This is a genomic window from Halobacillus salinarum (assembly GCF_022919095.1).
Taxonomy (GTDB): domain Bacteria; phylum Bacillota; class Bacilli; order Bacillales; family Halobacillaceae; genus Halobacillus_B; species Halobacillus_B salinarum.
In genome coordinates this window covers 2,187,794-2,418,479 of record NZ_CP095073.1, presented here as the reverse complement: position 1 = coordinate 2,418,479, position 230,686 = coordinate 2,187,794, and the positions used below count along the sequence as shown (strand labels likewise).

Below are 230,686 nucleotides of genomic sequence, written 5' to 3'. Positions count from 1 at the left end.
TCACATCTTTTATTTTCGATGCGAGTAGTTTATCGCCTTCAGCCTGTATCATGTAAAGTTCTGCCCGGGCCGGTTCTTCTTTATAGCCATCGCCGCGTTCTTTTGGCTTCAGCTGCTTTGGCATCCGGACAACTTTATAATCCTTCCCTCTTAACTGGAAGCAGAATTCTACAGCAGTTACATCAGCGGCATCAGCGAAATGGCTTCTCAAAGAATCCTGATCGCGATCGCTGCCGCTTGCTTTGCCATAAAGAGCAAAACTCATCGCATCAAAAATCGTAGTCTTTCCAGCTCCTGTAGGACCAGTGATCAAGAAGATAGGTTCGTCACCCAAGTATGAAAAGTCGATCTTCTGTTTTGATTTGTAGGGGCCGAAAGCATTCATTTCAAGTGTATGGGCTTTCATTCTATCTACCCCTTTCCGTTTCTTTAAGGGCTGCTATTGCCTGCTGTACTAAATGTTTTCGTTCTTCCGGCATCGAAGTCCCCTTCAGTTCTTCATAAAAGGAAGCGATCAAATCCAAATGGGACATTTGCTGCCGTTCTTTCATTTTATTTAATTCACTAAGCTGCTGGTCTCTCGCAACGTTTTTGCGTTCTAAATATAAAATATTCGGATAAATTTTCCGGAGCTTCCCCATCGGATCAATTAACTGGCCGTCGTCTAAAAGCCTAATATGAAGGTAATTTTCCATCGAGGAAGCTGCCTCTCCTTTCATGAGCTCTTCAAAATATCCTTCTACAATTTCAAAGTCTCTCATAGGAACAAGAGGGATTTTATCAATAATTGGACGTCCTTCAGGTGGAAGCTCGACTAACGTAACTGATTTATGATGACGGGCTTCCGAAAAAGAATACTTCAATATGGACCCACTGTAGCGAATAGAAGGGCTGGTTACTTGCTGGGGCTGATGCAAATGGCCGAGGGCGGTATAGGTAAATGATTGAAACAAGCCTGCCTCAACATAAGGGCTGCCTCCAATCATGGAAAGTCTTTCTTCCGAGTCGGTTTCCATCCCTCCTGCCAAGAATGCATGACCGACCCATATATGCCGTTCAGCCATATTAAACCTGTCGTGGATATCCTTAATTAATTGTTCCGCTGCCTGGTGGTGCGTCTTAATACGGTCATCTTCAAAGACGTATGCGACTTCCGCCGGCTCCAGGTACGGAATCAAATGGAAGTGTACGGGGCCGTCATCATCATAAAGAGTTATAGGTTCGCGGTTCTTTTTTAACTTTGTTTCAAGATAAAGACCTTGCTTACGGAATAATTCAGCCCCAAATTCCAAACGATCGGGGCTGTCATGATTTCCGGAAATCGCAAGTACAGGAACTGCAAGCTCATTTGTAAGTCTCGTTAAGACTTGATTTAATAATTCCACTGCTTCCTTTGGAGGAATGGATCTGTCATATAAATCCCCCGCAATGATGACAGCATCAGGCTTTACACGTTTCACAATGGAAAGAAACTCATTCAATATAAATCTTTGATCTTCTGTCATATGAAGATAATGCACAATTTTTCCTAAGTGCCAGTCGGCAGTATGTAAAATCTTCACGTCGATCCTCCCTTAGTCGATACTTATTCAGTCAGGACTCTTCAGTTAGATAAGCTTCATATAATTTGTCAAAAACGGATAAAGCATTCGTGAACGGAATATTCCATTCTAAATAACTGCTTATTTCATCATAGGTTTTCGCCTGTTTCGGAAAACTATGATCTTCAAACATCCAGTCAGCCAATTTTTTGTCGTCATTGTTTTCCTTGTTTCCGCGATAACGCATCATATAGTGGTAAAAAGATCTCACTCTAAGTCCCCTCCGGTCTTTTATACTGTTTTCTTTTTATCATGGAAGTTATTATTTAGCAAAGCTTTTACATCTCCATAAAAAAGAATCCTCTCATGAGGATTCAATCTGAACTCTCCATAAACTCCTGGTGGTTTTTAATTTTCTTCCGATAAACAATCCTTGATAGCATAATACTGATTTCATATAAAAGAATGAGAGGTACAGCGACGACCAATTGCAGAATAAAGTCAGGTGGAGAGATAATTGTTCCAATAATTACAAGAACGAAATAAGCGTACTTTCTAACTTTAACGAGAAAGTGGGGATTGACTACTCCCAGACTTGTTAAAAACATCGTAAGAATCGGAATCTCAAACAAAACAGCAAAGGGAATCGTTACCCGGAACAAAAACTTAAAATAACGGTCTACCGTAAAAATTTCCGTGAACATTCCTTGATTTAATGAAAGAAGAAAAGGCAGAATCAGTTTGATAAACACGACGTAACCAAAGCATAAACCTGCAAGAAAAAGCAAAAAGATGGCCGGCACATACGCAAGCGATACTTTTTGTTCCTTCGGCGTGAGCGCCGGTTTTACGAACAGCCAGATCTGCAAACACAAAAAAGGGAGAGTCCCTACGAGCGCTACAATCGTCGCCATTGTAAAATAAATCCAAATTATTTCACCCGGACTTGTCACGTGGAGATTAAACGGAAGGCCATCTACAAAGAAAGCATAAATCCTCCGGTAATAAACAAACCCGATAATGAAAAAAACGACAAACGCAGCGAGGGTCCAAATGATTCTTTTCCGTAACTCGCTGAGATGGTCCGTGACATTCATTTCCAGATCAACTGTATCATTGTGTTCAGACATTACTCGCACACCTCCAGGCTGAGAAGGCGGTCTCAGCCTTAACCTCGATCAATTACATACAGAAAAGCAGATAAAAGGAAAATTCCCATAAAGAAAATGTAAGGGAAACCCTTACACTTTCGAGTTAAATTTTTATACCTGCTTGTCTTTTTTATTTTTGTTATCTTCATCATCGCCATCAGACATCATGTCACCCGTCGCTTTTTTAAATTCCTTTAACGAACTGCCGAAAGCTTTTCCGATCTCAGGCAGTTTTGATGGTCCAAAAATGACGAGAGCAATAATTAAAATTAAAATCAGGCCTGGTACCCCGATATTAGACAACATCTTTCATCACTCCATAATGTATCGTTTATTTTTGCTGGTCCTTAGTCACGTCCAATGATTTCTTCGCACTGGAAATTTCGTTATTTACATCTCCAGTTAAATCACGAGCTGATTTCTTAAACTCTTTCAGCGTTTGACCGGCTGCCTTTCCAATTTCAGGAAGTTTTTTCGGGCCGAAAATAACAAGGGCAATCACTGTAATTAAAATCAATCCCGGGATTCCTATACTAGATAGCATGGAACTCACCGCCTTTTTAAGAATGCTGATGTTGTAAACTTAAGTTACTTCTATCATATCATTTATTCTAAAGCTTGTCTTTGTTTACCGCTAATTTTCCACGATCCTTAAAGCTTCTTCATAGTCAGCTTTTGTATTCATATTAAAAAAATGCGAAGCGAGCTGGCTTTCCTCTATTGTCGGGAAGCTTTTAACAAACACAGCAGGGACGGCCTCAAGGAAGCCGCTTATCTTTCTGCCTCCCTTACGAAGATAATCATCGAGTACAGTGGATAAGCTTCGATGGTAGACACCGGATAAAGGATGCATCCTGCCTTTATAAATCGGTATTACTGCACTCACACCTGCATGACACTGTTTAAGCAGATACTGATATAATGCAGGGCTCACAAATGGCGTGTCGCAGGCGGAAAGCACAAACCATTCTTCCTCCCGTTCATGAATGACTGCATGCAGCCCGCCAAGCGGTCCGACGTCGTGCAGGCGGTCTTTGATGACTGGTATAGAGATCTCCCCTTTTGTTAGAGGCCGATTGCGATTGAGCACTACAGTCGAGCTGATGGACTGAAGAGTATTCATAATCCTTGCCACCACAGGCTCTCCATCTAAAATAAGCTCCGCTTTATCCTCCCCATCCGTCTCGAACCGCCACCAGCCAGGATCGCACAGCACACATCTCTTCTCATTCTGTTTCTACCCGCTGGTAAATCCGGAAATAGTAATCATAAGGGTTGCGCTCATCCTTTTTACCTTTGGTTTCGTGTGAGAGCCTCCACTTTGTATAGTCAATTGAGGGAAAATACGTATCTCCATCGAATTCTTCATCAATGAAGGTCATATACATTTTATCCGCATAGGGCATCATTTCTTTAAACAGGACGCTTCCCCCAATGACAAACCACTCTTTTTCCGGGTTTTCTTTTTCCATGGTAAGAATTTCATTAATGGAACGCACAACTTTGCACTCTTGATCATGAAAATTCCCGCTTCTTGTCAATATCACGTGTTCTCTGTTTGGCAGGGGTTTGCCAAACGATTCAAAAGTTTTTCTTCCCATAATAATCGTCTGCCCCCATGTCGTTTCCTTGAAAAACTTAAAATCATTAGGAAGATACCAGGGAAGGTCATTATTTTTACCGATCAATTGATTTCGATCCATGGCAAATACGAATGAAATCATTACTTATCACCTCGTTCCTAGTCGTTACACAGCCACTGGTGCTTTAATGCTTGGATGAGGGTCATAACCATCAATGGATAGATCCTCCATAGTGATATCAAAAATGGATTTATCTTTAGAGCGAATGGAGAGAGACGGTAAAGGTCCTGGCTTTCTTGTCAATTGCTCTTTGACTTGTGCTGTATGGTTTGAATAAATATGAGCGTCACCTAAAGTATGAACAAACTCACCAGCTTCCAAAGAACATTCATTAGCAATGAGATGTGTCAGCAAAGCATAGCTTGCGATATTAAAAGGGACGCCTAAAAAGATGTCAGCGCTGCGCTGGTAGAGCTGGCAGGAAAGTTTTCCGTCAGCCACGTAAAACTGGAACATCGTGTGGCATGGCGGCAAAGCCATGTTGCCAGGTACATCTTCAGGATTCCAAGCCGTTACAATATGTCTTCTGGAATCTGGATTGGACTTAATGCCAGCGATCACATCGTTCAGTTGATCGATCGTCTCTCCTCTTGTTGTTTCCCATGCACGCCATTGTTTTCCATAAACCGATCCGAGTCCGCCATATTTTCTGCTGAATTCATCTTCGGTGAGTATCCGTTCTTTAAATCGCTTCATTTCTTCTTGATAAAGTTGGTTAAATTCAGGATCCTTTAAGCTTTTTCTTCCAAAATCACTCATATCGGGACCTTCATATTCCCCACTTTCAATCCACGTTTGGAATGCCCACTCGTTCCAAATGTTATTGTTATGCTCTAAAAGGAAGCGAATATTCGTATCCCCTTTGATAAACCACAAAAGTTCACTTGCAATCAAACGAAAAGGGATTCTTTTGGTCGTTAAAAGAGGAAAGCCTTCTTTTAAATCAAACCGCATTTGGTGACCAAAGAGCGAAAGCGTTCCCGTTCCCGTCCGATCACTCTTCTTCGTGCCGCTTGAAAGTACTGTCCGGCATAAATCAAGATACGCTTCTTCATTCTTTTTCATAAAATAAAGCCTCCTTCAAAGGAATGGCAGAAATTAATCACTGAGGATGCTCCATTCTCTCTTAAACTCTTCTACATACTTTACCATGAATTGATGACGATGTTTAGCTTCCTTTCTTCCGCTTTCTGTATTCATTAAAGTGACAACCTTTAATAACTTTTCGTGAAAATGCGAAAGCGAGGTGTTCCCGTTTGAGTCATTATAGATGGGTTGCTGTCTGGCTCCTCCGTAGGCAAACGTCCGAGCAATTCCAATCGCCCCGATCGCATCAAGCCGGTCCGCATCTTGCACCACTTTTCCGAGCAAGCTTGAGGGGATCTCTCCTTTCGAATAAGAGACAGTAGCGATCGCTTCACTGACTTGGACGATTTCATCCTTGCTGAAGCCAACTTCAGCCAGCAAATGATCTCTTTCCAAAAAATCCTGTGTAGGATCTCCAGACAATTTATGATCTCCCAGATCGTGAAGAAGCCCTGCTGTCTCACTGAGCAAAGGATCTGCTCCTTCAGCATCAGCAAGCTTCTTGGACCATTCTGCCACTCGCAGCATATGAAAAAAATCGTGGCCGGTATAATCTTCCGAAAACCTTTGCTTTACGAACCCCCGCATTCGTTTCATCACAGCTTCTCTATTCATCGTCTCCTCCAAGCTGAAATAAATCCATTTGTCTTGGATTTAAATCTGTATATTCAATGTTCAGTATTTGCTGAAGCTGCTTTGCATTATCTGCTGCATCTCCACCGGAGTTATTGTTAAAAAGAATGGTTACTTCCGGCGTTTTTTCAGCTAGAGTCTTGATGCGGTTGGCCCATTCTTGTAATTCTTCTTCGTTATATCGATAAAGAAACCGGACTTTTCTCCAGTCTTTTCGTCCATTCTTATTCCAGCCATGGACGTTTCGACCGTGAAAACGAATGAGCGTCTTTTCGGGATGAGTCGGTTCCGGAACAATGGGAATTGAACTTTCTCCAGCCTGCGGTTCATCACAAATAGTATGAATCCATTGCTCTTCCTTCATAAATTGAAGTGTCTGCTCTTTATAGTGGCCGGTAAACCATGATCTATTTCTAAATTCAAGGGCTAACGGGTATTCCGAGAGCCATTCACGAATGAAACGGAGCTTTTGAATATGTTCTTTTCTCACATCAAACCAGGGCGGAAATTGAAACAACAGCGCTCTTAAATTTCCAGCTTCAACAACCGGCTGAATCGATTCTTCATAGCGCTTTAGTAAATCTTTTGCCTCCCTTACCGTTTTTGACTCCCGATCGTGACCTGTAATCTGTTGAAAGGCTTTGATAACAAAAGAAAAGGTTTCAGGAGTCTGCTGCAGCCACTTTTCATATCGGGAGACCGGCTGGATGGCATAAAAAGCTGTATCCACTTCCACAACAGGGAAATGGGAAGCATAGGCTGCTAATTTATCTTCAGGCCTAGTTTGTTCTGGATACAACAACGCATGATCCCCCCAGCCTGTAACTCCAATGTCTACCTTCATGATGGATCCCCCTTCTTCTGAATATGTACACATTGATTGTAGCAAAAACTCTCATCCGCCGCCTAGAATTTGACGGCGGATGAGAGTTAAAATAAGCCTTTTATCGTTCCGTTATCTAAGACATCCATATTGAGGGCAGCGGGTTTTTTCGGTAGGCCAGGCATCGTCATTACCTCTCCGGTTAAAACAACGATAAAGCCTGCTCCAATGCTTGGATGAAGTTCACGTACTTGGATCGTAAAGTTTTCCGGCCGGCCTAATAGTGTAGGGTCATCGGATAAAGAATACTGGGTTTTGGCCATACAAACTGGAAACCGGTCATAACCTAAAGCGGTCATCTCACTTAACTGCTTTCGTGCTTTATTCGAGTATTCTACCCCTTTGGCACCATAGATTTTCGTTGCGATTTTATTTATTTTTTCTTCTATCGTATCTGTAAGTTTATACGTATAGGACAAATCATTTTTTCTCACACTGCTCATAGCGGCCACTTTCTCCGCAAGATCGATTCCCCCATCTCCTCCTAGAGAGAAAACGTCCACTAGGGAAATTTCTGCTCCTTGGTCTGCACACCATCCAAGTAGAAAATCAATTTCTTTTTGAGTGTCTGCAGGAAATTTATTTAATGCAATGATAAATGGGAGGTTGAATTGTGAGATGGTCTCCATATGTTTCTTTAAATTGGCCACCCCTTTCTCCAAGGCCGAAAAATCTTCTTTTTGCAAATTCTGTTTGTCCAGTCCTCCATGCATTTTCAAGGCGCGAATCGTCGCAACGATGACCACTGCATCCGGCTCAAATCCACCGGCTCTCGTTTTGATATTTAAAAATTTTTCTGCTCCTAAATCCGCTCCAAATCCAGATTCAGTAACGACGAATTCTCCAAGCTTCGCTGCAATTTTTGTAGCCATTAATGAGTTGCAGCCATGGGCAATATTTGCAAATGGACCTCCATGGATGATAGCAGGAGTATTTTCAAGCGTTTGTACCAGATTCGGTTTGATCGCATCTTTTAGAAGTAATGTTAATGCACCTTCAAACCCTAATTGTTCCACAGTAACAGGTTCCTTACTATAAGTATAGCCAATAACGATTCTTGAAAGCCTTTTTTTCAAGTCGTTAAGATCATTAGCTAAGCAGAGGACAGCCATAATCTCTGAAGCAACTGTAATGTTAAATCCGTCTTCTCTAGGCACACCCTTTACAGGGCCGCCTAACCCAACAATAACTTCACGAAGGGCTCGGTCATTAATGTCCATCACACGTTTCCAAACAATTCTTCGAGGATCAATCTGCAGCTCATTTCCTTGATGAATATGGTTGTCAATGAAGGCAGACAGAGCATTATTAGCCGTAGTAATTGCATGGATATCCCCGGTAAAATGGAGGTTTATATCCTCCATCGGAACCACTTGAGAGTAACCTCCGCCAGCTGCTCCTCCTTTAATTCCCATCGTTGGACCGAGTGAAGGCTCTCGAAGTGCAATAACAGCTCGTTTTCCTATTTTATTTAAGGCCTGTCCCAAGCCAACAGTAACTGTTGATTTACCCTCACCAGCCGGAGTAGGATTAATGGATGTTGTCAGAATAATCTTTCCATCTGGTCTTTCTGATAGCTTTTCTAAAAGTCCGTCGGATAATTTTGCCTTGTAGTGGCCGTAAGGTTCCCAATCTTCATCTGTAAGCGCTAACATTTCTGTGATTTCGTTTATTGGTTTTAGTTCCGCCGCTGCCGCAATTTCAATGTCTGTCTTCATGTTGATGCCTCCCTGGATAATTTGATTTATCGCACACTGCTTATTCATAACTTATATGTAAACCATATTTATGATAAGGGATAAATGCACAATGTACAACCTTGTGCAACAGCTCTCATTCGTTGATTTTTTCTCCTAAGCTTCGTCCGTAAAAAAACAGCCGAGAACTTCTCGGCCGTTTGAGAAGAATGCTGCTTCCCATTCTTCTCCTCTGACGATTTACATATCATGTGAAGTACGCTGATTTTGTCTTGAATGATTAGCGTTTTTCACTTTATGAGAACCTTCCATCGGTTCTCCGTAAGGTTGTGATGGACTTTTTGGCAAGTGAGGGGCTTTTTGCTGTTTTGGTCCTTTAGGTCTTTTGCTCAAAGGCTTTAACCTCCTTAGGGAATCTTTTAATGCTGATTTCTTTTTCTTGCTGCTTCCGGCTCTTCAAGTTTAGTGGATCCCGGATAATGCAGGTTTTGATCACGATCCGATTCCACGCGCTTTGATTTTTTCAATTTCTTTATTTGTCTGTCTTTTCCCATGATTAAACCTCCCCTCCTTTTTAGTATGAAATGAAAAGGATACTCTCATTCCAAAAAATGAAGAGAATAATTTACCGTCCTACTCAAACAGAGAAAAGCTTGTTTGCATATGATCTTTTTGCTGTAAAGTGAATTTCAGCTTGCTGTTTTATAGTTTAGGGATTAAACTATTATTGTTTAGGGTATAAACTTTTTGATCCGAAAATGGGAGGTGGCGAAGATAGACAGTCAACTGAATCATGCCATTGAATTGTTTAAAGACATTATGATTTATGGGACGGAACGAGTCATTAAATCCATTGACCATGAAGTTTTTCAGACGTATTCATCTGAACAGCTCCATATGATGCAAATCATCTCAAAGACAGAGCAGGTTTCTCCAGGGAGACTCGCTTCCCTCCAAGGTGTGCATAAAAGTGCCGTTTCAAACCGTATTAAGAAGCTGAGCAGCCAGGGCCTCGTTAAAGTAACTGGTTCGAATCTTGATCAGCGTGGTAAGACCATTTCTTTAACAAGAGAAGGTCAGGAAATCGTGAACACTTCAAATGAAGCGATATCCACCCACATAGAGGGACTGCTTGCTCAAGAGCTCGAGAGCGAAGAAATCGAAGAGTTTATCCGTATTTTTGAAAAGCTGAAAACTATAATGAAAGTTGAGGAAGATAAAGCATGAAGCAAATTTTAAGATTTAAATGGTTCATTGCAACAACGCTCATTGCTGTTACCGTTCTCCTGTTATTCATAGCTCCTAATCTTACAGAACAGGCGGAAGACGCCGGTACTCTGCAATTACCAGAGGATGCTGATTCCCAACAAGCTCAAGAACTGCTTGACGATTCCGGAGCAAGTGACGAAACGATTTCTATTGTTTACGACTTGGATCAGCCTCTTGATAATAAAACGGAATCCAGCATTTCAGAGATGATTGAAGAACTGAAAAAAATGGATTCGCCCGTTTCCAGTGTTATTGATCCTTTTGAGAATGAGGAGAGTAAAGATCAGCTGGTATCTAAAGATCAAAAGACGGTTCTTGTACCGGTGACTGTTGAAGGTTCTGAAGAAGAAATCAACCAGCTTGCAGCTACGATCAAACAAGACGTATTGAAGAAAGAAATTCCTGCTTATATCACAGGTCAATCCATCATCAATCATGATGTAAATGAAAGCAGTCAAAAAGGCCTTGAACGGACAGAAATCATAACAGTAGTCCTTATCTTCGTTTTGCTGTTTGCTGTTTTCCGCTCGTTTGTCACTCCTTTCATTCCGCTTCTGGCTGTCGGTGTGACTTACTTGCTCAGTCAATCCATCGTCGCTTTCTTTATTAAATGGTTTGACTTTCCTGTCTCGAATTATACTCAAATCTTTTTAGTTGCTGTTTTGTTCGGGATCGGGACGGATTATTGCATTTTATTATTAAGTCGTTATAAGGAAGAACTTACAGCTGGACATTCTACTGTTGATGCGATAGCAAATACTTACAAGACAGCAGGAAAAACTTTAGTCATCAGCGGAATAGCTGTATTTATCGGTTTTCTATCCATTGGATTTGCCGAATTTACCATCTTTAAATCAGCCGTGGGAGTGGCCGTTGGAATCGCTGTCCTTCTGCTTGTACTCTTTACGCTCGTTCCTTTTTTCATGGCGATTTTGAAGAAAACGTTGTTCTGGCCTTCTAAGCGCTCTGCTTCACATAAAGACAGCAAACTTTGGAAAAGTCTTGGCCAATTCTCCATTTACCGTCCTTTATGGTCCATACTGGTGGTCGCTCTAATCACAGTTCCGTTTTTACTTCTCTACAACGGAAAATTATCCTACAATACTGTGAACGAAATTGGCAGTGGTTATGACTCGGTAAAAGGACTTCATGCAATTGAGGATGGATTTGGAAAAGGAGAGTCGCTTCCTTTAACTATCATCGTTAAAGATGACGAAGAAATCGTTACGAACGAGCTGCTTCCTTATGTGGAAGATTTGGCTGCTGCTATTAATAAGAACAATAACGTTGATAAAGTTCGAACAGTTACCCGTCCGACAGGAGAAGTGGTCAATGATTTTTATGCTGATAATCAGCTGGCCCAAGTGGCCGACGGACTGGAGAAGTCGACAGATGGCATTAAGGATACAAAGAACGGCTTGAAAGAAATTCAGAACCAGCTGTCAGGTATGTCAAGTCAGGTACCTGCTGGATCTAATACAGGCGGGCTCTCTCAAGCGGCGAGTGGGCTCGGACAAATCAACCAGCAGCTGGGAAAGATCAATCAAGGATTACAGCAGACCGGGAATGTTCAGCAGGCAGCAGCCCAACTGGCGCAGGTCCAACAGCAGCTCGGACAAATTCAACAGTCTATTTCCGGTGCTTCCACACAGCTTGAAAGCAAGTCAAGCCAAGCCGGCCAGCTTAAAAACGGACTGTCACAATTAGCAAACGGGGTCGGATCTGCCGTTGATGGATTAAATAAGATCCAAAACGGATTAACGGAAGCAACGGATATGGTATCTGCCATGGGAAAATCATCTGCTCTGCATGATACCGGAGTTTATATTCCTGAGGATACACTTACTAATAAGGATTTTCAGTCATCGATCAATCGCTATTCGTTTGCTGGCAAAAAGGGGATAAAACTTGAGGTCATATTGCAAAATGACCCTTATTCAAAAGAAGCCATCGATACAACAAAAGAAATCAAACAAACCGTCCAGCAGCAGATTAAAAATACACCATTAGAAAACAAAACAATTGCCTATAACGGTATTTCAAGTACAAATGAAGATTTGGCTGCGATTTCAAAGAGTGACTTTAACAGAACAGTAACCATTATGGTAGCAGGATTATTTATCGTATTAACATTGCTATTCCGCTCCCTTATTATGCCGGTTTATATGATCGGGTCATTATTATTAACGTACTATACGTCCTTGTCCATTGCCGAATTAGTCTTCGTCAATATTCTAGGTTATGACGGGATTACGTGGGCTGTTCCATTCTTCGGATTCGTGATGTTAATTGCCTTGGGGGTCGATTATTCGATCTTCCTTCTCGATCGATTTAATGAAGAAGCTACTATTGATATTCGAGAAGCCATGCATATTTCCATGGCTAAAATGGGCACAGTAGTAATCACAGCAGCCATCATTCTCGCTGGGACATTTGCAGCCATGATGCCTTCTGGAGTGCTGAGCTTAATCCAAATCGCAACCATCGTCATTACTGGATTGCTTTTTTATGGGTTGATCATTCTTCCGCTGCTCATTCCAGCTATTACCGTATCGTTCGGCCAAGGGGTATGGTGGCCATTTAAAAAGAAAGATTCAAAATAACAAGATCGCCAGGGTCAGCCAGCCCTGGCGATCTTGTTATTTCCACGTATTCCTAGTAATTCTCAGCCAATTTTCAGAGCTGAGCTTCTTTATGTCCGAGTCGGTAAACCCACTTTGATTCAGACGTTGTAAAATTTTTGGAACCCCCGTTACGTCTTTAAGTTCTTTAGAAATGACTGCTCCATCGAAATCAGAACCTAAAGCAACATGCTCAACGCCTACGCGGTTACTTATATAAGTAATGTGCTTTACGATATCTTCGATGGCTGTATCCTGTGAGAGGTCCCCGTCCATTCTGAGCATATTATTGCTGTAAGTAATCCCCACTACTCCGTTGGATTCAGCTATAGCATCCAGTTGTTTATCGGTCAAGTTCCGAGAAATTGGACATAAGGAATGAGCATTTGAATGAGTGGCAACTAAAGGGGAGTCAGACAATGCGGCAACATCCCAGAACCCTTTTTCATTGAGGTGGGAATTATCGATCATAATTCCTAACTCATTACACTTACGTACTAAGTGCTTACCTAGTTTTGTGAGCCCATTTCCTGTATCAGGCGAGGACGGAAACTGGTAAGGGACCCCTTCTGCAAAAATATTCGGCCTGCTCCACACTAAACCTAATGATCTCAAACCTGCTTCATAATAAACATGAAGAGCGTCTAAGTGAGCGTCGATAGCTTCAGCCCCTTCGATATGAAGGATAACGGCCATTACTTTCTTCGCCAAGGCTGCTTCCAAGTCCTTGTAGCTTCTTATTATTTGAAGGTGATTAGCACTGGCCGCTTCCAGACGATACAAATCAGCGATGACCGCGTTCGTCTTCCTGTGGCAGTATTCATAATCTAAAGCTTCAGGAAGAGGGATTCGGTATCCTTCTGCCGTAATGTAATGTTCTGGTCCTTTTAGTTCCTTCTGAGGAGCTGTAAAAGCAGCAAAGAACCCCCCTGCAAACCCACTTTCCTTTGCTCTCGGAAAATCAAGATGAGTCTGTGAATTGCCTTTTAAAAAAGCTTCCTCCACAGAAATGTCGTTATTCATTAACTTAGTGATCGTATCGTTATGTCCGTCTATAAACGATAATTCATGCATGACATCCGTCCTTTCTATCGTTGAATTTCGTTTTCGCTCCAGGAGTTACGGGTATTGAATGGTTGAATCTAAGAAAAAAGGAGCTGCTGAGCTCCTTTTCTTACGATTGATATGTAAGCGGCTTAACTCTTAAGCCATCCATTTAGGTGGTGTGTTTTTGTCCCAGTAGACATCCCCGAGCAAATGGTGCTGTTGAAAATGGTCCCGCTCGAGATGGTAGTGAAAGTTAAACCAATAACCTTCCTGAGGTTTTTTCTCTCTTCGAACATGAAACTTTGCTATATGCTGCTTAGAACGGGCATCATAAAGGTTGAAGATTTTTTCGCCATACCCTGCAGAGGGTTGTTCAGAGATTTCAAAATACGGCAGTTGCTCTTTCTCTGATTGATGGATGAGTGAAGTCATGACTTCTTCGATCTTAGGATAGATCTGATGAATTACATCACCTTCCACCTGTCCCATAATTCTCGGGCCTAACTTTGTTTCGGTTTGAATCTTTGCCTGGGCTGTCAAAGAACGGATTATATGTTCCGTATAAAATCTTTCATTTTCAGCGTTTAATTCCCCGGGCGGTTCTTCTCCCCTGTTCTCATCCGCAGTTGCTCTTTCTCTAATATCCTGGTCAGGAGTAACATTATCATTTTTTGCAAGCTGGGAAGTCGCTGCAGAAGGAGGGATGTACAAGCCTAAAGTGAATACAGCAATGAGTACTACAAATATTTTTCTAACCCATAACTTCATAGAGAAAGCTCCTTTTTCATTACTTACACTTAATTTTATCACGATTTTAAAAGTTGTCCATGTTAACGTTTCCATTTCTATAATGGTCTTATTTTCCCTACATGGCGATCAGTGGCAGAAATCCTCACAGCCATCTGAATCATTTGACTATAAAGATTATTCTGATAACATTATTAAAACATAGCGGCGGATTGCAGAAAGAAGCCGTCATAATTGAATTTATTGAGGAAGGTGAAAGTGTGTCCACACAAACAGAAAGAAAAGATCATACAACTCCTCTCAGACGGGATGTCAATGTACTTGGAAATATCCTTGGGGATATTCTCGTCCATCATGGAGGCGAAGAATTGTTAAACAAAGTAGAGAGTATCAGGCAGCTGACTAAGAACTTGAGAAATCACTACGATCCCTCTACTTACGAAAAACTTAAAGATGAAATTTACAACCTCGAACCACCTATGCGTTCCCAGGTCATCCGCGCATTTTCAATTTATTTCCACTTAGTAAATGTAGCTGAACAAAATCACCGAATAAGACGCCGCAGAGAATATCAGACAAGAGAAGACCACGGTGTCCAGCCTTTTTCCCTGGATAGTGCCGTATTATCTCTTAAGGAAAATGATTTTTCTAAAGAAGTTATTAAGAATGTTCTCGATCAACTATCCTTAGAACTGATTATTACAGCCCACCCTACCGAGGCGACTAAGCGGACCGTTCTGGAAATTCAAAAGCGAATTGCAACAATCCTCCAGCAATTGGATCAAAAGCCCCTGACAAAGAACGAACGTGAAAATCTTGAAGAAAGTTTGTTTAATGAAGTCACTGTTCTTTGGCAGACAGATGAACTAAGACATCGTAAACCAACCGTCATGGATGAAGTGCGAAATGGGCTTTATTATTTTGATGAAACGCTGTTTGATGTGCTTCCGGATATTCACCAGGAGCTTGAATCCCGGCTGGAAGAAGCTTATCCAGGTGAAGATTGGGATGTTCCGAACTTCTTAAAATTCGGTTCCTGGATCGGTGGTGACCGGGATGGAAATCCTAATGTCACACCTGAAATTACTTGGCAGACTTTAGAAAAGCAGCAGGAATTAATCTTGGACAAGTACGAAAATGTATTGATTGAACTTATGAAAAGGTTCAGTCATTCTACGAACCGGGTTGAAGTCAGTGATGAATTATTAGCCTCAGTAAGAAAAGAAGAAGAATGGCTGCCAAATGACAAAAAGTGGCGGATGGATGCAGAGATTTACCGCAGGAAGTTTGCTGTCATTCTAGAACGGCTCCGTAAAGTAAGTAAATCTGAACACGGCTATAAAGATGCAGAAGAGCTTCTTGAAGATCTTTACTTAATTAGAAACAGTGTAAAACTGCACCAGCCTAACAAGCATGAACTTAAGATGCTTCGTAAATTAATCAGACAAGTGGAATTATTTGGTTTCCACTTAGCCACCCTTGATATTAGAAACCACAGTGGAGAACACGAAGCAGCAATCGACGAGATTCTAAGCAAGGTGGATATCGTCCAAAATTATTCAGAGTTAGCAGAAGAAGAAAAGTTAACTATTCTTGAAACAGTATTGAAGGATCCTCGCCCCATTACACTATTGAATGAAGATTATTCAGAAGAAACCCAGGAAATGCTGAAAGTGTTTCAAATGATTAGAGAAGCACATCGCGAATTCGGAGAACGGTCGATTGAAGTGTACTTAATCAGTATGACAGAATCAGCAAGCGACTTATTGGAAGTGTTGGTGCTCGCTAAGGAAGCGGGAATTTACCGGCTTCACGCCGATGGGAAAGTCGAAAGCAGGCTGAATGTAGCTCCTCTCCTTGAGACTGTTGATGATCTAGTAGCCGGACCGAAAATCTTGCAGAAGTTGTTTGATATGGAAGTCTACAGCAAACACTTACAAGAGCGAAACAATCATCAGGAGATTATGTTAGGCTACTCTGATGGAAGTAAAGATGGCGGAACACTTACGGCGAACTGGCGTCTGTATAAAGCCCAACAGGAAATTCATGACATGGCTAAGTCCTATCAAATCGGATTAAAATTTTTCCATGGCCGGGGCGGCTCACTTGGCCGGGGCGGCGGTCCGTTAAATCGCAGCCTCTTATCCCAGCCTGCCGAAACGTTGGGCGAAGGAGTAAAAATTACAGAACAAGGAGAGGTGCTTTCCTCCCGTTACCTATTGAGGGACATCGCGTACCGCAGTTTAGAACAGGCAGCATCCACGTTAGTGGAAGGAGCTGCAAATGTATCTCAGGAATCTGAACAATCTCATCACCGTGAAGAAAAATGGGAGCAGGCAATGGAGGAAATTTCGGATACCGCTTTAAAGAAATACCATTCTCTTGTATTTGATGACAGTGATTTCTTGACTTACTTTAATGAAGCTACTCCACTGCAGGAGCTGGGTGAATTAAATATAGGTTCAAGACCTATGAAAAGAAAAGACAGTTCTAAGTTTGAAAATTTACGTGCCATTCCTTGGGTATTTGCCTGGACACAAAGCCGTCAGCTTCTGCCTGCCTGGTACGCTTCAGGCACTGGTCTTAAAAGCTATGCGGCTGAAAGTGAAGATCATTTAGCAACTCTGCAGCAAATGTATCAAAACTGGCCGTTTTTCAGGTCTACCATCGATAATCTTCAAATGGCACTAACAAAAGCAGATATACAAACAGCTAAGGAATACATTGCACTTGTGCAGGATCAGACGATGGGGAATAGGATTTTTGAGAACATTGTTCAGGAATACAATGAAACGAAGGATATCCTTCTACAAATCACTGGAGATGCTGAGCTGCTTGATCAGCAGGGTACAATTCAGGAGTCTGTCCGGTTAAGAAATCCTTATGTAGATCCTTTGAACTTCCTTCAGGTAGAATTGATTAAACAACTTCGTGAAAAATCCTATGAAGATGAAGAGCTTCAAACTGAGGTGCTGCTAACCATCAGCGGCATCGCTGCAGGTTTGAGAAATACCGGTTGATAAACAAAAGCAGCGGGATAATAACCTCCCCTGCTTTTTTTCTTTGTAAGCTTTTCCTTAATGTGGCAGTGATCAACCAAATTTGAGAATTGACAGGAGCTTGTTAAATGCTGACTACCTTCTGTCATCCTTACTTAAACGAATTTCCCTTGAAAATATTGTCTTTACTATCCGCTTTTTTACACCATTACCTTTGCTTCAAAGCACTTTCATTGTATTATCATGATGGATTCGTTATTCTTATCCTAATTAAATCTGTACATAAAGAGGTGTCTGCTTGGAACATCATTCTTTAACCTCACTAATGATCGTTGTCGGGATTGCCTTTTTCATACCTATCATTTTACAAAGACTACACCTGCGGTTCATTCCGGTTGTCATAGCAGAAATTATCGCTGGATTAATAATTGGGAAAAGCGGTTTTAATCTTATATCTGAAGATCCAACACTTGAGCTTTTATCATTGCTGGGTTTTATTTTTCTCATGTTTATCAGCGGACTTGAAATAGACTTCACCGTGTTTGAAAAGAAGCGGCGCAAGCAGGAGAATCATCCAAATCCGATTGCTGCTGCTCTGCTTATTTTCCTCTCCATCCTTGTGATTTCTTTTCTCTTATCGATGATTCTTGTAGGTCTTGATTTAATTAAAGACCCCTATTTAATGACGTTAATTATCTCTACAATTTCTCTTGGGATTGTTGTTCCTGTATTAAAAGAGAGAAAAATGACAGAAGGAATATTGGGCCAGATTATTCTTCTTGTTACTATGATTGCCGATTTTACAACGATGATCCTGTTAACTGTTTATGCCATGTTTCGTGATCAGGAAGGGCTCAGGGTGTTATGGCTGTTTGTCCTTTTTCTCGCTTTCTTTCTAGCCTATCGAATTATCAAGCGTTACTTTAATTTTGCTTGGTTTAAAAGCCTGCAGAAAGGGACAACTCAACTAGGTACGAGAGGCGTATTTGCCCTCATTCTCTTGTTCGTTGCCTTGTCCGAAGTGATCGGAGCAGAAAACATCCTCGGAGCTTTTTTAGCAGGAGTAATCATCTCATTACTTGGCCCTGATGAAGATTTTGTCCATCAGCTGGATTCCTTTGGGTTCGGATTTCTCATCCCTATCTTTTTTGTCACTATTGGAGTTGATCTGAATATTTGGGAACTGTTTGTCGACCGGCAAACGCTCCTGCTTATGCCGCTTCTTCTCATTTTTATGTATGTGGCAAAACTCGTCCCTTCACTCGTTCTTAAAAAGTGGTACCCTTGGAAAGAAGTATTCAGTATCGGCATTCTCACTACTTCCAAATTAAGCCTGGTAATTGCGGCTTCAGCTATCGCGCTTGACCTTGGAGTAATCTCTGAAACATTGAACGGGGCGGTGATCTTGGTATCCATTATTACTTGCTTAATTTCCCCGGTCGTATTCACAAAGCTCTTTCCGACTACGCCTGCAAAGAAAATTCAAATCTCTATTATTGGCGCGAATCCAACAACTTTCGCCGTTGCCAGAGATTTAATGGAGGACCAGGCAGTAGTTAGAGTGTACAGCGCTTCCCAGGAAGCCGAGCACAATTTTGTCCACCCCTACCCGCTGATCAATGTCGATGAACTTTCCGTTGGTCTGTTAGAAGAAAAAGGAGCTTTTGAAGCGGATAAGATCGTTTTTGCTACCAGGGATGACGAAATCAATATCCAACTAGGCAATTACGCTAAACGTCTAGGTTTGAAGACAATTGTTGTCCGAGTAGAAGACCAGTCACTTCAAAAGAACTTAACGGATGATGAGAATGTAACTGTGTATTCTACTCTGTCGTCTACCCGTACGTTGTTGAAAGCTTTAATAGAAAATCCAGGACTCGTTAAATTAATGACTCAGCACAACAAAACCATCAAAGAGATCGTTGTCAGTCATTCCAATTACGAACACATTCCGCTTACCGAACTGCCTTTTCTCGGTGAATCGTTGATCTTACACATTTACCGTCATGGAGAAGTCATTATCCCCCATGGACATACAACTCTTCAGCTGGGAGACAAGTTACTGGTAAGTGGAAAGAGCAAAGAGTTGAGGAAGATTCGAAGAGAAGTCTCGTATCCTATCTATGTAGATTAAAAAGCAGAGAGCAGCCTGCTCTCTGCTTTTTACTATTTATCTGCCTTCATTAAATAATCAGCAATTCCTAATGCGCAAACAGCAAGATCCAGTTTAAGTATTTCATAGACGTCGTGATCATTAGATACTCCTTTTAACGTAAGAGCAGAAGAGACTTCTGTGAGCAGACGTTTTTCAATGCCCTCCACCCCTTCTCCGTCTTTCACGGCCTTCCTACCCAGCTGGACAAATTTTGGAATCCAATACTCGACTTCATCCATAGCTGCCCCGGGCTGTTCAGTTACCCCGAAGTGACCAAAAAAGAGCCGGTCCACTTTCATTTCTTTAAAATGATCAATGGATGCAAGCATGGCTTCAGGGTCAAACTGGTTCGGGGACGTGGAAGGCAGATAAAAGGTACCTCCTTCTTCTTCCGTCTGATGATAACGGATTCCAGCCGTGTCCCCAGTAAATAACCCGTTGCTTAGTGAATCATAAATCGCAAAATGGTGCTTTGCATGTCCTGGTGTATCATAAAATGTCAACGTACGATCGCGGCCAAGTTGGAGCGTTTCCCCTTCCTCCTTCACGATCAATTTATCTTCAGGAATAGGTAGAATTGGATCAAATAACTCATTAAATTGACTCCCATACACTTGCTTTGCTCCTGCAATTAGCCTTTCTGGATTGGCCAGATGACGTTTCCCTTTCGGATGTACGATAACAGAAGCGTTGGGGCATTCTTTAAGCAGGAGTCCAGCACCGCCTGCATGATCCAAATGGATATGAGTCAGCACGATGTACTTCACGTCTTCCGATTTCTTATGTAATGCTTTTAATCCATCTATTACATGCTTCACCGAAGGGCTTGGACCTGTTTCAATTAGTGTAAGTTCTTCCTCTTCTAACAAATATGTGCCGGTCCTACCTTTCATTCCAAGGTCAAAACCGTCGATAAGCTTAATTCTGTCGTGTAAATCATAAATCGTATCTTTCATCTCTTCACCCCTTTATTCATTTAATACTTCCATCTTACTACGATCCTCCCTGTTTGCAATATGGAATAATTATGAAACCTTTGTTTTTTCAGAAAAGTGTGAATAGTGCACTTTATTGTTGACGCTCCTTTTGAGATACGATATATTGTAACTAAGCAAATAGGTCGTACGGAATCATAAATGACAGGTAGTTCCCATAGAAGTGCTTTGGAATTTATATTCCACGCTTTTATGGGATTTTCTATTTCCTGCGGTCAATTTGTAATTTCCACGTTTTACGTGCAAGTCTTAGGAGGATTTTATTATGCAAAACGGTACTGTTAAATGGTTCAACGCAGAAAAAGGTTATGGATTTATCCAAATCGAAGATGGAAACGATGTATTTGTCCACTTCTCTGCCATCCAAGAGGAAGGTTTTAAAACATTGGAAGAAGGACAAACCGTTGAATTTGAAATCGTAGAAGGCGACCGCGGTCCACAAGCTGCTAATGTAGTGAAAGAATAAATAAATAATTTTACGGCAATCCCTTAAGGATTGCCGTTTTTTTAAATAATTTCCTTCCTTGATGAACGGTGTGAGTCGAGATTTTCTTGAGCACCTATCTAATCAAATTTATCGCTGCAGCAATGGACAACCGTTTTTTATATGCAGCAAAACCGTTTCACAGATCAAATCACCTTGAAAGAGGAGGATTATATTGATAGAAGTTTATACAGATGGAGCAGCAATGGGGGATCCAGGTCCCAGTGCTTGTGGAGTGTACATGAAGCACGCAGATAAACATTGGGAGTATTCCTTCCAATTAGGTGAATTATCTAACCATGAAGCGGAATTTTGGGGAGTGATCAAAGCGTTGGAAATCTGCCAAAGCGAATTTCCCGGGGAGATCATTTCCCTTAGGTCTGACTCGAGGATTGTTGTAGATACATTAGAAAAGGAATTTTCCAAAAATGAAAAATTCATCCCTTTATTAGAACGTATTCAACATTTAAAAAACGCTTTTGCCTTCGTATTTATCAAGTGGATTCCGGAGAAGCAGAATAAGAATGCAGATCGAATAGCGAGATCAGCTTTACGAGCAGAACGATAGACTGACAATGGTTTTACGACTTCGATTTCTGGTAGTTTCGAGTGTGTTGTTTCTTGGATAAGCCGCGATATTCAAGAGCCTTAAACACATGTTTTTTTGTAGTTATATAAGGTTTGGCGATGTGTTCCAAAACGCTGATAAAAAAACTGGGATCAAACGTGTGCTGGTACTTTAAGGTGATTTTTATCGCAATAATCACCTTCCATTCAGCGGCATTTACGGAATACTTGCCAAAGTAAATAAACCTCACATCTTCATCGGAAAGCTTAAATCCCTTTGTCCATAAATCTTCTAAAAAATATGCAAGTGAGTTCTGAGTCATAATACGCTCCTTACTTCAACCACTGCTCCCAGAAGTTCAGTTCCTGAAAAAATTCGACAATATTCATCATCTGCCCTATATTATAACAAAAGAAAAAGCCAAGTGGAGTTACTTGGCTGAAAAGCTTTCTTCATATGTTTTCTGCCGCTTCAGCTGATTCTTTAGCGGAGATCTTTTTAAAAGGGAAAGTACGGAATGTGCCGGTTCAGAACCAAGCTTTGACAATACCCAAATCATTAAACTGCTGTAAACAAGTACGACCAGCATAATAAGAAGGACCATTTGGCAGCCTGCCTCCCTAGTTGATAATGATTTTCATTCTAACTTAAGTATAGCAAAGCTCTTCTCAAGGTGCAACAAGAATTAATGTCTTCTGTTAAGGGCTGTATCTTCCTGAGGGATTCGAATGTAAACGACAAGAAGCAAATGCAGCAAAGGAAAAATTACAGCTGTCACGTACGCTTGGAACATGACAGGAATGACGAGCAATTCTAAAAACACAATCACGTAATTAGGATGGTCCATATACTTGTAGATCCCTCGTGCCAAAGGGGCTTCTTCTGGTAAAACGATAATCCTTGTATTCCACCTTCTTCCTAAACTAGCCATACACCATACTCTTAGCACCTGCAGAATTAGAAACAGTAGGAAGGCCGGAAGGAAAAAGGACGAAATGCCAGGAGAGATAATTATAAACTCTGCTGCAATCGACAAAAAAAATAATACATGGAGAAGAATGAACAGAAGATAATGCTTATCTCCTGTTTCTACGGCCCCGCGATCCAGCATCCATTTGCGGTTTGACCTGGCAATATATAGTTCTCCTATCCTTTCTATAATAATGAACACGTACAGAAATATTAGTACTCTGTTCATTTAAAACCACTCCAGACAAGCCATTTCTGAACTAAACCCCGGCCCTAAAGATGTCATGAGAGATTTTGTTCCTTTTTTAGGCTGAGACTGCATAGCTTCATGCAACACAAAATGTACGGTAGGAGAAGACATATTACCGTGATGCTTTAATATTTTTTTCGTATTCTCTAACATCGTTGGAGACAAATCAAGACATTTTTCATAAGACTCAATCACTTTCCTGCCTCCGGGATGAGCAACCAGAAAAGACAATTCTTTCACTTTCCATCCTTGGTCAATCAGTACCTGTTCGGCATGCGGGTACCAAAACTCTTTTACCAGCCTTGGTATACTTTTGTTAAAAATCACTTCAAATCCTTTTTCCACAATACGCCACCCCATTACCGACTGCGAATCCTTCTTTATTTTGGAACTTGTGCTGATTACCTTAGGACATGGAGCTTGAGCTTTGTAACGAAGAGGAGACTGATTTCCTGCCATTAATACAGCTGACACTCCATCACCAAACAAGGCCGTACCGACAAAATTACTAACACTAAGGTCATCGAGTTGAAAGGTCAAACTGCATAATTCAATACAAATAATGAGTACATTGCTCTCAGGTTGACCATTCAGCCATTCAGCCGCTTTTGCGACCGCACTTGTTCCTCCTGCACAGCCAAGGCCGAATATCGGCGTACGCTTCACAGAATCTTGAAAATCCATATCATTGATAATTTGTGTATCAATCGTGGGGGTAGCAATCCCTGTGGAGGAAACAAGGATGATATGATCAATATCACGGGTGGAAACAGGCGAGGTAAGGAATTGTTCAGAGGTAAAACAGGAATTTATTGCTTGTTTGGCGTAGGCTACGGATTTTTCCTGGTACATTTTATTTCGTTCAGGAAAAGAATGCGGCTGTGAAAACCAATCCAAATCGATGCTCAACTGTCTTTCCTCGATCATCGTATTTTCAAATATTGGAAGAAGCCTTTTCTTTTCCTTTGACTCCATCGGAAAGATTTTATACACATACTTTTGGAGTGTATCCTGTGAGTAATGATGTTCTGCAGTCTGAACACCTGTTGATAGAATAAAAGCCATAAAGATCCTCCTTTTCGTTTATTATTTGCAGGATCCTTCAAAATATGACATTTCCTCTAGAGATTATGGTATGATATACCCATGATTAAAGTCGCCAGGGAGGGTAAGCAGATGTCAGTAAAAAATGCTGTTGCCGAAGTACTTAATGGGAGTCTGGAATCCGTATCTCAGATCTTTCCATTTGATTTAATTGTTGAGCGTCCAGAATCCAATCTTTCTTCTATACAAATAAAAGAATTAGGAGTAATGATTGGAATGAGTGGGGATCTCCATGCAAGCCTTATTATAGAAGGGAATGAATCAAGCTTTGGTTTGATCGGGGAGCGCATGTTCGGGATGCCTTTAGAAGGAGAAATGCTGAATTCATTTACAAAAGAACTGGCCAATATGGTCGCCGGTCATCTCTCTACCAGAGTTTCCAAAAGTGATCTTGCCCTGCAAATTACTACTCCGCAGGTAATGGATACATACAGTGTTAATAGCCGCCATCATTACTCTTTTAAAATCCCCGTCCAATTTCAGGATGACCATAAACTTACACTGTTTCTAATTGTTGACAAAGGCAGTTGAAGCCCCCATGTCGATATTCAAGCAGCATGGGAGGCTTGGATTAAAATCCATAAATGGTCATTCCTCCATCTACAAATAGAGTCTGCCCTGTCATATAGTCACCTGCCTCAGATGCTAAAAAGACGGCTGCTCCAGCCAGCTCTTGTAATCTGCCAATTCTTTTTAATGGTGTCCGTTCAATGATCTCATTGACATATTCTTCATCCTGCAGCAGTTTCTCTGTCAGAGCGGTAGGAAAATACCATGGCCCAATTGCATTCACATTAATTTGATGCTTGCCCCATTCTAACGCAAGGTTTTTAGTCATTTGGATCAGGGCGCTCTTCGTCATTGCATATACGACTCCTGTTCGAAGAGCTGTATGTCCGCCAACAGAGGAAATGTTAATAATTTTTCCACCTCCATTTTCCATCATCACCTTCCCTGCGTATTGAGAAAGAAAGAAGGCACTTTTCATATTCGTTGAAACAATCTGTTCCCATTCAGCTTCACTAACTTCTTGAGCTTCACTGCGAATATTCATCCCCGCATTATTCACCCAAATGTCGATTGGCCGTCCTTCCCTCCTCTTTTCCACTTGTTCGATGATCCACTCGTGCTTATTGATATCACCGCAGATACAATATGCCTGTTGGCCAAGCATCACAACTTCCTGCTGAACAGCATTCAAGTCATCTTCATTTCTTGCAATAATGAAGACATCTGCACCTGATTCAGCAAACGCCATCGTAATAGCCTTGCCAATCCCCTTCGTTCCTCCTGTAATGACGGCTAGTTTATTCTTAAGTGAAAAACTGGGCAGATACATCCCGGACCTCCTAAGTTCAATTAATAAATGAATTTTCAGTATATTATAACATTTTTGCTAATTCTTTACATTTTCTAATAATGCCTTTACACTATACATGATTAAAGAAAATGGGGGTTTTTACATATGAAAAAATGGCTAATTGCGTTAGGTCTGACCTCTGCACTTATTGCAGCTGGATGCAGCAGTTCTGATGAGGGAAATACAAACGGAGATTCCCAATCAGAAGAAACATCAGACAAAAGTAACGACGAGCAAGCTATGAAAAAAGAAGTTCTAAATGCACAAATGAACCTGAAGGATACTTTCCATCCTTATCAAAGTAAAATCTCGGCTTACCAAAGTGCAGTAGCTGCTGAAGAACCTGACGAGGAACAAATAAAATCCACTGGGGAAGAAGCAAAGAAAGCAGCCCAAGATGCAGCTAAGGAAGCCGAAAACTACGAAGTAAAAGCAGATCTTTCCGATGAAGCTATCTCTACTTATGAAGAAGCACTGCCTTCTTTACAAGCTTACTATGAAGGTGTTGCTGAAGCTCTTAACAACGGATTGAAAGATGCAGACCTTTCTAAAGCAGAAGAAAAATTTACTGAATTCAATGATACTTTAGGAAAAATCTATGAAGATGTCGGCCTTAACCCGCCTGATATGATGAAAGAATTCTCCTAATAAGTAAACAATGATTAGAATGTAATGGCTGCCGGGACTCTTTGTCCTGACAGCCATTAATCATTTCTCAATCAAATTTCCTTACTCAAAACTTATAAATATGCTGATATTTTTGAGAAAGGTAATCAACCAAATACTTAGGATTTAATCGTTCCTTTGTGACATCCTCAAGAATCTCTAGCGGCTTTTTCATTTTTCCATATCGATGGATGTTGGAAGCAAGCCACTGTTTAATACGGTTAAATTCCCCGGCCTGAATGATGCGGTCGACATCAAGTTCCTTCCGTATGGAAGCATTAAATTGAGCTGCATACATATATCCTAGCGCGTAGGAAGGAAAATAACCGAAATCCCCTCCTGCCCAGTGGATATCCTGTAGAACTCCCTCAGCATCGTTTCTAGGCGTGATGCCTAAGTAATCTCTCATTTTTTCATTCCATAATAAAGGAAGGTCTTTGACTTTTATTTCGCCACTAATCAATGCTTTTTCTAATTCATAGCGAATCATTATGTGGAGACAATAAGTCAGCTCGTCAGCTTCAATACGAATGTAAGAAGGTTTTACTTCATTGACCGCTTTAAAAAAATCAGTAAGAGGCACATCTTTAAAATGCGCAGGAGCGTATTTTTGGAATAAATGATAGTGGTTCTGCCAAAACGATTCACTTCTTGCAACAAAGTTTTCCCAAAACAACGACTGTGATTCATGGATCCCCATAGAAGTCCCGGTTGCTAACGGAGTAAAAGAAAGCTCTGGAGAAATATTCTGCTCATATAGAGCATGTCCTCCTTCGTGAATGGTGCCAAATACAGCCGTTCTAAAATCTTCTTCATCATATTTGGTCGTAACACGTACATCATTCACATTCAACCCGATAGCAAAGGGGTGGACCGTTTCATCAAGCCTGCCTGCTTCAAAGTCATACCCCATTCTTGCCAGAATTTCTTTACTGAATTTGGCTTGTTGTTCTTTCGGAAAATGACCTCTTAATATTGAAGGATCCGGCTGTTCATCTGCTTTCTTTATTTTATTTAATAGCTCAGTTAAAGCTGCTTTCAAATCCGGGAATACTTGATCTAATTTCTTCACAGTTATTCCAGGCTCATAATTGTGGAGAAGTGCATCATACGGGTGGTTTTTATAGCCCCAATATTCCGCAAACGTTTGATTATATTCCACTAGTTTTTCCAAATAAGGCTGAAAACTAGCAAAATCACTTTCATCTTTCGCTTTTCCCCATACTGCTTCAGCCTTTGACTGAAGTGTTACATAATCCCGGTATTCCTCTATAGGGATTTTTGACGTCCGTTCAAAATCTTCTTCTGATTCCAGAAGTGCTTTTTCAGTCACTGAATCAGGAAATCGTCCTTTTAATGACTCAATTAAATGCTTCATTTCTTCAGACGTTTGCAACTGGTGAACCTTTTGAGATAGTACTCCGATTACCTCAGCCCGGTTGTCCATACCCTTAATTGGAGCTTTCGTCCTCATATCCCAGGCCATTAACCCGATAGCTTCCTTGTAGGCCATCTGTTCTTTGAGTAAATCCATATAACGCTCTTGTTCCTTCATCTCATCATCCTAACTCCATTTTTTACTCGTGTCTGCCAAAATACTGATAATAGTCTGTTTTAATAAATCCATTAAACAGCTTGCGCTTTTTAGAAGCTTGGCTGCCATACAATTGCTCAAATTGCTCATGGGAAGTAAGGATGTAGACACTCCATGAAGGAAAGTCCCTCATCATTGCTCCTAAATCACGGTACATTTGCTCCACTTCTTTTCGTTCGCCCATTCTTTCTCCATATGGGGGGTTGGAAATTAAGTACCCATTTTTCCGCTTCGGTTTAAAATCGGTCATCCGCATCTGCTTCCACGTTATTAAATCACCGAGCCCCGCTTCTACAGCATTCTGCTTCGCGATATTAATTAATTCTGGATCAATATCAGATCCTGTGATATCAAGAGGCTGGTCGTATTTTGCGAAATCTTCTGCTTCTTCAAATGCCCGCTCCCAATCCGGCTGAGGAATAAACGACCAATTTTCTGAAGCAAACTCCCTGTTAAAGCCTGGAGCAATGTTCTGTCCAATTAGTGCAGCCTCAATCGCAATAGTCCCGGAACCGCAAAACACATCTATAAAGGGATGGTCAGGCTTCCAATTAGTAAATTGAACTAAAGCAGCAGCTAACGTTTCCTTTAATGGTGCCTCCCCCTGACCCACGCGATATCCTCTTTTATGTAGTCCGCTCCCTGATGTGTCGAGGGTCAGCAATACTTCATCTTTGTGCAGAGCTACTTCCACTCGATATAAAGCTCCTGTTTCTTTTAGCCAGGACGCAATTCCGTATTTCTTTTTGAGTCTTTCGACAATTGCTTTTTTTACAATCGCCTGACAGTCTGGCACACTGTAAAGCTTTGATTTGATGGATTTTCCGACTACAGGAAACTGCCCGTCTTCAGAAATAAAAAGCTCCCACGGCAGGGCTTTTGTTTTTTCAAACAGTTCATCAAACGTAAACGCTTTGAACCTTCCCACCTGGAGCTTTATCCTATCTGCGGTCCTCAGCCACAGATTGGCTCTAGGAATAGCTGAAGCATCTGCCGTAAACACTACTCTTCCATTTTCGACTTGCACATCCTGGTAACCCAATGCTTTGACTTCTCTTGCAACACTTGCTTCAATTCCCATAGCAGCTGTTGCGATCAATGTCACTTGCTGAGACATCCCACATAACCTCCCTATGTATCAAAAAACCCTTCTAAAAAGCTTATGGCTTTTCAGAAGGGTGTCTCTGTTTGCAATACGACCTTTGAATACTCTGTAAGCCATGTTCTGTTCCATCGTACTACAAGCGGCGGTCAACCTCGTACTCCGGTGGTAATCATCTATCTGCTGATGAATCAGCCTCTTTACTGGTTGAATTCCCGTCAAAGAGTGCCCCTACCTTAATTTGGGTTGCTCGCTCGAGGGGTTTACCTCGTTCCACCCAAAACATTTCTGTTTTGACTACGTCACTGTGGCACTTTCAAGGTATTTATACCTTATCCAATCAAGGACTTAGGTACTTTCCCTGCCGTTAGTCTATTGACTACCCTGACTTATGGTTTCGTCAGGCACGAACACTACAAACATCTCAGTTTGTGCGAGCATGGACTTTCCTCTGTACAGCTTTACACCATACAGCGATTACCCGAGTATTCAAATACTGGTATTAAATAATTTAGTGCATTACGCACAGAAGTAAATTATAACAGAACTAAAGTAATTTGTCAGCATGAAACATTTTACAATTGAATTATTCCACGTATTTCTTACCAAAAACGGCTTTTTCTAAATTGGATACCCTTTTCAAAATATCATAATTGACCTGTCCATTAGATGCTGCAGGCTGTTTAGTCCGAGAAGAAGTATCTCTCGCAGGCTGACGTTTTAATCGATCGTTTTCCTGCTGTAATCGTTCTATTTCATGAGTTAATTTTTCATAATCCTGAATAATCAAATCCAAATATTCATCGACTTCTTCCTGATTATACCCTCGCATAGATGTCTTAAAATCTTTTTCCAATATATCTTTACCATTTAAATTCGTATTTATTAAACTCAATTTCATCACCTCTGTTTCACACATTAGTTATATTTTTTCAAAACCTGGCTGAAATGTCAATTTTCAATCCACCTCAAGCAGTTGATTATTTTATTGATTAAAATAATCAGAATCGCTCATACGGATTTCTTCTACAGTTTCCTCAAGATCCAGCGGGGTTATGTAAAGAACAGGGTATTCCTTCGTTTGCCTTTGGTTTTCAGCTTCTTTAAGAAAGTATTCGGGGCTTCCTTTTGTTTCTTCATCAAAAAGGACCAGGCACCCTTGTGAATGTGCAACTAAAAATTTATCTTTAGCTTTAAACTGAAAGGGTCCTTCATAACCACTATTATAGATAGGCTGATAAAAATCTGCCACCATGGTTAATTCTTCATAAGCTTCTTTCCAAGCCTCCGGCCATCGTTCGTGCTGATTTTCAAAGGGTGGAAGGACTCCTAGATGCACATCATAGTCCTTCTGTAAATCCAATACGGCTTGTCCTGCCCAAATTTCAACACCCATCTGAGCAGAAATGAGTACCCATTCCAAACCCTCTTCCAATAAGGAAACTAGTTTTTTCATAATTGTTTTCTTAATAAAATCAATTTTAGGATCGTCATACTTAAATATTCCCATCTCCATTGGTTTATAACCTGTTATTACAATAGTTTTCACTTTATCACTCTCCAGCTTCCATTGTATATGATGAGAATAGGCAAAATCTAAAATTTTTCGATTATAAAAATAGCCACTTCCTATCCGGATAGAAGTGGCCGGTGGCATATTCGTTTACAGTTTCCTCATTAGCCTTCCTGTAACTACATTCCTTGTGGCATCTGCATTCCCTGCGGCATCTGCATTCCCTGCGGCATCTGCATTCCCTGTGGCATCTGCATTCCCTGTGGCATCTGCATTCCCTGTGGCATCTGCATTCCCTGTGGCATCTGCATTCCCTGTGGCATCTGCATTCCCTGTGGCATCTGCATGCCTTCTGGCATTTGCCCCATTGCTCCTTGTGGCATACTACCCATCCAATCAAATCCTTCAGGTAATTCTCCCTGAGGCATGTTATAAGATTGAACTTGGAAGTTATTTTCTTCTGAAGCTGTAACAGGAAAGTAATTAAAATTATTCAAAAGATGATGGTTTCTAATGGATACATGAGTAGGATGAATATAATCTTGGTTCTCAACAAAGTAATTATCCAATACACAATGCTGAACAGGGCAAACAATCGGTTCCCTGCGGCATCCGCATGGGTCACTCATATGATGGTACATGAGAAAAGTCCACTCCTTTTAATTTATTCCTTAACAGCCTATGTTGCAGCGGGAGAGGATGTACTAGGCGATATCATTATATCCAGCTATAAAAAGCTTCTACCCGTATAAAATTCAGGAAAAAAGAAAAGAAAGGATGGTTTCCAAAAAGCTAAATTACAGCTCCTGGAACTATTGAAGAACACCATTACACAAAAAACACCAATAAAAAACTTGTAGAAAACAACGATTTCCCTACAAGCAGTTGTATATATGTAGTTAAGAATCTTCTTTTAAATCGGACGCTGCAAAAGAAAACGGCAGCAGCTCTTGCATTGTCATCGTTTTGAGCTCTCCTTTAAGGTTGGAAGCGTGGATCTCAACATCCTGGTCAAAAAACTCGCTCATGACTTGACGGCATGAACCACATGGAGGTACAGGACGTTCCGTATCCGCTACCACAGCTATTTCCTTAAAATCATAACAACCGTCTGATATCGCTTTAAAGATTGCCACTCTCTCAGCACAGCAAGTAACAGGATAAGCTGCATTTTCTATATTACAGCCAGTAAACAGCTTCCCTTCTTTAGTAAGGAGAGCCGCCCCAACTTTGAATTTTGAATACGGAGTATATGCTTGTTTCCTTATTTTTTCTGCCTCTTTAACCAACTGTTCTTTTTTCATTTCGTTGACCTCCTTGTACTAGGGAAGACAATTATAAAAGAGTCCGCATTATTTGTAAAGCGATTTCAATAAAAGAGCCCCTCTTTTAAAAGAGAGGCGGCCATCCCATTAATCCGTCATCCGATTGAGATCAGCTAGGATCATGTCCAGCACATAGTGCGCGGATTGGAACAGCTCCTTATATCGTTTCCTTTGTACATCAAGATAATAGCTGTGTAAAATAAGCATTTCAATATTTTCATGAGTGGATTTTATCTGATTAGGATGAACGCGCACATCACGGGCCTTTACGAATTCCTCCGCCTGCTCTCTCCACGTTTGATTCCATTCAAAATAAGGCTTCGTTTCACTTTTTACCCGCTCAAAAAATTCATGGTCTTTTTTATCAATGGGGCCAGTTGTATTAATGAATTGCTCGTGAAGACGATCAATAAGTTGTTTAAGCTGCTGCGTATTTTCTTCTAACATCACAAGCCTCACACCTTTTTTCTTAACCCTACCACGGACAGCCAAACACAATCAATAATTAAACGACAGAACGATTTTTGGCAAGCTGGGACACTTTCTTAATATACGAAGATTTTTGGTCTTGTTTCACTTTTTTTAACTGCTCCTGCAAGTGAATCACTTCTTCTTTAAGCTGGTCAATTTCTTTCCTATGAGAAACGGCCATAGTAAACACAATCTCATCTGCCTTTAAGGAGAGACTCCGTTCCAATAATGAAAATTTTTCTCTCAGCCGTATCAGCTGTTCTTCAAACTCAGCAGAGTTTACAACAGGACTTTTAGCCATTAGACATCTCCTCCTAAAGCTTGTTATAGCCTATATTCTCCTTGGCATGCATAACTCCTTTATGCTTGACAAGACTAGAAGCAAAGCTACAAAACAAGTCAAAAAAAAGTTGTAGCTTCGACAAAGGAGAATTTAGATGCCTAAGAAAAAGAAACAGCCAAAAGCTAAAAAACCAGCTCCAGCTAAAACAGATAATCCTAAATTAGCCGGTGAAGACAGACCAGCAACTTAACCTCATTGCCCGCAGCATTTCTATTTGCTGCGGGCATTTAAATAACCCCTTAAAAAACGCTGCTTTTTCGAATACATAAATAGACATGACAATGGATATAAAGACAATGGATATAAATCTGTTTGTTTTTTGTTATTCTGGTCATCAAATGGGTATCGTACTATAATAAAATGAAACCTTTCCACCTTTTCTTTCGTTTTATTAGAGGATGATTTTATATTATCTTTAGCGCTAATTTTTTGGTATGATACTCTCATGGCAACAGGGAGGGATGATGAATGAACTATCCCAATGGAAGGAAAGAAGTGCAAAAGCACTTTCCCGCGAAAAACAAACCGACAAGTTCAGGATATGGTAACCGGGGAATGTCACTGGAAGATGATATTATGGCTACTAACGACTATTATTTACAAGCAAAAATGGCGGTCGTTCATAAAAAGCCGACACCCGTGCAAATCGTCAATGTGGATTACCCGAAAAGAAGTGCAGCTGTGATTAAGGAAGCCTATTTTAAGCAGGCTTCCACGACAGACTTTAATGGAGTTTACCGAGGGTTGTATGTGGATTTTGAGGCGAAGGAAACGAGAAATAAGAATTCTTTTCCTTTAAGCAATATTCATCAGCACCAGATTGACCACATGAAAGCCGTCCTTCAGCATGGAGGAGTATGCTTCTTGATTATTAAGTTTACTCCCCTGGAAGAAATATACTTTCTGGAAGGAACGAAACTTTTCACATTCTGGGACGACCAATTTCAAGGGGGACGTAAATCCATACCTTATTCATACATTTGTGAAGAAGGACACTTAATCCCCTTCCATTTCCAGGCGCGAGTCAATTATGCGTCTGTATTGGATAAGCTCTATTTCTGAATTGGAGGAAATGTAAATGGCAAACGACAGCCAGTCTCGTACAGCGAGAAGGAAACAAATGAATAGCTCTAAAAAAGGCAAAAGTGGATCTAAATTTAAAAAAATAATGATGATCTTGATAACTATAGGACTCGTCCTCTTTATAGGGGTAGGAAGTTTATTTGCTTATTATATTTCAACCGCCCCCGCTTTGGATGAATCGCAATTATCCGATCCGTTTTCATCAAAAGTATATGATATGAATGACAATCTCATCACTGACTTAGCAGGTGCCGAACGCAGAACAAAAGTCACTTATAATGATCTGCCGCCTGTTCTCGTTGATGCCGTTATTGCTACAGAGGATTCGCGGTTCTTTTCCCACATGGGGATTGATTTTAAAAGAATATTAGCAGCCGTTTGGGCAAACATCACAGGTGGATTCGGTGCAGAAGGAGCCAGTACGATTACCCAGCAGGTTGTAAAAAAATCCTTTCTCACTGATAAGAAAACTCTAGAAAGAAAAGTGCAGGAGCAGTACCTCGCCATTAAATTGGATCAGGATTATTCCAAAGAACGGATATTGGAAATGTACTTAAACAAGATTTATTATGGCTCAGGTGCTTACGGTGTTTCAGAGGCAGCCAAAACTTATTTTGGCGTTGATGAACTGAAAAAACTGACACTTCCACAAGCAGCTCTATTGGCCGGACTTCCTCAACGTCCATCCGGCTATGACCCAACGAAGCACCCGGACCTTGCAAAGAAACGGATGAACACCGTACTTAGTCTTATGGTTCAACATGGCAAGATCTCACAAAAAGAAGCGGATAAGGCAAAGAAAACGAAGATTGAAGATTTGCTAGTGAAGCAGAACAAGGAAAAAGATACGCCTTATAAAGCATTCATCGATCGAGTTGAAAAAGAAGTTAAACAAAAAATGGATGGCGCAGACATTTATAAAGATGGACTGAAAATCTATACGACGCTTGACCCTAAAGCTCAGCAAATTGTTCAGCAATCCTTGAGTAACGAAGGACCAATTTCATGGCCGGATGAAAATTTACAATCTGGAATCGCGGTAACTGACACTCAGACGGGGGCGATTCGAGCCATAGGAGGCGGCAGAAATTATAAAGAAGGAAACTATAATTTCGGAACAGATATAAAACGCCAGCCCGGTTCCACCTTTAAACCGATTACTGCTTACGGACCTGCTATTCAAAATGAAAAATGGTCCACTTATCACCAAATCAATGACGAAGAGATTGATATAAACGGCTATAAGCCTGAGAACTATAACGGCCAGCACTACGGATGGGTAAGCGCCCGCTATGCACTCAGCCGTTCTTTAAACGTACCTGCAGTCAAAACACTGAACGAGATTGGACTTGATCGTTCCAAAAAGTTTGCCGAAGGCTTAGGTATTAATTTTAAAGATGATACTATTCGTCTATCAGACGCTATTGGAGGTTCTGGAACAGGAGTGTCTCCCCTTCAAATGTCAGCTACCTATGCAGCCTTTGGGAATGAAGGAGTTTACAATGAACCTTATTCGGTTAGAAAGGTTGAAGTAAACGGCGAGAGTCACAGTTTAAAACCAGAACCCCATTCTGCTATGAATAGTTACACTGCCTACATGATTACTTCGATGTTAAAAACGGTCATGTCAGAAGGTACAGGGACGAGTGCAAATATCTCGGGTCTTCCTGTTGCAGGTAAAACCGGAACTACTAACAGAGACGCTTCCGGTGGCAGCACTGTTACTCCGGATTCATGGTTTGATGGTTATACGACGAATTATTCCGTTTCCATTTGGACAGGATACAGTGATCCAGACGAGAATTTAACATCAGGCATGCAGGGCATTCCGAAGCAGCTGTTTAAAAATGTGATGTCACAAATCTCTGAAGGCAAGGATACAAAAGACTTTACAAAGCCTGATACAGTCAAATGGGTAGGCGTTGAAAAAGGGTCAAACCCTGCTAAACTGCCAAGTGATTACACACCAGACAGCCAGATTGTAAAAGAATTGTTCCATGTAGATAATATGCCTTCTGAGGTTTCAAACCAATTCCAGAAACTGAATCCGGTCGAGTCTTTATCTGCTAAATACAATGAAGACTCTGGCTCTATTCAAGTGAAATGGGATTACCCTGATAAAGAAGGGGTGTCCTTCAGGGTTACCGTTTCTGTGGATGGAAGAGATCAACGGGAACTTACAACTACGAAAGATAAAAGCCTTGATGTATCTATGATCCAGCCAGGATCCACTTATGAGTTTACAGTGACGGCCGTAAGCGACGATGATTCGGCAGAAAGCAGTGATCCTGCCTCTGTATCGGTAGATCTTCCTGGAGAAGAAGAAAACCCTGATGAAGGACAGAACCCTGATGAAGGGCAGAACCCGGATGAAGGACAGAACCCTGATGAGGGGCAGAACCCGGATGAAGGACAGAACCCTGATGAAGGACAGAATCCTGATGAAGGGCAGAATCCTGATGAAGGGCAGAACCCTGACGAGGGGGATGGACAAGGAGGAGAAAATAACGAAAATGACTCCTCAAATAACTCAGACAACGGCAGTAACGATGGATCAAATCAGAATAATAGTAATTCCAACTCTACGGAGCAGAACTCTGATGAAGCTGCGTAATTAGATAAGTAAAACCCGCAATGAAGACATGAGCTTCGTTGCGGGTTTTTTTACTTCCCTTCTGCTGCTTTGTTCATTTTATTCATTCGTTTTTGTCCTTCGCGGCATAAAAATAACAACGGGCATTCCGGACATTCCGGACGTTTAGCCTTACAATGATAACGACCAAAGAAGATCATCCTGTGGTGCGAAACGCTCCATTCCTCTTTTGGGATTTTTCTCATTAATGTTCTCTCTACTTCAAGTACTGAATCCTTCCATCTACAAAAGCCGAGCCTTTTCGATACACGTTCAACATGAGTATCTACTGCTATTGCTGGAACATGAAATGCAACGGATGCCACTACATTTGCTGTTTTCCTTCCAACTCCAGCAAGACTCTCCAGCTCCTCTTTCGTTTCTGGAACGACTCCATTAAATTTCTCCACTAATGTTTTTGACAGCTTTTTAATATTTTTGGCTTTATTACGATATAAACCAATGGATTTGATATCATTTTGAAGTTCTTCGACTGTCACTTCCAAAATATCTTCCGGACCTTTATATTTTTGAAAGAGTCCAGGAGTGACTTTGTTCACAAGAGCATCTGTGGCTTGGGCAGATAATACAACCGCTACAAGTAATTCGAACGGATTATTATGAACAAGCTCACACTCTGCATCTGGAAACATTTCTTGAAACGTATCTAAACAATAGCGAATCTGCTTGCGATTTAGCATTTCAATCCCCCTTTACTCTTCCAGCCAATTATAGTACAAAGAAACATCTCTTTTTTGAGAAGGCTCTTCTTGAGCTGTCCGCTTCACTTGAGCTTGACGAAATTGTTTACCATGCTGTCTCGCTTGTTCAACCGTATGAATCCCTTTACGTTTCCATTCTCTCAAAATTCGATCAATGTATTTGAAGTTTAGTTTTCCCATTAATACAGCTTCTCTCAAGGCTGCTTTTATTAAGACTGGAGGCTGCTCCTCCTCATCAATCCATATATTGATGTTTTCAATCTCGAAAGGGGATAATGGCCTTCCGAATTCCTGCTCAAAAAGAGGAAAAATGTTTTCTTCAAATTCCTGGCTGCTTTGGCTTTTGACAGGAGCATAAGTAAAAAGCCGCTCCCACAGAGGCTCAAGGGAATAACACTCTTTCAAAACGTCCTCTTCCTTATGCTCTTCAATAGTTAACAACTGTTTCTGAATAAGACTCCTTAATAGCTTGGAGCATTCCTGACTAGAAAAAGATAAACATTCAGCCAGTTCCTCAGGTGTAGGAAAGGCATTGTCCTCCCATTGGTAACGGTAGATGTGGAGAATAACGGCCAGTTCTTTCTCATCCATTCCTAACTTTAAATAGCTGGTTAGTAATTGGGCAGGCAATGGAATTTGGTGGTTCATAATCGTTTGGAAGCTTTGGTATTTCGGCATACTCTCACCTCATTTCTAATATTCCTGTTGAATCTTTCTCGTTTTTTGAACCTAAAAACACCGATAACGTTCTTAAGGAACGATCGGTGTCTTTTAGACGGGCTTCTGAATTTATGGATATAGACGATTGAGAAGCCTCGGGAACGGTATGGTTTCACGAACGTGCTCCACTCCTGAAAGCCACGCTACTGTTCTTTCCAATCCCAAACCGAAACCGGAGTGCGGGACACTTCCGTATTCGCGAAGTTGTAAATACCATTGGTACGCATCACCAGAAAGGCCATGTTCTTCGTAACGCTGCTTCATAAGCTCTAGATCATCAATTCGCTGAGAGCCGCCAATGATTTCACCATATCCTTCTGGGGCTATCAGATCAGCACATAGGACCACTTCAGGGCGTGAAGGATCAGGTTTCATGTAAAAGGCTTTAATATCTGCCGGATAATTTGTGATAAAAACCGGCTTATCGAAGCTTTCTGCAATGGCTGTTTCGTGTGGAGCCCCGAAATCTTCTCCCCACTCGATATCTGTAAACCCTTTTTCTTTTAAAAGCTGAACAGCTTCGTCATACGTAATTCTAGGAAACGGTGCTTTAATCTTGGATAACTTAGACGTATCTCTTCCCAGTGTGTCAAGCTCAATCTTACAATGAGAAAGCACGGCTTGTACAACATGGCTGACGTATTGTTCCTGAACTTCCAGACTGTCATTATGATCCATAAAAGCCATTTCAGGTTCAATCATCCAAAACTCAATCAGGTGTCTTCTTGTTTTTGACTTTTCAGCACGAAATGTAGGTCCAAAACTAAAAACTTTCCCGAACGCCATCGCGGCCGCTTCCATGTACAGCTGGCCACTTTGAGATAAATAAGCGTCCTCTTCAAAGTATTTCGTACGGAACAGCTCCGTCGTTCCTTCCGCGCTTGAACCGGTAAGAATCGGAGGATCAATTTTTACATAACCTTGACTATTAAAGAACTCATAGGTGGCGCGGATGATTTCGTTTCTTATTTTCATAACCGAATGCTGACGGCTTGAGCGAAGCCATAAATGTCTATGGTCCATCAGGAACTCTGTTCCATGTTCCTTTGGAGTAATGGGATAATCAACAGCTTCATGGATCACCTCAAAATCATTGACTTGCATTTCAAAACCAAGCGGTGATCGTGTGTCTTCTACAATTTTTCCAGTTACATAGAGAGAAGATTCTTGCGTAAGGGCCTTTGCTTGTTGGAATTTATCGTCCCCAATTTCAGCTTTTACTACGATCCCCTGCATAAAACCGGTACCGTCTCTTAATTGAAGAAATGCTATTTTACCGCTGGACCGCTTGTTAGCGATCCAGGCTCCAATGGTTACTTCTTCTCCTACGTGCTTTGATACTTCCGAAATCGTTGTTTTCACAATCATACCTCCAGCTGTACGTTATAATTGATGCTCTTTGACAAATTTATGAATGCGAGATGCCGCTTCTTTCAGCTGTTCCAGAGAAGTAGCGTAAGATAAACGGACATTTTCCGGGGAGCCGAAACCAGATCCAGGAACTAGGGCAACCTTCTCTTTCTCTAAAAGCGTCTTCACCCAATCATCGACGTTATTAAACCCGCATATTTCAGCCGCTTCTTTCACATTAGGAAAAAGATAAAACGCTCCTGAAGGTTTTACGCATTCTACTCCTGGAATTTCCGTCATCCATCCATAAAGAGCTTCTAAACGCTCTTTAAACGCTTCTCTCATCTTGATCACTTCTTCTTCTGAAGAAGTATAAGCGGCCAGGGCCGCATACTGAGCTACAGAAGTCGGGTTCGAAGTTGAATGGGAAGCCATGTTCGTCATTGCTTTGATAACCTCTTTATTTCCTATTGCATACCCAATTCTCCAACCAGTCATGGAATGTGATTTGGATACACCATTAATAATAATGGTCTGGTCAAAAAGCTGCTCCGATAACTGCGCCATAGATATATGGGCTTCCTGTGAATAAATTAATTTCTCATAGATTTCGTCGGAAACGATGAGGAGGTCATTTTCGACACATACTTCACCAATAGCCTCCAGTTCTTCTCTGGAATACATCATTCCTGTAGGATTGCTGGGAGAGTTAATAATGACAGCTTTCGTTTTAGGTGTGATCGCTCGTTTTAATTGTTCAGGAGTGATCTTGAAACGATTTTCTTCCTGAGCCTGCACGAATACAGGTTTTCCTTCAGCGAGTTTAATTTGTTCCGGGTAACTGACCCAGTATGGCGCAGGGACAATCACCTCATCACCTTCGTCGAGAAGCACTTGGAATAAGGTAAACAAAGCATGTTTGGCACCTGTGGTAACAATGACTTGTTCATTTGTGTATTCCAAATCCAAGTCCCGCTTCATTTTTGCCACAATGGCATTTTTTAATTCAGGCACACCACCTGAAGGGGTGTATTTCGTCTTACCTTCGTCCATTGCTCTTTTGGCAGCTTCTAAAATATACTCGGGGGTATTAAAATCAGGTTCCCCTGCTCCGAGACCGATCACATCATGTCCTTCTGCTTTCAGTGCTTTGGCTTTTGCTGTAATTGCGAGCGTACTTGATGGAGTTAAAGACTGTACGCGCTGAGCTAATTTCATTATTTCCTTCACTCCTCTATTTCATTAATTTGTCCTCTTAAAAGCAAACCGCTGCTGAAACTTGTTTCCATCAGGAAGGTAATAATCCAGAACATATCTGTCCTTGTTATCAATATAAGTGATCTCATAAACAGGCTTGCTCTCTTCATATCCTAATTGAATATCTTTTAATTGACATGCATTGCAGGATGAAGCCCATTTTTGTTTCATTTGGCTTAAAGAAATGATTGAATCTTCGGGAAGTATCTTTACTATTTTTTTATCCTTCACATCGAGAAACACCGTCAACTTAGTAGAACTATTCGTTTGCCCGCGTACAATATGTACGGTTGATGCCCCATTATAACGACTGATTTCTTCTACTTTTGTTAAATCTGTTTTCTCAACAGCGATTTTTTTGGCCTGGTCAAATTGACTGGTTCGGTCCTGCTCAATTTGTACATACATCCAAATAAAGAAACATCCAAATAAAAGAATGAGTACAACGAGTGTACCTATGAACCATTTCAGCCAATTAGGTACGGTAAATCGTGAAGACTGCTGTATCATTGTCCTCTTCATCAAGCGCCAGTCCAAACATTAGATTTTCTTCTTTCAAAGTACGGTTCAACGTATCGACCACTTTATACAAATCATCAGAGTGCTGAATACGTATCGTTGATAAAGTCTCTATTTTATTCGCCATTCTCGATATCCTCCATTGTTAAGCTGCCATGATAGAAGGGGAGTTTTCCCTTCTCATTAGTTATTAATTATAACAGGTTCCTGAAAGTTTTTTGATAGTTGTGTTGAATTTCTTCTATTCTCCTACAGCCATTTTTCAATCCGTTTAATTAACCGTGAAGTAGACTGATAATGAACAGGTACCTGCGGAATGGAAGAAAGAAAATATTTTCCATATTTAGCTTCCATCAGCCGCTTATCACATACGAATACAATTCCACGGTCTTTCTTTGACCTTATTAAACGGCCAAACCCTTGTTTAAATCTGATAATCGCTTGAGGAAGAGAGCGTTCCATAAAGCCATTTCGTCCAGCTGATTTTAATTGTTGATCCCTTACTTTCTGAAGAGGCTGGTCGGGAGGTTGAAAAGGAAGCCTGGCGATGACGACACAAGCCAGATCATCCCCCGGGATATCAACTCCTTCCCAGAAAGAACTGGTACCTAGCAGGATCGACTGGTCGAAAGCCTGAAAATTCTTTTTCAAGCGTTCCCGGCTGCCACTGGAGACTCCTTGGGCAAATATCATAAATTCCTCCGGATCAATACATTCTTTTAATATCTGGTAAGTCTTTTTAAGCATGGTATAAGAAGTGAACAGCACGAGCATTCTGCCTTTGGTCACTTGGGCAAGCGAATAAACAGCTTCCCCTAGAGCAAGGATAAATTCTTCTTCATTCTGTTTAATATCTGGAAAATCATCAGGAACCATCAGCTGGACATGCTCATTAAACTGATAAGGAGAAGGAATGGAAAGCTCTAGAAGCTGCGCATTTTTGTTAAAACCCATACTTCCTTTCATGTAATTAAAGCTGTTGTGAGTAGTTAAAGTAGCACTCGTTAATACAATACTCTTCTTTTTCATGAATAACTGAGTTTGGAGATTTTCCGCTAAATCCATGGGTTCACTGAACAAGAAGATTACATTTGCAGCACCATCTCCATCAATTTCTATCCACTTCACTTGATTTTGATCATAGTTAAAATATTCCTTCAGCTTTTTACGCCAACTCTCCAAAGAATTCTTTTGACTGGAAAATCTGGAGCTGATAATTTGAGCTGCTTTCTCTCCCAATAGGATCCGTGGTTCCAATTGATTTATTATTTGTTCAATCCCTCTGTTTAAACGGTTAAGTTTAGCTGTAAAACGATCAAGCATTTCCGCAGCCACTTCTAAAAATGCGGGTGGTTCAGCTTGTGGAAGAAGGTATTGGATCCTGCCAATATCGCTCTTAGCTTTTCCTTGATTCTGCCGTTTCACCTGTTGAAACATGTAGCGCGAAAAAGCATTTAACTCTTCTTTTGCCCCTTCAATAGCCAGCCTGCACTCGTCTCCACTGAAAATCAGTTGGTTGGTTTCCCCTGTCAGTCCCCAGGATTGCACATGAAACAGCTCATTGAATTGACTTAACTGCCTTTGAAGCTCTGTATAACTGAATTGCAGCCCAAATTGACGACTGGCAATGGATTCAAAATGGTGAGCCTCGTCAATGACTGCTCTTGCATATTCAGGTAACCTCTCTTCCTCACTCATTAAATCCATACAAAAGAGAGAATGATTGGTAATAATGAGATCTGCTTGCTCTGCTTTCATTAAAGCGAGCCGGTAAAAAGAGTACTGCTCAGATGATACAGACGGTATTCTGGCTGCTTGTTCAGCAGAAACCTTATGCCAGAATTGCTGTCCGCTTGAAGGGAGTTGAATTTCGTCAGCATCACCAGTCACTGTTTCTGTCAGCCAGACTAGAAGGATGGCTTTCGTTAAGGCTTCGTCGTAATTATCCTGATGGGATCTCTCCAGTTCATAACTGAAGTGACTAAGACTAATGTAGTGGCTTTTCCCTTTAAAGACAGCGGCATTCACTTTTCGATTAAAAAGCTTCTCGACTTTTGGAATTTCTTCTTTTAACAATTGCTGCTGCAGGCTGGTAGTGTGCGTGCTTATGACAACCCGTTCCTTATGATTACACGCATAATACAAGGCACTTAACAAATAAGCAACGGATTTCCCTGCGCCTGCTCCTGCTTCAATAAACGCATGCTTATTTTGGGTGAAAGCCTCATATACAGCTTGGGACATTCTTTTTTGTCCTTCTCTTGGTTCATAATCATTCATCAAGCTGCTCAAGCCTTTTGGAGCCTCATATGCATGAGCGATCCACTCTTGAAATCCCGTCAGCTGAGATGCGTTTGAAAGGATGGAGGTGGGTACTTGACGGACGGGGATGCCTTGCCACAGCTCAAACTCTTTGAAATCAGAAGACTCGTAACGGTGAACGTCAATGGCATCCTTGAGTAATCCGTAAAGATTGCTTTTTAATTTACTTTCCACCTTAAGTAAGTGGATCAGCGTTCGTTCGGGGAGTTTTCTCATTTTCTCAAGCAGATACTGTAGTAATGAACTCGTCACTTGAGCGTCTGCCAGTGCCCTGTGAGGCGTGCCATGCAGGATGCCTAATTCCTGGGCGAGCTGTCCAAGTTTGAAACTTGATGCGGACGGCAGCATAATTCTCGCCAATTCAACCGTATCAACAACTGGATTATGTAATGGAGACAGCCCGCTCAGCTTGAATTCCTCATTGATAAAACTGAGATCAAATTCAATATTATGAGCAACAATGCACGCACCATTGAATAATTGGTGCACCTCTTCTGCGATTTCATTAAAGAGAGGGGCATCAAGTACATCTTCCTCTTTTATTCCTGTTAATGAGGTGATAAAAGGAGGGATTTCCCTTTCAGGATAGACAAGACTCGAAAACTCTTGAACCTTCTTCCCATCCTGAAGTATAACGATGCCTATCTCTATAATGCGGTCTCCTTTAGAAGCAGCATTTCCCGTGGTTTCTAAATCAAAAATGGCAAACTTAGTCATCAAATAACCCTCTCTCATTCGTTACCACTTCTTGCAAAAAGGAAGGACCTTGCCGTTATGGCTAAGATCCTTTCCCCATCAGATTTCATTCACCTCTACATTGGCAAAGCGGTTAACGGCGGCTCTTCTTCTACGATTTCCTGTACTTTGTTTCCTTCACCCATAATCGCAATTTTCGGCCTGAAATCTGCTAATTCTTCTTCACTAATCATGGCGTAGGAAACAATAATTACAATATCATCAGGCTGAACCAGTCTTGCCGCAGCTCCATTAAGACAAACGACTCCGCTGTCTCTTTCGCCAGGAATGACGTAGGTTTCCAGTCTTGCCCCATTATTATTATTAACAATCTGAACTTTCTCATGGGGTAATATTCCGACTTCATCCATTAAATTCTGATCTATAGTTATACTTCCTACATAGTTTAGATTCGCTTCCGTTACACGTGCACGGTGGATCTTTGCTTTCATCATGGTGCGAAACATGTGATTTCCTCCTTGAATTCTTATCCTTGTGAAATCGTTCCAGTCTCGTCAAAAATAACATTATCGATCAGTCGCGCTTGTTGATAATTCACCGCAGCCGCAAGGATTACCTGGCGATCAATCTCCTTTACTGGCTCGAGCTCTGGATAAGATAATAATTCAACATAATCTATTCTACCATGAGTTTGGCTTTCAAGAAACTTCTTCGTTTCCTTTACGATTTGTGCAGGATTTTTTGTGCCGTCCGCCACCATCCCGTTCCCTTTTTTAAGAGCTTTTTGAATAAAAGGGGCCTCCTTGCGCTCCTGCTGGGATAAACGAACGTTTCTGCTGCTTTTTGCAAGACCATCGTTTTCCCTGATCGTCGCAACACCGACTAATTCAATTGGAAAATTAAAATCTTGGATAAGCGCATCGACTACAGCCAATTGCTGAGCGTCCTTTAAGCCAAAATAAGCTTTTGTCGGCTGACAGATATTAAACAACTTCGTCAGAACGGTGACTACGCCTTCAAAATGTCCGGGACGGCTTCGTCCACACAGGACGTCTGCTCTCTTGTCAACTGAGATACTAAGCGATAAAGGTTGTGGATACATGGTATCTCTTGATGGTAAAAAGACGACATCTACTCCGTTTTCTTCCGCCAGCTGCATATCTCTCTCTTCATCCCTTGGATACGTATCCAAATCTTCACCGGCTCCAAACTGTAGAGGGTTTACAAATATACTGAGGATGACGATATCATTCTGCTTGCGTGCTTCTTTTATCAACTGCAGATGCCCTTCATGTAAATAGCCCATTGTAGGGACAAATCCAATTGTTTTACCGTTCATAAAATATTCTGAAGAAGTACGCTGCATTTTTTCAATCTTATGAATGACTTGCATTACGATTCACCTTCAATGTCCTCGAGCAGTGATGGATCCATAGTGAAAGTGTGCTGTTCTTCAGGGAAGGCTTCTGATTTCACGTCTTTTACATAAGATTCTACAGCTTCCCCAAGTAAATGATTACTATCTATATAGGTCTTTACAAATTTCGGTAATTTATCAGAGCCGTACTGTAAGATATCGTGGTAGACGAGAACTTGTCCATCACATTCCTTTCCTGCGCCTATACCAATAACCGGGATTTCCAGTTTTTCAGAGATTACTGCTGCAAGCTGACGCGGCACGCATTCCATTACGAGTGCAATTGCACCAGCAGCTTCCACTGCCTTAGCTTCGTCGAGCAAAGTTTTTGCCGTTTGCTTATCTTTTCCTTGGACCCGATAACCGCCGAGAACATTTACTGACTGTGGTGTTAGTCCAAGATGTCCGACCACAGGGATACCTGCTTGAGTCATTCGGCTTACGACTTCCAGGACTTCCCCGCTGCCTTCTACTTTTAAAGCCTCTGCTCTTGTTTCCTGATACAGCCTTCTTGCATTTAGGAGAGCATCCTCAACTGAAACATGGTACGTCATAAACGGCATGTCTACAACCATATAAGTATCAGGTGCCCCTCTTCGTACAGCCTTCCCATGGTGAATCATGTCATCTAACGTTACTGGTATCGTTGAATCATAACCAAGGACAACGTTTCCCAGGCTGTCTCCCACCAGAATCATGTCAGCTCCAGATTTCTCAGCCATTAATGCTGATGGATAATCATAAGCCGTAATCATAGCAATCTTTTCCTTCTTTTCTTTCATTGTTAATAATTTTGTCCTATTAAGCATGATATCCTCCTTCTCCCCAATGAATCTCAGCAGAATAAAGTTTCTCTTCATTGCCGGAATCATCTCTTGCTAGCAGCGCACCATCTGGTTCAATTCCTACTAAAAACGCTTTCCACGAACGTTTCATTGTCGAAATTTTAACTTCTTCTCCAATACGGTAGCCATAATGCTCCCAGATACTTTTAACATGTTCAAAACCAGAATCCAAATATTGATCATAAGTCTGTTCAAATAAACGCAGTATATGTTGAATGACTGTTTGAACTTCCCATGTTTTGTTGGACTCAATTTTTAAAGATGATGCTTTATGGCGGATTTCTTCAGGAATTTCATCTTCTTCCTGATTTACGTTGATCCCGATCCCTAATACTACGTACTGAATTTGATCCTGCTCTGCCTGCATTTCCGTAAGAATGCCGGAGATTTTTTTGTGATTTACTAAAATATCATTGGGCCATTTAATTTTAGGGTCCAATTCAGAGTAGTGTGAGATTAATTCCGCGAGAACTGTTGCTGCAAGTAAAGTAAGTTGGGGGGCCTGGATCGGGGCAAGTTCCGGACGAAGCAGGAGGCTCATCCAAATGCCTTTTCCTTTAGGTGAGTGCCAAGGTCGCGACATTCTTCCTTTACCTTTTACTTGCTCATCGGCTACTATCACTGTCCCATGCGGCTTCCCCTGTTTAGCCATTCGATGAGCTATGGCTTGGGTGGATTCGACCTGATCGTAGTGGTGCAGCTCCTTACCAATCCATGAAGTTTCCAATCCCCACTGCAGCGTATTTTCACTAATCTTATCTGGATAACTGATAATTTTATAGCCTTTACGCTGGACGGCCTCTATTTGGTAACCATCTTTTTTTAATTCATTCATATGCTTCCAAATGGCGGTCCTCGAAATATTTAATTGATCTGATAACTCTTGGCCAGAAATATGTTCCTTCTGTTTTTCTAAAATATTTATTAATTGCTTTCGGGTGGATTCCATTGGTCGGCCCACTCCTTTAATTCACTATATTTATTTTTTATTCTTCTTTCTACTACAAGCCGTTCGAGCTGACCCATGCCTCGCTGAATCCATGGTCCTTTAGCGAGGTGGTCCTTTGTATTTATTAAATCTTCAGCATGAAATGCCAATTCTTTTTGAGAATGAATCGGCAAGGAATGGTAAATGTCATCCATCTCTTTGGTTAACTCATGCTTTCCTGCCAAGTCCAACGCAGCAGCGACATTTTGAAAAGATTCATAAAGATCTTCGGATAGCTGGTAAACAAGCCAGGGAGTAAGTCCATTGGATTTCTTATAATTAACTATAGAGTTAAGAATCTCTGCGGCTGAATGTCCAGTACGATTAGACAGTTTCCACTCAGTTTTCCATCGCTTAATCGTCCAGGAAGGTTTAAGAAAACAGAAAAATGCCGCCAGCTCCTTAAAAGACTTCAGCGGCTGCTTAGGAAGATTGTTTAGAAGGCTGGGATCTTCCTTAAATAATGGCAGGCAACGGGCAACACCGGAATCTAAGAGCAACGGTACAGTCTTTCTGAAACCCGCGCCGCCATAAAGTTTTTCCAACTCCAAGGCTGTTCTTTCGATGGCAATATGTTCAAGCAAAGAAGATTGAATCTTGATAGCTGCCAATGTCTTTTCTTCAATGGTGAAGTTTAATTGACTTGCAAATCGCAACGCCCTCATGATTCGAAGCGGATCTTCATTAAATCTGACCGAAGGATTTCCAACCGAAATGATTTCTTTTTCCGCAAGAGACTTCTGCCCGTTAAAAGGGTCAATGACATTCCCATATTGATCAAGCGCCATTGCATTCATCGTAAAATCACGACGAGCTAAATCCTCTTTTATCGTTTTGACAAATACCACTTCGTCTGGATGACGGTAATCCTTATAACCTGTTTCTGTTCGATACGTAGTTATTTCAAACGATTCCGATTCAAACCTTACTAAGACAGTGCCGTGTTCAATCCCCACTGGTATAACTTTATCAAAAATTTTCTGGATTTTCTCCGGCGGGAAGGATGTCGCTAAATCGACATCCCCGATCGGCCGCTCTGCCAAATAATCCCTTACTGCTCCGCCTACGATATAAGCTTCCCCTCCACAACTCTCTATTCGATCAATGATCTTAACAGCTTTTTGAAATTTGGGGTGATTAAGTGGATTCATTCGATAACACCCGCTCATAAAGATCTTCATATTGTTCCAAAATTTTGGAGGATGAGAATTTTTCGGTTACATTTTTTTGGGTGTATTGAGAAAAGTTTTTTAGCAGCGAAGGATTTTTTAATAATTGAACAGCCATTTTTGAAATCTGCTCAATATTCCCTAATTCTGCGATGTAGCCAGATTCACCATGATCAATAACTTCTGGAATTCCCCCGACATTCGTACCAATACATGGAACACCACAGGCCATTGCCTCAAGAAGAACAAGGCCGAAGCTTTCTTTTTCAGACAATAGCAGCATGAGGTCTGAGATCGAAAGCAATTCACTTACTTGGTCCTGTTTTCCTAAGAACAATACTTGATCCTCCAACCCTAAGTCTTCCACAAGCTGATGACAATAAGAATATTCAGGTCCGTCGCCGACAAGCAGAAGTTTAGCTGGAACTTCTTTTTGGACCCGGGCAAATGAATGAATAACATCAGGTACTCGTTTTACTTTCCTGAAATTAGAAACATGGATGATCACTTTCTCATCCGGGTGAATATTGTATTCCTTTTTCAAACCATCATTTTCAATACGTCGGTACTCTCTCTCGTCAACAAAATTATAAATTACTTCCATTTCCTTGTTTGTATCAAGCATTTCCCTCGTTTGCTGAACAAGACTGTTGGAAACCGCAGTGACCCGATCTGATTGTTCGATCCCGAACTTAATCATCTGTTTTAAGCTTCTATCGATTCCTAAAACTGTGATATCTGTACCGTGAAGGGTAGTAATAATCTTTACGTCACGTTTAGCCATTTGCTTGGCAAGTATGGCACATATGGCATGGGGCATGGCATAATGCATGTGCAGAATATCGAGTTTTTCGCAATTGGTCACCTCGGCCATCTTATTAGCCAGAGCTAAATCATACGGAGGATGCTGGAAGACGGGATAGCTGTTTACTTCCACCTCATGATAATAAATATTTGGATATACCCGGTTTAATCGAAAAGGGACCTGGGTGGTTATAAAATGGATTTCATGCCCTTTTTCAGCGAGTAATTTACCTAATTCCGTTGCAATTACTCCTGACCCTCCTACCGTTGGATAGCAGGTTATTCCTATCTTAGCCATATGTTCACTCCTGATCTGTCTTGGTTTCTTTTACATACGCCCGCCATTTGATATCTCCGCGGTCTAAAGCGCGTATTAAAACTTCCGCTCCTCCAAGATTTGTAGCCAATGGTATTTGATGGACATCACAGAGACGGAGCAGTGCTGTAATATCCGGTTCGTGAGGCTGTGCGGTTAAAGGATCCCTGAAAAAGATGACGACGTCCATTTCATTTTCAGCAATTTTTGCTCCAATCTGCTGGTCACCGCCTAACGGACCTGACAGAAAACGTGTCACTTGCAAATCAGTCGCTTCTGAAATTTTCTTCCCGGTAGTTCCTGTTGCAAACAGCTTATGTTTTCCAAGAATGACTTTATAGGCGGTAGTGAACTGGATCATATCCTCTTTCTTTTCATCATGAGCAATCAATGCAATATTCATTCGGATTCCCTCCTATTCAAGCAGATGTTCAAGCCCATAAACGAGGACATCGAGCTTCATTACTTCTTCCGCAGCTAATTTAACTCCACTCATAAAGGATTCACGGTGATGAGAGTCATGTTTAATCGTAAGTGTCTGTCCCAGGCCGCCAAACACGACTTCCTGATGGGCAACCAATCCTGGCAGCCTCATACTGTGGATTTTGATACCATCTACGTCGGCACCTCTCGCTCCTTCGATCGTTTCTTTTTCATCAGGGTGTCCCTGCTGGTGGGACGGCCTGACCTCTTGAATGAGCTCTGCTGTTTTGGCAGCAGTTCCAGAAGGAGCATCCAGCTTTTGATCATGATGTTTCTCAATAATTTCGACATCAGGAAAATGTTTAGCTGCCCATTTGGAAAATTGCATCATCAGTACTGCTCCTACAGCAAAATTTGGCGCAATCACTGCTCCGAGCTGCTTTTCTTCCGCTAGTTCACGAAGCTCCTCCAGTTGTTCTTTCGTATAGCCTGTTGTTCCGACTACCGGCCTTACTCCATTTTCCAAGGCAAGTTTTGTATGGGTATAGGCAAATTCAGGCGTTGTTAAATCTACGAGAACATCTGCTTGTAATTCCTGTAAGCAGACTTCTGCATCTGTATAGATCGGCGCATCCAGATTTGGAAGTCCATCAATATCTTTGATCAGCAGGCCGTCATTCTTCCGATCAATACAGCCTGCAAGTTCAAAAGTATCCTCCCTGTCGATCATCTTCACAGCTTCTAGTCCCATTCTTCCACGTGGTCCTGCTACAATTATTTTTATCTTACTCACCTTCATCAACTCCTTCCTTTAGTGTCCACCTCTCCTTATCGCGAGACTCTATTTTGCTCATTGACCTCTCAAAGGCGCGAGATAGATCCATGTCCAATGAATTTGCAAAACAAGTAAGAACAAACAAAACATCTCCTAATTCTTCTTCAAGCGCCTTATCCTGTTCAGTGGCTTTTTTCGGCTTTTCACCGTAGAGATGGTTTATTTCACGTGCTAGTTCTCCTACTTCTTCTGTAAGTCTCGCCTGCATGCTCAGAGGAGAAAAATAACCTTCTTTGTATTGCGATATGTAATCATCTACTCTCTTTTGTATTTCTTTCGTTCGGTAATTCATCGAATCATACTCCTTTATCCTCTTATAGGTCTTCTTAAATGGTAGCCAAAAGGGGAGCGTTTGACAAATTTTTTAATTATGACGTAATGGATTGCTGCTTATTGCAGAATTGACTATAATGTAAGTCGTTGTGAATACCTTGGAGGTGAACAAAATTGAAATTATTTGGTTTGAAAATTCAAAATGTAATTGGCATTATCATAGGTTCTGCTATTTTTTCCTTTGGACTCGTTCATTTTAATATTCAAAATGAACTTGGAGAAGGCGGTTTCACTGGAATAACGTTATTACTATTATACTTATTTCATTGGGATCCTGCTGTCATGAACATCGTTTTAAATATCCCTGTATTACTCATTGGCTGGAGAATACTAGGAAGAAATACATTCATTTATTCGTTAATCGGTATAGTTGCGGTCTCCATATTTATTCACCTATCTCAAAAATATATGATTCATATCGATTTGGCGAATGATTTAACTTTAGCTGCATTATTCGCCGGCGGCTTTATTGGAGTAGGTTTAGGAATTATTTTCAGATATGGAGGTACCACCGGTGGAGTGGATATCATCGCTCGTCTGTTGCATAAATATTTAGGCTGGAGTATGGGAAGGGCAATGTTTGGTTTTGATGCGATCGTTATCTTTGTTTCCGTGATCACGTACTTGAATCCAATTAAAGGGATGTACACGTTAGTGGCTGTGTTTGTAGGTGCCAGAGTCATTGATTTTATCCAGGAAGGGGCCTATTCAGCTCGCGGGACGACAATTATCTCCAGTAAAAGTGAATCGATCGCAGCAACGATTCTTGCGGAAATGGACCGTGGCGTTACTGTTTTACAAGGAAGAGGTTCTTTCTCTGGAGAAAGCAGAGACGTCCTGTATTGTGTGATTGGCAAAAATGAAATCGTCAGGTTGAAGTCGATTATTAATACGATCGATCCTCACGCGTTCGTCGCGGTCAGTCACGTACATGATGTGATTGGCGAAGGATTCACTCTGGATGAAAATAAGAACCCCATTACGGATTAAAAAAACCCTCGAATCCGGTTTCGGATCGAGGGGATTTTTTAGTCTTCACTCATTCCTACGAACATAAAGACAAAACGCAGCAGTTCAGCCACTGCAACCAACGCGCCTGCCACATAAGTCATAGCGGCAGCATTCAGTACTTTTTTCGTTTTCCGCTCTTCATCATTTCTAATAATTCCGGTTGATACAAGCTGGTTCATCGCGCGGCTGGAAGCGTCGAATTCAACAGGCAGAGTGATCAACTGGAAGAGCACCGCTGCTGCAAAAAAGACAATTCCCGCAAGTGCAAGTCCTGTCATTTGTAACAGAAAGCCCCCAATAATGAGGAAAATGGAAATGTTTGAACCAAAAGTAGCTACCGGCACGAGAGCACTTCTAAAGCGCAGGAAAGCATAATCCTGAGCATCCTGGATGGCATGCCCAACTTCGTGCGCAGCAACCGCTGCGCCTGCTGCAGAACGTCCATGGAAATTATTAGACGATAAACGGACTACTTTTGAACGAGGATCGTAGTGATCTGACAGCATGCCCTTGACTTCTTCAACACCGACATTATACAATCCGTTGTCATTTAATATCTTTCTAGCCACTTCTGCACCTGTCATAGCTGAAGAAGTAGGAACCTTTGAATACTTTTTAAACGTAGATTTGACTTTTGACTGAGCCCATAATGGGATGATCAGAATCAGAGCAAAATATATGAGAAAACTCATGTTCATTCCTCCGTCTTGATGTTAATTGCTTGCTTGATTTAATTTTATTCAAAGCCGTCCAAAAAATCAACTAATTGAGTTATCCCGTACTTTATTTTTTTCCTTTTCCGCTATAAATTTTCTTATGCCGACATAGGCAAGAGTCAGCAAAATGGCTCCGATCACAAAGATCGCTGTAATAAGAAACGCCTCTTTGTCCAGAACAGCAGGGTGTTCCCTTATCAACTCATTTAAAGAGAACACGAGTTGTTCTCTCGTACTATCAGAGTTCTGAAGCTTCCATTCTTCCAGGCTTGAGCTGAATTGTTTTAGACCGGCAGTTGAATAAAAAACAGAAGCAGTAGGCTTCAAAGCTTCCCAATCGGAAACGAGCTCAGTAGAGGTAATCGTTTGTTGTTTTAATTGATTTTCCCAGTCTTTAAAGATTTCATTTACTTTTTGGGCTGGGTCCTCAAAGCTTAACGTATCCATATATTTAAGAAAAGGTTCCGCTTCCTTAAGCGTAAGCGGAGTCCCCTCATTATGATTTAGCAAAGGTGTTACTAATTTCTGCCATACTTCTCGTTGTTTGACCGGAAGGGTTTCTGTATATTTTTCCATGTCCGGTAGACGATTATTCAGCATTCGATCTGCAAGTTCAACTTTTCCATCATTAACTAATAAGCGGTACTGCGAAACAAAAGAATCCCAATCATTACTTTTAGTATTCATCTGTCCATAAGTAATCAGCGGCATAAGCGTGAAGATAACGGTAATAAAGCTTAAGAGCATAGCCCGTCCCAATCCGCTTCTCCCCCTTCACATTCTGTCTTATGGTCAGTCTATGAACGAGTGGACAAGTTTAGACCGTTTCTTCAGCTTTTGCCTTCATTGCTAGATAACTAATCCATATAGAAAGAATACTCAGCCAGAAGGTAAAATATCCGATTTCCTTCATATGGTCTGACAAAGCAGGGTATACAGGCATCTGATCGAAAACGTAGTCGATAATATCATTGTGAAGGATAATGATGGCAGCTACCATTAAATGGCGCCAATTAAAGCGGTAAAAAGGTGCGTAAAGTAATCCTTGCACAGCCATGGCCCCGTGAGATACTACCAGCATATAACCAGTCCACGGGATGCTTCCAAGTTCTACAAGGGTAAGTCCATTCATCACCACTGCCCAAACGCCGTATTTAAATAAAGACATCACGGCCAGAGCTTCTATATATGGAACGTGTTTTTTAAAAAGAAAAAAACCGAGAAATATGGTAAAGAATAAACTAGCCGTTGGACTATCCGGTACAAAAGCAAGAAAAACAGGATCTGTTTGTGAAAGCTGGTATCCATACCAATAATACCCATAAACAGTTCCTAGTAAATTTATAACAAAAAGCAGGATCAAAAACGTGCGATCCGTTAATATGTAGGAGAGCATTTTTTTCATAATTTTTCCTCCGTTAACAGAAAAACCGCGCTCTGAAAGGAGCGCGGCAATCGTCACCTATGTGTATTATTTTTCGGAGCCTGATTCTGATTCTTTCTTCTTAGCTCCGCTTTCAGATTTGGAACTTTCATCAGATCCTGGACCCGGCTCTGTGCCCGTATCTGATTTTTCAGAACCGCTTGATTCACCGCCGCCTGATCCAGCGCTAGCTACAAATTCAGCAAGCTGCTGAAGCTCCTTGTCTGAACCTTTAAATACGCCTGAAGGCATTTGGCCGATTCCATTAACGGCAATATCTTTAATTTCGTCTACGGATTTCTCTGAAGCTACAAGTGAAGGATAGTTTCCTTGTCCTTGCAGGGAATCTCCATGACAGTTAATACAGCCGCTTTTTTCATATAGCTTATAGCCATCTGATTCTTTATCGATATCAGATTCAACAGCTTCTATGTTTACTCCGTATTTCTCAGCACGGGTTTCATAGTCAGCGTGATGGGCAGCTTCCAGCGTCAGCCAGAACGATAAAGCAAAAGCCAACAGCATTAAGCTTACTGAAATCGGACGCTTCAACGGATTCCGCTCAGGTCCCCGATCAAGAAACGGTGCCAACAGTAACGCACCAAAAGCTAAACCTGGCATGACGATGGCACCAAGAACAATGTAGTTTCCGCCTGCGTACTGATATTTTAGAAATTGGTATAAAAACAGGAAATACCAGTCCGGCAGCGGGATGTAGCCCGCGTTCGTAGGATCTGCCTGCTGTTCTAATGCCGCTGGGTGAGCCGCTGTCAGGATTAAAAACCCGATCAGGAACACAGCACCAACTAACCATTCCTTCAGAAGGAAGTTCGGCCAGAAGGCTTCCGTACGCCCAGGGTATTCTGAATAATCTTTTGGTAAATTCGGCTTTTGGTCAGCGCTAATTCTTGAATCGCCGACAAATTTCATACCTTTTCCCCTATGCACAGCTTTCCCTCCTTTTTGGAATCACTTTTAATAAGTTACAGTGGTCCGGAAATCCCTTGTTTGCGGATCAATATGAAGTGTACAGCCATTAACGCAAATAAGGCTCCCGGCAGGAAGAATACGTGAATCGCAAAGAAGCGGGTTAATGTTTGTGCACCTACAATAGATGGATCTCCAGCGAGAAGCGTTCGAATCTCATCCCCAATAAATGGAGCAGATCCAGCAATCTCAAGACCTACTTGAGTCGCAAAGTAAGCTTTGTTATCCCATGGCAGCAAATAACCGGTAAAACCCAGTCCCAGCATAATGAAGAATAACAGCACTCCTACAACCCAGTTAAGTTCACGAGGCTTCTTGTAAGCGCCTTGGAAGAATACACGTAATGTATGTAAGAACAGCATTACGATAACTAAACTGGCACCCCAATGGTGCATCCCGCGAACGATTTGCCCATAGGCTACTTCTTTTTGCAAATAGTAGACCGACTTCCAAGCATTTTCAATATCCGGTACATAATACATCGTCAAAAACATTCCGGATAGAATTTGGATGACAGTGATAAAAAATGTTAAACCGCCAAAACAATAAACAAATGCAGAAAAATGGTGGGCAGGATTTACATGCTCAGGAACCTCGTGATCAGCGATATCTCGCCACAACGGGGTTACATCCACGCGCTCATCCACCCAGTCGTAAATTTTCTGAAGCATGAATTACGCCCCCTTTCTAGGTTCTCTAGGTATTGCGTCTCCAAGGTAAAGCATGCCATCTTTTACTTTGTGCTCGTACACTGCAAGTGGTGCAGTCGGCGGAGTTCCTGCGATATTAATTCCTTCCTTCGTATACCGCCCTCCGTGACAAGGACAATGGAATTGCTCTGGATGTGACTTATCTGAAGCCCAGTCCACTGTACAACCCAGATGCGTACAAATAGGTGAGAGCGGAACTATGTCACCGTTTTCATCTTTGTACACCCAAGCTGTTTTTTGCACTTTTGATTCATACCAGGCGTCTACTTGATCAATGCTCCAGTCAAAACGCTTCGGTTCATTGGTCAATTCATCAACGGAAACAACGGAGTGATATGTACCTTTTTCCGTCGGCTCTAGCAGAGGATCAATTGCAAATCTTACCATCGGTGCAAGCATTCCGGCCGCCATAAAACCACCTACACCCGTTAACGTGTAGTTCAAAAATTGACGGCGGGAAACTCGTTTTCTATCGCTCATTCTTTTCCCCCCTCTATGCAGTAATCCAACTAACATGGATATTACACACAGTTTACTAGGACATTCTCATGATAGCGCAATCTCAAGGCTTGGTCAATAAAATCTGGAAGCATCTCTTAAGTTTTCATTGTTACCAATATCCTTGAATTAATTCACTAATCAATGGTACTTGTTCTTTTACGAATGATTGAGTTTCAGAACTTTGGATATCTCCATCCGACAGACCCGGGATCCAAATGAGATCAGCCTCTAATTCCCGTTCATGCTTCTTCCATTTAGCATCAAATGTAAAAAGGAATATGTATTGAAATGGCTGCTTATTAAACCGACTCACCCATTCATTTAATCTCGATACTTCCTTTTTAGAAAAGCCATCTAAATAATTATACTCTGGTGCCAGAAACAGACGGCCCTTAAATTCTCTCTCCATTAAACTGGTAAATACTTGATTCAGTTCACGTTGGAACCCATGTTTGATCATCCGCTCGTCTGCCGAGGGATCAAAAGCAATTAATGGAATAAGTACTGTATCAATATAAGGCTTTTCAGGCAGGTAATTGGATATATCATTTTTCGTCCACTGCATCTAGTATTCCCCCTTTCTTCTTTTTCATTAATTGTACTAAAAATCTGCAAAAAGAAAAGCCGGAGGGTATGTCCCCGGCTTATTGCATAAAGGTATTGAGCTCTTGATTCACCTGGTTTAAGTTTTCACAAAGACTTCTGAAAGTGTCACGATCCCCATTCTGCAGGGCTTTGTCAATTTTCAATTCCAGCTGCTTTTTCCGGTGCTGCAGCAGACTGTGGGACAAAAACCTTCCTGCTTCATTTTTATCACGGTCATTTAAATAATAATCTTTCGGCAGATAGGGGTTCTCTTCGAGTACAAGGGCGTATTTGGAACATTGCTGAGCTTTTTCAAAATTCATTTGGATGTACACAGGTTCCTTCTGGTTCATTCTTAAGTCGTGAAATGATTTTTCTGCATCATTTGTCATAACCTGTCCTTTATAAAACCTGAACGGCGGATCGGATACACCTTGGGCACTGATTTCCATACCTCTTGGACAAAATTTGACTTCTTGTACAAAATGGACACAAGACAACAAGGTCTCATGGTTCATAAGATAATTAAGAATCCAAACACTTTCCCTTTTTTTCAACTGATAATGATTAAGAAACCACCGAACAAAATCCTTTTTTTCATCTATGGAAATTGGTGTTTGCATTGGCGCCCCTCCTGCGCTTAGTGATCGCTCTAATCTTCTTCTCTCAACCGCCCGATAAACTCTTCTATTTCCGTATCTGACGGATCGATCGCCAGATACTCTGTAAATACCTTTTCAGCCTCTTTCATGCGGCCTTCTTCTACAAGAAAGTAACCGTACTCTTTTAAGAAATCAACATCCTCTTTTAAGGAAGGATATGCATTTTGGTAATGTGTGCTGGCTTCTTCAAAATTCTCTAATTCCTCATAAGACTTAGCTAGTTCCCAGAGGTAATGAGGGTCTTCCTCACCGAGGGAAATTAATTGCTGTATTAACTCAATGACGGATTCATAATCATCGTCGGCTTTGTAGTTTTCGATGAGAAATAATACGGCTTCTTTATACCCCGGATCAAGTGCTACAGCCTCTCTTATAAGCTGATAACCCTCTTCTTTATTCCCCTGCTGGTGGGAAAGCGTTCCTGCCAAATGGTACAGTTCTTTATTGAATTCATCTTTAGCCAGTCCCTTTTTAGCCATATCCAAAGCCTGTTTAGGCATACCTTCCGCTTCGTAGGCTTTCGCTAAATGTGGGTAAACCGATTGGAAATACGGATCCTTTTCGATCAGCCTTTCCCAGACATTAATAGCGATATCATGTCTTAATGCCTGAAATGCAACGAAGCCATAGCGGAACATCACATCAGGGTTTTCTTCCTCTACGCTTTGAAAGTACTCCAATGACTTCTCAAATTCTCCGGTAGCCGCATAAGCTTCCGCGAGTCTTGTTGCAACTTCAATATCTCCTATGACAGGCTGGTGATGCAAAGCATTTTCATAAAAAGGGATGCTTTTATTATATTCTCCATTAGAAAACGAGAGTTCTCCTAATGCAAAATCAATCACTGCTTCATTAGGTGCCGCCTGCTTTGCTTCGAGCAGCTTCTGTTCAGCTACTTCAAACAGTCCTTGAGACTGGTATAAATCTGCCAGTTGAATGAGTGCCTGCAGGTAATCTTCGTCTTCCGGGCCAAACTGGTTTAGTAATTCAATTGCTTCATCGTCTTCATCGAGGTCGATGTGCAATTCTGCCATCATGACTTTCAGTTCCTGCTCTTTCGGATAGCGCTGGATAAGTTCCTGTAATATTAACTTGGCTTCTTCAAGCATCCCCCATTGAATAAACAATTCAGCGATGGTAAAACGCTCTTCTTCATCCGCTTCCGGCAGATACTGCTGCAATGTATTAAGTGCATCTTCCGTCTGATGAGCTTCCATCTGACGGATGGCTTTTTGAATTTCCTCCATGATGACATCCTTTCTAGTCCTTTAAACAAAATGCTGATAAACGGTGATTCTCTGATACTCTCCTGACGCAGTAGGTTCAACTTGCTGCTGCACTTGAATGACTTTTCCACGCATAATGGTTACGTCTGGAATAGCATTATGATAAATGAATGGGTCCTCTCCATCAAATATCTTGTTTTCAGGCTGCCAATACAGGTTATAATCTGCATAGCCTCCTGGCCTGAATCCGCCTTTATTAGGATAAATACCAGTATCCCTCAAGTTCTGCTTGGTTAAAAGTTCAGCTTCCTGTATATCTGATAACTTTATGATACCATATTGTTTACAAATTTCAGGCCATAAATAATTGAGAAGATATGTCGAATTTTCCTCGCTTCTAAGTGTAACGGTCAGTGGAATTCTCTTATAAGATTGTGCCTGTGTCAGCCACCCCCAAGGTACATCTTGAACGTCCTCTGCTGAATCTAATTCAATCTGAATAAATGGACAGCCTTCCTTTGCAAAAAAACGAACCATATCAGGTTTGACAAAAGCTGATGGAATAACAGGAACAATCATAAAGTCAACGGGAAGCTTGGGAAGCTGCTCTAAAAAAGCAGCATAATCGGCACGGAAGCGGCGTATGCTAGAAACTGGGTGCTGAAGGAGTAAGAGGGTGCATCCTCTTTGTATGTAGTGCTCACAGGTGTCTTGAATAGAAGAGGAACACCAGACAGGGCTGTTAAAATCAATCATTACATGACCTGGAGAAACAAAAAAACCTTCACTATTCATCTTCCCAACTTTTGCTTGGCCAATGACTTCACGGACGAAACGGTCTTTATTTACAGTTAGTTCGCCGATTTTACATTGATCTTCTTCTTCAAGAAAAGTACTAAAGCAATAAGCTCCCATACGCCAAACCTCCAAATAGGTTTTTTATATCGTATGAGAGCAGGTTTAAATCTATGAAATTTAATTACAAAAGCCCATGTAAATCCTCAAAGAAGTTCGGGTAGGAAATATTAATACATTCCTTGTCCGCAATCGAGACCTTACTGGTAGTAATCAATGAGGCAATGGCACCCATCATGCCAATCCGATGGTCACCATAGGAATGCAGCTCTCCCCCATGAAGCGGAGTAGGTCCATGGATAGCCAGACCATCTTCTCTAGTTTCCACATTTGCCCCTAATTGAGTCAGGTTATGAGCAACGGCTTCAATCCGATCCGTTTCTTTAACACGCAGTTCTTTTGCGTCTTTTATTATCGTTGTTCCTTCCGCTTGAGTAGCAGCTAGAGCAAGTATTGGGATTTCATCTATTAAATTGGCAATAAGATCGCCTTCCAATGTAATTGCTTTTAAGGAACTATGTGAAATACGCATGTCTCCCACCGGTTCTTCTCCTACATAAGAAGTAATGGTTGTTTCTATCGCTGCCCCCATTTTTTCAAGTGCCTGAACGACCCCATTTCTCGTAGGATTCAGCCCTACATTTACGATGTTCAGATCACTGTTTGGAGTAATCGCAGCACCTACTAGGAAAAAGGCTGCGGATGAAATATCTCCAGGTACTTGAAAGTCAGCCCCTTGCAGTTGCTGCCCTCCTTTAACCGTAATAGATGCACCTTTCGTTTGAACTTCAGCTCCAAATAGTGGCAGCAGCATTTCGGTATGATTTCGAGTCCTGCCCTGTTCCACTACGGTAGTCTCCCCTTCTGCTAGTAAGCCAGCAAGCAGCAACGCAGATTTCACTTGAGCACTTTTTACTTGCAGTTGATGGATCCGCCCTCTTAGTTTCTTACCTTCAAAGGCTAACGGGAGGTAAGATGCCTGCTCCCTGCCGCGAATTAAGGCTCCCATTTCACTCAGAGGCTGAACAACACGATCCATTGGCCGCCTGGATAAAGATTGGTCCCCAAATGCTGTGGTAAATAAAGGAAGGCCTGCCAACACCCCGCTCATAAGTCTTGCAGTGGTACCTGAGTTTCCAAAGTTAATCGGAACAGCAGGTTCCTTTAGGGCGTCTATACCGTTCCCGTGAACAGTGAGGCAATCCTTCTCCTTAGTAATCTCCACTCCCATCTGCCTGAAGGCTTCCACCGTTCTAAGGCAGTCCTCCCCAGTGAGAAAATTGGTTATATGGGATACACCTTTGGCAAGTGATGAAAAAATAACTGCTCGGTGGGAAATGGATTTATCACCGGGAACTTTCAACCTGCCTGTTAATCCTTTTTTTGCAGGTTCAAGCACTAACGTTGACATGGACTATTCCTCCTTATTTACTGCTCCAGCATTACCTCATATTGATCTTCTTCTAAAAGCTGTTTGCTTTTCAGCTGTTCCTCATTAGTAGAAAAGCTGATTCTTAAAACACCAGTTATTCCTTCACGCACTTCTAATATTTCAATATTTTTAATACTGATCGAATGTTTAGCCAAAAGACCAATGACATCATGAATGGCACCAGGCTGGTCGTGGATATCTACATAAATATCATAAAAGGCTGGTATGGCCCCTCTTTCTCTTACAGGAAGCCCGTCCCGGTAGCTTTTGGCCGTTTGTAAGTATTCAAAAGTGTGTTCACTTAGCTCCTCCTGTAAATACGCCTGCACTTTTTTCATTTCCACGATCCAATCGTCAAGCATGGATATTAACAGCTGACGATTCTGAAAAAAGATATCCTGCCACAGTTTAGGATTGCTTGAGGCAATTCTTGTAATATCCTTAAATCCCCCTGCTGCTAAATGCTCCAAATAAGGATGTGTAGCCTGCCAGTTCTTTGCCTGGTGAACGAGGGAAGAAGCGATTAAATGAGGAAAGTGGGAGATAACCGCTGTCATTTCATCGTGTTCCTGAGAAGAAAAAATAAGGAATCTCGCCTCTGTCTCTGAAAATAGTTCCTTGAGCAGATCAGCTTCTTTTTGACACGCATGTGTAGAAGGGGTTAATACATAGATGGCATTCTCAAACAAATGCGGTTTTGCGGCCGTGTATCCTTGTTTATGAGACCCTGCCATCGGATGTCCCCCCACAAATGCCAGATTGGGGTTCGATAGATTTTCTGCTGCTTTTAAGACATTGTTTTTAACTGAAGAAACGTCTGTAATCACTAGTTTTTTTTCTATGATCATATGATTTAGTTGCTCAATATAATTGATGGTAATGGCAATTGGGGTGGCAAGCACCAGGACATCAGCCTGTTTGACTCCCGCTTCAAAATTTGTGGCGATCTCCTGAATTACCCCTTGCTTTTTTGCCATTTGCATCGTGTCATAATCTTCGTCCAAACCTATGACATGTACATGTTCTTTTTTCGCGATATTCATGGCAAGGGACCCTCCAATGAGTCCAAGGCCGACAATAAAAACCTGCTGCATTACTGTTCACCGGAAGCTACTTTAGCCAGCTTTCCTTTTATTTCATCTTGAATTCTTATCATATCGTCTTTCTTTCCTATCGTGAGCCTGATCGTATTCGGAAGTCCCAGAGCTTCGCCTGAACGGACAATAAACCCTTTAGATAGTAAATGTTCGAACATTTCATCACCGCTGATAGGCAGGTGAATTAAAACAAAGTTCGCTTCACTTGGATAATAATCCATCCCCTGGTAATCGCAAAATTCGATAAGCGCTTGTTTATTTCTAAGGTTTTCTTCTGTGGTTTTCTTAATAAATTCCTGGTCTTCAAGAGCCAGGATCGCTGCTGCTTGTGCAATAGTTGAGGTATTAAACGGTTCTCTTGCGGGTTCAAGTGTTTGAATAATCTCTTTAGAAGACACTCCATAACCAATACGTAAGCCAGCAAGACCGTATGCTTTTGAGAAGGTCCGCAAAACGATTAAATTAGGATACTTCTCCAGAGCAGCAAGTGAATCAAACGCATCTTCTGCTTTTAAATATTCATAGTAAGCTTCATCAAGCACTACAAGGACATGATCAGGGCACTGGTTCAATACGTCTGTCAAGGATTGATGATCGATATGGACCCCGGTAGGATTATTCGGAGTGCAAATCCATAATACACGAGTGAATTCATCTATTTGTGCAAGCATTTCATTTAAATCATGGTGCCCTTCCTGAAGAGGAACCTCTCTCACTTCCGCTCCTTCAATAAGAGCATTATGACGGTACTGAGGAAAAGTAGGGGCCGCCATGATCGTGTTGGACCCGGGTTCTAAAAAGGTACGGCAAATTATTTGAACGACTTCGTCCGAACCGTTACCGAAAATTAACTGCTCTTGATCCACATGGAGAAAATCAGCTACCTTTTGACGGACTGCGGCAGCATAGCCATCAGGGTAAATTTCCAAATTGGCGATTAATTTCGGAAGCTCTTCCTTAACTCGATCAGAAAAACCATGAGGATTTTCATTAGAGGCTAGCTTTACAATATGATTCAGACCATATTCTTTCTTCACCTCTTCAATTTGTTTGCCCGGTTTATAAGGGGTCATTTCCTTCAAAATATCCTTTGCTTTCATAAGATCACTCCTTTCCACTTTTCAAATCTGGGCGAAGCTTTTCAGCATCATAATGATAAACATGTACGATATCCTGCTGTTTAATATCCGTCTCAACAGTCACCATTACACGAATACACTTAGACAGACTGCCGGGAACATTGATTTCTCTCATACACATGACCGGTACGTATGTCCATCCTTGAAGTCTGCGCAAAGACTTCGCTGGAAAAGCAGCATCGATATCTTCCGTTGCAGAAAAATATACACTGACTACTTCCTCTGGTGAAATGTTATTTTCTCTAACCAGCTCAGTCATCAGCTCGAAAGAACGGGTAATGATTTGCTCAGCATCATTGAATTCAACTGTGGTCGCGCCTCTTACTCCTCTAATCAATAGTCTCTCACCTCTTCTAAAAAAAGACGCAGCTCTTCTTTTAGTACCTGGTCTTTTATGCTTTTCACACATGGATCGCCTGTTTCTTTTAGAAGCACATAATGAATCACTTCGTGGATAGTTTTTTTATCCCACTTCATACGATTGAGCAACGATTCGGCATCCAATGCATTTAATTGATCGATCGGATAGTGATTGGTTTTTAACCAGTTTACATAATCTTTCACTGGTAAATGCGAATCTAAAATCACATTGCTTAAATTCAAGGCAAACCAAATACCGAGGGCTACAGCTTCCCCATGAGTGATCTTACCGTAGCCTAATTCAGCCTCAATGGCGTGAGCAAGGGTGTGTCCTAAGTTTAAATGTTTTCTAACACCTTGCTCCTTTTCATCTTTTTCTACAATTTTTGCTTTTACGCGGACTCCTTTAGACAGATCGTCAATCAATTGGTCTGTTGAAAACAGTGAAAGATCTGTTCTAAGCACTTCATTCAACCATCTTCGGTCACTAATAAACGCATGCTTAATGACTTCACCATACCCTGACCTTACTTCAGATTCAGGGAGGGTAGCTAACATGTCGATATCATACACCACTAGTACAGGGTTATAAAAACTCCCGATAAGATTTTTACCCTGTCTATGGTTAATGGCAACCTTCCCCCCACACTGCTATCGTGAGCAAGAATTGTTGTCGGCATTTGAATGAAATCAACCCCTCTCAAATACGTAGCAGCGACAAAACCGGCTAAATCACCGACCATTCCACCTCCAAGCGCAACGATCAGGGAATTCCGATCAAGCTTCGCCTCTGCACAATCGTTTAAGAGCTTTTCATAGCAAGCTATGCTCTTTGAAGCTTCTCCAGAGGGAACCACAGAAGATTGAACTTTTACATCAGTACCGCAAGCGCATATGACTTCATCCAGGTAAAGTTCAGCCACCTGGTCATCTGTAATGATTAACAAATTGTGATAGTGCTTTGGAAGTTTTTCATAAAATTGATGCCGTGTTCCGCTTCCGATGATAACTTCATATTCATGGGTACTGGAGTGTATCATAAGAGAATTCATTTTAAAAAGCCCTGACTTCCTTGCGATAGTCATCTACTGCGCGTTTTAACCTAGGAAAGTAATCGGCAGGAAATTCTTCAGTAATTGCCTTCGCCAGTTCAAAAGCAACGATGTGCTCCATTACGACAGAGGCTGCCGGCACGGCGCAGGAATCCGAACGTTCGATACTCGCCTGGAAAGTTTCTTTTGTCTCAATGTCGACACTTTGAAGCGGTTTATATAGAGTTGGAATAGGCTTCATAACTCCTTTTACGACGATCGGCATTCCTGTTGTCATTCCGCCTTCAAAACCACCGAGACGATTGGTACGACGATAATATCCTTTTTCTTCACTCCATAAAATCTCATCATGAACCTGGCTGCCATTTCGGCGCGCTGCTTCGAATCCTATTCCAAACTCTACACCTTTAAACGCATTAATGCTCATCACGCTGCCTGCAATTCGTCCATCAAGCTTGCGGTCATAATGAACATAAGAGCCAAGACCTGGAGGCATGCCCTCTACGTACACTTCGCATACTCCTCCGATCGAGTCGCCTTCCTTCTTGGCCACATCAATTGCCTTCATCATCTTTTCAGCCGCCGACTGGTCGAACGTGCGTACTGGAGATGCTTCTGAGATTTCCCGGCGTTCCTGCAGGGTCAGACTTTCCTCTACCTCACTTACGATTCCTGCAATTTCCCTGACATAACCTGCCACTTCAATCCCAAGCTCACTAAGGAGTGCCTTTGCAACCGCTCCTGCTCCAACCCGGGCCGCGGTTTCCCGTGCAGAAGACCGTTCAAGGACATTTCTCATATCTCTGTGGCCGTATTTTAAACCTCCATTTAAATCGGCATGGCCAGGACGCGGCCTTGAAATCGTTCTCCTAATTTTCGCATCTTCTTCCAAAGGATCTTCTCCCATAATATCCACCCAGTGCTTAAAGTCATCGTTATGTACAACGAGAGAAATAGGCGAACCAAGGGTATACCCATGGCGGACACCGCTCATAATCTCCACCATGTCTTTTTCAATCTGCATGCGTTTTCCCCGCCCGTAACCTCCTTGACGGCGTAATAATGATTTATTAATTTGATCCTTCGTCAAAGGTAAATGGGAAGGAACTCCTTCGATGATTGTCGTTAATTGTTTGCCATGTGATTCTCCTGCAGTTAAATAGCGCATGAACAATGGACCTCCTGTTACAAATTTTACGTACTACTATATCACAAGCATCAACATTTGTGTTCTCAAAATATTTAAATTTTTTATAATAGATCAGGTTAATCCATAGATTTTAACGTTTTTTCTTTTTGATAAAAAAAGGTATCATACACTGATAAATTATATTTTTGCGGGAGAAATATCTGCTCCGTGCTGCCTACGAAGAAGATCCCTCCTTCAGCTAATGACGTGCTGAAATTTTTATAAATGAGCTCTTTCGCCTGTTCAGTAAAGTATATTAAAACGTTTCTGCAAACTATTAAATCCCATGAGTCCTCATACGGATCCGATAACAGATTGTGCTGTCTAAAGGTTACGCATTTCTTTACATCTTCTGCTAAATGGAAGAATAAGCCTCTCCTGACAAAGTATTTTTCTTTTACAGCCTGTGGGACTTCGTTCAGTGCTCTTTCAGAATAGATCGCTGCTTCAGCCCGCTGCAGTGCTAGTGGATCTATGTCTGTGGCGACAATTTCAAATTGTCTTGCCGGGATAAACTGGAGCAGCATCATAGCAAGCGTATAGGGCTCTTCTCCACTAGAACAGGCAGCGCTCCAGATTCTCAGCTTTCGCTTTTTCTTCAACAAATAAGGGATCACACGAGACTCCAGCACATCCCAACGCTTTTTGTTGCGATAAAATTCTGAGACATTAATCGTTATTCGATCCATAAATTCTTGTAAGAGATTCTCGTCTTTAAACAAAGCCAGGGAATAATGTGTAAACTGATTATATCCTCTTTTATCACGAAGAGAAGTTAACCTCCGCTTCATTTGAGCCTCTTTATATAAAGATAAGTCAATTCCCGTTTTTCTGTAAATGAGTTGAGTAAATTCAGCATAGTCTTCTTTCATACAAGGAGTAACCCCTTACCATTGTTTTGTCCCTTATAGCCTACTGCAATAAAGTACCGTTGTAAACGAAAAAAACACTGCGATTCACTTTTAAAAAACGCATTAATGATGGAATAACAGTGTACCGTAACAAAAAGACGCATAAAAAAAACTGTTGAGAATTGCCTCAACAGTTTAACCCCTTAGTAAGGAGTAGTCTTTCATTAATAAATCCATTGGCTTTCATCTTTTTGATAATCCAGTACTTCGTTCTCTTCAAAGAAAAGACCGATTTCCCGTTCAGCGCTTTCTTGCGAGTCTGAACCGTGAATAATATTTTTACCGACAATTACTCCATAATCCCCACGGATTGTTCCCGGTGCAGCTTCTTTAGGGTTTGTTGCCCCCATCATCTGGCGGGCTGTACCAATTACATTTTCGCCTTCCCAAACCATTGCAAATACAGGACCCGAAGTAATAAAATCTACTAGCTCCCCAAAGAATGGTTTATCTTTGTGCTCTCCGTAATGTTTTTCAGCTAGTTCGTTAGAAATGACCATAAGCTTCGCTCCTGCAAGCTTAAAGCCTTTTTTTTCAAAACGACTGGTAATTTCTCCAACCAGACTGCGTTGTACTCCATCAGGTTTAATCATCAAAAATGTTTTTTCCATGTTTACACCTCTTCTTATGTATAGAGTGGAAGCGCTTTTAGCAAGAGCCAAAATGATTTTATCATGTTCCATCCTACTTAGCAATGCTTATTATGCTCGTCTTTTTCCAATGTACTTGGCTATTCCTTTCAGGGTCTGCTTTGGTCTGCTTGCAGGAAGCCTATCGAGTGCTTTATACGCTTTTTTCAAATAAAGGTCACTGACTTCCAGAGATTTTTCAATCGACCCATTCGATTGGATTTGTTGGATAATCGGTTTGAGTTTTTCTGGTGTTAGAGTTTCCTGATTGCTGAACAATTCAGCTAACTCCCTTTTAAAGCCTTTGTCTGTAAGGGAATAAAGGACAGGTAAAGTGATGTTTCCTTGGAGAAGATCTCCTCCCGCCGGCTTGCCGAGTTCCTCTTCAGAAGCTGTGAAATCAAGCACATCATCAATGATCTGGTAGGACATCCCTACATAGTACCCATATTTAAAAAGAGCTTTTTCCTCTTCTTCAGAAACTTTAGAAGCAATCGCACCTAAACGGCAGCTTGCTGCGATCAGCAGAGCAGTTTTCCGTTTAATTCTTCTTAAATAGGTTCTCAAATTCTGATCTACATCATATTTGTCTTTGATTTGTTCGATTTCACCTAAGCATAACTCAACCATAGTTTTCGCCAGAATCTGATGGGCTTTTGGATTTTCCAGTTTAGATAAATTTTCGAGTGAACGTGCAAATATGTAATCCCCAGTGTACATAGCAATCCGATTATCCCACCGCGACTTTATCGTTGGTTCCCCGCGGCGCATTTTAGCTTCATCTATCACATCATCGTGCACGAGGGAAGCCGTATGAATGAGCTCCAGCGACACAGCGACTGCCTTCATACGCTCGATATCGTAGTCACCGAATTTACCTGCCAACAGTACAAAAACCGGGCGGATTCTTTTACCACCTGCCTGAAGGAGCTGGCTGGATGCTTCACGCAGGACAGGATTCTCTGATTGGATCGTTTCATTTACGGCATCTTCTATTTTAGAAAGGTCCTGCTTTAAAAAAGAATAGATCATCGCTAGCTTCATGGTCATTCATCCTCAACGTATTGCTTTTCACCCATATGCATGGCAGCCGCACCACCAGAATAGGATTTAACTTGTATGTTTGTTAACCCAGCTTCCTTAAATAGACAGGCAAGCTGTTCTTTCCCTGGAAAATCCTTTGCGGATTCATGGAGCCAGCTGTACTCTTTGTAACTCCGTGCAAAGATCCGTCCAAAAAAAGGCATGATGTTCTTAAAGTAGAAATAGTAGATAGGTTTAAAGAATTGATTCGTCGGCTGGGACGTTTCCAGACATACCACTTTACCTCCGGGTTTTACTACTCTCTGCATTTCTTTCAATACTTGGAGATAGTCCGGAACGTTTCTTAATCCAAAACCTATTGTTGCATAATCGAATTGATCGTTTTCGTAAGGCAGGTGCATGGCATTGCCATGCTCAAATTCTACTTGTTTTAATTGCATGGCCATTTTTTTCTTTACAGCCACTGACAGCATATTAATACTAAAATCTAAACCAACCGCCTTACCGTCCGTCCCCACTGCTTCAGCCTGGGCAATCGTCCAGTCCCCCGTACCGCAGCAGATGTCTAAAGTATGGTCACCGCTCGACACATCCATACGTTTCATTACATCTTTTCTCCACAAACGGTGCTGTTGAAAGGAAATAATAGAATTCATTTTGTCATAGCGATTATAAATATTTTCAAAGACGTGGTGGACACGCTCTTCCTTAGTTTGCTGCTGCATGTTAACCTTCCTCTGCGATATGTCTGTCATAAAACTTATGGTGAATCGCCGAATGAATATACGATTTAAGCCAATTAAAATGAATCGGAAGCTGTGAAACGGTGTTTTCCAAGTGGTAGATATGCTTTTGCAGCATTTTTTCCAAATGAATCAACACCTGGCTGCTGTTATCCAAAGACGAAGGATGCCTGAAAAGAACTTCGAGTATTGGGGAAATCCGACCTTCTAAATAGCTCCTCTTTTCATCGATGAGCTTCTTGGCCAGCAGCCACTCTCCGGCCATATCATTGATTGTAGTTCTCTGAACATAAGAGGCAACACGTTGAATTAACAACGATTCTATTTTCTTTAATGAATTCAAGAATTCCTGGAACGAGTGCACATCTTTGTAATAAAGCTCCATTTTCAATTCATTGATTTCTTTAATAGCCCCAGCAAGTGTATGAATCATTGGAATATCATCAAGTTTTGACAATAAATAATAATAGAGCCCGCTATAGTAATCGCCGGCCAGGACGGTTAACTGCCTGTTTCTTACCGTTTCACGATCGTCCTCTACATCTGACAGCGTCACGAGGTCGTGTGTATCCAAAGCGATCTGCACAAGCATAGTTGTAACGATATACTGCTCCTTTTTAACATTACTCAGAGTCGTATGATCCATAATCGACGCCAGGATGGCAAGCTTATCTTCGTCGATGGCCGGCTCTGGTATAAATCTTGCCAAAAAAGGATGGCGAACGTGGGCCGCTATTTTTTGTTTTAGTTGTTTGAGATCTGTATCTGATGGAGTCAACTTGATCACCTGGTCCCTTTCGTTACACTGCTAAACCACACCTATTATAGCATAAATCAAAACTTAACGCTTTATGTAAAAAACATCGAAACAGGGCAGTGCTCTTACTCTGCTTCGTTCGTTATTTCTCCGTGGCTCGTTTGAATGACCGCCTTTCCCCTTACCTTCACAGCCGAAGTATGCTCGGTAAACTGGGCGATCATCACTTCTCCTTTATCAAGCTTCTCAGAGTGGTGAAAACGCGTGTCAGTCCCCCGTGTGAGTCCGATTACATTCACTCCATCCTCAAGCGCTTTGATTACGAAAAAATCATTATTGGGTATCGTCATTTCTTTGCCCCTCCTTCTAGTAACTATCTCTTATAAGCGAGTCAATGTCAAAAAAACAAACTTTTAATAAATATTTGATCATAAGAAAAAGGGTGCCTGAGACAGCACCCTTTTGCAAAGCCCTATGTAGCCTATTATTTTACAGCGTCTTTAAGGGCTTTACCTGGTTTGAAAGCTGGAACTTTACTTGCAGAGATTTCGATTTCTTCTCCAGTTTGCGGGTTACGGCCTTTACGTGCCGCACGTTCGCGAACTTCAAAGTTTCCAAAACCAATCAATTGTACTTTCTCACCATCTTTAAGTGAACCCATGATAGATTCGAATACAGAATCGACAGCCTGAGTCGCGTCCTTTTTAGAAAGATCCGCTTTCTCAGATACAGCATTGATTAGATCTGTTTTGTTCATGACATTCACCTCCTCCCAAGAAGGTTGATCTCATTCAAGCGGAAGGTAATCCGCATTAAATGCTCATTTTTAAGGCCATCAAAGGATGACAAGCCTTATATTAAACGAGTTTTTCAGGAAATTCAATAGACAAGGTGTTAAAAATCGCTTAACCAAGCGATTTCTGTCACTGAATAACCCTTCAGCATATGAAATGTTATCATATGCACAGCCACCTTGCAACATGCCTTAAACCCTTGGTAAGCCTGACTTTATCGCTTATTTTTTCTTCTCCACTTCGATAATACGACGTGGAATTGTAAAACTCCTTTAAATTAAGGGATTTTTTCTAAAAAAAAATTAAAACGGCCCCTTCGGAGCCGTTATAGGATGATAGCAATCATGCCGCCGGAGCCTTCATTAATAATTCTCTCCAGCGTTTCTTGTAATTTGTAGCGTGCATTTTCAGGCATAAGTGCAAGCTTTGCTGAAATACCTTCCCTGACTATTGAACTTAAGGACCGTCCAAATATATCAGAATTCCAGATGGATAATGGATCTTCTTCAAAATCCTGCATTAGATAGCGGACTAATTCCTCACTTTGTTTTTCAGTGCCAATAATCGGTGAAAATTCAGATTGTACATCGACTTTTACCATGTGAATGGACGGAGCTACCGCCTTTAACCTGACACCGAATCGTGAACCCTGGCGTATGATCTCTGGTTCATCCAAGGTCATATCTTCAAGAGTAGGAGCTGCAATCCCGTAGCCCGTTTGTTTTACCATCTGCAGCGCATCGGCAACTTGATCATATTCCCTTTTGGCGTGGGCAAAGTCCTGCATGATTTCCAACAAATGGTCCTTACCTCGGATTTCTTCTCCGACGATTTCTTTTAAGACATGATCGTAAAGATACTCTGGTGCTTGTAAATCAATTTCTGCAATTCCCTCTCCAAGATCCATTCCTGAAATATGGGCGCCCGTGATGTATTCAAAACCATCAAAGTTATCAATCACGCTATCTACATCTCTTAATCTCTTAATATCTTTAACCGTTTCTTCTATTGCTTCCTGCAAATTATTTCGTAGCCAGTGCCGTGAATCAAGGACCATTACCCAGCTAGGAAGATTGACGTTAACTTCCAGTACGGGGAATTCAAATAACGCTTCTCTTAATACATTTTGAACATCCTGTTCACGCATACTTTCTACAGAAAGTGCTAAGACGGGAATATCATATTTTTCGGAAAGCTGCTGGCGTAGCCTTTCCGTATTTTCATTATGAGGCTGTGCTGAGTTGATCACCATAATAAAAGGTTTGCCTACTTCAGTCAGTTCGCTGACAATTTTTTCTTCCGCTTCCACGTAATCTGCCCGGGGAATCTCGCCAATGGTGCCATCTGTAGTAACGACAATCCCAATAGTCGAATGTTCCTGAATTACTTTTTGCGTCCCGATCTCAGCTGCCTCATGGAAAGGGATCGCTTCTTCATACCACGGGGTGTGAATCATTCTAGGCCCATGCTCGTCTTCATATCCAACCGCTCCATTGACAGCGTAACCTACACAGTCCACCATGCGAACCCTGATATCCAAGTGTTCATCAATGTGAATCGTAGCCGCCTGGTTAGGAACGAATTTCGGTTCGGTTGTCATAATTGTCTTACCAGCCGCGCTTTGAGGAAGCTCATCTAATGCTCGTTCCCGATCTGATTCATCCTCCATATTTGGTAAAACAACGAGCTCCATAAACTTTTTAATAAAGGTTGATTTTCCTGTTCTGACCGCTCCTACAACGCCTAAATAAATATCTCCATTCGTCCGTTTGGAAATATCACTAAAGATATCTACCTTTTCCAAAGGATCCCCTCCCAAATAATATTTCACCATCATACAAGCCTAGACAATCTAATTCTATGATGTTGTCCTAGATAAATATGCAGGATATTTAGAAGTTCCTTGTAAAAGAGAATGGCAATAGAAAATAAGTCCATCCAGAAACTCGTGTCTGCAAAAAGACAGGAGTCTCTTCCTTAGTCAAAAAACCCTATAACCATAAATATTTAATGTTCAAAGAAAAAGAACAACTAAAATAAGACCGCCGAGTTCCCTCGGCAGTCTTATACACTTTTTTATCGCCCATGATTAAGAAGCTGTATTTGTCATAAAGACCGGTTCTCCGTCTTTTACTGTATAAGGAGGAGAATATCCTGGAACAAATGGAGCATGGTCAGTTAATAAATAGCGGATGTCTTCCCCATTCTTGTAAGTATGGTCCTGTTCATTCAAGTAAGCATACAAGTCTTTGCGGTAATCAATGAGCAGCTCTCCTTTGGCATTAATATAAATAGGAAGCATCTGCTCAGAATAAGGGCTGTCTACGACAGGTGGCTGCTCAAGGCCCAGTTCTTTATATTTCAAATTGTAGATCCCATTCGCTACCTGCTTCCCAAATGGTGGATATTGATGTTTTTCTTTATAGAACTTTATTTTTACTTGCAATGCCCTGAGCCTCTCACTCGTACGCAAATCCAGCAGTTTCACCGTAGGTTTGGATTCAGGTTTAATGATCACATATAAATAATGACCACCGTTTTCGAAAGCAGTACCAGGTGTTTCACCTATCAAGCCTTTTTCCCTCAGCTTTGAAAAATCTATTTGATATTTCTGAAAAATAGGCGTATCTTCAGGCTTTGTTTTTATAGGCAGAAGACCGTTCGTCTGCTGTTGATAGGATGTGACTGCCTGCTGAATCTGGTCCAGCTGCACCTGATTAGGAATCTGGTTCTTTGAAAGCTGAGACTGCGGGTACAAACAGCCGCTCAACAGTAATAACATAAAGGGCAGTGTGAGCCACTTAAATCTCTTCATTATGTATCTCTTCCTTTCTAAGCTGTTGGTCCGCTGAACACAATATAAAAGATAATCAGACCGCCAAGAATCATAAACACATACGCAAAGAAAGCCACAATATAAGAAAAAAGTCCTTTCAACTTATGACGGCTTAATAAGATGAGACCAATCGCTAAAATTAAAAAAAGAATCCCAGCAAAGGATATGTACATGTTAAGCATCCCTATAGACATTATGGTTCCTCCTATAATCCTTTAAACTGTAGGTATTATACCATAGGTTGGCCCTCTCAGTTTAGATAAAAAAAACCGGAGCATACCCTATGCTCCGGGTGACTAAATAATTCCCGATCCAGCTCATGCGAAATAATTGCTGCGTTTTATTGTATGCAAAATCTTGAAGGACCGCCTCATCAGGCGCCCACTCTAGAATTAACCTTTAAAAAATTTGCCTAAGGTGTTCATATCAAGAGGCATGTTTTGTTTCACAATTGCATCTACAATTTTGTCTTCTTTTTGTTTTGAGACAGGTTTGTTCGCGATTTTTGCTAATTGCTTAACTAACCGCCGGACCGTTTGTTCATCAGAGAAATCAGCATGCTGGACCGATTCTGCTACTTTATAAACGTCATCTGGGTTAATGTTCGCCTTCTTCTTCAAATGATCGAAAATATTCTTTTCAAAACCATTCATCTGGTAATGACCTCCTCGTGCGTTAGGTTCTGGATAGTATATGCACGAAGAGGTATTTGTGTCAGTCATTCATTTTTTCATCCAGGATATTGGTTAAGTCCTCCATCTCGTGCCGTCTTACACGAGTCATTAATTGATCCACTACATCTCTTGGATCTGCATCTTCAAATAATACCTTATACAGCCCTGTAGTGATCGGCATTTCAATTTGTTCGTCTTTGGAGAGCTGGTAAGCTGCTTTCGTCGTTCTTACTCCTTCCACAACCATTCCCATCTGCTCCAGGACTTCATCGAGCTTGGCTCCTTGACCTAATTTATACCCTGCTCTCCAATTCCGGCTGTGTGAGCTTGTACAAGTTACGATAAGGTCACCAACCCCTGTCAGTCCTGAAAAAGTCAACGGGTTTGCTCCCATCGAAGTTCCCAACCTGGCGATTTCTGCTAGGCCGCGTGTTATTAACGCTGCTTTCGCATTATCTCCATACCCTAATCCGTCAGAAATTCCTGCACCAAGCGCGATAATATTTTTTAAGGAGCCACCCAATTCAACACCTACAAGGTCAGGAGAGGTGTAAACACGGAACTGGCGATTAATAAATAAATCCTGTACGTGTTCGGCTGCTTTGATATTATTTGCTGAAACCGTTACAGTCGTAGGTTTCCGCAAGCTGACTTCCTCAGCGTGACTAGGTCCTGAGAGCACGACAACGTCATCAAACCATTCTTCGGGTATCTCTTCAGTAATAACCTCAGAAACTCGTTTGTAAGTTTGCGGCTCTATTCCTTTCGAAGCATGAGTCACGGTAACTTTGTGATCCAATACCTCTACCAACTGGCAGCATACTTCACGAATCGCCTTTGTCGGAACGACTAAAATGATATCATCGGCACTTTGAACGACTTCACTTAAATCTCCACTCGCTCGTATACTTTCAGGAATAGTAATGCCCTCTAAGTATCTTTCGTTCGTATGAGCGTTGTTTATTTCCTCTGCCTGTTCTTTGCGGTGGGTCCATATATGGACATCGTGACCATTATCTGCGAGGACGATCGCCAATGCTGTTCCCCAGCTCCCTGCTCCAAGTACTGCTACTTTCCCCATGGTAAAAGCTCCCTTCCTTAAGGATTACGTGCGTTTTCTTGCAAAGATTTTTATCGGTGTCCCCTCAAATCCGAACGCTTCACGAATTCGATTTTCTAAAAACCGTTCATAAGTAAAGTGCATCAGTTCAGGTTCATTTACAAACACAACAAAGCTCGGCGGCTTCACTGCTACTTGAGTAGCGTAGAATATTTTCAGTTTCTGTCCTTTAATAGAAGGTGATGGATTCATGGCTAAAGCGTCTACGATGACTTCATTTAGAATATTGGTCTGCACACGTTTTGCATGATTCTCACTAGCTTCAAGTACTTTAGGCAGGAGGGTATGAATTCTCTTTTTCGTTTTCGCAGAAAGAAATACAACCGGTGCATAGTCAAGGAAACGGAAGTTCGACCTTACTTTATCTTCAAATTCTTTCATCGTTTTTTCTTCCACATCAACCGTATCCCACTTATTCACAACAATGATGACGGCTTTGCCAGCCTCATGAGCATATCCTGCTATTTTCTTATCCTGCTCCTGAATACCTGATTCAGCATCGATTAAAGTTAGAACGACGTCAGAACGTTCTATGGCTTTCAGCGCTCTCATAATACTATAGCGCTCAGTCGCCTCATACACTTTCCCTCGTTTTCTCATACCTGCTGTATCGATGATCACATAATCACGTTCATCCTTCGTAAAAGGGGTATCGATGGCATCCCGTGTTGTACCGGCAATTTCGCTTACAATCACTCTTTCTTGTCCAAGAAGGCTGTTGACTAATGAGGATTTACCTACATTCGGTCGGCCGATTAAACTAAAACGGATCGTTTCATCATCTTCTTCGTCCAGCTCACGCTCTGGAAAATGTTTGACCACATCATCCAGCATGTCTCCGAGCCCAAGTCCATGGGTCCCGGAAATAGGGAAAGGCTCTCCGAAACCTAACGCATAAAATTCATATATATCTTCCCTCATCTGCGGGTTGTCCACTTTATTTACAGCAAGAACTACGGGCTTATTAGATTTAAAGAGAATTTTGGCGACTTCCTCGTCTGCACCGGTAATGCCGTCACGTCCATTTACCATAAATATAATAACGTCCGCTTCATCTATTGCAACTTGAGCTTGAGCCCTCATCTGCACCAGCAAAGGCTCATCTCCTAATTCAATCCCACCGGTGTCGATGAGATTAAACTGAGTATTCAGCCATTCTGCCCCAGCATAAATACGATCCCTCGTAACTCCAGGGGTGTCTTCTACAATGGATATTCGATCTCCAACAAGACGATTAAAGATCGTTGATTTCCCAACGTTTGGTCTTCCAACAATGGCAACTATCGATTTTCTCATGAAAGGGTCATCCTTTCTTTCATTCATTATTTCATGTAGGGTTCATAGAAAAAAAATACTGCTCTCCTAAGGAAGAGCTGTTGACAGCTGAGTTCCAATAGAACAGCAGAAAGCCATAAACTTAACTTTATTATTTTAGCAGAGTCCACGCAAACTTACAACGTTATTAAGTTTGATCAAGTTAATGTTTAACGATAATATACATTTGTTCACTAAGGGCATGAGCAATACCATCTAATATGGCTTCAAGATTGGCAGCTACATTTTCCATTTCTTCAATTGTCTCACATAAAAATACCGCTGGACCACCACTGATTTTATTTTTATTTGAATGCAGTGTAATGACCGCAAGAATGTATTTTTCCATCTTCATAAGCGGGTGCCGTCCTTTGTAAATTTATGTTTCTTCCCTGGCATTTGGATCGCATTTTCCAACACGGGGACAGAAGCGATGATCTCTTTTGCCCGCTTAATATCCTTATGCTGCGGAAGAATAAACACTCCAATTCTTCCATCGTTCAAATCACGTTTGATCAATGGAACGAGAGCTGGTGTACCAGAATCACGAAAAACCCCAAGAATAGCAGATACGTCATGCAAAATTGCCTGTCTCTGGCCTAAATTGCCAATCGTAGAGCGAATGCTGAATGATTTCGGGGTAAGGATAAAACCCATGCCGTACCGTACAATTTCTTTTTGACGTTCCGGTAAACCGATGTTCATAATATAGATATTATCTACATATAGACCGGCTCCTTTAAAATAAAGCTCCGAATAGTCAATGTCCACAAGATCGCCAAGCTTAGAACCGCTCATTAATAAGCCGCTGATTACAAAAGTTATGATACTCGCGGTAATGGCCGCCCATAAATTAATGGCAAGATAGCAGAGTGTGACCGTAAATGAGGTAAAGATCACTAAGTAATTTCTGCTTTCAAAAGAAATGGCAATTCCCTCTATATAGGTTTTCCCGCGCGGGACTAAAGCATAGGAATCCATCTCTGTCAAAGTGTTTCTTTCCATATTTCTCACCTCTCTGAATTGAGAGGCAGCGAGAGTGAGAAACGTCACGGCAGTAAATTCTTTTTCCATTATTGATGGGACAGCAATGGTTCCTAAAGCAGCCGCAATAAATCCGAGAGATAAATGGATGATTTTCCCATGGAGATAAGTAGGGTATTGCCGGTAGTCCGTTCGGAGCATAAATACACGCACTGCTGTCCCTACTACAATTCCGAAGATGATCGGATAGGTATATTCATTCACGCGTGTGCAGCTCCTTTTTTACGGGATTGATTCCTGCTTCTCCTGACACTCCTTTTTAAACGTGCCATTCCAAATAAAATGAACAATAGGACCATTCCTTTTAACAAGAATACGATAATATTTTCCGCAATAATAACCTGCTCCACCTCTACCTCTTCAAGTACAACTATGGTAACCAAAGAACCAAGACCATTAACCAGCATCCAAAAACCTACAGCACTTGAAAAAGACCCGCTAAACCAGTGCAATACAAGAATAAAAAGGACTAAACTAAGCTCAAAGCCAGGGAATTGGTGCCAGATTGGATGAATGAAAAGAAACATTTGACAGGCCGCATAACCTAAGCAGAGTATGAACGGCCAAAAGTGAGTCACTAATGATTTTTGTTCGTTAATCCAAAAAATAAGTCCAAATATAACAACGATCCCCAGCAGGAGTATGTCATGGAAGCCTGTATTTTGAAACAGTCCATAACTGCTCATTAACAGAAGAACAAACACAGATAACCCTTTTTGAAGGTGACTAGGTGGGAATAGAAAATAAACGATAATAAATACAAACCAGCAATACCAATAATATTGTGCTTCCATAATCCTCCCTCCTCCGTTTCTATTATGTCTGTCGGTAGATTTTTTTAAACGAAGTCCCGCATTTTTATTTGGAAAAGAAAGAGTCAATCCGTCCATTTCCATAACTGACACAGAGTTAAAATATGAACATATCAATTAAATCACATAAAAAAGCTGTCGAGATCACCTCAACAGCCTTTAACTCTATTAATATATTGAGTGATTATATTCTTTGATCCAGCCATTCCTTCATTCTCCCAAATTGAACATAAGGACGGCTTGAAAGCTCGGAAATTTTGCGGGCATTAAGCAGCATCATTCCCATCTGAATTTCATAATGAATATGAGCAATCTCCGATAGCACCTTTTCTTTCCCTTCCTCTACAAGAAGCCGAAGCAGTCCGCCTGCCATTCCGAATGCCTGTGCACCAAGCACCAGCGCTTTTACTCCATCTAACCCGTGACGGATGCCCCTGAAGCAAAAATATTCATGTCTGAAGCAGCTGATCTGGCTTCTGCAAGAGAAATAGGTGTAGGAATTCCCCAATTTTCAAAAGAAGCAAACGGCTGATCTCTCCTTATATTTTCCACTTTTGAAAAGTTGGTGCCTCCTTTTCCACCAATATCGATGTAACGAATACCGTGTGCGTACAACGCTTTCACTGTTTCTTTACTCATACCATAACCAACTTCCTTTACAATAACTGGAACCGAAATTTCTTCCGCTATGGTTTGAATGTTTTCCATCCGCTTGCTGAAATTCCGATCTCCTTCAGGCATGATGAGTTCCTGTAATGTATTGACGTGTATTTGCAAAGCATTAGCTGCAATCATATCTACTGCTGCACAGGCCTGCTCTTTCGAGGCTTCGCTGCCAACGTTGGCAAAAATGATGCCGTCAGGATTTTCTTTTCTTACAATTTCATAACTGGATCGTTCAGCAGGGTCTTTTAGAGCTGACATTTGGGAACCAACAGCCATGCTGATGTTGGCTTTCCGTGCTACCTGAGCGAGTTCTCCATTAATTTGTTTAGTTTTTTCACCACCACCGCCAGTCATCGCATTAACAAAAAGGGGGGAACTTAAATAAAGTCCCCCCACTTTTGCAGATAATGTAATTTCCTCCCAGTCCAATTCAGCTAAGCTTTGATGGACAATCTCCATATCATCAAAATGATTATGGAAATCTCGATCATGATTTAGCGCATGGTGAATATGTTCGATTTTACGTTTAGCTCTGGACATATTTTTCACCAACTCGTTAGTTTTTGTATTTGTCTAATTTATCACCGATCATATCGCTGAGAGAGAAGCCGGAATTATCTTCTTCCTTTTCGTATTGTTTAATTTCAGAACGGCTTTGTTCACGTTCAAGTTCTTTCATACTAAGCGACAGACGCTTCGCATTTTCATCAACATCCAAGACTTTCACATTTACTTCCTGACCTTCTTCAAGTACTTCGCCAGGTGTTCCAATGTGACGGTTGGATATTTGCGAAATGTGCACCAGCCCTTCTACACCAGGAAGGACTTCAACGAAAGCGCCGAAACTGACTAAACGTCTCACTGTACCTTGCAAAACTTCGCCTTGTTTAACTTTATTTTCAATATCATGCCAAGGCCCCGGCTTAGTCGCTTTTAAAGAAAGAGAAATTCTTTCGTTATCACGATCCACGGAAAGGACTTTCACTTGAATCGTTTCCCCTTCTTGTACTACATCCGAAGCTTTCTCGACATGTTCATGCGAAAGCTGGGATATATGTACAAGTCCGTCAATTCCACCAAGATTAACAAAGGCTCCGAAATCAGTGAGCCGTTGAACCGTGCCTTCAACCACTTGACCTTCTTCAAGAGATTGAAGAACCTCCTGTTTGCGGGAAGCCTCCTCAGCTTCAACTACAGCCCGGTGGGAAAGGATCACACGATTCTGCTCCCGGTCCAGTTCCACAACCTTTAAGCTAAGCGTCTTTCCTTTATAGTCTTCAAAATCCTCTACATAATACGTTTCGACTAAAGATGCAGGAATAAATCCTCGCAGACCGATATCTACAACTAGTCCGCCTTTAACAACATCCTTCACTTCAGCTTCAAATATTTCACCATTTTCAAATTTCTCTTCAAGGTCCTGCCATGCTTTATCTGCATCTACTGCCCGTTTAGACAGAACGATCTCATCATCTTCAACTTTTTTCACCTGCAGGGTAAGCTCGTCCCCTTCACTTACCGCATCAGAGGCTTTTTCCACGTGAAGGCTGGATAATTCACTAATGGGTACAATCCCTTCAACTTTATATCCAACATCTACAAGGACTTGTTTATCTTCAATCTTAACGACCTTACCAGTCACGATGTCCCCTGCAGAAAATTCTTTCATACCTGATACTTCCTGATTCATTTCATCCATACAAAGCTACCTCCTTCAATTTCCGACACAACCTAAATACAGAAATGCCCTTTTTTCTAACTTCTAATATTTGAAGCATTTTGTCAAGTGATTACGCTTCATCTGCTATGAAATTTATGCAATTGTCTGATTTCTTCCATAATACGGTCTGTCACTATTTTTGCAGAGGCTTTCTCCTGGCGGTACTTAGTCATATCAATGGGTTCTCCATAAACGACTTTCAGCTGCTTAAATTTTTGATACGGCCCGATAATCGCACAAGGTACGATGGTCGCTTCTGATCTTAAAGCAAAGAACCCTGCTCCGGAAAGTCCTTGTCCAATCTCGCCATTCTTCTGACGGGACCCTTCTGGAAACAAGCCGAGGGCATGGTTATTCTTTAGTACGTCCAGTCCCTTTCTTAAAGCATTCCTGTCTCTCATTCCTCGTTTAATAGGAAAAGCATGAACTCTTTTGAGTATTCCCCCTAAGAATTTATTTTCAAACAATTCTTCTTTGGCTAAAAAATATATATTTCGGCTGCTCGTGATCCCTACTACAGGTGGATCAAGATTTGAAATGTGATTCGAGCAGATGATAACCGGACCATCTTTTGGGATATTTTTTTTCCCTACCACATGAATACGAAATAAAGGATAAAGTAAAATGCTGCAAAGCCATTTGCCAACCTGGTATAAACTCAAGAACTATTCCCCTTGGTCTTTTCCACAATGGTAAGTATCCGCTCCACTACTTCATCTATGGAAAGCGATGTAGTATCCACTTCAATTGCATCCTCTGCTTTTACAAGCGGTGAATATTCCCTTGTCGAATCAATAGCATCCCGCTGTCTGATCTCTTCTTTTAATTGTTCCAAATCAGATGCAAATCCTTTTTCCTGATTTTCTATATGTCTTCTTTCTGCCCTCTCTTCAACAGAGGCTACCATAAAGATTTTCACATCCGCGTCAGGAAGCACATGTGTCCCAATATCTCGACCATCCATCACAACGCCACGCGTTTTCACCAGTTGGCGCTGGCGCTCCACCATAGCTTCCCGAACCGTTTTATGTTTTGCAGTAAAGGAAACTTGATTGGTTACCTCCTGCGTGCGAACCTCTAAGGAAACATCCTTTCCATCTAGCATAATACTCTGCCCTTCTTTTGTCTGCACAAGGTCTATTTTTGTTTTGGAGAGCAGTCCACTCAATTCCTTTTCATCGTTTAAAGAAATGCCTGCTTGAATGGCTTTCCAAGTCAGGGCTCGATACATGGCTCCCGTATCTATGTAAGTATAGGAAAGCCTGCGCGCTACTTTTTTAGCTACTGTGCTTTTTCCAGCAGCCGCCGGTCCATCAATCGCAATCGTCAAATTCTTTGTCATTCCAGTTCCTCCATCATTCCATTACTACTAGCAAAAGCGCACTCGTTCTTCAGCATAAGCGCGCTTTTTATTTGCTGGATTCTTATTTCTTACCCTTGTAAGAATAACATAAGGCTTCCTTAAAAATCCACGTAAATCAATTTCATTTCAGCTGTCTTTTTCTCATATTCATTTGCTGCTCAAAACAAAATTTAATGATTAATTGACGGTTCTGTTCGGAAATGGATTGGAGTTCAATGGAAGCAAGCTCTTTTGACAAATTGGTTTTATTGATAAGTCGAATTACGACGGCTTCTGTTTCTATGTAATGATACTCTCCGCTATTCATCGGTAATACCATGGTTAAATTCAGGTTTTGCATATGCTTAAGCTTACAACCTTCTGGAACGAGAATGGCCGCCCTCCCCCGCTGACATCCTGAGTAATACTTGTAAAAGAAGCTTCGCTCTCGTTATTCAACTGTATAGCTACATCAATAGAAGTTTCTACTCTTACATAACGCCTGCGCTGTATTCGTACAACCTGATCTTTACCCGGAAATGTCAGCACAAGTACAGGAATTTTTAATTTTCTCCTGGCCGTAACTTCTGATTTAAACGAATACACAGAGCCGTCTTTCCCGACAAAACTGACTTGAAATCGCGTTCCTTCAAAAAAGAAGGACGTACGTCCCGTATTCGTTTTAATTGGATAATCTATATAAATGTAGCCTTGCGAATGGTCTACTAGTGTACATTTGTATCTTTCCGGTTCTTCTTGATCTTGCTTAAATAATTCTAAATTCATTGTCGTCCCGATCTTTATCACCTAAGCTCCTCCATTCTCTTTAGTGCGCCTTTAGTCGTAATTCGATTATCTCATGGCTCGTCGAAAAAAGGAAGGGACCAACGTTGAGGAATTATTGTTACAGCAAGAAAGCCGCTGAAAGTTCAGCGGCTGACTCATTAAATATTATTAAATTTCACTTCAGTGCCTTTGAGAGTTTCCACTTGTTCTTCCTCACCGTTCCAAGCATTGATGAAAATCCGGTAGGTTTCGTTTCCTTTTGTAGCTAAGAATTCATAACATAACACTTGTTCATTTAAATCGTTTTCAATTACGGCCATATGCTTCTCCTGAATTTTCAGGTTAGGGTTAACGTTTGACTTTGCTTCCTCTTCAGAAACATTCGCCTTTTTAATGTCTCGGTCATAGTGGTGACTGAAATAATCAAGCGTCGTCATTCCTAATAAATCACCATTATCAAGTGCAACCTTAACTTCGATAGCATCTGGATAATAACGGACGCCATCTTTTTTATAGACGAACCTGAAAACCCCTAAACGCTCATACTGACTGCTTTCTATTAAATCAAAATCGGCATCTTCAACGTTCAGCCCTTCCAAGTATTTCTTCGCTTTACTATACGCTTCATGTAAACTCACCTGGGCTTTTTTCACTGGCCGATTCACCATAACAGTCAGCGCGTGACCGCCTTTGACTGAAATATCCATATACCCATTGATCTTGTTTTTCTGAAAAGAAGCTGTGTACGTTTGTACATCTGCTCCTTTCCCTGATTTCGTGATTTTCAAATCTTTAGGTTTCACGTCTTTCAACCACTTGCCGGCAATAGATTTTGCTTCTTGCTTGGAAATCTCTTTTCCTTTAATGTTTTTAAAATCCTGTGCTGTCCCGGCAACAGAAACACCAGATTCAATGTTGGCTTGTCTGAATCCATCCACAGATTTCTCTACGGTTTTAAAACCGTCAACGATTGTATTGTCACCAGTTTCGTTATTTGTAGCAAGGGCAAGCTCTACATCCATCCATCGTAAATTGTCTCTTAATACGACATTCTGAACCTTTCGGAGTTCATTTTTAATTTCACCAGATTGTTTATGAAGGCTTTCGAGTGCCTTAACTTCTTTTTCACTTAAAGGTTTTTTCGTTAAATCCCTCACAGCAGTGCGATAAGCAAAATCCCCGATATCAGACAAAAATTCTTCTGTTTTATTAAAAGGCATCAAGGATAGAGGGAGCTGTCCTACATCAGCGTTGGCATCAGATGTAATTCTCCAAATTTCAGCAAGCTGAGGAGACAGCTCCTTCCTGGAGTTCATAGCAAGCGTCGTCCCGATTTTATCATTCAGTACATCTACGTAATAAGTCAGCTCGTGAAAAGCACGCTGGTAATTATTTTCCGACTGAACAAGGATTGCATTTTTATCCTGGTGTTCTTTATACCCCCAGATCCCTGCTCCAATGGTTGTTAAACTCAATACCACAATTGAAATTATTCGCAGCATTTCTACACCTCCTATTTACAGAAAATATGTTTCCCTATTTGCTTAATTTGCGGACGGGACCATATCCAGTCTGAAGTCGCGGTGTTGGGATTGAAATAATAGACCGCTTGTCCTGATGGGTCCCAACCATTGATGGCATCTAATACAGCTTCCTTCGACCGGTCATCGGGCTGAAGCCAAATCTGGCCGTCTGAGACAGCAGTGAACGCCCGCGGTTCAAAGATGACTCCAGACACAGTATTTGGAAACGAAGCACTGTCCACCCGGTTTAAAATAACGGCAGCTACAGCCACTAAACCTGCATAAGGCTCTCCTCTTGCTTCGCCATGAACTGCATTAGCCATTAACTTTATGTCGTTTTGTGAATATCCGCTAGGCACATTCACCGCAGTCGGTTCCTGGGTTTTCTTTTCAGCTGACTGTTTTTGCTGGTTTGACGGTTGTTTCTGTTTTGTTTTTTCAGTTTGCTTGCTCTTTGGCACTCCGCCATAATGAGTAAATTCATTTCCTTGACGGATCTGTTCTTTTACAAAACCTTTATCGTATTTACTGGCTTTCACAAGTTTTTGTTTCATTTCAGGTCCAACCAGACCATCAATATCCAGTCCAAATTCATACTGGAAGTTTCTAACGGCCCAATATGTGCCCCATCCGAAGACTCCATCAATCTCTCCGTTATAATAACCTAAGTATTGCAGTCTAGATTGCAGTTCAATAACATCATCTCCAGTGGCCCCGTGTTGGATCACTTGATTGGAGAAAGCGTGAACCGGCTTTAATTGTGCCCATTCCGATAATGGAAAAAACAATAAGGTAAAGCCTACACAAGTAATGAGTGCTTTTTTCCAAACCATCTGCTTTTACACCCCTGATCAATTGATTTATTTATAAGCCTATTGTCTAACTAAATTATTTCTTTATACATCAATAACCATAGAAAAAAACCGCCATAGTATCATAGCGGTTTACATCGGCCTGCCTATTAAATCTGCTCAGGTTGAGAATTGGCAAGTTTAATTTTTCTTACTCCTATAACCCACAAAATCACCATAAACGGTGTGATCCAAAACATCCACCCCTGCTTATTCACGGATAAAATATAATCGTAAATGCTGTGCAGAAGAAAAGGTATAATAAATGAATACAGCAGGTAAATGCGTTTATGGTGAATTGAAAACTTCGCTTTTCCTATATAATAGCCCATGAGTATTCCGAATAATGCATGCGATGACACTGGGAATACCGCACGTAATATCGCTATTTCGATGCCATTTGCAAAAAGATAAATAATATTTTCCAGCGTGGCAAATCCAAGGCTGATCGCTACACCATAAATGATCCCATCGTAAGGATGGTCAAAATTAGCGTGACGGTAGGCAACAAATAATAAAAAGAACCATTTAAAAAATTCTTCCAGCAGCCCCGCCAGTACCAGAGACCTCATAAAGTGAGATTGGAAGTAACCCTCACTCTCAAATGCGTATTGAATAAACATAAGCGGAAAGACTAGAATGGCTCCGATAATAAACATTCGAATAATTAAAGGAAGGGGTTCCAGTCCTATTCTTTTGCTTAAGTAGATAAACGTCATGATGGCAATAGCAGGAGCAATGGCCGCCGTTAATATGGCCATAAATCATCAGCCCTCTCTCATTCATTCCCTGTCTCTCATCGTATCACGAAGAATTCAGAAAAGGAATAAACGATAAGGGGATTTATCTCCGAAACCGGCTCGTAAAACTTTGTCTCAATATTTGATTTCACCTTCAAAATCTGAGGCCAGAATTACAGATAGCTTAATCCTTGCTTTTTTACTATCATCGTCATCTCCAAGAATTACTCCGTGCTGGTATAAATCATATGCGCTTCCTAAATAATCATAGGTGGTGTAGACAGCACCTTCTTCTGAGGTGGTCGTAATCACAATTTTTATCCCGGCTTCCAACGATTTAATAATTTCTCCCATCATCCCTGGTGAGACTTGCCCACGACCTACCCCTTCTATGACGATGCCTTTTGCATCGCTCTCTCTAGCTGCTTTAATAAACGAGCCGTCTGCCCCAGATAAGCTTTTATTATGTCAACTCTTGGAATATCCTCCACCAGCTGGTAGTATTCTCTTTTAATCGGTTTTTGATAGATCTGCACTTTATCGTTGTCAATAATTCCAAGGTACCCAAAGCCAAAAGCGTTGAACCCCTGTAAATTGGAAGCATGTTCCTTCTTTACATATTTGGCCGGAAAAATGCGTTCATTGAAAACAACAACGGCGCCTGCGTTGTGCAGGTCTTCGCTGCATGCCGAATAAATCGCATGTCTTAAATTAATGTACGCATCACTTCCCATTTCTCCAGGGGACCTTTGAGAGCCGGTAATAACAACGGGCCGCTCGTCACTTATTGTCAGGTCGAGAAAATAGGCTGTCTCCTCCAAAGAATCTGTTCCATGAGTAACAACGATACCTGAAACTGAATCATCCTTAAAATAGTTTTCAATTTTCGTCTTCATCCTTACTAAATCATTAAAGCCAATATGCATGCTTGGTTTTTGAAAAACAGACTCAATGATTACATCGATCTCTCCAGGGAGATGAAGCATGTTGGCTAATTCTTCTCCTGTAAGAGCACCAGATGACAATTTTCCGGATTCTTTGTTAGGCACACTTGCAATTGTACCCCCTGTTGTTAATAGAACCACTTTACTCATGGACTCGCCTCCATTTAAGATTCGATTCACAGAACTATGTAAATAAAAAGTCATGTGCAGCCTTCTCTACACATGACTTGTTTCAGGCTTTTCTTTGAATAGATTCCGCTATCTTGCCACCGTGATGGCGGCCGTTTTCAATAAAGATTTCATTATTATTGTAACCTGCAGCAATGACCCCGGCAATGTAAATATTAGGGACATTAGTCTCCATCGTTTCTTCATTAATAAATGGGCGGCCGGTTTCTCTATCGAAATCTACTCCCATTTGCGTAAGAAAATGCTGATCCGGCTTGTATCCGGTCATGGCAAACACAAAATCATTAGGAATTCGTTTTTCTACACCGTTACATTCATAAATCACTTCTTCTTCTGTGATCTCTTTTAAGTGGGCACAAAATTCCATTTGCACAATTCCTTTATTCACCAGACCTTCAAATAAAGGCAAAATCCAAGGTTTTATACTTTTTGAATAAGTCTCTCCTCTATATAGAACAGTCACCCTAGCCCCTGCTTTTTCCAATTCTAAGACTGCATCCGCCGCCGAGTTTTTACCACCGATGACGACGACATCTTTATTGTAATAAGGGTGGGCCTCTTTGAAATAGTGCATAACTTTAGATAGCTCTTCGCCTTTGACTCCCATCATATTCGGCTGATCGTAATAGCCTGTTGCTACAACAATCTGTTCAGCAAAATAACGCCTGCTTTCTCCTGTTTTCAATTCTGAATGGAGGATGAATCCTTTATCCTGTTTCTCCACTTGCATAACCCGCTCAAACGCGTGAATGTTTAATTGTTCCCGCTCAGCTACAGCCCGATAATAAGCCAGAGCTTCGTTTCTTACAGGCTTCTGTCTTTCTGTAATAAACGGAATATTACCGATCTCAAGCCTGTCACTTGAACTGAAAAATGTCTGGTGAGTCGGGTAGTTATATATAGAATTTACGACATTCCCCTTTTCGATCAACAGAGGATTTATGCCTTGTCGTTGTAGTTCGATTGCCGCGCTCATCCCACACGGACCTGCTCCGATAATAATGACCTTTTCCTGTTGCAACTTTGTCACTCCTCATTTCAAGAAAGCATTTATATTCTGTATCTTTCCATAATAAATCTCCTACCACATAAATGATAGGAGATTTGTAATAAGTAATCAACTTAAATCCATCCGCGGAATCTTGAAGCCTCTGCCATTTTTCTTACTCCGACCATGTACGCAGCGAGCCTCATATCCACTCTCCTTGTTTCAGCCGTTTTGTAAACATTATCAAAGCCTTTAACAATGACTTTATGCAGCTTTTCTTCTACTTCTTCTTCCGTCCAATAATAACCTTGATTGTTCTGGACCCACTCAAAGTAAGAAACTGTAACACCACCTGAAGAAGCAAGCACGTCTGGAACCAGCAGTATGCCTCTCTCAGAAAGAATCTTTGTTGCTCCGAGAGTTGTCGGACCATTTGCCGCCTCTACAACAATCGAAGCTTTAATGTTATAGGCATTCTCTTCAGTAATCTGATTCTCAATCGCTGCAGGAACCAAAATATCACAATCGAGCTCCAGCAATTCCTGATTTGTAATCGTATTTTTAAATAGGTTGGTGACTGTACCAAAGCTGTCACGGCGGTCCAATAGATAATCGATATCCAACCCGTCAGGATCATGAAGACCACCGTAGGCATCAGATATTCCAATAACTTTTGCTCCACGGTCATTCATGAATTTTGCTAAGTAACTTCCGGCATTCCCGAATCCTTGCACAACGACACGGGCGCCTTCCACATTAATGGCTTTTTTCTTTGCCGCTTCTTCAATACAAATCGTAACCCCTTTGGCCGTTGCTGTTTCACGGCCGTGGGAACCTCCAAGAACCAGCGGTTTCCCGGTAATAAAACCAGGATTATTAAATTCATCAATGCGGCTGTATTCATCCATCATCCAAGCCATAATTTGCGAATTAGTAAAGACATCTGGTGCAGGAATATCCTTTGTAGGACCAACAATTTGGCTGATTGCCCTTACATATCCCCGGCTGACACCTTCTAGTTCACGAAAGGACATATTGCGGGGATCACAGACAATCCCGCCTTTTCCGCCCCCGTATGGAAGATCTACAATCCCTGCTTTTAAACTCATCCAAATAGATAAAGCTTTCACTTCTTTTTCTGAGACATTCGGGTGAAAACGAACGCCGCCTTTTGTAGGTCCAACTGCATCATTATGCTGTGCCCGGTAACCCGTAAAGATCTTTATAGAATCATTATCCATCCGCACGGGAATGCGGACAGTCATCATTCGAACCGGTTCTTTCAGTAGATCATACACTTCATTCGGATATCCTAATTTATCTAAAGCTTTTTTGACCACCGTTTGAGTAGATTTTAAAACATCAAGCTGGTCATTGTTTTCATTTGCAGCATCTGCTGGCTTATCGGCTACCATCCCATTTACCTCCTATATCAAATCCATTGGCTTCGGGTCATCTTTCAGTCAATAGTATACACGTTCTAGCCTATGAAAGGAAGCATTGAACCGCTTATTTTCCTATCTTTTTGTAAGCGATTACAACGCCTGTTTCTTCTTCTTTGCAGAAAGTTCAACAAATTTCTCAATTAGTTCATCATAACTCCAACCAATGACTTGGGCAGAGTCTGGAAATAAGCTTGTCGGCGTCATTCCAGGAAGCGTGTTCACTTCCAGAATAACTGGTTCATTTCTTTCATTGATTATGAAATCCACGCGCGAATAAATGCTGCAGCCCAGCAGTTGATGAGCGAGAACAGCTTCCGTCATTAATTGCTCTGTTAAGCTTTCTTGTAATTCAGCAGGAACAATATGCTGGCTTCCACCTGGCTGGTATTTGGAATCAAAGTCATAATACTCATTCTTAGGTATGATTTCAATTACTGGGAGGGCTCGTTCTTCCCCAGGAAGACCGATGACAGGAACTGTCACTTCTCTCCCTTTCACATACTCCTCCACTAAAATTACCTGGTCAGATTTTGCCGCTGTCTCAAGGGCTTGCTCGATTTGCTCTTCTTGCTTAACAATAGTTAAGCCAAGGGTCGAACCCTCCTGGTTCGGTTTGATAACAAAAGGCAGTGAAAATTGAGACCGGATATCTTTGGCAATTGTTGTTTTATCAAATGATTTCGCTATATCATAGGTTTTGCTATTCGCTGTTTTTATACCATTTAATTTAAAAACCTGTTTGGATTTTGCCTTATCCATAGCTAAAGCCGATGCCAGGACACCTGAGCCTACATAAGGGATTTCCAGCATATCAAGCAGTCCTTGGATTTTGCCATCTTCTCCATACTTTCCATGTAACCCTATGAAAACCAAGTCTACGTCAAGTTTTAGAATTTCTTTTATTTGATCCGGTTGAAAATCTATTCCTATCACTGAATGACCTTTATTTTTTAATGCTTTGACGATCCCTTTACCGGTAGAAAGAGATACTTCTCTTTCACCTGAGGTCCCCCGTATAAAACCGCAATCTTCATTCCATACACTCCAATCCCTAATGGTTACCAAATAAGATAAACTCCATTATATATCTTAACACGTTCAATCAACAGCTTCTATTTTAAAAATAACCTTCATTCTCCATTTACCCGAATCATCTTTTCCAGCACAGGAGCAGACCCAAAAGTTCATTAAATGCAGCCGAGCAGCCCTGGACTTTTATCAAAGTGTTTCGAATATGCTAAATGGAAAGATAAAAGAGAATTTGAAATAAAAAAGAACGAAGCTTCTGCTGAGCATCGTTCTATCTGCATTAATTCGAAAAATGATGAAAAATTGTCGCGCATGCCTGGCCGTCCATAATGACTTTGCCGTACTCCATTAAACGGTGGGAAGTTGCAGCAGAAGCTGAAGCAAACTCGGATAACAAAGCAATAACTTGTTCAGAATCTAAATGAATAATATCTTCATCCTGTAAAAGCATATAATATTCCCCGTTATAAGAAAATACACTTCCGCCGGTTACATTCAACTGATGCAGGTGAATGCCCGCCTGTATGATATCTTCAAAGTCGTTGAAGATAAACATCATTTCTTTGCTTTCATCAAGAGTGACTTTCATTTCCATATAATCTTCGTCTTCGTCCATTTCATCTCCCTCAGTCCTTGTCACTACAACAAGCATTCCCTGAGCTTTTAAAAGATACACTTGGACAAGAAGTACGCCATTTAATTCAACACCAAGCTCTGTTCCCGCATCATACATCATATCGCTGAAGATACGGTGAACCCTTGGAAGATCACTCCAAAGTTCATCACGAGTTAACCCTCTATCCATTAAATCATCAAATGTAAGAAAGATTTTAAACTTTTCATTTGTAACTCTTTCAACTCGCACATGATCGCCCCCTGTCTCAATTATGTGTTATCTTTATCTTATGAAGCTAGGCGCAATATTGGCACCTTTTTTCAAATTATATACGACAATTTGGATGGGGGACAACTTTATAAAAAAGGAAAAGGAGTCAATCATTCAGCCATATCTCCCAATCACGCTTATTGTTTCCCACTACAAAAGGCTCCATTCTTATTTTATCCACTTCGGAGAGTCCTTCATAGGCATAGCCGCCCAAGCCTATATTCAGTTCAGGAAACTTCTTTTGTAAGCTTTCAGCTAAGCGAATGGAAATGGGGATATTTTTTTTCATCGTACAGGACATAAATAAGTATTTGGGGTTTATTTCATTTATAACAACATCGATATCTCCCCCGGCTATGCTTTGTCCAAGATAAATAACTTCATACCCTTTGCGTTTCAAATAAAGCGCAAAAATTAATAGTCCAAGTTCGTGCTTCTCATTTGGTCCGCAAACTAAAACGGCTTTTGGAAGAATCGCATCAGTAGGAAGAGACACTAGCATCATACCCATCCGCGATCTCAGAAAATTACTTGCAAAATGCTCATGGGCACTTGTAATTTCATTGGTCTCCCAGAGGTCTCCTATTTTAACAAGAAGGGGGCCAATTACATCAATAGCAACCGTTTCAGGAGAGAATAAACTAAATGCCTGATCCAGATTATGCTGCGCTTCTTTCTCATTAAAGGACAGCAGGGCATCAAGTAAATCGTCTCCGATTTTTCCCAATTCACTTTGATCTGCATCATAGTGAGAATGCATGACGGCTTCTTCATTATTTTCCATAAGTGCTACTGCTTGGGAAATGGTAAATCCCTTATTAACCTTTTCTTTCAGCCATTTTAAAATACGAAGATGTTCGTCCGTATAAAGTCTGTGGCCGACATCATTGCGTACGGGACGTATCATCTGGTAACGTCGTTCCCAAGCTCTTAATGTGCCGGGCTGCACCCCTATCATTTGGGAAATTGCTTTAATGTTATACTTTCCTTTCGTAGCTGCCATAATCCCTTCCTCCACATACAACTTTTTACTATTATTATAAGTGAAAGAAAATTATTGTGTAAAATTTGTATATTCTTTTTTAACTAATACCTATCCTCACGTTCAGGAAGCAAATAGATCATGTGGCATTCCGCTCTCGTACTTAAACGCAATGGTACTGCAGAAGTACCGTACCCTTCACTAATCAGCAGAGTATAGTCTTCTTTAGTAAACCACCCTCCGCGGGTATAAGGACCAAAACCAAACAAACGAATCTGCCCTCCGTGAGTATGTCCTGTCAGCACTAAGCTGAACCTGTCTCTATCTTCCTTATTCATCTTTTGAAACACATAAGGATCATGGACAACTAACAAATGAAAATCCTTTGTATCATGGATATAGCTGGCATGCCTGCGGGAGGTAAGGTAATAGGGATCCACTCCACTAAGGGTGCACGGAAGACGGTCGTCAAAGGAGAGTTTTACATCCTGATTGGATAACACATGGACTGATTCATTTTTTAATACATCTACGATCCTGGCTTCAGTCAGTTCATGATCATTATTCCCTGGAATAAAATAGACAGGCGCTCCCCAGCGTTTCAATCGCTTCACATTCGTGATGAGCCTGTGCAAGGGCACGCGTTTATCGACTAAATCTCCTCCGACAATTACAACATCTACATTATCTTCGACCCTGCGAAGCATTTTCTCGTTGATTACCCGGTTATGAACGTCTGAAATAAAGAAAATGTTCAGCCGCTTGGACGCATGATGGTAAATCTCATGTTTATCTATATAATTTCCACGTGCTTTAAAATACATGTACATCAATAATAGAGCAGCTGCTCCTATGAGACTCAGGAACCATTCCAACTCACAACACTCCTGCATTCGATATAACCCGCATTATATAATAAATCAGCCAGGAAAAACCACTAAAACGGATAACCCCGATTCAGTGGTTTTTTCTAACTTCTACACTTCTTTTACACTTAATATTCGAAATCCGGTTTTCTCCAGCTTTTTCGTAAATTGTTCGATATTATTATTTTTTTCTACTTTTAAAACGATTCGTCTCGCTAATTTATCGGTTTCATCGAAGGTAGCGAGAGAGATCACATTCTCGTGATAATTTCTAATAATATCACCTAATCGCTCGATTCTGCCTACTGATTCTTCGGAAGTAAAAGCAATACGAATTCCTTTCTTCCGAATACCAAAAGCACTTTCAAACTGTTCAATTACATCAAATCTGGTCACCAGCCCTAAAAAATTTCTGTGTTCATCGACTACAGCTAATACCGGAAAACCTTTAAATGCAGGAAGAGTGCGTTCAAACACTTCCTCATTATGAATGAAATAATCCTCTTTTTCTACGATATCTTTTGCTTCAGTAGAAAGTAAGAAATCCTCTTTGTCTTTTCCATTCTCAAAAAAGGAGCGGTAAATAATCTCCTTGGAGATCATACCTGTGAATCTCTGACCATCCAGCACAGGCATAGCCTGAATATCTTCTTTATTCAAAATCTCCAGAATATGTGCTAATGACGTATGAACGTCTGCTGTGAGTGACTTGTGCGGTGGTTTCATTAAACTTTTTACAAACATAGCTTCCCTCTCCTTTTTTTTACATACATAATTATTAGTTCTTCTTTACTTTGTGAAAATCCTGCCTTCCTAGTAGAATAGTCCAAGCTTTATCTACATAAAGTTTGTTGACAAGACTAAAGAGGTGATATTTTTGTACACTCCTGTTAAATGCTACAGGCCCTATTATGGACCATTCGATCCATGTCCACCTATAGAAATTAAATGTTTCTCTACACCGCCCCAGCTGTATGTTGGATTTCAGCAGCCAGGATTGCCTCAATTTTCTCTTCAGGAAGCACTCTGCCGTGGTACGCTTTGGCCGTGCTTTTATGACCCTTATCCTGCTGTGAAAGGAGAAAGCTGATGGATCAGCAAGGGAAAACGGCACCGAATCGTTATGAATTAATGGAAAAAATTCAACAGGTGGATTTTGCTTTAGTTGAGCTGACCCTTTATTTAGATACTCACCCACAAGACGCTCAGGCTGTACAGCAATTTAACGAACTGGCTGCCCAAAGTCACGAGCTGAAAAACTATTATGAGCAGTGTTTTGGACCTTTGAGACAATTTGGGGCAAGTTTTTCAGGTTATCCCTGGAATTGGAAGGATTCACCTTGGCCGTGGCAACTATAATTCTTCTATAGGAGGACATTCTCGTGTGGTATTATGAAAAAAAACTTCAGTATCCTGTCAGAGTCAGTGAGTGCAACCCACGTCTTGCGAAATATCTCATTGAACAATATGGAGGTGCAGATGGAGAACTGTCTGCAGCGCTGCGTTACTTAAACCAGCGTTATTCCATTCCGGATAAAGTGATTGGTTTATTGACGGATATTGGTACAGAAGAATTCGCCCACTTAGAAATGATTGCGACGATGGTTTATAAATTAACAAAGGATGCCACACCTGAGATGATGAAAGCAGCAGGTCTTGAGGATCAATATGTGAACCACGATAATGCACTCTTTTATAATAATGCTTCCGGCTCTCCTTGGACGGCCACTTATATTCAAGCAAAAGGAGACCCCATTGCTGACTTATATGAAGATATCGCTGCTGAAGAAAAAGCACGTGCTACTTACCAATGGATCATTAATATGTCCGATGACCCCGATTTAAACGACGGGCTGAAATTTCTTAGGGAAAGAGAAATTGTTCATTCACAACGGTTTAGAGAGGCAGTCGAAATCCTTAAATTTGAAAGAGACCGTAAACAGATTTTCTAACGGTGAACAAAGAGCTTCCATTAAGACCGGAAGCTCTTTTCCATACCTGCATTCTGAATTAAGACAAAATGGGTTTGATTTTGTTCCAGCCCATATGACGTCGTTTGATGAATAGGATTGCTTCCAAAGACTGGTTCCAGCCAGCCGCCCCAGTAACGATAGGATAAAGCGATCATGACTAGAAGGATAATGATTAAGATAAGGACTCTGAAAAAAATAAAATTCAACTTCCATTTTGTTTTTGCCTTCTTGTTCGCATGAACTTCTTTTCTTGGGGGAAGGTTTAACACATCCATTTCATATTCAGGGGCTTCTTTTTGCTTTTCATCTTGATTCGTTTGCTGCACCAACCAGATCACCTCTTTGTCTATATCTAATCCATAATGCTAAAATGACATCCACGATAAAATGAGTCGTAATTGTTACGGTGATACTGTCCGTTATTTCAAATAACCACCCTAGAAAAAAACTGACGAAAACTACAGAGCCCAGTAGCAAAAGCTTAGCCAAATATCTGAAGTGCATAAGCGCAAATAATAGACTTGCAACAAAATAACCAAATTCTTTCTGGATGACCCCTCTGAACAGCATTTCCTCACAAACTGCTACTAATAAGGTGACAGCAATTATTGATCCTAAAGACCGGTTTTGAAATACCTTTTCATTGATGCCCCCATCATCATAATACCTTTTAGGAATAAGACGAAGCATCAGTAGATCAATGATTAATACGAGCACTGCTGAACCAACCCCGTATTTTAGCCACTCACCAGAATGAAAGCGGAAGAGATTTCTCCAATCTAAAAGAAAAGAATCAAACAAAAACAAACTGACTAGGATGGCTGCAAATAAGATTACAAACTGGGTAAGCACAAGCTGGACAGTGACTTGCCGATCGGAGAGCTGCTTAATGAATTCTGCTTGCTCAGAAAATTTCATAATGATCTTCCTGCTGAAACATTTTACGCAGACGAGACTGCCACGAATCTACGCTTGAACTCTCTTCCCAGTTTTCCACTTGTAAATCTGCGATATTAAAACCGCAAGAATCGCAACAAGGAACATAGGGAGGTCTTATATGATCCTGAAAAGGTTCATACAGCTTTTTTCTTTTACACCCTTTGTGATGTACCCAGTTTATCATTTCTTTTAATTTCCCTTGTTTATAGTGCCATCTCTCCTTAAGAAATTGTTCCACCTTTGTTTGCATTCTTTCCCATTCTTCTATGCTTCCTGAGATTTTTCCATCGGAATAGCATCCATGCTTTTCCAGTTGATATTTAATAAAATTCCATTGAGATTCTGATAATTCCATTACTTGCACAATTTCTTCTTTGTGAGGCAATGGTTTATTTCGGAAGGTATCCAACACCCTAAATATCTTGTGAAGTTCATTTGTTTCAGGAAGCTCGCTTTGAATGAGCATTTGCGGCAGGTAATAGTCTCTATGTGTAAATAGGACAAGACTGGCACATGGCTTACCGTCTCTTCCTGCCCGTCCTACTTCCTGGATAAATGATTCAATCTGGGTAGGAACATGAAAGTGAATAACATAACGGATATCCGGCTTATCCAAGCCCATTCCAAATGCACTTGTACAGCAGACGATATCAAGCTGATCATTCATGAATTGCTGCTGGATTAATAAACGATCCGTCTGTTCCATCCCTCCATGATAAAACGCAATTCTCTGCGATAATTTTTGCTGTAATGCTGAAGCAGCGCGCTCGGCCCATTGCCGGCTTGAGAAATAAATCATGCAGGCGGCTTTCCTGCCGCTCAGAATTTCAGCAATCCGTTCAATCTTCTCCTCCGCAGACGACATGTGTTCCACAGCAAAACTGACATTTATTTTATCCATAGAATGTACCCTTTTTATCATGTTCGGTTTCTTAAGCTGCTTGAATATATCTTCCTGCACTTCTGGGGTAGCCGTTGCGCTTAAAGCAAGCACCGGGGGATCTGCTAATTCATGAATAATCTGGTCTAACTTCAAATAGTCTGTGCGAAATTCATGGCCCCATTGTGAAATACAGTGGGCTTCATCAATCACAAACAAGTCAATGGGAAGCTTCTTTAATGCTTGTAACATCCTTTGATTTTGCAGCATTTCCGGTGACAAGTAAATCAATTTATAATCGTGTAGCCGTTTCAGAACTTCGGTTCTCTCTTGCGGGTTCAAAAAACTGTTTATAGCGACTACTTTTTTAATACCCACTGCTTTCAATTGTTTTTCCTGGTCTGACATTAATGAAATCAGAGGGGAAACAACTAGGGTTGCTCCTTGAAAGATAAGAGCAGGCAATTGGTAGCACAATGACTTTCCCGTACCAGTCGGCAAAATACCGAGCACATCATTTCCATTCAGTACATCTTCAATAATGGGGCGCTGCCCTTCTCTGAAGTTTTTATAACCAAAATGAGCCCACAAATACTCTTCAATGTTCTGCACTTGCATAACTGCCTCCCTGATCGGTTTCGTGCTGCTTTTTGGCCAATACAATTCTTAATTGAAAATAAGTGTAACGGCCGTCCAAATACTGATAAATAGATTTTAGCTTCATCGTTTTTAAACTTTCGGCCGCATGAAAAATAAGCATTTGATCTTCATAATCAATAAACTGCTCAATTGGAAAATTCTTCATGACTAACGCTGCTTCCACGATATGATCTTGAATTGTACTGACCTTAAGATTTCTTTTTCCTGCAATCTCTTCTAATGACAACCCGTGTTTTAGGAACTGAAAGGTTTTCTCTGAAGACTGGGTAACAAGAGAAGAAGGGTGTAAATCGTCCACGCAATACCTTAGTTTCGGGAAAGATTGAGGGGACTGGCTTAGCTTAGAATAAATATAATGGAATACATGTTCAAGCCTTATATCTACCTCTTCGATTGTGATCTGACAGAATCGTGCCAGCTGTTCCCTTGTAAAACCAATAACAGGTCCACCTGACAATCGATACGTGAACAATTCTGCCTCAAGATCTTCTAAGTCGTCTATGAGCGAAAACATTTCTTCATAGATGAGGAACGCTGAATTGCTTTTATTCTTGACATGCTGTTTATAAAAGCTCTTAACCCAAAGCTGGACTTTGCGATCCTCTATCACCGGGAAAAAATTACGTTTCCCGGAATTGACGTTAGCGACCGTCTGAACCAATAACAGAAATCGGCTTTTTAATAGTTGCACAGCCTGCTGGTTTCTCAGGCCACTAAAATAGAAATCTGAAGTCCCCTGCTGTAAGAGAAAGTTTTTCCCCTTCTGTACCAGAAATGGATATTGATGTTGATCAATTACGAGAATCTGCTTGTCGGCAAGCTTCTCAAATATACGTTTTAATCGCTTCTTTTCAAGCGAAGGATAAATACCAAAAAAATGATCCAAGCGGTAACCTTTTGAATCTTGAAGTGTTTGTGAGGAGCGTTTTCCAGTCAGAAGATTATGTATTCCTGAGATTGTTCTTTCCCCATTCATGGCGTCTACACATGAGAGTAAGATAGTAAAAAACATGGAAGTCCTCCTTCTTTATGCTTAAGGGCATCTATTGAAAAGTTCCCATGACCGATTTACAATAATATTGTAAAGAAGCTTGATCCTCTAAACAACAGCTTCTACGCGCATACATTGAGGAGGTTCAAAACATGGGGAAATATACCATTGTTGATCAGGATACATGCATAGCCTGCGGCGCTTGTGGGGCCGCAGCTCCGGATATATTTGATTACGACGACGAAGGAATTGCTTTTGTTGTACTTGATGATAACAAAGGCCAGGAGGAAGTCCCAGAGGTTTGGGAAGATGATATGGAGGATGCTTTCGAAGGCTGTCCGACCGATTCCATTAAAATTGCAGATCTTCCATTTGACGGAGATCCTTTGAAACATGAATAAGGTTAATCCCCCTTCGCTTTGAAGGGGTTTTTTATTTGTTGGTCAGCTGCTTGAAACGCATAGCGGCATCATTTTCATCGAAGGTAGAGAACCAACGCTGAAATTCGTTGTCAATAATTCGATAATGCTGGCTTATGATGTTTTGCTGGAGAGTAAAGCCTTTTTCCTCCCGCAAGGTTGTCCACCATACCTTCCCACCCATTGTTTTTCCTACAGGGTGATCAATTTCCTGATGGGCAATGGTTTCAGTAATCTCTAATGGAGCGTCACCAAGTAAATTCTTTAAAACTTCGCTGTCTTGAAATAATGCACATACAGCAACTACAGTAGTCCAGCTCGCCGATGTCCGTTCTTTTTCAATTTGGACAAGAGTTTTTTTAGACAGACCCAAAACATCAGCCATCCGGTTTTGCGTATAGCCATACTCCACGCGAATCAGCTTCATCTTCTGAGAAACGTCGTTAATGAGTTCTTCCTTATCCATTTACAATCGTCCCCTTTACAACTTACCCTTATTTTAACATGACAATGGCTCGGTTTCCTATTAATATTCCCTGTAGTTGCCAATAAAAAAGAATCCTTCTTCCATGAAGTGACCAGTTAAAAAGTTCTTTCTAATTTACATATTTGTTATAGTTTTCCATTGTTACTCACGAATCGCTTGTCGGTGGATACTCGACACAGGCGTCAACCCGTCCGCTCATCGTGGAATCAACAAAGGGCAGCCTAAAAAAAGAGCGAGGCAGGCGTGTAAAAGGAGAGAATAGCCGCCGTAATAAGTAGTAAGAACCAAACCTTCTCATCGATCGTATAAAAGCAGCCGAATCGGACGATTTTATCGTTCAATTCGGCTGCTTTTTTTATGAAGAACTCAAAAAGTTTTCAGTGTTTCAGCGTCTTCCCTAAATAAAGGAATATCTTTCTTATTGGTTCGATGATGATTTCACGTAAGGATTGAAACTGTCCGGGACCTCAATCGGCTTATTGACTTGGTACCCTCCTAATTCAGTAAAGCCCATATTAAGAAACTTCACATTTTTATAACCGAATTGTTTTGCCGTTAAAAGTACAGCTTGCAAAGTAGTGAAAGCTTCCTGTCGATCCGCCCATTTCCCATGCCTCACCTCTATCATTAAAGTATCTGCTTCACGATCTACCGTTTTTAGTTCAACATGATCAGGTACGGCCGCAGATACATGTTTTTTGCGGCTGGGAGCGTGTAATTGGTCAAGCGCCTGCTGCATGGAAGAGTGTTCATCTATTTTTACAGGAATAAAGAACTTAGGTAGTTCCGCTTTATATTGATAGAGTTGAAAAATGTAGCGCTGACTGGAAACAGGTTTAACTTCCTGCGTCTTTGACTGCTTATCTGATTGTTCCGGCCGCTTTATTTTTATTTTTTCCGCGTGTAGCGGTTCCGCCTCCCAGCGGACTGCTTCGATAAATGCCTGCTCTTCTTCTACGTCCTTTGAAAAGAATTGGGCTGTTGCAACAGCAGATTTCTGGTCATAACTAAGCTTGAACTTGTCAGACAGATTATTTGAAAGCCCTGATTCAGTAATGGGGATGACTTGATCTGACTGTTTTTCTGATTCAGGTACAAAAGTGACAGGTATAATTACATCAGTCTTTTCATTAGAATATACTGAAGTGTCCATCGTTCCACTCCTGACAGAAATCAGCAAATCTTGAAGCTCTTCGCTGCTTTCTTGTGGCGCTTCTTTTGACTGCAGCGTAAAAGCTTTATCATCCGAAGCCTTTGATTCAGCAGATTCTTCTGGTGTTGAGCTCGAAGAAGAATCACTGCTTTCGTGCATCTGCTTGTTTTGGTTCACAACCTGCAGAAAAAGTGGAATAGCTATGACGAGTACTAGTAATGCAGCTAACGTAGACAGGACAGGCATTAACCGGGGGTTCTTCTTCCTTTTCCCCGGCTTAGAACGATCAGCCACCGCCTCATACCAATCACTCTTGGACTTCGTATCTTCCATTTTAGGGAGACGCTTCAAAAGCTTCTTCAGCTCTTCATCATTACGCTTCATGCTCAATCCCCCCTTCACCCATGTGTGCAAGCATTTCTCTTAGTTTCTTCATAGCTCTATGCTGAGTTGTCTTCACTTTGCTCTCGCTCCACCCTAAAATCTCTGCCGTTTCTTTAATTGACAACTGCTGTATATAACGCAAAATAATGACCGTTTTTTGGTCAACTCCACACTTTTCCATCGCTTGATATACTTGCTTCATTTCTTCATTTTCTACAGCAATTTCTTCAGGAAGAGGCTTATGATCAACAAGCCTTTCCCCTTTGGCACCCCAGTCAAAATAATCAAAGATTCTTTTTCTTTTTCTGCTTTGCTTTCTAAAGTAATCGACTGTAACGTGACGAGCGATGGAAAACAGCCACGTTTTCTCACTGCTCCTTCCATCGTAAGTATGAAAAGAGCGTATCAGCTTCACATAGACTTCTTGAACAAGATCCTCAGCGACTTGCCGATCTTTGACCATGTAAGCTACAAATTGAAATAAATCCTGATGATATTTTTCATAGAACTGCTCAAAGATCTCATCCACTGCTTTCCCTCCGCTCTCTTTAATAGTCGTTTTATGTAAAAGAAAGTTACATCCATCATAATATGGATCGCACAAGTTGCAAAGATATGTACGTTTTTTCTAATTTTATCAAAGTATACAAAAAAACAGCCTTCAGAGCCAAGAAGGCTCTTCAGGCTTTTCATTATTTCTACACTCTTGTTATGGCGTGCTTGTTTCGATATTGCTGGAATAATCGGCTGAGCACTGGCGATAATACAAGTATAAAAACGAGATTGGAAGCAGCGTGGTTCAAATCAAATGGCAAGCCTGCCAAATAATACCCCCAAAATGGCTGGCCAGCTGCTTTCATTGTAATCGATATAATGAAGCCATAGAATAGTCCACTGAAAAAGCCATACAAAGCTAGTCCCCATATCGGAATATCTTTAAAGAATTTTCCGAGCAAACCTGCTATCAAACCAATCATACCCCAAGCGGTAATCTGCCAAATCGTCCAATACCCCATCCCGAGCAGGACATTTGAAAGCAGGGTTGTTAGAACCGCCATCGCTATTCCGGAAATTGGACCAAGCCAGAAGCCGGATAAAATAATGATAGCCGTCACAGGCTGCACATTCGGAACATTAGCCATGACCAGCCTGCCTGCGACTGCCAGCGCGCTAAGCATAGCAATGAGCGTCAGTTTATATGTATTCATACCCCATCATTCCCACTTGTGCATGTCAAATACAACTTCGTCTCCGGATTTCAATTCATATTCGCTCGCACCAACCGTTGCTTCTTCTCCATTCACTGTGTACATCCAGGCTTGTTTTTTGCTCTCATCAGCAGTAACTCCTTCGATCCCTGTGATGTATCCATCAGATTCCTTCACTTCAAACTTATTTTTCATCATTTCCATAAGCGTCTTGCCTTCTTCTACTGACAGTTCTTTATCAGCTAGTTCTTTTTCCCCGTTATTTGTTGAAATAGTGACATGGACACTTACTTCCTGTTTTTCTTCCGTTGAGGAGCCCGCTTGTTCAGCTTCATCTTGCGATTGACAACCTGCTAGCACTCCTGCGGTTAGAATGGCTGCTAGGAACAGTGAATACAACTTCTTCATCTTTTTCCCTCTCCTTTTAGTTAGTCAGCTTCCAATGAATATTAGGGGGAAGCACAATAAAAAACCTGCCTCATGAGGCAGGTTTAAGACATACCAGGAAGGGGGTCAAAACATCCAACCAGGCTGTCCCATACGCTCAATCCCCGAAGCTTGGAAACGGTGGACTAAGGCAGGTCTACTGACTTATGGGTCATTCTACTAGAGCCCCTTCCCGTGAAAATGTACACAGTGGATTTACTCGTTCGTCGCCATTTACAGTTGCGAGGACAGTTCTGGTCTTTCACCAGATTCCCTATTAAGATATTACACCTTTATCCATTATTCAATTCATTAAATAGATTAACCTAAAACACTAAAGTGCGCAACTCAAACTGCTAATCGTTGAAACTCTTTGGAATTCTGAATGTGAAGGTCGTACCCTCTTCTTTTTTACTATGAACTTGAATTGTACCATTATGAGCTTCAACGATGTTTTTGGCAATGGCCAATCCTAAACCGATGCCTTTCTTTTCTTGACCTGGCATTCTTTTTCTAGATTTGTCAGCTTTATAAAATCGTTCAAACACAAAAGGAAGATCCTCCTCAGCTATTCCTGATCCCGAATCAATGACTGAAACAGTCCATTCATTCTCGGAGTCTTCAGTAATCACTTCCACTTTTCCACCAGGATCTGTATGGCGGATGGCATTATCAACTAGATTTGTCAATACTTGTTCAATTCGATCTGCGTCAAAAGCAAACCAGGACGATGCATTCCATTGCTTGGCTTCAAGAAGCACGTTCCTCTCCTGCGCGACCACTTGGAATTTACGAATAATCTTCTGCATAAATGGGTCCCATTCTATATTCTCTATCTCAAGTGAAATATGTCCCGCTTCCATACGGGCTAAATCCAGCAGCTCATTCACTAATCTTCCAATTCTCAACGACTCATCATGAATAATTTTTGCAAGCTCATTCTTTTCTTCCTTCGATTCAGCTACGTCATCAACAATCGCTTCACTATAGCCTTGAAGCATGGAAATGGGAGTTCTTAATTCATGAGAGACATTGGCAATGAAATCTTTTCTAAGTTTGTCCAATCTTCTTTCTTCGGTCATATCCCTAAGAATCGCAACAGCACCTCTTACATAATCATTGTCATATAAGGGAGTCATGATGATCACCCACGTTCTTCCTTGAATCGTTACCTCTGTCATTGCCTCTTTTTCATTGTGAATAACTTGACCGAATAACTCTTTAATTGGTTCAGGAAGAGGAAAATCTCCACTGCTTAGTGATTCAACCTCAGCTTCATAGTGGGAGGCTTCCAAGTATTGATTGGCAGGAGGATTGGAAATCAGAACTTTTCCCTTTCGATTGATAGTAATGACTCCATCAGCCATAGAACGAAGGATCCCGGAAAGCTGCTCCTTTTCCTGGCTCAAGGCATTGATGTGAAATTTCAATTGACGGCCCATTCGATTAAAAGCCATTGCTAATTCGCCTATTTCATCGTGGGTTAATATAGGGACTTTCGTATTGAATTCCCCTCTTGCAAGCTCCAAAGCTCCTTCCCTCATCTTTATTAGAGGAGAAGTGATCCTAGTGGATAAAAAGAAAGCAAAAACCGTCGTTAAAATGATTGCAATTCCTGCTCCAAGAAAAATGATTTTTGTCGTATGCTGAGAAGTTTCTTCAATCGTAACCAGTGATTGATAGACGAACACCGTACCTTTATTATTGGAGATCGGGGTCCCAACAATCATAATCCCGTTGTCTGAATCGTCCACTTCCGCTACCTTTTTCACATCCTGTCCGTTTTCCATCACCTTCGCCAGCTCTTCATCGGAAACAAACCAGTCATAGTTCAGCTTCGGCAATTGAGGCGAGTCACTTTCAGCGATGAGTGAATCGTTATCATTAAAAGAAATGACTACTCTGCTGGATGGGTCCTTAATTAAGTTTGTCGTGGATAAAATTAAACTTCGATCTTCATACTGGTTCACCACCTCTGACACTTTTGAGGCGGTTTGCAGTAACTCCCGTTCGGCTTCAACAATATGATAGTTTTCGAAAAACTTAAGTAGAAGAATAGTTAAGATAAACAAGACAAAACAAACTAAAAAGAGGATGGTAAACCACAGTTTTCCGACGACACTACGCCAGAACATCAGTCGCCATTCACCTCAAATTTATACCCTACGCCCCAAACAGTTACGATCATTCCAGCTGCGTTTGAAGAAACTTTACTCAATTTTTCACGAAGTCTCTTCACATGGGTATCCACCGTTCGGAGATCTCCAAAAAACTCATACTGCCATACCTCTTTTAATAATTGCTCGCGATCATAGACTTTGTCTGGGGATTGAGCCATATAATTTAACAATTCATATTCTTTCGGGGTTAGAGCCACTTCTTTTCCATCAGCTGTCACACGATGAGCATCGTTATCGATGGTCATATGCGGAAACACGAGCACATTTTTAGTGGATGTGTTCGTTTCCAGAAATTTTGTTGAGGATGACCTTCGCAGGAGCGCCTTGACACGCAGTACGACTTCCCTTGGACTGAAAGGTTTTACGATGTAATCATCAGCCCCTACTTCGAACCCTTGGACACGATTAGCTTCTTCTCCTTTTGCGGTAAGCATAATAACAGGAGTGGCTTTTTTCTCCCGCAGCTCTCTGCACACCTCGATACCATCTTTGCCAGGGAGCATCAGATCGAGAATAATGAGGTCATAATCTTCCTGCATGGCTTTGTCTAAAGCTTCTTCTCCTTCTTCTGCCTCTTCAATTAAATACTCTTCCCGTTCCAGATACATTCTGATTAAACGACGAATTCTTTCTTCATCGTCTACTACTAAAATTTTTGCGTCGTTTTCCATCATCCATGCCTCCAGCTTCTCATTATTTGCTAGTCTTATTTTACCTCAATTCGCGAATATACAAACGGCAGAAGGCTCTTTTACACCTTCTGCCTTATTCTGTACTTATGCATAGGAATGCAGTCCGGCAATTATTAAATTCACAGCAATCAGATTAAACATAATAATTGCAAAACCTCCGACTGCAAGCCATGCTGACTTCGTTCCCTGCCACCCTCTTGATAAACGCAAGTGCAGATAGGCAGCATAGAAGAAAAATGTAATGAGTGCCCAGACTTCTTTCGGGTCCCAGCCCCAGAAACGATCCCAAGCCTGCTGTGCCCATATCATGGCAAAAATAAGCGCACCCAGTGTAAATACAGGGAAACCAATAGCTACAGCTCGGTAGGATACTTCATCGACAAGTTCTGGATTTACTTTCTTTAATAGCGGCTGAATTGCTGCCGCTACTCTCTTCCTTAGAATCAATCGAGCCAAACCGTAAATGATGAGACCGGCACATATCGACCACAGCACCGTATTCAGCTTTTTAGCTGCATCCTTTCCTCTCATCCAAGAAGGGGCTTCAAACCAAGGCGTCATTCCTGCCTTAGTCACTTGTTCACTTTGTGATGGTCCAGCAATAGCAGGAATTTCATAATTGATTTCTGTCATTTGTCCTTCTACCGGGGCGTTAAAAGTTTCTTTGTACCCAATTGCGCTGAAAGTAGACGACACAATGATAAAACCAAGAGTTGCACAAATCATAAACATTACAAATTCAAGCCAGAACGTCTGCTTGGATTTCCGTGACTGGTCCACTTGGCTGATTAAAAAGATAAGACCAGCTGCAAAACTTACGGATAATATAGCCTGTCCAGTAGCAGCCGTGGTTACATGTATGTATAGCCAATACGACTGCAATGATGGGACAAGCGGCGAAATATCTGTAGGAAACATGCTGGCAAAAGCGATGATCAATAAAGCAACAGGCATCGCGAATAATCCCAATATGTTCAGACGGTAAATAAAATACATAATGACAAAAGCAAAAACAAGCATCATGCCAAAGAAAGTGGTAAATTCAAACAGGTTGCTCACAGGGGCGTGCTGACTTGCAATCCACCGCGTAATAAAATAGCCTATTTGTGTCATTAAACCAAGTATAGTAATAGAGATAGCGATATTACCGATGCGACGACTGTCGCTTTTTTTCTTATCCCGTATGGTCGCTGCGTAGAAAAAAGTGGCAATCAAATAAAGTATGAAAGCAGCAAAGAGTAGATTGCTGCTTATAGAACTCAAATTTCCCATCTTCATCCTCCTTACATGCGTCTAGTCTATCCCTTCATTTCCTGTTGATCTTTAGGTTCAGTAATCCCGGTGCTATCGATAACCTTCGTTATTTCACGACGGAGGGCAAACCAGTTTTTATTTGTATGACCGGCGATCCACACTCCATTCTTTCTAGGCTGAAGCCATATCCGCCTATGGTTCCAATACATGCCCTGCATGACACCTATCATGAAGATGATACCGCCTAGAGCAAGAATTGGCAAAGTCCGGTCTTTCCGGACAGTCAGCCCCGTTACATCCCTGACATCAAAATTAACAAGACCCAGCTTATACTTGTTCTCGCCAGTGGCATCGATATTTGCACCGATGCCTACAAAGCTGACTTCAGGATCCGAGTTATTTCCTGGAGGGTAGACTTTAAATACAAAAGCCGGGTTTCTAGGATACTTAGATTTACTTACTGGTTCTCCAGAGTCCATTTTATATTCCGGATAGTATTGTTCAATAGCAACTTTGAATCCACTGTCTAAGTTATATTCTGCTTTTGGCTCTGATAAATCCACTGTAAACTGACCATAATCTTTGTCTTCATTCCCTTTATCATGGACCTTCAGCGTCAGGCTTTTGAACTCATCCTGCTGGTAGCTTGCCTGGTAGAGCGCATAACCGCCAAATTTAATAGGGTGGTTGACGCGGGCTTGAGCTTCTTTTATTTCTTTCAGCTCTGGCTCTTTACCTGCAACAATGGGGTCTGTTCTTTCATAGATCACGGCATTGGTTTGAAAATTTTTCGGTACCGGACTGCCGTTTTTCTCGAGCGCTTCCTTGAAGCGTTGATCGTCTTCATCATACGTATCCAAGATAAAGTCTTTATTTTTAATGTAGTACTTGCCGTCAGTACCGTTGACTACAGCTGTTTCTCCTTCTCTTACCCAAATAAAATCATCGGTGTACATCATAGGGAGAAAACGAAGCAGCGCTCCTAAGAGAAAGATAATGAGTCCAATATGATTAACGTATGGCCCCCATCTTGCAAACCTGTTTTTTTCAGCGACAATATGACCGTTCTCTTCCTTTATTTTAAACCGCTGTTTCTTTAACTGGTTTTTAAACAAATCAATATCTATGTCCGTGCCTTCTGTCTGGCCGAATATCCGCTGCTTTTTCATGAACTGTTCATGTCTTTTAGGTTTCTGGTGCTTCAAAGTTTTATACAGAGGGACAAACCTATCAATACTGGCAATAATAATCGAAATACCGATCATCGCCAGAAGGACCATATACCACCAGGAACTAAATAGTTTATGAAAACCAAGCTGGTAATAAATTTTTCCTAAAATGCCATATTGATCTTCGTAATGAGCTGCTGGATCTACATTAGATGGTATGTACATTTCCTGTGGGAAAATCGTTCCTATTGCTGAAGCAATCAGCGTCAGTACAATGAGCCACACTCCAACTTTTACAGAAGAAAAGAAATTCCATATTTTATCAATCCAAGTTCGGTTGTAAGTTTGCGAACGACGGGCGCTTCCATCGTATCTCATATTTAACAAAGAAGAGCCATTGGTTCCATCAGCCGCTTCGTTCTGATTCAGTGGCTTTCCGCATGCTTCACAGAGCACAGTTCCTTCTTTATTCTTATGTCCACACTCGCAAGTAATCATGTTCATATAAAAACCTCTCAATATCGCTTAAACTCAGTCCTCAGGTGTAATTTCCTTTAAATAGCCTTCTAATTTATCCAGCGTCAGCTCACCTATAACCTTATCGACAATCTCCCCATCTTTATTAACAAATAAAGTAGCAGGCAGGTTGTCCACGTTATAAAGATCCATAACCTCTCCACTCTTGTCACGCAGTACAGGAAATGATAATTGATACTTATTAATAAATTTCTGTACGACGAGATCGGTGGAGTCTAAATTAACTGTAACAAATTCAACGCCTTTATCTTTATATTTCGAATATACTTGTTCAAAATAAGGCATTTCCTCTTTGCACGGCGGGCAATACGTCGCCCAAAAATTAATCATTACGCCTTTCCCTTTAAGGTCCTCGAGGGCAAGTGTTTCCCCATCAGATCCAAACTTCTCAAGCTGGAAATTTGGGGCTTTTTCCCCTTTTGCTATTACTTGCTTGTCGTCATTCCGGCTTGAAAATATAGCAAAAACAACCAGGCCGGCCATAACGACAAGGAGAACGGCACGAAAAATTAAGCGTTTTCGTTTTTTCTTAAATGTTTTTTCCTTCATTATAGTCACTCCCAAATCATTATAACATTGATTGGAAATAGAAATTTTGAAAATTATTTAACATTTTTCTCTGCGAGCTGGCGCAGCTGTTTAACTTCATGTGGTTTCAATGGACGGCAGTCTCCCGCATTTAACCCTTTTAAATCCAGCTGACCGTATTTTTCCCTCTTAAGTTTGTCTATAGGGAACCCGAGATTTTCAAACATTTTGCGGATTTGTCTGTTCTTTCCTTCGTGCAGAACTACTTGGATAATCGCAGTGTTTTTCTTGCTGTCTGCGGAAACTAACTTAGCATGAACAGCTTTCATATATTCCCCATCTAAAGTAATGCCTTGTTTAAGCTTTAAAAGCTGCTCTTTTGAAGGAATCCCCTTCGTTTTCGCAATATAAATTTTATCCACTTCATGTTTCGGATGCATTAATAAATTGGCGAATTCGCCGTCATTCGTTAATAGGATCAGACCTGATGTATCATAATCCAGTCTGCCTATCGGAAAAATCCTCTCTTCAACTTCAGGAAGATAATCCGTGACGACCTTCCTTCCTTTATCATCCTTTACGCTTGAAATAACGCCTCTAGGCTTATACAGCAAGTAGTAAACGGGCGCCTCCTTCGTCAGCGGAACCCCTTCCACTTCTACTTCATCGTTCGAGGAAACCTTCGTTCCAAGCTCCCTGATAACTTCTCCGTTTACTTTTACTTTCCCATCTTCTATAAGCGTTTCAGCTTTGCGTCGTGAAGTTACACCTGCATTGGCAATAACTTTCTGCAGTCTCTCTTTTTTTTCCATCATATCAGTCACCTGCTTTCTCCTATATCGAGCATTTTAACAAAGCAGAAGCCACGCTGATCACATCCAGCGCGGCCAAGCCAGCTTCTATCCATTATACACGTTTTAAAGTTAATTAATCGAATTTCTCCTATTCAGACTAACTAAACAAGAGGGTAACGATGACAACTGAAGCTATTATACCAGCTAAATCAGCCAGCAGTCCAACCTTTAATGCATCTCCCATTCTCTTTATTCCAACAGCCCCGAAATACACAGTAATGATATACAGAGTTGTGTCTGTGCTGCCTTGCATCGTTGAAGCGAGCTGTCCGATAAAAGAATCCGGCCCGAATGTACGGATCACTTCGGTTGTCATGCTTAAGGCAGCTGTACCTGAGATCGGACGAACGATAGCTAAGGGAAGGACTTCCTTTGGAAAACCGATCAGATTCGTGAAGGGAGTGAGAAAACTGAGTACTGCATTCATGGCACCAGAAGCTTGAAATATTGCGATAGAAACCATCATACCTAACAGGAATGGAAGTAAAGAAACAGCGATGTTCAGTCCCTCTTTGCTTCCTTCTACAAATACTTCATAGGCAGGAATTCGCTTTACAGTCGCGGTCACAAGCACGACCAGTATTACTCCAGGAATGAGCCAAATACTTATCATTGCCTGCTCACTCGTTTCCTTCGGTAATAAAAATAACGGTCAATCATCAACGCAGCCATCGTTGAAATAATGGTTGCCAGTATTGTTGAAGCTACAATACTCGTGGGATCAGCTGATCCATATTTCATACGAATGGCTATGACAGTAGTTGGGATCAGCGTAAGGGAAGAAGTGTTGATGGCTAAAAAGGTAATCATTGATCTACTTGCTTGGTCACTTTTGGACAATTTTTTAAGCTCTTTCATCGCTTTCAACCCCATAGGAGTAGCTGCGTTCCCAAGACCAAACATATTGGCTGTCATATTGGAAAGAATATAACCAAGTGCCGGGTGATCCTTAGGAATTTCAGGGAAAATACGTGTAACAATTGGCCTGAATAATCGTGCTAATCCATTTAGCAAACCCGCTTCTTCAGCTATTTTCATAAGTCCGAGCCAAAACACAAGGACACCTGCAAGGCTGATCGTAATCATCACACTGTCATCCAAGGTTTTGAAAATTGCCTGATTGACCTCTCCCATCGTTCCATGAAAGGCAGCATATAGGATTCCGCTCACTGCCAGAAACACCCAGATTAAGTTGACCATGGGGACACCCCCGACATGTGCTGAAGAAAAGAAAGAAATTCAGTTTGCCATGAACGTTCAGGACGCTCATGAAAAACAGGGGCTTTTAAAATAGGGGTAGAACCAATCATAAATTCTCTGACCCCTGCAAGGTTATCTTCGACCGGATTTGGCTGATACCTGTAAAAAGTGGCCTGCAGCTCTTCTTTCTCTTCCTTCGTCAGCGGAAAATAGATGTCCCGTGGTAAATAATAGCCTTCTCCATTCGCTTTAACTTCTCCTTTTTTTTGGAGCTGGTAAGTCGAATAGTTTTCAAATCCCCATTCAAACATGCGTTGATGGTCATTCCAGTCATCTGGAGCATTCAGGGTAACTGCCACCAGTTCCATTCCATCCTTCTCAGCCGTGCTCACAAGTGTCCGTCCAGCTTTTTTTGTATAGCCGGTTTTACCTCCAGTAGTTCGATCATAGTAAATTGTTAAGAGCTTGTTTTTATTTTTCCAAGGGTAATCTCGATTTTCAGATCGATAGCTCTCACTGCCAGTGACATCTCTAAACGCTTTATTCTTCATGGCATAAGACATGAGCAGCGCCAAGTCGTAAGCACTCGAGTAGTGGGATTCGCCATCCAAGCCATGCGGATTTTCAAAATGTGTGTGTTCCATTCCGAGCCATTCGGCTTTCTCATTCATCAAATAAGTAAATCCTTCGACGCTTCCTCCTACATGTTCTGCAATCGCTACTGCTGAATCATTACCCGAACGCAGCATTAACCCATAAACTAAGTCCTTTAATGGTATTTTTTCATTTTCTGTTAAATAGATGGAAGACCCCTCTGTTCGAACAGCTCGTCCACTTACGTTCACTCGTTCATTCAGTTTTCCAGATTCTATTGCAATAATGGCTGTCATTATTTTAGTTGTACTAGCTATCAATGCAGAATCGTAAGCATCCTTTTCATACAATACTCGGCCGGATTTCGCATCCATGAGAACAGCATGTTCTGCTGATACTGTTATACTAGGGCCGCATGGACAGGAGCGCTGCATGCGATTTGAAAAATAATGAATGTGATAATAATGAGCCCAAGACACTTTTTCAAGAGGTGTCCCCTCCCTATTCTAGTCATTTGGTTAACTTTATGCAGGAGAGTACAAGCTTATGAAAAGGACTCACTGGACAAAAAATAGACAAGGCGTTCATCTACCTAAAAAATCCGAACGATGGTGAAATTTAATCAAAAATTTCAACACCATTCGGATGTTAGAGTGACCTAAACGTTTTTGTGTTTTTTCCTTCAGGACAAATGAAGATCATCGTTACCGTAATACTCAAGCTCCTCTCTAATAGTATGAAATCGCTCTTCTAAAGAAACCAGAAGCTTTTGAATGGACTCTGGAGGGACATCGTGATAGGTAAGCGAGCTTTTTCCGACATAAACAGCCCGACTGTTTTCATACCACGGATCCTCTTTAGGTGAAAAAAATTCATGAATACATTTATGATAAATACGGTATAAAGTTCTCTCTGCAGACTTTTTCTTAAAAGCAGGAGCTTCAATTAATCGGTAAAGCGAATCCTTTGCTTCTTCACTCAGTACAGCCAGTCTTCTTAAAGCTTTCAATACAACCCGGTAATACTCAGGGTCCTGACAACCAACTTCGCCTAATAAATCTGCAAGCGAATGCCTGTCCAAATAACTATTCAACTCGGTGGAAACGTCATCAAGAAATGTGTACACTTCAGCTGTTTGTGTTTTTACATCTGGGTCGTTCATTTATTTTCCTCCTATTATTTTCCCTATGCTTTTCTTTATGTAGGGGGAGGCAAACAAATGACTGATGATTCTAAAATGACAAATAAATTATTCTTCATCATTTCCCTTCGAATGATCCAGTTCCTGAAACTTTTCAAAAAAGAGATCCGCTTCATCCTCTACTTCTGCATCCTCCTTCAAGTCCTCTAATGGAGGCAGTTCTTCAATAGAACTTAACCCAAAATAGATAAGAAAGTCCTTCGTAGTTCCAAACAATACAGGACGTCCAATCGCATCTTTACGTCCTTTCTCTGCAATTAACCCTCGGTTAATAAGGGTTTGCACTGCACGATCACTTTTCACACCTCGCAAATCATCTATTTCCACCCTTGTAATTGGCTGCTGATAAGCAACTATAGCCAATGTCTCTAATGCTGCCTGGGACAAACGAGTCGCTCCAGGGGTATTTAACAATTGTTTATAGTAAGAGGCGTGCTGAGGTTTCGTAGTGAGGTGCAAGGTGCCATTTGAATCCATCATGCTCAGCCCACGCTCTTTTGATTGGTAATCCTCCATCATTTGGGCAGCCACATCTTTAACATTTTCCTGGCTGAGATCTAATAACTGCGCAAGCTGGGGTAAGTAATTCCTTCTTCTCCTGCTGCAAAAAGCAGTCCTTCAATAATGGCTTTATATTCTGTTAATTGCATCATTCATCCTCCATGTTATACACCACTAGTTCGTCAAAATGCTGCTGCTGGATACAAACGACGTCCTTACTTTTCATAAGTTCAAGCAATGCCATGAACGTTACGACAACTTGGGAACGGGTTCGATTTTGGAAAAGCTGGAAAAATGGCGTTCCACTGCGGCTGCTTTTCACTTGGTCCAGGATCTCATCCATTCTCGTCTGGATAGGAATCTCATCTCTTTGGACTTTAGCATTAGGAGCAGGACGGTCTTCCCTCTTAACCATAAGCTTACTCATCGCCTGAATAAGGTCAAAAACATTGGCTTCTCCTGGCTTCACAGGAGGATATCCATCTTTCGATTCTTCATGGCTCATGACAGGTCTCGTATAAATCCGATTAGCATCAATTTCTTTTTTCTTTAACGATTCAGCTGCTTGTTTATATTTTCTATATTCGATCAAACGACGCATCAATTCTTCCCGCGGGTCTTCTTCTAACTCTTCTTCCAATTCCTCGTCCACCACAGGGTTAGGCAGCAGCATTTGACTTTTCATAGCTAACAGACTTGCCGCCATCACTAAATACTCACTGGCAATATCCAGTTCCAATTCCTGCATGGTGTGAATGAACTGCATATATTGAGTAGTAATTTCTGCAACGGGTATATCATAAATATCTATTTCGTACCTGTTAATTAAATGAAGTAATAAGTCCAGAGGACCTTCAAAACCCTCAACTTTTACTTGATAGCTTTTCGTCATCGTTTTCTTCCTCTTCTCTAGTGCAGTGAAATAATCTCTTCTCTCAATATTATCAAACCAGCGCTTTACAACAAATCAGAATATTGTCTTACGCACTATTTTCTTTATAAAATAGAAATGAGGAGGAAGATGTTATGTATCCTGATGCTTATATTGATTACCTTGCCCATTTTCATGGAACTAGAGATTACTTTGAATGTCATGAAGTACTTGAAGATTATTGGAAAGCTACAGATCCAAAAAACCGTCAATCCGTCTGGGTTCTTCTTATACAGATTGCTGTAAGTCTTTACCATTATCGCAGAGGGAATATAAAAGGGGCAGAAATTCTCATTAATAGGTCTATAAAGAAGCTTGAACATAATCAAAGACAGCTCCGCGGCTTAGGCCTGGATGAAAAAATTCTTGAGAAACAATTAAAAAAAATACAAGAACAAATTCTTTCTTCTGAGCCTTATGTAAGCATTCAGCTGCCTATCAATGATCGTGAATTACTGAACAAAACAATCCAACGCTGTTATCAGTGGAACGTCACGTTTTATAGTACGAGTGACCTCTCCAATCCCGAGCTGGTGGATAAACACAAAAGAAGAAAATAGTCATAGAAAAGGAGGTGTTCTGCGACACCTCCTAAGATCTATACTTGTGACGACGCACTGCCTGACTCGCATTTCTCCACAAACGATTCTGTGGCTTCATCTGCACATACGTGATAATCATTTTCAAAATGTTCCTTAGCTTTCTGAATCATCTTTCTCCCAATTCCCAAATTGCGATGGGAGGGGTTAACGGAAACGTGCTGAATAACTGCATCGTTTCCGTGCAGACGAACGCCTACAGTCCCAAGAATATCTTCTTCTTTCCAGAGAAATAAGTGCCAATTGTCGTTGGTCTCATATTCCCTTATTGTTTCCTGAAGTTTTTTTACATCCTTTTCCTCAGGCATAAAGGAAAGAAGACCCATAGCTATTTTTTCAAACGATTTTTTATATCTTATTAACATAGTTATCCCTCAATTATGAAAATAACTTGCCAATCATGGACAATAAGAACACAACGGCTACAATCATCATCAGCCAAAACAAGCGTTTTTCGTGGTTGTTGCTGTTATTCATGTCATCATCCTTTTTTGGCGATGTTACTTTAGAATACCAAACCAAACAAATAAACCCCAGAGCAGGCTAAATGTTAACAGAATGGCAAGTAAAGTCAAATTTTTCTTTCGCACCCTATTGCCCTCCAGCCCTCAAACTTATCTAGGCAATAGCATAGCGGAATTTACAATATTATTCAACCCGTATCCTCGTTGCTCTTACAAATCAGCTGAATAAACCTGTATCCGTCAGAGCTTTTCCCTTTGATTCGAAAAGGAACCAGGTTAACAAGTGCCAGATAAAGATTGAATAATCCAAACAAATAAACGCTGAAAGATATGTGAACGAGAGAACTCATCCAAAGTACAGCAGCACCTGCCGCATTCATGACAGGGCCGCAAATACTGATAATCGCCCTTTCACGTAGTGAGAACTTTTCATTTCTTTCATTCAGCGAGTAAGCTCCGTGAAATAAAATAAGCCGGCATTGGAAATGAAGTTTTCCAATCCTTACTTTCATAATTTCTCGTCCGCTTCCTACCGAAATCAAGGAAAAATCTGACCTGAAACACAATGCAGGAATAACATGGCCGCACTCGTGAATGAATAATCCTAATGGAGCAGCGAAGAAAATAAAAACGAGCAGCTCACGGATAAGGATCATCATATTCTACTTATTTGTCTTCAACTCTCACCTTTTGCATGACATCTCCTGGGCTGACCCGATCGACGATCTCCACGCCATCTGTGACTTTCCCGAAAACTGTATGGCGGCCATCGAGGTGAGGCTGGGGAGAATGGCAGACAAAAAACTGACTGCCTCCCGTATCTTTCCCAGCATGAGCCATGGAAAGCGTACCACGCTCGTGTTTATGAGGATTTCCCTCGGTTTCACATTTGATCGTGTACCCAGGGCCGCCTGTTCCATTTCCTTTTGGACAGCCTCCTTGAATAACAAAGTCCGGGATTACCCGGTGAAATGTGAGTCCATCATAAAATTCACTGTTAGCTAATTTTTCAAAATTTGCCACTGTATTAGGTGCGGCTTCGTCGTAAAGTTCAATATCCATTTGCTCCCCATTTTCAAATTGAATGGTTGCTTGCTTCATATTAAGTTCCCCTCTCCATAATCATAAGTACAATCTAAACGAGTCATTTCGCGATAATCTTCCCGCCTGACTACAATCTGGTGCCTTCCCTGCTCCACAAATACAACTGCCGCCTTTTGAAAGCGGTTGTAATTATTCGCCATAGCATAACCATACGCTCCTGTGCTGAACATTGCAAGCAGATCATGATGTTCCACTTTTGGAAGTTCCACATCCCATATTAGCATATCTCCAGATTCACAGCACTTTCCAGCGACAGCATATGTTTGTTCAATGGATTCGTGCATTTTATTTGCAAGCACAGCTTCATATTTTGCCTGGTAAAGAGCGGGGCGGATATTATCCGTCATGCCTCCATCTACTGAGATATAGGTTCTCACTTGAGGAATATGTTTGATGGAACCCACGGTGTATAAAGACGTCCCTGCATCCCCAACGATCGCCCGACCTGGTTCAATCCATATCTCCGGCATAGGGTATTGGAGTTCAGAAGATTGTTTCTTCACTTCTGTGATAAGGGCATGAGCGTATTCATTCAAATCCAATGGATCATCTTCTTTCGTGTACTGGATTCCGAAGCCTCCGCCAAGGTTTAACACTTCAGCGATAAAGCCATGATTTTCACGCCAAAAAGCCATTGTTTGAAATAATTTTCTCGTAGCCATCGTGAACCCGCTTGTTTCAAAAATCTGAGAACCGATATGGCAGTGGAGCCCTTTGAGATGAAGGCGGTCCTCTATTGCTATTTGTTGGAAGGCTTTTTCTGCCTGTCCACTTGACAAATCAAAACCAAATTTCGAATCTTCTTGGCCAGTCAGGATGTAATCATGTGTATGGGCTTCGATCCCAGGAGTCACTCGCAAAAGCACATCCATATGCTTATTTTTTTCATGCAGGAGCTGGGATAAGAGATGTATTTCAAAAAAGTTATCAACGACAACGCATCCAATATTGCTATCGATCGCCATCTCTAATTCCTGCACACTTTTATTATTTCCATGCATATGAATTTTATCTCTTGGAAAGCCAGCTTCAAGTGCAGTATGTAATTCTCCTTGAGAAACTACATCCAGGCTCAGTCCCTCCTGTTTTGCTACCTGGAGCATGGCAATCGATGAAAATGCTTTACTTGCATATGCGACTTGAGCATTCACTCCATACGTGTTAAAAGTATCAATAAACGCCCGGGCATTTTCACGAATTCTTTCGACATTATATACGTATAAGGGTGTACCGTAAAGATCAGCCAGTTCCTGGGCACGAACACCGGCAATTTGCAGTTCCCCCTGCTGATTGATATCTCGCTTCATTAGCAACCGCCTTTCCAGCCTTTCATAAAAAGAAAATGCTCCTTTTAAAGGAACATTTTTAAATTACATTAAATTTATCACACCGTTTTTAAACCGGCAATACATTAAGGCTGCCGATCGTTATTTTGCGGATGTACAATACTAGGACGAACTTTTGATAATGGCACAGACAAACGGAATAAGATTTGAGCAAATGCTAAAGCATTAAATGGCAGAAACGGCCATAAATAAGGCGTATTTAATGATTTAGTCCTTGCAAGGAATAAAATGTAAGCTGTGAAGCCTATGACGAGTCCTTTCAATCCTAAAACCGCAGTAAAAATGACCAGCCCCACCCGCACCATTTTGTTTGCTACGGAAAGTTCATAACTTGGAGTGGCATAAGAGCCAATCGCACTGACGGCAATATACAAAATAACTTCAGGCTGAAACATACCCACATCAATAGCGATCTGTCCGATTAAAACCGCAGCGATCAATCCCATTGCTGTCGACAAAGGCGTCGGAGTGTGAATAGCAGCAATTCTAAGCATTTCCAACCCTAAATCTGCAATAAGCAGTTGAAAAACAATCGGGATGCTGCTTTCTTCATTAGGACCGATAAATGCTAGAGCATCGGGTAATAATGAAGGGTTAAGATTGAACAGCATCCAAAGCGGCAGAAGAAAAATTGAAGCTAAAATTCCAAAAAAACGAATCCAACGGACGAAAGACCCTACAGCTGGTGACTGCCGGTATTCTTCAGCATGCTGGACGTGGTGAAAATATGTGGTCGGTGTGATGATCATACTTGGCGAAGTATCGACCATAATCAGAACATGTCCTTCAAACAAATGAGCGGAAGCTACATCCGGCCTTTCCGTATATCTGACTAGCGGGAAAGGGTTTCTTCCCTGCTGAACAAGGAACTCTTCCAACGTTTTATCAGCCATCGAGAGCCCGTCTATGTCAATGTTCTGAAGTTCCTGTTTGACTAACTCTACTAGACCCGGGTCGGCGACGTCCTTAATATAAGAGATGCAGATATCTGTTTTTGAACGGACTCCCACTTGCATGATTTCATGGCGAAGTCGTTCATCACGAATTCTTCTTCTCGTTAATGCTGTGTTTTCAATAATATTTTCTGTATATCCATCTCTGGAACCACGAATAACCTTCTCCGTGTCGGGCTCCTCAGGAGTTCTTCCAGGATAAGCACGCACATCAACAATTAAGGCTTCCGTTTCCCCATCAATGAAAATAACAATTAACCCTGATAACATTTGGGTAATACATTTTTCTATGGTTTGGACAGATTCCACCTGCTGATGAGGAATATCATTTTTTATTCTTTTATACACTGTACGCGGTTCTTCACTGGACTCATTTAATTCAAACAGCTGGCGCATGAGTTCAACGATTACCGGAGTATCACAAAGTCCTGTAACGTAATAAATGTCCACTTCATGACCAAATTTATGAATACTTCGATAACCCAGGTCAAAGGACTGTTCAATGCCGACCCGATCGTTCATGATCTTACGATTTTGTTCAAGCTTCATCACAATCGGAGTTTCCTTCTGTGGATGAAGCTTCGTTTCCTCTGTCTTTTGATCCGGTGGTTTTGGCGTCTCTGTGTTATTTCCTTTGGTGGTCGACATCGATCCAGCTCCTTTCTTTAACCTTTAGGTTTAAAAATGACCGCAATGATAAAACCAAATAAGATCGCTGAAGCAATACCTGCAGAAGTTAATTGAAAGATTCCAACCGCCACTCCTATTATTCCATGTTCATCAGATTGTTCCATAGCTCCATGAAGGAGGGAATGTCCAAAACTTGTGATCGGTACAGTTGCCCCCGCCCCGGCAAATTCAATTAATTTATCATATAAATCAAAAGAGTCCAGTACGGCCCCGGCTACAACAAAAGAGGACATGACGTGTGCGGGAGTAAGCTTGGCAAAATCCAGCAGCAGCTGCCCAATGACGCAAATCGCTCCACCTACTATAAATGCCCATAAATAATCCATAGTTACACGTCTCCCTTCGTAAACACGACCGCATGAGCAATACCTGGAATCGATTCTTTTTGCTGAATCATCATAGGGCTCATTAATGCCCCCGTTGCCACGATCAAAATTTTGTTATACGTCCCTTTTTTCAAATCATTTAGCAATTTCCCATATGTGACTACTGCAGAACAAGCACATCCACTACCGCCGCTGAAAACAGGCTGATCGCTGTGATAAATGAGGAGTCCGCAATCTTCATGTATTTCCGATACATCAAACCCATCCTGTTTGAGCAAATCACGTACAATAGGTGATCCGACTGCGGAAAGGTCTCCGGTTGCGATTACATCGTAATCCTGAGGTACTCTCCCCATATCCTCCAAGTGCACTTTTATAGTATCCCACGCAGCCGGAGCCATAGCTGATCCCATATCAAACGGATCGGTAATGTTATAATCCATCACTTTTCCAATCGTTGCTGCCTCTACGCGTACCGGAGAAGGTGCAGTCGATAGTAATGCCGCTCCGCTGCCCGTGACTGTAAACGTTGCAGTTTTAGGTTTCTGCCCTCCATATTCTGTTGGGTACCTGAATTGCCTTTCAGCGGTGGCGTTATGGGAACTGACTGCTGCAATGGCCTGCTTAGCATACCCGGCTTCTATTAATGCTGATCCTGTGGCAATGGTCTCCATAGATGTAGAACAAGCACCGAACATTCCGAGTAAAGGGATACCTAGCTGCCTTGCCACATAGTTACCGGTCACATTCTGATTAAGAAGATCTCCGGCAAGAAATAAATCCACTCCAGATTGGTCAATCCCTGCCTTTTGCAGACATGTATGGACCGCCTTGTTCATTAACGCTCGTTCAGCAAGCTCCCAATTGCTCTCCTCACAATGCAGGTCTTTATAAATATAATCAAACGTGTCTTTAAGAGGACCTTCGCCTTCCAAAGGTCCCACGGCAGTCCCTGTTGACTGAACATATACGGGTTTTGTAAAACTCCACGTTTGTTTACCTGTCTTACCCATTCTAATTCCTCCTAAATGATAGCTCGAAAAATATAGCGTAATAAACCTAATACGTAAGCCGCTACTACTCCAAAGACAATAACAGACCCAGCAAGCTTAAAGAGATTGGTAGCGACCCCAAGGACCAATCCTTCACTTTTATGTTCCAAAGCAGCAGAAGTGATCGAATTTGCAAAGCCTGTAACGGGAACAGCAGATCCCGCACCAGCAAATTGCCCGAGTCGATCATAAACCCCTAAACCTGTAGCTAAAGAAGAAAGAAGAATCAGCGTTGCTACCGTCGGATTGCCTGCATCCTTCTCCGAAAAACCAAACCAATGAATATACATATTGGTTAATAGTTCTCCAAAGATACAAATCAAGCCACCGATTATAAAAGCTTTTAAAGTATTCATAAAATAAGGCGGCTTAGGTTGATAATTTTTACTGATTTTGCTATAGTTTTTTTCATTCATTGAGTTGTTTTTCATAAATTTTTCCTCCTAGCGGGAAAATATGATCCATTGGAATAAAGAGCCGGCAATTTTACCTAAAGCGATTGCCATCATTAAAGGAAATAGGAAACTTTCTATTCCTACACGTTTAAATAACAGCGGAAATACATTCAATACTTCTGTCAAAGCAGCAGCGAGCATACCGATAAATAAACCATGCAGCAACCCCCAAACGACGATGCCTACGGTGGTTATGTTTATAGAATGCTCACCAAATGATAAATAAATCCCGGCAAAGACTCCTGCAATAATCGCTGACTCATAAAAACGAAGCTTAGATACGGAATGGCTGAGCTGCATCAATCTCGGAACGATTCCGAGCACCGTTAAAAATGCGACAAAACCAGTTCCTACTGCAATTCCTGATGCCAAACCAATAAGTATTTCAACGATCCTCATGCTGGTTTTCCACCTTGTTTTCATTCACGGCTGCATAGTGGTCAAGGTTTTCCTGATAATTAAACACTTCCACTTCCATAGGGCTTGGTTCTTCATTGAAGCGTTTTTTAAACCAGTGATTAAAAAAAAGGATCATTCCTACTCCAAGTCCGATTGAATAGGGAATTTGAATCCATAACGGGTGCTCTTCCTCTTGTCCTGTGAGCATATAATGTAGTTTCTGCTGAACTGGTTCCATGCTCACATCGTAATGAAAATTCATGATCGCCATAGCAGCCCCTACGAACAGCAGCAGCCAGATAAGAGCGACTATGACTAACGAAGGCTTTGCTTTCATTTTGTTGATATGAACGACGCAATGGGCGGGTCCAATCAGTTCTATTTCCTGGTTAGGAAATAAGACGACTATTTGTTCAACGATCGTAAATCCATCAATAACCACTATATTTTGATCTTCTTTTGAAACGTGATGAAGTACCAGTTCCTCCATCATTCGTTTCAAATGTACCGGTCCAGTTACCCGGCCAACATCTTTAAGTCTAATTTCACTCTGAGGTTCTACTCCGATCGATTGTTTTAAGCGAATATAGAGAGGAGCAGTCATTCAAATCGCCTCCCCTAAAAGGAAATCTTGTCATTATTATGTGTGAATCGAGGATTTCCATGCACACAAAAAAGCTGCGCTATTTAAGCGCAGCTATGAACTACTGTCTCCCATCGATTCTTTCATCTGTTCTAATATTTTCTTTTCCAGCCGTGATACCTGCACCTGGGAAATCCCTAATCTTTCAGCTACTTCCGTCTGGGTTTGATCTTTAAAATAACGCAGATAAATAATAAGCCTTTCGCGTTTGTCCAACCGGTTCATGACATCTTTTAAAGTCAGCTGGTCGAACCATCCATTTTCTTCTTCCGCAATTTGGTCGACTAAAGTAATCGGATCCCCTTCATTCTCATATACGGTTTCATAAATGGATTGCGGGGAGCGGCCTGCATCTTCTGCCTGGACGATTTCTTCTCTTGTAAGATCAAGAGCTTCAGCAAGTTCATTAACTGTCGGCGATCTGCCGTTCTGCTTCATCAGCTCTTCCTTTTTAACCCGCACCTTATGATTTAATTCCTTTAGACTGCGGCTGACTTTAACAGTTCCATCATCCCTGATAAATCGCTGAATTTCCCCGATAATCATTGGAACGGCATAAGTCGAGAACCTCACATCATAGCTAAGGTCAAATTTATCTACGGATTTCAATAAGCCTATACATCCAATCTGGTAGAGGTCATCCGGGTCATACCCGCGCCTTAAATAACGTTGCACTACAGACCACACGAGACGTGTATTATTCTCTACTAAAAAATGCCGCGCTTCCTGATCTCCTTGCTGACTCTTTCTAATCAGTTCTTTGACATCGTGGTCGGACAGCCGTTCTTTCGTTACATCTCCGCTCATAGGCTCTGCCCCTAATTACACAAAGCCCGGGTTGAAGTCAACTGCTTCATCATACGGATCATTGTGCCTTCCCCAGGCTTTGAGGTAATGTCCACCTTATCCATAAAATTCTCCATAATTGTGAATCCCATACCGGACCGTTCCCATTCGGGCTTTGAAGTATAAAGCGGTTCTCTTGCGACCTCAATGTTGTCAATACCTATCCCTTTATCTTCAATGATTATTTCGATTTGTTCATTTTCCATTTTGCAAGTAAGGGTTATTTTCTCTTCGTTTTTATCTTCGTAACCGTGGATGATCGCGTTGGTTACTGCTTCTGATACGACAGTTTTAATATCCGTCAGTTCCTCCATGGTTGGATTCATTTGACTGATAAATGAAGCAACTGCCACTCTTGCCAAAGATTCATTTTCACTGATACTGAGGAATTCAAGCTTCATTTCATTTTTCATGAAGCCACCCCCAGAAGCTGAAGAGCGAAATCTTCATTATCGACGAGCTTGACGATTTTAAACATCCCTGAGAGGTCAAACAAGCGTTTTACTTCAGGAGAGATCGAGCAGATGACCATTTCTCCACCTGTAGTCTGAATCTCTTTGTACCTTCCCAGCAGTACTCCTAAACCGGAGCTATCCATAAAGTTCAGTTTTTCTAAGTTTACGATGACGTGTCCTACATTATTTGATTGCAGCTGTTCCTGCCAGGCTTCCCTTAAACGGCTTGCTTCGTGATGATCTAATTCCCCTGCCAGACGTACAAGCAGGACATTTTCTCTGGTTACGAAATTCACTTGAAGACTCAATATTTTTCCTCCTCAATCAATTAGAGTCTTTAAGTGTTTCGAAGAGAAAGTACGTTTTTCCTCCCTAAAAACAATACTAGTTAGAAAATGCTAAAACCTCTGAAAGCTCGTCAAATTCCTCCAGGACCGCTGCCACAGAGTCAAAAATCCAGCCCGGTCAATTTGTTCGCCAGCTACCAGCTTAACTTTTGCTACTTCTGCTTCTTTTTTCTTCACGATCATCCATCCAACCTGATCCCCTTTTTGTACAGGAAGATTTGACTTGTTCGCCAACTTGATCGTCGTTTCATAGGAATCCTTAGGCTGTGATTTTTTCTTTAAAATCACGACATCTTTCTCAGGTGAGATATTCATGATTTTCGGCTTTCCTCTTGTAATGGTTTTTTTCTTCACTACTGTATTTTTTGAAAATAGTTTAATTCCTTCATATTGCCCAAAACCATAGTCCAGCATACTGGCTATATCAGCATTTCTCTTCTTAGGTGAATCTGCTCCCATAACAACCGCAACCATATGCATGCTGTCTCTCTTGGCAGAAGCGGTTAAGCAGTATTTTGCCTCAGAAGTGAATCCTGTTTTCAACCCATCCATTCCTGGATAGGTTTTAATCATCTTATTAGTATTCACCAGCCAGAATTCATTCTTTTGTCCTTTGCGTAAATAATCTTCATAAATGCTCGTATATTTCGTAATCGTGTCATGAAGCAGCAGTTCCCGAGCCATTACGGCCATATCATGAGCCGTGCTGTAATGGCCTTTAGCTGGAAGACCGGTTGGGTTTTCAAAATGAGTGTTCTCGAGGCCAAGCTCCTTCGCTTCATCATTCATCCGTTTAACAAATGCCTGTTCTGTGCCTCCGATCCGCTCAGCCATAGCTACACTGGCATCATTTCCTGAAGCGACTGCAATTCCCTTAATCAAATCATTGACTTTCATTTCCTCGCCCGCTTCAAGAAATATTTGTGAACCTCCCATAGATGCAGCGTGTTCACTTACTCTTACTTTTTCATTTAGTTTTAGATGATTGTTCTCAAGCTCTTCCATAATAATTAACAGCGTCATTATTTTCGTCATGCTTGCAGGTGGTAATTTTTCATCTGCATTCTTTTCATACAAAGTCATTCCACTGTTTTTCTCCATTAAAATGGCTGATTTAGCAGAATTCACAATCTCATCCTTCTTTTCCGCAGCGTGCGTAGTGTAAGGCATGAGGAGTGAAATAGTTAAACATAGTGATAAGGTAAATCCGATTACTTTTCTCATTATTTTGCCCTCCTGTGCTTTAAGTGTTCCTATTTTTCCCTGTGTTAGGACTTCTATACAAAATAGAGGACAATAAAAAAAGACTTCATGAACGCTCATGAAGCCTTAATTTGTTCTTTTATTTAATTACTTTATGAATGAGGGCAGGTGCTTCAATTTTTTCGTCAGCAATCGTATACGCCTCTTTCACTTTAGAAATGGAAGCTTCAGGCTGCTCTTGATCACTATGCAGCGTCACAAGAGGCTCTGAGGCAGTTACCTTATCACCAATCTTTTTGTGTAATGTTATGCCGACACCATGGTTAATTTCATCATCTTTCGTAGCTCTTCCTGCTCCTAAGTACATAGCAGCCACCCCAATTGATTCTGCATCAATTTCTTTTACGAAGCCATCCGTATCAGCTTTGACTTCAACAGCATATTTTGCCTGAGGCAGTTTGTTCAAATCATCGATCATGTCCACATTGCCTCCTTGAGCTTCAATAAGAGTACGAAGAGCGTTAAACGCTTTTCCGTTTTCTAAGTTCGCTTCAAGCGCCTGATAAGCTTCTTCATAGGAGGAAAACACTTCAGCAAGCAAGGTCATATGAGCAGCGATTTCCAAAGACAGCTCTCTTAAATCCATGACTTTTTTTCCTTGCAGGATTTGCGCCGCTTCTTTAATTTCGTTAGCATTTCCTACTTCATACCCAAGCGGCTGATTCATGTCACTGATGACTGCTACGGTGTGACGGCCGAGATTATTGCCGATATTCACCATTTCACGTGCCAGTGCTTCAGAGTCTTCCAGCGACTTCATAAACGCTCCGGAACCTGTCTTTACATCAAGTACGATGCTATCAGCACCAGATGCAAGTTTTTTACTCATTATCGATCCTGCGATTAAAGGCATTGAATCAACTGTGGCTGTCACATCTCTAAGGGCATAAAGCTTTTTGTCAGCTGGAGCGAGGTTTCCTGTCTGCCCCGCAACGGCTAGTTTGTGCTGATTGACGTTATTGATGAACTGTTCCTTTGTCATTTCAATCTGTAGTCCTTCAATCGATTCGAGCTTATCCAAGGTACCACCTGTATGACCTAACCCTCTACCTGACATTTTAGCTACTGGAACACCCACTGACGCAACAAGCGGTCCAACGATAAACGTTACTTTATCCCCGACGCCTCCCGTCGAGTGCTTATCTACGATATGGCCTTCAATCTGTGACAAATCAATTGTTTCCCCAGAATCAACCATCGCCTGTGTTAACGTAGCCGTCTCTTTTTGCGACATCCCTTGAAAATAGATCGCCATCGTTAAAGCTGAAGCTTGATAATCCGGGATCTCCCCTTTTGTATAACCTTCAATAAAGAAATAAATTTCTTCTTCTGTTAATTCCCCGCCGTCTCTCTTTTTAACGATAATGTCATACATTCTCATCTCAATTACCCCTTACTCTTTTGTTTTAGGCTGGCAATGCTTTTAGCAGATCTTTAACAAAACCGAGAAAATCTCCTCTAACTTGGGCAGTCGTTTCAATGACTTCATCATGAGTTAATGGTTGATCAAGAATTCCGGCTGCCATATTAGAGATACACGAAATACCTAACACACGCAGCCCTGAATGTGAGGCTACAGTGACTTCTGGCACAGTTGACATCCCTACAGCATCTCCGCCCAAAATTCGCAGCATCCGCACCTCTGCTGCCGTTTCATAAGCAGGCCCGGTATTTCCTACATACACACCTTCGCGGACTTTAAGGTCAAGACGCTCCGCACAAAGTTTGGCTAGTTTTATAAGATCACGATCATAAGCTTCGGACATATCCGGGAAGCGTGGCCCCAACTGCTCGTCATTAGGTCCAATCAAAGGACTGTCTCCCATGTTGTTGATATGATCAGAAATAATCATTAAGTTCCCAGGCTCAAATGTTTCATTAATTCCGCCGGCCGCATTGGTGACAAATAATGTTTCCACACCTAACTCTTTCATCACTCTTACAGGAAAGGTTACCTGCTCCATTGTGTACCCCTCGTAATAATGGAAGCGTCCTTGCATGGCAATGACTTGACGACCTTCTAATTCTCCTATGACCAGCTGTCCTTTGTGCCCTGAAACCGTTGACTCAGGAAAATGAGGGATATCCTTGTAGGGAATGACCGCCGGATTTTGAATTTCATCAGCAAGAACCCCTAACCCTGAACCTAAAATCAAACCTACTGTAGGGGATATATCCATTTCCTTCTGAATAAAATTAGCTGCATCTCTTAAGTACATTTTGTTCATGCTCTCTCTCCTCCTTCTGAAATATTTTTTAAAAAGCTTTGGCCGTATGCAGGCTTCTTCACTGAGAAATTTTCCGCAATAGTAGCCCCAAGATCTGCAAATGTGTCTCTTTGTTCTAATTCCCGACCTTCTTTAATAGCTGTATGGTAAGCAATCAGCGGCACAAGTTCACGAGTATGGTCTGTCCCGTGGTGAATTGGATCATTTCCGTGGTCAGCCGTAATTAGCAGCAAATCTTCAGGCTGTAATTTTTCAAGAACTTCTGGTAAGCGTTTATCATAAGCCTCCAGTGCCTCCCCATAACCCTGTGGATCACGACGATGGCCGAACTTTGCATCAAAGTCCACCAGGTTTAGAAAAGAAATTCCATTAAAGTCAATGTCCATAGAAGCCACAATCTGATCCATACCATCCATATTATCCTTTGTACGCACAGCTTTCGTAACCCCTTCACCATCGTAGATATCTGAGATCTTTCCAATTGCGATGACGTCATAATCTTCATCTTTAAGTTCATTCATCACAGTACGTCCAAAAGGTTTCAAGGCATAATCATGGCGGTTGGAGGTCCGCTCAAATGATCCTGGTCTGCCAACAAACGGCCTGGCGATCACTCGACCCACCATATATTTTTCATCAAGCGTCAGCTCACGGCAAAGTTCGCAGATTTCATAAAGCTCTTCCGGAGGGATAACCTCTTCGTGTGCTGCAATTTGTAAAACAGAATCCGCAGAGGTATAAATAATTAAATCTCCAGTTTCCATATGATGTTCTCCGAGTTCTTTAATAATCTCAGTTCCAGAGGCTGGTTTATTGCCAACGATTCCACGACCCGTGCGTTCTTTGATCTCGTTTAACAGTTCTTCTGGAAATCCGTCAGGAAAAGTTCTAAAAGGCTTATCTATATAAAGACCCATGATTTCCCAATGCCCCGTCATCGTGTCTTTTCCGTTAGAGGCTTCTTTCATAGTGGTATAATGAGCTTTTGGCTTATCGGCAGGTTCTATACCTTGGATAGGTCGAATATTGCCCAGACCAAGCTCTTCCATGTGCGGCATATGTAACCCGTTCATATGCTCAGCAATATGACCAAGTGTGTTGGCTCCTTTATCATTAAACTCTCCGGCATCAGGTGCTTCCCCAATACCTACGGAGTCCATTACGATTACAAAAATACGATCAAATGTTTTCATTCTCGATCCCTCCTAAGTTTTACTTTCCCAAACAAATTAAAAATTACGCTCATCTTGCAAGATGTAGGATGTCAGACAACTAAAAACCCAAAAAAAGTTTACGCTCGTGGATGATAAGAGCGATAAACTTCGTTCAACCGTGATTTTGTCACATGTGTATAGATCTGGGTCGTAGAAATATCAGCGTGGCCGAGCATTTCTTGAACAGCTCTTAAATCTGCTCCGTTTTCAAGTAAATGAGTCGCAAAGGAATGCCTTAGTGTATGGGGGGTAATTTCCTTTTGAATCCCCACTTCTTGGGCAACCGCTTTCAGAATCTTCCAAAACCCTTGTCTGGATAAAGAGTTTCCATGGTGATTAACGAAAAGTTCTTCTGTCGTTTTATGCTTGATCAATGTACTGCGATAATCTCTTAAGTAGACTTCAACAGCGTCTCTAGCCAAATCCCCAAGGGGCACAATTCTTTCTTTGGATCCTTTACCAAGGCAGCGGACAAATCCCATCATTAAATTTAAATCTGAAACTTTTAATGATACGAGTTCTGTTACGCGAAGACCTGTTGCATAAAGCATTTCCAGCATGGCTTTATTTCGTGCTGTAAAAGGATCCTCAGCTTCCAGACTTAACAGTTTCTCCACATCTTTTGATGAAAGGACCTTCGGAAGTTTCCTTTCTTTTTTTGGCGTTTCAATATGTAAGCTGGGATCCTGACCGGCAACCTTCTCACGAATTAGAAATTGGTGGAAAAGCCTGATCGAAGAAAGCAGTCTGGCTACAGTGGCACGAGAGCGCCCCTTATCATTCAACTCATACAAATATTTCATAATATGAGTACGTGACACACGGTCCCAATCATTCACACCTTCCTGATTTTCAAGAAAGTTCATATATTGAGTCAAATCACGTTTGTACGATTGAATGGTGTTCTTAGATAAGCCTCGTTCCACAGTTAAGTAATGTAGAAAGTCATCAAGTGGATGCTGCATCATGACTTTTATTCCCCCAGTTGAAAAAAAATCGATAAACGGTCTGTCCAATCTTGATCAGCCGGTTCAAATACTTTTACAGCTGAACCGCCTGGCGGGTCGTATCGATGTTGTCTATCATACTCCTCATGTACCATACGCAATGCGAAATAAAATACACATGTACAAACTACAAATACAATAAGGACTTTCAGCAGATCCTCAATTGTGCGCTTTAGCATCGCCTTTTGGGCCTCCCTTTTCTATGACTATAGTAAAGGATATGCCTAAAAAACACACAAATATACATGTCAGCCTTATCTAATCATAACCTACACGATTTTATTTCGTTTGTAAATAGATTCCTCCTTCCACTCTAATTTACTCTTTTTTCTGAAAATACTGCCTGCTGTTTCTTTTAAACAAAGAAATTGCTAACCGTTAAGAAACTATTTACACTAGAGAAAAATGAGAAAGGATGATGAACTTGAGCCAGGATATTTCAAAAAAAGTAGCATTTGTAACGGGAGCAAGCAGAGGAATAGGGAAAGCTACTGTCTTGCAGCTCGCAAGCGAAGGAGTTCACGTCGGACTCATTGCCCGAAACGAAGAAAGACTTGATGAAACTGCAAAAAAAGCCGCAGACTTTGGGGTGAATACGGCATCGGCTTCTGCTGATCTTGCTGATCTAAAGGAAACAGTACAAGCCGTAGATTATTTAACTGCCAAGCTTGGGTCTCCAGATATCCTTATTAATAACGCCGCAATCAGCACCAAAGGCTCTTTTCTAGACATCGAACCAGATGAATGGAAACGAGTACTGGAAGTGAATGTTTTTGGCACCTACCATATGACAAGAGCAGTCTTACCAAAAATGATAGAAAAGTCCAATGGGGATATTATTACTATTTCTTCTAGTAACGGATTAAAAGGAACAGCCGGTTCTACGTCCTACAGCGCTTCCAAGTTTGCTGTACAAGGAATGACAGAAGCTCTTATGCAGGAAGTCAGAAAAAATAATATCCGCGTAAGTACACTCAACCCAAGTCTTGTAGCTACGGAGTTGTCAATGGGAGACAAGCTTGAAGAAGCAGATAAAGAGAAGTTTATGCAGCCTGAAGATATCGCCGAATACATGGTTTCCCTTCTTAAACTTCATCCGAGGATTTTTATTAAAACCTCCCTGCAATGGGCAACAAATCCATTTTAAAAACAAATGACCCGGCTTCTGTATAGAAGCCGGGTGTGTTAAGTACTCGTTCCTATTCCATTAACTAACGCTCATTTTGTTCATTGGAGCCATTGCCTGAACCTGCTGCGACTTCAGCCTTCTGGCATTGACGGCATACACCATGAAAAGTTAAGCGGTGGTCTTTAACTTGAAACCCCCACTCACCTTCTACCAGCTTTTCTACATCACCTAATAAATCTTCTTCAATTTCTTCCACCGACCCACATTCGATGCAGACTAAGTGGTGATGGAAATGTTGTGCGCCTTCTTTTCTTAAATCATAACGGGATACTCCATCCCCAAAGTTAATTTTATCCACGATTTTCAGCTCTGATAGTAATTCAAGTGTGCGATAAACAGTTGCAAGACCAATCTCTGGTGCTTTCTCTTTTACGAGGAGGTAAACATCTTCCGCACTCAAATGGTCTGCTTCGTTCTCTAAAAGCACACGTACTGTAGCTTCCCGCTGAGGTGTTAATTTATAGCTCTGGGAATGCAATTGCTTTTTAATTCGCTCTATGCGATGCTCCATCTCGTTTGTCCCTCCCTCGTAATTCCAATTTTATTATAATCAGAGACAGAACGAGTGTCAAATTATAATGATTACAATTTATTATTTATAATTATTATTATATGATAATCGATTTATTGATAGATCCACTTTAAAATCATCTCCAGAAATGAATTTGACAAAAACACTTCTACAGTTGACGCGATCACTAACCCTGTCATTAGAACTAAAAACAACATGCTGTAACGAGCAAAAGCTTGTAGAATGGGCTGATGGACGCGCCGAATAAACAGCTGTCTGCACAAGGTCAAAGAAAACATTAATGCAAGTGCCCCAGCCGCTAAATAAACAGGAATGATCAAAAGGTTCTGCGGGGCAATCGCTGCTGATGAGACCAATAGTCCGTACCATCCCATCTGATTGACTAGGAAACCTACAGAGAAACCGACGACTAAACCTTTAATAAATAAAAGAACCGTAATGATCGGCATGCCTACGACGGATATTCCGAGTAGAAATAAGAGGAGCATGTACTTGATGTGATAGAGCATCGTTTCCTTCCAAAGCGTTGCTTTGGTTACACCATCCACATCGATCGTATTTTCAAAGAATTTTTTAAGATAGAAAAATAAATCTTCTTTTTGGACGAAGTTCATGCTGTTGACGATCACGGCTCCAAATACCATTCCCATGATAAATAACACAAAAATAAACACGAAAATATTCACGTGGCTTTGTATGTCTTTTCTTACGATCCGGACACCCTGCTGCATGAATCTTTCACCCTTTCATATACGGTCTATGACTAATCTATGAAAGAGTGGCAGTAAATAGACCACTGCTGCTAAATCCAGTATTATTTTTCCATTAGTATAACCGCCTCCTGCTTTACTAGGCAGATGGCCATCTCTCAAATGAATGATAGTCTTCTTTGGTTTTCTTTTCCGGACATCCGTAAATCCTCTCTATCCCTATAGGTCATCATTTTCTCGTTTCTTTTACTAAATGGTTATAGAGTTGGAAGTACCAACTGCTCTTTCCACCCGGTTTGAATATGTAACTCAGCGAAGCAAGAACGCAGGGTTACTTCTGTGCTTCCTTCAACTTTAGAAAGAGAAGAGCATAGGACGTTTTCACATCGTGAATTCTTTCTTCTTTCTCTAGTTGAACCGCTTCTTCCAGCGTAATTTCCATCAGTTCTACAAATTCATCCTCATCCGTTCCAACTGCTTCTTTCAGCGGGCGGATATTATCAGTAAAATAAATATGGACAAGTTCATTAGCGAATCCTGGAGACGTATAAAAAGATGTGATATATTCTAGATGCTCGGTAGTGTATCCTGTTTCCTCCTCTAATTCCCTAAGTGCAGTAATCTTAGGTTGTTCTCCTTCCTCAAGCTTACCAGCAGGAATCTCCACAAGGCTTTTTTCCATTGGTTTACGGTACTGTTCGACCATCACCAGTTTCCCTTCTTTGGTCAGGGCAATCACAGCAACAGCACCTGGATGGTCAATGAGTTCCCGTTTAGATGTTTTTCCATTGGGTAATGTAACTGTATCGACTCTGAGATCGACAATCTTTCCTTTATAAATGGATTCTGTTTCAATCGTTTTTTCTTCGAATTTTTTCATGCAAACCATCCTCTCAGGTTTAGTCTATTATTGATTCTATCACAGGAATGGATCATTACCCGAGTTTTTCGATAGGATGGAAAAAGAAAGGATGTGGATGATGAATAAACGTCAACTAGGCAATTCAGAATTATATGTATCCGAAATCAGTCTGGGCTGCATGTCCTTAGGCACAGATAAAGAGAAAGCTAAATCAATCATCGATAGGGCATTAGATGCAGGAATCAATTATTTAGATACGGCTGACCTTTACAATTTCGGTTTAAATGAACAAATTGTTGGAGAAGCCATTAAAGGGCGAAGAGAAGACCTCATTCTCGGGACAAAAGTTGGAAACCACTTTACTCCTGGACAGGAAGGGTGGACGTGGGATCCTTCCAAGACTCATATCAAACGAGGAGTAAAGGACAGCCTGCAGCGACTGAAAACAGAGTATATTGACCTTTATCAGCTGCACGGAGGTACGATAGATGATCCGATTGATGAAAGCATAGAGGCGTTTGAAGAACTCAAGAAGGAAGGATATATCAGAGCGTACGGGATCTCTTCCATCCGCCCGAATGTCATAAAAGAATACGTTGAAAAATCTTCGATTGCAAGCGTAATGATGCAGTATAATGCCCTCGACCGCAGACCTGAAGAAGAGGTGCTTGAACTACTTGGAAACCATAATATAAGCGTACTTGCCCGCGGACCTCTTGCTAAAGGGATGCTCTCTTCCAAGGGGGAAGAAAAAGCCAGCAAAAAAGCAGAGGAAGGGTTTCTTGATTACAGTTATGAAGAGCTGATGGCCATCATAAAAAAATGGCAGGATTATGCGAGCGACGATCGCAGCCTTACTGCTCTTGCGCTTCAGTACGTGCTGCACCATCCAACAGTAGCAACCGCGGTATTTGGTGCCAGTTCTCTTGAACAGCTTGAAGATAATTTGAGCTATTTAAAAGCTTCTCCTTTAACAGAGCAGATTTTTGGAGAGCTTCAATCGATGACCTCGCCGATCACATACCAAAAACACCGTTCTTAATGAAGTAACTCTGGTTTTCTTTAATCATTATAAAAAAATAAAACCGCCTGAAAAAATTAAATTTCAGGCGGTTGCATTTATCTTTTGAATGATTTCCAGTCAAGGTCACTTTCATTCAGCAGCTCTTCAAAGCTTTTGTTCGCTTCTCTCTGCCTTTTTTCTTCGAGTCTCCGTTTTCGTTCCTTTTCTGCTAGTTCTTCCTGGTGTGCTTTTAACTGAGACTTTTTAGATTGCAGCTGTTCCAAGACGTCCTTATTCAGCTGATCCTTAAGATTTCCGTGGTTGTTCTTGTTTTTCAAAGTACCGCCCCCTCTTTTACGTCTTTTGAGGATATTATCGGATTCAAAATACCTTCAGGACTGGAGAGACGAAAACTTCCTTTAAGAAAATCAAGCTTCATTTCCGGCTTAAAAAATATCGCTTGCTGGTCATCAATCACAACAGAAAACCATTGATTGTCTACTGTTTTGTCAGTTTCACGCTTCTTTTGGTCAAGGCGAATCGTCGGCAGACCGTTGACACCGCAACCACACCCTTCGGTATCGTAGAATAATCGAATCATCGGCTGTTGCTCACCAGACAACCTTTTGAGCTGGGAAGCTGCTTCGTCGGTAATCGATAACTTCATCAAAGATCACCTCTTTTTACATATAATAAGCAAATCTAAAAGAGGAAGCAATCTTTTTGTTTATTTTTTATTAAATTGGCTCTTCAAAGCTTTTTCCATTAGAGACGGAGCTAAATGATAAACCTTACTCCCTGAATTCATCCACAGAGGCAGATTGATTTCCCGCTTATTCTTAAACAGAGAACGGATAACTGATAAAGCAACGGTATTAGGATCAAGCATAATTGGTTCAACCGAATGCTTATAAATACCGGATGGATCTGCATTCTTAAAAAAGTTCGTCCTTACCGGCCCTAAATTTACTGAAGTCACCATAATGCCCCGGTCTTCTACTTCCAGCCTGAGTGCATTTGTGAACCCTATCACCGCATGTTTTGAGGAGGAATACACCGCAGACTTAGGCGTTGCAACTTTACCTGCTTGCGAAGCTATATTTACAATATGTCCTTCTCCTCTGTTCAAAAAATGCGGCAGCAGCTGGTGGACAGCACGCATGAGCGATTTCACATTGACGTTCAACATTTGTTCGATATCCTGCCATTTCGATTCAGCGACCAAATCGAAAACGGCCATCCCTGCATTATTAATCAAAGCATCAACATACCCGTGATCAAAACAAATTTGATCTATGACATCCTTCCATTCCATGTCATTCGACAAATCCGCTTTATACCAATAACAGGAACCCCAAACTGTTCTTTAATCTTTTCTGTTATCAATTCAAGACGATCTTCCGAGCGGGCAGTCAAAATCGGAACTGCTCCGGACCTTGCTGCATGAATAGCTAGATACATCCCTATTCCGCTCGACGCTCCAGTAATAAGTATCTTTTTTCCTTGTAATCGATTGACCATATTAAACCCCTTAGTTTACATAATATAATTTTTGTCTACTATCATATGAGCTTGCTATTTCCTGAATCGATTCTAAGTAATCAAGTTGTCCTATCGTTTCAGACATGGTTAACCCAAACTGACTACCCATTTGCTTTGTAAACAAATGCTCGCATACTTGATACGCATTCATCGGTGAATGACTGCCGATGATCTTCTTTACTTTTTCAGCGCGTGCCTCCTGACTTTTGAAGCGTTTATGAATTAATTCATGAGCGCCTGAAAAGCTCTGACCGTGGCCCGGATAAACCCTGGATACGGAATAACGTAAAATTTTATCCATTGAATGTCTATATTGCAGCAAAGGCTTTGGACGTTCACTACCTGGCTGAAAAGGAGGCTCCAATAAAGGGTTGGAAGAGATATGAGGCAGCAGATGGTCCCCGCCTAATAAAGCTCCATCAGCCGACCTGAAGAAGGATAAGTGAGATTGTGCATGGCCTGGGGTTTCGATCGTCTCCCAGTCTTCATGTCCTGGTATTTTGTCGCCTTCTTGAAGTTCCAAAGTCAGCTTGCTTTGAGCCGTCCATTTTAACGGTTTTCTCAGTGTCTTCAAAAAAGAATGGAACGTTTCAGGAACACCCGCTTCTTCATACATCAATGTAAAAAACTGTTCGTACCTCTGTAAGTACTGTTCACTTCTTTCCAGCCACGGGCGAAGCTTGTAGTGCCCCGCTATAGTTCTTAAATGAGGAAAAGACTCGATGAGTCCCATGTGGTCAGGATGGTGGTGAGTGAGAATAATCTGCTCCACATCTTCCGGCTCGATGTCGAGCCTCTTTAACTGGGACTTAAGTTCCTCCCATGCCTTCGATGTTTTTACACCTGCATCAACTAAGGTGACTGTGCTTCCTATTAATAAATAGCAGTGTACTTCACCAACAGCGTAAGGAGTAGGCAGTGTTAACGTATGAATCATATCTTTCATTGTCTGCATGACTTGTTCCCCCAAATAAATGAATGATCATTCATTAAATTACTCTTATTGTAGCAGAAATTTCTGTACCAGCCCACTCTTATCTCCAGTAAGAATTAGCACGCTTGAGTCCTGTAAAACTCTAAATTCCATTTTTTCCATGTATTCGAAAAGCAACCCTGCCGGCAAGTTACCGACAAGGTTGGGTTCTCATAAGTTCAGCCTTTTTCAGGAGTTTCGAAAAAATGCGTAATTGTTTTTGCAAGGATTTTCGGAAGCATTTCAAAACTATAAGAAAGTTCAAGCCGCTCTGTCCATTGATGGGCGTCTTTACCCAACGGGCCGATATTAATAATAGGCATCGTTATCGATTCCATGACATCCGTTGGGAGAAGAAAACCTTTCCCTTGGATAGGCATTTGTTCAATCAAATTTTCGATTGGCGACTTACTTGAGACCGGACCGATAAAGCTTAAATCCGAAAGCCCGGTAAAATATTCAACTTCCTGCACTTCTACTCCGTATTCCTCCTTCGCATAATCCATGGCTACCTGTGCGCCATGTTGAATCATCTTGTCGCTGTGCGAGGATACTGATGGATAAAAAGGCGGGCTGTAAAAAAGAATGATCATTGGGCCTAAATCCTTGCACAATGCAGCCAGGTTTTGAACAAGCAGCGTGGAAAAATCCCTGTCTCCTTGATCCCTCTGGTTGATCAATAAATTCTGGTGCCGATCTACTTCTTTTTCGCCAAACCGCTTAACAGCTTCTTCATAAAGGTCCTTATAGGTAAGTATTTTCACCGTAGGTTTAAAGGAAGAGGTCTGCCCTTTCTTTAAATAGTTCGCCGCTTGTTTTTCATAATGCTCTATGATTTTCGGCCGTGCACGTTCACAAGCCCGCAGCAGCTTTTCATTAAGTTCCTCAATGGTCTGCTTCATATAAAGAACATTATACATCGCTACAGCTGCTTGAGGTGTCTGCACGGAGTATTCATGTTTTAAATCCCGTTGCATCAAGCTGATGGGCGGTGGCGTTCTCTCGCCTTCGACTTCTTCAATAAACGCTCCGTTCAGTTCCATTTCCTGAGCGACATAGCTGAGCATTAAATTGGCATTTAATCCTCCAAATGGTTCACCGGCATGTGTTTCTTTCCCATAACATAAAAATCCAGGCAGAGTTTTGCCGATGGACCCTGTGTACAAGTAATAAGCTGGATCACCAGGGTATTTGCTAAACATTGGCTCTCCATTAATAGCAAGCTTGTAAGAAAGCTCTTCGCTCTCTTCTAATTCCTTTAGTATCGGAAGTGCGGCGAGCATCCCTTGAGAATTGACCTCTTCATCAGGTACGGCAATCAATAAGAGATTGCCGTCAAAATCTCCTTCCATAGCTCTCTCTAATAATGATAGATGAACGGTCAGGCCTGCTTTCATATCCATTGTCCCCCTGCCAAAGAGCCAATTCCCAGCGTTTAAATCCTTGGCAGCATCTTCTGGTAAGTCTTTTATATGTTTACGGAGCTCTTGAGTGAGTTCCTTAGGGTAAAAGGCAAGGTTTTGGTATGACCCGTAATCCTGTACACCGACGACATCAGCATGAGCTATTAGGACGATTGTTTCTTGTCTGCCTTCTTTTTTAACGAGAGCTGACATGAGCTGACGTCCATCCTCCAGAGGATGAAGACTTACGTGTCCGGGATGTTTTTGATAATATTTCTTGTCCGCTAAAATATAATATAAGTATTCGATGATCGCTATCTCGGCGTTACTGCCGGTAATACTAGGGTATTCTACTAGTGAGCAAAGCAGTTCGGTTAACTGCTCTTTTGACTTCCATTCACTCATAACAGCCACTCTCCTAATCATTGACTTTTCTCTGCCGATCGCCCACAATCAAAACGAGCATAACCTAGATAAGAGGTGAACCTTTTGACAAAAACTTTCATTTACGCCCACCGTGGAGCAAGTAAACTGGCTCCTGAAAATACGATGGCCGCTTTTGAACTTGCCCGCGAAGCTTATGCTGATGGTATAGAGACAGATGTGCAATTAACAAAAGACAACATCCCTGTCCTTATTCATGATGAGAATTTACGAAGAACAACAAATGGAACAGGCTTTGTTCAAGATTATACATATTCAGAGCTTCGTTTATTGGACGCTGGCAGCTGGTTTTCACCGAAATTTTCAGACAGCTCCATTGTAACATTGGAAGATTTTCTTTGCTGGTTTCAGCCTCAGCCTATGGTATTAAATGTTGAACTAAAAACAAACGTGATTGCATACAAACATATTGAAAAAATAGTTTACGAATGCCTTAAAAATTACCAAGTCCTAGATCGAACAGTTATCTCCAGTTTTAATGCAGACAGCATTATGAAAATGAAGGAGATCAATCCTTCCATCCAAACCGCCTTTCTTACGTCTACTAAAATGAGAAACCTGGCCGGATATGCGGCATCAATTCACGCAGATGCCTTACATGTTAAGCATCGCTTGTTAGATAAAAAGCTTGTAAAAAGCTGCCAGAAACATCGTTTAGATTTAAGGATCTATACGGTAAACCGCCCCACTCTTATGAAAAAGTGTTTTTCCTTAGGCTGTAATGGATTGTTTACAGATGTTCCTTACGAAGCGGTAGAATACTGGAAGCAATGGCAGAAAAGAAAAGACAAGAAATAGGGCGCTTCATTGGGCTGTACAGTTCAATTATTAGCAGACTGCCATCCGTTTTGGTATTTTAAAGTTGTGTTTGATTTATCTATTGAAGGAGGCCGCCCTATTGAAAAATCTGCTCTTTTCTCCCTATACCGTTAAGAACGTCACGTTAAAAAACCGCATCGTGATGTCTCCTATGTGTATGTACTCTTGCGATAATCAGGATGGTAAAATCCAGCCTTTCCATATCGCCCATTATGAAAGCCGTGCGGCAGGACAAGTGGGCCTTGTCATGACTGAAGCGGCAGCAATTCTGCCTGAAGGTCGTATATCACATGAAGATCTGGGGATCTGGAATGACGAACAAATAGAAGGTCTGAAAACGATCACGGATGCCATCCACAGGCATAATGCCAAGGCTGGAATCCAGCTTGCTCATGCAGGTCGTAAAGCGAATTTAAGGAGCACCATTTATGCACCAAGTGCTCTTGCTTTTAATGAATCCTTTAAGCAGCCACAAGAAATGACTAAAGAAGATATCAGACGGACTATTGCAGCATTTAAGGATGCAGCCCATCGAGCTTCTCTAGCCGGATTTGATATTATTGAGCTGCACGGAGCGCATGGATATCTGATCAATCAGTTCCTCTCTCCCTTAACGAACAAAAGGGATGATGATTATGGCGGAAAGGCTGAGAATCGATATCGTTTTCTAAAAGAGACGATTTCTGCAGTGCAGGAAGTGTGGAACGGTCCATTATTCGTTCGTATTTCTGGGGAGGAGTACCACCCTCAAGGAAATACCCAGGAGGATTTTATTTACTTTGCTAAGCAAATGAAAGAACAAAACGTAGATTTGATCGACGTTAGCTCGGGTGGCGTTGTTCCTGCCTCCATAGACCCTTATCCCGGCTACCAGCTCAGGTATGCTGAAAATATTAAGTCAGGAGCTGAGATTGATACAGGGGCTGTCGGACTGATTACAAGGGGCATTCAAGCTGAAGAGATCTTGCAAAATAAGCGGGCAGATTTAATCTTTCTTGCCAGAGCTTTATTAAGAAATCCTTATTGGCCGAAACAAGCTGCGGATGAGCTTGGATATAAGCTCGATGGGCCAAGACAATACAATCGCGGATGGTAATTAAAAATGGCTGGCACGCACGTGTTTCAGCCATTCTAATATCCGAATGATGGTGAAATCTTATCACAAAATTTCACCATCATTCGGATTTTTTATAATGGAAAAACGCCTTATTTAATTCCCGTTATTTCTGTGGGCAGTAGTTTTATAGGATGAGAATAGGCGACGTCCGCCAGCTTTTTCCGGCTTCCGCAGTCTGCCGGATGCAGGCAGGGATAGGCGGAGCTTATTTTCAAAAGTCATAACTATCGACAACTTCGGAATTTCTCTATCTTTCCTTGTTTTGTCTTAAGACGGGTTGCTATTCATCTACTCCCAGTCTCTATTGATTACTTGTCTCTTCGGCAAGGGCGAATTATGTACTTCTATAAGGTTCAGGTGGTATGATGAGAAAAAAGGAGGGATAACTTTTGGAATTATTCTTTCTAGGAACAGGCTCAGGAGTGCCTTCTAAAAACCGCAACGTTTCTTCTCTCGTATTGAGGCTGTTAGAAGAACGTGGAACGACTTGGGTATTTGACTGCGGAGAAGCCACTCAGCATCAAATTTTACATACGTCCGTCCGACCTCGACGAATCGAAAAAATATTTCTCACCCATTTACACGGCGACCATTTATACGGCCTTCCCGGCCTACTTAGCAGCCGGTCCTTCCAGGGAGGGGAATCTCCTGTTACCGTGTATGGCCCTAAAGGTGTGAAGGAATACGTTGACATTAGTTTGAAAGTAAGCGGAACTAGGTTGAAGTACCCTCTTTATATAAAGGAAATCGAAGAAGGACTGCTGTTTGAAGACGAGCAATTCCAAGTTGAATCCATTGCCTTGGACCATGGAATGGAAAGTTATGGGTTTCTAATTAATGAAAAAGATAAACTCGGTGAACTGCAGCCGGATAAATTAACGGAACAAGGTATTACACCCGGCCCTATTTATCAGCAAATAAAGAAACAGCCCGTTACCCGGCTTGATGACGGAAGGGTGATTTATCGTGATGACGTCGTCGGGCCCCCGAAGCGGGGAAGAAAATTGGCCATATTAGGGGATACGAGATATATTCCTTCCTTGAAGCAAAAACTTGAAGGCGTAGATGTCCTTGTACACGAAGCCACATTTGCAAGTAAAGAAGAGCAAATGGCTTATGACTACTTCCACTCGACCGTTTACCAGGCTGCCTCACTAGCAAGAGAAGCAGATGCTGGGACTTTGATTCTCAATCACTTTTCATCGAGGTATCAGGACCAGGACTTGAGTATCTTAGAAAAAGATGCAAAAGCGATCTTTCCCAATACGATTCTTGCTTATGATTATTATCAGCATTATATCCCTTTCCATTTGTAAAGGAGAGAGGTTATGGAAAACTTAGTAAAGCTACAGAAACAATGGTTTGAAGAAGGCCACACGAGGAGCTATGATTTTCGAAGGAAACAGCTTAAACGTTTCAAGCAAATGCTGATTACCTTTGAAAAGCCCATTTTACGTGCACTCCGCTACGATTTGAGTAAATCCGAATACGAGGCTTACGCTGGTGAGATTGCAGTCTTAAAAAATGAGATTAACGAGCAGTTGAAGCATATTAAGCAATGGATGAAACCAGAAAAAGTAAAAGCTCCCTTCACTCACATTGGTTCACGCAATTATATACTAAAGGATCCCTATGGGCTCGTACTGGTAATTGCGCCTTGGAACTATCCACTTCAACTTTCCCTGGCTCCTGTAATTGGCGCAATAGCTGCAGGGAATACCATTATTTTAAAACCGTCTGAAGTGACGCCTACTGTCTCATGGGTATTAAAAAAGATGATCAACCAATACTTCAAAGAGGAATATATTGCAGTCGTAGAAGGCGGTAAAGAAGTGACGGAGCAGCTCATGATGCAGCCATTAGATTACGTCTTTTTCACTGGGAGCACATCGGTAGGAAAAAAAATACTAGCTCAGGCGAGTTCCCGCCTGATCCCTGTAACATTAGAATTAGGAGGAAAAAGCCCGGCTATCGTGCACAAAGATGCTGTACTTCATCTCGCTGCTAAACGGATAGTCTGGGGTAAATTTACAAATGCCGGCCAAACGTGTATAGCTCCGGATTATTTACTTGTGCACCACACTATTAAGAACGAACTTCTTGCTCATATCAAATCTTACATTCAGATGTTTTATGGAGACCAGCCTGTAAAAAATGGGAAATACGTAAAAATTGTTAATGATCATCATTATAAACGATTAAAAAAACATCTTATTGCCAGCGAAATCATTTATGGCGGAGAAGTTCATGATGGCAACCAAAAAATCGAACCTTCCATCCTGGATGGCTTAAACAGCCATGAAGCTCTTAAAGAAGAGGAAATATTCGGCCCTCTTCTTCCGGTATTTACTTTTTCTTCTTTGGAGGAAGCCGTCAGTATGGTAAAAGCAAAGCCAAAACCTTTAGCCCTTTATTATTTTGGCGAAAACAAAGAAGAACAAATGTTTATTACGACATCCCTATCCTTTGGAGGAGGCTGTATTAATGATACGCTTTATCATACTCTAAACCCTCACCTCCCATTTGGAGGAATCGGCGAAAGCGGTATAGGAATGTATCATGGTCAGGCCAGTTTTGAAACATTCACCCATACTAAAAGCATTACTAACCAATCGACAAAGTTTGACCACCGTTTTCGATATCCTGATTCAAAAACCGGGCTTTTTTTCATAAAAAAAATCTTAGGATAACAAATAGCAGCAGACGCATGGTAGGTCCTAGTGTCTGCTGCTTCTCTGATTAATCTTGTTGCTTTTTTAACGCTTCCTGAAGGGAAATCTTTTTTAATTTACGTTTCGACAGAGACAAAGACACCCAGTACGTAAACCAAATCACCACAAGTCCTAGAACGACCATCCCCCGGTAAGTGTGGTCGGAAGGAGGAATCCTGTTTGTTCCACAAGGCTGTTAAATGTAGCTTTCAGTCCAAGCACAGCTAATGGAATAGAAATAAAATAGGATAAAAACACTACAGGAGTGTACACATTTAAAACCAGTTTGGAAACCTCCTGGTTCGTGTAGCCCATTACTTTAAATAATGAAATTGAAGGTGAATTTTCTTCTACAATTAAATTTGTAAGCAGAGTCAAGACGATGACACCGATCATAATAGCGAATCCGGCCATGCCAAAGACAGAATATCGAGTAGCCCCCGAAGACGCTTCAAAGCTGTCAATGACCTTCTGCTTATCTTCAATCATAAACACATTATTAGTAACTTCAGGTTTATTCTTCTGCCAAACTGCTGTATAACTACCCTTTGGATAGCCTAAGAATGCATTAACCTTTTTTAAAGGAAGATAGAGAGTTTTTCCGATGTAAATATCTGTAACCCCCTGAACCTGGGTATCCCATTCTTTTTGGTTCAGCGTATTCGTCAGCGTCAAGGAATCCCCTTTATTTACCCCGAGTACGGCAGCTAATGGCCTACTAATTACAACTCCATCATTAAGAGACTGATTCAGCCTCTCTTCCCCATTCATTAAATGTAAATAATCTGTTTCAGGTATAATTCCGTATAGACTCGCTTTCGATTTTTTCCCCTTGTCATTTGCTATTTTGATTTCCGACATCACAAATGGACTTTCGGATTCAGGCACTTCATCCGATTGCAAGGATTTATAATGGACGGCGTAATTATAACTCTGAACATCCTGATAAGTTGTATCGACCAGCTGGTTCATCGAACGAAACGCAATAAACCCAAACAGAAGGAGTATGGTGGAAAACATAACTCCAAGAAAAATATAAAAACTTCTAGCCTTATTTCGAACGAGCAGCCTTAACCGGAATCTTCTTATAAAAGTACCAGTTTGCATCCATGGAAGCTTCTCAAACCAGGATTTCTTTCCACTCGTTACTTCCTTCGGTCGAAGCAGAGTTAAAGGATCCAGTCTTAACGTTCGGTGAATTACAACTGTTGTCAAAAGTACTAACAGTATAATCGGCATGAAAAAACCTATCAATAAGGCTGAAGGACTCCAGTCAAACATGGAAACAGCAGGTAAATTAAAATAATTCGAATACATATTGGATAATGGAACAGATAATCCTGCGCCTGCCAATATTCCTGTAACACTTCCTGTTAATCCAACGATCCAAGCATAGCCAAGATAATGGAATTGCAACTCATTCCGTCGGTACCCTAACGCAAGCAGTGTACCAATCTCTTTCCTTTGAAGCTCCAAACGTCGCTTCATGAGCATCAAAATCATTACTATTGAGAGAATGAGAATAAAGGTGGAAAGAGAAGTTATGGTCGTACTTGCCCCCTCAATTTCTGAATCTATATATTGGATTCTCGCATTTTCTTCATTTTCAACATATTGCAGAATGGCTGATTGTTTTTTTACATCAGTAAGAAACTCATTAGGTATTTTGCCATTTTCCTTAAATCCCAGTACCTCTGTCTGCAATGGCCGATTCGTTTTTGAAAACGTGTCTTGTACTGTAATCCCAATTCCAAACTGCTTTGGATTGCTTATAATGTCGTACTGGTGCTGAATCATATAGATGTAGTCAGGTAAATATACAAAACCTGTAATTTTCCCTTTCGTACCATTTAAGTCAATTTCATCACCAATTTGGAAACCATTTTTCGCTGCAAAAGCCTCTGCTACAGCAATTTCCCCAGACTTATCCGGCATCTTCCCTTCAGAAATAAAAGGAATGTTTATTTTATTCGTTATTCCTAACAACCGCAACGTTGTATCCTCAGAAACTTGGAGGTTCTGGTAATGTCTTTCTTCTAATTTAAAATGATACTCATTTTCCCATGTCGACAACTGCTCTTTAGAAAGCGTATCACTTGTTACTAAATGAAAGCTTTCCTGGTTGTTTTCTTTGGAAAACTGCTCATTTCTCTTATCAAGGGTAGAAATTGCCATCGACAAACCTACATACAGCATCACAGAAAAGAAGAGCAGAAGCGTAACCCCTGAATATTGAAATTTTTTCTCTCTGATATTTCTTGGTATTGTTTTTCGTAAGATCATGCCCAGGTCACCTTCTCTGGTTCGATAGGGTGTTCATTGATAAAAGAATCAGTAATTTCCCCACTCTTCATTCTTATGACACGATTAGCCATATCTCCTATCCCTTGATTATGAGTAATAATTAACACCGTTGTCCCATAGATGGAATTCACATATTTCAATAACGAAAGGATCTTTTTGCCCGTTTCTTCATCCAGAGCCCCGGTGGGTTCATCACACAACAAATACTTTGGATTTTTAATAAGCGCTCTGGCAATTGCTACGCGCTGCTGCTCCCCTCCGCTAAGCTGATAAGGAAATTTGTTTTCCTTATCTTCCATTCCTACCTTTTGTAAAATATCCTCCATATCTAACGGCTGGCTACTCAATTCTTTACCGACCTCTACATTTTCCTTTACCGTCAACGTTGGGATGAGGTTGTACTGCTGAAAAATGAATCCGATATTATTTCTTCTGAATTCTGTTAGCTGGCTGGATTTAAGCGTTTCCAGATAACTGCCTGCTACTTCTATACGTCCGGTGTCAAACTGATCAATCCCACCAATAACATTAAGAAGTGTGGATTTCCCTGAACCGGACGGCCCTAGAATTGTCACGATTTCATGGTCAGGAACCTCTAAAGTGGCCTCTCGTAACGCGTGAATATCTACTTCTCCGCTTCTGTATTTTTTGTTTACATTTTGTACTTTGATCGTCATTCCCATCAACTCCACTTTAATTTTGAAATATATTCTATGTAATATTTCAATTCTACAATCATCTTACAACACTTAACATTGTCCTACAACATTTTTTGAAATATTCCAATCGAAATATTTCATTTTATTATATGTTATTTATGTGAATGATTGGCAAGAAAGGTATGGATCATTAATCTCGGGGAATACAATTGGAAGTTATTAATAAATGATATTTATCATCTATCCCTCAACAAACATAAAATTAGCTTGCAGAAAAATCTCTTCTGATTTCTCTGCAAGCCGAAGCTCCCTATATTATTTGCTCATTCTTTTTTGTAATCATCAAGGAAATCCTTTTGAAAGCTCGTAGTCACCTGTCCTTGTTCTGAAGAGGATAAAGACTTAAATGTATCATTACCATATTTTTTATTGATTTTCTCAATGGCGTCATAAAGCTTTTCTTTGCTGGCATAAGATTCATAATTAAAAATATTCAACTGCTGGGTTACTTCTTCTTTATCAGCTAAGTCTTGAGCAGTCACACCAAGTAGCCTGACAGGTTCCTGCGTCCAATGAGCTTCAAACTGCTGCAAAGCAATATTAAAAATGTCATCAGCCGTATACATATAATCTTGCAGCTGCCTGCTTCTCGTCACCGTTTTCCGATCATAATAACGAATCATAACCTGGACATTTCTGCTTAATACCTGCTTATTCTTCATTCGCTGTTCCACTTTCGCCGCGAGTCTTCTCAAGACTTTGCGAATTTCTGTTTCATCAGTAGTGTCGTGTGGCAATGTAGTAGAAGTTCCGATACTTTTAAATTCGTGGACGGCTTCCGGATCAACAGGTTTCGTATCGATCCCATTTGCTTTGTTCTGCAACCGCTCTCCATTGATTCCAAGGATTCTTTTTAATTCTAAAGGAGAAGCAGCCGCTAGTTCACCAACCGTTTTTATTTGTAAATGATGCAGTTTTCCGGCCGTTTTTTCTCCAATCCCGTGCATTTCCTCCACTGGAAGCGGCCACAGTTTTTTTGCTAAATCCCTTTTTCTTAAAATCGTAATTCCCATCGGCTTTTTCATATCTGACGCCATTTTCGCGAGAAATTTATTTGGAGCAATCCCTATACTGCAAGGAAGGTCAAGTTCGTGATGAATTCGCTCCTGAATATACCTGGCAAGCTCAGGAGGCGTCCCTTGAGCTTCACAATCAGTAATGTCCATATAACCCTCATCAATGGAAACTGGTTGGACAATGGGAGTAACGTCAGCTAGAATTTTGAACATTTCCTTCGAAGCCGTCCGGTACCTTTCAAAGGTGGGGCTCATAACGATTAAATCAGGGCAGAGTCTCCGTGCTTCTCCTACCGGCATGGTCGTTTTCACTCCATACTTCCTTGCTTCATAACTGCTGGTTACTACAATTCCTCTTCTTTCTTCAGGATTACCAGCGATAGCTAAAGGTTTGCCTTTAAGAGAGGGATCGAAAGCCATCTCTACGGAAGCAAAAAAACTATTCATGTCAACGTGGAAAATGACCCGGCCATTTTTTGGATACCATTTGGACACGATTATCCTTCCTTTTCGAACAACTGTTCTTTCCATTATATCACGAAATTCCTTAGCTGCTGAAACGAATACTTTTCTCAATCGTAATTATTAGAAAGCTTATTTTAGGAAGTGTTCTATTTGAACCTGATCATAACCATTCTTCTCTTTTTTTTACTCGTTTATTTTATTGCTGGTCTATTAGGGTATAAAAAAGGCACCATAATTATTGACTTAGATGAAAAATATTTGGTGTTTAATCAGAATTACGTGAATGCGATCATTGAAGAACTATCAAAGCAAGGGAAAACAGCAGTCTATATTGATTACAGAAGATTTTCGATTGATGGCAGAGATTACATCGCCCACGAGCTTCATTGGGGTTTTCTGCAAAGAACATTATTAAAACCTGACAGAACTAAAAAGAACCGTCCATAAGAGTCATCTTATGGACGGCTTAAAATCTTTCAGGAAAGTTCCCTAGTTCAGCTATTCACTTAAGTGAAGCTTAATGGACGTGCCCCTTCTCTAACAGCGATAAACTCCGGACGTTCTTTACCTCCTGAAAAAGGTTCCACTAATTTATTCTCTACACTGTTAAATACCATGAATAAGTTGTTACGGCTATATGGGGTGATATTTCCATTTGATCCATGCATTGTATTGCTTTCAAACAGAGTAATCGCCCCAGCTTTTCCAGTTGGTACAGAAATTCCGCCGCCATTATCGGCAAGCCATCTTAAGCTGTTATGATCGGGTACCCCGAGCTTTTGTTTCTTTAAGGATTCCTTATAGTTGTCCTCAGGAGTCTCCCCTACGCAGCTTACGAAGTAATTCTGAGATCCAGGGATCAACATAAGCGGACCGTTAAAGGTATAGTTGTCAGAGAGAGCAATGGATAGGCTCACAGCTCTCATCCTTGGCATCCCATCTTCCACATGCCATGTTTCAAAATCTGAATGCCAGTCGAATTCCTTACCTGTAAAGCCTGGTTTGTAGTTAATGCGTGATTGGTGAATGTAAACATCACTACCTAGTAAATATTGTACTATGTCTAGAATCCGCTGATCATTCGTAACCTTTTTAAAGTATTCATCGTCATTGTGAACGTGGAAGATCGAACGTATTTCATCACTTTGAGGTTCACGGATCACTTTTTCGGATTGAACATCTTTGTTTGTATCCTGTAATTCAAAAATTCCTTTCTGCATATCCGATACTTCTTCATCGGAGAAAAAATTCTCAATTTGCAAAAATCCATTTTTTTGATAAAAGTTGATTTGCTCTTCAGATAAAGGCCCTTTCTCCTTTGTAACATCTGAATGAATGACTGGATCTTTGCGTTCAATGATTTCTGGTTTGTTATTTTTGCGGGAAGGATAGAGATCTTGCATTTACAAACACTCCTTGTCAAAGATTTATGATCTCTTCTAAGCTGTGTTAGTGAATTTTTCCCCTAGGGAACTCTCCTACGTACTCCCCACATTCCCACTGTTATTGTTGATAAACATCAATTTTTTGAAAAATTAGGACAAAAATGCTCACAAGTCGCGTCAATGCTGGCTGGGATCCATTTTATATTTTTTTATATATTTAAATAACAATTATTAAAAAGGACATGCTTGTTAAAATAACAAACCAGAATATTAACTATTTCAAAATATTAAACCGTCATTTTGATTGATTCTATTACTCGTATATCTTGCTCATCATGTAATCTGTCATCATAAACCCCATTTTTTCATAAAGGGCAACTGCTCTTTGATTATGCGCAAAAACATGCAGACGCATTTGTTTGATTCCTTCTTTAAGACAGTACTCATCTAGAGTGTACATGGCTCCTTTCCCCAGTCCCGAACCTTGATGCTGTTCGTCAATTTTAATATCAAAAATAAATCCTTTCTTCCCGTGATTGTCTTCCGTAATATTCAGCCACAATATCCCTACATTCCCTAATTCATGATCATAAAGAGAAAAAAAGTAGTGATTTTCGGTCTCTAATCCTTCTGGTAGCAGTTCTTTAAACTGTTCCTCTGCTTTTTGAAGGGCCTCTTCTTCGGTCCAGTTTCCAGCTTTTACGTGCTCATAGGCATATTCCCCAAGTGAAATCTTTAAGTAAGAGTTAAAGTCAGTCTCTTCCATAGGTACAAATGTTATGGTCATCATCATTCCTCCTTTAAAGACTCTTTACCTTGTGGAACCTGGCAGATCATTAACTTTAACAGCAATGGACGCACCCTCCTTACAGAGTTGAAGTAATTTGAAAAGCGAAAATGATTACCCCTGTAAAATATAGAAAGAAATAGAAGTCATATTTCGAAAACCCAATTCGATAATAATACGTTCTTTTCTGAGCATCATTGAATCCTTTTGCTTCCATAGCCACTCCCATACGATGGGCGCGACGAATACTTTGAGAAAGCAAGGGGATGGAATAAGCTTTTAACGTTGTAAAAATTCCAGATATAGATTTCTCTCTGTGCATGCCTCTCACTTTTAGAGCGAACTGAATGTTACGTGCCTCTGATACCATTAAAGGAACCATTCTTATGGCAGCCATAAAACTGTAGGCAAATTTCGGCTTCAGTTTCAATTGCTGCATAAGTGAATAGAAAAGACGGACAGGAAGCGTAGTGAGGCTGAAAACCACTCCCAAAGCAGCAAAGACCACACCTCTTACTCCAAGAAATAAACCTCTGTAAAAGCTTTCTTTCGTTATTTCTACTATTCCAAAGCTAAACCAAGTCGTACTCCCCTGGCCAAAAAGGATCATGGAGGAAGAAGAAGTAATAAAGATTAAAAGAAAAGGGACAGCGATAAGTGCCAATCTCTTCATCGAATGCCCTGTAAAGGCTACGTACAATAATAAACAGCCCATTAAGAACACAAGCAGATATTCCAGAGAATCGACCCACAGCAGATGCGTAAATAATACAATGACGAAGATAAATTTTAAACTTGGATTTACTTTATGAAGCCAAGTCTCGTTATCATAAATTGTTTCATCCATGGTGAACTTCTCCTCTATCTTGAAAACTGTCCATTTCTATAATAGTACCATCTGCTGCATGCCAGGTTTTAGTTGACAAATGCTTCACAATATTTTCATCGTGAGTAACCATAATAATGGCTGTCCCTAACCTTTTTAATTCTTCTAGATGATCTAATATGGCAAATGTATTTTTTGCATCCTGTCCAAAAGTCGGCTCATCCAATAAAAGGACTGAAGGAGCAGCAGCTAATGCCGCTGCGAGGCTCAGCCTTCTCTTTTGGCCCATTGAAAGTTGATAAGGATGCATGTTCTTCTTTGAAGTTAGGTGAAAACGAGAAAGCAATTCCTGCACGCGGTTTTCAGCCTTCTGAGAATCCCATTTATGCAGACGAAGGGTATGAGCTACTTCTTCCTGCACGGACTGAGTAACAAATTGATGTTCTGGATTTTGAAAGACGAGCTGTACCTCGTTGGCAATGGATTTTGTTTTGGTTTTCTTTTTACCACAAACCATTATGTCTCCAGTCGATTTTACCAGTCCCATTAAAGCATGTAACAAAGTGCTTTTCCCAGCTCCATTCTTTCCGGTTACTGTAACCCATTCTCCTCGATAAGCACACAATTCCTCTGCTTGAATAATAGAAGTCCTGCCTCTAACAGCGTTCAAGTTTGAAACGGACAGTACTGGAGGTTCACTTAACAAAGGATAGGACTCTTGTTTTTCTTTTTTTTCCAAGTATGATTTCCATACACCGGGATGCCAAATCCCTTGTTCATCCAATACTCCCTTATACTCAGTTAAGATATCCTGCGGACGACCATCTGCAATCAACAAACCTTGTTCGTTCATGACAATCATTCTGTCAGCAAAGTCAATCGCTTGGTCAATTTTATGCTCAACAGCAATAACCGTTCTGTCCCTGCTTATCGACTTTATCGTATTCCATACCTCCTGCGTGCCTTCTCGATCAAGCAATGCTGTGGGTTCATCCAGAAAAAGCACTTCGGGTTCAAGCGCAAGTACAGAAGCAATCGCTGCGCGTTGTTTCATTCCACCAGACATCCAACGGATTTGCTGGTGGCTGGTTGCAAGACGAAGCCCCACTTTTTCGAGATAAGAGGAAATATACTGATCCATATCTTCCCTTGCTATTTGTAAGTTTTCTAACACAAAGGCAATTTCTTCATCCACATAAGGCATGCAGAATTGGCTGTCAGGGTCTTGAAAAACAATTCCTCTGCTTTCTGGAAGGTTAGCCGCGTCTGTTTTTATCGGCACTTGAATCGAATGTGGAATCAAGCCGGAAAGAACCTGCAGTAATGTAGATTTTCCAGACCCTGAGGGCCCCACAATGAGAATTTTCTCTCCTTTGTTAAAGGTAAAGGTTACATCTTTAAACAAGAGTTTTTCAGTCTGAGGAAATTTCAAACGCAGATTCTTAATACCGTACTTCTCTGTTATTTCAGTCCAAGGATTCATAATCAAGTTCTCCCGCAGGCCGAACCAGAGAAGCGACCCCTGTCTTTTCAAGTGAAGCAACTAAATAATAGCTGAATACCCCGGCAATTCCTATTGATCCTGCGATTCTTGCGACAATTAGTATGAACAAGTTCCAAACGGCAAGCTCACCTAAAAAACTATAGTAATAATCGATGAAGATGGAAACTAACGCAGAAGCAGCCGCTGCTAATGACACAATTATCAAGTCATAGCGCCGGTAACGGAACGCAGCGAAAACTACTTCTGCTGCGAGACCCTGGCCCAGGCCAAAGATAAGAGTAGCGACCCCCCATTCACCTCCAAAAATAAATTCTCCATGAGCAGCTGCCACTTCCGCCAATAAGGCCACACCAGGTTTACGAATCAATAGGTAAGCGACCGGTGCCGCAATGAACCACATGCCATAGATCAGTTGTTCAAGCTGCAGGCCGGCAGCTGAGACTATGCCATATAAAGGGCCCCAGACTTTATAAATGATTCCAAAAATAAGCGAAATGACGATCGTAATTAAAATGTCTGTTAATTTTAGTCCTCTTGTCAATTTTATCCTCTCCTTGTTTGATTTCGATCTGGTTACAAGAGGAAAAAAGTGAAAAAAAAGAACCACTTCTTTCCTGAGCAAAAGAAGTGGTTCTGCCGAATATCATCAATTGTTTATAATAATCCGCCACTCCACTTCCCTCCGCTGGTGTAAGCCAGATCAGGTTCTAAGGGTCTTAAAGTATGACTTTAATCTCAACCATTCTCCGGCTGCTGCCGGAAAGGTCCCCTAGTGGAAAAACATCATTCAATTATTTATGCATTTATCCTACACCATTCGCGTGAGTTATACAATCCCTACCTATAATTTTCACTGCTGTTTTCCATAGGGATAACGCAGTCTTTGCTCCCTGTATCTCTAAACAATCATGATAGTAAGCATTATGTTTGTGTGGATCATTCCATCACAGTATAATCTTATAAATAGTGAGCACGTTAAATGGATTTTTTATGTAATGGTATCATTTTTGTCATTAAAGTCATTAAGGAGGGTGTTATCGTGACGACACAGCCTTTCAATAAAATATTAATTGCTTCTCTATTACTGGCAGGTTCTTTTATCGCAATATTAAACCAGACATTGATGATTACAGCCATCCCTCCCATTATGGAAGAAATGCATGTGTCTGCAAATTCTGGACAATGGCTGACCACCGTATTCATGTTAGTCAACGGCATTATGATTCCTATTACAGCTTTTCTTATTGAACGCTTTACAACGAGACAATTATTCTTATCTGCAATGAGTATTTTTGTAGTAGGAACCATTATCGGAGCTATTGCTCCCAATTTTCAAATCCTGCTCCTCGGCCGTATTGTGCAGTCGAGCGGTGCTGGTATTATGCTTCCTTTGATGCAGACCGTTTTTCTTTTGATATTTCCAGTAAATAAACGCGGAGCAGCCATGGGGTATATTGGACTCGTCATTTCCTTTGCCCCTGCTATCGGCCCTGCCCTATCAGGCTGGGTTACGGAGAATTACTCGTGGCGGCTGTTGTTTTTAATTATCCTCCCTATCGCTATTATTGATATTATCATTGCCTTCTTTGTGATGAAAAACGTAACCGAACTGACCTATCCGAAAATGGATCTATTGTCCATCATGCTTTCCTCAATAGGATTTGGAGGCTTACTTTACGGGTTTACTTCAGCAGGTAATTACGGGTGGGGAAATACACAAACGATTCTGTTTATTTCTTTAGGCGTCGTTTCACTTTTGTTCTTTATTTTAAGGCAGTTGAAACTGAAACAGCCTATGCTTGAATTCAGAGTATTTAAATACGCTGTTTTTACCATAACCACAATTATAGCGATGATTGCCTTTATGGGATTGATTGGGGCAGAAACTTTAATTCCGCTTTATATGCAGAACATGCGTGATTTTACAGCTATGGAATCAGGGCTTGCAATATTGCCGGGAGCTGTCATTACAGGTTTTATGTCACCGATTACTGGTAGAATATTCGACAGAATTGGTGCCAGGTGGCTAGCGATCGTAGGCTTATCGTTAATCACGCTATCATCGCTCGTTTTTTCCTTTTTAGGTTCATCCACTACGTTTACTTTTATTACCGTGCTTTACGCCATTCGAATGCTTGGATTATCTATGGTTATGATGCCTGTAACTACAGCAGGATTAAATCAGCTTCCTAACAAGCTGATCCCTCATGGAACAGCGATGGCCAACACGACCCGTATGGTAGCTGCTTCGATAGGAACTGCCATTTTAGTAACGGTTATGACAACAACAGCCCAACGGGCACAATCTCAGCCCGCTATTGATTATCCTGCTATTCACGGAGTGAATGTCGCATTTTTTGTAGTAACTGTCCTTTCTTTGATTGGAGTAATCTTATCCTTTTTTATTAAGAAAACTTCTCCACCAGAAGAAGAGGAAACCGAAAAAGTGAGTTATCGCCAGGCAGAAAACATGTAAGCATAAAGGCCTTAAGAATTCTCTGATTCTTAAGGCTTTTTTTGAAATCATTTCTAAGTATGAGGTTTGTTTAATAAGCTACACTAAAAAAGCATGTGATTATTAATTTCAGGAGGAAGATGAATGCAGTATCCTAACGAAATGAATCAAAATCAAAACAGCATGCCTCAATCCGAATATATGCCAGCTCCTATGAGCCACGGTGGCCATGAATTGTTTGATGCACATGAAATCCTTGGATCTATGGTCGGGTGTATAGACAATTACACTCTTTATGAAGGTTATGCACAGGATAATGAGTTAAGACAGATGATTCAAGCTCAGTCCCAGTTTCTCAACCAAATGTATAATACAGCCGTAGAAAGCTTAAAAACGGGGCAAAAGCCTTCAGAACCTACCCAGGTGTATAACATGGATGAAAGCAATAACGTCACCTTTGGACTTAAACCTGGCGCTCCCAAAAAACCGATTCAATCTACAAGCGAATTAACAGAAGACCACATTTCCTCCTTTATGCTGGGGCAAATGAAAGGGCTTTCTTCGTTAATGGCTATGGCTGCTGGAGAGATTACAAATCCAGTATTAAGAAGGGTTATAGCGGACAGCATCCCTAATACAATTGAGATGAGTTATGAAATTTTCCTTTACCGAAATGACAGGGGCTACTACCAGGTCCCTCAACTAACTCAACAGGATATGCAAACGATGATCAACAGTTTTGCACCTTCATCCCAACAACCAATGAACTAACTAAAAACCGCCGGCAGTTTTGCTGCCGGCGGTTTTTAACAATTAGAAATCCCTAACTTTACCATTTTAAAAGAGGCCCCAGCGTAACTGCTAAGACCTCCATGACGTCACAATATTCGCTTCATGCTGTAACCTTATTGTTGTTCAGCAGCTTCTTGAATGATCGACGTAATCAGCTCTGCCGCTTTTTCCAGCTCGCTGACCGGCATGCGCTCATTTGTGGTATGAATTTCCTCATAGCCGACTGCCAAGTTGACTGTAGGAATACCGTGTCCTGCAATGACGTTTGCATCACTGCCTCCGCCGCTCGTTAATAATTCACTATCTCGTCCGATACGTTTGGCAGCTCTTCGTGCAACTTCTACGACCTGATCGCCTTCTTTTTGTTTAAAACCAGGATACATAACATCGATTTGAATTTCGACGTCTCCTCCCATTGCTGAAGCTGTTTCTTCAAGTGCTGATTTCATTTTATTCACTTGTTCTTCCATTTTTTCAGGAACCAAAGATCTCGCTTCTGCAAGAATTTCTACATGGTCACATACTATATTGGTTTGTTTTCCACCTTCAAAACTTCCTATGTTAGCCGTTGTTTCTTCATCAATTCGTCCAAGAGGCATGTTGGCAATAGCCTTGGAGGCGAGAGTGATCGCTGAAATGCCTTTTTCAGGCGCAACGCCTGCGTGAGCTGTCTTTCCTTTGACTACTGCTTTTAATTTAGCCTGGGTAGGAGCAGCTACGATGATATTCCCTACTTGACCGTCACTATCAATAGCATAGCCATATTTAGCAATTAAGTCTGATTTCTCAAGAGCTTTTGCTCCAACTAATCCGCTTTCTTCCCCGACTGTAATAATAAACTGCAGATCACCATGCTCCATTTTGTTCTCTTGAATAGTTCGTATAGCTTCCAAAATGGCAGCGACTCCGGCTTTATCATCAGCTCCAAGAATGGTGCTTCCATCCGAAACGATATAACCATCCTTAATCGACGGCTTGATTCCGTTGCCAGGAACGACAGTGTCCATATGAGAAGTAAAATAGATAGGATCAACATTTGCTTTCGAACCTTTAAGCGTGCAAATCAAATTGTTGGCCCCATGTCCAGTAATATCTTTTGCTTGATCTTCTTTTACTTCCACGCCTAATTCAGCAAATTTATTTTTCAGCAGTTTTGAAATTTTTTCCTCATGCTTTGTTTCTGAATCCACTTGCACAAGTTCCATAAATTCTTCAATCAGGCGTTCTTTATTCACATTTACCATTTGACTTTTCCTCCTTATATGTAGGCCTCATCCTCTTAGTACGTTAGCGGATCACTAAGGGCCTGTCAATTAAAGAGGAATGTTGCCATGCTTCTTCAATGGACGTTCCTCTTGTTTATTTTTCAGCATATCGAGGGCTTGTATGAGCGTTTTTCTAGTGTCTCTTGGATCGATGACGTCGTCTACCATGCCAAGTCCTGCTGCAACGTATGGATTAGCAAACCTTTCCCGATATTCGTCAATTTTATGCTGTCTCGTCACTTCAGGTTCTTCACTATATTTAATATCCTTTGCGAAAATAATGTTAGCCGCTCCTTCCGGACCCATGACAGCAATTTCAGCATTGGGCCATGCATATACCAGATCTGCACCGATCGATTTACTATTTAACGCTACGTAAGCTCCGCCGTAAGCTTTTCTGGTAATCACGGTCAATTTTGGAACAGTCGCTTCCGAATAAGCGTACAGAATTTTAGCACCATGACGGATAATTCCGCCATGTTCCTGTTTAATTCCTGGAAAGAATCCAGTGACATCTTCAAAAGTAACAATAGGGATGTTAAAGGCGTCACAGAACCGGATAAAGCGAGAGGCTTTGTCACTGGAATCAATATCCAGTCCGCCAGCCATATATTTAGGTTGGTTACAGACGAGCCCAATCGTTTTTCCGTTTAAGCGAGCAAAACCTACCACAATGTTTTTGGCAAAATCAGCGTGAATTTCAAAAAATGACTCTTTATCGACCACTTCTTCAAGAATGGTTCTCACGTCATAGGGGCGGACCGGGTCAAACGGAATTTTATCTGTCAGTTCCGGCCGGTAATGGTCTTTTTCTTCAATCTCATAGACAGGAGGCTTTTCATTATGATTCGAAGGCAGGTAACTGACCAGCTCTTTCACCGAATCCAGAGCACCTGCTTCATCCCTCGCTTTTAAGTGAGCATTACCGCTCAACGTATTATGTACATTCGCCCCACCCAAGTCTTCTGCAGAAATCTGCTCGCCGGTAACCGTTTCGATAACTTTAGGTCCTGTAATGAACATCTGCGAAGTTTCTTCAACCATAATGACGAAGTCCGTTATGGCAGGAGAATATACGGCACCTCCAGCACAAGGTCCCATAATGACTGAGATTTGCGGAATCACACCAGAATAAATGGAATTGCGATAAAACACATGTCCATAGCCATCCAGGGAAGAAACCCCTTCTTGAATTCTCGCCCCTCCTGAATCATTTAAGCCGATAAAAGGTGTGCCGTTTTTAGCGGCCAGATCCATGACTGCTGCAATCTTTTTGCCGTGCATTTCGCCTAGTGCTCCTCCAAACACTGTAAAATCCTGAGCGAATAAATACACGTCCCGTCCATTGATCTTTCCAAATCCAGTCACTACACCTTCTCCAGGAGCTTCTTTAACGCCGAAATCTTCATGACGATGCTCCATAAATGGATTTAATTCCACAAAAGTCCCCTCATCCAGCAAGTAATCAATTCGTTCTCGAGCCGTCCATTTCCCTTTTTCATGCTGTTTGTCGATTCTTTGATCTCCACCGCCGAGTTGTACTTTTCTTCGTTTATCATATAATTCGTTTATTTTGTCGTAAATGTCCATCGTATTCTCACTCCTTCTTACCTGGCTGACAAAGCTCGTAAAGCACGCCATTAGCAGCTTTTGGATGGATAAAAGCAATCTGGCTTTCATGGGCTCCGGTTTTAGGCTGATCATTGATGAGTGAAACATTCTGCTCTTTATACTGGGAGATCCTCATTTCAATATCATCCACCTCGAGTGCAATATGATGGATGCCCTGTCCTTTTTTCGTAATAAACTTTTGAATAGGTGAGTTTTCGGAAGTGGGCTCTAGCAATTCAATTCTAGTATCGCCAATTTTCATAAAAGCTACGCGAACCTGTTCGGAAGCCACTTCTTCTACAGCGTCTATAGATAGTCCAAGCGTATGCTGATAGAAAGGAAGTGCCTCCTCCAAACTTTCCACAGCAATACCAATATGGTTTATTTTTTCAGGGGAAGTAATGGTTTGTTTATTCATGAGCTGCCTGATATAAACGGCTATAGCTTCCGTAGGTGATCCACTTGTAAAGATTTTCTTGACTCCCTTGTCCTCCAGGTAGGGAATATCTTCTGCAGGGATCACTCCTCCTCCAATAACAGGAATGTCCTGGGCTCCTTCTTCGGCAAGGGCCTGAACAACTTTGGGAAACAAAGATTTATGAGCGCCTGAAAGGGAGGATAAACCGACTACATCAACATCTTCCTGGACAGCCGCACGGGCAATTTGCACAGCCGATTGTCTTAAACCGGTATAAATCACTTCCATCCCATGGTCTCTTAAGGCCTGGGCAATAATTAATGCACCTCGATCATGCCCATCCAGTCCTGGTTTAGCTATAAGTACGCGAATTGGTTTCATCATTTGTCCATTCCTTTCTAGATCCCACTGTATTCCCCAAATTCTTCCCGGAGAACATTCGCAATTTCTCCTACAGTTGCATACGCCTTAACTGCCGAAACGATATGAGGCATCAAGTTATCACTGCCTTTTGCCGCTTCTCTTAACTGCTTTAATCGTTGCTTTATTTGCTCATCATCCCGATTTGCACGAACTTTTTCAAGCTTACGGATTTGTCCAGCTTCCAAAGCCTCGTCTACACGAAGAAGATCCGGATTAATCTCTTCTTCTAATGTAAATTCATTCATCCCTACAACAATGTCCTCTTTCGATTCGATCCGTTTCTGGGCATCGTATGCTGCTCTCTGTATTTCTCTTTGCATATAGCCATCTTCAACCGCTTGAACAGCACCGCCAAGTTTTTGAATACGTTCTAAGTACCCATTGGCTTCCTTTTCAATCTGATCCGTCAAAGCTTCTACATAATAAGACCCGCCTAACGGATCGATCGTATCCGCAACGCCGCTCTCATGGGCGATGATCTGCTGTGTCCTGAGGGCAATTCTCGCTGAATCTTCGGTAGGCAGCGCCAGAGCTTCATCCCTTGAATTGGTGTGAAGGCTTTGAGTACCACCCATGATCGCTGCAAGCGCTTGCAGCGTAACTCTGACAATATTGTTATCCGGCTGCTGGGCGGTTAATGTGCTTCCTCCCGTCTGAGTATGAAAGCGCAGCTTCCAGCTCTTTGGATTCTCTGCTTTATAATGGTCTTTCATAATTTTCGCCCACATTCTCCTAGCAGCGCGAAACTTTGCAGCCTCTTCAAAAAACTGATTATGAGCATTGAAGAAAAATGCCAGACGTGGAGCAAATTGATCCACTTCCATTCCTGCTTCTAATGCCGCATCTACGTATGCCATACCATTGGCGATAGTAAACGCTACTTCCTGCACTGCAGTGGAGCCTGCTTCCCTGATGTGGTAGCCTGAAATGCTTATCGTGTTGAATTTCGGAAGGTTTTGGTGACAATAACTGAAAATATCTGTAATCAGCCGCATAGACGGGCGGGGGGGATATATATAAGTGCCTCTTGCAATATACTCTTTTAGTATATCATTTTGAATTGTACCGGTCAGTTGTGCAGGGTCTACTCCCTGTTTCTCGCCAACTGCGATATACATGGCAAGTAAAATGGATGCTGGCGCATTGATCGTCATTGATGTGCTTACTTTGTCTAAAGGAATCTGGTCAAACAGCTGCTCCATATCAAAAAGCGAGTCAATGGCCACTCCAACCTTTCCTACTTCCCCTTCCGCCATCGGATCATCCGAATCGTAGCCGATTTGGGTAGGCAGATCGAAGGCTACGGATAAGCCCGTCTGTCCCTGGCTCAGCAGGTAACGGAAACGCTCATTTGTTTCTACCGCAGATCCAAAACCTGCATACTGACGCATCGTCCAGTAACGGCTTCTATACATGGTGGGTTGAATTCCCCTTGTATAAGGATACTCGCCAGGATACCCCAGCTCATTTATGTATTGTTCTTCCTGGATTTCGGGAACGTATAAACGTTCAATAGGCAGTTCTGAACTCGTTACAAAAGATTCTTTTCTTTCTGGAAAACGTGCAGAGGCTTTTTCTACAGCCTTCTCCCACGATTTTTTCGGGTGATTCTCCGATGAATGTCCCATCATTCTGCCTCCTTATGATAAACTTACCATTCCTATCATAACAAAAATTAAAGCGCTTACCATCCATAAATTAGGTAGTCTATCTATTCCTATTGTAATTGATTTAGCTCCCTTGTCCAATTTGTTTTTTCCATGTAAAATAACCTTAGGAATGAGCAAGAAGGAGGTTAAGAACCTTGGCTTCAAAACAAACAGAAAAACATCCGCCCAGGAAGAAAAAATCCAAAAGGGAACGCCGTATGAAAGCAGTGGTTATTTTAATGATTGCTGCAATGGTTGTTTCTTCCCTATTAACAGGTGCTGCTTTCTTCATGTAATGCATACGCCTATGCGTATGATCTTAATAAACATCAATAATGCCCTCTGCCTAAAAGCAGAAGCTGAGCCATTAGGAAAAACAGACAGCAGGACAAAAAAGATTCCCTCTCTTGATTTTTGAGAGGGAATCTTTTTTTAAAACGCATACAGTTGAAACCGGGGTATTACTGCATCATCGATTGAAGGGTGTTTTTTTCCCAGTCATGGTAGATTTGGGCCAAACTCTTATTTTGATTAGTCACAATAATTTTATCGCCTGCTTTGACAAGGTCATACAATTTCTCTACATTTTGATTCTTCATTCTTATACATCCTGCTGAAACTGACTTTCCTATTGACGCCGGCTTGTTTGTCCCATGTACTCCGAAAATCCTGCCATCCGTTCCATTGGCGTCAAAACCAATCCAACGGCTCCCCAATGGGTTTCTTGGGTCCCCGCCAGGAATATTCTTCTTGCGATAATAGGGGTTTACAGCTTTGACTTTTATAGTAAACACACCCTCGGGAGTTAATTCTTTTGTTTTTCCAGTCGCTACAGGAGCATGAAAAACCTCCCTGCCATTTTGAAACAAACCAAGTTCATGAGTGGCTTTATTGACTACAATAACTGGGTCCCCTGATGCCGTAGGCGGTACAAAAGAACCTATAACGAATAACAATATAACAGCGAGTTTCATCCAAAGTCATCCTTTTACAAAGAGTTTTCCCGATCCTTACTCGCTTATACGTCACTCTTCTTAAAGGACCGCTTAATAATTAGGTATTGTTCAATTTCTTTTAATAGCTGGTACAGGCTCGCCCTTACTTCAAATTCTTTTCTCGATTTTGGAAGGTCCTCTTCTCGAAAATGATCCCAAATCCGACTAAGCTCTTCAAGGTAAATGACAGCGGTATTACCCGGATGAACAGCATCCGCCAACTTTTCAAAAAAATCACTAATCTTCAGAGAATGAGAATACTTACCTGAAATTCGGCTGACAAGGGGAAGCATGCGTTCGAGCAGTTCAAATTGTTTTGTCCGCATTTGAAAATAATGATAATGCTTGTTGTGTGTGCGCAGCAGATGATTCTCTACGTCACGAAATGATAAGGATTTTGCTTCTTCTAATAAGTGGGCTGTTTCGGTTAATTCTTTTCCTGTCCAAACCTCATTTCCATCATGCAGATACTTCGCAATTTCTTTTAAAATCGTTGCAAAGTTCTGCTCAATCTGCTCTTGGTAACTCAACAGCTTGGTCTCTAAACTAGGCATGTACAAATTCAATAATAGAGCTGTACCGATTCCGACGATTATTAGCAGCAGTTCATTCCAAATATTGCTCCAAGTTATATGAGAAGTCCCATATAAATGCAGAATAATAACGGAGCTGGTTACAATTCCCGGAGTTAAATTAAGCCAGACCGTTGCAGGAATAAAAGCGAACAGCATCAATCCGATGGAGATTGGATTATACCCTACCGTTTCAAAAAATAAATAGGAAAATCCCATGGCCAGTACACAAGCAGAAAAGCGATGCCATGCGGTAAGGAAAGAACGTTTTCTAGTGACCTGAATGCATAAGATCGTCAAAATACCTGCAGACGCGAAGTTAGTAAGTCCGATTAACTGGGCAATCCAAATAGCAACAGGCGTTCCGAATGCTGTTTTTATTGTTCGATACCCTATTTTCAAATTTCTTCCCCACCTCTTTTCTTGCAAATAACGTAAAAAAGGATCTTTGCTTAAAACAAAGATCCTTGCAAGACCATGTTAAACTTCTTCGCAATATTCATCAAACAACCGCTGCAGCTTTCCGATCACTTCCATAGGTTCAAACCCTTCAATATCATGACGTTCAACCATAGATAAAATCTTACCATCTTTCAATAAAGCGAAGGATGGAGAAGATGGAGGATAACCTTCGAAGTATTCACGTGCGCGTTCAGTTGCTTCACGGTCCTGACCGGCAAATACGGTGACTAAATGATCCGGCCGCTTATCATAATGAATCGCATGAGCAGCTGCCGGACGGGCAACGCCGCCTGCACATCCACATACTGAATTCACCATGACAAGGGTTGTACCTTCCTTTTGCAATGCGTTATTAACTTCTTCAGGAGTTGTTAACTCCTTGTACCCTGCTTTATTAATTTCATCACGTGCCTGTGTGACAACGTCGTTCATAAAGATATTAAAATCCATCACTCTGGCTCCTTTACTTCGTTGTGTTACGATTAGTTTATCAAGTAATTCAACTGCTTTCAATCAAATCGTACGTGAATAAGGGGAATTAAGAACCGCTATCATGGAACCTCCATCTTTTTCAAGATGAAACATTTCTTTATTGTGTTACCAGTTTTGTATTAATTTATCGATCTCGAAAACGGCACTCTCAATTAATTCCTTGGCATGGACGTTTCTGCTTAGTCTTGCCCCCTGCCCTGACCATAATGACATCCATTCAGGTTTATTTTGAGCCGCCGCTTCCCTGCGAATAGATTTCGTCAACGTATTTTGAATGGGATAGGAAGGAATGGCGGAAAAACTTTTCAAGTCTTCCATAAACTCATTATAGATGCCGCGCGCTGGTTTTCCGCTGAAAACCTCAGTCACAAGCGTATCATTCTCTTGTGCTTTAAGTACCGCTTCCTTGTGCTGCTTTTTAGCACCACTTTCAAAAGTCGTTAAAAAAGCCGTTCCCAGCTGGGCTGCTTGAGCCCCTAATGTTAATGAAGCCAAAATCCCTCTGCCGTCCATGATTCCGCCTGCCGCAATCACCGGAATGGACACTTGGTCCACAGCTTGGGGGACTAGAGCCATCGTTCCTACCATTGACATGTCAGCAGAATTTAAAAAGGTACCTCTATGTCCTCCGGCCTCACTCCCTTGCATCACAACCATATCCATTCCTGCTTTTTCATTCAAAATGGCTTCCTCCACTGTAGTCGCTGTTCCAATCAACATCATTTGATGTTCTTTACACGTATGGATAACTGATTCAGGAGGAATTCCAAAAGTGAAACTGCAGATTTTTACTTCGCTTTCTATGATTACTTTCATTTGCTCTTCAAATGGAAAAGTGAATTCAGAAGGAAGCGGCTCCTCAGGGATTTGCAAAGTGCTTCGATATTTCTCAAGTTTGGAACTTGCTGCTTGTATTTCTTGTAGATTACTATCGGGTGAGCCAGGTACAAACACGTTTACTGCAAAAGGAGAGGAAGTGAGCTGTTTTATTTTTTCCAAACTTTCCTTCAGAGAATCCGGATCCATATATCCAGCCCCAAGGGTTCCAAGTGCCCCGCTGTTAGAGACAGCAGCTACCAGCTCCGGCGTCGTTACCCCACCTGCCATACCTGCTTGAATGATCGGATAGGAAAGTCCTAACTTCACTGTTAACTCGTTTTCATTCCACATCTCCATTCTCCTTTCTTAATTAAGAGCATGAATGCCTTTTACACAAAAGGTTTCTCAAACTATAAGAGGGAATCTAATCCTGGATCATGTATTTTTACGCTGGATTGGATTATTCTCACTTGAAAAAATTTTTTTCTGATCGCCAAAGAAACTTTCAACCATTGGATTTTCTGAAAGCTGAAAATCTGAGAGCAGTAAGCCTTTAGCTTTGCTTTAAGAAGAAACAACTGTAAGCAGTTGTGCATTCACATTCTTTTCAACTAACCCCCGTGGTAACAAACTATTCGGTCAATCTCTTTCTCTTGAACTTTTTTAACCGAATGAAGGGCCTGATTCATGTCTAACGTATGCTGGGCTGAAGGTTTTGTTAGAGAGCCATTTGAGCCCATCAACGCGTCACCAGCGATGAGTGTTTTACTTTTCTGTACGTATAAAGAAATATGACCGGGAGCATGTCCAGGGGTAAAAATCACTTCTATACCACCACAATCAGGCAGTACTTGTGCATCGGTTAGTGTTTCTGTAATCGGTGCACGGGGAGGATTAAAATACATATTCTTTTGTCCCTCTGATAAACTATCCCACTTTTCTTTTTCCATTTGGTGCGGGTCTGCTTTAATCAAATGTTTCTTTCCTTCAATATAAGGTTTAGCCAGTTCATGTGCCAATACTCTTACTTCTTTTCCAGCCGCCTCAAGAATTTCAGGTAAACTGCCAATGTGGTCTAAGTCCTGATGGGTGAGTACAACTGTAGACAACTTTTCAAAAGGTACTCCTGCTTTTTCCATTTCCGCTCTGATTTGCTTAAGCTGTCCTGGGACGCCCGTGTCGACGAGAATGGCTTCATGATCATCCCAAATAAGGGTCGGGTGAATTTCTATTCCGTGCATATCAAGAGTTAACATCTCGATACCTTTAGCGATTTTCACTTTTACAGCTCCTCTCATAAACTGTATCTTTCTATATAGACATACCATATTTTTCTTCTCTCGTTCAAAGAAAAGTAACTGAACCTTGAAAGAAAACTCATTTCATTTACGATCGTATTATTGGTCTCTAAGTTTTTTCGTGCATAAAAAACAGCCTATAGAAAAACCGTTGGATTTTTCCACAAGCTGGGATTCTATAAGCATAGAGAACAAACATTAAAAACTACTCTTTCTACTCAAAATCTTCGTTTTTTCTTCTCCGTTTCCTTGGAATAATAACAAACAGCCAGTAAAACAGGCTTGGCATAGGAAGCTGAATTAATCCCCAAATTCCCCATAACCACGCATAGTTTCCCTTCTTTTTAGCATCTGTAAATAACAAAGTGCTCTGAGTAAGCAACAGAACAGCAAGAACAGGTAATAATACAAACATTTGCAGCTTTGTCATAACCTCACATCCCCTTTCTGTCTGCTATTTTTGTATAGCCGGAAAAATATCACAGGAAGAATAAAGGCCGCTACAGCTTGAAGAACTAAGAACGCAACCGGAGCTTGTAAAACACTCATGATCAGTCCAGCTAAAATAATAAAAGCAGTAAATAAAAACAAGCCGAATTCCAGGAAAAAGGCTTTTTTCCTTTCTAGCTTTGTATCAACTATATACTTCAGCAGCTCTTGTTTAGAAGGTGAATAATCATTAATCTGGTCAAACTCGTTCCAATCTTTCCTAAGCATTATTAAAACATCATTTTTGTCTTTACCCATTTTCTTCCTCCCGCTTCTGCCTGAGCCATTTTAAACCATTGTGAACCCGGGATTTGACTGTACCTGTCTTTATCCTTAACATCCGGCTGATTTCTTCATAAGTATATCCGTAATAGTGGTGTAAAAGGATCGGTACCCTTTGATCATCAGAAAGCTCGTTAAATTCAGAAAATGCTTCGCTGAATTGGATACCTTGAGCTTCAGCCTGCCAATTGAGCTTTCGTGAAATGGCTTTCTTTTCTTCTCGCAGCCAGTTCAGTTCTCGTTTTCGCTTTCTAAGGCCATCCATATATAAATGGGAGGCAATGGAAATCATCCAGGTTGAAAACTTGCCCTTCTCTTTGTACGATGTTAGCTGGGTATAACATTTCATCATGGTCTCTTGTGCAAGATCTTTGCTTTCATGCTCATCAAGCGTTAGTTTGAGTAAATATTTATAAAGAAAGGAATAATAGCGCTCAAAAAGCAGGGCGTAGGCTTCTTCTTCCCCGTTCAGAGCTTTGATAATTAATTCATGATCTTCCTCATGTTCCATAGCAGGCTCCTCTCTGTCCGGTCAGCTATAAGACGTATAAGGAATGAAATTCGTTCAGAATATATTAAAATCTTTTTCTTTTCTATAAAAATAAATAAGGCCATAACTATACAAAAAAAAGCCTTTGGACCCCTCGCTTAATGCCTCCTATTTCCATAAAGGCAGAGAAAACAGAAGTTCTTCTTTACGTCGATTATTCGTTAAAGGAACGGCTTTAATAAGAGCAACACGATTTATCTTTCCATGGATAGAGTGATGTACTTGCAAGCAATAGTTATATGCTTCCAGTAATTTATCATGTCCCAGTCTATTGGCAAGCGTACAATGCGGTATCCATTGGTCAGGACGATATAAAGGATGCGATTCGCTGTGCCATTCCTCAAATGTCCGGTAATGGAATCTGTGAAGCTGCATTAAAGCTTCGGTCAAAATAGGTGAATAAAATAAGGCACCTGATTGAAGAAAAGAACCAATGGATGGAAAGGTAAGTTCCAGTTCGGATTGATTTTCATAAGCCTGCCGGATTTTTTGAATGTATTTTTCTTCATTTACATTCACATAGCTGGCCAGCGTGAGATGCGGCCTTCGATCCTTCACCTGCTCTGCGTAAGAGGAGATGGACTTTTCCTCAAGCTCCTTCCATATTGCTCGAATTTTCATCTCAGTTTCTCTGTCAAAAAGCGCAATAAAACCATACATGTTCCGACCCCCTGTAAATTGCAGAATACCTTGATTCCCTAGTTGATTTGGCATAGGATAATAGATAGAAAGACCATACGTTCATGGAAAGAAGAGGATGCAATGAAACCGTTCAGAAATCAAAAAGTAATTATTTTTTACGATGGCTGGTGCCCTCTTTGTAAAAATGCAAAAGCAAATCTAGAAAAAGTGGATACGTTCCAGTTACTTGAATTTGAAAACTTTCGAGAAAAGTCCGTTATGGAAACGTACTCGCTTGATCAGCAGAAATTAGAAAAACGAATACAAAGTAAACGAATAAACAGCAGGAAGCATAAAGAAGGGATCTCTTCCTTGATTCAGATTACTAAAAGAACGCCGTTATTGTGGGGAATGACTTTGTTGATGTCTGCAGCCAAAATCATCGGCATAGGTGATCGAATTTACGACTACGTGGCACAAAAGAGATCCATCGTTCCTACGGGACACTGCAAAGATGGAGTTTGTCCTCTGGATCAAAGTAAAAATTAAATCGTAAGGGCAGGGTTACTCCCAAAGTCTTCTCGCCGAAAGCATTTCCCTGCCCTGAAAAGTACATAGATAAATGTCCGGCATGCTAAGCTGCTCCCAAAAATAATAGTCAAAGGCTGGATTAAAATCATTCATCATCAATACCATTAAGTTCCCATGAGTGGAGATGACCAGCTTTTCCCCCTTGAACTTCTCCAATAATGATTCTAATCGCTTTGTGCCTCTTTTCTTCGCCTGGACATTAGATTCTCCGCCTGCCCACCTGAAATGTTCATTTATCCATACCTTTTTTACGGCATCCTGAAAATTTTCCACAGGTTTACCAGCAAGCTTTCTTTCTTTAAAATCCTCCTCGATCATAATTTCTTTTCCCGTTCTTGTTCCTAAATCTTCTATAGTTTGAACAGCACGTCTGTATGGACTGGAAAATATACGATCGATTTCTTCCTGTTCTAATCGATCAGCTACTTTCTTTGCCATAATTGTTCCTTCCACGGATAATGGTCGTTCCCGTTCTTCAGGAGTATAGATAGAATGCGCGTGTCTAACAAAATAAATACTCGTATACATTTCTTCATCACTTCCTTGGATTTACTTTTACGAGTGCCAGATGAGCGTAACGATTTCTGCGTTTCCTGGAAAGTCATCTCTTGCATACGTCTTATTCTCAATGATTTGTCGATAAGATGTAATCGTTCCATCATGTGTCACAATAAATACACGACGCAGCAGCATCTTGCTGCACCAGTTCAGCAATTCATGGGCAGCCTGCTGAAAGAGCGTCTCTTTTACCTGATTTATTCCTCTTTGCCACCATTCGGTATGTAGGATTTCAAAATTGGGAAACCGATTTTTTACTTCTGATACATCCAACAATTGATCACACGGAAGGGATGTTCAATTTTTCAACTGCGGAAACATTCTGGGTCCAACGAGAGGAGTTGTAACTCTCCTGCAATCTGATCCCTTTGTCCATATGGATGCTGTTTCAAGGGTTCGAGTTAAAGGACTTGCCAAGAGGAGATCGCCTTCTTCGAGCGAATATAAATGTCTCAATTTCTCAGCCTCTTTCTTTCCCGCAGACGTTAAATGTGGATCTTTTTTATGCAGACTTGCAGGAACATTCGATGTATGCTCTCCCTCTCCGTGCCTTACTAAATTCAATTCCATAATGTAATCTACTCCTTTTCCTCCTGGCAGTTGATACCCAAGGTCATATATCTTGAATTAAAGATTTAACCGCAGTAGGATAGTAGTATAGTGAAAGTATGAGCTTGTATACTGCCCAAAAAGGGGGAACGGCAATTGAACGAAATCAAAGGTCTTCACCACGTAACTGCCATTACGAGCAGTGCAGAAAAAAACTATGAATTTTTCACGTATGTCTTAGGAATGCGGCTTATTAAAAAGACCGTAAACCAGGACGATATTCAAACGTATCATCTGTTTTTCGCGGATGACAAAGGCAGTCCGGGGACGGACATGACTTTTTTTGATTTTCCCGGTATACCAAAAGGCCGTCACGGGACAAACGAAATCGCAACGACAAGTTTCCGGGTTCCCAATGATTCAGCCCTGGATTACTGGTTGAAAAGAATGAATCGGCTTGACGTAAAAAACAACGGAATTGTGGAAAGATTCGGCAAAAAAATCCTGCCTTTTTCTGATTTTGATGACCAAGCTTATGAGCTCGTCTCCGATGAAAATAATAAAGGTGTGCCTGCAGGAACGCCATGGAAAAACGGCCCGATTCCATTTGAACATGCCATCACCGGTCTCGGACCATTGAGAATCAGAGTGGAAAACAGCCAGTACTTTCATGAAATGCTTGAAAAAGTACTGCTGTTCAGAAAAGTGGCTGAACAAGAAAACCTTGCCTTATTTGAAGTTGGGGAAGGCGGAAACGGAGCGCAAGTGATGGTTGAGCATAACAACGAGCTTTCACCTGCTAAACAAGGCTACGGAACCGTTCACCATGCAGCATTTCGTGTGGCAGACAGAAAAGCGCTGGACGCTTGGATTGACCGTATCCCTAAATTCGGATTTCGAACTTCTGGTTACGTGAACCGGCATTATTTTGAATCCCTTTATGTCAGTGTTGCTCCTCAAATCCTTTTCGAATTTGCCACTGACGGTCCTGGATTTATGGGAGATGAACCATACGAAACACTTGGCGAAAAACTTTCTCTGCCCCCGCAATTAGAACCCAAGCGCACCCAAATCGAAAAACAAGTCCGGCCGATGGATACCGTAAGAAGTAATCAGCCGATGGAAAAAGAATACGAATAATGAAAACAGAAGCTGCCAGCAATGGCAGCTGTTTTCATTATTCACCCTATCCTTATGCCACAAAATTCATTAACTTCTGATTTCCAAATCTGTTTTCCTTGATATCGTAACATAAAGAAAGCATGAGTGAACGTCACTCATGCTTAGAAAAAATGATTCTTTATTGGTGGATAGCCGCTAAGGTTTTTGGGGTTAAGAAATGTTCCATGGCATCCATGAAATCGTGGAACTCTTGATGATTCATTTGCTGCCCAGCGTCCGAAAGAGCAGATACCGGATTTGGATGTACTTCAGCCATAACCCCATCAGCTCCGATCGCAACGGCCGCTTTCGCAGCAGGGATAAATAGATCCTTTCGTCCTGTAGAGTGTGCGACGTCTACGATTACAGGAAGATGTGTTTCCTGCTTTAGAATTGGAACGGATGAAATATCGAGAGTATTTCTTGTTTCCGTACCAAATGTACGAATGCCCCGTTCACATAGAATAACGTGGTTATTCCCTTCCCGCAGTATATATTCAGCTGCCAACATAAATTCTTTTATAGTGGCTGCAAGCCCTCGTTTCAGCAATACAGGTTTACCCGTCCGTCCCACAGCTTTAAGAAGCTCAAAATTCTGCATGTTTCTTGCTCCAATTTGGATGACGTCCAATAAGTCATAAGCTTCCTCCAGCTGAGAGGGACTCATAATTTCTGTAACGACAGCCATTTGGTGATCACGGGCAGTTTTGGAGAGCGATCTTAACCCCTCCATCCCCAAACCCTGAAAATCATAAGGAGAAGTCCGAGGCTTAAATGCTCCTCCCCTCAATAATTGCAGACCTCTTTTTTTCATTTCAGAGGCAGTTTGATTGACTTGTTCCACACTTTCAACGGAACATGGGCCCATAATAAAATGGCAGTTCCCGTCACCTATGAGGTTCCCATTGACATCCACCACCGTCTGTTTCCGCTGGCTTTTTCTCGAATATAAAAGCGAATGAGTTTTAATTGTATTGCTCTGCATTTTCTCTATATCTTTCAAAAGAGCTTGTAAAGCGTCATAGGTGTCTCCATCAAAAATCGACGCAGCTTCTTTCATTCTTCTCTTACACTCTTCAGCGGATTGAGCATCCAGCAGTTCACTTCTTTTTCTTAATAGGAAGGCAAGCTCATGATTGATGTTAACGAGTTCATCTTTTGGATTCCTTTCTGCTGGCACTGCCTTCATCTCCTTTCTTTTTCGATTGATTTTGTTTTCACGGCTTTGACATGGTATAAAGCGGATTCAGAGCTTACGATGTACTCTGGTTTTGGCTGTCCACGACTGGCTCGGTGTCCCGCCAGATGAGCTTCGCTCCTCTCCCACTGTTGCCAGTAAGCTTCTGATTCCCAGCGAATCATGATAATGACTTCTTCATTTCCTCTGTTTGCTTTTTTCACCATGACAGATAGGTCAATAAACCCCTCCTGTTCTTCGATCACTCCTTTCCTTGTAAACCGCTCGACCACATCTTCTGAATTTCCTTCCGTAACTACACTTCTTCTCATTTGTATAAACATTAAAAATCTCTCCGCTTCATTCTATATTAGGTCGTAAATTCGTCTTGTTTTTGAAATTGGGCGATTAGTTCAGGAAAAGACAGCCTGTTGATCTGAAGATTAAATTGATGATCAATTGAAGTGACAGCCAATTTATGTTGTTTGTCTATTTGACACAGCTTTCCAAAGCTCTTCTTTCCGTTAGTTAGATCATTTACCTGGTAGGTATCTATAGAAAGCCTTTCAATAGTAATCGATTCCATCGGGACGTACAATCCCTTCCCAGTCGCTTTCAGATAGCTTTCTTTCGCTGTCCAGACTTCATAAAAGTACTCCAAAGGTCGTCTACTTCCGCATTGTTGCTGACCTTCTGTTTTCGTTAATACACGGGCCATAAACTCACGATCCAAAGGAAGAATTTTTTCAATATCGATCCCTGCCGGGTGATCATCTACCACAGCTGCAATCCAATTCCCCGAATGCGAAATGTTAAAATGAAAAGCAGGACATCCGCGAATATAGGGTTTTCCAAATTCATTTCTCTGTACACCCACGTGTTGATTACTTAAACTTTGGACGTGCCGACACTCCATCCTTACGATTAATTCACCAATCAGGCTGCGGTAAGCATCCTCTAGACGAAACAACCTTTGAACGTTTCTCCTTTTGTCCTCGTCAACAAACCGCAGAAGTTCATGTAGTTCATTTTTACTTCTCCGCTCAGGGAGGGGGCAAAGGAGTACTTTCATCAATTTTTCTTTCACCATCCATTCCTTTTATTTAGCAGCTTGGACGTTTTCTGCAGCCGACTGCTTGCGTTCAGCTTTTTCTTCTTTATATTTCATAGCGGTAACAAAAGAAAGAAGTAAAAATAAGGATGCTCCTCCCATCGCCCATTGGTAACTATGGAAGCTGACATTCACACTCTTATTCATACTTAGTACACTCGAAAGAATCGCTACCCCAAGAACTGATCCTAAACGATTCTGCACTTGAAACAAGGTCGTGGCTCTACTCATTTGTGATGGTGTTATGTTAGCAAAGGCTGTTATTTGTGAGGCTCCAACTGCATGTCCTAAACAAAATCCTACGCTGAACATTAACATCCTCACTAACCAAGGATCGGATGATACAGCAATCGTTAGTAAAAGAAACGTGAAAAAGGAAGCTGTTAAAGATACGAGCAGTAATTTACGCGTGCCTAATCTCTTCATCGTCCAAGGCATTAGCTGTGAAGCTGCCATCAGTCCAATGGCTTCCGGGAAGGAAGTAAGACCTGTATCTAAAGCCGATTTATCTAAAGCATTTTGATACATAAGAGGAAAGACATAAAGCATCCCTAGTAATGCTGCAGCAGTGAATAAAGCAATCATACTCATATAGCGAAAAGACGGTTCTTTCAATAATCTCAACTCTAGAATCGGCTGGTCGATACGTGATTCTACTATTCCAAGTGTGACCAACAGGATAAGCCCAAAAGCTCCTGTAACCAAAACAAGGGGGGAATACCAGCCAAGGGCAGGTCCTTGAACAAGGGCATATACAAACAGGCCAAATCCTGAAATAGATAGGAAAAAACCTTTTATATCAAATGTTTTTGCTATTGATTTGACTTGTTCGTGAAGGAAAAGGCTGCCTATTAATAGAGCAAGTGTGCCAAAAGGAATATTGATAAAGAATACCCAGCGCCAGGAAAGCTGGTCGACAAATACTCCTCCGATAACGGGGCCTAAGGCGGGGGCCAGTGCAATAGGAACGACCAGCATCCGTGATACTTTTGGACGCTCCTCATGAGAAAAGGTCCGAAATAGAATAGCCATCCCTGTCGGTGTTAACAATCCAGCGCCAATTCCTTGGACAACACGAAAAATAGTTAATATGATCAAAGAATCTGAAAAACCGCACAAAATAGAAGCCAGTGTAAATATACTTAAAGCCCCTAAAAACACCCGTTTCGTTCCAAATCGGTCTCCAAGCCATCCCACAGCAGGGAGAAACATGGCAAGGCTGATCAAGTAACCGATATTCACAGAACCAGCTTGTGAAGGCGCAACACGAAGATCTGCAGCAATAGTAGGCAGTGCAACATTGATAATGGTTGCATCTAATGCTGACATAAACATAGCAATCACATAGATAAAACCAACCACAGCTTTTTGATTGGACAGTAATTTCATGTTATTTCCCTGGCGTTGTTACTTCAACACGCTTCAAACGAGCAGGAATCATATCTTTCCAATTTGTTGAAATAAAATGGAGACATTTATCCCGCGATTCCTTTCCATAAACGATTTCCCATCCGGATGGTACGTCAATAAAGGCTGGCCAGAGCGAATACTGGCCTTCCTCATTGATCAATACCAGGTAGTCTGATGCTTCATTTTCAAAAGGGTTACTCATCCCCTTCACTCCTTCCTTCTATTGAATTTGCTTCAATTGCTCAGCAAGGATGCTTCCAATTTTTTTAAGCGGTCCAGGCTGGCACATATCTTTATGACGGCAGTCAATATCATACTGTTGCAGAGTCCCAGTGATATAAGGAGTCCATGTTTCTGTTTCAATCGGTTCAAACCATTCAGGGATAATGGTTGACCGGAAAAATAATACATTTCCTGCAAACGCCTTTGGTTTATATTCACTTAATATGCGAACGGAGTTGGCATAGGTTTCTTTGAGATTATAAATGGTTTCATCATCCAGACTCGCCAATGCACTGCCATCACTTCGAAGAATTTCTACAGCATTTTCCATATCCAGTTTTTTGTCTCCTAAACTATCTGGATCATAGCCTCCGAGTGCCAGTAGTGCGATGAGAGCTTCTTCATCATCTGGAGCACTCTTAATGGGAAGATAGTGACTCGGATAAGCATCAAGCATAGCCACTAAACCAATTTCTTCGCTTTGGCTTTGCAATTGCGTGGCCATCGCGTGAATGACATTTCCTCCTAAGGACCAGCCAAGGAGGTAGTAAGGACCGGCCGGCTGTATTTTCTTCATTTGTTTGATGTAATCTGCAGCCATATCATCAATGGATTGCGGCATCTTTTCTTGTTCAGATATCCCCGTGCCTGTAGACCATAGATCGGATAATCTCTACCGAGTTCCTTCATGAGTCCTGCATAGCACCAACTCAAACCACCGGCGGGGTGCACACAAAACAGCGGCGCTTCTTTGCCGTTTTCCCTGATAGGAAGGAGTACATCAAGGGCAGATGGGTTCCCTCCACTTTCCAGCCTTTCAGCAAGACCAGCAACGGTCGGCGCATCGAATAGACTTCCAATACTCAATTCTTTGCCAAAGGATTCCCGGATCTTCGTCATCAACCTTACGGCAAGCAGGGAATGGCCCCAAGGTCAAAAAATCCATCATCAATCCCAACATGGCGCAGGTTGAGAATATCCATAAATAAATCACAAAGCACTTCTTCTTTTGGCGTTCTTGGCCCCCTGTCTGTTAAGTTCACAGCAAAATCAGGAGCAGGCAATGCTTGCTTATTGAGCTTTCCATTCTCGGTTAAAGGCATGTGATCAATCGTCTGCATGGAACCCGGCAGCATATAAGAAGGAAGCCTCTCCGCCATAAACCTGCGTAAATCTTTCACCTCGGTGCGATCTTCCTGATGCAATACGACGTAAGCCACCAGCCGCTGGTCGTCCTTTTGATCTTCCCTAACCATGACAGCCGCATGTTTTACGTTTTCATGACTTGTAAGGACTCCTTCAATTTCTCCTAACTCGATCCGGAATCCCCTAATCTTAATTTGATGATCAGCCCGGCCGATGTAATCAAGAGTCCCATCTTCCCGCCACCGTGCTAAATCACCTGTTCTGTACATCCGATTACCAGATTTTCCGAAAGGATCAGCTACAAATCTGTCAGCTGTAATATCAGGTCTACCCAAATAACCGCGAGCCAGCCCCCTCCAGCTACATACATCTCTCCGACAACACCGGGGGAACAGGATTCAGAAAATCATCCAGTACGTACACAGAAAGATCTGGAATTCCAACGCCTATCAAGCTGTTTGCATTTTCAGCCACCAGAGACTGATCCAGTTCCAAATAGCTGACATGGACTGTTGTTTCAGTAATCCCATACATGTTAATGAGCCGTGGAGCATTTTGTGGATGATGCTTATACCACTCCTCAAGTCTCTTTAAATCTAATGCTTCCCCTCCAAAAATGACGTATCTTAAAGAGAGCCTCTTACCAAGCTCGTGGTTCTCACGGTCTGCCTGAATGAATTGGTAAAAAGCGGACGGGGTCTGATTTAGAACGGTGACCTGCTCCTGTACCAGTAATTTCAGAAACTCTCTTGGAGACCTGCTAGTCTCATGTGAAACTACAACTAAACGCCCCCATGAAGCAGCGGTCCCCACATTTCCCAGACGGAAAAATCAAAGGCATAAGAGTGAAACAGCGTCCAAACATCGTTTGAATCAAACGAAAACCACTCTTCCGTTGCACTAAAGAGTCGAATAACATTTTGATGAGGAATCACCACACCTTTTGGAACACCGGTCGACCCGGAAGTATAAATAATATACGCCGGATTCTGTGGAGATACAGGCCTAAGATTTACTGGATTCGAAGTGAGCAAATGGGAAGGTAGATGCTCTTCATTATCGAGTTTAATCCTAGGTTTATCCGTTTCAGGAAGAACTTCTGAAATCGTCTCGTTCGTTAAGATACATGCCGGGTTCGCATCATTCAGCATAAAAGCTATCCGCTCGCTTGGATAATGAGGATCAAGAGGAACATATCCTGCCCCTGATTTAAGGATTCCTAGTAAACCTGCTACCATTTCAATGGAACGAGGAAGAGCTAAAGCTACAAATTGTTCCGGACCTATTTCCTTCTTCAATAAAGCGTGGGCAATTTGATTTGCTTTTGCGTTCAGTTCTGCATAGCTTAGCTTTCTTTCACCAAATACTACAGCCGTTGCATGTGGTGTTAATTCTACTTGCTGTTCAAATTTTGCTGGAATCGTAAGTTCAGAAAATTCAATTGTACTTTTACTCCACTCATCTAAGAGCAGATGATGCTCTTTTTCTTCAAGAATGTTTAATTCCCCTATCGTCTTATGGGGGTCATTTACGGCCGATTCTAACAGGATCAGAAAGCGCTCTGTTATCTTTTCTATCGTACGACGTTTAAAAAGATCCGTACTGAATTCAACAAATCCCTCTATTCCATCAGGTTTTCCTGTCGAGGAGACTTTTTCTCTAAATTCAAAGGTCAAATCAAACTTGGCCGCTCCAGTGTTCTTTAATTCAATACTGGTTTCCGTTCCCTCCAGCGAAAGCTCAGGTTCTGGAGTATTCTGTAAAGCCAGCATAATTTGAAATAACGGATGCTTAGAGCGGGATCTTGCCGGGTTTAACACCTCTACCAGTCTTTCAAATGGAAGGTCCTGGTGCTCATAAGCTTTCAAATCTGTTTTACGAACGCGGCGAAGCAGATCTTGAAAAGTTGGATTTTCGGAAGTGTCTGTCCTTAACACTAACGTATTAACGAACAAGCCAATGTTGTTTTCTACCGCATCGTCAGTACGACCTGCTACCGGACTGCCAAGTGGAATATCTTCCCCGGCCCCTAGTCTTGTTAAAAGGGCAGACAGTCCGGACTGTAGAACCATAAATAAACTTGCTCCATGATCTTTGGCTAAAGTATGCAGCTTTCCGTGCAGCGCTGCGTCAATCGGAAACGTAAATGTTTCTCCCTGAAAACTGGACTCGGCTTTCCTTGGGAAATCCTTAAGTAAATCAAGTTCTTCAGGAAGGTTCTCTAAAGCCTTTTTCCAATAATCCAATTGTCTGGCTGCAAGACTATCCGCATCTGATTCTTCTGCAGTGAGTTCATGCTGCCAAATCGCGTAGTCCGAATACTGGACAGGAAGTTCATTAAAGCGGGGTTCTTTCCCGTACAGCCGGGCATTGTAAGCATTCATAAGATCCTCAGTTAAAGGAGTTAAAGACCACCCATCCGCTGCAATATGATGCATCAGCAGCAACAATACATACTTACTTTCTTCTATTTTAAAGAGTTCCACCCGAAACGGAGGTTCATCATCCAGCTCGAAACAATAGCTTACGGATGAAGCCAGCATTTCTTTTAGGTCGTTCTCTCCGATGGAATGAAATACAATTTCCGGCACTGCCTCTTCAAGGGCTAGTATTTCCTGTACAGCTGCTCCATTCGCTTCCGGAAAAATAGTTCTAAGGGATTCGTGCCTGGCTACAACATCATTTAAAGAGTTCTGCAGTACATCCAGATCTAACTCCCCGGAGATCTCTACCGCAAGAGGAATGTTATAGGTCGGACTTGGTCCTTCAAGACGATCCAGAAACCATAAGCGGCGTTGGGCAGAGGATAATGGAATCTCTGATTTATGCTCAACCTTTCTCACAGGTGGTTTTGCTTTTTGCCCATAAGCAAGTTTACGAGACAACGCATATGGAGTTGGGTGTTCAAATAGTGTTGCAATTCCAATCTCCACCTCAAATACATCCCTTATCCTGTTCATTAACCGAGCCGCTAGGAGCGAGTGACCTCCTAATTCAAAAAAGCTGTCTTCCAATCCAATTTTAGTGATCCCCAGCACTTGGGCAAAAAGTTCGCAGACAAGTTCTTCCTGCGGTGATCTCGGTTCACGTATGTTTGGACGGACTTCGCTTTCAGGCACTGGTAATGATTTACGGTCCAATTTTCCATTGGGAGTCGTTGGGAATTCGTTCAGAAATAAAAACGCAGATGGAATCATATATTCCGGCAGGCTGGCTGCAGCATAGTGATGCATGTCGGAATAATCTAAGATGAATCCAGGTTTGGTTATAAGATAGGCAGCAAGTCGCTTATTCCCCTGATGATCTTCGCGAACGAGAACAGCGGCGCGTGATATGCCTTCATGGTCGTTTAACACCGTTTCTATTTCACCTAGTTCTATTCGAAACCCACGAATTTTAACTTGATCATCCGCTCTCCTGAGATATTCAAGTTCCCCTTCAGCGTTAAAGCGGGCAATATCCCCTGTCCGGTACATTCTTGAACCTTCCGGACCATATGGATCAGCTATAAATCGCTCAGCTGTTAATCCAGGCTTATGAAAATACCCTAGTGCCAGGCCGCTTCCTGCGATATATAAATCCCCTGCAAACCCTGGAGGCAATGGTTGAAGAGCCTCATCCAATACGTAAACCTGCGTATTCCAAATAGGTACACCAATGGATGGCGCAGTTCTGCTGTCTGCAGTAACATGGGACGCAGTAGACCAAATGGTTGTTTCAGTCGGCCCATATAAATTCGTCACTTCACAGTTTACTTTAAGCAGCTCATCCTTTAGATGGGCAGGCAGAGCTTCTCCCCCCGTGAGAACCCTTAATCCCTGCAGTCCTGATGGCTGCTCTGCTATTAAAGCCTGCCAGTGAGAGGGAGTAGCCTGCATGATGGTAATATTTTTGGACTGGATCATGTCCAAAAGCCTGAATGGATCTTTTACAGTTGCCCGATCTGCCAAAACACAAACAGCACCGTTAAGGAGGGGAAGGAAAAGTTCGAGACAAGAAATATCAAAGGCAATCGTAGTAACTGCTAACAACCGATCGTTTTGATGAAAACCGACCTGTTCCTTCATCGATTGAAGAAAGTTTACCAGCCCTCGCATCGTTACAACTACCCCTTTTGGTTTTCCAGTTGATCCTGAAGTATAAATCATGTAAGCAGGATTCGATAACGGAAATCCTGTTTCTATACAATTGCCTGAACTGGAAGTGGTCCGCCTATACTCTTCACCATCATCTATTACATACATTGACTTTCGGGAGACAGGCAGACGATCTTTGACTTCTTCGGACGTCAAAATGCATAAAGGATCCGCATCTTCCAGCATATAACGGATTCTTTCCTCGGGGTAATCAGGATCAATGGGTAAATAAGCAGCACCTGTCTTTAATACTGCAAGCAGTGCAACCATCATTTCAGGTGAACGCGGCAGTGCAATGGCTGCAAATTCCCCAGGACGAAGTCCCTTGTCAGACAGGAAACAAGCAAGCTGATTGACTCTACCGGCCAGTTCCTTATACGTCAGCACATTGTTTTCCATTTCCAGTGCTGCTTTATCAGGCGTTTGAGCTGCTTGATCGGCAAATAAATCAGTAATTGGTCTTTCTGTAATGGTTTTTTTAGTAGAGTTCCAAGTTGTTAATACTTTTGCTTTTTCGTCTGGCAGACTTACTTCCAATTTACTTAACGGGTCCAGCTCTTCGAATTCTGAAATCTGGGTGATCACATGTAAAAATCTTTGAAGATGTGCAGTTATTTCTCCTTGGGAATAGATCTCTCCGTTTCCATCCAAATCAAACCTTAATCCTTTTCCATCTCTCTGGTCATAAATATTCATGGATAAGTCTTCTACAGGTCCAGTTGCAAGCTTATGAGTAGTTCCACGGATACCTCCGAAATTCACCTCATACTCAAAAGGCATAATATTTACTTGTGGGCCAAACAGCCTCTGGCTCTCTCCTACTAATTTCAGATTCCTGCGCAGATCTTCATGACGATAATTTTGATGGTCTCTGATTCGGTTTATTTCGTGTTGAACTTCATTGAACACTTGATAAAAAGTCATTTCTGATGACACTTTAATTCGGAGTGGAAGTAAGTTCATGACCATTGCGGGAACTTTAAGAGAGTTGGAACCGAATCGACCCATCATCGGAAAACTAAGAACAACATCCTCGGCTGCTGTTAATCGGTGCACATAAACCGCCATCGCAGCTAATATAGCTTCATACCAGCTTCCCTTTAAAAGCCGGGCTTTGTGCTTTAGTTTTTCTAATGTTTCATTTTCTAAGTATTCGGTATGTTGAAACGACGTGCTTGAAATTCGCTTAAAGGTTTCCGATAAACTCCTCACTTCAGGCTGGTCCTTAAATTTTTCCAGCCAATGTTCCTTATCTTTTAAAAACTGGTCCGAAGTACGGTAAGTCGTGTCTTCATCGACCACATATTGTAAGGGATCGAGCTTTCCTTGCTGGTAAGAGTTCCCTTCTACTAGGGCTGAATAGATCGCTGCAGTTCTTTGCGTAATTAATGAGAAACCATATCCATCTGCAGCAATATGGTGAATTTTTTGATACCATACATACTTTTCTTCTCCTACTTTGAAGACGACTTCCCTAAACAACGGATCTTTATTTAGGTCTATGACTTGAGCTAAATCCTCTTTCATCCAGGCAACGGCTTCACTGAACGGTTCTTTTTTATCCGAAAAATCTTTAAGTGGAAGAGAAAAGTCCCTGCCATCCTGTATATATTGAACCGGTCCATGATTATTCTCTTCAAACCTAACATGTAAACTATCTGCTTCTTTAACGGCTTCCTTCAAAGCTGTTTCAAACAATGTCAGGTTAAGGGGGCCATCGATTTCCACATATTCCCCTGTATTATAGATAGGATTGGCAGGATCCAGCTGCTGAGCATACCAGATCCCTGCCTGAGCCCCTGTCAACGGGTTTTTCTTCAGTGTTGTGACGGTCATTAAAGAGTGCCTCCTTAAACGAATGCTGGTTTGCTTTAACTAGGAACTTCAGATGCTGATAAAAGACTCCACCAATGGACTAAAGTGGGGGTTTCTGCAAGTTTCATAAAATCAACATCGGCTCCCATCTCTCTCCATTCTTCTACAAGACTCATCATCCGGATCGAATCCAGGCCCATACTGATTAAATTTGCCTCATCATCTATTTTTTCAGGATTTGTCTCAAGAATTTCTGCTACTTGTTCTTTTACTTCTTTATAAGAAAGACGATCGTCGTGCTTTTTACTGATAGGGACTTCACCATTCGATTGAAGCTGTTCCAAAACAGTTGTTGAAGCAGCAGCAAATCCACATCTTGAAGCAGCATAATTTACAGCTGTTTCGTGGTCTTTTCTAGAAAAATCCGCGATCGCATCTGCAATAAAAAAGGCTTGGATGTCGTCCATAAAAGCTTCAGCTGCAGTAAGCAAACAGCCTATATGAGCATAAACCCCACAGATCATAAGTTGATCACGCTGCTGGGATTCCATCATTTCTTTTAAGTTTGTCCTTTTAAAAGCACTATAGCGCCATTTCGTTAATACTGTATCCTCTTTATCTGGTGCGAGTTCATCCACAATCGAAGTTTCAGAAGGATCTTCAGAAAGCCCCTCTCCCCAGAAATCCTGCAGCAATGCACGATCCTCAGATTTTTGGTTCCCAGGCTGCGCTGTGTAAACAACGGGAATTCCTTTAGCTTTACAAACATCTCTGATCCTTCTTATATTGGCAATAAGTTCTTTAACAGGGGATTCATGCTGGTTAAAAGCACCAAGAAAATATTTCTGCATGTCATGAATGAGCAGGACTGACCTTTTAGGATCAGCTTTCCAGGAAACCTTGTTTTCCGGTAAATCTGAAGCCGTTGGCATGGAATATGATGGAATAGATGGCAGACCCATCTAATCACTTCCTTTCTAATGATAGAAATTTATACTTTTTATTTTTTAATTGAATGGCTATTTTTTCGCGTAAAGACTTTTTACTTACTTTTCCTAACGCTGTCTTCGGAAATTCACTCACAAATTCAAAGCGGTCAGGGATTTTATACGCAGCTATTTCCCGCTTATTTAAAAATTCTCTGAGCTCTACTGGGGAAGGCTTGCCTTTATCTAAACGGATAATATATGCACATGCCCTTTCCCCTAAATATTCGTCCGGCATGGCCACAACAGCTGCATCAAGGATTTCTGGATGTGCTAAGAGGTGGTTTTCGATTTCTTCTGCTGCAATTTTTTCTCCACCTCGGTTAATTTGATCTTTGTCTCTGCCTTCGACAATGATATTTCCTGAATGATCAAGTTTGACGAGGTCGCCGGTTCGATAATAACCGTCAGAAGTAAACGCTTTGGCATTATGTGCTTTCGTCTTGTAATACCCACGTATTGTATACGGACCTCTCGTCAAGAGCTCGCCTACTTCGCCCCTCTCCACTTCCTGGTCTTCTTCATCTACAATTTTTATTTCGTCATAAGGGGACATCGGACGTCCTTGAGTATGCACAATTACATCTTCCGGATCGTCTAAACGTGTGTAATTCACTAATCCTTCCGCCATTCCAAAGACCTGCTGGAGCACACAGCCAAACGCCGGCTTTACGTTTTTGGCGCTTTCCGAGCTGAATTTCGCTCCGCCTACCTGCATCACTTTCAAACTAGACAAATCCCAATTACGAGATTTAACTGCCTGCATCCAGATCATTGCGATCGGGGGAACTACAGCTGTAATCGTGACTCTTTCTTGTTCTATTAATGGAAAAGCTTCATCAGGACTTGATCCCGAAGAAAGCACGATTCTCCCGCCAGCGTAAAGGGTTCCTAGAACACCGGGTGAACTTAGAGGGAAATTGTGAGCAACGGGAAGTACAGCTAAATACACACTTTCTTCATTCATTAAGCAAACTTCATTACTTTTTTTCAGACTATAAATATAATCATCATGAGTTCTTGGGATGAGCTTCGGCTTTCCTGTGCTTCCTCCTGAAAGTTGTAAGAAAGCAATATCATGGGAAGAAACCTCAAACTCCTTTTCAAAGGGCTCATGAAATAACTGTGACAGGCTTATAAACTCCTCTGGGTCGCCAGCTACAATGACAGGAAGATTCTTAAACCCTCGATCTTTCATCTTCCTTGCCAGCTTTCGATAATCATATCCATCAAAGGAGTCTGGAATGATATAAACTTGAGCTTCTGTGAATTCACAAAAATATTCCACTTCACTGCTGCGATGAGAAGGAAGAGCAAAAACCGGCAAAGCTCCTATCTTAAATAGAGCGAAGATGACTTGGAAAAACTCGACATCATTAGGCAGCTGTACGACCACTCGGTTATCCTTTTGAATTCCTAGTTTTGAGAATCCTGCTGCCAGCTGGTTTGACTGCATGTCAAGTTCTGCATAGGTAATTTTTCTTTTTCCATTAGTAATAGCAGTCTTGTTTCCATAGAGTTCAGCTTTTTGCCGAAGCATAGAGCCAAAGGTTTCGCCTCTCCAGCAGCCTATTTCGCGGTAATGCTCAGCTAATTCTTCCGGCCATAATGGGCAGTCACTCAACATCTTTTATTCCTCCTGTTCCTCATTAGAGTTGATGAATTCCTATCGCATTCAGCATCGTCTTAAATTTTGCTGAGGTTTCTGCTAATTCCTCGTCTGCTTTAGAGCCCGCGACGACACCTGCCCCAGCAAATAATCGGATCGATTTATCAAATACTTCAGCACAGCGAATGGAGACAATCCATTCACCATTCCCAGAGGAATCACACCACCCGGTCATTCCAGTAAAGAATCCACGATCAAACGGCTCGATTTCTTTGATTTTTTCTTTAGCTCTCCCGGCAGGTTCACCACAAATGGCTGGGGTGGGATGAAGCGCTCCTGCCAGCTCAATTGCACTAATATGAGGATTCGTTAATTCCCCTTCAATTTCTGTAGAAAGATGCCACATCGTTTCTGTGGATATGACAGATGGATGATCTGGAACATTAAATTTTGAACAATAAGGCTTCAACGTTTGGGCCACCTGATCAATGACTACAGCATGTTCATGCAAATCTTTTTGAGAAGTTAATAATTCCTCTGCATTTTTTTTATCTTGAACTGGATCGCTGCTTCGCGGCCGAGATCCTGCCAGTGGATTCGCTGTTACCACGTTTCCTGATTTAGCTACCAGGAGCTCTGGACTTGCACCGATGAAAGTCCGGCGCTTCTGTAAAGATCGATCTTTCTCATTAACCGGCAGGTCGACTGCAAACGTGTACCCTTTAGGATTGTGCTCACTTAGCTTAAATACCAGGTCTTGAACATTAAGAGGGCGGGGCGAAGTTAAAGTTAAGGAACGGGAGAGGACAATTTTGCTGAGCTCTCCGTTTTTTATGTATTCAATCCCTTTATTTACCGCTTTTTTGTACACAGTCGGTTCAGGGGAAGAGTGCATATCGAAGGACGCATCTTCCGTTTGATTCACATGACCACCCATGTTTAGCTTTTCAGCCTGGGTAGTGGAAATTTCCACGTGTTCTGGAACAAATAAATGCGGACTTTTCAATGTATCAAACGGAATAGCCCCTGCAACGACTGGATGATCTATCCCTTTTTCTTCTGCTTCGATCAAGGCGTTTTCAATGGATCCCACCATATCTTGAAGCTTTGAATATGACTTTTCAATTGGAGTAACTTTAAATAGCATTCCTTTTCCCAGCATGGTCTGCTGCGGAGTAGATAATAAAAAATCACCTGCTTCGTATCGGTGAACAAGTGATTCCTTTGTATGTTCGGAAACACTGGATTGTGACATACTTCCTTCCTCCTCATTGTTATAAAAGTTTTTTAAACTCCTAAAGTGGCGCCACCGTCTACTGTGAGATTTTGCATTGTGATATGCCAAGACCGTTCCGAAGCTAAAAACATCACGGCTTCAGCTACTTCTGACGGTTTCGCTAATTTTCTAAGCGGTATGCCTACTCGATAATCTTCAAGGACTCCATTAATGGAATCCGATGCACCATTTTCATCTTTCCACAATTGCTTCAGCATATCGGTGTCAGTGGACCCAGGCGAAACGATATTGCAGCGAATATTGTACTGAGAAAGTTCAAGCCCCAGACATTTTGTCAGCATTGCGGCGGCTGCCTTCGAAGCTGCGTACGCAGCCATTGACGTTCGAGGTGTGCAAGAAGCATTCGATCCAACTGTAATGATGGATCCTTTTCTTCGATCGATCATAGACTTGGCCACAGCTCTTGAAACATTAAAAACCCCTGTTGTATTGACAGAAAAGGTTGCATTCCACTCGTCATCAGTAAAATTCTCAATGAGACCTGGTTTTAAGATGCCGGCAACGTTTACGAGTACATCTAAAGGTCCTACACTATATTCAATTTCTTCAATACGTGTATTTACTTGCTGGCTGTCGGATACATTTAAAAGAGTCATTTTTCCTTTATAATTATTTTTTTCAAATAATTGATTTAATTGATCTAGATTCTCTCTATTAATATCCGCTCCAATTACAGCTGCGCCTTGTTCTGCAAATTTAAGAGCGATCGTCTTGCCGATCCCTCCTCCAGCCCCTGTAATCAGTACATTTTTCCCTTCAAATTCTTTATCTTTCATTCCACCCAACCTTTCAATGATTCTGATCTCTCAAAAGAAATCGAAGTAATTGATAATGATTATCGTTATCACCTTTCGTTCTAAATGATAACGGTTCTCAATTTTATAATCAAACCCTTTTCACATAATTTTTATTTTTGGTTTAAAAGACCTAAACATATAGACTTTAAAATTATTTAATTTTTTCCAGTACATAATATTTCTTTTATTTCATGCCAATGATTGTCCTTTTATACAACGCTCATTGAATGAGTATGACGAAAATCTTACAAATCCCTATTGAAAATAATTCTCAGTAAGGTTATAGTTGATAATGATTATCAGTATCGATTGCGTCTGCTGAAATAGTTAAAGTAAGGAGTGAATGACTTAATCTTCTCTTTGCTGCCCATTTATCCAAATGCAGCAAAGTACATTTAACATTGTTAAAATCATAGGGGGTAAGGAAATGAAAGAAAAATGGAAATATCTACGCTGGACAGGAATTATTGCTTTACTTTGTTTATTACTAGCAGCATGTAACGAGTCAAGTAATGCTACAAGTGATGAATCGAGTGACTCAGATCATAATGATGAATCCAAAATTGAAGAACCTCAGGAACAGACAATCACATATCTTGATAAACAATATACGATTCCTAAAGAAGTGAACAACATTGCCACTGCCAGCCTGGAAGCGATGGAAGATGCTGCCGTTCTCGGAGTTCAGCCTGTTGGAACAATAACCGTCGGCGGACAGATTCCGGAATACTTAGCAGAGGAACTGAAGGGTGCTGAATCTATAGGTGAAAAGAAACAGCCCAGCTATGAAACATTACTTAAGTTAAAGCCTGATGTGATTATGGGGAGTTCAAAATTCCAGCCTGAAGTTGCCGAAAAGCTAAACGAAGTGGCTCCTATGTTTCCGGTCTCCCATATTTCTACGAACTGGGAAGAAAACTTAAACCTCATGGCAAAGCTGACTGGAAATAAAGAAAAAGCAGAGGAAATCATAAGTCAATATAAAGAGGATGCAGATCATCTCACAAAAGAACTTGGCAATAGACTTAAAGACAAACAGGTAGTAGTAGCTCGAATCCGCGGGGGAAATATTTTCTTATATTCCGAAAGTGTATATTTCAATCCTGTCTTATATAAAGATTTAGGACTTCAAGTACCGGAAACTATCAAAGCTGTAAAAGCTCAGGAGATGATTTCCTTAGAAAAATTTGCCGAAATGAATCCTGATTATCTGTTTGTTCAATTTGCCGAAAGCGAAAATGCTGATAATCCGCAGGCATTGGAAGAGCTGCAAAAAAATCCGATCTGGAAAAGTATGAAGGCTGTTAAAGAAGAACACGTATTCATAAATAAAGTAGATCCAATGGCTCAAGGCGGAACTGCCTGGAGTAAAACCGCCTTTTTAAAAGCGGTGGAAGAGAATTTAGTTAAACAATGATAAGGTGAGTTGAATGTCATGGCGAAAAAGCCTTTAGTACCCATTTTTATAATTATGACCGCACCCTTCCTTACAGGTGCGGTAGTGCTTATGTCGGTCCTTTATGGATCAGAGGATCTCACGATAGAAGTCGTTAGGAATACACTGTTCCACTATAACAGCGGCAATGTAAACCACGCGATCATCATGACATCAAGGCTGCCGAGAGTGTTAGCTGCTCTTATAGTCGGAGCATTTCTCGCCATATCAGGAACTCTCATGCAGGGGATGACAAGAAATTATCTTGCATCCCCTTCTATTATGGGAGTGTCCGATGGTTCTGCCTTTGTCATTACACTTTGTATGGTAATTGTTCCAAATCTTTCTGCCCTGCAGATGATTGGTTTCTCCATGACTGGTTCAGCTCTCGGCGCAGGCCTTGTATTTGGTTTTGGATCCCTGCTCCGTAATGGGTTATCACCTGTACGTCTGGCTATCATCGGGACGGTGATTGGAACATTCCTCAATAGTATTTCTGCTGCCATCGCTTCCTATTTTCAAGTCTCCCAAAACATCAGCTTTTGGTATAACGCAAGACTTCACCAAATTGATTTAGATACACTTAGACTTGCCATTCCTGCTGGAATCTTAGGACTTCTTTTTGCATTATCCATCTCTAAATCAATAACTATCCTATCTTTAGGAGACGAAGTTTCAACGAATTTAGGGCAGAGAACCAGGCTGGTAAAAACAATGGCTATGCTCGCTGTCGTGCTATTAACTGGAACTTCTATAGCTCTCGTTGGAAAAATTGGATTTGTCGGACTGATCATTCCTCATATCAGTCGGTATTTAGTGGGAATTGATTATAAATGGACGATCCCTTGCGCAGGAATAATCGGAGGAGTCTTTCTTGCTTTGTGTGACCTCATCAGCCGGTTTATTAATTACCCTTTTGAAACTCCTATCGGGGTAGTAACCTCATTAATTGGAGTTCCTTTCTTTCTCTATTTAATTAGAACGAAAGGAGGGAAACAATTTGTCTAATTCAGGAGTAAAATTTTACAGTACATTAGCTGCCGTTCTATTGCTGATCATTAGTACCATGATCATTAGCCTGATGAATGGAACTTTCGAAATCTCATTCAATGATGTCCTCCGGGCTTTTTTCCGTATCCAGTCGACATCAGATACAGATCTCGTCATTTATCAATTCCGTCTTCCACGTATCGTTATTGCGTCAGCAGTGGGTTTAGGTTTAGGAATCGCCGGGGCCGTCATTCAAGGAATTACAAGAAACGGACTTGCAGACCCGGGAATTTTGGGCATCAATGCTGGAGCCGGTGCAGCCATTGTTTTATTTATGTTCTTTTTCCAATCTGAATTAAATCCGGATCAGTGGTTTTCTATTATGATTCAGCCCCTCTTCGGTCTAGCAGGCGGCCTTGCAGCTGCATTCATCATCTATAGCTTTTCTTATAGGCATGGTTCTCTTGATCCCCAGCGGCTGCTATTAACAGGAATCGCTATTGGATCAGGCTTCGGTGCTTTTTCGCTCTATATTTCTCTAAAGATGAAGGCATCGGATTTTGAAATGGCTACTGTATGGATTTCAGGAAGTATTTATAATGCCAATTGGCTCTATATTCTCTCGATGGTGCCGTGGCTCGTTGTGCTCGTTCCCATTATTTTTCGAAAAGCTTACATGCTGGATTTATTCCAATTATCCGAGACAAACTTGAAAAGCCTTGGGGTGGCTGTAGAAAAAGAAAAAGCGATCTTGCTGTTAACGAGCATTGGCCTTGTCAGTGCCTGCGTCGCGGTTTCAGGAAGTATCGGCTTTGTTGGACTAATGGCGCCTCATATAGCAAGACGGCTGGTCGGGACAAATCACCGGCACATTCTCCCCATTTGCGGCACAATTGGTATGCTGCTTGTTCTGATTTCTGACTTTATTGCAAAAAACGTTTTTGCCCCAGTTGAACTTCCTGTAGGCATCGTCATTTCCATCATAGGGGTTCCCTATTTTTTATACTTATTACTTAAAGAAAAAGCATAGGAGAGATGTTCACTTGGATATTCTAAAAGCCGTTGATATTGAAACCCGTTATGACAACCATTCGGTTTTTACGCAGCTCAATTTGAGAATTCCTGAAGGAAAAGTTACGACCTTGATCGGCCCAAACGGATGCGGAAAATCAACCTTGCTGAAAACGATGGGACGTATCTTAAAACATACGTACGGACAGGTATATTTACAAAGTAAAGAACTGCATACCCTCCCTACCAAGCAGGTTGCCCAAATGCTCTCTTTACTCCCTCAGCAACCTGAAGCTCCTGGGGAGTTAACTGTGGAGGAACTGGTAAGCTATGGAAGGTATCCGCACAGAAAAAACATGAACAAGCTCACCCGAAAAGATAAGGAAGTAATAGAGTGGGCGATGAATATTACGCGTATTCATACGTTTCGCAACCGCAAGCTCGCTACTCTATCAGGGGGACAAGGGCAGAAAGTGTGGCTCGCCATGGCCCTTGCACAGGAGACAAAAATTCTGCTTCTCGATGAACCCACCACCTACTTGGATATGGCACATCAGCTTGAAGTATTGGAAATCATTAAACACTTGAATGAAGCCCACCATTGTACGGTCGTAATGGTGCTGCATGACATCAACCAAGCGGCAAGATTTTCTCATGAGATTGTCGCCATGAAAAATGGCGAAATTATTACAACAGGCACTCCAAAGGAAATCATTCATTCAGAAGTCCTTGAAAAGGTGTTTCATATCCACGCAAGGACCATGATTGATCCTTATAATGGAGCACCAGTCTGTTTTGGTTATGAAAGTGCACTCCAAGAGAATACCAGCGAAACTGATATAGAAAAGGAGAGCATTAAGTAATGGAAATACGGTTAATTAAAAGCCATGAAGAAAAAAGAAAGATCGATGAATGGATAGTAGACGAAAAGGAACCTGATTATTCTTATCGTATTTTAGTTTCACAGCCAAAAGAACCCCCTCCTCCCTCTGGTTATCCTGTCATTTATGTATTGGACGGAAACGCCTTTTTCCATTTAGTGGAAGAAACGAATGGTCTTCAATCAAGGAGGTCCGATAAAACCGCTGTTCAAGCTGCCATAGTGATAGGCATTGCCTATCCTGGAGAAAAGTATTTTGCTCCCGACAGAAGATTTTTTGATTTTACTCCTCCTGCAGTCTCTAACGACCTTCCCCCTCACCCTAGAGGAGGTGAATGGCCGGAAAATGGCGGTGCAGATTTGTTTCTCAATTTTATTAAAAATGATCTTAAGCCTTTTCTGCGAAATCAATATCCTATATGCGTTTCAAGTCAGACGCTGTTCGGCCATTCTCTGGGAGGATTATTTACCTTATATGCTCTTTTTACCAATCCGGGACTTTTCACAAATTATATTGCAACCAGCCCTTCAATTTGGTGGAATAATCAGGCGGTGCTTAGCGAAAGGCATGCATTTTTAGAAAAACTGGAAAAGGTAAATTTCAAGCCCCGGCTTTTTTTATCAGCGGGGTCAGAAGAAAAAGAATACATGGTAACGGATCCTAAGGAGTTAGCGGTTGATTTACAGAGAGCCGCCAACAGCCGGCTGTCCGTGGGTTTTTTTGAAGCAGAAGGGGAAAATCACTTATCCGTCGTCCCTGCTACGATCAGCCGTTCATTGCGATTTACTAGTGGAAGCGATTCTTAATGGAAAAGTAAGCCCTCCTTTATAAATCAACTTTCAGCCCAAGTTCTCTGATATGCAAAATTGCTTTCAGGGAACTGGACTCTATGTAACCAATGATCTGTTCGAGCGAAAGAACATCCAGCGGTTCTGATCGACTCTTCGAGTTATCATCGATATCCGCAAATATTTCATGGAGAAAATCTTTTAACTTTTCTGAATGAAAAAAATCTGCTTGAAAGTTCACGTTTTCATAGTGTAATTCCCGCTTAAACCGTTCAGCTTTCTTATAATAATCCAGTAATTTGCCATTTAACAATTGAAAATCCCGATGGTAGCGATCGTACATCGCAGGGTCATGATTCATTCGATTTTTCAACCAGGGAAGGTAAAAGCCCTTCAGCCAAAGATCGTCTGCTACAAGATGGGTAAAATACCCAAGAATAAACTCGTATGGAGCTTCGTTCTGGTGCCTTTCATAAAAACCGATAAAATCAACCTCACGTGTAAATCTATTTACCTCTCCTTTATAAAAATGAGAATGGGTCTTCGGGATCAAAGCATCCGGGGCGATTCCTCCAAGTAGAAAAAGATTGTTATTGGTTACAACATCTAATTGATCTGCTACTTTATCAGCTATTAACAAATGCATAATTCGCGAACCCATTTAGTCACCTCTTCTTTGCTTGCCGATTAGATACTTAGCCATTCGTGTAAAAGGCTTCACTCGTCATCATAGTCCTTCAGCCACAACTCTGCATAATCCACGGCTTCCTTCAAGGAGAACAATTTGGCTGAAGCTGAACCTACCTGACCTTCTGCCACCTCATGCTTCTGCTCAAATTCCACGCCGATTTTTCCGAATAAATCATCCCTGAACTCAATATCATTCGTTTTTACCCACACTCTTCTCCCGTGGTGAAGTACAGGCGCACCTCTCGTAGTTACCGTTTGCTTTGGAATACGATATTCCGCTAAATGAAAACAAGTACAGCTCTCATAAGAAGTGCCAAGGAATAGCACGTGCGCGTCAAGATCGTACAGTTTTTGTAACGGTGAAAGTTTTCCAAGTCCCGTATGAAAAAAATGATCCTTTATTACAGTCCGACTGTTTCTGCCCCAACCGGCAAAGGATAAAAGAGGGTGAGCACTTCTTTTTACATCAGGAAAGGTACGAAAAGCTTCTACAATCCTGCCCATTCTTAATGCAGGAGTATAGTCAGGATGGTAGGCGGGAAGAGTTCTTTCAATTTCCTCAATCCATTCCTCAGGAACAGGCGGGTTTGTCCACTCTGCGGGGTCAGACATATCGTCTGATTGCGATGGCATGATGATGGTTCCTTCATTAGAAACGGCATCCATTAATGCTAAATTCACTGCAACCGCCCCACCATTCACCCAGCCAATAGAAGATAAAGATGAATGCACAAGCAAGGATGTCCCCTTTTTTACCCCTAAGGACCTTAAGTCTTCAAGGATCGTTTGTCTCGTTCTAGGTGATTGCTGTTTACTAAGATTCTTCATCAACTTTTCCACCTGCCTTTATGTTAATTTAACCATAGCATTCCTGCTCACTTATTTTCAATTGAAGATTTTCTTCCTTTCACACACGTTTAAATCCCGGTTAAAAAAGGGATGTATTTATAAAATGAGACCTTTAAGGAGGGCCAGTATGAATGTAACGTTTGTTGGATTAGGTGTCATGGGAGGAGCGATGGCGTCAAACTTAGCGGCTGGTGATGTGGATTTGACCGTATACAACCGTACAAAAGAAAAAGCAGCCCCGCTAATTAATCAAGGAGCCCATCTCAATGAATCTCTCCATGAAGCTGTTGAAGATGCTGACCTTGTATTTACGATGCTTACAGGGCCTGACGCTGTACAAGAAACAGCGCTAGGGGACCTTGGTTTTGTTCAATCGATGAAACCCGGCTCCCTTTGGGTGGATTGCAGTACGGTTCATCCCGCATTTACAAAGCTCTGTTACGATTCTGCTCTAAAGGAGGATGTAAGATTTATGGATGCTCCCGTTGCAGGTACAAAAGGACCTGCAGAGCAGGGTGAGCTTGTCTTTTTATTAGGAGGTGAAGAAAAGGACGTAAACGAGATCGCTCCTTACACTTCAATTATGGGAAAGAAGGCTGTGCACGTAGGTCCTGTGAGCCATGGAACCTCTCTTAAAATGGTCGTAAACTTAATGCTTGCTACTAATATGGCCGTTTTCACAGAAGGTATGATGTTGGGAGAAAAGCTTGGTTTGGAAAAGGACTTTCTATTGGATACGCTGCCTGATATGCCTGTAGCCGCTCCATTTTTAAAAATGAAGGCTGATAAACTCAGGCAGGACAATTATGATGAGGAATTTTCTTTAAAAAATATGCATAAGGATCTCCATTTAGCCTCCTTATCGGGTTTTGATCACCATGCGGCTCTTAAAATAACGAATATCGTAAAGGAAGCCTTTAGTGAAGCAAATGTCAACGGATATGGCGATCTAGACTTTTCAGCTATCTACGAATACTACCGCAGTCTCCACAACCTGGAAAAATAAAAATCAGCCCAAAGGCAGTGGATTCACACACCTTTGGGCTGATTTTTATTTACATGCTTCATGGAAGATGGCGCTCCATATCCCCCTTAAATCTTAGTAGATCGACGTATTGTCCTCTGACATTCTTTCTAAGATTTCCTTCACTCGTGCGAGGAAGTTCCCTGCTACCAAGCCATCGAGTACTCTATGATCGAGAGATAGGCAGAGATTAACCATATCACGCGCACCAAACATCCCATCCTGGTAGACAGGTTTTTTCACGATTGATTCCACTTGCAAAATAGCGGCCTGTGGATGGTTAATGACACCCATAGACTGGACGGATCCAAACGAACCAGTATTATTAACCGTAAATGTGCCGCCTTCCATATCCTGAGAACTCAATTTACCTTGCCGTGCCTTCATGGCTAGTTCCGTAATATCTTTGGCTATGCCTTTGATACTCTTCTCATCAGCATCACGGATCACCGGTACGAATAATTGATCCTCATTTGCAACAGCAATGTTTAAGTTAATGGCTTTCCGTTGAATGATTTTATCACCCGCCCACGTGCTGTTAAGCTGCGGGTATTCTTTTAATGCCTGAGCGACAGCTTTTACGAAAAACGAAAAATACGTCAAACTGTAGCCTTCATTTTCTTTAAATTGCTTTTTCTTGGCATTTCTTAGATTGACGAGATTCGTAACGTCAACCTCTACCATCATCCATGCATGAGGGATCTCCGTTTTTGATTTCACCATATTCGCAGCGATTGCTTTCCTTACCCCTGTTACAGGGATTTCCTTATCACCTGCCGCTGCCTGCACATTCCGAGCAGCTGGTTGTTTAGCTTCAGACTGACGAGGAGCTTCCTCAGATGGTGCTTGTGCTTCCTGCTTTTCAGCCTGTGCCTCTCCAGACTTAGGAATACTTCCGCTCTCTATAAGCTTCTCGATATCTTTGCGAGTAATCCTTCCGCCTCTACCTGAGCCGTCTACTTGGTTCAAGTCAATGTCATGTTCCTGAGCGAGCGTCATGACAGCTGGAGAATACCGTTTTTTATTCTGGGTTGATTTTCTTGTAGTCTGTTGTTTTTCCTGAGGAGCCTGGCTGGGCTGCTTCGCTTCAGTTTCTTTCTTTTCAGTCTCGTCTTTCGCATCAGCTGATTCTGAACCTGCCCCCTCAACCTCGATGTAGCACATCAGGTCTCCGACAGAAATCGTATCACCTTCATCAGCCACTAATTCTTTAATGACTCCGGTAAAGGAAGAAGGTACTTCAGCGTTTACTTTATCGGTCATGACTTCAGCAATTGGGTCATATTTATTGATCGTATCACCAGGTTTAACTAACCAGGAACTTATCGTTCCTTCGGTTACACTCTCGCCAAGCTGAGGCATATTGATCTTTTCTAGTCCCACTACTATCCCTCCTTAATTAAAATTCAGCGAGATCTCGCATCGCCTTTTCTACTTTGTCCGGGTTCATCATAAAGAACTTCTCCATCGTCGGTGCATAAGGCATCGATGGAACTTCCGGACCAGCCAGTCTTTTGACAGGAGCGTCAAGGTCAAACAGGCAATTTTCGCTGATAATCGCTGAGACTTCAGAGATAATGCTGCCTTCCTTATTGTCTTCCGTAATCAACAAAACCTTTCCTGTCTTCTTCGCTGCCTCAATAATACTCTCCTGATCAAGAGGGTACACGGTTCGCAGATCTAATATATGAACATCTATCCCCTCTTCAGCCAGCTTATCTGCTGCTTGTAGAGCAAAGTGTACACATAACCCATAAGTAATAACTGTAATATCTGATCCTTCCCGCTTCACATCTGCTTTTCCAATTGGAAGGGTGTAATCCTCTTCTGGAACTTCCCCTTTAATTAAGCGGTACGCTCGTTTATGTTCGAAAAATAATACCGGGTCATTATCACGAATAGACGCTTTTAATAATCCTTTCACGTCATAGGGAGTCGAAGGCATGACAATTTTTAAGCCGGGCTGATTAGCAAATACGGCTTCAACTGATTGTGAATGGTAAAGAGCGCCATGGACCCCGCCTCCATATGGTGCACGAATCGTAAGCGGAACATGCCAGTCATTGTTGGAGCGGTAGCGTGTCTTAGCTGCTTCTGAAATGATTTGGTTAACAGCAGGCATGATAAAATCAGCGAATTGCATTTCAGCAACCGGTCTCATGCCATACATAGCTGCTCCGATTCCGACTCCCGCAATCGCGGATTCAGCAAGAGGAGTATCGATTACTCGGTCTTCGCCAAATTCTTCATAAAGGCCGTCTGTAGCCCTGAAAACCCCTCCTCTTTTCCCTACGTCCTCACCTAAAACGAACACTTTTTCATCCCGCTTCATTTCTTCTTTTAAAGCTTGGGTAACGGCTTGAATATAAGAAATTACTGCCATTATGTCTCCCCCTCCTTACTCTTCATATACATAGTGCAATGCAGACTCAGCTTCCGCGTACTCAGCATTTTCCGCATATTCAGTCGCCTCATTGACCAGTTGATTAATTTCTTCATTCAACTCTGTTTCTTTTTCTTCCGTTAAAATGTTCTGTTCACGCAAATAATTAGCAAACGTTACGATCGAATCTTTCTTTTTCGCTTCATCCACTTCATCTCTTTCCCGATACGTACGGTCATCATCATCACTGGAGTGAGGAGTCAGCCTGTAAGAAACCGCTTCGATCAGCGTAGGCCCTTCTCCTTTACGCCCGCGTTCAGCTGCCTCTTTCACTACTTCATAAACAGCAAGAGGATCGTTACCATCAACTGTGTAGCCAGGCATGCCATAACCAATCGCGCGATCAGACACTTTCTCACAAGCCAATTGCTTTGCTACTGGCACAGAAATGGCATATTTATTATTCTCCACCATAAAGATGACAGGAAGCTTGTGGACACCAGCAAAGTTCGCCCCTTCATGAAAATCGCCCTGGTTGGAAGAACCTTCACCAAATGTTACTAAGGATACATAATCTTTCTTTTCCATCTTAGCTGCAAGCGCTATGCCTACGGCGTGAGGTACTTGCGTCGTAACGGGGGATGAACCGGTTACGATTCTGTTCTTTTTTTGCCCGAAATGACCAGGCATTTGCCGTCCGCCTGAATTTGGATCTTCTGCTTTAGCAAATCCTGAAAGCATTAAATCTTGAGCAGTCATGCCAAAAGACAGCACCACTCCCATATCTCTGTAATAAGGAAGAGCGTAATCTTTTTCACGATCCAGTGCATAAGAGGCTCCTACTTGTGCGGCTTCCTGACCTTGACATGAAATAACAAAAGGTATTTTCCCGGCACGATTCAACAGCCACATACGTTCGTCAATTTTTCTTGCGAGGAGCATCGTTCTAAACATATCTAATACTTGTTCATCGCTTAAACCTAGTGATTGATGGCGGTTCTCAGCCATTCCAATCCCTCCTTAAATGTCTATCCATGAATTTGGTTCCCGTCTACGGCCATGGCAGCCTCTCCAATAGCTTCCGCAAGAGTCGGATGCGGGTGGATGCTTTCTGCAATCTCCCAAGGAGTGGCATCCAAAACTTTCGCTAATCCAGCCTCAGAAATCATATCCGTTACATGTGGTCCTACCATATGCACACCAAGTAAATCATCGGTTTTCTTATCTGCTACGATTTTTACGAACCCATCTGTTTCACCGAATACGAGTGCCTTGCCAATAGCCTGAAAAGAGAATTTACCAGTTTTCACTTCAAACCCCTGTTCTTTGGCCTGCTGCTCTGTTAACCCAACGCTTGCTGCTTCAGGGTTTGAATAAATACACGACGGCACATGTTCATAATTAATCGGATGTGGATGCTGATCTGCCATATGTTCCACGGCAGTTATGCCTTCGTGGGAAGCCACATGAGCAAGCTGCATCCCGCCAATTACATCTCCGATAGCGTAAATATGGGATTCTTTCGTCTGGTAGAATTTATTCGTTTGAATAACACCTTTATCTACTTCAATGGAAGTATTCTCTAAACCGATGTTTTTCACATTGGCTGCGCGTCCTACCGATACAAGCATTCGCTCAGCTTTAAATGTTTCTGTCGATTCGTTCACTTCAGCCTCGATGGAAACGCCTTCACTTGTTTGCAATGATTCAGGGAGAACTTTCGCACTGGTTACGACTTGTACTCCTTTTTTCTTCATCTGTTTCAAGATCTCTTTAAAAACTTCTTCATCTTCTGTCGGCAGAATTTGAGGGAGGTATTCAAGCACCGTGACTTTCACACCAAAGTCTGCAAGCATAGAAGCCCATTCTATTCCAATGACCCCTCCTCCAATGATAAGGATGGACTCAGGCAGTTCTTCCATATTCAAAGCTTCATCCGATGTCATCACAAATGTACCGTCTGCTTCCATTCCAGGGAGCAGCTTAGGACTTGAACCCGTGGCGATTAACACATTTTTGGGAATAAGCATTTCATTCTCTTCACCATTGTTCATTTCCACAGAGATCGTACCCGCAGTTGGAGAAAAAATCGATGGGCCCAAGATGCGGCCAAAGCCTTCATAAACATCAATTTTCCCTTTTTTCATCAGCCCTTGAACACCCTTATGTAACGTGTCGACAATGGACTGCTTTCTCTCCTGTACTTTCGGAAAATTGAGAGACGTATTCTCTGCCACTACACCGTAAGTATCAGCTTCCTTCGTCTGCCGGTAAACTTCTGCACTTCGTAAAAGTGCCTTAGAAGGAATACAGCCGCGGTGCAGACACGTACCGCCAAGCTCTCTGCTTTCTACTATTGCAGTTTTTAAGCCCAGCTTTGAAGCACGGATGGCGGCCACATATCCGCCAGTGCCTCCTCCTAAAACCACTAAATCATACTCTTCTGCCATGACGAGACCCCTTTCTATTCAACGAAATTAGGATATTGCTTTGGTATTTCTTCGTGATTTAAAATCCGTAATGTTCCTTCGTTTAAAGCTTCCAATTCATTCTCACCTGGATAGACCAGCACATCTGCAATCCAATGCACGCGCTTTGATATTTCTTCTACGAACGCTTTCCCGTAAGCCAGTCCCCCAGTGAGCACAATGGCGTCCACTTTTCCTTCCATAGCTGCGCTCATGCTGCCAATTTCTTTAGCAATCTGATACGCCATGGCATCAAATACAAGCTTAGCCTTGCGGTCTCCGTGTTCTATCATCTGCTCTACTTCCCTGCCATCATTGGTGTCAAGGTAGGCCATTAAACCTCCCTGTCCAACCAGCTTTTTCATGACTTCATCACGAAAGTACTGACCTGAGAAACAGAGCGAAACCAGGTCTCCAGCAGGTACAGTACCCGCTCTTTCCGGTGAGAAAGGACCATCGCCGTGAAGACCGTTATTTACATCGATTACCCTGCCTCCTAAGTGAGCCCCGACTGTGATGCCGCCGCCCATATGAGCAACGATGAGACGTGAGCTTGAATAGGTCTGGTGTAAATCAACCGCCGCTCTCCTTGCCACTGCTTTTTGATTCAAGGCATGAAATATGCTTTTTCTAGGAATTTCAGGGACCCCTGATACTCTCGCAATATCTTCCAGTTCATCTACAACCACCGGGTCTACAATATAAGCACCTATATTCAGACCCTTCGCAATTTCATGGGCGATGATGCCTCCCAAATTCGAGGCATGCTCTCCATTATAACCATCTTTCAAATCTTGAAGCATGGCTTCATTTACTTCATAAGTACCACCTTCGATCGGTCGAAGGAGACCGCCTCGTCCACAGACAGCACTTAACTTTCCGATATTAATCCCTTCTTGATCAAGCTCGTCCAAGATCACTTGTTTCCGAAAGTCAAATTGGTCAATTACTCGTTTGTAGGGGGTTAATTCTTCAGGCTTATGACGAATCGTTTTTTCAAAAACTTCTTCTTCATTATCAAAGACACCTATCTTTGTAGAAGTTGAGCCTGGATTAATCACTAGAATTCGATGTGTTTGCAAAACCATTTATCCTCCGTTACTTCTATTTTCTGCTTAAAATATGATGACCATTCTGCAAAAACTGGCTGCGGGATTTGCGTAACTTCATAATGCGCTCTTCCGCCATTCGATCGGCAGCTTTGTAAGTAGGAATTTCATCACGTTTTGAAATTTCAAAAACCCGGGCCACATTATCATAAATCGTTTCTACCCGCTTCATTGCACGTTCTTTATTATAACCATGCAGCTCGTCCGCCACATTGATCACGCCGCCGGCATTGATGACATAATCCGGAGTGTAAACGATGCCTTTTTCATGCAGGATGTCTCCGTGAGTCGTTTCTTTTAACTGGTTATTCGCCGCTCCTGCTATGACTTTAGCTTTTAGCTGAGGAATGGTTTCATCATTCAGCGTCGCTCCAAGTGCACACGGTGCATAAATGTCACAATCTACGCCGTAGATTTCATCCGTCCCGACTGCCTTAGCTCCGAATTCGTCAACGGCACGCTGAACGGCCTCTTGGTTAATATCCGTAACAATTAAATGAGCTCCCTCTTCATGAAGATGACGGCACAAATTGTAAGCGACATTTCCAACGCCTTGAACGGCAACGGTTTTTCCTTCTAAAGAATCAGAGCCAAACCCTTCATTGGCTGCAGCTTTCATTCCGCGATATACCCCGTAAGCCGTAACGGGCGATGGATTTCCCGAAGAGCCAAAAGCAGGTGAGATTCCTGTCACATAATCAGTTTCCTCGTGAATTAAATCCATATCCTGTACAGTAGTTCCTACATCTTCAGCGGTGATGTACCTGCCATTCAACCCTTGAATAAAACGACCGAAAGCACGGAACATCGCTTCATTTTTATCTTGCTTAGGATCTCCGATAATGACAGTTTTACCTCCACCTAGATTAAGGCCGGCAGCAGCATTTTTATAAGTCATCCCTTTGGCAAGCCTCAAGGCATCTTCAATAGCTGCTTCTTCTGTTTCATATGTCCACATTCTTGTCCCGCCAAGTGCAGGTCCTAAAGTGGTGTCATGAATAGCTATAATTGCCTTTAAACCAGATTGTTCATCCTGACAGAAAACTAACTGCTCGTAATCGTATTTGGTCATATAATTAAAAATTTCCATGTGTTATTCCTCCTGCTATTTGTTTGAATTTAAAGCAAGTGCCAAAGAGTACACTTTGCTGGCTGCTGTATCTGCTCGTGAAGTTAATACGATCGGAGCTTTAGCACCGCTGATAACTGCTGCCACTTTTGCATTCGCAAAGTACATAAACGACTTATATAACGCATTGGCTGCTTCGATGGTAGGTACCACTAGAATATCTGCTTGTCCTGCGACTTCCGAGTGTATTCCCTTCTCTCTAGCTGCTCTCAAGTCAACCGCATTATCAAATGCAAGCGGACCATCAACTAGGCAATTCTTAATTTGTCCCCTTTTGTTCATCTGCGTTAGTACCGCCGCATCCGTCGTAGCTTCCATCGAAGGATTGACTACTTCAACCGCTGCGAGAACTGCAACCTTAGGCTGGGACCACCCTGCTTGATTAGCAACATGAACCGCATTATTAATGATTTGTACTTTTTCATCTAAAGTAGGCGCAATGTTCATCCCAGCATCAGTTAAGAATAGTAAGCGGTCCTGATTAGGAATTTCAAACAACGCCACATGTGATAAGACTCCTCCCGCTCTCAAGCCATACTCTTTATGGAGGACTGCCTTTAAGAGGGTTTTTGTATCAATGTGTCCTTTCATAACTACTTGCGCTTCATTCATATGGACAGCTTTAACAGCTTCTTCAGCCGACTCCTCTTCTTTACAGTCATAAACAATGATGTCATCCCTTGAGGTATTGAGCTGGATTTCTTCAGCGAGCCTTTCAATTTCTTTAGAAGAACCGGTTAATAAAAACTTCGCCATTTCTTTTTCAGTCGCGAGTTTAACCGACTTCAGCACTTCTGGATTTGCTGCCTGTGCCACAGCTACTGTTTTCTTTTCCTGTCTATCAAGCTGATCAACCATTTCGTCTAACGTTTTCATTCTTTCACCTCTTTGCCTCATAAGGCGCTTAAACATCTGTTTTTTTATCTAGCTGGTACTTATCGAGCTTATAGTACAAATTCCTAATTGAAATTCCTAAAGCCTTTGCGGTCTGCGTCTTATTATAATCATGAGAACGAAAAGCATCTGCTAATAATTTCTTCTCGTATTCATCTACCGCCTGCTGCAAGGTTTCCCCTAGCCATGTACCTGAGATAGTCGACGCTTCTTCTTTAGAAGGCTGTTTTATCAAGGCTGGAATATGCTCTTCCTTTATGATATCCTGCTGGTTTTCCATAAATATCATGGCTCTTCCTATGATGTTCTCTAATTCACGGACGTTGCCCGGCCAATGATAATCTACAAGTTTTTCCAAGGCTTTCTCTTCCATCCCTGTAACGTTTCTTCCGTAATCTTCGTTCAACTTTTGCATCAGATGATGAACCAGTAATGAGATATCTTCTCTACGCTCTCTTAACGGCGGAATATAGATAGGTAATCGATTAAGCCTATAGTATAAATCTTCCCTGAATGTCTTGTTCATTATAGCTTTTTCTAAATTTTTATTCGTTGCAGCGATGACTCTGACGTCGATTTGGACGGGCTTGGTTCCACCTACACGAATGATTTCATTTTCCTGTAATACCCGCAGCAGTTTGGCTTGCATAGGCAGGGTCAGTTCTCCAATCTCATCCAGAAGAATGCTTCCGAAATTCGCTTCTTCGAACAACCCTTTTTTTCCGCCCCTCTTAGCCCCTGAAAATGCTCCATCCTCGTATCCGAACAATTCACTTTCAAGCATAGACTCAGCGATCGCTGCACAATTCACTCTAATAAACTTATTGTGACGCCTTTTGCTCTCATTATGAATAGCATGGGCAAACAATTCTTTTCCTGTACCTGACTCCCCCGCAATAACACGGTAGCCGGGGTTCTTGCTCCTACTTTAGCCTGCTCGAGAGCAAGAGTCATTTCTTGAGATTCTCCCACTATATCGTCGAACGTGTACTTCGCTTCCAAACTACGGATAATCTGTCTCGCTCGTTTCAGTTCACTCGTCAAAGCTTGAATTTCTGAAACGTCATGGAGCACTCCTACACTTCCTTTAAGTTTTCCATCAACAATGACGGGAGCAACATTTACAAGTACATCCTTTTTCGAAGGACCGACTTTCATTCGCACTCCGCGAACCGGCCGTCTCGTCTTTAATACTTTTAAGTGCATGCTCTCGCCTTCTGATATATCGACAGTCGCCGGCTTACCGAGAATTTGTTCTTCGGTTAATCCTGTAATTCTCGTGTAAGCTGGATTAATCATTAAACCGTTTCCATTTTCATCTACGACGGAAATCGCTTCATCAGAGGACTGAATAATGGCCTCCAGCATAGTCTTTACTTCTTTTAAATCTGTAATCTCTTCCGCAAGGTGAACGACTTCTGTGATGTCTTTAAATATGGCGTAAGCGCCGATGACTTGGCCATGGGCACCGATCATCGGTATTCGCGTTGTTATGACTTTTTTTCCGTTTTCCAATTCAAGCTTCTGATTGACTTCTTTGCGTTTCGTTTTCAGCAGTTCAGGAAGCCGGGAGGCAGGAATGATTTCTTTCACGGACCTTCCCTCAACTTCGTCTCTTGCTTTGTTCAAAATCCGTTCCCCACTCCGGTTAATAAAGGAAATGTGCTTGTCAGCTGATATGACAATCATTCCATCATGAATCGAATTTAAGATGAGGTTTTGGTTCTCCGTCTGCTGTTTTAATTCCTGGAAAAGAGATTCCTTTTCTTCCAGAAGCTCTGAGGTAATATAAGCCACATCTCCTGGAATCACTACCGTAGAACGTGGACGCACTGCTCGTATTTCTTCAAACACTTGATCGCTTCCAGTAGCTTCTATTACGATATCAATATCTTTATGTATCCAGTCCTGCCAATCGCTTCCCACTGCAATATTGTACTCTGACGCAAGGGTTAAGCCGGCAGCTTGAGGGTTGATATCCGTTACAGCAACTACTTGCATACGATCCGTTTGGTTCAATAGTCTAAGCAGGGCAGTTCCGCCCTTACCGGCCCCAACAATTAGTACGCGTTTCATTTCACCACACCCTGCAATATTTTGCGCACTTCTATCCTACCTTACTCTGCATGATTTAGCAAGCAGGTTTATATTTTCACACCAGACTTGTTTTGATATACTAAAATGACTGACTTACACAAAGGAGATTCTTTATGCGGTTGATAGCCTTACTTCTGTTAGTATTACCGGGGTTCTCGCTGTAATTGGGATAAAAATTATGCGGGATGCCTTGTTTGGCATATTCCATCCTATATTTCTGCACATCGTAATCCAAGGTTTTGCAGGATTCCTTCTCTTAATAGGAGGAATCGGTTTTATTGGAGGGTACATTTTACATAGAGATAAGAAAAGAAATTTAACAAAAGGACGCTTCAAACAAAAGTAATAAAGCTGTCGGAAGCTTACCGGCAGCTTTTTTCAAGTCTTGTATCCATTTTTCCACCGCTTAGTCTTTAGGCAGATTCTCTTCTGCCAATGACAGAGGTATTCTGAAGCTTTTTTGATATACTATGTACGAAAGAAGTACGTCTTTGAAGGAGTTTTACACCGTGTATGAACAGTTCGAATTGTATAGAAAACAATATCCATTTGACCTTTTAACAGAAGTAGAATTTGCTGAAATGTTTGGAAAGGCCGAAGTGAAACACTACAGCGCGAATGAATTTCTGCTCCATGAAGATCAGAAGGATGAATCCATTGATATTCACTTCCTCGTTTCAGGCCTTGCAAAAAATATCATGCATCGTTCCAATGGAAAACAGCTTTCTGTTCGTTTTTATTATCCAGGGGACTTAATTGGAGTTATGATCCTATTAACCAGCGGTGAAATGAGGTTTTCTGTCCAGGCCCTTGAGCCTTTGCAAACTCTTTGCTTTGAGAGAGAGTCCTTCTTGAAAATCATGTCCAACAATACACAATTTTCCAAAGTAGTAATGGATGGAATCAGTCACTTAATGAAAAGTTTATACGACGAGATTAAATACAAAAGCTCTACGAGTGATGAACAGGATGACCGGGAGTTATACAAGAAACGGGCTGATTCCTACATGGAAACTCCTGCCTTTATCCATCCCGAGGATTCCATTGAAAAAGCTGCCCGAATGCTTCAGCAGGAAAAAATTGAAGCCCTTATTGTCAGCGAAGACCAGCGGACAATGCTCGGAATGATCGGCTATGGGGACTTGCTTCGTGCGTATTTCGATAATGATCATAACAATCCAGTGAAAACTTACATGGCAGAAGAATCATTTTCTATCACGGATCAAGAATTTATTTATGATGCTCTCAGTTATCTCAAACATCATCCAACGGAAATTATCCCGGTTCTTCACAAGGACAAAATTGTTGGGGTTCTCAGGCAGAGTTCCTTCTTTACAATTAAGAACTCCGTCTATTTTGATTTAACGTATCGTATTTCCAATGCCTCGACTCTAGAAGAGATTCACCAGCTGTCCCCTGTTCATAATGAACGATTTCAACAATTTATCGATTCCCTTATTGACGATGGCATGCTGGCATATGATATTGCAGAATTGATGACGAACTATAACGACCGCATCCATAAACAGATTGTTCAGTTAGCTGAAGATCACATGGTAGCAGATGGGTATGGTCCTCCTCCGATTAATTATTGTTTCTTAGTGATGGGAAGTGAAGGAAGAAAAGAACAGGCTTTTTCAACCGACCAGGACAATGGGATTATTCTCGCCAATTACGAAGACTCACCTAACAAAAATGAAATTGATCATTATTTTTCAGTGTTTACTCGGAAAATCAATGAAATGCTTGATCACTGTGATTATCCGTTCTGTAAAGGAGGAATCATGGCACGCGAACCAAAATGGAGGCATCAATTGAAGGAATGGTACGAAAGCATTGATCACTGGATCAAAAAAATGGACGCTGAGGAGATACGCGATTTTACAATATTTATGGATTTTCGCCCCATCTTTGGGGACTTCTCCCTAGCCTATGGTTTAAAAAAATATGTCACCGAGCGAGTTAAAAAATCTCTGAATCTTCATCAGCTTCTCATGAAGGACACCCTTCGCTTCAGAGTGCCTGTTCAGCCTTTTGGACGTATATCAGGTGTTGGAAAAAAGCGGACGTTGAATATTAAAAAATCAGCCATTATGCAAATTGTAAATGCGATTCGCATTTACAGCATGAAGTATGGCATTGAAGATATTAACACAGTTAACCGGCTCGATTCTTTAGCGGAGAGTGAACGATTTCATCCAAGGGATGTAGAAAATGCAAAAATTGCCCTGCATCGTCTGATGCTCGTCCGCCTAAAAGAAAATTTGCGGCAGTTAAAAGACAAAGAACCATTGACTAATGAAATTGGCCTGAATCATTTAAAAAAAGACGAGAGACGTTCCCTCCGTGAAGCATTAGTCATTGCTAAACGTCTGCAGCAGGTGCTGGAACTCAGTTATAACCGAAATCGGGTGGTTTAATGTTACCGACGGATCTGCAAATACTAAAATATATTCTATTCGAAAAGCCAATGTATTATTTCAAAATGAAGCCCTATTTCCGATGGCATTCCTATGAACAATTAACAAAAGAACTGACCTCGTTTAACAAGCGGGCTGTCTCTTCAAAAGTAATGCATCAGAAATCATTAACAGAGCTTGAATACACCATCTTTGACTTGGAAACCACTGGTTTCATTCCCGAAATTGGACATGAAATCATTTCAATTGGGGCCATTCGCATCCAAGGTCTAGAATCATGTTCCGTTCGTACGTTTCATCAACTCGTTCAACCGATCCGTTATGTCAGCAGGTACACGCTGAAATTAACAGGATTAACCCGAAGCCAGTTGGAAAACGCGAGCCCTTTTTTTGAAGTGTTTCTCCGGTTTATGGAATTCAGCCGAGGTTCCGTGTTAGTCGCCCATCCGGCCAAATTTGATATGCGTTTTTTGCAGACGATGCTAAAAAGGTGGAAGCTTCCCGCTTATAGTCCGTTCGTGCTCGATTCTCAAAAGATGGCCCAGTGGCTGATGCCTGATTCACGACATCAACTTGATCCATTACTCCGTCAATTTAAGATCGAAAAAAAAGAGCGTCATCATGCTTTAAATGATGCGATTATGACAGCAGAGCTTTTTTATAACCTTCTACAACTCACTTTGGAACGTGAAGTTTCGACATTAGGCAGTCTGAACAAAAAGCTTAATCAATTAAGTAAAGAGTGATGAACGACTTGCTCCAAAAAAAAGCGAAGCCCTTTGTAGGAGCTTCGCTTTTATGTGTACCGAAGATATTCCAGCACCTATTCAAAAAAAGTATGGTAAAGTGATTTTACTGCTGCAGAAAGAGCGTCAGAATGAACCCCAAACATCATCGAAACCTCGGACGATCCTTGGTTAATCATCTCAATGTTGACATTCGCTTTGCGAAAAGCTTCGGCAGCTTGACTTGCGATGCCCACGGTTTGATTCATCCCTTCCCCTACCAGCATGATCATTGCCATATCTCGTTCGATATTGACTGTATCGACATCTAATTCCTGCTTGATGCGGTCCATCACTTTCATTTCCTTCTCCGCAGACAAGTGGTGCTCTCTGATGATTACGGACATATCGTCAATACCAGAAGGTGCATGTTCAAAAGAAATTTCTTCCTCTTCGAGAATTTGAAGGAGCTTACGTCCAAATCCAAGTTCCCTGTTCATCAGATATTTACTGACATATAAGTTGAGAAACCCTTTGTCACTTGCAATCCCTACCACATGCTCTTCTCTCTCCGGCAAATCAGCAACGATCATTGTCCCGTTCCCTTGTGGGTTGTTCGTGTTTTTAATACACACTGGAATTTTCTTTTTAAACGCTGGAATTAATGCTTCATCGTGAAACACGGAAAAACCGGCATAAGATAGTTCACGCATCTCTTTGTAAGTAAGGGACAAAAGCTGTTTTGGATTCTCAACAATAGCAGGATTGACACAGAACACAGAATCCACATCCGTAAAGTTTTCGTATAATTCAGCTTGAACTCCAGCCGCAACGATAGAGCCTGTAATGTCAGATCCGCCTCTTGAAAAAGTAACCAGTGATCCTTCAGGAGTGTAACCGAAAAAACCAGGGATTACTAAAATTCCTTCTCGTTCTCTAAGTCCATAAAGCTTGTCAAAGCTTTCATCCATGACCAGCGCACCGCCAGGCTGATCACTGACTAATATCCCTGCATCCTTAGGGTTTACATAAGAAGAAGTGTGCCCTTGAGTTTTTAAATAAGCGCTTAACATTAATGCGGAGCCGTCTTCTCCGCAGGATTTCAACGCATCCATGGCATTTTTTTGTTTTGACTGAAGCTGGGTGACCGCCTCATCAATCCTTGATTTAATGGTATGTAAGACTTGTTCTTCAAGCTCCAGTTCAGCCGTCATTGAAGAAAAGCGTTCGATAATTTGTTCATATATTTGTGAATCCATTTGATCATTTTTAATGGACTTTCCTAATTCGATTAACAAATCTGTAGTCTTTGTGTCTTCAGCGTACCGTTTGCCTGGTGCTGATACTACGATTACCTTTCGTTTAGAATCATCTTCAATGATGCCGGTAATTTTTCTGATTTGATTTGCATCGGCTACTGAACTTCCACCAAATTTGACTACTTTCATCTGTACAACTCCTCATTTTTCAACTAAAGTGTTTAATAATTAAGAATTGTACCACAAATGCCGTGCACAAATGAACCCAAAGCTTAAATTTTTGTCGAATCTTACGCATTTCTTAACAAATAACAAAAAAGCACCTCTCTTTCTGAGAGGTGCTTACTTATTCGTTAAGAAGCTTTATGTTCGAGACGCAGACGGTCAGCTACCATCGCAATAAATTCACTATTCGTCGGCTTCGCTTTCGTATTGGAAATCGTGTAGCCGAACAATGAAGAAATGGCATCAATGTTGCCACGATTCCAAGCGACCTCAATTGCGTGGCGGATGGCACGCTCTACGCGTGAGGCTGTAGTATTAAATTTAGCTGCAATATCTGGATAGAGGACTTTTGTAATGGAACCCAGCAATTCAAGATCGTTGTAGACCATAGTAATGGCTTCACGCAAGTATAAGTACCCTTTAATATGGGCCGGCACCCCTACTTCATGAATGATATGAGTGATACTCGTGTCAAGGTCAGGCTTTTTCGTTTTCGCAGAAGAGTAACTGCTTCCGATTGCACGGTTAATTGGATCGCCTGCATGTTTGATTTGGCGGACTTGTTCAGCAAGATGGTCAAGGTCAAATGGCTTCATCATAAAGTATGCAGCCCCTAAATCGACGGCCTTTTTCGTCACTTCTTCCTGACCGAAAGCCGTGAGCATAATAACTTCAGGCTTCTTGTCCATCTCCTTTATCTTATTTAATACAGCTAGTCCATCTAAATGAGGCATAATAATGTCAAGGATTAAAACGTCCGGCTGCTTATTCTCTACCTGTTCCAAGCATTCTTTTCCATTATAAGCTGTCCCAATGACTTCAATATCCCTTGTATCCTCGAAATATTCCTCAAGAAGCTTTACCAGCTCACGATTATCATCTGCCAAACAAACTTGAATCTTTTCCATTCAATCTTCCTCCTTAGAAAATTGTCCTCTTAATTGCTTATTGACTTATTCGACATAAGTAAATTCAACCCTTCTTTATTATAACAAAAATATTTTAATTATTTAAGATTATCTTAAAAATGCTTCTATTTACTCTCGAATTCGTACTAATTCGATAAATTCCTACAATTGGAAGCTTTTGTTTGTCGAATTTTGTCGAATATAAAAAGGAGTTCTATTGTAGAACTCCTTTCGTTCAGCTTGCCTTTTGTTTTTCGTCCTGATAAATATTAATCCCTGCTTCATTCAGCATCCATTCAATGTGGACTCCGTAGCCGCTTGTTGGATCATTAACGAATACATGGGTTACCGCACCAATAATATGTCCATCTTGAATAATTGGGCTGCCGCTCATACCTTGAACGATGCCTCCCGTTTTCTTGATGAGTTCAGGATCAGTAATCTTAATAATCATTCCTTTTGTCACTGGTGTCTTTTTCGGCATATTGCTGACAATTTCTATATCAAATGCCTGCAGCTTATCTCCATCAAGGACAGTAAGGATTTTGGCAGGGCCTTCTTTCACTTGGTCTGAATAACCGACTGGAAGCCCTTCAGGGAATTGTTCATTGGCAATATCTCCATCAAGTTTTCCGAATATACCAAAAGGTGTATTTTTCGTGATGTTACCTAATCGATCATCACGCATGGAAAAATCGGCTTTCTTTTCACCAGGAATACCTTCACTGCCTTTTTCAATAGAGGTAACGTGCGACTTGACAATGGTACCTTCGTGTATTTCAATTGGCTTTCTAGTATCCATATCGGCAATCACGTGACCTAATGCACCATATTTACCGCTTCCAGGATGATAAAAAGTCATCGTTCCTATACCGGCAGCCGAGTCACGTACGTACAATCCGATTTGGTACTCTTTCTCCTGTTTATTAAAGGTCGGCTTCAAGGAAGAAGTAATAATTTGTTTTCCTCTTTTAATGGTAAGCTTGATGGATTGTTCCTTTTCTCCTGCTTCTTTCACAATGGATGAAAGGTCTTCCATACTGTTCAGCTCTTTTCCATTTCCCTTTAATAAAATATCTCCAACTTGAACGTTCGCTTTTTCTCCTGGTGAAGCCTGCTCTTCTTTTCGATTGACAAGATGATGTCCAACCACTAATACACCTTTGGTATGCAGTTCAACTCCGACAGACTGGCCGCCAGGAATTAAGCGGATGTCCTTCATTTTTCTAAGATCCGTTTTCTTGATTGGAATGCCGGCAAATTCATAAAATACCTGGCTTGTTCCATCTTGGGAGGAAAAGGCGGTCTCTGCTTCATTGGAATTGTTCAATACCGATGCAGTTTGTACGGAATCATTGGCACTGACTTTTAATTCCGTGGGAATGGATAAATAATTCTTGAGTGGGGTAAATAAAGGTAAAACGAGCATCATCAGCAGGAGGATAGAACCGCAAATTCTTTTTACATTCGATTGCTTCATGGGTCCAACACTCCTTCTTACTCCTGACCAACTAAATGGCTTACTTATAATGTGGTCGTAGAAGGCGTTTTTTAAACGAGTATTATTCAGTAATTATAGTACCGTTTACCTTGTCATGAAACATTCCCCAATCGAAATCTAAAGAATGGCGGAATCAGTGCTGAATTAATCCATAAACTAACAAAAGCACATGCTCAATTTACATGTGCTTCATCGTTATTGCTTATGCTTGGATGCCATAGCCAAAAGCTCTTTTGCATGTTCAAATGTGGTTTCAGTGAGTTCGGCACCTGTAATCATTCGCGAAATTTCCTCGGCTTTTTCTTCTTCATTCATCTCTTTTACGACCGTAGAAGTTCGATCATCATGCACCTGCTTTTCAATTCTTACATGAGTATCTGCCATGGCAGCTACTTGAGGAAGGTGAGAAATACAGAGCACCTGAGAGCCTTTGGAAATTCCATAAATTTTTTCAGCGATGGCTTGAGCAACACGGCCGCTTACACCTGTGTCCACTTCATCAAAAATGACACTGGTAACACCTTGATGACGGGAGAAAATCCTTTTTAATGCCAGCATGATCCTTGACATTTCTCCGCCGGAGGCGACTTTATGAAGCTCTTTTAGTGGCTCGCCAGGATTGGTCGTGATCAGAAATTTCACAATATCAAACCCATTTTTTTGAAGTTTCACATGCCGGTCTTCGAAGACAGGGTCTGTCGACTTGCCTTCTTTGATTTGAATATCGACTTCAAAGGCAGCTTTTTCCAGATATAGATCCTTGAGCTCTTCATGGACATACTCAGCTAACTTTTCAGAGGAGATCTTCCGGATATCATGAATGTTTTTTGCATCCAGCACAGCATCTTGCCCAAGTTCATGAATTTGTTGTTCAAGCCGGTGCAGGTGCGAATCTTTATTTTTTATTTCATCGATTTCTTCTTCAATTCTTGAAGCATATTCCAGCATATTTTCTACTGTTTGTCCATATTTCTTTTTCAAGCGGTTGATTTCATTTAACCGTCCTTCAATTTGGTTCAGGCGTTCCGGATCAAATTCAAGCTCATTCATTTGGCTGCTTAATTGAAAGGTTATTTCTTCGATGACGTAATAGGCGTTACTGAGTTCCTCCGAAAGTTTAGATAGCTGCTCATCAAAGTCTGCTGTACTCTCTAGAGAAGTCATGGCATGGCTCAGCCAGTCCAATCCCTTTTGCTCCCCATACAGTGAATGATAAGCATCGTGAATGCCTTGGTATATTTTTTCATAATTCATCAATTTATTGCGTTCATCCGAGAGTTCCTCATCCTCTTTAGGAACAAGCTCAGCTTCCTGAAGCTCACGAAACTGAAATTCAAGCAAATCCAAACGCTGAGCCATTTCCTGTTCATTTTCACTCAATTCTTTAAAACGTTTATTGAGCATTTGATATTTTTCAAATACTGATTGATAATCCTCAATTGAAGAAGAGAGCTGTTCAGCTGAAAAAAGGTCAAGCAGTTCTATATGACGATCAGGATCCATTAGAGATTGGGTTTCATGCTGACTGTGAATATCAATTAAAGACTGGCCGAACTCTTTAAGGATCGCAAGAGTAACAAGCTTGCCATTTACACGGCAGATGCTTTTGCCTTGATTCGTAATGGTTCTTTGAAGGACAACCATTCCATCCTCACTGATATCGATACCAAACTGCCCTGCTTTTTTGTACACAGGATGCGCGTCTTCTACAATAAATAATCCTTCAATTTCTGCTTTTTTTGTGCCATGACGGACAAATTCAACGGAACCTCTTCCGCCGGCAAGCAGCTGGATCGCATCAATAATAATGGATTTCCCTGCACCTGTTTCCCCTGTTAAAACAGTAAGACCTTCTTTAAAAGTGATAGACACTTCATCGATTATCGCGAAATCGCGTATGGATAATTCGGTTAACATGACACTCCCACCTCAGTTAAAGCATATTTAACAACTGTTCGCTGATCGTTTCAGTCTGATCCTGGCTTCTGCATATAATCAAACACGTATCATCCCCGCAAATCGTTCCCATAATCTCTTCCCACTCCAAATTATCAATCAGTGCACCAACAGCATTGGCGTTACCGGGAAGGGTTTTTAAGATGATAAAATGTCCAGCACGGTCAATACTGACAAAGGCATCCATCATCAGCCGCTTTAGCTTTTCAAACGGATTAAACCGCTGATCCGCAGGCAGACTGTATTTGTAGCGGCCATCCATCATAGGAACCTTTACTAAATGCAGCTCTTTTATGTCTCTCGATACAGTTGCCTGTGTTACGTTATATCCCATTCCTTTTAATCGGTCCACCAGTTCATCCTGGGTTTCAATATCATCATTTGTAATGAGCTCTCTGATTTTTATATGTCTCTGCCCTTTATTCATCCGTCCACCCTCCATTTAAAGCTTCTTCAGCAAATCTTTTCAAAGAAAATTTCCATAATAGACCTAAGAAAAGGGCTACTACATAGCCCTTATTATCTCATTATGAACGTTTACTGTGCTTTTGATGCGCCTCTTGAACCACATGTTTTACATCTTCTGCGAATTCATTTCCTCCCGTAAGATTTTCTGCTTTTAAGTAAGCTAAAAACTCGATATTTCCGTCTCCTCCCGTGATTGGAGAATACGTTAAACCAAGGGTGGAAAATCCTTCTTTAGCAGCAAATTCAAGAATATCTGTGATAACTTGTTCATGAATTTGCGGATCTCTAACAATTCCTTTTCTGCCCACTTGTTCTCTGCCGGCTTCAAATTGTGGCTTGATCAAGACAACTGCTTCACCGCCCTCGGCAATCAGTTGATAAAGAACAGGAAGAATTATGCGGAGGGAAATAAAGGAAACATCGATAGAAGCAAACTCAGGACGACCATGAGTTAATTGGTCCAATGTCATATAACGAAAATTCGTTCTTTCCATTACAATGACATTCGGGTCATTTCTCAATTTCCAGTCCAGTTGGTTATACCCTACATCTACAGCGTAGCTGAGTTTTGCTCCATTTTGCAAAGCACAATCCGTAAAGCCTCCGGTGGATGACCCGATGTCAATCATCACTTTACCGTTCAAATCGATGGAAAATTCATTAAGTGCTTTTTCCAATTTAAGCCCTCCGCGGCTTACATAGGGAATAGCTCTCCCTTTAATGACAATTTCCTTTTCTTCGTCAACTTTCTGCCCCGGTTTATCGAGCCTGATTTGGTCTACAAACACAAGACCCGCCATAATTGTGCGCTTTGCTTTTTCTCTTGTCTCCATGAGACCCTTTTCAACTAAAAGTACATCAAGTCTTATCTTTTTTCCCATATTCCTTAGGCCCTTTTTTGTTTATTTGGAATCATTTCCTTTAAGTTTTCTTCGATCTTTTCCTGAGTCAGTCCGATTTCTTCCCATAGCTCCTGCACACTGCCATGTTCAATAAAGCGGTCTGGAATTCCCATTCTTCTCACCCATTGAGCAGAATAATGGTTCTCTTCTGCAAACTCTAAGATACTCGAACCGAATCCACCTTGAAGAACAGCTTCCTCCACTGTTAAAACCGGGAGTTGCTGTTTCATAATATCGTGGAGCATAGCTCCATCATTAGGCTTAATAAAACGGGCGTTCACTACACGAATGGACTTGCCTTCTTTCTCAAGCTTTTCACTCGCTTTAATAGCCATATCTATCGTAGTTCCAAAGGTTAAGATCACTCCATCTGTACCTTCACGAAGAACCTCCCAGCTCCCTACAGGAATGGGATGTGAACTGTCATCGGTAGTTACACCTTTGGCATTTCCTCGAGGATACCGGACAGCAAACGGTCCATCATTGTACGTAACAGCTGTATGAACTAAATGCTGAGCTTCATTTTCATCCTTTGGCATACTAATAACCATATTAGGCACAGCCCTTAAGAAAGCGATGTCAAATACACCTTGGTGCGTTTCTCCATCAGCACCTACCAATCCAGCACGGTCGATGCCAAATACTACGTTCAGTTTTTGGCGTGCGACATCGTGGATGACCTGGTCATACCCCCTCTGTAAAAAGGTGGAATAAATAGCAAGAAAAGGCTTCATCCCTTGGGTAGCAAGTCCAGCGGAAACCGTTGTAGCATGCTGCTCTGCAATCCCTACATCAAATAAACGGTCTGGAAACTCCTCTCCGAATTTTTCAAGTTTCGACCCGAGGATCATTGCTGGAGTAACCGCTACAATACGCTTGTCCTTTCTTGCTTCTTTTCGCAAGGCTTCACTGATCACTTCACTCCATGCAGGTGGAGCATCCACAGGTTTAATCTTCTCACCTGACTCAATTTTGTAAGGGCCGACTCCGTGCCATTTATCTTTTTTATCCGACTCTGCAGGGTGATAACCTTTCCCTTTTTGCGTCATCACGTGAACGATAACCGGACCATCGGTTTTTTTAGCATAATTAAGATTTTCAAATAAATCCTGAAAATCATGTCCGTCCACAGGGCCGTAATAAGTAAATCCTAGTTCTTCAAAAAACATGCCCGGAACGATGAAATACTTCATGCTGTCTTTTAATCGTTCAGCTGCCTGAGCTAATTTACCGCCGACTGCCGGAATCTTCTTCAACAGCCATTCTAAGTCATCTTTCACACGGTTATATTTCCCCGCACTGCGCATTCTCCCCAGAGCTCCATGCAGCGCCCCGACATTTTTGGCTATGGACATTTCATTATCATTTAGAATAACAGTTACATTTTTCTTTTCATGTCCAATGTGATTCAAAGCTTCCAGCGCCATACCGCCAGTCAATGCACCATCTCCAATAATCGGTACGATGGAGTGATTTTGATGGTTTAAATCCCTTGCAATCGCCATTCCCATAGCAGCAGAAAGGGATGTGGAACTATGTCCGGTTTCCCAGATATCATGCTCACTCTCGTTACATTTAGGAAATCCACACAACCCTTGATACTGCCTTAATGTATCGAATTTCTCTGCGCGTCCAGTCAAGATCTTATGGATATAGGATTGGTGACCGACATCAAACAAAAATCGATCATCAGGACTTTTAAATACTTTGTGAAGGGCGAGGGTCAATTCAACTACACCTAAATTAGCCCCTAAATGACCGCCTGTGGTAGATAAATTCTCGATTAAAAATTTTCTTATTTCTTTTGCAAGCTCTTCCAATTGAATGGTGCTCATATCTTTTAAAAATGCAGGATTCTTAATTTTATACAGATCCATTAAAGGACCCCCTTGTATTTATCTTGTTTTTTTCGAAGAACTGGTCATACTTGTCAGGATATTAATCTTCAGCTTTATCTCTATCCATGCTATCATTTTTGCAGCAAAAAATATAATCCGGGTAGAAGAATGGATGGCAAAGTACTTACCAAGAGCTTTTCCCCCGACCGTAATAGCCGCAACGATACTTGTCAAAGCAACGGAAATTGTGATTTGAACGGTTGAACCTTCCTGATAACCCATTGCATGGGCAAGCTGAAGCACAACAACAGCTGACGCTGTACCACTCACTATACCAGATATATCCCCTATAACATCGTTACAGAAACTCGCGAACCGGTCTGCATTCCTTACAATGGTAATCGCTTCTTTTGCCCCTGTAACTTTTTCCGAAGCCATGGCATGAAAAGGAGATTCCTGTGCTGCGGTAGCTGCTATCCCTAACATATCGAAAATAACACCGATAAATACAATAACGAAAACGATGAGTAGCCCGATTATCCAGATAACTCCACTCAATACAGAAGAGGATATAACTGAAAAAATAGCCGCTAACACAAATGTGATAACGGCAATACTTAAACTAAATTTGATGGATTTTTTAAATCTGTTTTCCATATTTAACCTCTATATTACCTTAGAATTGGCTTCGTATGTATCGAAAGGAATGGTCATGAAACAGGTAAAAATTACGGCTTAGGTCTAGTAGGTTTTCCCAATCGGTTACCGAATGTCACCATTCTGGCGGTTCCCCTTTAAAACCGATTCAGCTCCGTCTCCGGAATCTGGACTAGATTGCCACTTAGTCCGCACTATAATTCCTGTTCCATGTCCATTGAACAGTCTAGGGGATTTCCCCGGCAGTCTTTGACCGTTCCTTAGCCTCTTTTGCAGTTGTGATTTCAAACAGTTACCAGCATCTTCACTTCAGTGGCCATCTGAACGTGAAAGATGTTCATACGACTGTAATCCCCTCATAACCACTCAAGGCAGGCTACGCTGCCCATATAGACGTTACTCCATATGAAGCAGGTTCATACCCCATTTCATAAAAGCTTCCGGCTCAGAAGCTATTACAAGAATGGGCCTCCGCGGAAGCAGGGTCAACGCCCACATGCCTTTGTGGATCGCCCTGCGACCTTAACTCCCAGCACCGACCCAAGGCTGGGCGCCTCAAGCCAGCACAAGGAACTTCATCGATGTGCCCTTTGGCGGATTTTTAGGCCCGCCTTCAGGAACGGAGGACCGACTAGAATACTGCACCATTCCTTTTGTAATCCTAATATATCACAATCATTGAGCTTCGACAATCAATTCGTTAATGGTCCCGTTTACTTAAATAGTCAATTAATTTTGATAACATGGTTCCTTCAGCACCGGCCGCGATTAATGATTGTTGAGCTTGTTGAACATAGTTGTTTTTCTGCTCCATCGCTCCGTCCAGACCGAGGAGTTTCGGATACGTGCTTTTGAAATTACCTTCGTCGCTGCCTACAGGCTTTCCCATTACTTCAGCATCTCCGGTCACATCCAAAATATCATCCTGAATCTGAAAAATAAGTCCCAGAGCTTCCCCCATGTTCACAAGTTCTTTTCGCTCTTCTTGAGAAGCGTTGCCTATGTAAGCCCCTGCTGATACAGCAAAATTAAGCAGGCGTCCAGTCTTATTTTTGTGTATCGTTTCAAGTGCATGGAGCGAGACTTGTTTATCTTCACTCTGCATATCAAGCATTTGCCCTGCAACCATCCCCCGGCCTCCGCTTGCTGATGAAAGTTCTTTTACGAGAAAGATTCTTTCTTCTGAGGTCAAGTTCTCTTCTTCTGCAATCACTTGAAAGCTAAGAGTAAGCAAGGCGTCCCCTGCCAGGATGGCAGTCGCCTCGTCAAACTTTCGATGACTGGTCATCTGCCCTCTGCGAACATCATCATCATCCATTGCAGGAAGATCATCATGAATTAAGGAATACGTATGAATCATCTCCAGAGCACAGGCAGCTGCCATTGCTTTTATCTCGTTCTCCCCGTAAGCTTCAGCAGTAGCTAGTAATAATATTGGGCGCAGCCGCTTTCCCCCAGCCTGAACGGAATATAGCATCGCTTCTCTAAGGCGGCCTTCATCTGTATATTCATAAATGTACTGAATCAAGTGATCATTGATATAATTTTTCTTCCTGGCGAGATACTCCGGCAAACCTTCCACTACTCTTCCTCCTGAATACTAAAAGATTCAAATTCACCATGCTCATTAAGTATTTTCTGCATTTGGTCTCCAACATGAACCAGCTTTTCATTACAAATTTTGGATAATTTCATGCCTTCCTGATAATACTGGATAGCTTTTTCCAGAGGTACATCTCCAGCCTCCAGTTTTTGGACGAGCTCTTCCAATTGATTCATGGCTTCCTCAAATGATAATTCCTGTTTATTCTCTTCCATCTTGATCCTCCTTTACCTCTTCAATTCGGCAGGATAGTGACCCGTTGCTTATTTTCACCGAAAGGAGGTCCCCTGTATCGACTTGGTTTACATTCTTAACGACCTCTCCATCAGGAGAAAAGGGAATAGCATAGCCTCTTTTCATAATATCCAAAGGGTTTAACAGCGATAATTTATCCAGAACAGCACGGAACCGGTCCTCTTTTCTTTGCCATTGGTACTGAAAATTTAATTGAAGCTGCTTCGTCTGCTTACGAAGAAACTCTGCCTGCTGTTTCGCATGTGCTTCAGGATGCTGCTGAAGGAGCCGCTGGTGCTTTTGTTTCCATCGGTCTTCCTTTTGTATGATGATTGTATTCGTCTGCTTTGTCAGCTGCTCGATCAGCCGGTCTAAATCTTGTTCTTTTTGCCGCATAAGCTGTTCAGGATATTTAAACGCATATGACTTCCTTAATCTCGTCAATCGGTGGGAAGCCTCTTTGTTACGGGCTTCCATTGCCCTTTGGGCACGGCTGGCAAGAGTCTGGATTGATCGTTTCAGTTCGCTAATCGATGGAACAGCCAGCTCCGCTGCTCCAGTAGGTGTGGCAGCACGGACATCCGCAGCAAAATCACTAATGGTAGTATCTGTTTCATGGCCAACAGCAGAGATGATAGGAATCTTGGAGTGATAAATGGCTTTAGCCACAATCTCTTCATTAAATCCCCATAAATCCTCAATAGAACCCCCGCCGCGACCAACGATTAACACATCACAATCAAGGGTTTCGTTTGCATAGCGAATGGCCTTGGCAACAGAACCCGCTGCCTCTTTTCCTTGCACAAGTACGGGCAGTATAGTTACTGGAACTACTGGGTAGCGCCTGTTAATGGTTGTAATAATATCCCTTACTGCTGCTCCGGTAGGTGAAGTTATCACACCTACATGCTTTGGATAAAGCGGAATTGACTTTTTTACTTCCGCTGCAAACAAACCTTCTTTTTGCAGCTTTTCTTTCAGTTGTTCAAATGCTAAATATAAGGCTCCTATACCATCAGGCTGCATTTCCTGAATATAAAGCTGATACTGGCCCATCGGTTCATAAACGTTGATTTCTCCCCTGACTAAAACGTTCATGCCGTTTTCAGGAGAAAAAGCAAGTTTCCGGTTGCTCCCGCGAACATCACCGCTTGGATTCTGGCATCATCATCTTTTAAAGACATGTACATATGTCCTCGGCTGTGGTGCTTAAAGTTTGAGATTTCTCCCCGCAGCCAAACATCTTTCAAATGCGAATCGTGGGAAAGCTTTCTTTTAATATACTTCGTCAATGCTGTAACGGTTAAATACCGGTCTTTCACATTTTATTCTCCTTATCGTAAGTAAAAAGAGTAGCTGATTCTACATGAATTATTTCATCATTTTAGAAAGCACTCCATTCACAAATTTACCGGATTCTTCCTCTCCAAAAGTCTTTGCCAGCTCCACAGCTTCATTAATAGCCACCTGTGAAGGGACATCTTCATTAAATTTCATTTCATAGGCAGCCATCCTGAGCGCCGTTTTTTCAACCTTTGGAAGACGATTAAAACTCCAATTAACAAGGTGGCCGGCAATCCATTCATCCAATTGCTGCTGGTTATCCGTCACCCCATGCACCAATTGATTTAAAAAAGCGTCATGGACGGGTTCATCTACAACATGCTGGATGGCCAGATCTGCTTCAATATCCCCGTTATTGATTTGAAATAATGCTTGAAAAGCTTTTTCACGTGCTGTTCTTCGATTCATGCCCAGTCTCCTTTTCGTTCTTATCCGTTTGAATAATAACATGTTCATGGCTGAAAAGCTATGTTCTAAAATGAAGAAGGACCAGCGGGGGGCTCCCCGCTGGCCGCTAACTAAAACTCTTCATTCTCGAATTCTTCTTCTTTACTCTCCATTTGTACTCCAACAATATGCACATTAATCTCTTTAATCTCGAGTGCCGTCATGTTCTTCAATGCCTGCCTCGTATTATCCTGGATTTTCTTTGCCGTATCAGGAATTGAAATTCCATAATCCATAACTACGTAAGCATCAATCAGAATTCCTTGTTCCGTTAATTCGACTTTTACACCTTTGCCGTGATTCTTCTTGCCTAATCTTTCTACAACCCCTGAAGCAAAGTTACCACGCATGGAAGCAACCCCTGCTACTTCAGAAACTGCAATCCCGGCAATTACTTCGATTACTTCGGGAGCAATCTCTACATTTCCAAGCGTTGATCCGTCGGTTACGTTTAAGAGATGATTCTCACTCATACTTGATCACTCCTTTAATCTTCTTCCTTCATTATAGTATATTTTTCTAAGAACTTTGTATTAAAGTCTCCACCAACAAAAATTTCATGCTCCATCATTCTTTGGTGGAAAGGAATGGTCGTATGGACCCCTTCAACAACGAATTCATCCAGAGCCCGTCTCATTCTCTGGATCGCTTCCTTTCGATCTTTACCATAGGTAATTAATTTTGCGACCATGGAATCGTAATAGGGCGGAATCATATAGCCTGGATATGCTGCAGAGTCCACCCTGACACCAAATCCTCCAGGAGGCAGGTACATATCGATTTTCCCTGCAGAAGGCATGAAGTTCTTAAATGGATCTTCTGCATTGATCCGGCACTCCATTGCCCAGCCTTCAAACTCAATGTCTTCCTGTTTGTAGGCGAGCTGTTCGTTATTGGCAACTAATATTTGTTCTTTAATTAAATCTACCCCCGTAACGAGCTCAGTTACCGGGTGTTCTACTTGAATTCTCGTGTTCATTTCCATGAAATAGAATGTTTCTTCCTCTTTATCAAAGATGAATTCAACGGTACCCGCACCTGAGTAGTTCACAGCCAGTGCCGCTTTCACAGCAGCGTCCCCCATTTTCTTTCTCATCTCTGGAGTGATAGCTGGAGACGGTGTTTCTTCAATGAGCTTTTGCAGCCGCCGCTGGATGGAGCAGTCTCTTTCTCCCAGGTGGATCGCATTGCCATGATTGTCAGCAAGCACCTGGATCTCCACATGACGAAAGTCTTCAATGAATTTCTCGAGATAGACACCAGGATTCCCAAAAGCTGTCTCTGCTTCCTGCTGGGTAACTTCAATCCCTTTTTTCAGGTCTTCTTCATTTCTAGCCACGCGGATTCCTTTTCCACCTCCGCCGGCCGTAGCTTTAATAATGACAGGGTAGCCGATCTCCTCAGCTATTTTTATCCCTTCTTCTTCATTTTTAATGATGCCTTCCGATCCTGGAACGACAGGTACCCCGGCTTCCCGCATCGTCTCTCTGGCCACATCCTTTGTACCCATCTTTTGAATGGCATAGGCTGACGGGCCGATAAAGGTGATGTTGCATTCGTCACACATTTCAGCAAACTCGGCATTCTCCGCCAAAAAGCCGTAGCCTGGATGAATAGCGTCTATCTCAGTTAACGTGGCAAGACTCATAATATTTGTATAGTTTAAGTAGCTGTCTTTACTTAGTTTAGGCCCTACGCAGTAGGCTTCTTCAGCGAGCTGCACATGCAGCGCCTCTTTATCCGCTTCAGAATAAATGGCCACTGTCTGGATGTTCATTTCTTTACACGCGCGTATGATCCGGACAGCAATTTCTCCCCGGTTTGCAATTAATATTTTTTTAATCAAAACGTGACACCTCCGTTACGACTTGACACGGAACAACGGCTGTCCATACTCAACTAACTCACCGTCTTCAACTAAGATCTCGACAATTTCGCCAGAGACTTCCGCTTCAATCTCATTAAAGAGTTTCATTGCTTCCACAATACAAACCACTGATTCCTCTTTTACTTGATCGCCAACAGAAACGTATGCACCTTTATCCGGGGATGGGGATTGGTAAAAGGTTCCAACCATCGGGAAGTAATTTCAACATCAAAATCTTTGGATGTATTTTTTTCTTGTTTTGGCTCGTCTTGTTCGCTGACTGCCTGAGGTTTTTTGTCTGAAGTTTCTTCAGCCTTTTCTATTGCTTCAGCAGGCTCCTGCTTTGGCGCTTCCGTTTTTACTGGTACTTCTGTAACTACCTGGCCTTGCTGTTTTTTCATGGAAACTTTTGTTCCATTTGTTTCATAACAAAATTCGTCGATGTTTGACTGGTCAATTAGTTTAATAAGTTCACGGATTTCCTGTACCTTTAACATGTTTGGCACTCCTTTATGTAGTATAACTTTATTATTTGGTACTAATAACTCCACCTAACATTCTACGACAGATTACCACTCCCCTGCAACTTCCCATCATGAAGCGTTTCCAGATCTTTATTTATAACAGGAAAAGCCCCTGTCATTTAGGACAGGGGCTTTTCCTGTTATTGCTCTGGCTGGAACTTAACATCTACTCGTTTTTCGCCAAACTCATCAGATACCATTTGAATGATTTCATTTGTAGCTGATTTAGAAAGTTCATTCGCTTTTACAGTGACGTGAACGACATCTTCATCAGAGCGAACAAGGACATCTTCATAAGGTGCGCTTGCCCGAATGGTGTTTTCTAAGATCGATTCTTTGGATTCTGCTTCCTGTAGTGCTTCCAATTTATTCATGGCATCATTCTTTTCTTCTGTACTAAAGTTGCTGGAAGCAACGATGTCTGAAAGCTGCTCCTGTAATTGATCTCTCTCATTTTGTTTATCAAGTCGGATGGCAGCAAATAATTCATCTGTAGAAAGTTGAGAAATTACAGTACCATCCTTCGTCGCATCCGCGTTTGTTTGTTCTGTATCTTTGCTTTCTTCATTCCATTGATTATCTTGAATAAAGGCCATTTCTCCATTATCTGGGGAAGTCATGTAGTAAACACTCAATACAATTAATAAACTCAGCATCGTCAACAGCCAAACCGTTTGTTTTTTTAACAAAGTAAACCCTCCTTATTGTTTAGGCAGTACAGAGATTCTATGGCTTGGTACATCCAGGACCCGTGAAACGGCTTCTACTACCCAGCCCTTCACAGTTAATTGATCCACGCCTTTAGCAGTGACAAACACTCCGCTTACCTTTGGTTTTTCGGTTTTTGTTAATAGCGGAACTTCACGGTCACCTTGACGCACCAATACCAGCTGTTCTTCTTTGGAATAGTCTTCAATCTCCCTTTCCCCCCATTCTTATCAGTTTCCTTCGTTGTTTGTTTTCCGATGATCAAATTTTTGTCATACACTTTGGATTGTGTAGCTGATAAATTGATCATGATGTCTACATCACTAACCCCTTCTATATTTTCTAAAAGTGGCTTCAATTGTTTTTCATATTCAGATTCCAGCTGTCCAATAGAATCAGTGGAGGCTGATACTTGGTCATTACTGGAGTGAGATTTTGTCTGTTCCGTCTGTTCTTGGGGAAGGGCGTCCTTGCCACTTGACGGTTTAAACCAGCTGCTTGTTAGAATGAGTAATACTCCAATTATTCCTAAACCGATGATGTACTTGGTTTTATTTAATTTTCGACCTTCTTTAGAAGATAATGGGCTGAAAAGCTTATTCCACCATTTATTCATCCTCTTCCTCCCAGCGGATTGCGATTTGATCTTTGTCAAGATCTAACTGTTTTGTGAGCCAGCCGACCACTTCCTCGTTTCTGTTTGTATCTTTTTTTTCTGGAGCATCTCCATCGATCGATATAGTAACTTCATCGACTGTGTTCTGCTCTTTGAAAGGAGAAAGTGTGACAATCAACTTGTCCAATGTATTTAATTCATAAGGTTCACCATCAAATGTCATCGACACATCTGTCAGCTTCAAGTTCATTTCTTCTTCTAAAGGCTTGGAGATCTCTTTAGAGACAGCCTGTTCGATCTGTTCTAATTTATATGCATCTTGTCCTTCAAGTATTTCATTTTTCTTCGATTCAATTGCCTCATTTAAATCTTCATCGTTGACTTGCTCCTTCATTGCCTGTTCCGCTTGATGAATAAATTGGTTTGGATCTACTTTCAAAATTTGAAGCAGCGGCCCAAGAAAGATAAGCAGCAGAAGGATTGACATGACTAAACGGGCGTATTTCTTCATGGTTCCAGAAGGCAGCAGTGCATCAGAAACCATGGCTAGTAACAGGAATAATACAATCCTTGTAATCCATTCAGTAAATAGATTCATAATCGACATCCTTATCGAACCATCATAGTAATATTGCTTGCTGCCACCATAATGACTATCACTAAAAAGAACATCATAGAAACCATCAGCAAGGAAGCGAAAATATACATGATATGGCGGCTGATCACTCCCATTGCATGAACGATTGGACCGTCGCCTAAAGGCTGAAGCAGCGCTGCTGCGATTTTGTAAATGATTGCAATCGCAAAAACTTTGATAGCAGGAAATATAGCAATTCCCAATAAAATGACGACCCCGGCAATCCCCAATGTATTCTTTAAAACGAGTGAAGCACCAAGTATTGTATCTGTAGCATCAGTGAAAAGTCTTCCGACAACAGGAACAAAATTCCCAGTTACAAACCGTGCTGTTTTCATCGTAACGCCATCTTGAACTGCTGTTACGGTTCCCTGTACACTGATGACTCCTAAAAAGATAGTTAAAAAGATCCCCATCGCCGCAAGTCCCGTTTTACGTAACAATTCAGCGAGCTGGTCGACTTTGTAAGTTTCGTTTAAAGATCCAAGGATGACTAAAAGAGCGGAAGTAGAAAACAAAGGAATCAATAAATACTTCACCAGCAACCCGCTCGACTGTACGAGCGCAACGATAATCGGGTGGAAAAATGAAATGGACATTAAATGACTGAAAGAGGCCATAATCCCTAGTAACAGTGGCAGGATCCCTATCATGAAACTGCTCATCCGGTCAATGGCATCTAGTGTATATTCAATGATTTGGTGAAAACTTTCGAGTGCCAGTGTCAAGAGCACTAGGTAAACGACCATATAAGCAATTCTGCTTACGACACTGTTTTCGAATGAAGATTGAATGGATTGAAGCAGCGTACTGAATAGTGTAAGAAACAAAAGGGAAGCCAACAGCTTTCCATTAAGCAGCAATTCGTGAAAGAAGAATTTCATCATTCCAGCCAACCAATCGTTGGATTGCAAAGGTGTTTCTGAGTTAAGAAAGTCCTGAAAATTATTCATGTTAAAGGTTGGCAGGTAGTCTCCATATTGATTGTTGATCTCATCCCAGCTCTTCTCCAGTTCCTGAGTGGAAATATGATCCACCAGAGAAGGGACGGCATCTGCAGATGTCGAAGCAGAAACGGCCAAAGGCAAGCAAAAGATTCCTGCAAGCAGACATATAAGAAAGGTTATCGATTTCATTTGATACCTCGCTAACTTACCCCGTGTGTCCCGGTATAAAGTTTAAAATCGTTTGGATAACAGCTGTCAGTATAGGTATAGCCAGCATAAGAATAAAAAGTTTACCCGCAAGCTCGACTTTAGATGCCAAAGAAGACAGACCTGCATCTCTAATTAATTGGGCTCCAAATTCAGCAATATAGGCAATGCCGATAATTTTAAGAATGGTTTTGAAATAAATCGGCTCTATATCCGCTTGTTCAGCCATATAGGACAACAATGTAAAAATATGTTTTACTTGATCAAGTATCGATAGAAAGATGACGATGACGGTAAAAATTAAGAGCAAAAAGGCTACTGATGACTTCTGCTCTTTTAACAAAATAATGAGCAAAGCAGCAACCAGTCCAAGAGAGACAATTTGTATAATATTCATGCTGCATTATCCTTGATAGAGAAACACCGATTTTATTTGGGAAAATAGTTCTGCCAGCCGGTGCAGCACGATAAACAGTACAATAATGAATCCTGTTAGCGTTACGACTTGAGCGATTTCTTCTTTTCCCATCTGTTTTAAAATACTGTGGATCATGGCGACTATGATGCCGATACCTGCAATTTGAAACAAAATGGACGCATCTTGAAGCACAATGTTCCTTCCCCCTTTTACATAATTAAAATGATGACGAGCACTCCGCTTAATACACCAATTCCTCTAGCCAGTCTTTGGTACTGGTCACACACCTCCAGAGCATCATTCAATTCCCTGTCCAGGTGATGAAGAGTGAGTTGAATTTGTTTTTGCTGCTGAATTAAGTCATGCTGACCTAATGTCTTGCCAAACTGTGTAAGGATTTCAAGTTCACTTTTCGTTAAAGCGTTTAAGGGCCAATGACTGTTTAGTTTTGCGGTCCAAAGCTCTGAAAAATCAGGACATGGTTCCGTATCCTGCACGATATCTGTAAAAAAGTAATGAATTGGCGCAGGAAGATTTCGGGAAATACTCCTGCACACTTCATAGAGCGAGGATTGACCATACACCATTTCTGCTTCAATCATTTGCAAGGCATTTTTCCATTGTCGAATGTGACTTGGTCTTTTCTTGAATTTGGATGCTACATCAAATCCTATCCAAGTCGTTACGCTAAGAATGAGGGCGGCTCCGATCCACTGCACGAATACCCCTCCCTTTTAATTGAAATAGCGTCTGACCGTTTTGATCATATACACTGGCCAATCGCTCTTTTCTTTCGGTCAATCTCTCCAGTACGATAAAGCGTTCAAATACGTTTTCTTCAATCAGCTTTTTCGCTGAAGGGCGATTCATTATTGAAGGGAGATCCAGCCCATGAATGGTACTGATAATTTTTACTCCTGTATAAATTGCTTCTCTTATTGCCTCGGCGTCTTTTTCCCCTCCAATTTCATCAACCACCAGTACATCCGGAGACATGGATCGAATCATCATCATCATTCCCTCCGCTTTTGGACAAGCATCCATCACATCGGTTCTCTCCCCAATATCAAGCTGAGGAACGCCGGAAAGACTCGCTGCAAGCTCAGAACGTTCATCCACAACAGCTACTTTCGATGCAGCCTGATAGGGTAGGTCAGTCGATATCCACTTCGTTAATTCCCGGAGGAGCGTAGTTTTTCCAGAATGCGGGGACCTATGATTAAGGTGTTGCACCATCTTCCCTCTTTTTTCAAGTAGGGCAGGAACCGTTTGGCTTGTCCTGCAGAAGCGCGGGCTATCCGGATGTTCATAAAAGATATGTTCTTAATGGTTTCCACTTTATAGTTTTCGGTGTTGACTTTGCCTGCCAGGCCGACCCGGTGTCCCCCCTCAATTGTAATGAATCCTTCTCTTAATTCATCTTTATATCGGTAGAGAGAAAACTGGCTGATTTGATTTAATACATACGATAAGTCAGCTGCCGTAAGTGCAAGATGACCGACCTTGGATCTTTGCTTCGAATCTAGCATTTCAATGGGTTGATGAATTCTTAAGCGCAGCTCCTGAACTATGGACCAGTCCACATGCTTCTCTAATAGCAGCTGGAATGATTCAGGGAACAAGCGGAGAATCTCTTTCATCCTTTTACTCCTTTGGTTTGATTTACTTCATATGTATGTGATTACTTTCTAGTTATGCCTTGCAAATGATATAAAATAGAGGGAATTTAAGAGATAGTAGAATGAAGAGAAACAAAAAAAGCTGCCCCTTAATGGAGCAGCTTTTCCGCTTCAAAATGCTTGAAATAATTAAGACTACCAGCACACATCCTGTGCACGGGTTATGCTCTTGATACGTATTTTCCATCACTTGTGTTGATCAGTAGCTTTTCTCCTTCATTTATGAAGAAAGGTACCTGTACGATTAACCCTGTCTCAAGAGTAGCGGGCTTCGTACCGCCGCTTGCTGTATCACCTTTAATACCTGGTTCAGTCTCAACGACTTCAAGTTCCACGTTATTCGGAAGTTCTACACCAATCGTTTCTCCTTGATAACTCTGGATTTGAACTTCCATGTTTTCTTTTAAATAATTGAGTTGTTGTTCTATTCGAGCCGTTGGAAGCTCCACTTGTTCAAAAGTTTCCGTGTCCATAAACGCGTGCATGTCTCCATTGGCATATAAATACTGCATTTTACGATTTTCAATATGCGCACGCTCTACCTTTTCCCCTCCACGGAAAGTTTTCTCCTGAATGTTCCCATTTCTTAAATTCCGAAGTTTAGAGCGAACGAAAGCGGCCCCTTTACCCGGCTTGACATGCTGAAAATCCAGCACCTGCCAAATATCTCCGTCTACTTCTATTGTTAAACCTGTACGAAAATCGTTTACTGAAATCATAATAATTCCTCCCTTTTATTGTTAGCCTTACAGGGTAATCAGTTCTTTATTGGAAAAATTGAGCCGCTCATTTCCCTTTTCAGTGATTACTGCGTCATCTTCTATTCTACATCCTCCAACCTGAGGAACATAAATTCCCGGCTCCACAGTCACAACCATCCCGGGCTCCAGAGTAACATCAGAGCGGAAAGACAGACCTGGACCTTCGTGAACATCCAGTCCGATTCCATGTCCCGTCGAATGACCAAAGTATTGTCCATAACCTTTCTCGTTGATGTAATCTCTTGTTAAGGCATCGGCGTCTTTTCCTGTGATTCCAGGTTTTAATCCTTCTATTCCTTTTAACTGGGCTTGTAAAACAGTTTGGTAGATCGTATGAAGCTCGTCACTGATTTCTCCTACAGCAACTGTCCGTGTGATATCGGAACAGTAGCCTTTATAGACAGCGCCAAAATCAAGCGTTACGAGCTCTCCTGACTGGATCTTTTTCTCTGACGCAACGCCATGGGGAAGTGCAGAGCGGTATCCGGAAGCTACAATAATGTCAAAGCTTGAGGAGGAAGCTCCTTGTTTGCGCATGAAAAATTCCAGTTCGTTTGAAACATCAATTTCCTTTACACCAGGCTTAATAAACCCAAGAATATGATCAAATGCTTTATCCGCTATTTTGGCTGCATCTTTTAAAATAGTAAGTTCCTCTTCGGTCTTTATTAAACGTAATCGCTCTACCAATCCTGAAGTTGGAACAAGCTCCGCTTCTAAATGATTGGTTAATTGTTCGTAAACATCATATGTAACATGGCTTTTTTCAAATCCTATTTTACTCAAACCAAGTTTGGAAACCTGTCTGCCTGCTTCTTCATAAATAGGGCCTTTATGTTCAATCATCTGAAAATCTTGAGCCTGATCTCTTGCCTGTTCAGTATATCGAAAGTCTGTAATAATCAGTGCTTCATTCCCAGTAATGAGAAGAACTCCTGAAGAACCTGTAAAGTCTGACATATATCTTCTGTTTTTAGGACTCTGGATAATCATCCCATCCAGTCCATTTTCATGTAAAGCTTCGCGAAGCTTTGCCAATCTATTCATTCCTCTATCTCCCTTCTTTTTCTATCATGTTCAGAAGACCGTGTGCTGCCATTCGGTAACCTTCGATCCCAAAGCCCACGATTTGTCCCGCAGAAACCGGGGCAATCATGGAGTGGTGACGAAAGGCTTCTCGCTTGTGTACATTAGAGATATGTACCTCTATGACAGGAACATCAATCGCGCTTACAGCGTCTCGAATTGCTATACTGGTATGCGTATAAGCTGCAGGGTTAAAAATGATACCGGATACATTATTTTGAGACTGCTGAAGTTTATCAATCAGTTCCCCTTCATGATTGGATTGAAAATGATCAAGCTCATAGCCGGCTTCAGCTGCCGTCTCATTCACCAGTTCAATAATTTTCTGAAGTGTTTCACTACCATAAGTTTCTGGCTCTCTCTGCCCAAGCAAATTTAAGTTTGGACCATTTAATAAAAGTAATCGCTTCATCGGGTCATTTCACTTCCTTGCTTAAAAGGTCACACAAGTGTAGTTTATCATATTCATCCTTCTTTTGAATAATTATTCGCGGAATGGTTGAACTGGTTATATTCATAAGAAATTGAATAACCGATGAAAACTCCATATAACAAAAACAGACATCCTGTCGTTACAAGGGTGTCACTTGATAAATCCATAATTCCCGGCACTGCTGGAAATAAGGGATCAAGAATAACGAAAATCAGGACAAACAAAGTGACTGCCAAAAACACGCCTGGCCACATGCCATTTTTTCGTTTTAAACACATATAATAGATAAAAGCCGTTATGATCGACAACAAGGCAACCACAATAACAGCCAAAACTTCTCCCAACCAGGTTCCTGTCCAGCTGGTTTGAAAGTAGGAGCGGAAAATAAACGAGGCAGCAGAAATTTGAGTGAAATGAAAATAGTACGCAAGGACTCCAATTGCTCCCCATAAAGCACCAGCTACAAAACCTATGAGTAAAGATTTAGATAAAACGCTCTGGGCAGGTTCTTTTTTATTCTGTTCATGTGTTTTATCGGACATCATTCATCACCTCAGTTTTTATCATATCCTGTCGAACAATTTTCATGCTTAGCTTTCTATGTAAAAGGGTAGTGATTACAGCCATAATAAGGTAAAATAGAAGGAAGAACCTAAGGATGACGAGGTGTAGAGATGCGAGAAAAGAAACAGACTGCTTACGGAGGTCAAGCCGTTGTGG

244 protein-coding genes, 1 other RNA gene, 10 pseudogenes and 2 riboswitches (2 of these 257 cut by a window edge) are annotated in these 230,686 nt (G+C 41.5%); of the genes and pseudogenes, 38 read left to right on the top strand and 217 right to left on the bottom strand.

Features of this window, described 5'->3' with window-relative positions; genetic code table 11:
- The 14 genes from MUN89_RS12465 to MUN89_RS12400 form a co-directional block, all read right to left on the bottom strand.
- Window positions 1–406: the 5' end (the start) of an AAA family ATPase gene (locus tag MUN89_RS12465; protein WP_244708141.1), read on the bottom strand. It extends 2,708 nt beyond the left edge of the window; 406 of the gene's 3,114 nt are visible here — the first part of the coding sequence; its start codon is at window positions 404–406; the stop codon falls past the left edge of the window.
- A gap of 1 nt (window position 407) precedes the next feature.
- Window positions 408–1,562 (bottom strand): exonuclease SbcCD subunit D, encoded by a 1,155-nt coding sequence (locus MUN89_RS12460; protein ID WP_244708140.1) that lies wholly within the window; start codon window positions 1,560–1,562, stop codon window positions 408–410.
- 31 nt (window positions 1,563–1,593) lie between these two features.
- Complete coding sequence (locus MUN89_RS12455) at window positions 1,594–1,812, bottom strand: YozE family protein (RefSeq protein ID WP_244708139.1); 219 nt, start codon at window positions 1,810–1,812, stop codon at window positions 1,594–1,596.
- A gap of 103 nt (window positions 1,813–1,915) precedes the next feature.
- Entirely contained in the window at window positions 1,916–2,671 is a 756-nt protein-coding gene (tatC, locus tag MUN89_RS12450) for a twin-arginine translocase subunit TatC (protein WP_244708138.1), read from the bottom strand.
- 132 nt (window positions 2,672–2,803) lie between these two features.
- Window positions 2,804–2,998 (bottom strand): twin-arginine translocase TatA/TatE family subunit, encoded by a 195-nt coding sequence (tatA, locus tag MUN89_RS12445; protein ID WP_244708137.1) that lies wholly within the window; start codon window positions 2,996–2,998, stop codon window positions 2,804–2,806.
- Window positions 2,999–3,023: 25 nt separating this feature from the next.
- Window positions 3,024–3,236: a twin-arginine translocase TatA/TatE family subunit gene (locus MUN89_RS12440; RefSeq protein WP_244708136.1), complete on the bottom strand. Its 213-nt coding sequence runs from the start codon at window positions 3,234–3,236 to the stop codon at window positions 3,024–3,026.
- Window positions 3,237–3,326: 90 nt separating this feature from the next.
- A complete protein-coding gene (gene mobA / locus MUN89_RS12435; protein ID WP_244708135.1) occupies window positions 3,327–3,908 on the bottom strand; it encodes a molybdenum cofactor guanylyltransferase in 582 nt (193 codons plus the stop codon).
- Between the two features lie 10 nt (window positions 3,909–3,918).
- On the bottom strand, window positions 3,919–4,416 hold the full coding sequence (locus tag MUN89_RS12430) for a dihydrofolate reductase (RefSeq protein ID WP_244708134.1): 498 nt from the start codon (window positions 4,414–4,416) through the stop codon (window positions 3,919–3,921).
- A gap of 24 nt (window positions 4,417–4,440) precedes the next feature.
- Entirely contained in the window at window positions 4,441–5,400 is a 960-nt protein-coding gene (locus tag MUN89_RS12425; RefSeq protein WP_244708133.1) for a thymidylate synthase, read from the bottom strand.
- A gap of 33 nt (window positions 5,401–5,433) precedes the next feature.
- Window positions 5,434–6,036, bottom strand: a complete 603-nt coding sequence (locus MUN89_RS12420) for an HD domain-containing protein (protein WP_244708132.1) — start codon at window positions 6,034–6,036, stop codon at window positions 5,434–5,436.
- On the bottom strand, window positions 6,029–6,898 hold the full coding sequence (locus MUN89_RS12415) for a DUF72 domain-containing protein (protein ID WP_244708131.1): 870 nt from the start codon (window positions 6,896–6,898) through the stop codon (window positions 6,029–6,031). The genes MUN89_RS12420 and MUN89_RS12415 overlap by 8 nt, the downstream gene beginning before the upstream one ends.
- A gap of 86 nt (window positions 6,899–6,984) precedes the next feature.
- A complete protein-coding gene (locus MUN89_RS12410) occupies window positions 6,985–8,655 on the bottom strand; it encodes a formate--tetrahydrofolate ligase (protein WP_244708130.1) in 1,671 nt (556 codons plus the stop codon).
- Between the two features lie 219 nt (window positions 8,656–8,874).
- On the bottom strand, window positions 8,875–9,027 hold the full coding sequence (locus MUN89_RS12405) for a small acid-soluble spore protein P (RefSeq protein ID WP_244708129.1): 153 nt from the start codon (window positions 9,025–9,027) through the stop codon (window positions 8,875–8,877).
- Between the two features lie 26 nt (window positions 9,028–9,053).
- Window positions 9,054–9,188: a YpzI family protein gene (locus MUN89_RS12400; RefSeq protein ID WP_244708128.1), complete on the bottom strand. Its 135-nt coding sequence runs from the start codon at window positions 9,186–9,188 to the stop codon at window positions 9,054–9,056.
- 193 nt (window positions 9,189–9,381) lie between these two features.
- Between MUN89_RS12400 and MUN89_RS12395 the strand changes: the two genes are divergently transcribed.
- Window positions 9,382–9,861: a MarR family transcriptional regulator gene (locus MUN89_RS12395; protein WP_244708127.1), complete on the top strand. Its 480-nt coding sequence runs from the start codon at window positions 9,382–9,384 to the stop codon at window positions 9,859–9,861.
- Entirely contained in the window at window positions 9,858–12,506 is a 2,649-nt protein-coding gene (locus MUN89_RS12390; RefSeq protein WP_244708126.1) for an MMPL family transporter, read from the top strand. The genes MUN89_RS12395 and MUN89_RS12390 overlap by 4 nt, the downstream gene beginning before the upstream one ends.
- Window positions 12,507–12,542: 36 nt before the next feature.
- On the opposite strand, the gene MUN89_RS12385 is transcribed toward MUN89_RS12390, so the two are convergent.
- Both MUN89_RS12385 and MUN89_RS12380 read right to left on the bottom strand, forming a co-directional pair.
- The gene (locus MUN89_RS12385) at window positions 12,543–13,598 is read right to left on the bottom strand and encodes a dipeptidase (protein WP_244708125.1); all 1,056 of its coding nucleotides are present in this window, start codon (window positions 13,596–13,598) and stop codon (window positions 12,543–12,545) included.
- A gap of 129 nt (window positions 13,599–13,727) precedes the next feature.
- The gene (locus tag MUN89_RS12380; RefSeq protein WP_244708124.1) at window positions 13,728–14,339 is read right to left on the bottom strand and encodes a YpjP family protein; all 612 of its coding nucleotides are present in this window, start codon (window positions 14,337–14,339) and stop codon (window positions 13,728–13,730) included.
- A gap of 101 nt (window positions 14,340–14,440) precedes the next feature.
- Here MUN89_RS12380 and ppc point away from each other — a divergent pair, with 101 nt between their 5' ends.
- Entirely contained in the window at window positions 14,441–17,338 is a 2,898-nt protein-coding gene (ppc, locus tag MUN89_RS12375) for a phosphoenolpyruvate carboxylase (protein WP_396265991.1), read from the top strand.
- A 277-nt stretch (window positions 17,339–17,615) separates the two neighbouring features.
- The gene (locus MUN89_RS12370) at window positions 17,616–19,451 is read left to right on the top strand and encodes a cation:proton antiporter family protein (RefSeq protein ID WP_244708123.1); all 1,836 of its coding nucleotides are present in this window, start codon (window positions 17,616–17,618) and stop codon (window positions 19,449–19,451) included.
- A gap of 32 nt (window positions 19,452–19,483) precedes the next feature.
- Here the strand turns inward: MUN89_RS12370 and MUN89_RS12365 are convergent, their stop codons facing one another.
- Window positions 19,484–20,428, bottom strand: a complete 945-nt coding sequence (locus tag MUN89_RS12365; protein WP_244708122.1) for an MBL fold metallo-hydrolase — start codon at window positions 20,426–20,428, stop codon at window positions 19,484–19,486.
- Window positions 20,429–20,732: 304 nt separating this feature from the next.
- On the opposite strand from MUN89_RS12365, the gene MUN89_RS12360 reads away from it, so the two are divergent.
- Window positions 20,733–20,933: a cold-shock protein gene (locus tag MUN89_RS12360; RefSeq protein ID WP_244708121.1), complete on the top strand. Its 201-nt coding sequence runs from the start codon at window positions 20,733–20,735 to the stop codon at window positions 20,931–20,933.
- 193 nt (window positions 20,934–21,126) lie between these two features.
- A complete protein-coding gene (locus MUN89_RS12355) occupies window positions 21,127–21,519 on the top strand; it encodes a ribonuclease HI family protein (protein ID WP_244708120.1) in 393 nt (130 codons plus the stop codon).
- A 13-nt stretch (window positions 21,520–21,532) separates the two neighbouring features.
- On the opposite strand, the gene MUN89_RS12350 is transcribed toward MUN89_RS12355, so the two are convergent.
- The 4 genes from MUN89_RS12350 to MUN89_RS12335 all read right to left on the bottom strand — a co-directional run bounded on the left by MUN89_RS12350 (window position 21,533) and on the right by MUN89_RS12335 (window position 23,803).
- Complete coding sequence (locus MUN89_RS12350) at window positions 21,533–21,841, bottom strand: DUF6123 family protein (protein ID WP_244708119.1); 309 nt, start codon at window positions 21,839–21,841, stop codon at window positions 21,533–21,535.
- Between the two features lie 108 nt (window positions 21,842–21,949).
- Entirely contained in the window at window positions 21,950–22,123 is a 174-nt protein-coding gene (locus tag MUN89_RS12345) for a hypothetical protein (protein ID WP_244708118.1), read from the bottom strand.
- Between the two features lie 81 nt (window positions 22,124–22,204).
- Window positions 22,205–22,717, bottom strand: coding sequence for an isoprenylcysteine carboxyl methyltransferase family protein (locus MUN89_RS12340; RefSeq protein WP_244708117.1), 513 nt, complete (start codon window positions 22,715–22,717; stop codon window positions 22,205–22,207).
- On the bottom strand, window positions 22,718–23,803 hold the full coding sequence (locus MUN89_RS12335; protein WP_244708116.1) for a type III polyketide synthase: 1,086 nt from the start codon (window positions 23,801–23,803) through the stop codon (window positions 22,718–22,720).
- A 111-nt stretch (window positions 23,804–23,914) separates the two neighbouring features.
- Here MUN89_RS12335 and MUN89_RS12330 point away from each other — a divergent pair, with 111 nt between their 5' ends.
- Window positions 23,915–24,373 carry a chemotaxis protein CheX gene (locus MUN89_RS12330; RefSeq protein WP_244708115.1) on the top strand — a complete coding sequence of 153 codons (459 nt, stop codon included), beginning with the start codon at window positions 23,915–23,917 and terminating at the stop codon, window positions 24,371–24,373.
- A gap of 40 nt (window positions 24,374–24,413) precedes the next feature.
- Here MUN89_RS12330 and MUN89_RS12325 read toward each other — a convergent pair whose 3' ends face one another.
- On the bottom strand, window positions 24,414–25,181 hold the full coding sequence (locus MUN89_RS12325; protein ID WP_244708114.1) for an SDR family NAD(P)-dependent oxidoreductase: 768 nt from the start codon (window positions 25,179–25,181) through the stop codon (window positions 24,414–24,416).
- A 126-nt stretch (window positions 25,182–25,307) separates the two neighbouring features.
- Between MUN89_RS12325 and MUN89_RS12320 the strand changes: the two genes are divergently transcribed.
- Complete coding sequence (locus MUN89_RS12320) at window positions 25,308–25,850, top strand: hypothetical protein (RefSeq protein WP_244708113.1); 543 nt, start codon at window positions 25,308–25,310, stop codon at window positions 25,848–25,850.
- An 85-nt stretch (window positions 25,851–25,935) separates the two neighbouring features.
- On the opposite strand, the gene MUN89_RS12315 is transcribed toward MUN89_RS12320, so the two are convergent.
- The 9 genes from MUN89_RS12315 to MUN89_RS12275 form a co-directional block, all read right to left on the bottom strand.
- On the bottom strand, window positions 25,936–27,423 hold the full coding sequence (locus MUN89_RS12315) for a carboxypeptidase M32 (RefSeq protein WP_244708112.1): 1,488 nt from the start codon (window positions 27,421–27,423) through the stop codon (window positions 25,936–25,938).
- A 22-nt stretch (window positions 27,424–27,445) separates the two neighbouring features.
- The gene (locus tag MUN89_RS12310) at window positions 27,446–28,579 is read right to left on the bottom strand and encodes a THUMP domain-containing class I SAM-dependent RNA methyltransferase (protein WP_244708111.1); all 1,134 of its coding nucleotides are present in this window, start codon (window positions 28,577–28,579) and stop codon (window positions 27,446–27,448) included.
- Between the two features lie 92 nt (window positions 28,580–28,671).
- Window positions 28,672–29,053, bottom strand: an RNA gene (gene rnpB, locus MUN89_RS12305) — RNase P RNA component class B.
- Window positions 29,054–29,150: 97 nt separating this feature from the next.
- Window positions 29,151–29,465: a cell division regulator GpsB gene (gene gpsB / locus MUN89_RS12300; RefSeq protein ID WP_244713758.1), complete on the bottom strand. Its 315-nt coding sequence runs from the start codon at window positions 29,463–29,465 to the stop codon at window positions 29,151–29,153.
- An 84-nt stretch (window positions 29,466–29,549) separates the two neighbouring features.
- The gene (locus MUN89_RS12295; RefSeq protein ID WP_244708110.1) at window positions 29,550–30,113 is read right to left on the bottom strand and encodes an SLOG family protein; all 564 of its coding nucleotides are present in this window, start codon (window positions 30,111–30,113) and stop codon (window positions 29,550–29,552) included.
- A gap of 143 nt (window positions 30,114–30,256) precedes the next feature.
- Window positions 30,257–30,706, bottom strand: a complete 450-nt coding sequence (locus tag MUN89_RS12290; protein ID WP_256464030.1) for a CotD family spore coat protein — start codon at window positions 30,704–30,706, stop codon at window positions 30,257–30,259.
- Between the two features lie 270 nt (window positions 30,707–30,976).
- Window positions 30,977–31,381: a cytidine deaminase gene (cdd, locus tag MUN89_RS12285; protein WP_244708108.1), complete on the bottom strand. Its 405-nt coding sequence runs from the start codon at window positions 31,379–31,381 to the stop codon at window positions 30,977–30,979.
- A gap of 108 nt (window positions 31,382–31,489) precedes the next feature.
- A complete protein-coding gene (locus MUN89_RS12280) occupies window positions 31,490–31,849 on the bottom strand; it encodes a DUF1798 family protein (protein WP_244713756.1) in 360 nt (119 codons plus the stop codon).
- Window positions 31,850–31,907: 58 nt separating this feature from the next.
- Window positions 31,908–32,174 carry a hypothetical protein gene (locus MUN89_RS12275; protein WP_244708107.1) on the bottom strand — a complete coding sequence of 89 codons (267 nt, stop codon included), beginning with the start codon at window positions 32,172–32,174 and terminating at the stop codon, window positions 31,908–31,910.
- A gap of 510 nt (window positions 32,175–32,684) precedes the next feature.
- On the opposite strand from MUN89_RS12275, the gene recU reads away from it, so the two are divergent.
- Both recU and MUN89_RS12265 read left to right on the top strand, forming a co-directional pair.
- Window positions 32,685–33,278 carry a Holliday junction resolvase RecU gene (gene recU, locus MUN89_RS12270; RefSeq protein ID WP_244708106.1) on the top strand — a complete coding sequence of 198 codons (594 nt, stop codon included), beginning with the start codon at window positions 32,685–32,687 and terminating at the stop codon, window positions 33,276–33,278.
- A 16-nt stretch (window positions 33,279–33,294) separates the two neighbouring features.
- Window positions 33,295–35,913, top strand: a complete 2,619-nt coding sequence (locus MUN89_RS12265) for a PBP1A family penicillin-binding protein (protein WP_244708105.1) — start codon at window positions 33,295–33,297, stop codon at window positions 35,911–35,913.
- A 50-nt stretch (window positions 35,914–35,963) separates the two neighbouring features.
- Here the strand turns inward: MUN89_RS12265 and nth are convergent, their stop codons facing one another.
- The 16 genes from nth to MUN89_RS12185 form a co-directional block, all read right to left on the bottom strand.
- A complete protein-coding gene (nth, locus tag MUN89_RS12260) occupies window positions 35,964–36,632 on the bottom strand; it encodes an endonuclease III (protein ID WP_244708104.1) in 669 nt (222 codons plus the stop codon).
- A gap of 12 nt (window positions 36,633–36,644) precedes the next feature.
- Complete coding sequence (locus MUN89_RS12255) at window positions 36,645–37,331, bottom strand: DnaD domain-containing protein (protein ID WP_244708102.1); 687 nt, start codon at window positions 37,329–37,331, stop codon at window positions 36,645–36,647.
- A gap of 111 nt (window positions 37,332–37,442) precedes the next feature.
- A complete protein-coding gene (gene asnS / locus MUN89_RS12250) occupies window positions 37,443–38,735 on the bottom strand; it encodes an asparagine--tRNA ligase (RefSeq protein WP_244708101.1) in 1,293 nt (430 codons plus the stop codon).
- A gap of 21 nt (window positions 38,736–38,756) precedes the next feature.
- On the bottom strand, window positions 38,757–39,941 hold the full coding sequence (locus tag MUN89_RS12245; RefSeq protein WP_244708099.1) for a pyridoxal phosphate-dependent aminotransferase: 1,185 nt from the start codon (window positions 39,939–39,941) through the stop codon (window positions 38,757–38,759).
- A 24-nt stretch (window positions 39,942–39,965) separates the two neighbouring features.
- Window positions 39,966–40,502 (bottom strand): cell wall elongation regulator TseB-like domain-containing protein, encoded by a 537-nt coding sequence (locus tag MUN89_RS12240; protein WP_244708097.1) that lies wholly within the window; start codon window positions 40,500–40,502, stop codon window positions 39,966–39,968.
- Complete coding sequence (locus MUN89_RS12235) at window positions 40,456–40,626, bottom strand: YpmA family protein (RefSeq protein ID WP_244708096.1); 171 nt, start codon at window positions 40,624–40,626, stop codon at window positions 40,456–40,458. Before MUN89_RS12235 ends, MUN89_RS12240 begins: the two co-directional genes overlap by 47 nt.
- A gap of 122 nt (window positions 40,627–40,748) precedes the next feature.
- Window positions 40,749–43,538 carry an ATP-dependent DNA helicase DinG gene (gene dinG, locus MUN89_RS12230; RefSeq protein WP_244708094.1) on the bottom strand — a complete coding sequence of 930 codons (2,790 nt, stop codon included), beginning with the start codon at window positions 43,536–43,538 and terminating at the stop codon, window positions 40,749–40,751.
- 95 nt (window positions 43,539–43,633) lie between these two features.
- On the bottom strand, window positions 43,634–44,023 hold the full coding sequence (gene panD, locus MUN89_RS12225) for an aspartate 1-decarboxylase (RefSeq protein WP_244708092.1): 390 nt from the start codon (window positions 44,021–44,023) through the stop codon (window positions 43,634–43,636).
- Between the two features lie 20 nt (window positions 44,024–44,043).
- Window positions 44,044–44,910, bottom strand: a complete 867-nt coding sequence (gene panC / locus MUN89_RS12220; protein ID WP_244708090.1) for a pantoate--beta-alanine ligase — start codon at window positions 44,908–44,910, stop codon at window positions 44,044–44,046.
- Window positions 44,910–45,743: a 3-methyl-2-oxobutanoate hydroxymethyltransferase gene (gene panB, locus MUN89_RS12215; protein ID WP_244708088.1), complete on the bottom strand. Its 834-nt coding sequence runs from the start codon at window positions 45,741–45,743 to the stop codon at window positions 44,910–44,912. The genes panC and panB overlap by 1 nt, the downstream gene beginning before the upstream one ends.
- A complete protein-coding gene (locus MUN89_RS12210; RefSeq protein WP_244708086.1) occupies window positions 45,736–46,728 on the bottom strand; it encodes a biotin--[acetyl-CoA-carboxylase] ligase in 993 nt (330 codons plus the stop codon). The genes panB and MUN89_RS12210 overlap by 8 nt, the downstream gene beginning before the upstream one ends.
- Window positions 46,704–47,918 carry a CCA tRNA nucleotidyltransferase gene (locus MUN89_RS12205; RefSeq protein WP_244708084.1) on the bottom strand — a complete coding sequence of 405 codons (1,215 nt, stop codon included), beginning with the start codon at window positions 47,916–47,918 and terminating at the stop codon, window positions 46,704–46,706. Before MUN89_RS12205 ends, MUN89_RS12210 begins: the two co-directional genes overlap by 25 nt.
- The gene (gene bshA, locus MUN89_RS12200) at window positions 47,905–49,038 is read right to left on the bottom strand and encodes an N-acetyl-alpha-D-glucosaminyl L-malate synthase BshA (RefSeq protein WP_244708082.1); all 1,134 of its coding nucleotides are present in this window, start codon (window positions 49,036–49,038) and stop codon (window positions 47,905–47,907) included. Before bshA ends, MUN89_RS12205 begins: the two co-directional genes overlap by 14 nt.
- Before the next feature lie 4 nt (window positions 49,039–49,042).
- A complete protein-coding gene (mgsA, locus tag MUN89_RS12195; RefSeq protein ID WP_244708080.1) occupies window positions 49,043–49,459 on the bottom strand; it encodes a methylglyoxal synthase in 417 nt (138 codons plus the stop codon).
- Window positions 49,460–49,471: 12 nt separating this feature from the next.
- A complete protein-coding gene (dapB, locus tag MUN89_RS12190) occupies window positions 49,472–50,272 on the bottom strand; it encodes a 4-hydroxy-tetrahydrodipicolinate reductase (RefSeq protein WP_244708078.1) in 801 nt (266 codons plus the stop codon).
- The gene (locus MUN89_RS12185) at window positions 50,265–50,606 is read right to left on the bottom strand and encodes a nucleotide pyrophosphohydrolase (RefSeq protein ID WP_244708077.1); all 342 of its coding nucleotides are present in this window, start codon (window positions 50,604–50,606) and stop codon (window positions 50,265–50,267) included. The genes dapB and MUN89_RS12185 overlap by 8 nt, the downstream gene beginning before the upstream one ends.
- 155 nt (window positions 50,607–50,761) lie before the next feature.
- Between MUN89_RS12185 and MUN89_RS12180 the strand changes: the two genes are divergently transcribed.
- Window positions 50,762–51,637 carry a YitT family protein gene (locus MUN89_RS12180; protein WP_244708075.1) on the top strand — a complete coding sequence of 292 codons (876 nt, stop codon included), beginning with the start codon at window positions 50,762–50,764 and terminating at the stop codon, window positions 51,635–51,637.
- Window positions 51,638–51,675: 38 nt separating this feature from the next.
- Here the strand turns inward: MUN89_RS12180 and MUN89_RS12175 are convergent, their stop codons facing one another.
- The 50 genes and pseudogenes from MUN89_RS12175 to MUN89_RS11930 form a co-directional block, all read right to left on the bottom strand.
- Entirely contained in the window at window positions 51,676–52,350 is a 675-nt protein-coding gene (locus tag MUN89_RS12175) for a zinc metallopeptidase (protein WP_244708073.1), read from the bottom strand.
- Between the two features lie 66 nt (window positions 52,351–52,416).
- Window positions 52,417–53,133: a sporulation protein YpjB gene (locus MUN89_RS12170; RefSeq protein ID WP_244708072.1), complete on the bottom strand. Its 717-nt coding sequence runs from the start codon at window positions 53,131–53,133 to the stop codon at window positions 52,417–52,419.
- 58 nt (window positions 53,134–53,191) lie between these two features.
- Complete coding sequence (locus MUN89_RS12165; RefSeq protein ID WP_244713754.1) at window positions 53,192–53,770, bottom strand: lipoprotein heptaprenylglyceryl N-acetyltransferase LhaT; 579 nt, start codon at window positions 53,768–53,770, stop codon at window positions 53,192–53,194.
- Window positions 53,771–53,845: 75 nt separating this feature from the next.
- Window positions 53,846–54,745, bottom strand: coding sequence for a menaquinol-cytochrome c reductase cytochrome b/c subunit (locus MUN89_RS12160; RefSeq protein WP_244708070.1), 900 nt, complete (start codon window positions 54,743–54,745; stop codon window positions 53,846–53,848).
- A gap of 35 nt (window positions 54,746–54,780) precedes the next feature.
- Entirely contained in the window at window positions 54,781–55,455 is a 675-nt protein-coding gene (gene qcrB, locus MUN89_RS12155) for a menaquinol-cytochrome c reductase cytochrome b subunit (protein WP_244708068.1), read from the bottom strand.
- 3 nt (window positions 55,456–55,458) lie between these two features.
- Window positions 55,459–55,974, bottom strand: a complete 516-nt coding sequence (locus MUN89_RS12150) for a QcrA and Rieske domain-containing protein (RefSeq protein ID WP_244708067.1) — start codon at window positions 55,972–55,974, stop codon at window positions 55,459–55,461.
- A gap of 130 nt (window positions 55,975–56,104) precedes the next feature.
- Window positions 56,105–56,560 carry a DUF2487 family protein gene (locus MUN89_RS12145; RefSeq protein ID WP_244708065.1) on the bottom strand — a complete coding sequence of 152 codons (456 nt, stop codon included), beginning with the start codon at window positions 56,558–56,560 and terminating at the stop codon, window positions 56,105–56,107.
- Window positions 56,561–56,639: 79 nt separating this feature from the next.
- Entirely contained in the window at window positions 56,640–57,203 is a 564-nt protein-coding gene (locus MUN89_RS12140; protein ID WP_244708063.1) for a ReoY family proteolytic degradation factor, read from the bottom strand.
- 29 nt (window positions 57,204–57,232) lie between these two features.
- The gene (locus MUN89_RS12135) at window positions 57,233–58,489 is read right to left on the bottom strand and encodes a tetratricopeptide repeat protein (protein WP_244708062.1); all 1,257 of its coding nucleotides are present in this window, start codon (window positions 58,487–58,489) and stop codon (window positions 57,233–57,235) included.
- A gap of 21 nt (window positions 58,490–58,510) precedes the next feature.
- Window positions 58,511–59,383 carry an amidohydrolase family protein gene (locus MUN89_RS12130; RefSeq protein ID WP_244708060.1) on the bottom strand — a complete coding sequence of 291 codons (873 nt, stop codon included), beginning with the start codon at window positions 59,381–59,383 and terminating at the stop codon, window positions 58,511–58,513.
- 64 nt (window positions 59,384–59,447) lie between these two features.
- Window positions 59,448–60,734, bottom strand: a complete 1,287-nt coding sequence (gene aroA / locus MUN89_RS12125; protein ID WP_244708058.1) for a 3-phosphoshikimate 1-carboxyvinyltransferase — start codon at window positions 60,732–60,734, stop codon at window positions 59,448–59,450.
- 17 nt (window positions 60,735–60,751) lie between these two features.
- Window positions 60,752–61,849, bottom strand: a complete 1,098-nt coding sequence (locus MUN89_RS12120; RefSeq protein ID WP_244708056.1) for a prephenate dehydrogenase — start codon at window positions 61,847–61,849, stop codon at window positions 60,752–60,754.
- Window positions 61,849–62,952 (bottom strand): histidinol-phosphate transaminase, encoded by a 1,104-nt coding sequence (gene hisC / locus MUN89_RS12115; RefSeq protein WP_244708054.1) that lies wholly within the window; start codon window positions 62,950–62,952, stop codon window positions 61,849–61,851. Before hisC ends, MUN89_RS12120 begins: the two co-directional genes overlap by 1 nt.
- Before the next feature lie 4 nt (window positions 62,953–62,956).
- Window positions 62,957–63,328: a chorismate mutase gene (gene aroH / locus MUN89_RS12110; protein WP_244708053.1), complete on the bottom strand. Its 372-nt coding sequence runs from the start codon at window positions 63,326–63,328 to the stop codon at window positions 62,957–62,959.
- On the bottom strand, window positions 63,325–63,927 hold the full coding sequence (locus MUN89_RS22160; protein WP_449768879.1) for a 3-dehydroquinate synthase family protein: 603 nt from the start codon (window positions 63,925–63,927) through the stop codon (window positions 63,325–63,327). Before MUN89_RS22160 ends, aroH begins: the two co-directional genes overlap by 4 nt.
- 9 nt (window positions 63,928–63,936) lie before the next feature.
- Window positions 63,937–64,391: pseudogene (locus MUN89_RS22155) on the bottom strand (iron-containing alcohol dehydrogenase); the annotation flags it as partial.
- Between the two features lie 13 nt (window positions 64,392–64,404).
- Window positions 64,405–65,571 carry a chorismate synthase gene (aroC, locus tag MUN89_RS12100; protein ID WP_244708051.1) on the bottom strand — a complete coding sequence of 389 codons (1,167 nt, stop codon included), beginning with the start codon at window positions 65,569–65,571 and terminating at the stop codon, window positions 64,405–64,407.
- 98 nt (window positions 65,572–65,669) lie between these two features.
- On the bottom strand, window positions 65,670–66,464 hold the full coding sequence (locus MUN89_RS12095) for a CheR family methyltransferase (RefSeq protein WP_244708049.1): 795 nt from the start codon (window positions 66,462–66,464) through the stop codon (window positions 65,670–65,672).
- 203 nt (window positions 66,465–66,667) lie between these two features.
- The gene (ndk, locus tag MUN89_RS12090; protein WP_244708047.1) at window positions 66,668–67,114 is read right to left on the bottom strand and encodes a nucleoside-diphosphate kinase; all 447 of its coding nucleotides are present in this window, start codon (window positions 67,112–67,114) and stop codon (window positions 66,668–66,670) included.
- Window positions 67,115–67,204: 90 nt separating this feature from the next.
- The gene (gene hepT, locus MUN89_RS12085) at window positions 67,205–68,176 is read right to left on the bottom strand and encodes a heptaprenyl diphosphate synthase component II (RefSeq protein WP_244708046.1); all 972 of its coding nucleotides are present in this window, start codon (window positions 68,174–68,176) and stop codon (window positions 67,205–67,207) included.
- A 2-nt stretch (window positions 68,177–68,178) separates the two neighbouring features.
- Window positions 68,179–68,901 carry a demethylmenaquinone methyltransferase gene (locus MUN89_RS12080; protein WP_244708044.1) on the bottom strand — a complete coding sequence of 241 codons (723 nt, stop codon included), beginning with the start codon at window positions 68,899–68,901 and terminating at the stop codon, window positions 68,179–68,181.
- Window position 68,902: 1 nt separating this feature from the next.
- A complete protein-coding gene (locus MUN89_RS12075) occupies window positions 68,903–69,706 on the bottom strand; it encodes a heptaprenyl diphosphate synthase component 1 (RefSeq protein WP_244708042.1) in 804 nt (267 codons plus the stop codon).
- Window positions 69,707–69,801: 95 nt separating this feature from the next.
- Window positions 69,802–70,026 carry a trp RNA-binding attenuation protein MtrB gene (mtrB, locus tag MUN89_RS12070; RefSeq protein ID WP_244708040.1) on the bottom strand — a complete coding sequence of 75 codons (225 nt, stop codon included), beginning with the start codon at window positions 70,024–70,026 and terminating at the stop codon, window positions 69,802–69,804.
- Between the two features lie 134 nt (window positions 70,027–70,160).
- Window positions 70,161–70,433, bottom strand: a complete 273-nt coding sequence (locus MUN89_RS12065; RefSeq protein WP_244708038.1) for an HU family DNA-binding protein — start codon at window positions 70,431–70,433, stop codon at window positions 70,161–70,163.
- A 362-nt stretch (window positions 70,434–70,795) separates the two neighbouring features.
- Window positions 70,796–72,274 (bottom strand): stage IV sporulation protein A, encoded by a 1,479-nt coding sequence (spoIVA, locus tag MUN89_RS12060; RefSeq protein WP_244708036.1) that lies wholly within the window; start codon window positions 72,272–72,274, stop codon window positions 70,796–70,798.
- A gap of 285 nt (window positions 72,275–72,559) precedes the next feature.
- Window positions 72,560–73,285 carry a hypothetical protein gene (locus MUN89_RS12055; protein WP_244708034.1) on the bottom strand — a complete coding sequence of 242 codons (726 nt, stop codon included), beginning with the start codon at window positions 73,283–73,285 and terminating at the stop codon, window positions 72,560–72,562.
- Window positions 73,286–73,302: 17 nt separating this feature from the next.
- A complete protein-coding gene (locus MUN89_RS12050) occupies window positions 73,303–73,500 on the bottom strand; it encodes a DUF2768 domain-containing protein (RefSeq protein WP_244708032.1) in 198 nt (65 codons plus the stop codon).
- Between the two features lie 198 nt (window positions 73,501–73,698).
- The gene (locus MUN89_RS12045; RefSeq protein WP_244708030.1) at window positions 73,699–73,959 is read right to left on the bottom strand and encodes a stage VI sporulation protein F; all 261 of its coding nucleotides are present in this window, start codon (window positions 73,957–73,959) and stop codon (window positions 73,699–73,701) included.
- 61 nt (window positions 73,960–74,020) lie between these two features.
- Complete coding sequence (locus MUN89_RS12040) at window positions 74,021–75,061, bottom strand: NAD(P)H-dependent glycerol-3-phosphate dehydrogenase (RefSeq protein WP_244708028.1); 1,041 nt, start codon at window positions 75,059–75,061, stop codon at window positions 74,021–74,023.
- A gap of 24 nt (window positions 75,062–75,085) precedes the next feature.
- Window positions 75,086–76,396 (bottom strand): ribosome biogenesis GTPase Der, encoded by a 1,311-nt coding sequence (gene der / locus MUN89_RS12035; protein ID WP_244708026.1) that lies wholly within the window; start codon window positions 76,394–76,396, stop codon window positions 75,086–75,088.
- A gap of 181 nt (window positions 76,397–76,577) precedes the next feature.
- Window positions 76,578–76,769, bottom strand: coding sequence for a capping complex subunit for YIEGIA (locus MUN89_RS12030; RefSeq protein WP_244708024.1), 192 nt, complete (start codon window positions 76,767–76,769; stop codon window positions 76,578–76,580).
- Entirely contained in the window at window positions 76,766–77,662 is an 897-nt protein-coding gene (locus MUN89_RS12025) for a YIEGIA family protein (protein WP_244708022.1), read from the bottom strand. The genes MUN89_RS12030 and MUN89_RS12025 overlap by 4 nt, the downstream gene beginning before the upstream one ends.
- Complete coding sequence (locus MUN89_RS12020; protein ID WP_244708020.1) at window positions 77,659–78,252, bottom strand: YphA family membrane protein; 594 nt, start codon at window positions 78,250–78,252, stop codon at window positions 77,659–77,661. The genes MUN89_RS12025 and MUN89_RS12020 overlap by 4 nt, the downstream gene beginning before the upstream one ends.
- A gap of 202 nt (window positions 78,253–78,454) precedes the next feature.
- Window positions 78,455–79,476, bottom strand: a pseudogene (fni, locus tag MUN89_RS12010) (type 2 isopentenyl-diphosphate Delta-isomerase).
- Window positions 79,477–79,492: 16 nt separating this feature from the next.
- Window positions 79,493–80,635 (bottom strand): 30S ribosomal protein S1, encoded by a 1,143-nt coding sequence (rpsA, locus tag MUN89_RS12005; protein WP_244708014.1) that lies wholly within the window; start codon window positions 80,633–80,635, stop codon window positions 79,493–79,495.
- A gap of 98 nt (window positions 80,636–80,733) precedes the next feature.
- On the bottom strand, window positions 80,734–81,318 hold the full coding sequence (locus tag MUN89_RS12000; protein ID WP_244708013.1) for a lysophospholipid acyltransferase family protein: 585 nt from the start codon (window positions 81,316–81,318) through the stop codon (window positions 80,734–80,736).
- Entirely contained in the window at window positions 81,315–81,998 is a 684-nt protein-coding gene (gene cmk / locus MUN89_RS11995) for a (d)CMP kinase (protein ID WP_244708011.1), read from the bottom strand. Before cmk ends, MUN89_RS12000 begins: the two co-directional genes overlap by 4 nt.
- Before the next feature lie 142 nt (window positions 81,999–82,140).
- A complete protein-coding gene (locus MUN89_RS11990; protein ID WP_244708009.1) occupies window positions 82,141–82,359 on the bottom strand; it encodes a PilZ domain-containing protein in 219 nt (72 codons plus the stop codon).
- Window positions 82,347–82,805: a flagellar brake protein gene (locus MUN89_RS11985; protein WP_244708007.1), complete on the bottom strand. Its 459-nt coding sequence runs from the start codon at window positions 82,803–82,805 to the stop codon at window positions 82,347–82,349. The genes MUN89_RS11990 and MUN89_RS11985 overlap by 13 nt, the downstream gene beginning before the upstream one ends.
- 137 nt (window positions 82,806–82,942) lie before the next feature.
- On the bottom strand, window positions 82,943–84,286 hold the full coding sequence (gene ypeB, locus MUN89_RS11980) for a germination protein YpeB (protein WP_244708005.1): 1,344 nt from the start codon (window positions 84,284–84,286) through the stop codon (window positions 82,943–82,945).
- Between the two features lie 11 nt (window positions 84,287–84,297).
- On the bottom strand, window positions 84,298–85,140 hold the full coding sequence (sleB, locus tag MUN89_RS11975) for a spore cortex-lytic enzyme (protein ID WP_244708003.1): 843 nt from the start codon (window positions 85,138–85,140) through the stop codon (window positions 84,298–84,300).
- Window positions 85,141–85,268: 128 nt separating this feature from the next.
- Complete coding sequence (prsW, locus tag MUN89_RS11970) at window positions 85,269–85,919, bottom strand: glutamic-type intramembrane protease PrsW (protein WP_244708001.1); 651 nt, start codon at window positions 85,917–85,919, stop codon at window positions 85,269–85,271.
- Window positions 85,920–86,033: 114 nt separating this feature from the next.
- A pseudogene (locus tag MUN89_RS11965) lies at window positions 86,034–86,992 on the bottom strand (asparaginase).
- 82 nt (window positions 86,993–87,074) lie between these two features.
- On the bottom strand, window positions 87,075–88,052 hold the full coding sequence (locus MUN89_RS11960; protein WP_244707999.1) for a YpdA family putative bacillithiol disulfide reductase: 978 nt from the start codon (window positions 88,050–88,052) through the stop codon (window positions 87,075–87,077).
- A gap of 101 nt (window positions 88,053–88,153) precedes the next feature.
- Complete coding sequence (locus tag MUN89_RS11955; protein ID WP_244707997.1) at window positions 88,154–89,434, bottom strand: Glu/Leu/Phe/Val family dehydrogenase; 1,281 nt, start codon at window positions 89,432–89,434, stop codon at window positions 88,154–88,156.
- Between the two features lie 120 nt (window positions 89,435–89,554).
- Window positions 89,555–90,529: a D-alanine--D-alanine ligase gene (locus tag MUN89_RS11950; protein ID WP_318036079.1), complete on the bottom strand. Its 975-nt coding sequence runs from the start codon at window positions 90,527–90,529 to the stop codon at window positions 89,555–89,557.
- Window positions 90,530–90,773: 244 nt separating this feature from the next.
- On the bottom strand, window positions 90,774–91,358 hold the full coding sequence (locus tag MUN89_RS11945; protein WP_244707995.1) for a genetic competence negative regulator: 585 nt from the start codon (window positions 91,356–91,358) through the stop codon (window positions 90,774–90,776).
- 127 nt (window positions 91,359–91,485) lie between these two features.
- Window positions 91,486–92,382, bottom strand: coding sequence for a MerR family transcriptional regulator (locus MUN89_RS11940; protein ID WP_244707993.1), 897 nt, complete (start codon window positions 92,380–92,382; stop codon window positions 91,486–91,488).
- 83 nt (window positions 92,383–92,465) lie between these two features.
- Window positions 92,466–93,236: a metallophosphoesterase gene (locus tag MUN89_RS11935; protein WP_244707991.1), complete on the bottom strand. Its 771-nt coding sequence runs from the start codon at window positions 93,234–93,236 to the stop codon at window positions 92,466–92,468.
- A gap of 102 nt (window positions 93,237–93,338) precedes the next feature.
- Entirely contained in the window at window positions 93,339–93,971 is a 633-nt protein-coding gene (locus tag MUN89_RS11930; protein WP_244707989.1) for a CBS domain-containing protein, read from the bottom strand.
- A 133-nt stretch (window positions 93,972–94,104) separates the two neighbouring features.
- Between MUN89_RS11930 and MUN89_RS11925 the strand changes: the two genes are divergently transcribed.
- Genes MUN89_RS11925 through MUN89_RS11915 form a run of 3 tightly spaced genes read left to right on the top strand, consistent with a single transcriptional unit; the run spans window position 94,105 to window position 95,179 of the window.
- Complete coding sequence (locus MUN89_RS11925; RefSeq protein ID WP_244707987.1) at window positions 94,105–94,317, top strand: spore coat associated protein CotJA; 213 nt, start codon at window positions 94,105–94,107, stop codon at window positions 94,315–94,317.
- Window positions 94,317–94,586, top strand: coding sequence for a spore coat protein CotJB (locus MUN89_RS11920; RefSeq protein ID WP_244707985.1), 270 nt, complete (start codon window positions 94,317–94,319; stop codon window positions 94,584–94,586). Before MUN89_RS11925 ends, MUN89_RS11920 begins: the two co-directional genes overlap by 1 nt.
- Before the next feature lie 23 nt (window positions 94,587–94,609).
- The gene (locus MUN89_RS11915; protein WP_244707983.1) at window positions 94,610–95,179 is read left to right on the top strand and encodes a manganese catalase family protein; all 570 of its coding nucleotides are present in this window, start codon (window positions 94,610–94,612) and stop codon (window positions 95,177–95,179) included.
- 20 nt (window positions 95,180–95,199) lie between these two features.
- On the opposite strand, the gene MUN89_RS11910 is transcribed toward MUN89_RS11915, so the two are convergent.
- The 4 genes from MUN89_RS11910 to MUN89_RS11895 are packed head-to-tail and all read right to left on the bottom strand — an operon-like array spanning window position 95,200 to window position 98,691.
- Window positions 95,200–95,526, bottom strand: a complete 327-nt coding sequence (locus tag MUN89_RS11910) for a hypothetical protein (RefSeq protein ID WP_244707982.1) — start codon at window positions 95,524–95,526, stop codon at window positions 95,200–95,202.
- Window positions 95,504–96,118 carry a CPBP family intramembrane glutamic endopeptidase gene (locus tag MUN89_RS11905; protein WP_244707980.1) on the bottom strand — a complete coding sequence of 205 codons (615 nt, stop codon included), beginning with the start codon at window positions 96,116–96,118 and terminating at the stop codon, window positions 95,504–95,506. The genes MUN89_RS11910 and MUN89_RS11905 overlap by 23 nt, the downstream gene beginning before the upstream one ends.
- Complete coding sequence (locus MUN89_RS11900) at window positions 96,105–97,637, bottom strand: RecQ family ATP-dependent DNA helicase (RefSeq protein ID WP_244707978.1); 1,533 nt, start codon at window positions 97,635–97,637, stop codon at window positions 96,105–96,107. The genes MUN89_RS11905 and MUN89_RS11900 overlap by 14 nt, the downstream gene beginning before the upstream one ends.
- Window positions 97,618–98,691, bottom strand: a complete 1,074-nt coding sequence (locus tag MUN89_RS11895; RefSeq protein ID WP_244707976.1) for a YpbB family protein — start codon at window positions 98,689–98,691, stop codon at window positions 97,618–97,620. The genes MUN89_RS11900 and MUN89_RS11895 overlap by 20 nt, the downstream gene beginning before the upstream one ends.
- A 131-nt stretch (window positions 98,692–98,822) precedes the next feature.
- Here MUN89_RS11895 and MUN89_RS11890 point away from each other — a divergent pair, with 131 nt between their 5' ends.
- Window positions 98,823–99,071, top strand: coding sequence for a ferredoxin (locus MUN89_RS11890; RefSeq protein ID WP_244707974.1), 249 nt, complete (start codon window positions 98,823–98,825; stop codon window positions 99,069–99,071).
- A 31-nt stretch (window positions 99,072–99,102) separates the two neighbouring features.
- On the opposite strand, the gene MUN89_RS11885 is transcribed toward MUN89_RS11890, so the two are convergent.
- From MUN89_RS11885 to MUN89_RS11805, 17 genes and pseudogenes are all read right to left on the bottom strand, one after another.
- Window positions 99,103–99,555, bottom strand: a complete 453-nt coding sequence (locus MUN89_RS11885; protein ID WP_244707972.1) for a helix-turn-helix transcriptional regulator — start codon at window positions 99,553–99,555, stop codon at window positions 99,103–99,105.
- Window positions 99,556–99,994: 439 nt separating this feature from the next.
- A complete protein-coding gene (locus MUN89_RS11880) occupies window positions 99,995–101,113 on the bottom strand; it encodes a hypothetical protein (protein WP_244707971.1) in 1,119 nt (372 codons plus the stop codon).
- Complete coding sequence (locus MUN89_RS11875; protein WP_244707969.1) at window positions 101,103–101,642, bottom strand: RNA polymerase sigma factor SigX; 540 nt, start codon at window positions 101,640–101,642, stop codon at window positions 101,103–101,105. Before MUN89_RS11875 ends, MUN89_RS11880 begins: the two co-directional genes overlap by 11 nt.
- 169 nt (window positions 101,643–101,811) lie before the next feature.
- On the bottom strand, window positions 101,812–102,321 hold the full coding sequence (locus MUN89_RS11870) for an ECF transporter S component (protein WP_244707967.1): 510 nt from the start codon (window positions 102,319–102,321) through the stop codon (window positions 101,812–101,814).
- 6 nt (window positions 102,322–102,327) lie between these two features.
- Window positions 102,328–102,729 carry a DUF4430 domain-containing protein gene (locus tag MUN89_RS11865; RefSeq protein ID WP_244707965.1) on the bottom strand — a complete coding sequence of 134 codons (402 nt, stop codon included), beginning with the start codon at window positions 102,727–102,729 and terminating at the stop codon, window positions 102,328–102,330.
- Between the two features lie 151 nt (window positions 102,730–102,880).
- Window positions 102,881–103,057: riboswitch (cobalamin riboswitch) on the bottom strand.
- 46 nt (window positions 103,058–103,103) lie between these two features.
- Window positions 103,104–104,882, bottom strand: coding sequence for an ATP-binding protein (locus tag MUN89_RS11860; RefSeq protein WP_244707963.1), 1,779 nt, complete (start codon window positions 104,880–104,882; stop codon window positions 103,104–103,106).
- Window positions 104,882–105,598 (bottom strand): response regulator transcription factor, encoded by a 717-nt coding sequence (locus MUN89_RS11855; protein WP_244713752.1) that lies wholly within the window; start codon window positions 105,596–105,598, stop codon window positions 104,882–104,884. Before MUN89_RS11855 ends, MUN89_RS11860 begins: the two co-directional genes overlap by 1 nt.
- A 105-nt stretch (window positions 105,599–105,703) precedes the next feature.
- Window positions 105,704–106,891: a c-type cytochrome biogenesis protein CcsB gene (ccsB, locus tag MUN89_RS11850; protein WP_305852421.1), complete on the bottom strand. Its 1,188-nt coding sequence runs from the start codon at window positions 106,889–106,891 to the stop codon at window positions 105,704–105,706.
- 26 nt (window positions 106,892–106,917) lie between these two features.
- Window positions 106,918–108,546 carry a cytochrome c biogenesis protein ResB gene (gene resB / locus MUN89_RS11845; RefSeq protein WP_244707961.1) on the bottom strand — a complete coding sequence of 543 codons (1,629 nt, stop codon included), beginning with the start codon at window positions 108,544–108,546 and terminating at the stop codon, window positions 106,918–106,920.
- A 27-nt stretch (window positions 108,547–108,573) separates the two neighbouring features.
- A complete protein-coding gene (gene resA, locus MUN89_RS11840) occupies window positions 108,574–109,128 on the bottom strand; it encodes a thiol-disulfide oxidoreductase ResA (protein ID WP_244707959.1) in 555 nt (184 codons plus the stop codon).
- Window positions 109,129–109,181: 53 nt separating this feature from the next.
- Window positions 109,182–109,922 (bottom strand): pseudouridine synthase, encoded by a 741-nt coding sequence (locus MUN89_RS11835; RefSeq protein ID WP_305852456.1) that lies wholly within the window; start codon window positions 109,920–109,922, stop codon window positions 109,182–109,184.
- A gap of 136 nt (window positions 109,923–110,058) precedes the next feature.
- Window positions 110,059–110,574, bottom strand: a complete 516-nt coding sequence (locus MUN89_RS11830; RefSeq protein WP_244707957.1) for a spore maturation protein — start codon at window positions 110,572–110,574, stop codon at window positions 110,059–110,061.
- The gene (locus MUN89_RS11825; RefSeq protein ID WP_244707955.1) at window positions 110,571–111,161 is read right to left on the bottom strand and encodes a nucleoside recognition domain-containing protein; all 591 of its coding nucleotides are present in this window, start codon (window positions 111,159–111,161) and stop codon (window positions 110,571–110,573) included. Before MUN89_RS11825 ends, MUN89_RS11830 begins: the two co-directional genes overlap by 4 nt.
- On the bottom strand, window positions 111,149–112,129 hold the full coding sequence (locus tag MUN89_RS11820; RefSeq protein WP_396265987.1) for a D-alanyl-D-alanine carboxypeptidase family protein: 981 nt from the start codon (window positions 112,127–112,129) through the stop codon (window positions 111,149–111,151). Before MUN89_RS11820 ends, MUN89_RS11825 begins: the two co-directional genes overlap by 13 nt.
- A gap of 308 nt (window positions 112,130–112,437) precedes the next feature.
- On the bottom strand, window positions 112,438–112,917 hold the full coding sequence (locus MUN89_RS11815; protein ID WP_244707953.1) for a DUF3907 family protein: 480 nt from the start codon (window positions 112,915–112,917) through the stop codon (window positions 112,438–112,440).
- Window positions 112,918–113,004: 87 nt separating this feature from the next.
- A pseudogene (scpB, locus tag MUN89_RS11810) lies at window positions 113,005–113,606 on the bottom strand (SMC-Scp complex subunit ScpB).
- Window positions 113,606–114,349 carry a segregation/condensation protein A gene (locus tag MUN89_RS11805; RefSeq protein WP_244707951.1) on the bottom strand — a complete coding sequence of 248 codons (744 nt, stop codon included), beginning with the start codon at window positions 114,347–114,349 and terminating at the stop codon, window positions 113,606–113,608. The pseudogene scpB and the gene MUN89_RS11805 overlap by 1 nt, the downstream one beginning before the upstream one ends.
- Window positions 114,350–114,483: 134 nt before the next feature.
- Between MUN89_RS11805 and MUN89_RS11800 the strand changes: the two genes are divergently transcribed.
- Complete coding sequence (locus MUN89_RS11800) at window positions 114,484–114,948, top strand: DUF309 domain-containing protein (RefSeq protein ID WP_244707950.1); 465 nt, start codon at window positions 114,484–114,486, stop codon at window positions 114,946–114,948.
- A 38-nt stretch (window positions 114,949–114,986) separates the two neighbouring features.
- Here MUN89_RS11800 and MUN89_RS11795 read toward each other — a convergent pair whose 3' ends face one another.
- The 19 genes from MUN89_RS11795 to MUN89_RS11705 form a co-directional block, all read right to left on the bottom strand.
- Window positions 114,987–115,352, bottom strand: a complete 366-nt coding sequence (locus MUN89_RS11795) for a GNAT family N-acetyltransferase (RefSeq protein ID WP_244707948.1) — start codon at window positions 115,350–115,352, stop codon at window positions 114,987–114,989.
- 287 nt (window positions 115,353–115,639) lie between these two features.
- The gene (locus MUN89_RS11790; protein WP_244707946.1) at window positions 115,640–116,110 is read right to left on the bottom strand and encodes a site-2 protease family protein; all 471 of its coding nucleotides are present in this window, start codon (window positions 116,108–116,110) and stop codon (window positions 115,640–115,642) included.
- A gap of 7 nt (window positions 116,111–116,117) precedes the next feature.
- Entirely contained in the window at window positions 116,118–116,552 is a 435-nt protein-coding gene (locus MUN89_RS11785) for a peptidylprolyl isomerase (protein ID WP_244707944.1), read from the bottom strand.
- Complete coding sequence (gene lysA / locus MUN89_RS11780; RefSeq protein WP_244707942.1) at window positions 116,549–117,862, bottom strand: diaminopimelate decarboxylase; 1,314 nt, start codon at window positions 117,860–117,862, stop codon at window positions 116,549–116,551. The genes MUN89_RS11785 and lysA overlap by 4 nt, the downstream gene beginning before the upstream one ends.
- A gap of 104 nt (window positions 117,863–117,966) precedes the next feature.
- A complete protein-coding gene (locus MUN89_RS11775; RefSeq protein ID WP_244713746.1) occupies window positions 117,967–119,403 on the bottom strand; it encodes a spore germination protein in 1,437 nt (478 codons plus the stop codon).
- A gap of 116 nt (window positions 119,404–119,519) precedes the next feature.
- The gene (gene spoVAE, locus MUN89_RS11770; RefSeq protein ID WP_244707940.1) at window positions 119,520–119,870 is read right to left on the bottom strand and encodes a stage V sporulation protein AE; all 351 of its coding nucleotides are present in this window, start codon (window positions 119,868–119,870) and stop codon (window positions 119,520–119,522) included.
- A gap of 2 nt (window positions 119,871–119,872) precedes the next feature.
- On the bottom strand, window positions 119,873–120,883 hold the full coding sequence (gene spoVAD, locus MUN89_RS11765) for a stage V sporulation protein AD (protein ID WP_244707938.1): 1,011 nt from the start codon (window positions 120,881–120,883) through the stop codon (window positions 119,873–119,875).
- Between the two features lie 11 nt (window positions 120,884–120,894).
- Window positions 120,895–121,353, bottom strand: coding sequence for a stage V sporulation protein AC (gene spoVAC / locus MUN89_RS11760; RefSeq protein WP_244707936.1), 459 nt, complete (start codon window positions 121,351–121,353; stop codon window positions 120,895–120,897).
- 12 nt (window positions 121,354–121,365) lie between these two features.
- Window positions 121,366–121,776 (bottom strand): stage V sporulation protein AB, encoded by a 411-nt coding sequence (locus MUN89_RS11755; protein WP_244707934.1) that lies wholly within the window; start codon window positions 121,774–121,776, stop codon window positions 121,366–121,368.
- Window positions 121,763–122,380, bottom strand: a complete 618-nt coding sequence (locus MUN89_RS11750; protein WP_244707933.1) for a stage V sporulation protein AA — start codon at window positions 122,378–122,380, stop codon at window positions 121,763–121,765. Before MUN89_RS11750 ends, MUN89_RS11755 begins: the two co-directional genes overlap by 14 nt.
- Before the next feature lie 93 nt (window positions 122,381–122,473).
- Window positions 122,474–123,226 (bottom strand): RNA polymerase sporulation sigma factor SigF, encoded by a 753-nt coding sequence (gene sigF / locus MUN89_RS11745; RefSeq protein WP_244707931.1) that lies wholly within the window; start codon window positions 123,224–123,226, stop codon window positions 122,474–122,476.
- Window positions 123,227–123,237: 11 nt separating this feature from the next.
- Entirely contained in the window at window positions 123,238–123,678 is a 441-nt protein-coding gene (gene spoIIAB, locus MUN89_RS11740; protein WP_244707929.1) for an anti-sigma F factor, read from the bottom strand.
- Window positions 123,675–124,028, bottom strand: a complete 354-nt coding sequence (gene spoIIAA, locus MUN89_RS11735) for an anti-sigma F factor antagonist (protein WP_244707927.1) — start codon at window positions 124,026–124,028, stop codon at window positions 123,675–123,677. The genes spoIIAB and spoIIAA overlap by 4 nt, the downstream gene beginning before the upstream one ends.
- A 90-nt stretch (window positions 124,029–124,118) precedes the next feature.
- Complete coding sequence (locus MUN89_RS11730; RefSeq protein ID WP_244707926.1) at window positions 124,119–125,291, bottom strand: D-alanyl-D-alanine carboxypeptidase family protein; 1,173 nt, start codon at window positions 125,289–125,291, stop codon at window positions 124,119–124,121.
- Window positions 125,292–125,409: 118 nt separating this feature from the next.
- Window positions 125,410–126,711 (bottom strand): pyrimidine-nucleoside phosphorylase, encoded by a 1,302-nt coding sequence (locus tag MUN89_RS11725; RefSeq protein ID WP_244707924.1) that lies wholly within the window; start codon window positions 126,709–126,711, stop codon window positions 125,410–125,412.
- A 25-nt stretch (window positions 126,712–126,736) separates the two neighbouring features.
- Entirely contained in the window at window positions 126,737–127,558 is an 822-nt protein-coding gene (locus tag MUN89_RS11720) for a purine-nucleoside phosphorylase (protein WP_244707922.1), read from the bottom strand.
- Window positions 127,555–128,751 carry a phosphopentomutase gene (deoB, locus tag MUN89_RS11715; RefSeq protein WP_244707920.1) on the bottom strand — a complete coding sequence of 399 codons (1,197 nt, stop codon included), beginning with the start codon at window positions 128,749–128,751 and terminating at the stop codon, window positions 127,555–127,557. Before deoB ends, MUN89_RS11720 begins: the two co-directional genes overlap by 4 nt.
- 98 nt (window positions 128,752–128,849) lie before the next feature.
- The gene (xerD, locus tag MUN89_RS11710; RefSeq protein WP_244707919.1) at window positions 128,850–129,740 is read right to left on the bottom strand and encodes a site-specific tyrosine recombinase XerD; all 891 of its coding nucleotides are present in this window, start codon (window positions 129,738–129,740) and stop codon (window positions 128,850–128,852) included.
- A gap of 5 nt (window positions 129,741–129,745) precedes the next feature.
- Window positions 129,746–129,958, bottom strand: coding sequence for a YqzK family protein (locus MUN89_RS11705; protein ID WP_244707917.1), 213 nt, complete (start codon window positions 129,956–129,958; stop codon window positions 129,746–129,748).
- Window positions 129,959–130,194: 236 nt separating this feature from the next.
- Between MUN89_RS11705 and MUN89_RS11700 the strand changes: the two genes are divergently transcribed.
- Entirely contained in the window at window positions 130,195–130,926 is a 732-nt protein-coding gene (locus tag MUN89_RS11700; RefSeq protein ID WP_244707915.1) for a 3-ketoacyl-ACP reductase, read from the top strand.
- Window positions 130,927–130,990: 64 nt separating this feature from the next.
- Here the strand turns inward: MUN89_RS11700 and fur are convergent, their stop codons facing one another.
- The 3 genes from fur to MUN89_RS11685 form a co-directional block, all read right to left on the bottom strand.
- Complete coding sequence (gene fur / locus MUN89_RS11695) at window positions 130,991–131,479, bottom strand: ferric iron uptake transcriptional regulator (RefSeq protein ID WP_244707913.1); 489 nt, start codon at window positions 131,477–131,479, stop codon at window positions 130,991–130,993.
- 113 nt (window positions 131,480–131,592) lie between these two features.
- Complete coding sequence (gene spoIIM / locus MUN89_RS11690; RefSeq protein ID WP_244707912.1) at window positions 131,593–132,231, bottom strand: stage II sporulation protein M; 639 nt, start codon at window positions 132,229–132,231, stop codon at window positions 131,593–131,595.
- A gap of 310 nt (window positions 132,232–132,541) precedes the next feature.
- Complete coding sequence (locus tag MUN89_RS11685) at window positions 132,542–133,090, bottom strand: NUDIX hydrolase (RefSeq protein WP_244707910.1); 549 nt, start codon at window positions 133,088–133,090, stop codon at window positions 132,542–132,544.
- 100 nt (window positions 133,091–133,190) lie between these two features.
- Between MUN89_RS11685 and MUN89_RS11680 the strand changes: the two genes are divergently transcribed.
- A complete protein-coding gene (locus MUN89_RS11680) occupies window positions 133,191–134,114 on the top strand; it encodes an aldo/keto reductase (RefSeq protein WP_244707908.1) in 924 nt (307 codons plus the stop codon).
- Between the two features lie 77 nt (window positions 134,115–134,191).
- Here MUN89_RS11680 and MUN89_RS11675 read toward each other — a convergent pair whose 3' ends face one another.
- From MUN89_RS11675 to MUN89_RS11655, 5 genes and pseudogenes are all read right to left on the bottom strand, one after another.
- Window positions 134,192–134,413 carry a YqkE family protein gene (locus MUN89_RS11675; RefSeq protein ID WP_244707906.1) on the bottom strand — a complete coding sequence of 74 codons (222 nt, stop codon included), beginning with the start codon at window positions 134,411–134,413 and terminating at the stop codon, window positions 134,192–134,194.
- A complete protein-coding gene (locus MUN89_RS11670) occupies window positions 134,410–134,742 on the bottom strand; it encodes an iron-sulfur cluster biosynthesis family protein (protein WP_244707904.1) in 333 nt (110 codons plus the stop codon). The genes MUN89_RS11675 and MUN89_RS11670 overlap by 4 nt, the downstream gene beginning before the upstream one ends.
- A gap of 60 nt (window positions 134,743–134,802) precedes the next feature.
- A pseudogene (locus MUN89_RS11665) lies at window positions 134,803–135,536 on the bottom strand (SDR family NAD(P)-dependent oxidoreductase).
- Window positions 135,537–135,606: 70 nt separating this feature from the next.
- Window positions 135,607–136,572 carry an MBL fold metallo-hydrolase gene (locus tag MUN89_RS11660; RefSeq protein WP_244707902.1) on the bottom strand — a complete coding sequence of 322 codons (966 nt, stop codon included), beginning with the start codon at window positions 136,570–136,572 and terminating at the stop codon, window positions 135,607–135,609.
- A gap of 197 nt (window positions 136,573–136,769) precedes the next feature.
- Entirely contained in the window at window positions 136,770–138,398 is a 1,629-nt protein-coding gene (locus tag MUN89_RS11655) for a M20/M25/M40 family metallo-hydrolase (RefSeq protein ID WP_244707900.1), read from the bottom strand.
- 84 nt (window positions 138,399–138,482) lie between these two features.
- Between MUN89_RS11655 and MUN89_RS11650 the strand changes: the two genes are divergently transcribed.
- The 4 genes from MUN89_RS11650 to MUN89_RS11635 all read left to right on the top strand — a co-directional run bounded on the left by MUN89_RS11650 (window position 138,483) and on the right by MUN89_RS11635 (window position 143,063).
- Window positions 138,483–139,235, top strand: coding sequence for a glycerophosphodiester phosphodiesterase (locus MUN89_RS11650; protein WP_244707898.1), 753 nt, complete (start codon window positions 138,483–138,485; stop codon window positions 139,233–139,235).
- 100 nt (window positions 139,236–139,335) lie between these two features.
- Entirely contained in the window at window positions 139,336–140,352 is a 1,017-nt protein-coding gene (gene namA / locus MUN89_RS11645; protein WP_244707896.1) for an NADPH dehydrogenase NamA, read from the top strand.
- 410 nt (window positions 140,353–140,762) lie between these two features.
- Window positions 140,763–141,689, top strand: coding sequence for a ribonuclease Z (gene rnz, locus MUN89_RS11640; protein WP_244707895.1), 927 nt, complete (start codon window positions 140,763–140,765; stop codon window positions 141,687–141,689).
- A 12-nt stretch (window positions 141,690–141,701) separates the two neighbouring features.
- Window positions 141,702–143,063, top strand: a complete 1,362-nt coding sequence (locus tag MUN89_RS11635) for an aldehyde dehydrogenase (protein ID WP_244707893.1) — start codon at window positions 141,702–141,704, stop codon at window positions 143,061–143,063.
- Between the two features lie 153 nt (window positions 143,064–143,216).
- Here the strand turns inward: MUN89_RS11635 and MUN89_RS11630 are convergent, their stop codons facing one another.
- The 3 genes from MUN89_RS11630 to MUN89_RS11620 all read right to left on the bottom strand — a co-directional run bounded on the left by MUN89_RS11630 (window position 143,217) and on the right by MUN89_RS11620 (window position 147,618).
- On the bottom strand, window positions 143,217–145,367 hold the full coding sequence (locus tag MUN89_RS11630; RefSeq protein WP_244707891.1) for an ABC transporter permease: 2,151 nt from the start codon (window positions 145,365–145,367) through the stop codon (window positions 143,217–143,219).
- Window positions 145,364–146,065, bottom strand: a complete 702-nt coding sequence (locus MUN89_RS11625; protein WP_244707890.1) for an ABC transporter ATP-binding protein — start codon at window positions 146,063–146,065, stop codon at window positions 145,364–145,366. The genes MUN89_RS11630 and MUN89_RS11625 overlap by 4 nt, the downstream gene beginning before the upstream one ends.
- A gap of 305 nt (window positions 146,066–146,370) precedes the next feature.
- A complete protein-coding gene (locus MUN89_RS11620; protein WP_244707888.1) occupies window positions 146,371–147,618 on the bottom strand; it encodes a DNA polymerase IV in 1,248 nt (415 codons plus the stop codon).
- Window positions 147,619–147,738: 120 nt separating this feature from the next.
- On the opposite strand from MUN89_RS11620, the gene MUN89_RS11615 reads away from it, so the two are divergent.
- Complete coding sequence (locus tag MUN89_RS11615; protein WP_244707886.1) at window positions 147,739–148,035, top strand: hypothetical protein; 297 nt, start codon at window positions 147,739–147,741, stop codon at window positions 148,033–148,035.
- Between the two features lie 59 nt (window positions 148,036–148,094).
- Here MUN89_RS11615 and thpD read toward each other — a convergent pair whose 3' ends face one another.
- From thpD to MUN89_RS11590, 5 genes are all read right to left on the bottom strand, one after another.
- Entirely contained in the window at window positions 148,095–148,991 is an 897-nt protein-coding gene (thpD, locus tag MUN89_RS11610) for an ectoine hydroxylase (protein ID WP_244707884.1), read from the bottom strand.
- A 295-nt stretch (window positions 148,992–149,286) separates the two neighbouring features.
- The gene (locus tag MUN89_RS11605; RefSeq protein ID WP_244707883.1) at window positions 149,287–149,766 is read right to left on the bottom strand and encodes a GNAT family N-acetyltransferase; all 480 of its coding nucleotides are present in this window, start codon (window positions 149,764–149,766) and stop codon (window positions 149,287–149,289) included.
- A 73-nt stretch (window positions 149,767–149,839) separates the two neighbouring features.
- The gene (locus tag MUN89_RS11600) at window positions 149,840–150,607 is read right to left on the bottom strand and encodes an energy-coupling factor transporter transmembrane component T family protein (protein ID WP_244707881.1); all 768 of its coding nucleotides are present in this window, start codon (window positions 150,605–150,607) and stop codon (window positions 149,840–149,842) included.
- Window positions 150,600–152,069: an ABC transporter ATP-binding protein gene (locus MUN89_RS11595; RefSeq protein ID WP_244707879.1), complete on the bottom strand. Its 1,470-nt coding sequence runs from the start codon at window positions 152,067–152,069 to the stop codon at window positions 150,600–150,602. Before MUN89_RS11595 ends, MUN89_RS11600 begins: the two co-directional genes overlap by 8 nt.
- Window positions 152,053–152,631, bottom strand: a complete 579-nt coding sequence (locus MUN89_RS11590; protein ID WP_244707877.1) for an ECF transporter S component — start codon at window positions 152,629–152,631, stop codon at window positions 152,053–152,055. The genes MUN89_RS11595 and MUN89_RS11590 overlap by 17 nt, the downstream gene beginning before the upstream one ends.
- Window positions 152,632–152,750: 119 nt before the next feature.
- A riboswitch (TPP riboswitch) is annotated at window positions 152,751–152,871 on the bottom strand.
- A 258-nt stretch (window positions 152,872–153,129) separates the two neighbouring features.
- On the opposite strand from MUN89_RS11590, the gene MUN89_RS11585 reads away from it, so the two are divergent.
- Both MUN89_RS11585 and MUN89_RS11580 read left to right on the top strand, forming a co-directional pair.
- The gene (locus tag MUN89_RS11585) at window positions 153,130–154,566 is read left to right on the top strand and encodes an MDR family MFS transporter (RefSeq protein WP_244707875.1); all 1,437 of its coding nucleotides are present in this window, start codon (window positions 153,130–153,132) and stop codon (window positions 154,564–154,566) included.
- 123 nt (window positions 154,567–154,689) lie between these two features.
- Window positions 154,690–155,316 carry a spore coat protein gene (locus tag MUN89_RS11580; RefSeq protein ID WP_244707873.1) on the top strand — a complete coding sequence of 209 codons (627 nt, stop codon included), beginning with the start codon at window positions 154,690–154,692 and terminating at the stop codon, window positions 155,314–155,316.
- 134 nt (window positions 155,317–155,450) lie between these two features.
- Here the strand turns inward: MUN89_RS11580 and MUN89_RS11575 are convergent, their stop codons facing one another.
- The 4 genes from MUN89_RS11575 to MUN89_RS11560 form a co-directional block, all read right to left on the bottom strand.
- Window positions 155,451–156,581 carry a M20/M25/M40 family metallo-hydrolase gene (locus MUN89_RS11575; RefSeq protein WP_244707871.1) on the bottom strand — a complete coding sequence of 377 codons (1,131 nt, stop codon included), beginning with the start codon at window positions 156,579–156,581 and terminating at the stop codon, window positions 155,451–155,453.
- A gap of 69 nt (window positions 156,582–156,650) precedes the next feature.
- Complete coding sequence (locus tag MUN89_RS11570) at window positions 156,651–158,192, bottom strand: acyl-CoA carboxylase subunit beta (protein ID WP_244707869.1); 1,542 nt, start codon at window positions 158,190–158,192, stop codon at window positions 156,651–156,653.
- Window positions 158,193–158,199: 7 nt separating this feature from the next.
- Window positions 158,200–159,012: a methylmalonyl-CoA epimerase gene (gene mce / locus MUN89_RS11565; RefSeq protein WP_244713743.1), complete on the bottom strand. Its 813-nt coding sequence runs from the start codon at window positions 159,010–159,012 to the stop codon at window positions 158,200–158,202.
- A gap of 17 nt (window positions 159,013–159,029) precedes the next feature.
- Window positions 159,030–160,682, bottom strand: a complete 1,653-nt coding sequence (locus MUN89_RS11560; RefSeq protein WP_244713740.1) for an acyl-CoA mutase large subunit family protein — start codon at window positions 160,680–160,682, stop codon at window positions 159,030–159,032.
- 176 nt (window positions 160,683–160,858) lie between these two features.
- Between MUN89_RS11560 and prli42 the strand changes: the two genes are divergently transcribed.
- A complete protein-coding gene (gene prli42 / locus MUN89_RS11555) occupies window positions 160,859–160,999 on the top strand; it encodes a stressosome-associated protein Prli42 (protein ID WP_244707867.1) in 141 nt (46 codons plus the stop codon).
- 165 nt (window positions 161,000–161,164) lie between these two features.
- On the opposite strand, the gene MUN89_RS11550 is transcribed toward prli42, so the two are convergent.
- The 9 genes from MUN89_RS11550 to MUN89_RS11510 all read right to left on the bottom strand — a co-directional run bounded on the left by MUN89_RS11550 (window position 161,165) and on the right by MUN89_RS11510 (window position 167,322).
- The gene (locus MUN89_RS11550; RefSeq protein WP_244707865.1) at window positions 161,165–161,677 is read right to left on the bottom strand and encodes a L,D-transpeptidase; all 513 of its coding nucleotides are present in this window, start codon (window positions 161,675–161,677) and stop codon (window positions 161,165–161,167) included.
- Between the two features lie 44 nt (window positions 161,678–161,721).
- Entirely contained in the window at window positions 161,722–162,672 is a 951-nt protein-coding gene (locus MUN89_RS11545) for an aromatic acid exporter family protein (RefSeq protein ID WP_244707863.1), read from the bottom strand.
- Window positions 162,673–162,750: 78 nt separating this feature from the next.
- Window positions 162,751–163,182, bottom strand: a complete 432-nt coding sequence (locus tag MUN89_RS11540; protein WP_244707861.1) for a BrxA/BrxB family bacilliredoxin — start codon at window positions 163,180–163,182, stop codon at window positions 162,751–162,753.
- A gap of 147 nt (window positions 163,183–163,329) precedes the next feature.
- Window positions 163,330–164,394, bottom strand: a complete 1,065-nt coding sequence (locus MUN89_RS11535; RefSeq protein WP_244707860.1) for an NAD(P)H-dependent flavin oxidoreductase — start codon at window positions 164,392–164,394, stop codon at window positions 163,330–163,332.
- Between the two features lie 260 nt (window positions 164,395–164,654).
- Complete coding sequence (locus tag MUN89_RS11530) at window positions 164,655–165,323, bottom strand: MBL fold metallo-hydrolase (RefSeq protein ID WP_244707858.1); 669 nt, start codon at window positions 165,321–165,323, stop codon at window positions 164,655–164,657.
- 232 nt (window positions 165,324–165,555) lie between these two features.
- The gene (locus tag MUN89_RS11525) at window positions 165,556–165,771 is read right to left on the bottom strand and encodes a transcriptional regulator (protein WP_244707856.1); all 216 of its coding nucleotides are present in this window, start codon (window positions 165,769–165,771) and stop codon (window positions 165,556–165,558) included.
- A complete protein-coding gene (locus tag MUN89_RS11520; RefSeq protein ID WP_244707854.1) occupies window positions 165,768–166,088 on the bottom strand; it encodes a YxlC family protein in 321 nt (106 codons plus the stop codon). The genes MUN89_RS11525 and MUN89_RS11520 overlap by 4 nt, the downstream gene beginning before the upstream one ends.
- Window positions 166,081–166,623, bottom strand: a complete 543-nt coding sequence (sigY, locus tag MUN89_RS11515; protein ID WP_244707853.1) for an RNA polymerase sigma factor SigY — start codon at window positions 166,621–166,623, stop codon at window positions 166,081–166,083. The genes MUN89_RS11520 and sigY overlap by 8 nt, the downstream gene beginning before the upstream one ends.
- A gap of 147 nt (window positions 166,624–166,770) precedes the next feature.
- Entirely contained in the window at window positions 166,771–167,322 is a 552-nt protein-coding gene (locus MUN89_RS11510; protein WP_244707851.1) for a 2'-5' RNA ligase family protein, read from the bottom strand.
- 102 nt (window positions 167,323–167,424) lie between these two features.
- Between MUN89_RS11510 and MUN89_RS11505 the strand changes: the two genes are divergently transcribed.
- Window positions 167,425–167,832, top strand: coding sequence for a thiol-disulfide oxidoreductase DCC family protein (locus tag MUN89_RS11505; protein ID WP_244707849.1), 408 nt, complete (start codon window positions 167,425–167,427; stop codon window positions 167,830–167,832).
- A 15-nt stretch (window positions 167,833–167,847) separates the two neighbouring features.
- Here MUN89_RS11505 and MUN89_RS11500 read toward each other — a convergent pair whose 3' ends face one another.
- From MUN89_RS11500 to MUN89_RS11490, 3 genes are read right to left on the bottom strand one after another with little or no spacing between them, the layout of a single operon-like run.
- Window positions 167,848–168,402 (bottom strand): histidine phosphatase family protein, encoded by a 555-nt coding sequence (locus MUN89_RS11500; protein WP_244707848.1) that lies wholly within the window; start codon window positions 168,400–168,402, stop codon window positions 167,848–167,850.
- Window positions 168,403–168,429: 27 nt separating this feature from the next.
- Window positions 168,430–168,705, bottom strand: coding sequence for a hypothetical protein (locus tag MUN89_RS11495; protein ID WP_244707847.1), 276 nt, complete (start codon window positions 168,703–168,705; stop codon window positions 168,430–168,432).
- 24 nt (window positions 168,706–168,729) lie between these two features.
- Window positions 168,730–169,002: a histidine phosphatase family protein gene (locus MUN89_RS11490; RefSeq protein ID WP_244707845.1), complete on the bottom strand. Its 273-nt coding sequence runs from the start codon at window positions 169,000–169,002 to the stop codon at window positions 168,730–168,732.
- Between the two features lie 135 nt (window positions 169,003–169,137).
- Between MUN89_RS11490 and MUN89_RS11485 the strand changes: the two genes are divergently transcribed.
- Complete coding sequence (locus tag MUN89_RS11485; RefSeq protein ID WP_244707843.1) at window positions 169,138–170,121, top strand: ring-cleaving dioxygenase; 984 nt, start codon at window positions 169,138–169,140, stop codon at window positions 170,119–170,121.
- Between the two features lie 160 nt (window positions 170,122–170,281).
- Here the strand turns inward: MUN89_RS11485 and MUN89_RS11480 are convergent, their stop codons facing one another.
- The 10 genes and pseudogenes from MUN89_RS11480 to MUN89_RS11420 all read right to left on the bottom strand — a co-directional run bounded on the left by MUN89_RS11480 (window position 170,282) and on the right by MUN89_RS11420 (window position 185,827).
- On the bottom strand, window positions 170,282–171,331 hold the full coding sequence (locus tag MUN89_RS11480) for a bifunctional 3-deoxy-7-phosphoheptulonate synthase/chorismate mutase (RefSeq protein ID WP_396265983.1): 1,050 nt from the start codon (window positions 171,329–171,331) through the stop codon (window positions 170,282–170,284).
- The gene (locus MUN89_RS11475) at window positions 171,328–171,663 is read right to left on the bottom strand and encodes an antibiotic biosynthesis monooxygenase (RefSeq protein WP_244707840.1); all 336 of its coding nucleotides are present in this window, start codon (window positions 171,661–171,663) and stop codon (window positions 171,328–171,330) included. The genes MUN89_RS11480 and MUN89_RS11475 overlap by 4 nt, the downstream gene beginning before the upstream one ends.
- A gap of 26 nt (window positions 171,664–171,689) precedes the next feature.
- Window positions 171,690–172,409: a 4'-phosphopantetheinyl transferase family protein gene (locus tag MUN89_RS11470; protein ID WP_244707838.1), complete on the bottom strand. Its 720-nt coding sequence runs from the start codon at window positions 172,407–172,409 to the stop codon at window positions 171,690–171,692.
- A gap of 9 nt (window positions 172,410–172,418) precedes the next feature.
- Window positions 172,419–173,819: a DHA2 family efflux MFS transporter permease subunit gene (locus MUN89_RS11465; protein WP_244707836.1), complete on the bottom strand. Its 1,401-nt coding sequence runs from the start codon at window positions 173,817–173,819 to the stop codon at window positions 172,419–172,421.
- 1 nt (window position 173,820) lies between these two features.
- Window positions 173,821–174,042 (bottom strand): MbtH family protein, encoded by a 222-nt coding sequence (locus tag MUN89_RS11460; RefSeq protein ID WP_244707834.1) that lies wholly within the window; start codon window positions 174,040–174,042, stop codon window positions 173,821–173,823.
- Window positions 174,043–174,060: 18 nt separating this feature from the next.
- Window positions 174,061–181,180: pseudogene (locus tag MUN89_RS11440) on the bottom strand (amino acid adenylation domain-containing protein).
- Between the two features lie 35 nt (window positions 181,181–181,215).
- Window positions 181,216–182,121, bottom strand: a complete 906-nt coding sequence (locus tag MUN89_RS11435) for an isochorismatase (RefSeq protein WP_244707828.1) — start codon at window positions 182,119–182,121, stop codon at window positions 181,216–181,218.
- A 4-nt stretch (window positions 182,122–182,125) separates the two neighbouring features.
- Window positions 182,126–183,772 (bottom strand): (2,3-dihydroxybenzoyl)adenylate synthase, encoded by a 1,647-nt coding sequence (locus tag MUN89_RS11430; RefSeq protein WP_244707827.1) that lies wholly within the window; start codon window positions 183,770–183,772, stop codon window positions 182,126–182,128.
- A gap of 22 nt (window positions 183,773–183,794) precedes the next feature.
- Complete coding sequence (gene dhbC, locus MUN89_RS11425) at window positions 183,795–185,009, bottom strand: isochorismate synthase DhbC (RefSeq protein WP_244707825.1); 1,215 nt, start codon at window positions 185,007–185,009, stop codon at window positions 183,795–183,797.
- Between the two features lie 32 nt (window positions 185,010–185,041).
- Complete coding sequence (locus tag MUN89_RS11420) at window positions 185,042–185,827, bottom strand: 2,3-dihydro-2,3-dihydroxybenzoate dehydrogenase (RefSeq protein WP_244707823.1); 786 nt, start codon at window positions 185,825–185,827, stop codon at window positions 185,042–185,044.
- Window positions 185,828–186,275: 448 nt separating this feature from the next.
- Here MUN89_RS11420 and MUN89_RS11415 point away from each other — a divergent pair, with 448 nt between their 5' ends.
- The 5 genes from MUN89_RS11415 to MUN89_RS11395 are packed head-to-tail and all read left to right on the top strand — an operon-like array spanning window position 186,276 to window position 190,971.
- Window positions 186,276–187,265 (top strand): ABC transporter substrate-binding protein, encoded by a 990-nt coding sequence (locus MUN89_RS11415; RefSeq protein ID WP_244707822.1) that lies wholly within the window; start codon window positions 186,276–186,278, stop codon window positions 187,263–187,265.
- Between the two features lie 18 nt (window positions 187,266–187,283).
- On the top strand, window positions 187,284–188,291 hold the full coding sequence (locus MUN89_RS11410; RefSeq protein ID WP_244707820.1) for a FecCD family ABC transporter permease: 1,008 nt from the start codon (window positions 187,284–187,286) through the stop codon (window positions 188,289–188,291).
- Between the two features lie 58 nt (window positions 188,292–188,349).
- Window positions 188,350–189,303: a FecCD family ABC transporter permease gene (locus MUN89_RS11405; RefSeq protein WP_244713735.1), complete on the top strand. Its 954-nt coding sequence runs from the start codon at window positions 188,350–188,352 to the stop codon at window positions 189,301–189,303.
- Between the two features lie 13 nt (window positions 189,304–189,316).
- A complete protein-coding gene (locus MUN89_RS11400; protein WP_244707819.1) occupies window positions 189,317–190,147 on the top strand; it encodes an ABC transporter ATP-binding protein in 831 nt (276 codons plus the stop codon).
- Window positions 190,147–190,971, top strand: a complete 825-nt coding sequence (locus MUN89_RS11395) for an alpha/beta hydrolase (RefSeq protein ID WP_244707817.1) — start codon at window positions 190,147–190,149, stop codon at window positions 190,969–190,971. The genes MUN89_RS11400 and MUN89_RS11395 overlap by 1 nt, the downstream gene beginning before the upstream one ends.
- A gap of 19 nt (window positions 190,972–190,990) precedes the next feature.
- Here MUN89_RS11395 and MUN89_RS11390 read toward each other — a convergent pair whose 3' ends face one another.
- Both MUN89_RS11390 and MUN89_RS11385 read right to left on the bottom strand, forming a co-directional pair.
- On the bottom strand, window positions 190,991–191,614 hold the full coding sequence (locus MUN89_RS11390) for a zinc dependent phospholipase C family protein (RefSeq protein WP_244707815.1): 624 nt from the start codon (window positions 191,612–191,614) through the stop codon (window positions 190,991–190,993).
- 56 nt (window positions 191,615–191,670) lie between these two features.
- Complete coding sequence (locus MUN89_RS11385) at window positions 191,671–192,471, bottom strand: AAC(3) family N-acetyltransferase (protein ID WP_244707813.1); 801 nt, start codon at window positions 192,469–192,471, stop codon at window positions 191,671–191,673.
- A 124-nt stretch (window positions 192,472–192,595) separates the two neighbouring features.
- Here MUN89_RS11385 and MUN89_RS11380 point away from each other — a divergent pair, with 124 nt between their 5' ends.
- A complete protein-coding gene (locus MUN89_RS11380) occupies window positions 192,596–193,498 on the top strand; it encodes an NAD(P)-dependent oxidoreductase (protein ID WP_396265982.1) in 903 nt (300 codons plus the stop codon).
- 93 nt (window positions 193,499–193,591) lie between these two features.
- Here MUN89_RS11380 and MUN89_RS11375 read toward each other — a convergent pair whose 3' ends face one another.
- The 8 genes and pseudogenes from MUN89_RS11375 to MUN89_RS11340 form a co-directional block, all read right to left on the bottom strand.
- The gene (locus tag MUN89_RS11375; protein ID WP_244707810.1) at window positions 193,592–194,899 is read right to left on the bottom strand and encodes a dihydrolipoamide acetyltransferase family protein; all 1,308 of its coding nucleotides are present in this window, start codon (window positions 194,897–194,899) and stop codon (window positions 193,592–193,594) included.
- A gap of 16 nt (window positions 194,900–194,915) precedes the next feature.
- A complete protein-coding gene (locus tag MUN89_RS11370) occupies window positions 194,916–195,899 on the bottom strand; it encodes an alpha-ketoacid dehydrogenase subunit beta (RefSeq protein WP_244707808.1) in 984 nt (327 codons plus the stop codon).
- Window positions 195,900–195,914: 15 nt separating this feature from the next.
- Window positions 195,915–196,907, bottom strand: a complete 993-nt coding sequence (locus MUN89_RS11365; RefSeq protein WP_244707806.1) for a thiamine pyrophosphate-dependent dehydrogenase E1 component subunit alpha — start codon at window positions 196,905–196,907, stop codon at window positions 195,915–195,917.
- Between the two features lie 20 nt (window positions 196,908–196,927).
- On the bottom strand, window positions 196,928–198,349 hold the full coding sequence (gene lpdA / locus MUN89_RS11360; protein WP_244707804.1) for a dihydrolipoyl dehydrogenase: 1,422 nt from the start codon (window positions 198,347–198,349) through the stop codon (window positions 196,928–196,930).
- Between the two features lie 14 nt (window positions 198,350–198,363).
- Window positions 198,364–199,455: a butyrate kinase gene (buk, locus tag MUN89_RS11355; RefSeq protein WP_244707802.1), complete on the bottom strand. Its 1,092-nt coding sequence runs from the start codon at window positions 199,453–199,455 to the stop codon at window positions 198,364–198,366.
- Window positions 199,456–199,471: 16 nt separating this feature from the next.
- Window positions 199,472–200,566, bottom strand: coding sequence for a Leu/Phe/Val dehydrogenase (gene bcd, locus MUN89_RS11350; protein ID WP_244707800.1), 1,095 nt, complete (start codon window positions 200,564–200,566; stop codon window positions 199,472–199,474).
- A gap of 15 nt (window positions 200,567–200,581) precedes the next feature.
- Window positions 200,582–201,481, bottom strand: coding sequence for a phosphate butyryltransferase (gene yqiS / locus MUN89_RS11345; protein ID WP_244707798.1), 900 nt, complete (start codon window positions 201,479–201,481; stop codon window positions 200,582–200,584).
- A gap of 28 nt (window positions 201,482–201,509) precedes the next feature.
- Window positions 201,510–203,575 (bottom strand): annotated as a pseudogene (locus tag MUN89_RS11340) (sigma 54-interacting transcriptional regulator).
- A gap of 199 nt (window positions 203,576–203,774) precedes the next feature.
- Here MUN89_RS11340 and MUN89_RS11335 point away from each other — a divergent pair.
- From MUN89_RS11335 to MUN89_RS11325, 3 genes are all read left to right on the top strand, one after another.
- Window positions 203,775–203,942, top strand: coding sequence for a DUF2627 family protein (locus MUN89_RS11335; protein WP_318036078.1), 168 nt, complete (start codon window positions 203,775–203,777; stop codon window positions 203,940–203,942).
- A gap of 163 nt (window positions 203,943–204,105) precedes the next feature.
- Window positions 204,106–206,016, top strand: coding sequence for a DUF294 nucleotidyltransferase-like domain-containing protein (locus tag MUN89_RS11330; RefSeq protein ID WP_244707796.1), 1,911 nt, complete (start codon window positions 204,106–204,108; stop codon window positions 206,014–206,016).
- Entirely contained in the window at window positions 206,016–206,762 is a 747-nt protein-coding gene (locus MUN89_RS11325) for a 3'-5' exonuclease (protein ID WP_244707794.1), read from the top strand. Before MUN89_RS11330 ends, MUN89_RS11325 begins: the two co-directional genes overlap by 1 nt.
- Window positions 206,763–206,839: 77 nt before the next feature.
- On the opposite strand, the gene MUN89_RS11320 is transcribed toward MUN89_RS11325, so the two are convergent.
- The 28 genes and pseudogenes from MUN89_RS11320 to MUN89_RS11185 all read right to left on the bottom strand — a co-directional run bounded on the left by MUN89_RS11320 (window position 206,840) and on the right by MUN89_RS11185 (window position 230,508).
- Window positions 206,840–208,189: an aspartate kinase gene (locus MUN89_RS11320; protein ID WP_244707792.1), complete on the bottom strand. Its 1,350-nt coding sequence runs from the start codon at window positions 208,187–208,189 to the stop codon at window positions 206,840–206,842.
- Between the two features lie 164 nt (window positions 208,190–208,353).
- Window positions 208,354–209,133 (bottom strand): sporulation transcription factor Spo0A, encoded by a 780-nt coding sequence (gene spo0A, locus MUN89_RS11315; protein ID WP_244707791.1) that lies wholly within the window; start codon window positions 209,131–209,133, stop codon window positions 208,354–208,356.
- A gap of 235 nt (window positions 209,134–209,368) precedes the next feature.
- Complete coding sequence (spoIVB, locus tag MUN89_RS11310; RefSeq protein WP_244707789.1) at window positions 209,369–210,613, bottom strand: SpoIVB peptidase; 1,245 nt, start codon at window positions 210,611–210,613, stop codon at window positions 209,369–209,371.
- A 216-nt stretch (window positions 210,614–210,829) separates the two neighbouring features.
- Complete coding sequence (recN, locus tag MUN89_RS11305) at window positions 210,830–212,551, bottom strand: DNA repair protein RecN (protein ID WP_244707788.1); 1,722 nt, start codon at window positions 212,549–212,551, stop codon at window positions 210,830–210,832.
- 16 nt (window positions 212,552–212,567) lie between these two features.
- On the bottom strand, window positions 212,568–213,017 hold the full coding sequence (ahrC, locus tag MUN89_RS11300; RefSeq protein ID WP_244707786.1) for a transcriptional regulator AhrC/ArgR: 450 nt from the start codon (window positions 213,015–213,017) through the stop codon (window positions 212,568–212,570).
- Window positions 213,018–213,117: 100 nt separating this feature from the next.
- Window positions 213,118–213,939 carry a TlyA family RNA methyltransferase gene (locus MUN89_RS11295; RefSeq protein WP_244707784.1) on the bottom strand — a complete coding sequence of 274 codons (822 nt, stop codon included), beginning with the start codon at window positions 213,937–213,939 and terminating at the stop codon, window positions 213,118–213,120.
- 5 nt (window positions 213,940–213,944) lie between these two features.
- Entirely contained in the window at window positions 213,945–215,837 is a 1,893-nt protein-coding gene (gene dxs, locus MUN89_RS11290; RefSeq protein WP_244707782.1) for a 1-deoxy-D-xylulose-5-phosphate synthase, read from the bottom strand.
- Window positions 215,838–215,855: 18 nt separating this feature from the next.
- Window positions 215,856–216,455, bottom strand: a complete 600-nt coding sequence (locus MUN89_RS11285; protein ID WP_244707780.1) for a hypothetical protein — start codon at window positions 216,453–216,455, stop codon at window positions 215,856–215,858.
- Window positions 216,456–217,155: 700 nt separating this feature from the next.
- Window positions 217,156–218,037: a polyprenyl synthetase family protein gene (locus MUN89_RS11280; protein WP_244707778.1), complete on the bottom strand. Its 882-nt coding sequence runs from the start codon at window positions 218,035–218,037 to the stop codon at window positions 217,156–217,158.
- Complete coding sequence (locus MUN89_RS11275; protein ID WP_244707776.1) at window positions 218,037–218,273, bottom strand: exodeoxyribonuclease VII small subunit; 237 nt, start codon at window positions 218,271–218,273, stop codon at window positions 218,037–218,039. Before MUN89_RS11275 ends, MUN89_RS11280 begins: the two co-directional genes overlap by 1 nt.
- Window positions 218,260–219,614: pseudogene (xseA, locus tag MUN89_RS11270) on the bottom strand (exodeoxyribonuclease VII large subunit). Before xseA ends, MUN89_RS11275 begins: the two are co-directional and overlap by 14 nt.
- Before the next feature lie 49 nt (window positions 219,615–219,663).
- A complete protein-coding gene (gene nusB / locus MUN89_RS11265; protein ID WP_244707774.1) occupies window positions 219,664–220,044 on the bottom strand; it encodes a transcription antitermination factor NusB in 381 nt (126 codons plus the stop codon).
- A 110-nt stretch (window positions 220,045–220,154) separates the two neighbouring features.
- Window positions 220,155–220,556, bottom strand: a complete 402-nt coding sequence (locus MUN89_RS11260; protein ID WP_244707772.1) for an Asp23/Gls24 family envelope stress response protein — start codon at window positions 220,554–220,556, stop codon at window positions 220,155–220,157.
- A gap of 14 nt (window positions 220,557–220,570) precedes the next feature.
- Window positions 220,571–221,929: an acetyl-CoA carboxylase biotin carboxylase subunit gene (gene accC / locus MUN89_RS11255; protein ID WP_244707770.1), complete on the bottom strand. Its 1,359-nt coding sequence runs from the start codon at window positions 221,927–221,929 to the stop codon at window positions 220,571–220,573.
- A 15-nt stretch (window positions 221,930–221,944) separates the two neighbouring features.
- Window positions 221,945–222,447: pseudogene (gene accB, locus MUN89_RS11250) on the bottom strand (acetyl-CoA carboxylase biotin carboxyl carrier protein).
- Between the two features lie 167 nt (window positions 222,448–222,614).
- Entirely contained in the window at window positions 222,615–223,163 is a 549-nt protein-coding gene (locus MUN89_RS11245; RefSeq protein ID WP_244707768.1) for a SpoIIIAH-like family protein, read from the bottom strand.
- Window positions 223,164–223,175: 12 nt separating this feature from the next.
- Complete coding sequence (locus tag MUN89_RS11240) at window positions 223,176–223,358, bottom strand: hypothetical protein (RefSeq protein ID WP_244707767.1); 183 nt, start codon at window positions 223,356–223,358, stop codon at window positions 223,176–223,178.
- The gene (locus MUN89_RS11235) at window positions 223,322–223,798 is read right to left on the bottom strand and encodes a hypothetical protein (protein ID WP_244707765.1); all 477 of its coding nucleotides are present in this window, start codon (window positions 223,796–223,798) and stop codon (window positions 223,322–223,324) included. Before MUN89_RS11235 ends, MUN89_RS11240 begins: the two co-directional genes overlap by 37 nt.
- Window positions 223,791–224,396 (bottom strand): stage III sporulation protein AF, encoded by a 606-nt coding sequence (gene spoIIIAF, locus MUN89_RS11230; protein WP_244707763.1) that lies wholly within the window; start codon window positions 224,394–224,396, stop codon window positions 223,791–223,793. Before spoIIIAF ends, MUN89_RS11235 begins: the two co-directional genes overlap by 8 nt.
- Before the next feature lie 11 nt (window positions 224,397–224,407).
- Entirely contained in the window at window positions 224,408–225,571 is a 1,164-nt protein-coding gene (gene spoIIIAE / locus MUN89_RS11225; protein ID WP_244707761.1) for a stage III sporulation protein AE, read from the bottom strand.
- 16 nt (window positions 225,572–225,587) lie between these two features.
- Window positions 225,588–225,986: a stage III sporulation protein AD gene (spoIIIAD, locus tag MUN89_RS11220; protein WP_244707759.1), complete on the bottom strand. Its 399-nt coding sequence runs from the start codon at window positions 225,984–225,986 to the stop codon at window positions 225,588–225,590.
- Window positions 225,987–225,992: 6 nt separating this feature from the next.
- A complete protein-coding gene (gene spoIIIAC / locus MUN89_RS11215) occupies window positions 225,993–226,199 on the bottom strand; it encodes a stage III sporulation protein AC (RefSeq protein ID WP_244707757.1) in 207 nt (68 codons plus the stop codon).
- A 17-nt stretch (window positions 226,200–226,216) separates the two neighbouring features.
- Window positions 226,217–226,726: a stage III sporulation protein SpoIIIAB gene (spoIIIAB, locus tag MUN89_RS11210; RefSeq protein ID WP_244707755.1), complete on the bottom strand. Its 510-nt coding sequence runs from the start codon at window positions 226,724–226,726 to the stop codon at window positions 226,217–226,219.
- Window positions 226,695–227,647: pseudogene (gene spoIIIAA / locus MUN89_RS11205) on the bottom strand (stage III sporulation protein AA). Before spoIIIAA ends, spoIIIAB begins: the two are co-directional and overlap by 32 nt.
- A gap of 200 nt (window positions 227,648–227,847) precedes the next feature.
- Entirely contained in the window at window positions 227,848–228,405 is a 558-nt protein-coding gene (efp, locus tag MUN89_RS11200) for an elongation factor P (RefSeq protein ID WP_244707754.1), read from the bottom strand.
- A gap of 27 nt (window positions 228,406–228,432) precedes the next feature.
- Window positions 228,433–229,494, bottom strand: coding sequence for a M24 family metallopeptidase (locus MUN89_RS11195; protein WP_244707752.1), 1,062 nt, complete (start codon window positions 229,492–229,494; stop codon window positions 228,433–228,435).
- A gap of 4 nt (window positions 229,495–229,498) precedes the next feature.
- A complete protein-coding gene (gene aroQ, locus MUN89_RS11190; RefSeq protein WP_244707751.1) occupies window positions 229,499–229,945 on the bottom strand; it encodes a type II 3-dehydroquinate dehydratase in 447 nt (148 codons plus the stop codon).
- 53 nt (window positions 229,946–229,998) lie between these two features.
- Window positions 229,999–230,508, bottom strand: coding sequence for a YqhR family membrane protein (locus tag MUN89_RS11185; RefSeq protein ID WP_244707749.1), 510 nt, complete (start codon window positions 230,506–230,508; stop codon window positions 229,999–230,001).
- Between the two features lie 132 nt (window positions 230,509–230,640).
- Between MUN89_RS11185 and MUN89_RS11180 the strand changes: the two genes are divergently transcribed.
- Window positions 230,641–230,686, top strand: the start of a protein-coding gene (locus MUN89_RS11180; RefSeq protein ID WP_244707747.1) for a DUF1385 domain-containing protein. The gene runs 908 nt beyond the window's last position; the window shows 46 of its 954 coding nt (coding positions 1–46); its start codon is at window positions 230,641–230,643; the stop codon falls past the right edge of the window.

Excerpts from the sequence above, each read along its gene's own strand:
- tatC (WP_244708138.1), bottom strand. The coding sequence starts at position 2,671 with ATGTCTGAACACAATGATACAGTTGATCTGGAAATGAATGTCACGGAC.
- tatA (WP_244708137.1), bottom strand. The coding sequence starts at position 2,998 with ATGTTGTCTAATATCGGGGTACCAGGCCTGATTTTAATTTTAATTATT.
- MUN89_RS12440 (WP_244708136.1), bottom strand. The coding sequence starts at position 3,236 with ATGCTATCTAGTATAGGAATCCCGGGATTGATTTTAATTACAGTGATT.
- MUN89_RS12430 (WP_244708134.1), bottom strand. The coding sequence starts at position 4,416 with ATGATTTCATTCGTATTTGCCATGGATCGAAATCAATTGATCGGTAAA.
- MUN89_RS12425 (WP_244708133.1), bottom strand. The coding sequence starts at position 5,400 with ATGAAAAAGAATGAAGAAGCGTATCTTGATTTATGCCGGACAGTACTT.
- MUN89_RS12420 (WP_244708132.1), bottom strand. The coding sequence starts at position 6,036 with ATGAATAGAGAAGCTGTGATGAAACGAATGCGGGGGTTCGTAAAGCAA.
- MUN89_RS12415 (WP_244708131.1), bottom strand. The coding sequence starts at position 6,898 with ATGAAGGTAGACATTGGAGTTACAGGCTGGGGGGATCATGCGTTGTTG.
- MUN89_RS12410 (WP_244708130.1), bottom strand. The coding sequence starts at position 8,655 with ATGAAGACAGACATTGAAATTGCGGCAGCGGCGGAACTAAAACCAATA.
- MUN89_RS12400 (WP_244708128.1), bottom strand. The coding sequence starts at position 9,188 with ATGGGAAAAGACAGACAAATAAAGAAATTGAAAAAATCAAAGCGCGTG.
- MUN89_RS12390 (WP_244708126.1), top strand. The coding sequence starts at position 9,858 with ATGAAGCAAATTTTAAGATTTAAATGGTTCATTGCAACAACGCTCATT.
- MUN89_RS12385 (WP_244708125.1), bottom strand. The coding sequence starts at position 13,598 with ATGCATGAATTATCGTTTATAGACGGACATAACGATACGATCACTAAG.
- MUN89_RS12380 (WP_244708124.1), bottom strand. The coding sequence starts at position 14,339 with ATGAAGTTATGGGTTAGAAAAATATTTGTAGTACTCATTGCTGTATTC.
- ppc (WP_396265991.1), top strand. The coding sequence starts at position 14,441 with ATGGCGATCAGTGGCAGAAATCCTCACAGCCATCTGAATCATTTGACT.
- MUN89_RS12365 (WP_244708122.1), bottom strand. The coding sequence starts at position 20,428 with ATGAAAGATACGATTTATGATTTACACGACAGAATTAAGCTTATCGAC.
- MUN89_RS12360 (WP_244708121.1), top strand. The coding sequence starts at position 20,733 with ATGCAAAACGGTACTGTTAAATGGTTCAACGCAGAAAAAGGTTATGGA.
- MUN89_RS12350 (WP_244708119.1), bottom strand. The coding sequence starts at position 21,841 with ATGACTCAGAACTCACTTGCATATTTTTTAGAAGATTTATGGACAAAG.
- MUN89_RS12345 (WP_244708118.1), bottom strand. The coding sequence starts at position 22,123 with ATGGTCCTTCTTATTATGCTGGTCGTACTTGTTTACAGCAGTTTAATG.
- MUN89_RS12340 (WP_244708117.1), bottom strand. The coding sequence starts at position 22,717 with ATGAACAGAGTACTAATATTTCTGTACGTGTTCATTATTATAGAAAGG.
- MUN89_RS12335 (WP_244708116.1), bottom strand. The coding sequence starts at position 23,803 with ATGGCTTTTATTCTATCAACAGGTGTTCAGACTGCAGAACATCATTAC.
- MUN89_RS12330 (WP_244708115.1), top strand. The coding sequence starts at position 23,915 with ATGTCAGTAAAAAATGCTGTTGCCGAAGTACTTAATGGGAGTCTGGAA.
- MUN89_RS12325 (WP_244708114.1), bottom strand. The coding sequence starts at position 25,181 with ATGTATCTGCCCAGTTTTTCACTTAAGAATAAACTAGCCGTCATTACA.
- MUN89_RS12320 (WP_244708113.1), top strand. The coding sequence starts at position 25,308 with ATGAAAAAATGGCTAATTGCGTTAGGTCTGACCTCTGCACTTATTGCA.
- MUN89_RS12315 (WP_244708112.1), bottom strand. The coding sequence starts at position 27,423 with ATGAAGGAACAAGAGCGTTATATGGATTTACTCAAAGAACAGATGGCC.
- MUN89_RS12310 (WP_244708111.1), bottom strand. The coding sequence starts at position 28,579 with ATGTCTCAGCAAGTGACATTGATCGCAACAGCTGCTATGGGAATTGAA.
- gpsB (WP_244713758.1), bottom strand. The coding sequence starts at position 29,465 with ATGAAATTGAGTTTAATAAATACGAATTTAAATGGTAAAGATATATTG.
- MUN89_RS12290 (WP_256464030.1), bottom strand. The coding sequence starts at position 30,706 with ATGAGTGACCCATGCGGATGCCGCAGGGAACCGATTGTTTGCCCTGTT.
- cdd (WP_244708108.1), bottom strand. The coding sequence starts at position 31,381 with ATGAAAAAAGAACAGTTGGTTAAAGAGGCAGAAAAAATAAGGAAACAA.
- MUN89_RS12280 (WP_244713756.1), bottom strand. The coding sequence starts at position 31,849 with ATGTTAGAAGAAAATACGCAGCAGCTTAAACAACTTATTGATCGTCTT.
- MUN89_RS12275 (WP_244708107.1), bottom strand. The coding sequence starts at position 32,174 with ATGGCTAAAAGTCCTGTTGTAAACTCTGCTGAGTTTGAAGAACAGCTG.
- recU (WP_244708106.1), top strand. The coding sequence starts at position 32,685 with ATGAACTATCCCAATGGAAGGAAAGAAGTGCAAAAGCACTTTCCCGCG.
- MUN89_RS12265 (WP_244708105.1), top strand. The coding sequence starts at position 33,295 with ATGGCAAACGACAGCCAGTCTCGTACAGCGAGAAGGAAACAAATGAAT.
- nth (WP_244708104.1), bottom strand. The coding sequence starts at position 36,632 with ATGCTAAATCGCAAGCAGATTCGCTATTGTTTAGATACGTTTCAAGAA.
- MUN89_RS12255 (WP_244708102.1), bottom strand. The coding sequence starts at position 37,331 with ATGCCGAAATACCAAAGCTTCCAAACGATTATGAACCACCAAATTCCA.
- MUN89_RS12245 (WP_244708099.1), bottom strand. The coding sequence starts at position 39,941 with ATGAAATTAGCTCAGCGCGTACAGTCTTTAACTCCATCAAGTACGCTC.
- MUN89_RS12240 (WP_244708097.1), bottom strand. The coding sequence starts at position 40,502 with ATGAAGAGGACAATGATACAGCAGTCTTCACGATTTACCGTACCTAAT.
- MUN89_RS12235 (WP_244708096.1), bottom strand. The coding sequence starts at position 40,626 with ATGGCGAATAAAATAGAGACTTTATCAACGATACGTATTCAGCACTCT.
- dinG (WP_244708094.1), bottom strand. The coding sequence starts at position 43,538 with ATGACTAAGTTTGCCATTTTTGATTTAGAAACCACGGGAAATGCTGCT.
- panD (WP_244708092.1), bottom strand. The coding sequence starts at position 44,023 with ATGTTTCGCACCATGATGAAAGCAAAGATCCACCGTGCACGTGTAACG.
- panC (WP_244708090.1), bottom strand. The coding sequence starts at position 44,910 with ATGCAAGTCATTCATAAGATTGAAAAAATGCAGCGTACTTCTTCAGAA.
- panB (WP_244708088.1), bottom strand. The coding sequence starts at position 45,743 with ATGCTTAATAGGACAAAATTATTAACAATGAAAGAAAAGAAGGAAAAG.
- MUN89_RS12210 (WP_244708086.1), bottom strand. The coding sequence starts at position 46,728 with ATGGAATCCACCCGAAAGCAATTAATAAATATTTTAGAAAAACAGAAG.
- MUN89_RS12205 (WP_244708084.1), bottom strand. The coding sequence starts at position 47,918 with ATGAATCCACTTAATCACCCCAAATTTCAAAAAGCTGTTAAGATCATT.
- bshA (WP_244708082.1), bottom strand. The coding sequence starts at position 49,038 with ATGGCTAAGATAGGAATAACCTGCTATCCAACGGTAGGAGGGTCAGGA.
- mgsA (WP_244708080.1), bottom strand. The coding sequence starts at position 49,459 with ATGAATATTGCATTGATTGCTCATGATGAAAAGAAAGAGGATATGATC.
- MUN89_RS12185 (WP_244708077.1), bottom strand. The coding sequence starts at position 50,606 with ATGAATTACCGAACGAAAGAAATACAAAAGAGAGTAGATGATTACATA.
- MUN89_RS12175 (WP_244708073.1), bottom strand. The coding sequence starts at position 52,350 with ATGAGTTTTCTCATATATTTTGCTCTGATTCTGATCATCCCATTATGG.
- MUN89_RS12165 (WP_244713754.1), bottom strand. The coding sequence starts at position 53,770 with ATGCTCTCCTACATATTAACGGATCGCACGTTTTTGATCCTGCTTTTT.
- qcrB (WP_244708068.1), bottom strand. The coding sequence starts at position 55,455 with ATGCTTCAGAAAATTTACGACTGGGTGGATGAGCGCGTGGATGTAACC.
- MUN89_RS12150 (WP_244708067.1), bottom strand. The coding sequence starts at position 55,974 with ATGAGCGATAGAAAACGAGTTTCCCGCCGTCAATTTTTGAACTACACG.
- MUN89_RS12145 (WP_244708065.1), bottom strand. The coding sequence starts at position 56,560 with ATGCAGTGGACGAAAAATGATATATCCAATTACCTGCCTGAAAAGCCT.
- MUN89_RS12140 (WP_244708063.1), bottom strand. The coding sequence starts at position 57,203 with ATGCAAACACCAATTTCCATAGATGAAAAAAAGGATTTTGTTCGGTGG.
- MUN89_RS12135 (WP_244708062.1), bottom strand. The coding sequence starts at position 58,489 with ATGGAGGAAATTCAAAAAGCCATCCGTCAGATGGAAGCTCATCAGACG.
- MUN89_RS12130 (WP_244708060.1), bottom strand. The coding sequence starts at position 59,383 with ATGGGAGCTTATTGCTTTAGTACTTTTCTTGAAGAAGAAGATCAATGT.
- aroA (WP_244708058.1), bottom strand. The coding sequence starts at position 60,734 with ATGTCAACGTTAGTGCTTGAACCTGCAAAAAAAGGATTAACAGGCAGG.
- MUN89_RS12120 (WP_244708056.1), bottom strand. The coding sequence starts at position 61,849 with ATGCAGCAGGTTTTTATTGTCGGCCTTGGACTCATTGGAGGGTCCCTT.
- hisC (WP_244708054.1), bottom strand. The coding sequence starts at position 62,952 with ATGAAAGCAAAGGATATTTTGAAGGAAATGACCCCTTATAAACCGGGC.
- aroC (WP_244708051.1), bottom strand. The coding sequence starts at position 65,571 with ATGCGCTATTTAACTGCAGGAGAATCACATGGCAAACAATTAACGACA.
- MUN89_RS12095 (WP_244708049.1), bottom strand. The coding sequence starts at position 66,464 with ATGAAAGAAGACTATGCTGAATTTACTCAACTCATTTACAGAAAAACG.
- ndk (WP_244708047.1), bottom strand. The coding sequence starts at position 67,114 with ATGGAAAAAACATTTTTGATGATTAAACCTGATGGAGTACAACGCAGT.
- hepT (WP_244708046.1), bottom strand. The coding sequence starts at position 68,176 with ATGAAGCTAGCGATGATCTATTCTTTTTTAAAGCAGGACCTTTCTAAA.
- MUN89_RS12080 (WP_244708044.1), bottom strand. The coding sequence starts at position 68,901 with ATGCAGCAGCAAACTAAGGAAGAGCGTGTCCACCACGTCTTTGAAAAT.
- mtrB (WP_244708040.1), bottom strand. The coding sequence starts at position 70,026 with ATGACGATACCCAATAATGATTTTTTCGTAATCAAAGCGCTTGAGGAT.
- MUN89_RS12065 (WP_244708038.1), bottom strand. The coding sequence starts at position 70,433 with ATGAACAAAACAGATCTAATCAATGCTGTATCTGAGAAAGCGGATCTT.
- MUN89_RS12055 (WP_244708034.1), bottom strand. The coding sequence starts at position 73,285 with ATGAAGAGATTTAAGTGGCTCACACTGCCCTTTATGTTATTACTGTTG.
- MUN89_RS12050 (WP_244708032.1), bottom strand. The coding sequence starts at position 73,500 with ATGTCTATAGGGATGCTTAACATGTACATATCCTTTGCTGGGATTCTT.
- MUN89_RS12045 (WP_244708030.1), bottom strand. The coding sequence starts at position 73,959 with ATGAATGGTTTTGAAAAGAATATTTTCGATCATTTGAAGAAGAAGGCG.
- MUN89_RS12040 (WP_244708028.1), bottom strand. The coding sequence starts at position 75,061 with ATGGGGAAAGTAGCAGTACTTGGAGCAGGGAGCTGGGGAACAGCATTG.
- der (WP_244708026.1), bottom strand. The coding sequence starts at position 76,396 with ATGAGAAAATCGATAGTTGCCATTGTTGGAAGACCAAACGTTGGGAAA.
- MUN89_RS12030 (WP_244708024.1), bottom strand. The coding sequence starts at position 76,769 with ATGAAGATGGAAAAATACATTCTTGCGGTCATTACACTGCATTCAAAT.
- MUN89_RS12020 (WP_244708020.1), bottom strand. The coding sequence starts at position 78,252 with ATGGAAGCACAATATTATTGGTATTGCTGGTTTGTATTTATTATCGTT.
- rpsA (WP_244708014.1), bottom strand. The coding sequence starts at position 80,635 with ATGGATGAAATGAATCAGGAAGTATCAGGTATGAAAGAATTTTCTGCA.
- cmk (WP_244708011.1), bottom strand. The coding sequence starts at position 81,998 with ATGACAAAGAATTTGACGATTGCGATTGATGGACCGGCGGCTGCTGGA.
- MUN89_RS11990 (WP_244708009.1), bottom strand. The coding sequence starts at position 82,359 with ATGCAAAACCTGAATTTAACCATGGTATTACCGATGAATAGCGGAGAG.
- ypeB (WP_244708005.1), bottom strand. The coding sequence starts at position 84,286 with ATGCTGCGAATAATTTCAATTGTGGTATTGAGTTTAACAACCATTGGA.
- sleB (WP_244708003.1), bottom strand. The coding sequence starts at position 85,140 with ATGGTTTGGAAAAAAGCACTCATTACTTGTGTAGGCTTTACCTTATTG.
- prsW (WP_244708001.1), bottom strand. The coding sequence starts at position 85,919 with ATGGCCATATTAACGGCGGCCATTGCTCCTGCTATTGCCATCATGACG.
- MUN89_RS11955 (WP_244707997.1), bottom strand. The coding sequence starts at position 89,434 with ATGGTAGCCGATAAGCCAGCAGATGCTGCAAATGAAAACAATGACCAG.
- MUN89_RS11940 (WP_244707993.1), bottom strand. The coding sequence starts at position 92,382 with ATGGCAGCTACGAAAGGAAAGTATAACATTAAAGCAATTTCCCAAATG.
- MUN89_RS11930 (WP_244707989.1), bottom strand. The coding sequence starts at position 93,971 with ATGTTTGTAAAAAGTTTAATGAAACCACCGCACAAGTCACTCACAGCA.
- MUN89_RS11920 (WP_244707985.1), top strand. The coding sequence starts at position 94,317 with ATGGATCAGCAAGGGAAAACGGCACCGAATCGTTATGAATTAATGGAA.
- MUN89_RS11905 (WP_244707980.1), bottom strand. The coding sequence starts at position 96,118 with ATGAAATTTTCTGAGCAAGCAGAATTCATTAAGCAGCTCTCCGATCGG.
- MUN89_RS11900 (WP_244707978.1), bottom strand. The coding sequence starts at position 97,637 with ATGCAAGTGCAGAACATTGAAGAGTATTTGTGGGCTCATTTTGGTTAT.
- MUN89_RS11895 (WP_244707976.1), bottom strand. The coding sequence starts at position 98,691 with ATGTTTTTTACTATCTTACTCTCATGTGTAGACGCCATGAATGGGGAA.
- MUN89_RS11890 (WP_244707974.1), top strand. The coding sequence starts at position 98,823 with ATGGGGAAATATACCATTGTTGATCAGGATACATGCATAGCCTGCGGC.
- MUN89_RS11885 (WP_244707972.1), bottom strand. The coding sequence starts at position 99,555 with ATGGATAAGGAAGAACTCATTAACGACGTTTCTCAGAAGATGAAGCTG.
- MUN89_RS11880 (WP_244707971.1), bottom strand. The coding sequence starts at position 101,113 with ATGAAGCGTAATGATGAAGAGCTGAAGAAGCTTTTGAAGCGTCTCCCT.
- MUN89_RS11870 (WP_244707967.1), bottom strand. The coding sequence starts at position 102,321 with ATGAATACATATAAACTGACGCTCATTGCTATGCTTAGCGCGCTGGCA.
- MUN89_RS11865 (WP_244707965.1), bottom strand. The coding sequence starts at position 102,729 with ATGAAGAAGTTGTATTCACTGTTCCTAGCAGCCATTCTAACCGCAGGA.
- MUN89_RS11860 (WP_244707963.1), bottom strand. The coding sequence starts at position 104,882 with ATGTTCTGGCGTAGTGTCGTCGGAAAACTGTGGTTTACCATCCTCTTT.
- MUN89_RS11855 (WP_244713752.1), bottom strand. The coding sequence starts at position 105,598 with ATGGAAAACGACGCAAAAATTTTAGTAGTAGACGATGAAGAAAGAATT.
- ccsB (WP_305852421.1), bottom strand. The coding sequence starts at position 106,891 with ATGGGAAATTTGAGTTCTATAAGCAGCAATCTACTCTTTGCTGCTTTC.
- resB (WP_244707961.1), bottom strand. The coding sequence starts at position 108,546 with ATGAACATGATTACTTGCGAGTGTGGACATAAGAATAAAGAAGGAACT.
- resA (WP_244707959.1), bottom strand. The coding sequence starts at position 109,128 with ATGAAGGAAAAAACATTTAAGAAAAAACGAAAACGCTTAATTTTTCGT.
- MUN89_RS11835 (WP_305852456.1), bottom strand. The coding sequence starts at position 109,922 with ATGATGGAAAAAAAAGAGAGACTGCAGAAAGTTATTGCCAATGCAGGT.
- MUN89_RS11830 (WP_244707957.1), bottom strand. The coding sequence starts at position 110,574 with ATGATAAGTATTTGGCTCATTCCTGGAGTAATACTGGTCGTGCTTGTG.
- MUN89_RS11825 (WP_244707955.1), bottom strand. The coding sequence starts at position 111,161 with ATGGTCAACTTAATCTGGGTGTTTCTGGCAGTGAGCGGAATCCTATAT.
- MUN89_RS11820 (WP_396265987.1), bottom strand. The coding sequence starts at position 112,129 with ATGGATGCGAAATCCGGCCGAGTATTGTATGAAAAGGATGCTTACGAT.
- MUN89_RS11815 (WP_244707953.1), bottom strand. The coding sequence starts at position 112,917 with ATGAACGACCCAGATGTAAAAACACAAACAGCTGAAGTGTACACATTT.
- MUN89_RS11805 (WP_244707951.1), bottom strand. The coding sequence starts at position 114,349 with ATGACGAAAAGCTATCAAGTAAAAGTTGAGGGTTTTGAAGGTCCTCTG.
- MUN89_RS11800 (WP_244707950.1), top strand. The coding sequence starts at position 114,484 with ATGTATCCTGATGCTTATATTGATTACCTTGCCCATTTTCATGGAACT.
- MUN89_RS11795 (WP_244707948.1), bottom strand. The coding sequence starts at position 115,352 with ATGTTAATAAGATATAAAAAATCGTTTGAAAAAATAGCTATGGGTCTT.
- MUN89_RS11790 (WP_244707946.1), bottom strand. The coding sequence starts at position 116,110 with ATGATGATCCTTATCCGTGAGCTGCTCGTTTTTATTTTCTTCGCTGCT.
- MUN89_RS11785 (WP_244707944.1), bottom strand. The coding sequence starts at position 116,552 with ATGAAGCAAGCAACCATTCAATTTGAAAATGGGGAGCAAATGGATATT.
- lysA (WP_244707942.1), bottom strand. The coding sequence starts at position 117,862 with ATGAAGCGAGATATCAATCAGCAGGGGGAACTGCAAATTGCCGGTGTT.
- MUN89_RS11775 (WP_244713746.1), bottom strand. The coding sequence starts at position 119,403 with ATGAAGCTTGAACAAAATCGTAAGATCATGAACGATCGGGTCGGCATT.
- spoVAE (WP_244707940.1), bottom strand. The coding sequence starts at position 119,870 with ATGGATTATTTATGGGCATTTATAGTAGGTGGAGCGATTTGCGTCATT.
- spoVAD (WP_244707938.1), bottom strand. The coding sequence starts at position 120,883 with ATGGGTAAGACAGGTAAACAAACGTGGAGTTTTACAAAACCCGTATAT.
- spoVAC (WP_244707936.1), bottom strand. The coding sequence starts at position 121,353 with ATGAAAAACAACTCAATGAATGAAAAAAACTATAGCAAAATCAGTAAA.
- MUN89_RS11755 (WP_244707934.1), bottom strand. The coding sequence starts at position 121,776 with ATGAGGATCGTTGAAATACTTATTGGTTTGGCATCAGGAATTGCAGTA.
- MUN89_RS11750 (WP_244707933.1), bottom strand. The coding sequence starts at position 122,380 with ATGACTGCTCCTCTCTATATTCGCTTAAAACAATCGATCGGAGTAGAA.
- sigF (WP_244707931.1), bottom strand. The coding sequence starts at position 123,226 with ATGAGCGGAGATGTAACGAAAGAACGGCTGTCCGACCACGATGTCAAA.
- spoIIAB (WP_244707929.1), bottom strand. The coding sequence starts at position 123,678 with ATGAAAAATGAAATGAAGCTTGAATTCCTCAGTATCAGTGAAAATGAA.
- MUN89_RS11730 (WP_244707926.1), bottom strand. The coding sequence starts at position 125,291 with ATGAGAAAAGTAATCGGATTTACCTTATCACTATGTTTAACTATTTCA.
- MUN89_RS11725 (WP_244707924.1), bottom strand. The coding sequence starts at position 126,711 with ATGAGAATGTATGACATTATCGTTAAAAAGAGAGACGGCGGGGAATTA.
- MUN89_RS11720 (WP_244707922.1), bottom strand. The coding sequence starts at position 127,558 with ATGAACAAAATGTACTTAAGAGATGCAGCTAATTTTATTCAGAAGGAA.
- deoB (WP_244707920.1), bottom strand. The coding sequence starts at position 128,751 with ATGAAAACATTTGATCGTATTTTTGTAATCGTAATGGACTCCGTAGGT.
- xerD (WP_244707919.1), bottom strand. The coding sequence starts at position 129,740 with ATGATGCAGCATCCACTTGATGACTTTCTACATTACTTAACTGTGGAA.
- MUN89_RS11705 (WP_244707917.1), bottom strand. The coding sequence starts at position 129,958 with ATGCTAAAGCGCACAATTGAGGATCTGCTGAAAGTCCTTATTGTATTT.
- MUN89_RS11700 (WP_244707915.1), top strand. The coding sequence starts at position 130,195 with ATGATGAACTTGAGCCAGGATATTTCAAAAAAAGTAGCATTTGTAACG.
- fur (WP_244707913.1), bottom strand. The coding sequence starts at position 131,479 with ATGGAGCATCGCATAGAGCGAATTAAAAAGCAATTGCATTCCCAGAGC.
- spoIIM (WP_244707912.1), bottom strand. The coding sequence starts at position 132,231 with ATGCAGCAGGGTGTCCGGATCGTAAGAAAAGACATACAAAGCCACGTG.
- MUN89_RS11685 (WP_244707910.1), bottom strand. The coding sequence starts at position 133,090 with ATGAAAAAATTCGAAGAAAAAACGATTGAAACAGAATCCATTTATAAA.
- MUN89_RS11680 (WP_244707908.1), top strand. The coding sequence starts at position 133,191 with ATGAATAAACGTCAACTAGGCAATTCAGAATTATATGTATCCGAAATC.
- MUN89_RS11670 (WP_244707904.1), bottom strand. The coding sequence starts at position 134,742 with ATGAAGTTATCGATTACCGACGAAGCAGCTTCCCAGCTCAAAAGGTTG.
- MUN89_RS11660 (WP_244707902.1), bottom strand. The coding sequence starts at position 136,572 with ATGCAGACAATGAAAGATATGATTCATACGTTAACACTGCCTACTCCT.
- MUN89_RS11655 (WP_244707900.1), bottom strand. The coding sequence starts at position 138,398 with ATGAGTGAATGGAAGTCAAAAGAGCAGTTAACCGAACTGCTTTGCTCA.
- MUN89_RS11635 (WP_244707893.1), top strand. The coding sequence starts at position 141,702 with ATGGAAAACTTAGTAAAGCTACAGAAACAATGGTTTGAAGAAGGCCAC.
- MUN89_RS11630 (WP_244707891.1), bottom strand. The coding sequence starts at position 145,367 with ATGATCTTACGAAAAACAATACCAAGAAATATCAGAGAGAAAAAATTT.
- MUN89_RS11625 (WP_244707890.1), bottom strand. The coding sequence starts at position 146,065 with ATGACGATCAAAGTACAAAATGTAAACAAAAAATACAGAAGCGGAGAA.
- thpD (WP_244707884.1), bottom strand. The coding sequence starts at position 148,991 with ATGCAAGATCTCTATCCTTCCCGCAAAAATAACAAACCAGAAATCATT.
- MUN89_RS11605 (WP_244707883.1), bottom strand. The coding sequence starts at position 149,766 with ATGATGATGACCATAACATTTGTACCTATGGAAGAGACTGACTTTAAC.
- MUN89_RS11600 (WP_244707881.1), bottom strand. The coding sequence starts at position 150,607 with ATGGATGAAACAATTTATGATAACGAGACTTGGCTTCATAAAGTAAAT.
- MUN89_RS11595 (WP_244707879.1), bottom strand. The coding sequence starts at position 152,069 with ATGAATCCTTGGACTGAAATAACAGAGAAGTACGGTATTAAGAATCTG.
- MUN89_RS11580 (WP_244707873.1), top strand. The coding sequence starts at position 154,690 with ATGCAGTATCCTAACGAAATGAATCAAAATCAAAACAGCATGCCTCAA.
- MUN89_RS11575 (WP_244707871.1), bottom strand. The coding sequence starts at position 156,581 with ATGGTAAATGTGAATAAAGAACGCCTGATTGAAGAATTTATGGAACTT.
- MUN89_RS11570 (WP_244707869.1), bottom strand. The coding sequence starts at position 158,192 with ATGGACATTTACGACAAAATAAACGAATTATATGATAAACGAAGAAAA.
- mce (WP_244713743.1), bottom strand. The coding sequence starts at position 159,012 with ATGAAACCAATTCGCGTACTTATAGCTAAACCAGGACTGGATGGGCAT.
- MUN89_RS11560 (WP_244713740.1), bottom strand. The coding sequence starts at position 160,682 with ATGGGACATTCATCGGAGAATCACCCGAAAAAATCGTGGGAGAAGGCT.
- MUN89_RS11550 (WP_244707865.1), bottom strand. The coding sequence starts at position 161,677 with ATGAAACTCGCTGTTATATTGTTATTCGTTATAGGTTCTTTTGTACCG.
- MUN89_RS11540 (WP_244707861.1), bottom strand. The coding sequence starts at position 163,182 with ATGGATTTTAATATCTTTATGAACGACGTTGTCACACAGGCACGTGAT.
- MUN89_RS11535 (WP_244707860.1), bottom strand. The coding sequence starts at position 164,394 with ATGTGGAATGAAAACGAGTTAACAGTGAAGTTAGGACTTTCCTATCCG.
- MUN89_RS11525 (WP_244707856.1), bottom strand. The coding sequence starts at position 165,771 with ATGACAAAGCTGCAAATGTTTGTATTATTACCTGTTCTTGCTGTTCTG.
- MUN89_RS11520 (WP_244707854.1), bottom strand. The coding sequence starts at position 166,088 with ATGGGTAAAGACAAAAATGATGTTTTAATAATGCTTAGGAAAGATTGG.
- sigY (WP_244707853.1), bottom strand. The coding sequence starts at position 166,623 with ATGGAACATGAGGAAGATCATGAATTAATTATCAAAGCTCTGAACGGG.
- MUN89_RS11510 (WP_244707851.1), bottom strand. The coding sequence starts at position 167,322 with ATGTATGGTTTTATTGCGCTTTTTGACAGAGAAACTGAGATGAAAATT.
- MUN89_RS11505 (WP_244707849.1), top strand. The coding sequence starts at position 167,425 with ATGAAACCGTTCAGAAATCAAAAAGTAATTATTTTTTACGATGGCTGG.
- MUN89_RS11500 (WP_244707848.1), bottom strand. The coding sequence starts at position 168,402 with ATGTATACGAGTATTTATTTTGTTAGACACGCGCATTCTATCTATACT.
- MUN89_RS11490 (WP_244707845.1), bottom strand. The coding sequence starts at position 169,002 with ATGGAATTGAATTTAGTAAGGCACGGAGAGGGAGAGCATACATCGAAT.
- MUN89_RS11480 (WP_396265983.1), bottom strand. The coding sequence starts at position 171,331 with ATGAAGGCAGTGCCAGCAGAAAGGAATCCAAAAGATGAACTCGTTAAC.
- MUN89_RS11475 (WP_244707840.1), bottom strand. The coding sequence starts at position 171,663 with ATGTTTATACAAATGAGAAGAAGTGTAGTTACGGAAGGAAATTCAGAA.
- MUN89_RS11470 (WP_244707838.1), bottom strand. The coding sequence starts at position 172,409 with ATGGTGAAAGAAAAATTGATGAAAGTACTCCTTTGCCCCCTCCCTGAG.
- MUN89_RS11465 (WP_244707836.1), bottom strand. The coding sequence starts at position 173,819 with ATGAAATTACTGTCCAATCAAAAAGCTGTGGTTGGTTTTATCTATGTG.
- MUN89_RS11460 (WP_244707834.1), bottom strand. The coding sequence starts at position 174,042 with ATGAGTAACCCTTTTGAAAATGAAGCATCAGACTACCTGGTATTGATC.
- MUN89_RS11435 (WP_244707828.1), bottom strand. The coding sequence starts at position 182,121 with ATGGGTCTGCCATCTATTCCATCATATTCCATGCCAACGGCTTCAGAT.
- MUN89_RS11430 (WP_244707827.1), bottom strand. The coding sequence starts at position 183,772 with ATGTTGAGTGACTGCCCATTATGGCCGGAAGAATTAGCTGAGCATTAC.
- dhbC (WP_244707825.1), bottom strand. The coding sequence starts at position 185,009 with ATGTCACAATCCAGTGTTTCCGAACATACAAAGGAATCACTTGTTCAC.
- MUN89_RS11420 (WP_244707823.1), bottom strand. The coding sequence starts at position 185,827 with ATGAAAGATAAAGAATTTGAAGGGAAAAATGTACTGATTACAGGGGCT.
- MUN89_RS11415 (WP_244707822.1), top strand. The coding sequence starts at position 186,276 with ATGAAAGAAAAATGGAAATATCTACGCTGGACAGGAATTATTGCTTTA.
- MUN89_RS11410 (WP_244707820.1), top strand. The coding sequence starts at position 187,284 with ATGGCGAAAAAGCCTTTAGTACCCATTTTTATAATTATGACCGCACCC.
- MUN89_RS11405 (WP_244713735.1), top strand. The coding sequence starts at position 188,350 with ATGATCATTAGCCTGATGAATGGAACTTTCGAAATCTCATTCAATGAT.
- MUN89_RS11395 (WP_244707817.1), top strand. The coding sequence starts at position 190,147 with ATGGAAATACGGTTAATTAAAAGCCATGAAGAAAAAAGAAAGATCGAT.
- MUN89_RS11390 (WP_244707815.1), bottom strand. The coding sequence starts at position 191,614 with ATGGGTTCGCGAATTATGCATTTGTTAATAGCTGATAAAGTAGCAGAT.
- MUN89_RS11385 (WP_244707813.1), bottom strand. The coding sequence starts at position 192,471 with ATGAAGAATCTTAGTAAACAGCAATCACCTAGAACGAGACAAACGATC.
- MUN89_RS11380 (WP_396265982.1), top strand. The coding sequence starts at position 192,596 with ATGAGACCTTTAAGGAGGGCCAGTATGAATGTAACGTTTGTTGGATTA.
- MUN89_RS11370 (WP_244707808.1), bottom strand. The coding sequence starts at position 195,899 with ATGGCAGTAATTTCTTATATTCAAGCCGTTACCCAAGCTTTAAAAGAA.
- MUN89_RS11365 (WP_244707806.1), bottom strand. The coding sequence starts at position 196,907 with ATGGCTGAGAACCGCCATCAATCACTAGGTTTAAGCGATGAACAAGTA.
- lpdA (WP_244707804.1), bottom strand. The coding sequence starts at position 198,349 with ATGGCAGAAGAGTATGATTTAGTGGTTTTAGGAGGAGGCACTGGCGGA.
- buk (WP_244707802.1), bottom strand. The coding sequence starts at position 199,455 with ATGGTTTTGCAAACACATCGAATTCTAGTGATTAATCCAGGCTCAACT.
- bcd (WP_244707800.1), bottom strand. The coding sequence starts at position 200,566 with ATGGAAATTTTTAATTATATGACCAAATACGATTACGAGCAGTTAGTT.
- yqiS (WP_244707798.1), bottom strand. The coding sequence starts at position 201,481 with ATGAAAACGTTAGACGAAATGGTTGATCAGCTTGATAGACAGGAAAAG.
- MUN89_RS11335 (WP_318036078.1), top strand. The coding sequence starts at position 203,775 with ATGCGGGATGCCTTGTTTGGCATATTCCATCCTATATTTCTGCACATC.
- MUN89_RS11325 (WP_244707794.1), top strand. The coding sequence starts at position 206,016 with ATGTTACCGACGGATCTGCAAATACTAAAATATATTCTATTCGAAAAG.
- MUN89_RS11320 (WP_244707792.1), bottom strand. The coding sequence starts at position 208,189 with ATGAAAGTAGTCAAATTTGGTGGAAGTTCAGTAGCCGATGCAAATCAA.
- spo0A (WP_244707791.1), bottom strand. The coding sequence starts at position 209,133 with ATGGAAAAGATTCAAGTTTGTTTGGCAGATGATAATCGTGAGCTGGTA.
- spoIVB (WP_244707789.1), bottom strand. The coding sequence starts at position 210,613 with ATGAAGCAATCGAATGTAAAAAGAATTTGCGGTTCTATCCTCCTGCTG.
- recN (WP_244707788.1), bottom strand. The coding sequence starts at position 212,551 with ATGTTAACCGAATTATCCATACGCGATTTCGCGATAATCGATGAAGTG.
- ahrC (WP_244707786.1), bottom strand. The coding sequence starts at position 213,017 with ATGAATAAAGGGCAGAGACATATAAAAATCAGAGAGCTCATTACAAAT.
- MUN89_RS11295 (WP_244707784.1), bottom strand. The coding sequence starts at position 213,939 with ATGGGAAAAAAGATAAGACTTGATGTACTTTTAGTTGAAAAGGGTCTC.
- dxs (WP_244707782.1), bottom strand. The coding sequence starts at position 215,837 with ATGGATCTGTATAAAATTAAGAATCCTGCATTTTTAAAAGATATGAGC.
- MUN89_RS11285 (WP_244707780.1), bottom strand. The coding sequence starts at position 216,455 with ATGGAAAACAGATTTAAAAAATCCATCAAATTTAGTTTAAGTATTGCC.
- MUN89_RS11275 (WP_244707776.1), bottom strand. The coding sequence starts at position 218,273 with ATGGAAGAGAATAAACAGGAATTATCATTTGAGGAAGCCATGAATCAA.
- nusB (WP_244707774.1), bottom strand. The coding sequence starts at position 220,044 with ATGAATCGAAGAACAGCACGTGAAAAAGCTTTTCAAGCATTATTTCAA.
- MUN89_RS11260 (WP_244707772.1), bottom strand. The coding sequence starts at position 220,556 with ATGAGTGAGAATCATCTCTTAAACGTAACCGACGGATCAACGCTTGGA.
- MUN89_RS11235 (WP_244707765.1), bottom strand. The coding sequence starts at position 223,798 with ATGAATAAATGGTGGAATAAGCTTTTCAGCCCATTATCTTCTAAAGAA.
- spoIIIAF (WP_244707763.1), bottom strand. The coding sequence starts at position 224,396 with ATGAATCTATTTACTGAATGGATTACAAGGATTGTATTATTCCTGTTA.
- spoIIIAE (WP_244707761.1), bottom strand. The coding sequence starts at position 225,571 with ATGAAATCGATAACCTTTCTTATATGTCTGCTTGCAGGAATCTTTTGC.
- spoIIIAD (WP_244707759.1), bottom strand. The coding sequence starts at position 225,986 with ATGAATATTATACAAATTGTCTCTCTTGGACTGGTTGCTGCTTTGCTC.
- efp (WP_244707754.1), bottom strand. The coding sequence starts at position 228,405 with ATGATTTCAGTAAACGATTTTCGTACAGGTTTAACAATAGAAGTAGAC.
- MUN89_RS11195 (WP_244707752.1), bottom strand. The coding sequence starts at position 229,494 with ATGAATAGATTGGCAAAGCTTCGCGAAGCTTTACATGAAAATGGACTG.
- aroQ (WP_244707751.1), bottom strand. The coding sequence starts at position 229,945 with ATGAAGCGATTACTTTTATTAAATGGTCCAAACTTAAATTTGCTTGGG.
- MUN89_RS11185 (WP_244707749.1), bottom strand. The coding sequence starts at position 230,508 with ATGTCCGATAAAACACATGAACAGAATAAAAAAGAACCTGCCCAGAGC.